Genomic DNA, 230014 nt, shown 5'->3' with positions numbered 1-230014 from the left:
CAGAAGGACAACGCCCGCAAGCAGCTGACCGACTTCCTGCGCGGCCACCGTGGCGAGGCCGGCATCGTCTACTGCATGTCGCGGCGCAAGGTCGAGGAGACCGCTGAATTCCTCTGCGGCCAGGGCTTCAACGCTCTGCCTTACCACGCCGGCCTGCCGCCGGAAGTGCGCGCCGGCAACCAGCGCCGCTTCCTGCGCGAGGACGGCATCGTGATGTGTGCCACCATCGCCTTCGGCATGGGCATCGACAAGCCGGACGTGCGCTTCGTCGCGCATACCGACCTGCCCAAGTCGATGGAGGGCTACTACCAGGAAACCGGACGCGCAGGCCGCGATGGCGAAGCCGCCGAGGCCTGGCTGTGCTACGGCCTGGGTGATGTGGTACTGCTCAAGCAGATGATCGAGCAGTCCGAGGCGGGCGAAGAGCGCAAGCAGCTGGAGCGGGCCAAGCTCGACCATCTGCTGGGCTACTGCGAATCGATGCAGTGCCGCCGCCAGGTGCTGCTGGCCGGCTTCGGCGAGACCTACCCCCAGCCTTGCGGCAACTGCGACAACTGCCTGACGCCACCGGCCTCGTGGGACGCGACCATACCGGCACAGAAGGCGCTGAGCTGCGTCTATCGAAGCGGCCAGCGCTTCGGTGTCGGCCACCTGATCGACATCCTACGCGGCAGCGAGAACGAGAAGGTGAGGCAGCAGGGCCACGACAAGCTGAGCACTTATGCCATCGGCCGCGACCTCGATGCACGCACCTGGCGCAGCGTGTTCCGCCAGCTGGTCGCGGCCAGCCTGCTGGAAGTGGACAGCGAGGGTCACGGTGGCCTGCGCCTGACCGATGCCAGCCGCGACGTGTTGACCGGCCGCCGCCAGATCAGCATGCGCCGCGACCCGGCCAGCAGCACCAGCGGACGCGAGCGCAGCGCGCAGCGCACCGGCCTGTCGGTGCTGCCGCAGGACCTGGCCCTGTTCAACGCGCTGCGCGGCCTGCGCGCCGAACTGGCCCGGGAACAGAACGTACCGGCGTTCGTGATCTTCCACGACAGCACCCTGCGCAACATCGCCGAGCAGCGCCCGACCAGCCTGGATGAACTGGCCCGGGTCGGCGGCATCGGCGGCACCAAACTGAGCCGCTACGGCCCGCGCCTGGTCGAGATCGTGCTTGAAGAGGGCTGACGGTATCGCGTTGCCGCGCTGCGCGGCCGCCGGGCATGGCCCCAACGGCGCGCGGGCGCCCCTGTAGAGCCGAGCCCACGCTCGGCTGCCTCTGCGCGAACAGCAGCCGAGCGTGGGCTCGGCTCTACGCTGGTGCAGGTCCAATCTTGAACCGGCCATTCAGCCGGAAGTGCATCCGCGTCCGCTTGCGGCTAGATTAGCGTCATGTCCCTGGCCTCGACCCTGCTCCGCGTCGTGCTCATGCTCAGCCTGTTGCTCAACGGGCTGAACGCGGCCCTGGCCCGTGGTCACGAAGAAATGGGGCGAATGGCTCACGCCGCAGCCGCGGCTGTTGATGGCGGCACTGCCGACTGCCACCACCACGCGGGCATGCAGGCCGACGCGGCCCCGCAGGCCAAGGCCCCGGCCCACGACGCCCACTGCCAGATCAAGGACTGCGTGCGCAGCTGCGCCCAGCACCCGCTGCTGGTGGTGCAGCCGTTGCCGTTCATGGCCGGACCGGCGCTGTCGCTGGCCCCGCAGCCGATGCCGGCCACCGGCCGGCCGGCGCCGCCGCTGCCGCCGATCTCACGCCCTCCCATCGGCTGATTCCACACGCACCGTGCGCCCTGCGCACCGCAGCCGGCCGCCTGCCGGCGTCTTTACGTGTCTGGAGTCACCACCATGAATACCCGTATCCCCCGCGGTCCGGGCCCTGTGCCCATGCCGTCGCGCCGCCTGTTCGTGCAGGGCCTGGCCGCCGGTGGCGTGGTTGCCGGCATCGCCGCTGTCGGCGTGCCGCAGCGCGCGCTCGCCGCCGCCACTGCCGCCCCACGCCTGGCCGGCGCCCCCGCCGTGCTCAGCGACACCCGCATCGAACTGGCCATCGGCGAATCGCTGGCCAACTTCACTGGCCGCACCCGTCCGGCGATCACCGTCAATGGATCGCTGCCGGCACCGATCCTGCGCTGGCGCGAAGGCCAGACCGTGGACCTGTTCGTGCGCAACACCCTGGAACGCCACCCGACCTCGATCCATTGGCACGGCATCCTGCTGCCTGCGAACATGGACGGTGTGCCGGGACTGAGCTTCAATGGCATCGGCCCCGGTGAGACCTACCACTACCACTTCGAACTGAAGCAGTCGGGTACCTACTGGTACCACAGCCACTCGATGTTCCAGGAGCAGGCCGGCCTGTACGGAGCGCTGATCATCGACCCGGCCGAGCCGGCGCCCTACCACCACGACCGCGAGCACGTGATCCTGCTGTCCGACTGGACCGACATGGCCCCCGGCGCGCTGTTCCGGCGCATGAAGAAGCTCGCCGAGCATGACAACTACTACAAGCGCACCCTGCCCGACTTCCTGCGTGACGTGAAGCGCGACGGTTGGTCGGCCGCGTTGTCCGACCGTGGCATGTGGGGGCGGATGCGGATGACGCCCACCGACATCTCCGACATCAATGCGCACACCTACACCTACCTGATGAATGGCACCGCGCCGGCCGGCAACTGGACCGGGCTGTTCCGCAGCGGCGAGAAAGTGCTGCTGCGCTTCATCAACGGCGCCTCGATGACCTACTTCGACGTGCGCATTCCCGGCCTGAAAATGACCGTGGTCGCCGCCGACGGCCAGTACATCCATCCGGTCAGCATCGACGAGTTCCGCATCGCGCCGGCCGAAACCTACGACGTGCTGGTGGAACCGACCGGGCAGGACGCGTTCACCATCTTCTGCCAGGACATGGGCCGTACCGGCTTTGCCGCCGGAACGCTGGCAGTCCGCCATGGCCTGCAGGCACCGATTCCCGCGCCCGACCCACGCCCGTTGCTGACGATGAGCGACATGGGGCACGACATGGGTAGTGGTGGCCATGGTGGCCATGACATGGCCGCGATGAAGGGCATGGAAGGCGGCTGCGGCGCCAGCATGGGCCACGACGGCGATACCGCCAGCAGGGCACCGAAGCACCCGGCCAGTGAGCGCAACAACCCGCTGGTGGACATGCAGAGCTCGGCCACCGAACCGAAGCTGGACGATCCCGGCATCGGCCTGCGCGACAACGGTCGCCAGGTACTCACCTACGGCGCGATGCGCAGCCTGTTCGAGGACCCCGATGGCCGCGAGCCGAGCCGCGAGATCGAGCTGCACCTGACCGGCCACATGGAGAAGTTCTCCTGGTCATTCGATGGCATTCCGTTCGCCAGCGCCGAGCCGCTGCGACTGAACTACGGCGAGCGCATGCGCATCGTATTGGTCAACGACACCATGATGCAGCACCCGATCCACCTGCACGGCGTGTGGAGTGATCTGGAGAACGCGCAGGGCGAATTCCAGCTGCGCAAGCACACCATCGACATGCCACCCGGCACCCGCCGCAGTTACCGCGTGCGTGCCGATGCGCTCGGTCGCTGGGCCTACCACTGCCATCTGCTGTACCACATGGAAGCGGGCATGATGCGCGAAGTGAGGATCGAAGAATGAGCCGCTCACTGCTTTCCCCCAGCCTGCTGGCCCTGGGCCTGGCCACCGCATTGCCGGTGTTCGCGCAGTCGCATCCCGGGCATGACATGGGCACGATGGACCCGCCGCCGAAGACCGCGAAGACCCCGGCCGAACCGGTCGATCACTCGAAGATGGATCATTCGAAGATGAACATGGGTGCGGCGGGTCAGGCCGGCATGGACCACTCCACGATGGACCACTCGAAGATGGACCATGGCGCGATGCAGCCAGCGGCGATGGACCATTCCACGATGGATCACGCCGCCATGGGTCACGGCACGCCCGCACCGATCGAACCGCGCGAGCCGATCCCGGTTCCCACCGATGCCGACCGCGCTGCCGCCTTCCCTCCGATCGCGCATGGTGCGATGGAGCATGCACCACAGATCAACAGCCTGCTGCTGATCGATCGCCTCGAACACTGGGACGGCAAGAACAGCACCGGCCAGGCCTGGGAGGCCACCGGCTGGATCGGTGGCAACATCAACCGCCTGTGGTTGCGCACCGATGGCGAACGCAGCCGCGGCAGCACGGAATCGTCGTCACTGGAAGCACTGTATGGTCGCAGCGTATCGCCGTGGTGGGACGTGCTGATCGGCGTGCGCCAGGACTTCCGGCCGGCCGACTCGCGCACCTGGGCGGCCATCGGCATCCAGGGCCTGGCGCCGTACAAGTTCGAAAGCTCGGCGACGCTGTACATGGGTTCCGGTGGTCAGGTGCTGGCCAAGGCCGAGGTCGAGTACGACGTGCTGCTGACCAACCGCCTGATCCTGCAGCCGCTGCTGGAAGCCACCGTCGCAGCCAAGGATGAGCCGGAGTACGGCATCGGTCGCGGACTGAACAAGGTTGAAGCCGGGCTGCGCCTGCGTTATGAGTTCAGCCGTCGTTTCGCGCCGTACATCGGCATCAGCCACGAGCGCACGTTTGGCGACACCGCCGATCATGCTGGCGACCACGCACGCGACACTCGCTGGGTGGCGGGCGTGCGCATGTGGTTCTGAGCAGCGGTTCGTGAGCATTGGCCAGCCCCGGCAGCCGCCGGGGCCGGCTACACTGCGCCACGTTCCAATGCAGGCTCCGCCATGTCGCTGCAGATCCGCCGCGCCACCCTTGCCGATATCGACGCCCTGTCGGCCATCGCGATTGCCACCTACAACGAAACCTGGGGCGACTCGTACCCGGCGCAGGAGCTGCAGGATTTCCTGCAGGCGCACTACAGCAGCGAACCGCAGCGCGCCGAACTGTCCGACCCGCGCGGCGCGATCTGGCTGCTGGTGGACGGCAACAACGTGGTCGGCTACCTGGCTGCTGGTGCCAACACCCTGCCGCATGCCGAGGCCCGCGAAGGCGACATCGAACTGAAGCGGTTCTACATCCTGGCCGCACACCAGAACGGCGGCCATGGTGCACGCCTGATGGACGCGTTCATGGCCTGGCTGGACCAACCGCACCGCCGCACCCTGTGGGTGGGCGTCTGGGAGGAGAACTTCGGCGCGCAGCGCTTCTACGCGCGCTATGGCTGCAGCAAGGTCGGCGAGTACGACTTCATCGTCGGGGATACGCGCGACCGCGAGTTCATCCTGCGGCGGACGTGATCACGCGCTCCATGTAGAGTCGAGCTTGCTCGACTATAGGCGGCAACATCCAGTCGAGCATGGCTCGACGCTACAACTAGAAATCGAACAACTCAGACAGGAAGCTGTCCTTTTTCTTTTTCTTGTATCCGTGGCCCCGGTTGTCCTCGTAGCGCTGGCCCAAGTGGCGGGTATCACGATGCATCACCGGCGGCGGCGTGGTCGCCGGCTGCGCCTGCACAGGTGCCGGCGGCGGCAGCGCAGCGCCGGCGCGTTCGATGATCTTGTCCAGCTCGCCACGGTCCAGCCACACGCCACGGCAGCCGGGGCAGTAATCGATCTCGATGCCATGGCGCTCGGCCATCTGCAGGGTCTGGGTCTTGCACACGGGGCACAGCATGGGCATGGCTCCTGAAGGTCTGGCAACGACTCTACCTGCCCACCGATGACTGTGCGGCAACACATGACCGATGGCACACAGACTTCCGGCGCGTGCCAGCGTCCCGGCCGCCTTCCACACTCCACGCTGGTTCCGCAGGGAGTGCGTGCATGACCGTCCTGTCCCGCCTGCCCAACGCCGCGCGCCTGCTGCTGGTGCTGCTCGGCGTCGGCGTTGGCCTGAATCTGCGCGATGTCGCTGCGGCCGCAGGCGCGCCGATTCCCGCCTTGCCTATGCCCTACGGCGGCAGCCTGCTGGACAACGCACTGGCCGTCCTGCTGGCGCTGCTCCTGGCCGCACTGCTGCGCCCGCGTGGGGTGGGCCTGATGGCCAGCCTGGGGCTGCACGGGAACGACTGGCGCGGCCCGTTTTGGGTGCTGCTGGCCAGCCTGCCCTGCTGGCTGGGCCTGGCGGTGCTGGGCACGCCCAACACCGCACTGACCGCACTCGATGCGACGATGCTCGCCGTGCTGTTCCCACTGGCCGAGGAAGTGCTGTTCCGTGGCCTCGGCTTCGTGCTGCTGGTGAAGCTCATGCGTGGCCCATGGTCCCTGCTTGCGCTGCCGCAGGCGCTGCTGTTCGGTTGGGTGCACTGGCTGGGCTTCGGCGGCTTCGACGGCGGCGGCACTGCCCTGTTCGTCGGCGCGGTCATCGCACTGGGCGGCTTCATCTTCGCTTGGCTTGACCATCTGGACGGCGACACCCTGTGGTGCGGCCTGGTGCTGCATGTATCGATGAACATGGCGTGGAACGTGTTCAACCTCGACGACGCCGTCGCGCTGGGCTGGCAGGCCACCAGCCTGCGTATCGGCGCCGCGCTGCTGGCGGTGGCGGTGCTGGCCTGGCGGGTACGCCAGCGACGCCCGCGCCTGCTGTAACGCTCACTTAGCCTGCCGTGCACGCCGGGATCACCCCCGGCTTGCGCATACTTGCGCGCCTTTTCATTGCTGCTTTCCGGAGCTGTAGCGCCATGTTGCTGTCCAAGCGCCACGTTGAACCCCGCGTCCTGCTGATCGAGGACGCAGAGGAAACCCGCGAGCTGAGCCGTCTTGCGCTGGAAAGCCAGGCCTGCCACGTGGTGGGCGTGAGCTCTGCCGAAGCAGCATTGGGCCTGCTGGCCGCAGGTGAGCGTTTCGACCTGCTGTTCACCGACGTCAACCTGGGCCCGATCAGCGGCATTGAAGCTGCCAACCGGGTCCGCGGCCTGTATCCCCAGCTGCCGATCCTGGTGACGTCGGGCATGGACCAGCACCAGGTGCTGCCGCAGCTGCGCGACGGCATTCATTTCCTGCCCAAGCCCTACAACATGAGCGAGCTGCTCGACGCCATCCGCCTGTGCTTCCGGCACGCCGATGTGGGCGTATTGATCGGGCCGGATGCGCAGGCAGCGTGAGGCGTTGATCCACACATGGCGTGGATCTACCGGGTTCTTGCAGTAGATCGACGCCATGCGTGGATGGCGCCCACCTTCAACCGCTGCTGTACGGTCCGGTACCCGGGAACACCTTCAGCAGCGCGCGGGTGATCATGTCCGGATACACGGTGAAGTGGTCCTCGTCGTCGATCACCATGTTCTCCACCTTCAACGAATGCCCGCTGGCGCGCAGCTGCTCGGCGAACTCGGCGTTGTGGCGCAGCATGTCGTTGCGGGTGAAATAGCGCGGCTCCGGCTTCACCGTTTCGAAGCTGCCGATCGACAGCACCACCGTGGTCGGCTGCGTGGGCGCCTTGGCCTCGGCCTGCATGCGCGGCACCCGATGGTTGTCGAACCACAGCGACGGGCTTGACAGGATGTAGCTGTGGAACATGTCCGGGCGCGTGGTCAGCACGTAGGCGCCAAACAGGCCGCCATAGGAATGACCGGCATAGGCGCGCCGCGACGGATCGGTGCGGTAGCGTGCATCGATCATCGGCAGTACGCGCTCGGCGAGGAAATCGCGGTAATGTGCCGCGCCGCCGTAGCTGACGTCGTCGCTGTAGTCACGCGGATCGGTGCGCATCGGATCGCTGGGCGTGTAATCGCGCGAGCGGCTCTGCTTGGACGTCAGGCCTTCCTGCGGCGGCAGCCCGACCAGGATGAAATCCTCGATGTTGACGCCCTTCTGCCCCACCATGTTGCGCACGCTGCGCACCAGCGGGAAGCTGTACAGCGCGTCGGTCACATACAGCACCGGGTAGCGTTTCTCCGGATGCGCAGCGTAGTCAGCCGGCAGCGCTACCCAGATCGGGTAATCGCGGCCCACCGGATCGTGCACGCGCAGCGCTTCGGTATCCGGCAGCACCACACCCGACACAGCGGCGGCCGGGCTCTCCTTCGCTTCACTCTGCGCTGCCGGCGGCGCCACCGACATCGCACAGCCACTCACGGCCAGGCAGGCCGCCACACTCCATCCACGCACACGCTGCATCCACACTCTCCCGTTGCGGGCGGCGCACCGCATGGCACCGCTGCCGCATCCTTGCATGGTGCGCAATCCACTGCCAGTGCGGTCAGGGCGAGGCCGGCGGCGCCGGGAACAGTGTGCGCAGCGCCTGCAATGCGGCCGGATGATAGATCGTAGCGTGGGTTTCTTCCGGCAACGGCAGGTACTTCACCAGCGGCGACGGCGAAGCCTGCTGCAGCAACTCGGCCAGTCGTGCAGTGGATGCGGCCAGCTCCGGCTGCCCACTGCTGGCCAGGAATACGCGCGGCTGCGCACGCGTCACCGCCGGCAGCTGTTTGGCTGCGCCGGCCAGCATTGCGCCACGGTTCCACCACAGGCTGGGGTCCAGCGCGATGTAGCTGTTGAACAGCGTCGGCTCCTGCAGCAGCGTCTCGACCACGAACAGGCCAGCCAGCGACTCGCCGATCAACGCGCGCTCGTCGGTAGTCGGGTAGCGCTGGCGCACCTGCGGCATCAGTTCATCGCGCAGGAACGTGCGGTAGGCCGCCGAGCCACCAATGCGTGGCGCGATCTTCTGGTCCTGCGGGTCGTTGCTGGGGCCGGTCATGTCGCGGCGGCGCTCGGTGTTCTCGATGCCGACCAGCAGGAACGGGCGCATGCTGCCGTTGCCGGTCAGCACCTGCACCAGCCCAGCCACATGCAGGAAGTCCTCGCCGATGCCGCCGTCGGGCATGTAGAGCACCGGCAGCGGCGCTTTCGGATCCAAGCCCCATGGCTGCGGGCGGTAGACGTTAATGCGGCGGGTTTCGCCCAGCGCCTTCGATTCGATGGTGAAGGTCTCGCCGATGACCAGAGGCAAGGCGGCAGCGGGCGGCGCGGTTTCTGCAGCCATCAGCGGCGCGGCGGAGACAGCGGACAACAACAGCGACAGCACGATCAGACGCATGGGGCGGTCCATATTGGGAAAGCGCTGAGCATAGACCGCCGGAGGCACTGTCGTTCGCGGCACTTTGCCGATCGACCGGAACTGGAGCACCATGGAGTCGGTGATGGTCATGCAACGCGCACCATGGCTCACGGACTGGTCACCGCCACGCTCATATCCACAAGGAGGTTCCCATGTTGAGTGTATTGATCGCCACCGCCCTTGCCGCCACCTCACCTCAGGCCAGCAGCACTCCGCCAGCATCCGCAGCATATGCGGACTGCCTGCTCGCCCACCTCCAACCGGGATTGTCCGACCACGCGATCCCGCTGCTGCAGCAGGCCTGCGTCGCGAAGCATCCGGAGAGCTACGTCGCATATTCAGAACTGGAACGCCGGATCAGCGCGCAGCGCCGGGCTGACTTTGACGCGGCTCAAGCGGAAGCCGTGCGTTCCGCGAATGCGGCAGCGACGGCTGCACAAGAAGCTGCCGACGCGGCGGCCGCGAAAGCCAAGGGAATGCGGACGAAGTAGAGGCCCTGGACCAGGCAACAAAGAAGGCACCGCATTGCGATGCCTTGCTGAATGACCTGGGTCATGGGATGCAATGGTGGGCCGCGAAGGATTCGAACCTTCGACCAAAAGATTAAGAGTAACTGGGTAATTTCATTACTTTCAATGGGTTACGCCGCCACTCGTTCCACTTCAATCTTTAAAGCGGGCGCTTGTAAGCCTTGAGCCACAACGGGCGCAGGAATTTTGCGGAACGGATTTCCTCCCCCTCCAGTTGCCTCAACAAGGCCTACCCCATCCCCCCGAATGACGGATCCTGGTCGGCCTTGGCCAGCCGGTTGCCCCGGACCCTCTCCTGCCATTCCAGAATCTTGGCGACGTCCCGACGCCCCCCTGCCGTGACCGATGACCCAATGCCGGAAGTGGCTGAGGTGGGCCACGATCGCACCGTCATCAACCTCAAGAGCGAATGGTTGGACACCTGGCTCAACTCCCGACCCTAAACATATGGATGAACTGCAAATGGCGATGGACGATCCGCAGCGCCCCTACTACGAACACGCGTTTGAACAGGCCGCGTAAGAAAGCAAAAAGCCCTGCAATGCAGGGCCTGTTGCAACCCAAAATCGGTGTTGACTGGCGCGGCTACTGCCCGCTGCATGGAAGTGCCCTTTCAAGGCGATGCGGAAGCAAATCCTCTCACTGGGGCAACCGTGCCTTATAGGGGACGAGCTTGACGAAACCGTCCCGATCCAAGCCGACAATTTTTGATGTGAGCGCGTACTGATTGAGATAGATCTTCACCGGACGATCCTCGATCGTTGCCCAAGGGCGAGCAACGCCGTAGGCAACCGTGTCCTTTTCGCCATCGGTGCAAAACTCAAGCCGCTCGTGCCGATAGTGCAAACCCATGACCTCGGCGTCGTCACCGCCACCACAAGCCATGATCAACTCGCGCTCGGAACCGGCGCTGAGGGCTTTGAAGTCATCCAGGACGAATGGCGGCAGTTCATCAAACTACTTCACCCGTCGCTGCTCTCGGCTCAATAGCACGCGATCCGCAACCGCGTCCATCACCTGACGCAGCGCTGCAATGTCCCTGCCCTGCTGGGCCGACTGCTCACCCAGCTCACGGATCACTTTCTCTCTGGATGACGCAATGTTGAACAAAACTGCGAGCACAAGCAGCAGAACGAGCACCCCCACGATACCAGCCATAGAATCCCCTTTCGTTAGTAGCCCAGTCTAGCGGGTCAATGGGTGGAAGCCACGCTCAGGCGGATATGATGACAATCCCAACAGGGCGGGCGTGGTGGACACGGAGTGCGCGATGGATACGGATGAATTTACGGATAGGCAGCTGCTGGACCTCCACTGTCTGGTCATGGAAGCGCTTCGACAAAGAGGCGTCGTGCGCTCATCAAACAATCCCGTGGCGGACTACACGGAAACATTGGTGGCGCGTGCCCTCAACGCAAAATTGGCCGTGGGCTCCCAGGCCGGTTTTGATGCAGTTGGCCAGGACGGGACGCGGTATCAGATCAAAGGCAGGCGACTAACCGCAACCAACCGCAGCACACAGTTGAGCGCGTTGCGGAACTTGGCGTCTGATCCATTCGACCACCTCGCAGCCGTGGTCTACAACAGCTCTTTGAAAGTTGAATACGCCGCCCTTATTCCATTGGACGTAGTGAAAAGGGTTAGCCGCTACAACTCGCACACAAACGCTCACACGCTTCACGTTCGCCGCTCGCTATTGAACGAACCGGGAGTGGTCGATATCACCATGCAAATCGTCAAGGCAATGGGCGCATGAAGGCTCAATTGGATTTCAACGACTATCCGGACATTACTGAGGGCGACATATTTTGGCGACCACCGCCAAGCGCACTGCAACAAGTGCCTCAGCTCTACGAGAGGGCGACATCCGCCCTTTATATGCTCTTTCTTTCGGGCGGCTCAGATATCCCAATTCGCGACGGGGTGCCAGCCGCCCTCCACGTAGCAATGCATGTGCGGGCCGCGCTGACCGAATTCGTGGGCATAGAAGAAGCAATGAAGAACGCAGGACACGCCTATAGGATTACGAGCAGCGCAAGTCCACTTCTTCATTTCATGCGGATGCTTCGCAACTATCAAATCCACATTGGTAGCCAGCCAATGGCAAGAAAGACCGTGGATAGAATCTTCGGCGGCAAGGATGCCGTCATCGAAGTCGCCACTATCGACAACCTGCACGCCGACGACTTCATGCAGCTGGACACTATGAGGAAGTACAACTCATACAGCCGGAATGAAGTAGAGCGAATGATTGACTTGTTTCGCGAGCAGCAGGAGCGGCTGGGTGTGTACGAAATTCTTAGGCAAGGGACCAATCGCCTAATCTATGAAGTGCTTCAGCACATCTAAAGACGCGTATACGAACACCCCCACAGTACAGACATCAGGGTGCACAATCACTCCAATGAAGCTTGTGAGTTACGTCTCAGTGCCCGAGGGGAGACAGTGCTAGGCTCGCGCATCGAGGCATGTCAACGCCTCGATGATTTGTTGCAGACTCTGGAGATGTCGCATGAAACGGAAGGTTCTAGGATGCTCCGCAGCACTTCTTGTATCCACCTGTGCTTTGGCGCAGGTGCCTGACGCTGACACGCAGGAAGGCAAGGAGATGCAGATTCAAATTCACAGCTACATGAGTGAACACCCTACGGTCTCGATAGACGAAGCAATCACGCGCCTAGCGGTTCAAGGTGAGGTGATGTCGGATATTGAAGCGTTGCGTATCGAGTTCGCAGATCGTCTAACGGAACTGTCGATCAAAGACGCGCCAGATCAACACATCCTGGTGCAGCTCAAGGGGCCAGATCCAGTCGCGGATCGAACGATCAACACCGAGAGCGGGACGACCCGCGTGGTGTTCGAGGTTGGTCACAAGTACACCCAGGACGAGTTTTACGCGCTCCTTGCTAAGCACAGACCTCTTCTTCACAGCGCCATACCAGGCATCACGGGGACGACTGGGTTCCCAGGCGAAGAACGGGTGCTGATTGACATAGACGGCGACAGCCGCCAAGCAGAAGAGTTGAAGGATACAATCAAGAAGCTTGAAAGAGTCACCGGTCTCAAGATTGAAGTCCGCCCCAACATGCCGAAGTCAGTCAACGCGGAGTATGTTGTTGGCGGCGCCCCCCCTCCAATCCAACAATAGCTACTGCACCTCAGGATTTCCGGTTATTCATAAGGCCACTGGACGAAGGGGTATCACCACTGCGGCGCATTGCCCCGACAATCTGATCTATGGAAACTACGCAACCGGCGCAGGGAAGTACACCGTGCCGCTGACGTTCGTGGACCAGATCAATGATGCGAGCCACGACGTTCAGTGGCATACGGTGGGGTCACACACACCGCTCCGGGAGGTGTATTCCACCTCAACTTCGGATTACAGTAGGCGCCGCATCATGTACATGTGGACCAACGCTACTCAAGGCCAGAGCATGTGCTTCAGAGGCGTCACCAGCCAATACACCTGCGGAACTGTCGTGAGCATCAAGCACAGGCCCGAGCTCGCATGCGGTCCAACCGGAAACCTTCCATGCGCGGACGCTTGGATACGCATCGAAGGATCATCACTGGCGTGCGGATTTGGAGATAGCGGTGCCGCTATCTTCTTCGGAGACAATGGATACGTCATTGTCGCTAAGGCAAGCCTGAAAGACGGAAGCTGCAAGGGAGTCTCCGCGATGCCCTGGGGCGCAGTCAGCGCATTAGGGCTGGAGGCAGGCGGTTAGTCGCTCCAACGAAACGTCCGGCTGAGGATGCAAAGCCAGCATGCTCAGCCGGAAATCTGAGATCGATTTTTAATTGCTTGAGTGAACGCGCCCGGTCCACCAGCCCTTCTTCCGACTCAGCAATACCAGTGGCAGTGATCAATACAGGCGTCTGGTGCCGCCCAGTATGCGAATGGTAAAGCGTTCCAGTCATATTGACGCGCTTACCTTTAAGAAGTTGGTACTTGCGCATCAGATCGCCGCTCAAGTTCAGTTGGATGAGTAAGACGCCTCCGGCGTAAGGCGGGCATTCGTCCTGAGCCTGTACCGAAATTGGCGTGAATAATTTGATCGCCGGGCGACGCCCCCCCCCCCGCCGTGAGTAGTGGTCGGGTTTAGAGTCCGGGGTTGATGATATCGATGTTGGCCAGATGTTTGGCGTAGGCGGCCGGTGTCATGCCGCCGATGGCGTCCTTGGGGCGTTCCTCGTTGTATTCTCGACGCCATCGCTCGATCTCGGTGCGGGCGTGTAGCAGCGTTGGGAACCAGTGCTCGTTGAGGCATTCGTCGTGCAGGCGACCGTTGAACGATTTCACATAGGCGTTCTGGTTCGGCTTGCCGGGCTGGATCAGGCGAAGCTTCACGCCACGTGCGTGGGCCCAGCTCACTATCACCTGCCGCAGAATTCCTTGCCGTTGTCGGTACCGATCACCTGCGGCAAGCCGCGCAGCGAGGCCAGCTGGTCCAGCACACGCGAGACGCCGTGCCCGGAAATCGCACGTTCCACCTCGATTGCCACGACTTGGTATGTGGCGTCATCGACGATCACCAAGCACTTGATGACCCGGCCTTCGGCCGTACGGTCGAGCACGAAGTTCATCGACCACACATGGTTGGGCCGGGCCGGGCGCAGCAGTGGCTGCCGCTCGCCGACCGCCACCTTTTTGCGCTTGCGCCGCCTGACCTGCAGCTGCTGCGCCTGATACAGCCATTCCATTCGCTTGTAGTTCACGATGCGTCCTTCCTGCGGCAGCTTCAGGTAGATCATTCCGACGCCGTAGCGCTTGTGCCGATACGCCAAGGCCAGGATGCGCTCGCTCAATTCAACGTTGCGATCCTCGCGCCGGACATAGCGCAGCGCGCTGGCACTCATCCCGATGATCGCCAGGGCACGGCGCTCGCTTGCCCCGCGCTGCACCCACCGCCGCACCAGCGCACGCCGCACCGGCGGGTCCGCTACTTTTTTCGCAGCGCGTCCTTGATCAGATCGTTCTCGAACAGCTGCTCGGCCAGCAACTTCTTCAGCCGGACGTTCTCGGCTTCCAGGTCCTTCAACCGCTTGGCGTCGGGCACGCTCATGCCACCGAACTTGCTGCGCCACAGTTGGTACGAGGCCTCGCTGAAGCCATGTCGACGGCACAGGTCCTTCACCGCCATGCCGGCCTCTGCCTCGCGTGGGAAGCCGATGATCTGTTCTTCGGAAAAGCGTTCTTCATGTCCAATCTCCGGCTTGTCGGGGATTGAACTCCAAATCGCCGTGCTACTCAAAACCTGAGGGACGTCGGGGGCACAAGAGCGCCGCCATGCGCGATAGATACGATCATCGCTTGCCTGTCGTGAAACCTGCATCTCTCCCGAAGTGTTCGGTAGGGTTTTCAGGAGCAAAAGAAAAAGGCGCCCCAAAGGACGCCTAAGTCGTTGATGCAATTGGTGGGCCGTGAAGGATTCGAACCTTCGACCAAAAGATTAAAAGTCTTCTGCTCTACCGACTGAGCTAACGGCCCATTGCACTGCCCCAGCCTTTCGGCGGGGTGGGCATTCTACCCTACTTTGGCGGGCCGGGTGAAACCCCAGCGTGTCGAGGTTGCCGGCCAGCGGCCGGCACTACCCGATCTGGCGAACCCGCTTAAACCTTCCGGGCCTCACGCGCATCCCAGCTGTGAGTCCTGCCCGGAGCCACGGATGCGCCTGCCCCTCTGCCTCGTTGCCGCCCTGCTGCTGCCCTGTACGGCACTGGCCACCCCATCCCAGGTCGTCACCGACGACATTGCCCGCTTCTGGGCCACCTATGATGCGGTGCGCGCCGAGCCTGATGCCGAACGCCGGGTGGCGCTGGTCCAGCAACGCTACATCGATCCGGGCAGCCCCGGCCTGCATGCGCTGATGCAGGTGCGCAACTACACCGCCCGCGAATACGCCGAGGCCATGCAGGCCTGGCCGCGCTTCTGGACCTCAGTACGACCGCTCACCGCCAACGCGCAGCAGGCCAGTGCCACGCTGGAGCGCGATCTTGTCGCCTTCCGTGCGCTCTACCCTGCCCTGCGCCCGGCCACCATCACCTATGCGGTGGGCGTGCTGCGCACCGGTGGCACCACGCTGGATGACAAGGTACTGATCGGCGCGGAGATGGCGCTGGGCGATGAGCGCGTGGACGTGAGCGAGCTGCCGGCGAAGATGCGCGACCGCCTGCGGATCTTCTACGACAGCCGGCCGGGTGCGAACAACGCGCAGAACAACCTGCACGAATACGTGCATACCCAGCAGCGCGAGACCACCGGCAGCCTGGCCCAGTACGCGGTACGCGAAGGCGTGGCCGAATACGTGGCAGAGCGCATCAGCGGGCGCCGCCCGGCGTTGCCGCTGTACACCTATGGGCCAGCGCACGAAGCGGAAATCCGCGCGCGCTTCCGCACGGAGATGCACGGGGACAACCTGGACAATTGGCTGTACAACAGCGCGCGCAATCCATTCGGGGTGAGTGACCTGGGCTACTACGCCGGCTACCGCATTGCGCAGGAGTACATGCGCCGGCAGACCGACGAGAGGACTGCTGTCGCGCGGATGATCGAGTTGGACTATGCCGATCCGGCTGCGGTGCGGGCCTTCATCGAGGCATCGGGATGGTTGCAGGCCAGGTAGATCAAGGAGTGCGGACAAGCGCTTGGCACCCACCGAGGGAGTGATTGCCCCACCGGTGAAGCCGGCCAGCGGCCGGCTCTACCGGAAGCGGTCAGGCGTACAGCGTCGGGTCGTCGACGCCGGCCTCGGCAAAGCCCTGCGCGCGCAGGCGGCAGGCATCGCAATGACCGCAGGCGGCGCCGTTGGCGTCGGCGTTGTAGCAGGACACCGTCAGGCCGAAGTCCACGCCCAGGCGCACGCCTTCGCTGACGATCTGGCCCTTGCTGAGGAACTGCAGCGGCGCGTGCACCTTGATGCCCGCGCCCTCCACACCCGACTTGGTGGCCAGGTTGGCCAGCGCCTGGAACGCGGCCACGAACTCGGGGCGGCAGTCCGGGTAGCCGGAGTAGTCGACGGCGTTGACGCCGCAGAAGATGTCGTTGGCGCCGAGCACTTCGGCCCAGCCCAGGGCCAGCGACAGCATGATGGTATTGCGCGCCGGCACGTAGGTGACCGGAATGCCGGCACCACCGGCCTCCGGTACGTCGATGTCATCGGTCAGCGCCGAGCCACCGATGCTGCGCAGGTCCACGTCCACGGTCTTGTGCGCGACCACGCCCTGGGCCTTGGCCACGCGGGCGGCGGCATCCAGTTCGGAGGTGTGGCGCTGGCCGTAGCGCACGCTCAGGGCGTGCACGGCGAAGCCCTGTTCCTGGGCCATGGCGATGACGGCGGCTGAATCCATGCCGCCGGAGAGAAGCACGACTGCCTTCTTCATGGAGAATCTTCCGGTTGGGAGAGGAAAGCCAGCACGCTGTCCCGCGCCGGAGCTACATCAGGGAACGCTGCACCGGCTCATCGGCCGGGCTCGTCGTTCCACAGGATTTTATGCAACTGCATCTGGAAGCGCACCGGCAGCCGGTCTTCGACGATCCAGTCGGCCAATTGCCGCGCGGTGATCTCGCCCTTGCTCGGCGAGAAGAACACGGTGCAACGCTTCACCAGGCCGTGCTCGGCGACCATGGCCTTGGCCCAGTCGTAGTCCTCGCGGCTGCAGATGACGAACTTGATCTGGTCGCGCACGGTCAGCAGCGGCAGGTTTTCCCAGCGGTTGCGCGCCACTTCGGCCGAACCCGGCGTCTTGATGTCGACCACGCGCGACACGCGCGGGTCCACTGCACTGACATCCAGCGCGCCGGAGGTTTCCAGCGAGACATCCATGCCCGCATCGCACAGCTTCTGCAGCAGCACCAGGCAGCGCTTCTGCGCCAGCGGCTCGCCGCCGGTCACGCAGACGTGGCGGACGCCCTGGGCCAGCACCTCGGCCACGATGTCGTCGATGTCCCACCAGGTGCCGCCGTGGAAGGCATAGGCGGTGTCGCAGTACTGGCAGCGCAGCGGGCAGCCGGTCAGGCGCACGAACACGGTCGGCCAGCCGGCGGTATCGGCTTCGCCCTGCAGCGAGGTGAAGATCTCGGTGATCTTCAGGCGCGGCAGCGGCGACTGCACGATGTCGCTGGGGGTGGCGACGGCGTTGGACGGGGTAACGGCGGTCATGGCGGGTACTTCTTGGTGGGGCACGTGGCGGGTGGGCTACCGTGGCCGGTAACGAAAGCAGCCGAGCATGGCTCGGCTCTACAACAGCAACCGGACGGCTTTGCTGGTCCGGAAACGAAAGCAGCCGAGCGTGGGCTCGGCTCTACAGGGCACCTATTGTACGCCCGCCCAGCGGATCAGCGGATCTGCTTGCCCAGGCGGATGGACTGCAGACGGTCCTGCGCGGTGCGCGCGGCGTCCGAGCCGGGGTACTGCGCCACGACGGTCTCCAGCGTCTGCTGGGCCTGGTCGACCTTTCCCTCGCCGTACTGCGACAGGCCGATCTTGAGCAGGCCGCCCGCGGCCTTGTCGTGGGTCGGATAGCGCGAGAGCAGCTCTCGGAACTGGGCCTCGGCCATCGGGAAATTGCGGGTGGCGTAGTAGCTCTCGCCCAGCCAGTACAGCGCGTTCGGCGCGTAGACGCCGTTCGGGTACAACTCCAGGAAGCTCAGGAACAGCTGCGCCGAATCGTCGTACCTGCCGGCCTTCAACGCATCGAAGGCAACGTTGTAGGAGGTGCGCTCGTCGCCGGTGGCGGCAAGGCTGCCAGCATCACCATGGACGGAAGGCGGCCGCTCGGAAGTGGCCGCCGCTGCGGGTTTTGCCGGGGCCGGTGCGGCCTTCGGCGCGCTCGCCGGAACGGGCGGCAGGGCCGGGGCGGCGTTGCCCCCTTCCAACCGGTTCAGGCGGCTGTCCAGATCCAGGTACTGGTCCTGGGCGGACTGCTTGAGCTGGGCGTTGTCATGCTGCAACTGCTCGATCGAGGCCTGCAGGCTGGTGACCTGCTGCCGCAGCTGATTGATCTGGTTCAACAGGTCCTGGTTGGCACTGTTGTTGTACATCTGCTGCTCGAGCGCGCCGACACGGTCAGCCAGGCTCTGTCGCTGTGCGTGCGCCGGTGCGGCAGCCACGAGGGCTGCCGCAACGACCAGCATCAGTTTGATGCCAATGCGCATGGATTACTGCGCGGTGTAGACGATTTCGACGCGACGGTTCTGCGACCAGCACGACTCGTTCGACTCGGTGCAGACCGGACGCTCTTCACCGTAGGACACGACGGTCAGCTGCGAAGCCGAACCACCGTTGGCCTGCAGGGCCGAGCTGACGCCGTTGCCACGACGCTCGCCCAGGGCCTGGTTGTACGCGCGCGAACCGCGCTCGTCGGTGTGGCCCTGCAGGGTGATGCGCGAGGACGGACGGTCACGCAGGTACTTGGCGTGGCACGCCATGATGGCCTGGAATTCCGGCTTCACGTCTTCCTTGTCCAGGTCGAAGTAGACAACGCGCTGGCGCAGGCAGGCGTCGGTGTCCAGGTCGCCCGGGCCGTACAGGCCGGAGGTCGACGGACCGGTCGGGGTGGTGGTCGAGGTGCCGGTGTCGACCGGGGCTGCCGGCTCTTCCTTCACCTTCTTCGAGCAACCGGCCAGGACGGCCACAGACAGCAGGGAAACAAGCAGAACGCGGGTGGACTTGTTCATGGCGATACCTTTGTGGCTCCTAAGCCGATGAGGGGTTCAAGACAACGAAAATATTAACACTCTTTTAGCGCTGGGTACGGTATGGGGACCATGCCGGTTCGCGCACATCACCGTCAGCCAGGACCAGGCGCTGGCGAACCCGCGCATCGGCCGAAACGGCATACAACACACCACGGCCACCTTCGCGGGCGGCGTACAGCACCATGCTTGCGTTGGGCGCAAAGCTCGGCGATTCATCCAGCGAACCCGGGGACAGCGTGCTCCAGCGCGGCGAGCCCAGCGAGCTGTCCATCATCGCGATCTTGTAGCTGTTGCCCGAGCCCTGGGCGACGGCGATCTTCTTGCCATCGTAGGACACCGACGGCTTGGCATTGTAGTTGCCCTGGAAGGTCACGCGCTCGGCGCTGCCGCCGCCGGCACCGACCTTGTAGACCTGCGGACGGCCGCCGCGATCGGAGGTGAAGTACACCGCGCTGCCGTCCGGTGCCCAGGTCGGCTCGGTATCGATGGCGAAGTGGTTGGTCAGCTGGGTCAGCTGCTTGCTGCCCAGGTCCATCACGTAGATTTCCGGGTTACCGGAGCGCGACAGGGTCAGGGCCAGCTTGCGGCCGTCCGGCGAGAACGCCGGGGCGCTGTTGATGCCGCGGAAGCTGGTGACCAGCTCGCGCGCACCGGTACCGATGTTCTGGATGTAGATGGCCGAATTGCCACGCTCGAAGCTGACGTAGGCCAGCTTGCTGCCATCCGGACTCCACGACGGCGACAGCAGCGGCTCGGCCGAGCGCACGATGGTCTGCGGGTTGAAGCCATCGGAATCGGCCACCATCAGCGCGTAGCGCATGGCGTCGCCCTTGCCACTGGCGGTCACGTAGGCGATGCGGGTCCAGAAGGCGCCGCGCACGCCGGTGATCTTTTCGTAGATGGCGTCGGCCATCTGGTGGGCAACGTCGCGCATGGCATTGCCACGGGCGGTCATCGCCAGGCCCAGCAGGCGCTCGCCCTTGGGCACGTCGAACAGTTCGTACTCGACGCGGTAGGCACCGGCACCGGCATCAAGCACGCGGCCGACCACGATGTAGTTCTGCTTCAGCGCGCGCCAGGTCGCGAACTGGATATCCCCCCCCCGCACGGGCTTCTCGACGATCTGCGCTTCCGGCAGCGTGCGGAACTGGCCCGAACGCTCCAGATCGGCACGGACCACGCCGGCGACGTCGGTCTGCGGAGCGGCCGACGAACCCTGATAGGGCATCGGCACGATGGTGATCGGCAGCGCGGAGGCATTGCCGCCGATGATGTCGATATCCAGCCCCTTCTGCTGCGCGACGGCAGCAAAGGGCAGCAACAGGGCCGCAAACACGGCAAGCCAGCGAGGCATCTTTTTCATGGAGCGCTCAATAAGGGGAAACCGGAACGAGGGATAACAAAGCGGGAGTGAACCGCTTCGCAATCATGAACCAAGGGTACGTGAATTCCGGGTCAGTTCCAGCCCGTCTTCTCACGCACCGTTAACGTCGTGGCTAACATCGCACCGTCTGCCCTGGTCACGCCGCCCCGGAGGACGGCGTTCGACAGCAGCCCACAGCCTGCCCGGTCGAAACCGAGCACACCAGAGGCAAGCGCGACAACCGTGGGCAGGAGTGGCCCGAGCCCCCCCTGCCCTGCCCGCCTCAGCGATCCTGGGCGGTAAAGGTGAAGTTGAGCGTGCGTGCGAACACGGACTCGAAGCCACGGTACGGCAGGGGCTGCGCGTTGAGCACGGCGGCCTCGATCGAACGCTTGCCGGCCTCGTCGTAGGGGCAGTTCGGGCTGACCTTGGCCTGCATCACCGTGCCACCCGGAATCTGGGTGATGGTGATCTGGCAGCGCTGGCCCAGCGGCACCGTATCCGGGCGCACCCACTGCGACAGCACCTTGGCCTGGATCGCCGCGGCGTACTTGGCCGAAAGATCATCGCTGTTGCCACCGCCACCGGCGGCCGGCTGGGACGCACCGCTGGCTCCGGCGGCGGCACTGCCCGCGGCATTGCGCGCGGCGGCGACCTGGCGCAGCTTCTGCTCGGCCAGCTTGGCTTCCTTTTCGGCCTGTTCACGGCGGGCACGGATCTCGGCGATCTTCTTCTGCTTCTCGGCCTCGGCCTTGTCCGCGGCCTGGCGCGCCTGATCGGCCAGCTTCTTCTTCGCGTCTTCTTCCTGCTGCTTGGCCAGGCGCAGCTTCTGCTCGGCCTCTTCCTGGCGCTTGCGTTCGGTCAGGTCGATCTGCTCCTGGCGGCGCTTGGCTTCCTGCTCCTGCCTGGCCTTCTCCTGCGAGATGGCCAGCGCACTTACCGCTTCCTGGTCCTTGGTATCCGGCTGCGCGACACGCTCCTGTGCCTGTTGCTGCTGCGGCGTGGGGGCGTCCTGTGGGCGCGGCTCGGGAATCGGCTGTGGCGGCGGAATGGTGTCTTCCGGCACCGGCACCGGCTCGGCCACCGGCAGCGGCAGGTCCTCCAGCTTTTCGGACTGGCGCAGGGCCTGGCGGGCGGCGGACGCCTCGGACGCGGACAGGGCCAGGCTGGCCTCCACCGACGGATCACCGGCGGCGGCGTCGGTGTTGCGCTCGGGCGACCAGAACCAGGCCACGATGAAGACCAGCGCGACCAGCAGGTGCACCAGCAACGCCAGCGCCAGGGGCAGGCCCCAGCCGGGCTCGCGCTGCTGTGGAGGTGGCAGGGCGTCAGCGTGCATCGGTGGCCAGGCCTACCTTGTCTACCTTGGCGCGCTTGATCACATCCATCGCGGCGATGACCTTTTCATAGGCCACGGTACGGTCGGCGGCGACGATCACGCGCACGCCCTTGTCCTGGGCGGCGATGCCGGCCAGGCGGCCTTCCAGTTCCTCGGCCGACACGGCGGTCGGCTCCTTGGCGTCGGGCAGCTTCAGGCTGAGCTGGCCGTCCTGGCGCACCGAGACGATCACCGGGTCCTGCTTGCTTTCCAGCGCCTTGGCGTTGGATTGCGGCAGGTCGACGTCGAAGCTCAGGGTGAGCAGAGGCGCGGTGACCATGAAGATGATCAGCAGCACCAGCATGACGTCGATGTAGGGAACGACGTTGATTTCCGATTTCAGCTTGCGGCGCTTGCGGCGACCGATGGCAGCGGACATGGCTTGGACTCCCGGGTCAGGCGCTTACTCGTCGCCAGCGCTCTGGCGCTGCAGGATGGAGCTGAACTCTTCGGCGAAGGTCTCGAACCGCACCGACATGCGCTCCACGCGGGTGGTGAAGCGGTTGTAGGCCCACACCGCCGGGATCGCCACGAACAGGCCGATGGCGGTGGCGAACAGGGCTTCGGAGATACCTGGCGCGACGGCGGCGATACCGGCCTGCGCACCGCTGCTGATCATGTCGTGCATGGTCACCATGATGCCGAACACGGTACCGACCAGGCCCACGTACGGGGCAGTCGAACCGATGTTGGCCAGCAGTTCCAGGTTGCGCTCAAGCTGGTCCACTTCGCGGGTGTAGGTGGTGCGCATGGCACGCTGCGCGCCTTCCAGCTGCGCACGGCCATCCAGGCGGCGCTTGTCGCGCAGGCGGGTGTACTCGCGGAAACCGGCTTCGAAGATGGCTTCCAGGCCGGTCACGCTGCGGCTGCGGTCGGTGGCGGCGCTGTACAGCTTGCCCAGGTCGGCGCCGGACCAGAAACGGTTCTCGAACTCGTCGGCTTCGCGGGTGGCCTGCTTGAACACGCGGGCCTTGCGGAAAATGATCACCCAGCTGACGAACGAGCCGACCAGCAGCAGCAGCACGATGATCTTCACCGGCAGGCTGGCCTTGGCCATCAGCTCGAGGTAGTTGATGCCGCCGCCGGTGGTGGCCTGGGCAAGGGTCTGTGTCGCGGCGTTGCTGACGTCGGCCGGCAGTGCCTCGGTGACCGTGGCCTGCAGGGCCAGGAGCGTTGCGATCATCCGTTGTTCCTCAGTGTTCGGATTCGGGGTGGAGGTGGGGTTGCAGCATGGCAAGGACGGCCTCGTCCATGCCACGCGGGCGGAAACTGGCCGCTTCCAGTGCGGCGATGCGGACCTGGGCCGACAGCAGCAGCTCGCCGTCGCGCAGGATCTGCTGGTCGAAGACCATGCTGGCCTTCTTCAGCTGGACCAAGCGGGCGCTCACCTGCAGGGTGTCATCCAGCCGTGCCGGCCTGATGAAATCCATCTGCATCGAACGCACTGCGAAGACCATCCCGTGCTCGGCGCGCATGCGCTCCTGGCCGTAGCCGAGCGCACGCATCCATTCGGTCCGTGCCCGTTCCATGAAGGCGACGTAGCGGGCGTGGTAGACCACGCCGCCTGCGTCGGTATCTTCCCAGTAAATGCGTGTCGGCCAACTGAATAGTGGCTCAACCGACATCGGGAACCTCCGCGAACAGGTCCTGCGGCGGGTTCTTCGGCTTCAGGCCCATGTGCCGGTAGGCCTTGTGGGTGGCCATGCGGCCGCGCGCGGTGCGCACCAAGAAGCCCTGCTGGATCAGGTACGGCTCGACCACGTCTTCCAGCGTGCCGCGCTCTTCGGACAGCGCCGCGGCCAGCGATTCGATGCCGACCGGGCCGCCGTCGAAGTAGTCGACCAGGGTCTTGAGCAGGCGCCGGTCGAGCTCGTCGAAGCCCTCCGGATCAACCTTGAGCATTTTCATCGCGGCCTGTGCCACGGCCTCGTCGATGTGGCCGCCCGCCTTCACCTGCGCATAATCGCGCACGCGGCGCAGCAGGCGGTTGGCGATACGCGGGGTGCCGCGCGCGCGGCGCGCGATCTCGCCGGCGCCATCGGCGGTGCAGTCGATGCCGAGGATGGTGGCCGAGCGGCGCACGATCCGGGTCAGCTCTTCGACGCTGTAGAACTCCAGCCGCTGGACGATGCCGAAGCGGTCGCGCAGCGGCGCGGTCAGCAGGCCGGCGCGGGTGGTGGCACCGATCAGGGTGAACGGCGGCAGGTCGATCTTGATCGAACGGGCCGCGGGGCCCTCACCGATCATGATGTCGATCTGGAAGTCTTCCATCGCCGGGTACAGCACTTCCTCGACCACTGGCGACAGGCGGTGGATCTCGTCCACGAACAGCACGTCGTGCGGCTGCAGGTTGGTCAGCAGTGCGGCGAGGTCGCCGGCCTTCTCGATCACCGGGCCGGAGGTCACCCGCAGGGCCACGCCCAGTTCGTTGGCGATGACGTGGCTGAGCGTGGTCTTGCCCAGGCCGGGCGGCCCGAAGATCAGCACGTGGTCGAGCGCGTCGCCACGCCCCTTGGCCGCTTCGATGTAGATCTCCATCTGCTCGCGCACCGGGGCCTGGCCGAGATAGTCGGCCAGGCGCTTGGGGCGGATGCTGGCGTCGGCGGCGTCATCCTCGCGGGTGGCGCCGGCGCCGATGATGCGGTCGTCGGTCATACCGTGATTATGCGGTAAATGGTTGCATTCCGGGGCCGGAAGCACGGTAGTGCCGGCCGCTGGCCGGCAACCCCATGAACACCGGTGGTGCGGCGGATGCCGGCCAGCGGCCGGCACTACCAGACCTCAGATCTCGACCTGGGCCCCGAGTTCGACCAGGCGGTTGCCGGGAATGCGGAAGAAGCCCGTGGCCGGCGCGGCGTTCCGGTGCATCAGCGCGAACAGCTTGTCGCGCCAGATCGGCATGCCGCGGTTGGCGGTGGCCACGATGGTTTCGCGGCTGGCGAAGAAGGTGGTGTCCATCGGGTCGAAGTAGATGCCACCGTGGTCGCACGAGCGCATCAGCGCCAGTGGCACGTCCGGGGTCTCCATGAAGCCGAAGCGCACGTAGACGCGGTAGAACTCGTCGCCCACCGATTCGATCTTCAGCCGCTGCCCTTCCATCGCATACGGGATCGGCAGGGTCTCCACGTGCAGGAACACGTTGCGCTCGTGCAGCACCTTGTTGTGCTTGAGGTTGTGCATCAGCGCATGCGGGGCCACGGTCGGGTCGGCGGTGAGGAACACTGCAGTGCCCGGCACGCGCACCGGCGGTGCCAGCATCAGCCCAGGCAGGAAGGTATCGAGGCGGATGCCGTCCTTGCGGATCTCATCGCGCAGCAGCTCGCGGCCACGGCGCCAGGTCCGCATCATGGTGAACAGGAAGATGCCCAGTACCACCGGGAACCAGGCGCCCTGAAGCAGCTTGGCACCATTGGCGATGACGAAGCCGAGGTCGATGATGAAGAACACCACGCACAGCGGCAGGATCCACTTGCGCGCCTTCGGCCACAGCGACCGGGCCACCAGGGCCAGCAGCAGGGTGTCGATCAGCATGGTGGCCGACACCGAGATGCCGTAGGCCACTGCCAGGTTGGACGAGCTGCGGAAGGCCAGCACCAGGCCGATCACCATTACCGCGATGCCCCAGTTGATGCCTGGGATGTAGATCTGGCCGATGGTGTCGTGCGAGGTGTGCTTGATGCGCATGCGCGGGATGTAGCCCAGCTGCATCGCCTGGCGCGAGACCGAGAACGCACCGGTGATGACCGACTGCGAGGCAATCACCGCCGCCATGGTGGCCAGGATGATCATCGGGTACAGCGCCCACGGCGGCACCGCCTCGAAGAACGGGTTTTTCAGCGCCTCGGGGTGGTTGAGCACCAGTGCGCCCTGCCCCAGGTAGTTCAGCACCAGGCACGGCAGCACGAAGAAATACCAGGCGTGGCGGATCGGTTTGGCGCCGAAGTGGCCCATGTCGGCGTAAAGCGCCTCGCCACCGGTCACCGCCAGCACCACTGCGCCGAGGATGAAGATCCCATGCCAGCTGTGCTCCATGAAGAAGCGGATCGCCCACCAGGGGTTGAACGCCTTGAGCACTTCCGGCGCATCGACGATGTTGTAGATGCCGATCGCCGCCAGCGAGATGAACCAGACCGAGGTGATGGGGCCGAAGGCCTTGCCGATCTTCTCGGTACCGAAGCGCTGCGCCGCAAACACCATCAACAGCACCACCACCGTGATCGGCACGATGAAGGCATGCAGGCCCGGCGCGGCCACCTCCAGGCCCTCCACCGCACCCAGCACCGATATCGCCGGGGTGATCACGCCGTCGCCGAAGAACAGCGAGGCACCGAAAATGCCGAGGATGCCGACCACGTAGGCCGAGCGCGAGCCGTTGCGCAGCGTGCGCTGGGTCAACGCCATCAGCGCCATGATGCCGCCCTCGCCGTCGTTGTCGGCGCGCATGATGATGGTCACGTACTTCAGCGTGACCACGATGTTCAGCGCCCAGAACGCCAGCGACAGCACGCCCAGCACGGTGTCGTGGTCGCTGTTGAGCCCGTAGTGTGGCGAGAACGCCTCCTTCAGCGTGTACAGCGGGCTGGTACCGATATCGCCGAACACCACGCCGATCGCACCGATGATCAGCGCCATGCCTCCTGCTGGAGGGGCGTGACCGTGGCTGCCGGGGGCAGCTGCGTGCGGGGTTTGACTGCTGGACATGGGACTCCTGGCGACGCTCAGGCGGTTCGTTGAAGGAAAGGGACGCGGCTCAGCGCAGCGCCGACTGCAGCGCCTTGCGGATCACGGTGGCCACTTCGTCGCCTTCGTTGAAGGCGTCGCGGGCCATGCGTGCCGCTTCGGCCGGCTTGTAGCCCAGCTGCTGCAGGGCCACGGTGGCATCGGACAGCGGGTCGGCCGGGGCCGGGCCGCTGCCGGTGGGCAGCGCGCCGCCGGCACCGAACTGGGCGGCACGGTCACGCAGTTCCAGCACCATGCGCTCGGCAGTCTTCTTGCCGATGCCGGGAATGCGGGTCAGCGCGGTGATGTCACCGGCCTGGACCATGCGCGCGAACTCCTCGACGGAAACGCCGGACAGCACCGCCAGCGCGATCTTCGCGCCAATGCCACTGACCTTCTGCACGTCGCGGAACAGGCGCCGCTCCCCCTCGCGCAGGAAGCCGTACAGCGAAACGCTGTCTTCCTTCTGCGCGTAGTGGGTGTACAGCGTGACCTCGCGGCCGAGCTCGGGTAGGTCGTAGAAGGTGCTCATCGGCGCCTCCAGTTCGTAGCCCACCCCGTTCACGTCCACCACCAGCCACGGCGGCGCCTTGTAGGCGACGATGCCGCGCAGTCGACCGATCATTGCGTGCAGCTCCTCATTTGCGGCCCCACGCCTGACGGGCACTGAGCCCCAGGCGGTTGGCCGTTGCCCGTACGTGGGCATGGGTGATCGCCACCGCCAACGCGTCGGCCGCGTCGGCCTGCAGCTTGGTTTTCAGGTTGAGCATGAGCCCGACCATGTGTTGAACCTGTTGCTTTTCGGCGCCACCACGGCCAACCACGGCGAGCTTGATCTCGCTGGCGGCGTATTCGTGCACCGGCAGGTCGCGCAGCACCACGGCCGAGATCGCCGCGCCCCGGGCCTGGCCCAGCTTCAGCGCCGAATCGGGATTACGGGCCATGAACACCTTTTCAATGGCCACTTCCTGCGGCTGGTACTCGCGGCACAGGTCGGCCAGGCCCAGCACCAGCAGCTTCATGCGCTGCGGGAAGTCGTCGGCGCCCAGCAGCACCAATGGCTGGTGGTGCACGTAGGTGACGCGGCCGGCGGCATCGACATCGATGATGCCGACCCCGGTCCGCTGCGAACCGGGGTCGATGCCGAGGATGCGGGTCATGCTGCACTCCTGGCGGGGCGGAACGGGATGCGCTGGCAGGCGTAGGGGCTCATGACTGTCCGCGGTGACCGTTCAACGGCCCGCGCCCAGGCCGTCGAAGACGGCTCAGGCGTAGGCGTCGGCGCCGAGTTCGGCGTTGGAATACACGTCCTGCACGTCGTCCAGGTCTTCGAGCATGTCCAGCAGCTTCTTGACCTGCAGGGCGACGTCGCCTTCAACCTTGATGTCGTTGTCCGCGCGGAAGGTGATCTCGGCGTGGTCGGCGACATGGCCGGCGGCGGCCATCGCATCCTTCACCGCGTTGAACGCGTCAGGGCTGGTGACCACATCGATCGAGCCGTCATCGGGGTAGACCACGATGTCATCGGCACCGGCCTCAATGGCCGCTTCGGTGATGGCTTCCTCGTCGGCCCCTGCGGCGAAGCTGAGCACGCCCAGGCGCTTGAACATGAAGGCCACCGAGCCCTCGGTGCCCATGTTGCCACCGCACTTGCTGAACGCATGGCGGACGTCGGCCACAGTGCGCACGCGATTGTCGGTCAGGCAGTCGACGATCACGGCCACGCCACCCGGGGCGTAGCCCTCGTAGCGGACTTCCTCGTAGTCGACGCCTTCCAGCTCACCGGTCGCCTTCTTGATGGCACGCTCGATCACGTCCTTGGACATGTTCACGGCCAGGCCTTTGTCCACGGCCACGCGCAGGCGCGGATTGTTGTTGGGGTCGCCTCCACCGCCGCGCGCGGCAACGCCGATCTCGCGGATGATCTTGGTGAAAATCTTGCCGCGCTTCGCGTCGGACGCGTTCTTGCGGGCTTCGATGGAGGGGCCTCTACCCATGGGTGCTACCGTCTGGCTGCTTCAGGATCAAGGCGCGGATTCTACCTGATCGGGCGCTGCAACCGTGTCTAGGCCCGTATTGTTGTAGAGCCGAGCCAATGCTCGGCTCAATGGGCCCGACGGAATGCAGCCGAGCATGGGCTCGGCTCTACAGGGCGGCCCTGCCTTCCCGCCCCTATGCCGCCGCCGCGTCGCGGCTGTGGTCGAACTTGCCATGACGCAGGAAATGCGCGGTCTGCCGCGCGGCGTCGGGCGACACCACCAGGCCGCTGTGGCTGGTGCGGACCACGCAATGGTCGGCCAGGCCCGGCAGCCGGGTCTCGGCCAGTGCCACGGTGCCATCGGAAGCATCGTCGATGGCACCCAGCAGGCTGCCCAGCCCGTGCGGCACCGAGCCGGCAATCAGGCCAACCTCGGCCCTGCCCTGCCAGTCCGGCAGGCCATCGAGCAGCAGCTCGCTGCTGCGTCCCAGCGCCAGGCCCCAGCCGTGCTCGGACAACGAGCGTGCGGTGCCACTGCCGCGCAGCGGTGAACCCAGGCAGACCACCCGCTGCACCGGCAGCTGCGGATTGCGCCGCAGCGCTTCCAGCGCCAGCAACCCGCCCAGGCTGTGGCCGACCAGCGACAACGGCCCGGCGTCGGCCAACCGTTCCAGCAGCTGGGGCACCGCCACGTCGGGACCACCGAACACCGACGAGTAACCGAACGCATGCACCTGGAAACCACGCGCGCGCAGGCGCCAGGCCAGCGGCCCGACCCAGGCGCGGGCATTCCAGATGCCATGCAGCAGCAATACGGGGGGAGTCATGCAAACAGCCTGGCGGTCAGCGGGGCAGGAACGTGAGGTGATTGAACACGCGCGCGCAGCAAGCGGCGGTGAACGTCAGGCCGCGCGCGGTGCGCGGCGCAGGATGAATTCAAGATCGTTGGTATCGCCAACCGGGAACAGGTACTCGCCGGCTTTCTCGAAACCATAGCGGGCGTAGAAGCGTTGCGCGCCGAAGTTCTCCGACCACACGCCCAGCCACAGCGTGCGCGGGCCTTCGCGCTCCAGCCAGGCCAGCGCGGTTTCCAGCAGGCGGCTGCCCCAGCCGCAGCTCTGCTGCGTCTTGATCAGGTACAAGCGCTTGAGTTCGCCGTCACCGGGTTTCACATCCGGATGCGGCAGGCCACAGGGGCCGGCGGCGGCATGGCCGACCGCTTCCCCATCCAGTTCCAGCAGCCACACCGCGTAATCGGGGTGGGCCAGGATCACGCGCTGGCGCTCGACCGTGTAGGCCTCCTCCAGGAAGGCCTGCAGGTCCTGCGGCGGGTACAGATGGCCGAAGGTTTCGGTGAATGTGCGGGCGGCCAGCGCCGACAGGGTCGGCGCATCGTCCACAGTGGCGCGGCGGATCGAATACATGCAGGAAGTTGACGCCAGGGCGAAGCGGGGGTCAAGCCTTTTCAGGCGACTCCTCTTCTTCCTCGTCCTCTTCCTCGTACTCCTCTTCGTCCTCGTCCTCTTCTTCCTCGCCTTCCTCGTCCTCTTCGTACTCTTCCTCTTCGTCGTCCTCGTAATCCTCGACGCCGAAGTCTTCACCGTCCCAACGGCCTTCGCCGTCGGCGACGAAGGTCAGGGCCATCGCCGCCGGGCTGGTACCAACGCGGACCAGCCAACCACCGAACACGCGTGCACGCTCGGTGACCAGGTTGGCCTCGGAGCCTTCATTGCCCAGCTTTTCCCACTCCAGCGAAAACGCAAACTCGGTCATTGCCTGGATCTCCTGATCAGTTGGTCTTGGGGCGAACCTGGATGTGCACTTCGGCCAGCTGCGCGTCGACGATCGGCGACGGCGCGTCGGTCATCAGATCCTGTGCACCGGTGGTCTTCGGGAACGGGATGACGTCGCGGATCGACTCGGTGCCGGCCATCAGCGCGGCGATGCGGTCGATGCCGAAGGCGATGCCACCGTGCGGCGGCGCGCCGTAGTTCAGCGCGTCGAGCAGGAAGCCGAACTTGGCACGGGCTTCTTCGGCACCGATGCCGAGCAGCTCGAACACTGCGCTCTGCATGTCCGGACGGTGGATACGGATCGAACCGCCGCCGATTTCATTGCCGTTGAGCACCATGTCGTAACCGCGCGAGACGGCGGTACGGGCGTTGGCGCGCAGGTCGGCGATGTCATCCACGGCCGGTGCGGTGAAGGGGTGATGCAGCGCGACGTAGCGCTGTTCTTCCTCGTCCCATTCGAACATCGGGAAGTCGGTGACCCACAGCGGCGCCCAGCCATCGGCGACCAGGCCGAAGTCCTTGCCGGCCTTCAGGCGCAGCGCGCCCATGAAGTCGGAGACCTTGTTGTAGCCACCGGCACCGAAGAACACGATGTCGCCGTTGCCGGCGCCAACATGGGCGACCAGCGCAGCGAAGGAGGCCTCGCTGAAGAACTTCTGGATCGGCGAGCTGACCTCGCCGTTGTCGGCGATCTTGATGTAGGCCAGGCCCTTGGCGCCGTACTTGGCAGCGTGCGCGGCGTACTCGTCGATCTGCTTGCGGCTCAGCGCTGCACCGCCCGGGATGCGCAGCGCGGCGACGCGGCCTTCGGCATCGTTGGCTGGGCCGGTGAACACTGCAAACTCGCTGTCCTTGACCAGTTCAGCCACGTCGACCAGCTCCAGCGCGATGCGCAGGTCCGGCTTGTCCGAACCGTAGCGACGCATCGCCTCGGCCCAGGTCATGCGCGGGAAGCTGGCATCCAGCTGGACGTCGACCACTTCCTTGAAGATGGCGCGGATCATGTCTTCGACGAAGTCCTGCACGTCGCGCTCGCGCACGAAGGCGAATTCCATGTCCAGCTGGGTGAATTCCAGCTGGCGGTCGGCACGCAGCGCTTCGTCGCGGAAGCAGCGCGCGATCTGGTAGTAACGGTCGAAGCCGGCCACCATCAGGATCTGCTTGAACAGCTGCGGGCTCTGCGGCAGGGCGTAGAACTCGCCCGGGTGCATGCGCGCCGGCACCAGGAAGTCGCGCGCGCCTTCCGGGGTGGCCTTGGTCAGGATCGGGGTCTCGATGTCCTGGAAGCCCTTCTCGTCCAGGTGGCGGCGCAGGGCCTGCACCAGCTTGATGCGGGTGCGCTGCATGCGCTGCATTTCCGGACGGCGCAGGTCCAGGTAGCGGTACTTCAGGCGGGTTTCCTCGCCCGGGTTCTCGTGGGCGTGGAACGGCAGGGGCGCAGCCTTGTTCAGCACAGTGATGGCAGTGGCGATCACTTCCACCTTGCCGGTGCGCATCTTGTCGTTCACCGCGTGGCGGGCGCGCACGACGCCCTCCACCTGCAGCACGTCCTCGTAGCCCAGCGAAGCCGCCACGGCGAACACTTCGGCGTTGTCGACCTCCACGGTCACCTGCACGATGCCTTCATGATCGCGGAGATCGATGAAGCAGACGCCGCCCTGGTTACGGGCCACGTCGGTCCAACCGGCGAGGGTGACAGTCTGGCCAATCAGGGTCTCGTCGACCAGGCCGCAGAAGTGGGTACGCATTGGGGGAAGCTCCGCTGGAGAACGCCGGCACCGGATGGGGGCCGGAAAGCCTCGTATTCTGCGGCCGAGGCCCCGGCCGGGGCAAATCCGGCCAGTCACACCGGCTTGATCATCCCCCTCCCTATAGTCAGGCACCTGCCACCGTATGGGATGCCGCCATGAATCCGCTGTCCCTGGCCCGCCTGGCCGTGACCCTGAGCCTGGGCACCATCGCCACGCTCGCCCTGCCCTCCGCCCCGGCCGCCGCGCAAAGCGGGGTGATCCGTTGCGAGAGCCAGAACAACCGAGAACGCGTGTGCAACACAGGCTGGCGCAATGCGCAGCTGGTCCGCCAGCTGTCCGGCAGCGCCTGCGACGAGGGCCGCACCTGGGGCAGCCGCAATGGCAGCATCTGGGTCACCAATGGCTGCCGCGCCGAATTCGTCGAGGCCCGTGGTGGCTGGGGCGGCGGCAGTGGTGGCTGGGGCGGCGGCAACGGCGGTGGCTGGGGCGGCAACAACGGCCGCCCCGGCGAAACCATCCGCTGTGAGAGCCAGAACAATCGCGAACGCAGCTGCCCGGTCGGCTGGCGCAATGCCCGCCTGGTCCGCCAGCTGTCCGGCAGCCCCTGCGACGAAGGCCGTACCTGGGGGGTGCGCAACGGCGCGGTGTGGGTCAGCAACGGCTGCCGCGCCGAATTCGCCGAAGCTCGCGGATGGGGTGGCGGCGGGGGCGGTGGCTGGGGCGGCGGCAACAGCAACTACTCCATCACCTGCAGCAGCAACAACAACCGCACGCAGAACTGCGACTGGGATGAGCGCCAGGGCCGGCCGGTGCTGCAGCAGCAGCTGTCCGGCAGCGCCTGCCAGGAGGGCCGCAGCTGGGGCTACGCACGGGGCCAGGTGTGGGTGAGCAACGGTTGCCGGGCGCGCTTCGGTACGCGTTGAGTTACGGGGTCGGATCCCTGGCCAGCGGCCGGGGCTCTGGCCCGACCAGGTATCCCGCTTCCACGCATGGCGCGGATCTACTGGGGGTCGGAGCGCTTTACAGGAGGCATCCGACCCCGCGATCACGGTGCGGGCGCTTTGTCGTCACCCCACGGCGGCGGCGGCAGATCGACCGGCTTGCTCAGGTCGAACTTCACGCGGAAGCGGCGGCCGTCCGGGCGGCCCAGCTCGTAGACGAAGGTCTGGTCGGGGTCGATCTCCATCGCCCAGGTGTTGTGCGTGGAGGCCAGCATGTCGGCACGACGGAACATCGCCACCGAATCGGAGTCGGCCGGGAACTGCTGGCGCTCGGCGGTACCCGGTGGCGTGCTGTCGCCGCCATAGAGGGTGATCGCATCCGCGCTGCCATCCTGATGGCGATGATCGTGCTTCAGGCGCAGGCCGTTTTCGGTGCGGGTCAGCACCCAGGTGCGCGAGTGGTCATCCCCCACATGGAAGGGAATCCGCAATTCATGGGCAGGATCGGCACAGCCGCGCACATGCATGACCAGGCGCTGCCCGGCGAACGGATCCTTGCCGGTCGGCGCCGGCGTGTCCTCCACCACCCGGCCTTCAAAGGCCTGGCCGCAATGCGCGGCGATGGCGGCCATGAAGGCATCGGCCGGTGCGGTCGCCAGATCATGGGCGACCGTATCGGAACGCTGCGAGCAGGCAGCGAGGCTGAGCAGGAGGGCGGAAGCGGCAACAACGGCAGGCAGTCTCATGCCCCAACCCTAACGACCCGGGCCGGTGCGCGCAAACCGCGCTGACCGGCCACGTCACGTCAGGGGTGCAGCCAGACCTCGCAACCGCCCACGTCCTGCTTCTGGCCACCGGCGGCATAGCGGCGGGTGATCTCGGCCAGCCATTGCACGCGCTCGGGGCTGCTGCCCACCTGGTTGGGGCAGCTGACCAGCGCGGCCAGCGGCAGTCCCCCCAGTGCTGCGTCATCTGCAGCCAGCGATGCGAGCACGTCGTCCGATGCCCAGTCCGGAATCATCACGGCGCGGCGGCCGGAGAAATACGGCAGCTCGGAGGACCAGTCCTGACCGAACGCGACCACCACGCCCTGCGCCGGGGTGCCGGTCCGGATGGCCTCGGCGATCTGCAAAACCGGTGTCGGCTCGCGCGCTTCCTTGATGTCCTTCAGCGACTTCACCAGGCCAAAGCCCACCGACAGCACGCACAGGAAGATCGCCAGTGCAACGCCACGGCGCGGCTTGCCCGCCGCTTCGGCCGCCAGCACCGTCGACCACAGCACCAAGCCGATGATCGACGTGGCGAACACGATATTGGCCGCCTGGTAGTAGGGATGGGCGATGTGCAGGTTGGTGAAGACCAGGAACGGCGCCAGGTAGGCCAGCAGCAGGATCCCCACCGCCGTGCGCGTTCGCTTCTGCCACAGCCCGGCGATGACGAAGACCAGGAAGATCCAGTTGGAGCCGATCGCACCGGAGAAGCGCTTCTTGAACACCGTGCCCCACCAGGTAGCCGGATCCAGGCGCTGCTGCAGGGTGCCGTAATTCCAGGTGGACAGTGCATCGGAGGTGATCTGCCGGCCCAGCGCCGACTGCGCCTTCAGCGCATCGGCATGCTGCAGCCACAGGCTGAGCGTGGCCAGCGCGGCAAGCGCGGACAGACCACCCCAGAACAGCAGCTGCCAATGCTGCTGCAGCCACCGCGGGCGCCAGCCGTGCTCGTGCAGGGCCAGCCACAGGAAGGCCAGCGCAACGAACGCGGCAAAGCCGAAGAACGAGGTGACCTTGATGGCCGCCGACAGCACCGCCGCGACGATGGCGACCAGGCCCACCCACACGCGCGGCTGGCTGCGCAGGCGTGCCATCGCCCAGACAAAAAGCAGGCCGAAGAACACCGCGCTGGACTCCATCATCACCGAGCGCCCCCAGAACTGCGCGTACGGTGAGACGGCGAATGCGCCGGCCACGCACAGCGCCAGCGTGCGGTCAGGGCGCCATGCCAGCAGCGTGCGATAGACCAGCCAGATGCAGCCGGCATGGAAGACGGTGGAGACCAGCCGCCCGCTGTTGTCGGCACTCATGCCGGTGACGCTGGACAGCAACGCCGCCAGCCACTGGTAGAACGGGAACTCGAAGGGGATCGACCAGGGCGCGCCCAGCACCGGGGTCACGTAGTCCAGCCAGGGCCCGCCACGTAGCAACCAGTCGATCGACAGGGCAGTCTGCGTCTGCCGGAAACCGGAGGCATCGACCGGGGGCATCGACCAGCTGCAGCCCAGCAGGACCAGCAGCGCGATTGCCGAAAACCACAACAGGATCTTGCCCGGCAACAGGCTGCGGTCTGGGTTGCTTTCCTGGGTCACGCCTGTTGCTCCTGGCTGTGGCCGCCCACGGCAGGGCGCGCTTCACGGGCGCGCAGTGTCTGTGTTGACGCGCGGGAGTGCAAGCCGCTGCACGCGGCTGCGGCTCAGCCCAGCGGTGGCAGCGGCGCCTTCGGCGGCTCGGCGTGGCTGACTTCGGTGGCCGCGACCGGTGCGGCCTCGCCCTCGCCCGCCGGTTCCTGCTCCACCGGATCGACGTCGAACGGCGTGCGGAACACCAGCGACGGCAGCAGCGTGGTCAGTGCGGCGTACAGCAGCAGCGCGCCGAACAGCACTGCGGGTATCTGGAAGCGCTCGCGCATGATCGCCGCCAGCACCAGGGTGAAGATCAGGGTCGGGGCCAGCGCCAGCGAGACCCGCAGGCTGCTGCGGAAGCTCTCGCCGAACATCACCCGGCGCTGCAGCCAGACCACGCCGATGCGCAGCGGCAGCACCACCAGGGTGATCACGATGCCCAGCCCCAGCGCCTCGAAGCTCAACGCTTCGCTGGGCACCTTGGTGCCCGCGTTGAAGAAATAGAACGGCACGAAGAACGAGGCGAACAGACGCAGCGCGTGCAGGTTCTCGTGCGAGGCCAGCAGCGGCATGCGCTGGTGCAGCAGGCGCGCGACCAGGCCGGCAATGAACGCGCCGACCAGGTAATACACGCCCAGCAGGTAGGTGATGTAGGCCGCCACCATGCCGACCATCACCAGCAGCGAGAACTCCGAACCCGGCGCGTGCGGCGCCACCCAGCGGCCCAGCGCGATGAACAGCAGCGGCAGGCCGACCATCATCGCCAGCAGCGCCAGGCTGGACAGCGCCATGTGGCCCGGATCGCCGGCCTGCAGCACGATGAACAAGGCAGCCAGCGCCAGCAGCTCACCGGCGATGGCCTTGCTGGTCACCCAGAACCGTTCGTCCTCACTCAGGCCCAGCCGCGACAGCGAGTCCATGATGAAACCGGTGGAGGGCGTCAGCAGCGCCAACGCCAGCAGCCCGGCGGCCTGCCACGGCAATCCTGCGTAACGCCAGGCCAACCAGCCGACGCCGAACAGCGTGCCGGTACGGATGACCAGATGTGCCAGCAGCGGCCACATTCCCCGGCGCAGCGCCTGCAGATCCACTTCCAGGCCGGCGAACAGGAACAGCGAGGAAATGCCCAGGGTGGCCAGCAGTCCGATCACCGCATCATGTGCCTGATCCCCCAGCCAGAGCATGCCGATGATGCCGAACAGCAGGCAGGTCAACGGGGCAGGCAGGCTGAAACGCTGCAACGCGCGTGGGATCACCAGCAGCGCGAAGATCAGCAACAGGTAGATCAGTTCATGGCTCATGGGGTCTTCCGTGGGGTTGGAACGCGCGCAGGATGCGCGCGCTGAACCGATCCGGCAAGCCATTTTCGAATGACCCCGGTTACCTCATCCGATCATCGCGTCGGCCAGCGCCCCCACCCGTGCAAGCACCGCTGCGCGCTGATCGTCATCGACCGACGCGCCCTGCAGATAGGCGGTGACCACCCACGCTGCGCCGCCCGCATGCGGCCACAGCACGGCAATGTCGTTGCGCGTGTCATCACCGTTGCTGCCGGTCTTGTCCCCCACCCGCCAGCGCTTGCCCAGCCCGGCGCGCAGGCAGGCATCGCCGGTCTGGTTGTCGATGAGCCAATCAGTGAACTGCTGGCGCGATGCCGGCTGCAGGCCATTGCCCACCGCGAAGCGGGCCAAGCTGGTGGCCATCGCGGCCGGGCTAGTGGTATCGCGCGGGTCTCCCTTCGCGAACAGATTCACGTCCGGCTCGTTGCGGTCATTGCGGGTAACGCTGTCGCCCTGCCCGCGCAGGAATGCCGTCAGCGCCGACGGCCCGCCCACCACCTCCAGCAGCAGGTTGGCCGCCGTGTTGTCGCTGGTGGTCAGCGTGCCCCGGCACAGGTCGCGCACCGTCAGGTCCTTGCCCACATGGCGGCGCGCCACCGGGGCGTAGGACAGCAGATCCTTTTCGGCGATGGGCACACGTGTGTCGAGCGAAACGCGGCCTGCATCGGCAAGGCTCAGCACATGGGCAACCAGCATCGACTTGAACGTGCTGCACATCGGGAAGCGCTCGTCCTGACGATGTCCGCCGATGCGACGGCCGTTACCGGTGTTCAGCACGGTGACGCCCAGACGGCCACCGCTGGCTTTCTCCAGCGCGGCGAAATCGGCGGCGCCGGCAATGGCGGCGTTCGCGGCGGATATGCCGGACGATGGGGAAACAGCTCGCGCCAACGCCGGGGCAAGCAGCGAGGAAGCAACGGCAGCACCACTGAACTGCAGGAATCGGCGACGGGCGAGCATAGGGTTCTCCTGGTGACCGCTCGATTATTGGCGCTTCCCCTGCAGCCGACCAGCGCGAAGAATCAAGGCAAGCCATAAGTTGAACTCATGCCTGTCGTAATCAACTTGTTGAGATTTACGAAATTCCTTATTGAACGGTAGGATCAGCCATCACCCTGGCTCACGGCTTTCCGATGCTGCACCCGACCCTGCCGCTCAACGCGCTGCGTGCTTTTGAAGCCGCCGCCCGCCATCAGAACTTCACCCGTGCCGCGCTCGAGTTGTGCGTCAGCCAGGCCGCGCTGAGCCACCAGATCCGGGGTCTGGAAGACCGGCTCGGCATCCGCCTGTTCCATCGCCTGCCGCGCGGCGTGGCGCTGACCGATGAAGGCGCAGCACTGTATCCGGTGCTCAACGAATCGTTCGAACGCATCTCGGCCAGCATCGCGCGCTACACCGGCGGGCCCGCCCGCGAAGTGCTGACGCTGGGGGTGGTCGGCACCTTCGCCACCGGTTGGCTGCTGCCACGGCTGGCCGCATTCGAGGCCGCGCATCCGGACATCGAGCTGCGCCTGCAGACCCACAACAACCGCATCGACCTGGCCGGCGAGGGGCTGGATCTGGCCATCCGCTTCGGTGATGGCGACTGGCAGGGCCAGGCCTGCACGGCGATCCTCAATGCGCCCTTCGCGCCGCTGTGCGCCCCGGCATTGGCGCGGCGGCTGAAGCAGCCGCGCGACCTGGCCACGCTGCCGTTGCTGCGTTCCTATCGCAGCGACGAATGGCCGCGCTGGCTGCAGGCGGCCGGCGTCAGCGGCGTGGAAGCACGTGGGCCGGTGTTCGATTCCTCGCTGACGGTGGCGATGGCCGCCGCCGGCGGTGCCGGCGTGGCCTTGCTGCCGCTGCGCATGTTCGAGCAGGAACTGGCCGAAGGCCGCCTGCTGCAGCCGTTCGGCACCACGCTGGAGCTGGGCCGATACTGGCTGACGCGGCTACGCTCGCGCGCCGAGCGCGAGCCGGCCAAGCGCTTCCGCGAGTGGCTGCAGGCGCAGGGCGCGTAGGCAGTGCCGGCCGCTGGCCGGCAATCGTTGTGGGCGCATCGCGCTGCCGGCCAGCGGCCGGCACTACCGGTCAGGACTCGAGCAGTTCCATCCAGGCCGCTTCGGCCTTTTCCAGCTGCGCGGCAGCGGTTTCGCGGTCACGGCCGATCACCGCCATGCGGCTGGCATCGGCATAGTTGGCCGGGTCGGCGAGTTGGCGGTCCAGCTCGGCCAGCACACCTTCCAGCTCGGCCACCTTGGCCTCGGCGGCGGCCAGCTTGTGCGGGTTCACGGGCTTCTTCTGCACCACCTGTGCCACCGGGGCGGTCTTGACCACCACCGGCTCTTCCACCTGCTCCATGCGGGCCTTCGTGCCCTGCGCCTGCGGACGGGTGCGCAGCCACGCGGCGTATGCATCCAGGTCACCGTCGAACGGCTCGACCACGCCATCGGCCACGCGCCAGTAGGTATCGCAGACCAGGCCGATCAGGTGGCGGTCATGCGAGACCATCACGATCGCGCCTTCGAAGGTGGCCAGCGCTTCGGCCAGCGCTTCGCGCATTTCCAGGTCAAGGTGGTTGGTCGGTTCGTCCAGCAGCAGCACGTTCGGCTGCTGCCAGGCGATCAGCGCCAGCGCCAGGCGCGCGCGCTCGCCACCGGAGAAACCATCGACCGGCTCGAACGCACGGTCGCCGGGGAAATTCCACTTGCCAAGGAAATCGCGGAACGACTGGTTCGGCGCATCCGGCGCAATCTCGCGGAAGTGCTCCATCGGCGACTGGCCTTCGTGCAGCGACTCCACCGTGTGCTGGGCGAAGTAGCCGATCTTCAGGTCCGGGTGCGCCATGCGCTCACCGACGATCGGCGCCAGTTCACCCACCAGGGTCTTCACCAGGGTGGTCTTGCCGGCGCCGTTCGGGCCGAGCAGGCCAATGCGCTGGCCCGCTTCCAGGCCGAAGCCGACGTTGTGCAGGATCACTGCGTCCTGGCCATAGCCGGCCTCGACGTGATTCAGGCGGATCAGCGAGAACGGCAGCTTGGCCGGCGGCGCGAACTCGATGCGGAACTCGCGTTCGGCGCGCACCGCTTCGGTGCCGGCCAGCTTGGCCAGGCGCTTCATGCGGCTCTGCGCCTGCGCGGCCTTGCTGGCCTGCGCCTTGAAGCGGTCGATGAAACTCTGCAGGTGGGCACGCTCGGCCTGCTCCTTCTCGTGCGCGATCTGCTGCTGGCGCAGCTGTTCGGCGCGCTGGCGCTCGAAATCGGTGTAGCCGCCCGGGTAGAGCTTGGCGCCGCCGCCGTGCAGGTGCAGGGTGTGGGTGGCCACGTTGTCGAGGAACTCGCGGTCATGCGAGATCAGCAGCAGGGTGCCCGGGTACTTCAGCAGCCACTGTTCCAGCCAGTACACCGCGTCCAGATCGAGGTGGTTGGTCGGTTCGTCGAGCAGCAGCAGGTCGCTGGGCATCATCAGCGCGCGGGCCAGGTTCAGGCGCACGCGCCAGCCACCGGAGAACGAGGACACCGCGCGGTGGTGGGTCTCGGCCGGGAAACCAAGGCCGTGCAACAGCTTGCCGGCGCGCGCTTCGGCGTCGTAGGCGCCCATCTCGGCCATCTTCGTGTGTGCGTTGGCCACCGCCTCCCAGTCTTCGCGGGCGGTCGCCTCGGCCTCTTCGGCCAGCACCGCGGCCACCTCGGTATCGCCGCCCAGCACGAAGCTCAGCGCCGGGTCCGGCAGCGACGGGGTTTCCTGGGCCACGCTGGCGATACGGACCTTGCCGGGCAGGTCGACGTCACCCTTGTCGGCCTCCAGTTCGCCCTTCACCGCCGCGAACAGGCTGGATTTGCCAGCACCGTTGCGGCCGACCACACCTACCCGGTAACCGGCGTGCAGGGTCAGGTCGACATTGGACAACAGCAGCCGCTCGCCGCGGCGCAAGGCGAAATTACGAAGGGAGATCATCGGGGAAGGGGTCCATATAACCGGATGGAATGTGCTGGTGAGCACTGTTCCTGCGACGCAATTCTAGCGTTAACGAATACTTGACGCGTCCCGGGATGCGCAGTAGCCGACGTTCCTCTCTCCCACGTCCTCGCCGCGCGCGTCCCGGGTCTCCTCCCCGCCGATGCCTGTCCGGGCTAAATGGTTGCTGCTGCAACGTTTTTTCCGATGACCGGCATTTGACAGGCACTGAATATCCCGTTAATTGCTGTATTGCGCACCGCAACAACCGCCGTCCGCCTCACCCCCGTGATGTCGATTCCGGTGCCGCCCCCGCCAACCGGAGCCCATCCCGATGACCCGCAAGACCAGCCTGATCGCCGCCGCCGTCGCTGTCGCACTCGGTGGCTCTCCGTTCGTCGCCGCCGCCCAGCAGGCCGGCACCGCCGCCAATACCCTGGACACCGTGATCGTCACCGGCACCCGCGTGGCCGACCGCACCGTCGCCGAATCGCAGTCGCCGATCGACATCATCACCCCCGAAGCGCTGCAGTCCACCGGCACCAGCGAACTGGCCACCGCCCTTTCACGCGCCCTGCCCTCACTGAACTTCCCGCGCCCGGCGCTGACCGACGGCACCAGCGGCGTGCGCCCAGCGCAACTGCGCGGCCTGTCGCCGGACCAGGTGCTGGTGCTGGTCAACGGCAAGCGCCGCCACACCTCAGCGATGATCAACGTCAACGGCAGCATCGGTCGTGGCTCGTCAGCGGTGGACATCAACGCGATCCCGATCGCCGCGATCGAGCGCGTGGAAGTGCTGCGCGACGGCGCGTCGGCGCAGTACGGCTCGGACGCCATTGCCGGCGTCATCAACATCGTGCTCAAGGGCAGCGGCAGTGGCGGCAGCCTGGCCGTGGACTACGGCCAGTACTCCGCCGGCGACGGCAACAAGTACCAGCTTTCCGGCGATACCGGCGTCGAGTTCGGCAACGGCCGAGGCCGCGTGCACGTGGCCGGCCAGATCAGCCAGCAGGATGAAAGCAACCGCGCCGGCCCGTACCGCGGCACCACGCCGAACACCGGCAACTTCCCCAGCATCGGCCAGAAGACCTTCATCGTCGGCGACCCGCGCGTGGATGCCACTGCTGCGTCGGCCAACGCCAGCTTCGACTTCAGCGACCACGTGACCGGCTACGCCAGCGCGCTGCTCAGCAATCGCGACATCACCTCGTTTGCGTTCTACCGTTCGCGCAACCACAGCGGGCAGAGCGCGCTGCTGGCGCAGACCTATCCGGACGGCTACGTGCCGGAGATCAACCAGTATTCCAAGGACCGCTCGCTGGTGGCCGGGGTCAAGGGCAACACCGACAGCGGCTGGACCTGGGACCTGAGCCTGAACCACGGCGAGAACACCCTCGATTTCCACACCCGCAACAGCATCAACTACAGCCTCGGTGCGACCAGCCCGCGCTCGTTCTACGACGGCACGCTGAAGTACCAGCAGGACATCTTCAACGCCGACCTGACCAAGTCGCTGGACTGGGGCCTTGCCTACCCGGTCACGCTGTCCTTCGGCGGTGAGTACCGCAAGGAGAAGTGGGACCAGAACCCGGGCGAACTGAACTCGTACACCGGCAGCGGCGCGCAGGGCTTCGCCGGCTTCACCCCGACCAATGAAGTGCATGCCGACCGCCACAACTACGCGGTCTATGCGGGCCTGGAAGCGGACCTGACCGAGAAGTTCTCGGCCGGCATCACCGGCCGCTACGAGGACTACTCGGACTTCGGCGACCGCTTCTCCGGCAAGCTGTCGGCGCGCTATGCGTTCACCGACAAGGTCGCGCTGCGTGCCACCGCCTCCAGCGGCTTCCGTGCACCGTCGCTGGCGCAGCAGGGCTACCAGGCGGTCACCAGCCAGTTCCTCAATGGCGTGTTCGTTGAACGCGGCACCTTCCCGACCACCAGCCCGGCCGCGCAGGCGCTGGGTGCCTCGCCGTTGAAGGCCGAAACCTCCACCTCCTACAGCCTGGGCCTGGTACTGCAGCCGGTCGACCGTCTGTACATCACCGTCGATGCGTACCAGATCGACATCGATGACCGCATCGCGCTGTCGTCCAGCATCACCACCAACGCCGCCACCAGCGCGCTGCTGGGCACCCTCGGCCTGCCGCAGGTGACCGCGTTCTCGTACTTCACCAACGGCCTGGATACGCGCACCCGCGGCGTCGACTTCGTGTCCAGCTACACGGTGCCATTCAGCGCCAGCAGCCTGGAGCTGACCGCCGCCTACAGCTACAACGACACCGAAGTGCGCCGTGTCGGCGGCACTCCGGCGGTGTTCGGCACCCTGGGCCTGACCCAGTCGCTGATCGGCCGTGATGAGATCGGTCGCATCGAGGACAGCTACCCGCGCGACAAGGCGATCCTGAGCGGCACCTGGCGTTCGGACCACTGGGAACTGGGCCTGGCCGCAACCCGCTACGGCAAGTTCACCGTGCGCAACTCGGCAACCGCGCTGCGCGACCAGACCTACGGCGATGCCTGGGTGGTGGATGCCTCGGCCAGCTACAAGCCGAGCAGCAACTGGACCCTGACCGTGGGCGCCGACAACCTGCTGGACAAGTACCCGGACCGCACCGAAGACCTGCAGAACTCCACCTTCGGCATGCTGCCGTACAGCAACTACTCGCCGTTCGGCTTCAACGGCGCGTATGTGTACGGGCGGATCAAGTACACCTGGTAAGCGGTAATGGAGGCGCCGTGCCCTGCCCGGCGCTGCTCCACACACCCGCCGGCGACGTCGGGGCAGGCGCGGTCCTGACCGTATACGTTGCCAGCTCCTGCACCCGGTTTCCAGGCTGTGCTCTGTTGCACGCGCCTCATAGGCCGTCCCGTGCATAATCAGCGGACCAACGAAGGAGCCGCTCCGTGACGAGAGCCTGCATCACTCGCCGCCATGTGTACGCTGCGCTCGCGTGGGTTGCGCTGGCGGCCCCCCTGTCAGGGTGTTCAGGAGATCACGTGAAACCCAGCTATTCCAAATCGAGCCTTGAGCCGGTCGTCGTCACCCAGCTCTCCGCGTCGAAGCTCCAGGTCCAGTTCAATGAACCGATGGAAAGCATGTATTACGCGGCAGGGATGAGCTATGTCGTGGAAGGGGACACCATGAAAGTCGTTGTCGATCGCTGTCCCATATCCGGCCAATGCACAACCATGCTGCGGCGCGACGTGAAGCCCGGACCTGCTGGCCCGGCCCGTCAGGAAATTCCCTTGATGGCGCCGCGCGTGGTGATGCTGTACGCCGATGGCGAAACACAGATTTTTCCGTAAGGGCATTCCATGAGCGACAAGGTCGTCCTCGGCATCCATAGTCACGTAGACCCCAATACACAGGGGTCGTTCAATCAGTTCGTGGACGGCCACGCCTGGATCTCGGTGACGCGAAACGGCCATACGACGTTCCATGGCCTGTGGCCAGACAACCATCCACTCGTTGAGGACAATGGTCCAGGTTCGGACATCCGCGAAGGCATGGAAGCCCGGGCCACATCTTCGGCCTCACGCTATTACGAATTGACTCCCGAGCAGGTCAAGCGACTTGACCAGGCCTTGGGCGAAAATGTCACCTGGTCATATGGCAATACCTGCGCATCGTGGGCGACCAGTACCGTGAACAAGGTTACTGGGCAGTCCCTGGATGCAGGCGAACTGCTGTTCACCGATACGCCGCGGGAGCTGATCGAGTCCATTCGCAAGGCAGAGCGCGTGCGGCCCACCAGTCCTTCGCAGCCGCAACCGGCAACCGAACGGCCGGAAACCAGCATCCCATCGCTGAGCGATGCCTCGGCATCGCTTCACCAGCAGGCACTCGCCGGCGTCCATGCGCTGGACGCATCGCTGGGTCGCACATCTGATGAATCCAGCCAACGCATGGCGGCCAGCCTCACCCAACTTGCCCGGGCACAAGGTCTGGAACGGATCGACCATGTGGTATTGGGCTTGCCGACTGGTCAGCCCCCAAGGCCGGAGAACATCTTCGTCATTCAAGGAGCCTTGGATGACCCGGGCCATCTGCGTGCCCCCATCAACATTGAAACGGCCCTTCAGCCATCCGTTGCGGAGTCGCTGCGGCAGATTCATCGGTTGGACAAGCAGTTGGCCGCCTCGCCGCAGCAGGCCGAGCCTGCCCTTGAAGAGACCCAGCGCCGGCAGATGGTGTGATCATCGACGGCTACGCCTGGAGCCCCCCATAGGTAGGCACCATTCGGCCCGCCAGGGCCTGCCATCTCTCAACAAGGCTTGATATCTCGCCCGTACAAGCCGCCCACGCAACGATCCGATACGCTGGCCGGGTTTGCCGTATCTGGCCTCATCGGTGAAAATCGGGGCACCCCCGATTTCCTGCGAGTGCCGATGCACCATGACACCGACCTGATCAACATCGTGGCCGTTGGCCTGGGGCTCGCCTTCATCTTCGGCGCGCTGGCCAACAAGCTCCGCTTGTCTCCCCTGGTCGGTTACCTGGTTGCTGGCATCTGCGTAGGCCCGTTCACCCCCGGCTTCGTCGCCGACCAGGCGCTGGCCAACCAGCTGGCCGAACTGGGCGTGATGCTGCTGATGTTCGGCGTCGGCCTGCACTTCTCGCTGAAGGACCTGATGGCGGTCAAGGCCATCGCCATCCCCGGCGCCATCGGCCAGATCGCGGTGGCCACCCTGCTCGGCTGGGGCGTGGCCTCGCTGATGGGCTGGCCGGCCATTCACGGCGTCATCTTTGGTTTCTCGCTGGCCACGGCCAGTACCGTAGTACTGCTGCGGGCGATGGAGGAACGCCGTCTGCTGGAAACCATGCGCGGCAAGATCGCGGTCGGCTGGCTGATCGTGGAAGACCTGGCCTGCGTGCTGGCACTGGTGATGATGCCGGTGATGGCCGGTGTGTTCGGCCCCGACGCGGCCAAGGAGTCGCACTCGCTGGGCAGCGTGCTGGCCGACATCGGCTGGACCTTCGTGCAGCTGGGCCTGTTCGTGGCGGTGATGCTGGTGGTCGGGCGCCGGGTCATCCCTTGGATCCTCGAACGTATCGCCGGTACCGGTTCGCGCGAACTGTTCACCCTGTCGGTGCTGGCAATCGCGCTGGGGGTGGCGTTCGGCTCGGCGATGCTGTTCGGCGTCTCGTTCGCGCTGGGCGCGTTCTTCGCCGGCATGCTGCTCAACGAATCGGAACTGAGCCACAAGGCCGCGCACGATTCGCTGCCGCTGCGCGATGCGTTCGCGGTGTTGTTCTTCGTCTCGGTCGGCATGCTGTTCGACCCCAACATCCTCGTCCAGCATCCGTGGCAGGTGCTGGCCACGGTGCTGATCATCATGTTCGGCAAGTCGGCAGCCGCGTTCTTCATCGTGCGTGCGTTCGGCCACCCGACCAGCACTGCGCTGACCATCTCGGCCAGCCTCGCCCAGATCGGCGAGTTCGCCTTCATCATCGCCGGCCTCGGCGTGGCGCTGCAGATCCTGCCGAAGGAAGGCCAGTCGCTGGTGCTGGCCGGCGCGCTGGTATCGATCATGCTCAACCCGCTGGTGTTCGGCCTGCTCGACCGATGGCAGGCCAAACAGGAAAAGCAGCCGCAAACGCCGGAGCCAGAGGAGGCGACCGGCCCGTCGCGCGACCTGCATGACCATGCCATCGTGATCGGCTATGGCCGGGTGGGCAGCGAGCTGGCCCAGGTACTGCGCGATCGCGGCGTGCCGGTGCTGGTGATCGATGACAACAAGGAGCACGTCGAGCAGGCGCACGCCAGGGGCCTGGCAGCGATCCGTGGCAGCGCCGCCGCCGACCGGGTGCTGGCCGAGGCCCATCCGGAGCGGGCCAAGATCGCAGTGCTGGCGATCCCACAGCCGCTGGAAGCCGGCGAGGCACTGGCCAAGCTGCGTGCGATCAACCCGGACCTGACCCTGCTGGCACGTGCGCACAGCGATGCGGAAGTGAAGCATCTGCTGGAGCACGGTGCCGATGGCACGGTGATGGCCGAGCGCGAGCTGGCCTATTCGCTGGCGGAGATGATCATGTCCACGCCGCCGTACCGGAACCTGAGGCAGCACAACATTCCTGTTGTATGAGGGGTGTGCTTGCGGCAGGGCTTGCAGCCCTGCACCTGCCCAAACAACGGCAACGGCAACGGCAACGACAAGAGCAAAAGCTGGCATTCCGTGGGATCGCGGGGTGGGTCCGCTTGCAGCGGCCGCTGCAAGTACCCCTCCGGGGCCCGGCCCAGCCGCTGGCGGCTGTGCGTTCGGGCGCTTGCGAAGCAGTGCTTCGCAAGCAAAGCGCCCTCACCCATGTAAGCTCGGTCGCCGCTTGCTCGTGTGCGCAATCCTGCGCACACGGCAAGACCGGGGTTGGGCGTCCTGCCCAACCCGCCCGAGGCATGCCTCGGGCCCATGCGGCTCACGCCCCCGCAAGCGGCCCCCCCCCGCCTTCGACAATTTCCCGCGTTCTGCAGTAGATCCACGCCATGCGTGGATGCTGTTTGATGAACTGTCGGAATGTTCGATTCCGATGGTGATCCATCCACGCATGGCGTGGATCTACCAGGATTGATGCCGACCGTCGGCACATGGGGTCAGATCTGTTTTCCACAGGAAAACGGATCTGACCCCGGAAACAAAAAAATCCCCGGTCGACCCGCATCGACCGGGGATCTGGATCGCCACATTGCCACGCCTTGGAGAGGCAGTTCCACCCTAGCGCATCGCGTGGCCGGCGGTGATCGCCTGTGGCGATGACGACCAAGCGCGTGGCTATCAGGCGGCGGCCAGGGCCTGCTCCAGGTCGGCGCGCAGGTCGCCGATGTGTTCGATGCCGATCGACAGCCGCACGGTGTCCTCACTGACGCCGGCCTTGGCCAGCTCCGCGGCATCCAGCTGGCGATGGGTGGTCGAGGCCGGATGGGTGGCCAGTGACTTCGCATCACCCAGGTTGACCAGGCGGGTGAACAGCTTCAGGGCATCGAGGAAGCGCGCGCCGGCTTCACGGCCGCCGGGCAGGCCGAAGGTCAGTACGCCCGAGCCGTGCCCACCCAGATAGCGCTGCGCGGCGCCATGCTCGGGATCGTCGGCCAATCCCGCGTAACGCACCCAAGCGACCTTGTCGTGCGCCTTCAGGAACTGCGCGACGGCCAGTGCATTGGCGTTGATGCGCTCCATGCGCAGGGCCAGGGTCTCGATGCCCTGCAGGATCAGGAACGCATTGAACGGCGACAACGCGGCACCGGTATTGCGCAGCGGGACCACCCGCGCGCGGCCGATGTAGGCCGCCGGCCCCAGTGCTTCGGTATAGACCACGCCGTGGTAACTGGGGTCGGGTTGGTTGAGGCGGGCGAAACGCTTCGGCTGCGCCGCCCAGTCGAAGCGGCCGGAGTCGATGATTGCACCGCCGAGGCTGTTGCCGTGGCCACCCAGGTACTTGGTCAGCGAGTGCACGACGATGTCGGCACCGTGCTCGAACGGGCGCAGCAGGAACGGCGTGGCCACGGTGTTGTCGACGATCAGCGGCACACCCGCGGCATGCGCGACCTCGGCAATGGCGGCGATGTCGGTGACGTTGCCACGCGGGTTGCCGATCGATTCGACGAACACCGCCTTGGTGCGCTCGTCGATCAGCGCGGCGAACGCAGAAGGATCGGCCGGGTCGGCGAAGCGCGCCTGGATGGCATACTGCGGCAGCGTGTGTGCCAGCAGGTTGAGGCTGCCGCCATACAGCGCGCTGGAGGCGACGATGTTGTCACCGGCCTCGGCGATGGTCTGGAGGGCATAGGTGATCGCGGCCTGCCCCGAGGCCAGCGCCAGCGCACCGATGCCACCTTCCAGTGCGGCCAGGCGTTGCTCCAGCACGTCGGTGGTAGGGTTCATGATGCGGGTGTAGATATTGCCGGGCACCTTCAGGTCGAACAGATCGGCGCCGTGCTGGGTGTCATCGAAGGCATACGCCACGGTCTGGTAGATCGGCACCGCCACCGCGCGGGTGGTCGGGTCGGGACGGTAGCCACCGTGCACGGCCAGGGTTTCCAGTTGCCACTGCGGTTCGCTCATTGCACCAGGCTCCATCCGGGGAAACCGCCACCATAGGCCAGCCCGCGCCCGCCACTGAAAGCCACTGGCGATGACGCCCGTACCGGCGGTTATCAGGTTGGCCGCGATTCAGGCAGTCGTCATGGGGCGCTGCTAGGCTGCGCCGCCGGGCGCTGCTGCCCGGGCACGGAGGCCCCACCCATGCAGCCATCGCCCTGGCATCCCACCACCAGCAGTTCGCCTACGTCGGTCATGCTGGTAGAGGACGACCGTCGCCTGGCCGAACTGGTGAGCGACTACCTCCACCAGCATGGCTTCACCGTGCAGCACATCGCACGCGGCGACCTGGCCGGCGCGGCCTGCCGCCAGCACGCGCCGGAGCTGGTGGTGCTGGACCTGATGCTGCCCGGCCTGGGCGGCATCGACGTGTGCCGCCAGATCCGCAGCTTCTCCGATGTGCCGATCCTGATGCTGACCGCCTGCGAGGACGACATCGAACAGGTGCTGGGCCTGGAATCGGGCGCCGACGACTATGTGCACAAGCCCATCGAACCACGCCTGCTTCTGGCCCGGCTGCGCGCCCTGCTGCGCCGCCGCCACGGCAGCAGCAACACCGGCACGCCCAGCCGGCTGATGCACGGTGAACTGCTGATCGACCGCATGCAGCGTGAGGTACACCTGCACGGTGCCACGGTGGACGTGGGCACCACCGAATTCGAGATCCTGTGGCTGCTGGCCAGCCAGCCGGGGCAGATCCTGTCCCGTGACCAGATCCTGCAGGCGGTGCGCGGTATCGGCTTCGACGGCCTGGACCGCAGCGTTGACGTCTGCATCGGCAAGCTGCGTCGCAAGCTCGGCGACGATGCGCGCGAGCCGCGGCGGATCAAGACCGTGTGGGGCCGCGGCTACCAGTTCAATCCGTCGGCCTGGACGGCATGAAGCGGCTGTTCCTGTGGCTGTGGTTCATCACCGGCGCCTGTTTCCTGGCCTCGGTGTTCTTTCTCAACCGGGTGCTCGACAGCATCTATACGCCCGTGCAGGATCGCGTTTTCGTCCAGCAGGTGCGCGGGCAGGTGTACGCCCTGCGCAGCGGCCTGGCCGGCCTGGACGGTAGCCAGCAGCGTGAGCGCCTGCAGCAGTGGCAACCGCACTATGGCATCGCATTGACCCTGCTCGACAAGCCTCCCGCGCTGGCCCCACAGGAACAGGCAGCCGTGCAGGCCGATGGCTTCATCGTGCGCGATCAGTACCAGCAGGTCCTGCTGCCCATCGAAGGCATCGATGGTCGCTGGTTGCACCTGCGCGTGCCTGGCGCGGTGCAGATGACCACGTACATGACCATCGCGGCCTACCTCAGCATTCTGCTGCTGGTCGGCGCCAGCCTGTACGCCTGGGTGCGCCTGCTCTGGCGCGATCTGGATGCCCTGCGCGTGCATGCCGACCGCATCGGCGCCGGCGATCTGCAGGCACGCGCGCAGGTCTCGCCACGCTCGCAGATCCGGGTCATCGTCGACCATTCCAACCGCATGGCCGCGCGCGTGGCCGAACTGGTACAGCGCCAGCGCGACCTGACCCATGCGATCTCCCACGAACTGCGTACGCCGATCGCGCGCGTGGCCTTCGGCCTGGACCTGATGCAGGACAGCGATGACCGCGAGCGCCGCGAACGACTGGCGCAGGGCCTGCATGGCGACCTGGCCGAGCTCAACCGGCTGGTCAGCGAACTGCTGGCCTACGAACGGCTGGAGCATCCCAGCGAGGGCGAACCGATGCAGCGGATCGAAGCCAACGACTGGCTGCAGGCCTGCCTGGCCGATGCCCGCCGCGATGCCGAACGTGCCGGCCTGGTGCTGCGCGTGCAGCCCAGCGCCCTGCCTCGGCTGGAAGCGGAACCGCGCCTGCTGCAGCTGGCGCTGAGCAATCTGGTCGGCAATGCCCTGCGCCACGCGCGCTCGCAGGTGGACGTGTCGCTGGTGAGTGTGGGCGGGCGCGCCTGCCTGCGCGTGGACGACGACGGCCCCGGCATCGCCGAGGCTGACCGCGAAAAGGTGGTCCGCCCGTTCACCCGCCTGGATGACAGCCGCAGCCGCGACACCGGCGGCTTCGGCCTGGGCCTGGCGATCGTCGGCCGCATTGCCGCACGCCACCACGGCGAACTGCGCATCGGTCGCGCCGCCCTCGGCGGCGCACGCCTGGAAATGCACTGGCCGCTGGCTGCCAGCTGAACGCCCACGGGCGCAATTACAGTTGATTACAACTCCCGCACAACTGCGGACGGATCGGTCGCCGGCGTATCGCCACGCTAGCGACCCTGCAGCACTCGCCGGATGCGCGCGCTGCTTTCCTCCCATTGTCGAGAGTTTCCATGTCCCAGCTTCGCCGTTCCCCCGCCCTGCTCCACCTGGCCCTGTTGCCGCTGTTCGCCGCCCCGATCGCCCACGCCAAGGATGACCACTGGACCTTCGAGCTCGCCGCCGGCGGTGGCGTGGCGCCGCGCTACAGCGGCAGCGAGGAGTACCGTGCGACGCCTTCGCTGTCCTTCGATGTCACCTCGCCGGGGGGCTGGTTTCTGGGCACCAGTGGCATCGGCTGGGGCACGACCCTCGGCGAGCACACCCGCGTGCGCGCCTATGTCGGTGCCAGCGGTATCCGCAGGGACAAGGATTCGCTGCTCGGCGGTTCGGACTTCCTGCGCGGCATGGGCAATATCGATACCCGTCCCCTGGTCGGTGTCTCGGCTGGATATACGCTGGGCGAGGCCGTGCTGAGCGGCTCCTGGCAGTTCACCCGCAAGGACGAGGACAAGGCTGAGAACGGACTGGCTACCCAGCAGATCCACCTGAACCTGAGCATGCCGCTGTTCGACCTGGCCGGTGGCGTGGTCAGCGGCAGCGTCTCCACCGACTACGGCAACCGTGGCTACATGCAGACCTGGTACGGCGTCAGTCCGGAACAGGCCGCGCGCACCGGCTTTGCCGAGCACAAACCGAAGGCGGGCCTGGTCAGCGCCGGTGTCGGCCTGAAGTGGAGCCACCGCGTGGGCCGTAATGGCAACTGGTACATCTCGGCCGAAGGCACGCGCCTGCTCGGCGATGCCGCCGACAGCCCGATCGTGCAGAAGGCCAACCAGTTCGGCGTGATGAGCGGCTATACGCACCGCTTCTGATGCATGAAGGGCGCCGCGGGGCGCCCTCTTTTGCTGCGATCAGTGGCAGGCTTGTGCGGCGCCGCTGCCGCACAAGCCGACCTCGCGCAGCCAGCCGATCCACTGCACGACGTCGTCCTTCTCCGGCTCGGCGCGGAACGACTTCTGCACGGTGTGGAAGCCCTGCCTGCCCTGCATGCCCTTGATCCAGGTGAACTCCGGTTTGCCGGTGCCGGGGTTCAGCGGGCAACTGAGCATCAGCAACGCGAATGGCCGTCCGCCCTCCTCGCCTTCGCGGATCCAGTGGCTCTGCGCTGCCGGACAGGCCATGCGCCACCCCGCCTCGATGATGCCGAGGAACTCGCGCGGACTCACATGGCCACTGTTCGGCGCATCATTGACAGTGACCATGTCGGTCCAGTCCTGCACGGTCTGGCCCTGCGGCACGTACTCGGTGATGCGGTTGCCTTGTGCGTCGGTGCTCTGGTGGGCCTGCTGGTAACCCTTCATCGGCGGCAGCTGGACCTGTTCGACGGCTGCAGCGTGTCCAGAAACAGCAGCGAGCGCCAGCGCCAGCGCCAGCGCCATGCAGAGTGAAACCCTTCGGGTAACGTCCATGCGGTTCTCCTCGTCCTTGCGAAAGTGAAACGGGATCATTGTGCCTTGCCAGGGCTTTGGTGGCGCGCCAGCCAGGGCAGGCGCGCCACCGGTTCAAGCCTTGGCGAAGACCAGGCGTCCCCCGTCGTTGCCGACTTCGATGGTGTCACCGTTGACGAAGGCACCGGACAGGATCTGCTGCGCCAGCGGATTCTCCAGCTGCGACTGGATCGCGCGCTTCAGCGGGCGCGCGCCATACACCGGGTCGAAGCCGACGTTGCCGAGCAGATCGAATGCCGCATCGGAGACCGCCAGCTTCAAACCGCGCTCGGCCAGGCGCTTCTCCAGCCCGCGCATCTGGATGCGTGCGATCTGCTTGATCTGCTGCTTGTCCAGCGGGTGGAACACCACGATGTCGTCCAGGCGGTTGATGAACTCCGGACGGAAGTGCGCCTGCACCACGCCCATCACTGCTGCCTTCATCTGCGTGTAGGCCTCCGGGCTGTCGTCGCTGCTCATGTCCTGGATCTGATGCGAGCCCAGGTTCGAGGTCATCACGATGACGGTGTTGCGGAAGTCCACAGTGCGGCCCTGGCCGTCGGTCAGGCGGCCATCGTCCAGCACCTGCAGCAGGATGTTGAACACATCCGGATGCGCCTTCTCCACCTCATCGAGCAGGATCAGCGAATACGGGCGACGACGCACGGCCTCGGTCAGGTAACCGCCTTCCTCGTAGCCGACGTAGCCTGGGGGCGCACCGATCAGGCGGGCGACGCTGTGCTTTTCCATGAACTCGCTCATGTCGATGCGGATCATCGCGTCGGCACTGTCGAACAGGAACTCGGCCAGCGACTTGCACAGCTCGGTCTTGCCGACGCCGGTCGGGCCGAGGAACAGGAACGAGCCGGCCGGACGATTCGGATCGGACAGGCCGGCACGCGAGCGGCGTACCGCATCGGAGACGACCTTGATCGCCTCTTCCTGGCCGACCACACGGTTGTGCAGCACTTCTTCCATGCGCAGCAGCTTGTCGCGCTCGCCTTCGAGCATCTTGTTGACCGGGATGCCGGTCCAGCGCGAAACGACCTCGGCGATCTCCTCATCGGTCACGCGGTCCTGTACCAGCTTGAAGTCCTTGTGCTCGGCTTCCTGCGCGGCGGCCAGCTGCTTTTCCAGTTGCGGCAACAGGCCATACTGGATTTCGCTCATCTTGGCGAAATCCTGGCGGCGCTGCGCAGCTTCCAGCTCAAGCTTGGCCTGCTCGACCTGTTCCTTGATCTTGGTGGCGCCCTGCAGCGCCGCCTTCTCCGACTTCCAGATTTCATTGAGGTCGGAGAACTCGCGCTCCAGCCCGTCGATATCGTTCTCCAGGTCGGCCAGGCGCTGCCGCGAGGCTTCGTCCTTTTCCTTCTTCAGCATCTCGCGCTGGATCTTCAGCTGGATTACCCGGCGTTCCAGGCGATCCAGCTCCTCCGGCTTGGAATCGATCTCCATGCGCAGTCGCGAGGCGGCTTCGTCCATCAGGTCGATGGCCTTGTCCGGCAGCTGGCGGTCGGTGATGTAGCGGTTGGACAGCGTGGCGGCAGCCACGATGGCCGGGTCGGTGATTTCCACACCGTGGTGCACGGCGTACTTTTCCTTCAGCCCGCGCAGGATCGCGATGGTGTCCTCCACCGTGGGTTCGCCGACGAACACCTTCTGGAAGCGGCGCTCCAGCGCGGCGTCCTTCTCGATGTATTTGCGGTACTCATCCAGCGTGGTCGCGCCGATGCAGTGCAGCTCGCCACGCGCCAGGGCGGGCTTCAGCATGTTGCCGGCATCCATCGCGCCATCAGCCTTGCCGGCGCCGACCATGGTGTGCAGCTCGTCGATGAACAGGATGATCTGTCCTTCGTTCTTGGCCAGGTCGTTGAGCACGCCCTTCAGGCGCTCCTCGAATTCACCGCGGAACTTGGCGCCGGCGATCAGCGCGCCCATGTCCAGCGACAGCACACGCTTGCCGCGCAGGCCTTCGGGCACTTCGTCATTGATGATGCGCTGGGCGAGCCCTTCCACGATCGCGGTCTTGCCCACGCCGGGCTCGCCGATGAGCACCGGGTTGTTCTTGGTCCGGCGCTGCAGCACCTGGATGGTGCGGCGGATTTCCTCGTCACGGCCGATCACCGGGTCGAGCTTGCCGCTCTCGGCGCGCGCGGTCAGGTCGATGGTGTACTTCTCCAGCGCCTGCCGCTGCTCCTCGGCGTTCTCCGACTGCACGTTCTCGCCGCCGCGCAGCTTGTCGATAGCCGCCTGCAGGCGGGTCTTGTCGGCACCGGCGGCGCGCAGCGCCATGCCCAGCGTGCCGCCGTCTTCCAGCGCCGCGAGCACGAACCACTCGCTGGCAATGAAGGCATCGCCGTGCTGCTGGGCCAGCTTGTCGGTCTGGTTCAGCAGGCGCCCCAGGTCATTGCCCATCGAGACGTTGCCGGCCTGGCCGGACACCTTCGGCAGTGCATCCAGCGCCTCGGTCAGGCGCTCGCGCAGCACCGGCACGTTCACCCCGGCCTGGGCCAGCAGCGGGCGCGTGCTGCCGCCCTGCTGGTCAAGCAGCGCGCTGAACAGGTGAACCGGTTCGATGATGCTGTTGTCGCGGCCCACGGCCAGCGACTGTGCGTCTGCCAGCGCCTGCTGGAAACGCGAGGTGAGCTTGTCCATCCGCATTGCGAATCCTCATCGGTCATCAGGGCCGGCCCGCGCCGGCGATGCTGGGAAGATGCGGTTGCCCCACCCCGTTTCAAGGGTGGCTGCGACTGCACCCCGAGGCCAGTCAGCCTGCGGCCAGCATGCCGGAACGGGTGTGGTCGGCGCGTTGATCCCGATCAGTTCGGCGCGGTGAGCGGACTCAGCCGGTGATCGCGCTGCGGATCGCCCGCAGCTGCTGCTTGACCGCCCGCGCCTGCGCGTCGTCCATGCGCAACAGCGCCTTCTGGCCTATCGAGCGCGACTGCAGGGTGGAATCGACGAAGCGGTAGCGACCGCGCTCATCACGCTGCACCAATGGCGCCTGCACCAGTTCCGGGGTCTCCAGCAGATGGTCGATCACCGCCACCAGACGGTCGTTGAAGTAGCCCTCGGGCCGGCCCAGGTCGACGTAGGCCTGCTGGATCAACGGATAGAAGCGCTTGTACGCCGTAGCCGTTGCCGCTGGATCCAGCGCAGTGAAGGCCTGCACATAGGGCGCGTAACGCGCCGAGTTGCTTGGCGCGATGCGTTCCCCGCCCTCGCCAGGCTCGACCTGCAGGTTGCCCGGCAGCGGCCGTGCGGCCAGCGCCGTCGGCGGCACGCTTGGTTTGTCCAGGTTGTCGACCTGGGTGACCAGGCGCTGGATCAGGTGATCGCGCAGCAGCAGGGTCATCGGGCCCTCGCCCTGGAACAGCTGGCTCAATGCGCCCCAGGCAGCCGCATCACTGTCGGCCAACTTGGGCAGCGCCGGGTCAGCGGCGGCCTCGGTGTCCAGCGGATGCCTGATCGGCGGCGGTGCTGGCGCGGGGTCCGCGGCCGCCTGCGGTTGCGGCGGTGCGCTGGTGCCGGCGGGGGTTGAGTGCACCGGCACCGGCACCGAAGCACCGTCTGCCAGGTGCCTCAGCTGATCGCGGAACAACCAACCGCCCGCGCCGCCGATCACCACCACACCCAGCACCCAGGGCCATACCGCCTTTCCACTCTGCATGATGCAGCACCTCGTTTCACACGCATGGAGAAGGTGTGACCCCACCGGTTCCAGCCGGTTCCCTGCCTGTTCCGCTGCCGTTCGGCTTCGGCCCACGCCAAAGCCGCGCTCACGCCTGCTTTGCGTGCCGCGCGCGAGGCTGTGGGCCTTGTCCTGCGGAGACACTGCCATGCAGTATGCGCTGTACTACTGGACCGGTATCCAGGGCCGTGGCGAGTTCGTGCGCCTGGCGCTGGAAGATGCCGGCGCCGACTACATCGACATGGCGCGGGTGCACGGTGATGCGGTGATGCAACCGTTTCTCGACGGCAGCAGTGACGGGGCACAGCCCTTCGCGCCGCCGTTCCTGAAGGCCGGTCGCCAGGTCATTGCGCAGGTCGCCGCCATCCTGGACTTCCTCGGCCCGACGCTGGATCTGGTGCCGCAGGCCGCATCGCGGCGGATGCAGGCGTTGCAACTGCAGTTGACCATCGCTGACCTGGTGGCCGAGGTGCATGACACTCACCATCCGATCGCCGCATCAAAATACTACGAAGAGCAGAAGACCGAGGCCAAGGCACGTGCCGCGTCGCTGCGCAGCGAGCGCCTGCCGAAGTTCCTGGGCTACTTCGAACGGGTGCTCGCCGCCAACGGTGGCCGCCATGCACTGCGCGAGCATTCGTATGTGGACCTGTCGCTGTTCCAGCTGCTGAGTGGTCTGGACTACATGTTCCCGCGCCGCATGCAGGCACTGGCGCCCGCCGTGCCCCTGCTGCGCGCGCTGCAGGAGCGGGTGGCGAAGCGGCCGAACATCGCCGCCTACCTGGGCTCGGAACGGCGGCTGGCATTCAACACGAATGGCATCTTCCGCCATTACCCGGAGCTGGACGCCGAGCGGTAGTGCCGGCCGCTGGCCGGCAGAGCGCGCTGTAAGCATTCGCCGCCTGCAACACGTCCCTGTAGAGCCGAGCCATGCTCGGCTCAGAGCAGCCGAGCGCAGGCTCGCCTCTACAAGGCGGCAGAAGCAGAAGGGCCGGCAATGCGCCGGCCCTTGGATACCCATGAGCATGCCGGCCAACGGCCGGCACTACCGTGGGATCAGCTGTTCCCACCCAGCGGCTTCACCGGCTGCTTCTGCAGCGACAGCAAGCCCAGCAGCACCGCCAGGGCCACGTAGGCACCGGCAAACTGCAAACTGATGATGCGCGCCAATCCTTCCAGCTCCCACGGCAGGTAGATGCCGCCGCGCGGATCCACCGAGTGGATCAGCCCGAACAGGGTCAGCACCGCCGCCACCAGCAGGAAGCCGCAGGCACGGCGCAGGCGGCCATCGACCATCGCCGCCACCGCCGAAATCCACAGCATCGAGGTGATGATGAAGCCGTTGCCGAGGGTGAAGATCACCGCCAGCTCCGGCAGGCCGTGGCCGTCGAGCTTGGTCAGCAGCTGGGGCAGCTGATCCGGTGTGATCCAGCCGGGTGCCTTGATCGCCAGCAGGTAGGCCACCGACGGCAGGAAACCGAACACCATCGCGCCGGTATGGTGGCGCGGCGTGGCCTGGAAGGCCTGGGTGGTGATGTCGATGGCCACGTACACGATGATCGGTGCCAGCACCGCCAGCGGCAGCCACTGCACCAGCCCGGAGATGATGCCAAGCATGCCGCCGATGCCGACGAACAGGCCAGTCAGCAGCGTATAGCCGCTGCGCGCGCCCATGTGCTTGTACGCAGGCTGGCCGATGTACGGCGTGGTCTGCGCCACGCCGCCACAGACGCCTGCCACCAGCGTAGCCACCGCTTCCACCAGCAGGATGTCGCGGGTGCGGTAGTCATCGCCGGCCGCACGCGCGCTTTCAGAAACATTGATGCCGCCGACCACCATCAGCAGGCCGAACGGCAGCAGCAGCGGCAGGTAGGTCATCGCGGTGGGCAGGCCGTCGAGGAAGCCCAGTGTCGGCAGCGGCAGCACCACCTGCGGCGGCACCCACTCCGGTACATGGAAGCCGGGGGCGCCCAGCCCGGCCAGGCCCAGGCCGTAGTACAGCGCGGTGCCGAACACGAAGGCCAGCAGCACGCCCGGGCCTCGCACCGGCAGCTTGCCCTTGGCGATCAGCACGTACAGCAGCAGGCCCAGCGTGGTGAAGCCGACCAGCGGCGAGCGCAGCGTCTCCAGCAGCGGCAACAGGCCCATCAGCACCAGCGCGATGCCGGCGATGGAACCCAGCAGCGCGGCACGCGGCAGCGCACGGGTGACTGCTTCACCGAAGAACGACAGCACGAACTTGAGCACGCCCATGATGACCAGCGCCGCCATGCCCAGCTGCCAGGTGGCGATGCCCGCCGCGTGCGGGTCCATGCCCTGCTGCTTGAACGCGATGAAGGCCGGGCCAAGCACCAGCAGGGCCATGCCGATGCTGGTGGGGGCATCCAGGCCGAGCGGCATGGCGGTGACGTCGTCACGGCCGCTGCGCGCGGCCAGCCGGCGTGCCATCAGGGTGTACAGCAGATTGCCTATCAGCACGCCGAAGGCCGTGCCTGGGAACATGCGGCCGAACACCACGTCGGCGGGGAACTGGAAGATCCCGACCAGGGCCATGGCGATGAAGCCGAGGATGGAAAGGTTGTCGACGACCAGGCCGAAGAAGCCGTTGAAGTCGCCGGCGACGAACCAGCGACGCGGTGCGGCGGAAGCGGGAGCGGACATGGAAGGGGCGGTGGGGGTGGGGACCGCCGATGGTAGGCCCAGCGGCGCCTGGGCGCCAATTCCATCGTGGAATGATGGGTTCCAGCCAACGGCGGGGCCCCTCGTGGCTGGGCGCGGGTAGAGCCGACTGTTAGTCGACTGGCATTGCCAGTTGGGCCGGTCGGGACCGGCCCCTGACAATTTCCTGCGCGTGCCAGCCACGGAAGAGAATCAAAAGATCAAAAGCAAAGGCAGGCTCTCGTTGTAGCGCCGAGCGCATGCTCGGCTGCTGTACGCGAAGCTTCTGAGCCGAGCACGGTTCGGCTCCACAAGAACAATTCGATCATTTCCACGCTATCCACGCATGGCGTGGATCTACCGGCAGATCGCGATGATCTGTCTAAGCCGGGGTGGGTCCGGTTGCGGGGGCGTGAGCCGCATGGATGCGGCGACCGAGCTTACATGGGTGAGGGCGCTTTGCTTGCGAAGCATTGCTTCGCAAGCGCCCGAACGCACAGCCGCCAGCGGCTGGGCCGGGCCCCGGAGGGGGACTTGCAGCGCCCCCCGCAACCGGACCCACCCCGCCATCCCACGGATACCCAGCTGTTGCTGTTGCTGTTGCTGTTGCTGTTGCTTCGACCTTCACCTCCGCAGGTGCAGGGCCCAGCCCTGCATCGACCACCCCCTACTTCTTCAGGAAGTTGTCCACCAGCAGATGCTTCACGTCGTCGAAGCGGCCGTTCAATACCGCCTTGGCCGCATACAGCGCCGTGCCGGCGACCTGCTTGGCCTCGATCTGTGGTGGCATCACCAGCTCGGCGCGGCTGGTGTGCACATCCAGCAATGCCGGGCCGCGCTGCGCCAGGAAATCCTGCACCGCTTCCTCCAGATCCTCGCTGCGGGTGACCGTGCGGCCATGGAAGCCGATCACTTCGGCCAGGCGGCCGAAGTCCGGGTTCTTCAGATCGGTGTAGTTGTCCAGAAGGCCTTCCACCTTCTGCTCCAGCTCGACGAAGTTCAGCGAGCCGTTGTTGAACACCACCACCTTGATCGGCAGATTCTCCTGTACCGCGGTCAACAGGTCGCCCAGCAGCATTGCCAGGCCACCATCGCCGGACAGTGAAATCACCTGCCGGCCGGGGAAGGCCTTCTGCAGTCCCAGCGCCTGCGGCATCGCGTTGGCCATCGTGCCGTGCAGCAGGCTGGTCAGCGTGCGGCGGCGGCCGTTCACGCGGATATGGCGCAGCACCCACACCATCGGCGAGCCGCCGTCGGCGGTGAACAGTGCATCCTCGGTAGCGTGCTTCGAGAGCAGCGCGGTCAGGTGCTGCGGATGGATCAATTCGCCTTCGCCCGGCTGCTCTTCCTGTTCGCGCTTCTTCAGCGCCTTGTCGCGATGCTCGATGCACTCGTCCAGGAAACTGCCGTCCTCGCGCGGCGGCAGCATCGGCAGCAATGCATCCAGCGTCGGTGCGATATCGCCGACCACGCCGAGGTTCACCGGGTGGCGGCGGCCAAGGTGGCTGCCATCGCGGTCGACCTGGATGATGGTGGCCTTGTCCGGGTAGAACTGGCCCCAGGCGAAGTCGGCGCCGAGCAGCAGCAGCGTGTCGCACTCCATCAGCGTGTGGAAGCCGGACTCGATGCCGAAGATGCCGGTCATGCCCATGTTGTACGGGTTGTCCGGCTCGACGAAATCCTTCGCGCGCGAGGTATGCGCGATCGGGGCCTGCAAGCGCCGGGCCAGCTCCAGCAGCTGCGCGTGCGCGCCCTGGCAACCGGCACCGGCGTAGATGCCGATGCGCTTGCCCTGCCCCAGCAGCTCAGCGATGCGCTGCAGTTCGGCGTCGGAGGGGCGCAGTACCGGCTGAGTGTAATGCACCGAGAACGGCACATCGTGCTTCACCTCGGCCTGGCTGATATCGGCCGGCAGGATCACCACCGCCACGCCACGGCGGCTGATCGCGGCCTGGCAGGCCAGGGCCACCACGCGTCGCGCCTGCTCCGGGCTGTGCACCTGCTCGCAGAACACCGTGCAGCTGCCATAGACCGCCTTGAAATCCACTTCCTGCGGGAATTCCATGCCCAGCTCGCTGGTCACCACCTGGCTGGCGATCAGCACCATCGGCGCACGGTTGCGGTTGCTCTCGAACACGCCATTGATGAAGTGCAGGCCACCGGGACCACAGGAACCCGCGCAGGCGGTCAACTCGCCGCTCACCAGCGAATCGGCGCCGGCAGCGAATGCGGCCACTTCTTCATGGCGCACGTGCACCCAGGCGATCTCGCTGCCATGCATCGCATCGGTCACATGGTTGAGCGTATCGCCCACGATGCCGTAGCAACGGCGGACACCGGCCTGCTGCAGGGCGTCCACCACGATTTCGGCTACGCGCTTGCTCATCGGATACATCCTCGAACGGGGGAACCCCCGAGGCTAGACCCGATGAAGTGATGCCTCCGCAAAAAAAGGGGACGGAGGGAATTAAGTCGCTTGTGCCACAAACGACTTAATTCCCTCCGTCCCCTTTTAGTCGTTGACGTTGATCCAGCCCAGCACGTCGCCGTGATTCGGGCTGCGATAGCGCAGCTTCACCCAGCCGTTCTGTTCATCCTGCAATTCCACGCGATCGCCCTGCACCAGGTAACGCTTGGTGCTGGACGCACCAGGCCGGTCGAACAGGAACAGCCGCGCGGGTACCACGGTGGCCTGCTGGCCGCGCAACGGTCCATCCGGCGGTGCGCCCAGGCCATCGGCAATGGCACTTTCCAGCACACGGCCGGCGGGATCATAGGTGCGCCAGATGGCCAGCGGACCCTGCTCGTCGGTCTGCTCCCACTGCAGCGCGGCGTTCAATGTGTCGCCCAGCATCAACACGCGCTCGGCGCGGTACAGGTAGAGCTTCGCACCCGCGAACCGGTACTGGTCGGCGTACCACATCGGCCCGCTGCGGCAACTGCTGGTGAGGGTGCGGGTGGCAACGTCCACGCTCAGACCCATCAGATCACCGCAGCTGTCCTTGCCGTGGGTGTCGGCCTGCAGCACGCGATACGAAGCACTGGCCGGATCGAACCGATACACCGTCACCGCTTCATTGACCATGCCCACCGAGGCGCGTGCGACCAGTTCCGGGTAGCCATCGAAATCGACGTCCTCCAGACCCCAGCGCGAATTGCCGTCGGCATCCGCCGCGCCCGCCAGCGTCTGGCGCTTTCCCGACGGCGACAGCTGCACGGCGATGCTGCCATCCTGCTGGGGATCGGCGTGCGCCTGCACGTGCGCGGCCACCTGGAACCGCAGTGTTTCGATGTCGTCGCCACTGGCCTGCGCCGACGGTGCCAGCGTGCCGGCCAACACCAGGCCCAGCAGGCATTCCCTGTGTTTCATCATCGGTCCTTGTGGCACCGCGGTGGCGCCTTCAGCTCAGAACGATACCTCGACCGGCTGCCGCGACCACAGCACCGACTGATGCCTGGTCTGCTGCTTCCACGCCAGGCGGATCGCTTCGATATCGGCGCGGCGCTGCGGGGTGTCCTCATGCAGCACCACCAGCACCTTGGTGCGCAGGCGGTTGGGCGCGGCATCGCCGCGGAACAGCCACTGGCCATAGGCATCGAACACGGTCAGGCCATCCGGGAAGCGCGGGGTCACTTCCTTGTCCAGGAAGGTGCGCCACTGCGCGTCGCTGATGGTGTCGGCCTGCGGGCGGTTGCCGGCGCCCTGCTCCTCGCCCACGCCGAAGTACAGCTCGCTGCGCACCCAGCCGTGCGCGGAAGACGGGCGCGCGGCGTCGCCCTTCAGTTCGGCGGTAGTGGCCGTGGCATAGGCGCTGGGCGCCTGCGATGAGAGGCTGGCGCAGCCGCTGGTGGCCAACAGCACGGCGAAGACGAGGCCAAGGTGTTTCATCGGTACAGCTCCGGGGAAGGGGGACAAGGCGAGCCGGCAGCGTACAGCGCCACCGGCCCGGCGTGCTGATGCCAACCGGGCATCAGCTCATGCCGGACCGGCAGGGGCTTGCATCCGCACCGGTCATCACGCGAAGATAATATATCGCTTCATCCGGATGGATGTAAGTGAAACTATCTCCCCTTCCCCCGTCGTCGTTGTTGCTGGAGCCCCCATGTCCGCCCGCCTGCCCGCGTCGCCGCTCGGCCTCGCCATCGCCCTCGCGCTTTCCTCCGCGGCCGCCCCGGCCCTGGCCCAGGACGCCACCAACCTGGATACGGTGATCGTTACCGGCACCCGTGCCGCCGACCGCACCGTGCTCGAATCCACCTCGCCGGTGGATGTGCTCACCGCCGAGGACATCCGCAAGGCGGGCGTGGTCAACGGTGAGCTGGGCAGCGCGCTGCAGGCGCTGCTGCCGTCGTTCAACTTCCCGCGCCAGTCCAACTCCGGTGGCGCCGACCATGTGCGCGCTGCGCAGTTGCGTGGCCTGTCGCCGGACCAGGTGCTAGTGCTGGTCAACGGCAAGCGCCGCCACCACACCGCGCTGGTCAACACCGACAGCAAGATCGGCAAGGGCACCACCCCGGTCGATTTCAATTCGATTCCGGTCAGCGCGATCAAGCGCATTGAAGTGCTGCGCGATGGCGCCGGGGCGCTGTACGGCTCGGACGCCGTGGCCGGCGTGATCAACGTGATCCTCGACAACGGCGGTGACGGCGGCGAGATCGAGGCGAGCTACGGTGCCAACCACACCGACCTCAAGCCGATCGGCCGCACCCTCACCGATGGCCAGACCGGCAACCTCAGCGCCAAGGTCGGCACCTCGCTGGGCGAAGACGGCGGCTTCCTGCGCGTCGGCCTGGAATACAAGCACCGCAACGGTACCAACCGCGCCGGCTTCGACCAGATTCCGCCGTGGGACCAGACTCCGGACAACCTGGTGCTGCAGGGCAAGCGCAACTATGTGCTGGGCGATGGCAAGAGCAAGGACATCAACCTGTGGCTGAACACCGAGATCCCGATGGGCCAGACCTCGACGTTCTACGCGTTCGGTACCTTCAACCAGCGGGATACCGAAGGCGCGAACTACTTCCGCTATCCCGATGGCGATGCCAACTGGAAGCAGGTCTATCCGAACGGCTACCGACCGATCTCCGAAGGCGAGAACCGCGACGTACAGGCCGTGGCCGGCGTGCGCGGCCAGTGGGGCGAGTGGAGCTACGACGGCAGCCTGGATTATGGCCAGAACGACTTCACCTACCGCCTGCGCGATTCGCTCAACGCCTCGCTGGGCCCGACCAGCCCGACCCGCTTCAAGACCGCCGATTACCAGTACGCACAGACGGTGGGCAATCTCGATCTGAGCCGCGTGTTCACCCAGAGCGACAGCATCAGCCACACGCTGGGCCTGGGCGTGGAAGCACGCCATGAGCGCTACCAGACCCGCCCCGGCGACCCGGCCAGCTATGCGGCCGGCCCGTACACCGACCGCCCGACCGGTTCACAGGCCGGTGGTGGCCTGACCCCGCAGGATGCGGCGCGCCTGTCGCGCGATGTGGCCAGTGCCTATGCCAGCCTGTCCAGCCAGTTCGGCGAGAAGTTCTCCACCGACCTGGCCGCGCGCTACGAGCACAACGACGACTTCGGCGGCGAACTGACCGGCAAGCTCGGCCTGCGCTATGAGTTCACCCCGGCGTTCGCGTTGCGTGGCGCCATCTCCAACAACTTCCGCGCGCCGTCGCTGGCACAGATCGGCTACGAGTCCACCTCCACCGGCTACAACGCAGGTGGCCAGCTGGTGCAGGGCCGCCTGCTGTCAGTCAACAATCCGATCGCACGCGGCCTGGGGGCGCAGAACCTGAAACCAGAGAAATCGCTGAACACCTCGCTCGGTTTCACCAGCCGCATCGGCGAGCATTTCGACCTTTCGCTGGACTTCTTCCAGATCGACATCGATGACCGCATTGCACTGTCGGAGAGCATCACCGGTGATGCACTGACCGACTACGTGGCCGCCAACTACGGCGTCAGCGGCCTGCAGAGCGCCAGCTTCTTCATCAACGCCGCCGACACCCGCACCCGTGGCGCCGAGCTGGTGAGCAACTGGCGCCAGTCGCTGGGCGATGGCCAGCTGCTGCTGACCGGCACCTATGCGTATACCAAGACCACGCTGAAGAACGTGCTGGCCACCCCGGCCCAGCTGCGCGCGCTGAATCCGGACTACGTGCTGTTCGGCATCGAAGAGACCAACACGCTGACCGACGCCACGCCGCGCACGCGTGGTAGTTTCTCGGCCGCATGGAGCAACGACCACTGGTCGCTGAGCACCCGCGTGAACCGCTATGGCAGCGCCACCCGCGTGTTCAACTTCGGTGAGGGCTACATCCCGCGCCAGACCTACCAGGCCGAGTGGCAGCTGGATGCGGAAGTCGAATACCGCATCACCCCGCAGTGGAGCGTGGCTCTCGGCGGGCAGAACCTGACCGACAACTATCCGGATCGATCCAACAGCGATATTCACTACTTCGGCAACCTGCCGTACGACGTGCTGTCGCCGATCGGCAGCAACGGTGCGTACTACTACGGCCGCGTCCGCTATACGTTCTGATTCACCAGCCCGGTAGTGGCGGCCGCGGCCCCCCCACCGCAGGGTGCATCCAAGGACTGACACGTTGCCGGCCAGCGGCCGGCACTACCCCGATCCGTAGCCTGCCCTCGACCCCACGTACACGCCCACGCTGGCAAGCTGGGCGTCATGGCTGAACCGCTCCCCCTGCGTCCGCCGCCGCCATTGCTGGATGACGCCTGCGCGTTGTTCCTTGATGTCGACGGCACCCTGATTGAATTCGCTGCACGCCCGGATGCCGTGCAGCTGCTGCCGGATGTGCGCGAAGCCATCGGCCGCATCAGCGACCGCCTGGAAGGTGCCGTGGCACTGGTCAGTGGTCGCCCGCTCGAACAGCTGGATCAACTGTTCGCTCCGCTGCAACTGCCTGCTGCGGGCCTGCATGGCCATGAACTGCGTGGGCAGGATGGTCGCGTACTGCGCGACGAACACGACGACGACACCGCCGAATGGCTGCACGCACTGCACCAGCAGGCGATGCGCTTCGCCCACGGCCATCCCGGCGTGCTGGTGGAAGACAAGGGTGTCGGCCTGGCCCTGCACTGGCGCGGCGCGCCGCATGCAGCCAGGGACGTCCGCGCCTTCGCCGACCGCCACGTGCGGGGCCGTGCCAGCTACCGCCTGCAACCCGGCGACCATGTAGTCGAATTCGTGCCCGTCGGCACCGACAAGGGCCGTGCGGTGCTTCGGATGATGCAGTACCTGCCCTTCCGCGGTCGCCTGCCGGTGTTCCTCGGCGATGACCTGACCGATGAGTTCGGTTTCGATGCCGCCAACGGCCAGCATGGCTGGAGCGTGCTGGTGGGCGAACGTGAACCCAGCGCGGCGGTGTTCGCGCTGCCCGACATACGCAGCGTGCACGCCTGGCTGCGTGAGAATGCCTATTGACCCGGCCAACCCCCACGGCCGCAACCGAGATGTACCGCGTGATGACCCAACCCGATCTTGATCTGGGCGTGGTCGGCAACGGCAGCTTCGGCGCCCTGGTCGACAAACGTGCCCGCGTTGTCTGGAGCTGCCTGCCCACCTTCGACGGCGACCCTACCTTCTGTGCGCTGCTCGGCCCCAACCAGCAGACCGGTGGCGACTTCGCCATCGAGCTGGAAGACTTCGCCAGCAGCGAGCAGGAATACCTGACCAACACGGCGATCCTGCGCACCGTGCTGCGCGACATGCACGGCGGCGAACTGGAAATCCTCGACTTCGCCCCACGCTGGCGCCAGAACGACCGTTTCTACCGCCCGGTCAGCCTGATCCGCCAGGTGCGTCCGCTGGCTGGCAGCCCGCGCATCACCGTACGCGCACGCCCGCTGGCGGACTGGGGCGCGCGCGTTCCGGAATCCACCTGGGGCAGCAACCATGTGCGCTGGGTGCTGCCCGAACACGTGCTGCGGCTGACCACCGACGTGCCGGTGCGCTTCGTGCGCGACGGCCTGCCGTTCGTGCTCAACCATCCCATCCACCTGATCCTGGGCGTGGATGAATCGCTCAACCGTTCGATCAGCGGCTATGTGCAGGAGGCCTTCCAGCGTACCCGCGATTACTGGCGCGAATGGGTGCGCTACCTGTCCATTCCCCTGGAATGGCAGGACGCGGTGATCCGCAGTGCGATCACGCTGAAGCTGTGCCAGTACGAGGACAGCGGCGCGATCATCGCGGCGATGACCACCTCCATTCCTGAAGCCCCCGGCAGCGTGCGCAACTGGGATTACCGCTACTGCTGGCTGCGTGATGCCGCGTTCGTGGTGCGTGCATTGAACCGCCTCGGCGCCACGCGCACGATGGAACAGTTCCTCGGCTACATCTTCAACCTGGCCACCACCGACGGTACGCTGCAACCGCTGTACGGCATCGGCTTCGAAGCCAAGCTGGACGAGGATGAGGTCCCCAGCCTGTCCGGCTACCGCGGCATGGGCCCGGTACGACGCGGCAATCTGGCCTGGGTGCAGCGCCAGCACGATGTCTACGGCAGCGTCGTGCTGGCGTCCACGCAGCTGTTCTTCGACCGGCGCCTGCAGGACCCGGGTGATGCGCACACCTTCGCCCGCCTCGAACCCCTCGGCGAGCAGGCCTTCGCCCTGCACGACGTACCCGATGCCGGCCTGTGGGAGTTCCGCGGCCGCACCGAGGTACACACCTACACCAGCGCGATGTGCTGGGCCGCCTGCGACCGCCTGTGCAAGATCGCCGTGCGGCTGAAGCGCGATGACCGCGCCCACTACTGGCGCACACGTGCCGACACCATCCACGCGCGCATCATGGCCGAATCGTGGAGCGAAGAGCTGGGCCACTTCACCGATACCTTCGGTGGCCATCGCCTGGACGCCTCGCTGCTGCTGCTGGCCGACATCGGCTTCATCGACGCGATGGACGCCCGCTTCATCGCCACCGTCGAAGCCATCGGCCGTGACCTCAAGCACGGCAATTCGCTGTACCGGTATGTCGCTCCGGATGACTTCGGTGAGCCGGAAACCAGCTTCACCATCTGCACGTTCTGGTACATCGACGCACTGGCCGCCATCGGGCGCCTGGACGAGGCGCGCGAGATGTTCGAGCTGCTGCTGAAGCAGCGCAATCACCTGGGCCTGCTGTCGGAGGATCTGGCCTTCGACACCGGCGAGGCTTGGGGTAACTTCCCGCAGACCTATTCGCATGTCGGCCTGATCACCGCCGCGATGCGCCTGTCGCGGTCCTGGCAGGAGGCATCGTGAGTCGTCTGGTCGTGGTATCAAATCGTGTGGCCGTGCCCGGCGAGAACCGCGCAGGCGGCCTGGCGGTCGGCCTGCTGGCCGCCCTGAAGGAGCGCGGCGGCCTGTGGTTCGGCTGGAGCGGCAAGACCGTAAAGGAAGGCAGCGGCACGCTGCACCGGCAGAAGGATGGTGACATCGACTACGTCACCATGGACCTGAGCAAGCGCGAGGTCGATGGCTACTACAATGGTTTCGCCAACCGCACGCTGTGGCCATTGCTGCACTTCCGGCTGGACCTGGTCGACTACGACCGCGGCACCCGCGAGACCTACCACAAGGTCAATGCGCTGTTCGCCGACAAGCTCGCACCATTGCTGCGCGAGGACGACATCGTCTGGATCCACGACTACCACCTGATCCCGCTCGGCGCACTGCTGCGCGAGCGCGGCATCGGCTGCCGCATCGGCTTCTTCCTGCACATTCCGATGCCGTCGGCCGACCTGCTGCAGGCCATGCCCGACCACCTGCGGTTGTTCTCCGCGCTGTACGCCTACGACCTGGTCGGCTTCCAGACCCAGCGCGATGCCGATCGCTTCCAGACGTACCTGCGCCTGTTCGGTGGTGGCCGCGTGCTCGACAACGGTGAGCTGGAAGCACCCGGTGGGCGCCGATTCCGCGCGGCGGCTTTCCCGATCGGCATCGACACCGACCTGATCGCACGCCAGGCCGGCACCGCCGCGACCAAGGCCGCAGTGAAGAACCTGCGCAGCAGCCTGCGGGACCGTCAGCTGGCGATTGGCGTGGATCGCCTGGATTACTCCAAGGGCCTGCCCGAACGCTTCCTCGGCTTCGAACGCTACCTGCAGCGTCACCCCGACCAGCGCGGCTCGCTCACCTACCTGCAGATTGCGCCGGTCTCGCGCGGCGATGTCACCGAGTACCGACAGCTGCGCAGCCAACTGGAACAGATCGCCGGCCACATCAACGGTGGCCACGCCGAGCCGGACTGGACGCCACTGCGCTACGTCAACCAGAACTTCACCCATGCCACGCTCACCGGCTTCTACCGAGCGGCGGCGGTCGGCCTGGTCACGCCGCTGCGCGATGGCATGAACCTGGTGGCCAAGGAATACGTGGCCTCGCAGGACCCGGAGGATCCCGGCGTGCTGGTGCTGTCACTGCTGGCCGGCGCCGCCGACGAACTGAAGCAGGCACTGCTGGTGAACCCGCACGACCTCGACGGCGTGGCCGACGCGATCGCCACCGCAGCGACGATGTCACTGAGCAGGCGCAAGGAACGCTGGCACGCGATGATGGAACATCTGCGCACCTACGACATCAACCACTGGCGCCGCAGCTACCTCGACGCGCTGGAAGGCTGAAGAAAAAAGGGGACGGAGGGGATTAAGTCGTTTATGCACAAACGACTTAATCCCCTCCGTCCCCTTTTTCGTCAATCCAGGAACCGCGCGGCCTGTTCCGGTGCGGGTAGATGGCAGGTGTCATGCCGACCGAACCAGCGGTAGCGGTTGCGTGCCAGCGCGCGATACGCCGCATCACGCCAGCCGCGCGGCACGAGCCGCAGCACGCCGGCCAGGCGCCAGGCGCCGCCCAGCCCCGCAAGTACGCGCAGGATCGCATCGGTATCGGTCCAGGCCCCCTGTGCGTCCAGCAGCAGGAACGACATCGGGTCCTGCGGATCCAGCCCGTGCGCGCGCAGCATCGCGCTGCCCTTCTGCCCCTGCATCGCTGCAAAGCGGTAGCGCCCCCTGCGGTCGAAACGCAGCAGGAACCGAACCCAGCGATTGCACAGTGCGCACACGCCATCGAACACGACCACCGCGCTGCCAGCCTCGGCGGCAGCGTCACTGCGGTTCGAGCCAACCTTCATAGCGGATCAGGGCTCCGGCCCAGGGCAGCGTCACATCGACCAGGAAAGTGTAGCGCTCGCCCTGCCAGGCTTCACGGCAGCGCACACCGCCGAACCAACGCGTCGGCAGCGGCAGCAGCCCGAACGCCCAGACCCGACGCACCGACCAGTCGATACCACCGTCGCGGGCCTGCAGCGCGAACTCGAAGCGCACCGCGCCCAGTTGCTCGCGCAGATACCCTTCGTGCGCCCACAGCCGCGACACCATTGACCAGCGGCCGAACCGCCGCGCCCACTGCTCGCCCTGCCGGTAGCGGTTGAACGCCACCTCGGTGGGCAGCGCGTCACCGTCCTGTGGCAACCGCGCCAACGCAGCCAGCAGCGGCACCAGCCAGTGCCGCCCCCTCACGATGCAGGCCTGCCCTGCGTAGCGGCACGGCAACGGCGCGGCATGCAGCGCCTGCACCGGTCCTGCCAGGGTGGCAAAGGCCGGCCCCAGCACACGCGCGAACAGCGGCGCAGTCAGGGCGCGATCCAGGCCAGGGTCGCCATGCGCCCGGTGCGACGATCGCGCCGATGCGAATACAGGTCCGGGTCGGCCATCGTCGACACCGTGCCACCATACACCTGTGCCGGGTCCATCCCCGCAGACTGCAGGCGCTGCCGCGCCAGCGCGAACAGGTCCACCTTCCAGTGTCCGGGACGGGTCGCGACGAACGCCCGCTCAGCAGCGGGATCATGGCCGACGAAGGCGTGATAGACCTCCTCGCCGATCTCATAGTCGGACGGCCCGGCGGCCGGGCCCAACCAGGCCCGCAGCTGCGCCGGCGGCGTCTGCAGGGCGGCCACCGTGGCCTCCAGCATGCCGTCGGCCAGCCCCCGCCAGCCGGCATGGGCCGCGCCCACCTCGCTGCCGTCCGCGGCGGCGAACACCACCGGCAGGCAGTCGGCGGTCAGGATCGCCAGCACCACGCCCGGCACCGAGGTTACCGCCGCGTCGGCCACCGGCTCGCTCGCGCCGGGCACCGGCGGTGCATCGAAGCGCAGCACGGTGCTGCTGTGCACCTGGCGCAGCCAGTGCGGTGCCGACGGCAGCGCCAGCCCCTGCTGCAGCAGCTGGCGGTTGTGCTCAACGTTGGCTGGGGTATCACCATCGGCCGCGTGCCGGTTGCCCAGGTTGAACTGCGCGAACGGCGCCGGCGAGATGCCCGCACCGTGCCGGCGCGTGGTCAGCGCATGGACGCCTGCGGGCGCCGGCCAGTCGGCCTGCAGCAACGGCAGCGCGGCCGCCATCACCAGCGGTCCCGCTCGCGGGCGGCGAAGGCTTCGCTGTCTTCGCGCAGCACCTTCATCAGGTGCAGCATGTCCTCCGGCACCGGCGCGGTGTTGCGCACCGGTTCACCGGTGATCGGGTGCATGAACTCCAGGGTCTCGGCGTGCAGGGCCTGGCGCTTGAAGCCGCGCAGCGCGGCCACCAGCTCGTCGCTGGCACCCTTGGGCAGCTTCAGCGCGCCGCCATACAGCGGGTCGCCGATGATCGGATGGCGAACGTGCGCCATGTGCACGCGGATCTGGTGGGTACGGCCGGTTTCCAGGCGGCACTCCAGCGCGGTGTGTGCCCGGAAGCGCTCGCGTAGGCGGTAGTGGGTCACCGCTTCCTTGCCGTCCTCACGCACCGCCATCTTCAGGCGGTCGCGCGGGTGGCGGTCGATCGGGGCATCGGCTGTACCACCGGCCACCAAAGCGCCCATCACGATGGCCAGGTACTGACGGTGCACGTCACGTGCCGCCAGCTGCTCGACCAGCGCGGTCTGCGCTTCCAGGGTCTTGGCCACCACCATCACGCCGCTGGTGTCCTTGTCCAGGCGGTGCACGATGCCGGCGCGCGGCAGCACCGCCACCGACGGATCGCGGAACAGCAGCGCGTTGACCAGGGTGCCGCTGTGGTTGCCGGCACCCGGATGGACCACCAGGCCCACCGGCTTGTTGATCACCAGCAGGTGCTCGTCCTCGAACAGCACGTCCAGCGGGATGTCCTCCGGCTGGGCATCGGTCTGGGTTTCCAGCACCGCGTTGAGGGTCACCACCTCGCCGCCGCGCAGCGGATCGCGCGGGCGCACCTGGGCACCGTCCAGCAGGACCTCCCCGGCCTTGATCCACTCGGTCAACCGCGAGCGCGAGTATTCGGGGAACAGTTCGGCCACGACCGCGTCGAAACGGCGGCCGGCGGCGGTGTCGGGGACGATGGCCTGGCGGGCCGATTCAGAGGGTTGTTCAGACATGGCAGGGGGCATTCTTTGAAATTTTGGGGTCCCGGCGGCCGGTTTCAGTCGCTGGACAGGACACTAGGCTATCATCGACCCTTCGTATTCCAGCCGCGTCCCGCCTCGACCCCATGATCCGACGCTCCGCCATGCTCTCCGCGCCCGTCCGCCTCACCGCCCTGCTGCTGGTGCTGGTCATCGCCGCAACCGGCTGCCATCGCGGCGCCAAGAAGGGTGATCGCCCCGATGAAGGCGTGCCGGTCGAACAGCTGTACGAGAAAAGCTACAAGCTGATGCAGGGCGGCAACTGGAGCGGCGCGGAAGCCAGCTTCCGCCGTCTGGTGGCCCAGTATCCGTACGGTCCGTACACCGAGCAGGCGATGATCGAAACCGCCTACGCCCAGTACAAGGCCGGCAAGCACGATGACGCGGTGTCCAGCATCGACCGCTTCATCCGTACCTACCCGACCCACCGCAACGTTGCCTATCTGTACTACCTGCGCGGCCTGGCCAACTCCAACCGCAGTACGGTTTTCCTGCGCCGCGTATGGTCGCTGGATGCCAGCCGCCGCGACCTGTCCACGCCGCACCAGGCGTACTCGGACTTCAACATCGTGGTTGATCGTTACCCGAACAGCCGCTACGCCGCCGATGCGCGCCAGCGCATGCTGGAGCTGCGTGACGTGTTCGCCCAGCACGAGCTGGACAACGCGCTGTACTACATGCGCCGCGGCGCCTGGGTGTCAGCCGTGGGCCGCGCCAACTACCTGCTGGAAACCTACCCGCAGAGCGCCTTCCAGTACGACGCCGTGGCCGTGCTGGCCGATTCCTACACCCACCTGGGCAACAAGACCCTGGCCGACGACGCCCGCCGCGTCCTGCAGCTGAACCAGCCGGACCACCCGTGGCTGGAAGGCAAGTGGCCGAAGTACCCGTGGATGATCCGCAAGCTGAACCCGTTCGCCGGCGAGAAGTCCGCCAGCACCGGCCAGCGCAACGCGCGACTGGAAAAGAAGTAAGCGAGGGCCCCGAAAGGGGCCCTTCTTCTTTGTAGAGTCAAGCCATGCTCGACTGCTTTCCTCGTCCGCCTCCCCGCGCCGGGGCCGGCACCTAGGAATGCTACGAATCCACGGCGGATGCGACGCCGGTCGCAGCCTGCCCGGGCACGGCCATCCACACTGCAGCGCCACGGCCACACCGGCCATCACGGAGCGCCCCATGGCCCGTCTGCCCTGCTGCAGTATCCGCCCTCTGTCCTGCCTCCTCGCCATCGCGCTGCTGGCGCTGACCTCGGCGCCGCCGGCCGCCGCACAGGACGCAGCGGGCGAACTGCTGTCCGCAGCCCCCTATCGCGCCACCTGGGTGCCGTCCCAGGCCGCCCAGGCCTACAAACTGCACTACCGCACCCCTGACCACCGCGGGCAGCTGGCCGAAGGCACCGGCCTGCTGTACCTGCCCGCCGGCACGCCGCCCCTCGGCGGTTGGCCGGTGGTGTCGTGGGCGCATGGCACCCAGGGCATTGCGGATCGTTGTGCGCCCTCGGTCTCCGGCCCCTACCAACCCGAACGCGACGGGCGCTTTCTCGATCGGTTCCTGGCACAGGGCTATGCAGTGGTCGCCGCGGATTACCAGGGCCTCGGAAGCTCAGGCGACCATGCCTATCTGCATGTGCGCACTGCCGCGCGCAACGCCATCGACATGATCAAGGCCAGCCGCCAGTACCTCGGCAACGGGACGCTGTCGCCGCGCTGGGTCTCGGTCGGCCATTCGCAGGGTGGTGCCGCCGCGCTCACGGCAGGCCACATCGCCCCCACCTATGGCGGACCGTCGCTGCAGTACCGCGGCAGCTTCACCACCGGCACGCCCACCGCAGTCGAACTGACCGCGCTGGTGATGAAGCCGGACAACCGCACCGCCAATCCGGGCGCGCTCAACGCGTATCACGCGTATCTGCTCGATGGCCTGCTGCAGGTCGCCCCGCAGATCGACCGCGTCCTCAGCGATGAAGGCCGCGCGCGGGTGGCGGTGGCACGCGAGCAGTGCCTGGGCGAACTGGCCACCACGCTGGACGGCGCCGACACCGGCAGCATGTTCACTGAGCCGCTGGCCAGCGTGCCGGGCATCTGGGCGGTGCTGTACGACTATCTCGGCGTACCGCGCCGCGGCTTCAGCCAACCGCTGATGTTGGGCCATGGCAGCCAGGACCGCGATGTGCCCTACCTGACCACCCTGCTGTACGCCGCTGGGCTGGCCCTGCGAGGCGAGCCGGTCGCGTTCCGGCGCTACCCCGTCGACCACCGGGGCACGCTGGACGCAGCGGCGGCCGATGGCCTGCGGTTCGTACGTGCGCGACTGGGGGACGATCCCTTCAACGACGCTGCGGAAACCGCCGGTCTCGAACAGTTGCTCGACGGAGTCCGGTAGATCCACGCCAAGCGTGGATGATCTTCGACCATCGTGCGGACCAAGCTCCGCACCCACCGGGGAGGGGCCAACGGGTTGTCGGCCAGCGGCCGGCACGACCCGCCAAGCGCTGCCTCAGCCCTTGTAGCCGTTACTGATCGGGTAGCGCCGCTCGCGGCCGAACGCGCGGCGCGAGACCTTCGGCCCCGGCGCGGCCTGGTGCCGCTTCCACTCGCTGATGCGCACCAGGCGCAGCACGCGGTCGACCACGGCTGCGTCGTAGCCGGCGGCCACGATCTCGCCGCGCGACTGCTCCTGGTCGATGTAGCGGTAGAGGATGCCGTCCAGCACGTCATAGGCCGGCAACGAGTCCTGGTCCAGCTGGTTCTCGCGCAGCTCGGCCGACGGCGGGCGGCTGATCACCGCCGGCGGGATCACCGGTGCGCCGCCCACGGTATTGCGCCACTTGGACAGGCCGAACACTTCGGTCTTGTACAGGTCCTTCAGTGGCGCATAGCCACCGCACATGTCGCCGTAGATGGTGGCGTAGCCGACCGCGTACTCACTCTTGTTGCCGGTGGTCAGCAACAGGCCACCGAACTTGTTGGCCAGCGCCATCAGGATCACGCCGCGGCTGCGCGACTGCAGGTTCTCTTCGGTCACGTCCGGCGCGGTGCCTTCGAACATCGGCGCCAGCGATTCCATCAGGCCCTTGAACGCCGGCTCGATCGACACAGCGTCAAGCTTCACCCCCAGCGCCCGGCACTGCTCGGCGGCCAGGTCGTTGGACAGGCCGGCGGTGTAGCGCGAGGGCAGGCGCACGGCGGTCACGTTCTCCGCGCCCATCGCATCCACGGCCAATGCCAGCACCAGGGCCGAGTCGATGCCACCGGAAAGGCCCAGCCACACCTTCCTGAAGCCGTTCTTGCGGCAATAGTCCTGGATGCCACGGGTCACCGCGCGCCAGGCCAGCGCGTCCATGCTCTCGTCGCCGTCGTCCATCCACACATGCGGCATGAAGCGGCGGGTCTCACCGTCATACTCCACCACCAGCCACTGGTCGACGAAGGCAGCAGCGGCCGGGTGCACCGTGCCATCACCATCCGCCACCACCGAAGCACCGTCGAACACCAGCGCATCCTGGCCGCCCACCACGTTGAGGTAAGCGATGGCCACCCCGCTCTCGCGGGTACGCGCGGCCAGCACGGCGTCGCGCTGCGCGTGCTTGCCACGCTCGTAGGGCGAAGCATTCGGCACCACCACCAGCTGCGCACCCGCGCGCGTGGTGTCGGCCAGCGGCTCGGCGAACCACAGGTCCTCGCAGATCAGCAGGCCGACCGGAATGCCATTGACCTCGAACACGCAGCTGCCACCATCCGGATCGACGTCGAAGTAGCGGCGCTCGTCGAAGACCGCGTAGTTGGGCAGTTCGCGCTTGCGGTAGGTCTGCTCGACCAGGCCGTCACGCAGTACGCTGGCAGCGTTGTAGACCACCGCGCCAGCCGCCTGCGGCCAGCCGACCACGGCGGTGATGCCACGGCAGGCGGTGGCGATGCGGGTCATCGCCTGCTCGCACTCGTACAGGAAACCCGGGCGCAGCAGCAGGTCCTCCGGCGGGTAGCCGCTCACCGCCAGCTCGGGGAACATCACCAGCTCGGCGCCGTACTCATCGCGCGCCTGGCCGATCATCTCGATGATGCGCTCGGTGTTGCCGGCGACGTCGCCGACTGGGAAGTCGAACTGCGCCATCGCGATGCGGATCGAAGCCATGGGAATCCAGCCTGTGGTTGCAATGCTTCCATTGTAACGCCGGGGTCAGATCCCTTTTGCATGGCAAAAGGGGTCTGACCGCACGCCAGACGCAGAAAGGCCGCCCAAAGGCGGCCCTTCTGTTTCAGGCAGCCGGCCAGCGGCCGGCTCTACAGCGTCGTCTGCGCGAGGCAGTCGATCTTATTTCACCAGCTTGGCGATGGCGGCGCCCAGGTCGCCCGGCGAGCGGACGGTGACCACGCCAGCGGCTTCCATCGCGGCGAACTTGCCTTCCGCGGTGCCCTTGCCGCCCGAGGCGATCGCGCCCGCGTGACCCATGCGCTTGCCGGCCGGAGCCGACGCACCGGCGATGAAACCGACGACCGGCTTCTTCACGTGGTTCTTGATGTACTCGGCGCCGGCTTCTTCGGCGTCACCGCCGATCTCGCCGACCATGATGATGCCTTCGGTCTGCGGGTCTTCGTTGAACAGCTTCAGGCAGTCGACGAAGTTCAGTCCGTTGATCGGGTCACCGCCGATGCCGATGCAGGTGGACTGGCCCAGGCCGACTTCGGTGGTCTGCTTGACCGCTTCATAGGTCAGGGTGCCCGAACGCGACACGATGCCGATCTTGCCCGGCTTGTGGATGTGGCCCGGCATGATGCCGATCTTGCACTCGCCCGGGGTGATGACGCCCGGGCAGTTCGGCCCGATCAGCACGGTGTCCGGGTAGGAACGGGTCAGCACGTTCTTCACGCGCAGCATGTCCAGCACCGGGATGCCTTCGGTGATGCAGACGATGACCTTGATGCCGGCAGCCGCAGCTTCCAGGATCGCGTCGGCCGCGAACGGCGGCGGCACGTAGATGACCGAAGCGTTGGCGCCGGTGCTCTGCACGGCGTCGGCAACGGTGTTGAAGACCGGCAGGTCGATGTGGGTGGTGCCACCCTTGCCCGGGGTCACGCCGCCAACAACCTGGGTGCCGTACTCGATCATCTGAGTGGCGTGGAAGGTGCCCTGCTGGCCGGTGAAGCCCTGCACGATCACCTTGGTGTTCTTGTTAATCAAAACAGACATGGGAATTTCCTTCGGTGTCGTGGATCAGGCGGCGTTCTTGACCGCTTCAACGACCTTCTTGGCGCCGTCGTTGATGTTGTCAGCCGGGATGATGGCCATGCCGCTGTCACGCAGCAGCTGCTTGCCCTCTTCCACGTTGGTGCCTTCCAGGCGCACCACGACCGGAACCTTGACGCCCACTTCCTTCACGGCGGCGATGATGCCTTCGGCAATCATGTCGCAGCGGACGATGCCGCCGAAGATGTTGACGAAGATGCCTTCAACCTTGTCCGAGGACAGGATCAGCTTGAACGCTTCGATGACGCGCTGCTTGTTCGCACCGCCGCCCACGTCGAGGAAGTTCGCCGGCTCGCCGCCGTTGAGCTTGATGACGTCCATGGTGGCCATGGCCAGGCCGGCACCGTTCACCATGCAGCCGATGTTGCCGTCCATGGTGACGTAGTTGATGTCCAGCTCCGAAGCGGTCACTTCGGTTTCATCTTCCTGGGACTTGTCGCGCATCGCGACCAGTTCCTTGTGGCGGAAGTTGGCGTTGTCGTCGCTGTTGAACTTGCCGTCCAGCGCGTACAGGTTGCCGTCGTCCAGGATCGCCAGCGGGTTGATCTCAACCAGCGCCAGGTCCTTCTCGTTGAAGATGCGGTACAGGTTCACCATGATGTTGGCGAACTGGCCGGCCTGCTTGGCGGTCAGCCCCATCTTGAAGCCGATGTCACGACCGTGGTAACCCTGCACGCCCTCGACGAAGTCCACGTTCAGGGTGTGGATCTTGTCCGGGGTCTCGGCAGCGACCTGCTCGATTTCCATGCCGCCTTCGGAAGAGGCGATGTAGCTGATGGTGCGGGTGCCGCGATCCACCAGGACCGACAGGTACAGCTCCTTGACGATCTCACCGGCGGTGGTCACCAGCACCAGGTTGATCGGCAGCTCGACGCCGGCGGTCTGGTAGGTGGCCATCTTGGTGCCGAGCATCTTGGCCGCTGCGGCCTTCACGTCGTCGACGGTCTTGCAGAACTTGACGCCGCCAGCCTTGCCGCGGCCGCCAGCGTGGATCTGCGCCTTGACCATCCAGGGGCCCTGGCCCAGCGACTGGGCGACTTCAACCGCCTCGTCCGGGGTCGCCGCGACCTTGCCGGCCGGGACCGGGATGCCGTATTCGGCAAGCAGTTGTTTTGCCTGGTATTCGTGGAAATTCATGCGTCACCGTGGGAATAGGAACGACCGCACGCAATTCCTCAGGGCCCCCTGGAAGAGGCACCGGCACGGACCGCGGCGGGCCCACTATTGTGGCCGAGCCGGCGCCGGGGCGCAAAGAAGTCTGTACAAAACGCCAGACCCGGCCAGATTTCCGCCGTCATTCAGGCAGTTGCGCCCGGGCGCACGCTGGCTACCGGTATCGATCCCGGGCCAAATGCGCGATCCGAACCGCGCCGGCGGCGCCCTGCCGGGGGCCCTATACTGGTCAGCCAGGGTGCGTCGCGTCGGGGTTGCTCGGCCGCGTCCACCCCAGGCCACATCGAAGCGACGTGCCCGCCCGGCCTCAGGGGACGCCGGGCAGGCCCGCCGCAGATTCCAGACCCAGGCAGCCAGAAGGGGAGTTCCGGCGTGTCACCCAGTGCTTCATTGATCGACCGCATCGAATCGATTCCGCGGCGTGAGCTGTATTTCTTCGCGCTGTACCGGGTGCTGATCGCCTCGGTCATCGCCGCCCTGCTCTACAGCCCCCTGTCGGCGATGGTCGGCGAAGCCCACCACCCGCGGCTGGCCGACACCGTCGCCGCCATCTACCTGGTGCTGTCGCTGCTGGCCCTGGTGATCGGCCGCAACGAACGCTGGCTGCGCCCGATCGTGGTCAGCGGCGTGCTGGTGGACATCGTCGCCGCCACCCTGTTGTCGCATGCCCTGCCCGGTGCCAGCGCCGGCATCTCGATGTCGCTGCTGTTCAACATCGCCGCTGCCGCCACCCTGCTGCCGCTCAGCCTGGGGCTGGGCCTGGCGCTGGCCGCCAGCCTCGCCACCGGCGTGGAATACACCTGGAAGCTGCTGGAAGGCGGCGACCCCACCCGTACCCTGGCCGAACTGGCGATGTTCGCCACCAGCTACCTGGCGCTGGCCTTCATCAGTTACCAGGTCGGCAGCCGCGCGCGCCGCAACCAGCAGCTGGCCAACCAGCGCGGCGACGAAGTGGCCAACCTGTTCCAGATCAACGAGCTGATCATCCGCCGCATGCGTACCGGCGTGCTGGTGGTCGACGCCGACAACCGCGTCACCCTGGCCAACGAAGCCGCCTCGATGCTGCTCGGTGACAGCGACGGCAGCGGCGAAAGCGGCCGCCTGGACCTGGCCAGCGCCGCCCCGGAACTCGCCCGTCGTCTGCAGCGCTGGCGCAACGGCTGGGCGCAGGACGAACTGCCGCTGCAGCTCAACCCCGACCAGCCCGAAGTGCAGCCCCGCTTTGCGCGCCTGCTGGCCGGCAGCGAGCTGGCCCTGGTGTTCCTGGACGACTCCAGCGTGGTCTCGCGCCGTGCCGAGTCGCTCACCCTGTCAGCAATGGGACGCTTCTCGGCCAGCCTCGCCCACGAGATCCGCAACCCGCTGGCCGCGATCAACTACGCGGTGCAGCTGCTGGAAGAAGGCACCGGCTTCAACGAAAGCGACCGCCGCCTGCTGCAGATCATCCGCCAGCAGTGCCAGCGCACCAACGGCATCGTCGAAAGCGTGCTGGGCCTGGCCCGGCGCGAGCGCGCCACGCCCGAAAACGTCGACCTGGCCGCCTTCGTGCGCCGCTTCGTGCTGGAGTACAAGCAGGGTCAAACGCTGGAGACCGACAGCATCGAGCCGATCATCAACGACACCTCGGTACTGGCCCAGGTCGACAGCAAGCACCTCTACCAGGTGCTGACCGTGCTGGTGCACAACGCGCTCAAATATGGCCGCATTGGCCAGCAGCCGGCGCGGGTGCGCCTGCGCGTGGCGCAGCACGAGCGCAGTGCGGTCATCGACGTGATGGATCGCGGCCCCGGTATTCCCGAGAGCGTGGCCGCGCAGTTGTTCCGGCCGTTCTTCACCACATCCGAGCATGGCACCGGGCTGGGCCTGTATATCGCCCGCGAGCTGTGCCGAGCCAACCAGGCGCGGCTGGACTACATCCCGGTTCCCGCTGGAGGCTCCTGCTTCCGCCTGGTGCTGCCCGGCCCGCATACGCTGTTGCCCACCTGATCTCGATTCTGTGCGTCAAACATTTGTCGCTTCCAGCCCCCTCGTTTATCTTTCACGCCCATGAACGAAACCCGCAGCGCCCTCGTCGTCGACGACGAACGCGACATCCGCGAACTGCTGGTACTGACGCTCGGCCGCATGGGGCTGCGCATCAGTACCGCAGCCAACCTTGCCGAAGCGCGCGAACTGCTGGCCAGCAATCCGTACGACCTGTGCATCACCGACATGCGCCTGCCGGACGGCAACGGCATCGAGCTGGTCAGCGAGATCGCCCAGCACTACCCGCGCACGCCGGTGGCGATGATCACTGCCTTTGGCAGCATGGACCTGGCCGTGGAAGCGCTGAAGGCCGGCGCCTTCGATTTCGTCAGCAAGCCGGTGGACATCGCCGTGTTGCGTGGCCTGGTCAAGCACGCGCTGGAACTCAACAACACCGAGCGCCCCGTGCCCGGCCCTGCCGCCGAACAGGGCGCACGCCTGCTTGGCGACTCGCCGGCCATGGACGTGCTGCGTACCACCATCGGCAAGGTCGCGCGCAGCCAGGCGCCGGTCTACATCCTCGGTGAATCCGGCGTGGGCAAGGAACTGGTCGCACGCACCATCCACGCCCAGGGCGCCCGCGCGGCCGGCCCCTTCGTGCCGGTCAACTGCGGCGCCATTCCCGGCGAGCTGATGGAGAGCGAATTCTTCGGCCACCGCAAGGGCAGCTTCAGCGGCGCCCACGCCGACAAGCCCGGGCTGTTCCAGGCCGCGCATGGCGGCACCCTGTTCCTGGACGAAGTGGCCGAGCTGCCACTGCAGATGCAGGTGAAGCTGCTGCGCGCGATCCAGGAAAAGTCGGTGCGTGCGGTCGGCGCCGCCAACGAGGAGCCGGTGGACGTGCGCATCCTCTCGGCCACCCACAAGGACCTGGCCGAGCTGGTCGAGGACGGCCGTTTCCGCCACGACCTCTACTACCGCATCAACGTGATTGAGCTGAGGGTGCCGCCGCTGCGCGAGCGTCGCCAGGACCTGCCGGAACTGGCCGCGTCGGTGCTGGCACGGCTGGCCCGCAGCCATGGCCGCCCGACGCCGTTGCTGGCGCCGTCGGCACTGGACGCACTGGCCCAGTACGCCTTCCCCGGCAACGTGCGTGAACTGGAGAACATCCTGGAGCGTGCACTGGCACTGGCCGAAGAAGACCGCATCGGCGCCGACGACCTGCGCCTGCCGCAACATGCCCCGCGCACGCCCGGCAGCGCAGCGCACGCCGAAGCCGTCGTGGACCTGCAGCCCGGCAGCGCCGCCCTGCCCTCATACATCGAACAGCTCGAGCGCAGCGCCATCCAGCGCGCGCTGGAAGAGAACCGCTGGAACAAGACCCGCACCGCCGCGCAGCTGGGCATCACCTTCCGTGCGCTGCGCTACAAGCTGAAGAAGTTGGGCATGGAGTAAGCACAGGGCCCGACGCGGGCCCACCAACCTGGTAATGCCGGCCGCTGGCCGGCAAACTCATGCATCACGGCATCCACGCATGGCGTGGATCTACCCACCAATGTGGTAGTGCCGGCCGCTGGCCGGCAACCTCATGCATCGCGGCATCCACGCATGGCGTGGATCTACCTCAATCCTTGGTAACGCGGTTGATCTCGGCCAGGCTGGTGATGCCCGCAGCGGCCTTCTTCAACGCCGACTGGCGCAGATCGTTCACCCCGATCTGCTGTGCGGCCTCGGCAATCTGCAACGCATTGCCGCCAGCCAGCACGATCGTGGCGATCTCGTCGGTCATCGGCATCACCTGGTAGATACCGGTACGGCCCTTGTAGCCCTCGGTGCACTCATCACAGCCGACCGCTTCGTACAGCTCGATCCCCGCGTCCAGCTGCGCCTGGGTGAAGCCTTCGGCCAGCAGCGCATGCTCGGGCAGATTGGCCGGGCGCTTGCAGTTGCTGCACAGCCGGCGCGCCAGGCGCTGGGCGATCACCAGCGTCACCGAGCTGGTGATGTTGTACGGCGCGATGCCCATGTTCATCAGGCGCGCGATGGTCTGCGGCGCATCGTTGGTGTGCAGCGTGGACAGCACCATGTGGCCGGTCTGCGCCGCCTTGATCGCGATCTCGGCCGTTTCCAGGTCGCGGATTTCGCCGACCATGATGATGTCCGGATCCTGTCGCAGGAACGAGCGCAGGGCCGCGGCGAAGGTCATGCCGCGCTTGTTGTTCTGCTGCACCTGGTTGACGCCGGGCAGGCGGATTTCCACCGGGTCTTCGGCGGTGGAGATGTTGCGCGTCTCGTCGTTGAGGATGCCCAGCGCGGTGTACAGCGACACCGTCTTGCCCGAACCGGTCGGGCCGGTCACCAGCACCATGCCGTACGGCTTGTGGATGGCTTCCAGGAACAGTTTCTGCTGGTCCGGCTCGTAACCCAGCTTGTCGATGCCCAGCTTGGCCGCGCTGCCATCCAGGATACGCAGCACCACCTTCTCGCCGAACAGGGTCGGCAGCGTGCTCACGCGGAAGTCGATCTGCTTGGTCTTGGACAGGTTGAGCTTGATGCGTCCGTCCTGCGGCACGCGCTTCTCGGCGATGTCCAGCTGCGCCATCACCTTCAGGCGTGCGGCGATGCGCTGGTTCAGCTTCACCGGCGCGCGCGCCACCATCTTCAGCAACCCGTCGATGCGCAGGCGCACGCGGTAGTCGTCTTCATAGGGCTCGAAGTGGATGTCCGAGGCGCCCTTGCGGATCGCGTCCACCAGCACCTTGTTGACGAACTTCACCACCGGGGTGTCGTCGCCCTTGGCATCGATGCCGGAGTCGCCGCCGGCGCCGAGATCCTCGTCTCCGGCTGCAACATCGAGGTTGCCCATGCCATCGTCGTCACCGCCCAGCGCGTCGCCCAGCGTGTCATGGCTGGCATGCCACTGCTCGAGCGTGCGACGGATCTGGTCCTCATCCACCAGGATCGGCTCCACCACCAGATTGGTGTGGAACTTGATCTCGTCCAGCGAATGGGTCGGGTTGCTGGTGCCCACGAACAGCTTGCCGCCGCGCTTGAACAGCGGCAGCACGTTGTGCTTGCGCAGCAGCTCTTCGCTGACCAGGCTCATCGCGTTCTGGCTGGCGTCGAACGTGGACACGTCGAACAGCGGCATGCCGAACTCGACCGCATTGGCGGCCGCCAACTGGGCCGGCCCGACCACCTTGTTCTGCGCGAACCAGGTCGGCAGCGGCTGCCGGGCCGCAGCGGCCTTGGCCATCGCGTCGCGGGCGGAAGCCTCGTCCAGCGCACCATCTTGGACCAGGCGACGGGCCAGGCCGGTGATGCCGACGAGATTGGCGGTGGTTACGGCGTTCATATGGATCCTTGGCTCATCATGGGTCAGGCAGTGCGGCGCGCCTTCCAGGGGCACCGCACAGGGCAGCAGAACCTGCCGCGACCCGCTGGCCGACGACGACGCCAATCCTTCAGCATGACTGCCTCGCCCGGCACTCCCAGCCCGGCAGGCACGATCCTGACTCCCCCGGGGATGATAGCCCCGTCAACGGCCCGCCAACATCCCATTGGCAGGCCGAAGTGTGATCAACAGCCGTTTGGGCGATAGCGCGCTTCGAAGGCGCTGCCGTCGCAGGTCCAGGTGCCGTCGGCTGCGCGACGGAGGATGAGGTCTTTGCCTCTGATTGCTTGGCTGCCACCAACTTTGCAAGTGATGCTTCCCACACCACTGACATCCAGCTCGGCCGTTACAGCGGAACAGATATCCGAGCGCTTCAAGCCTATATAGGCAGCGTCTACGAGCGCAGTGTCCCGACTGTCCTGCACCACAGTTTCAACGGTGGTCTTTCCAGGTCGTATTTCTGCAAATGCCGCGGCTAACTGGGCTTTGGACATGTAGTTCTGATAGATCGGTAGCGCGATCAGCGCGAGAATTGCCAAGACACCGACTACCACCATCAACTCAATTAATGAAAAACCACGTTCTTCACGCATACGAAATCCTCCCCAAGGATTCCCACAGCGTCTCTATTTAGGACGCTCCCAAAAAGAAGGCCCCGACTCGCGGGGCCTCTTTTGAACAGAAAAGCTATTACGAATTACGGAGCCTTACAGCCGCTCGGAAGATACTTCGCGTCGACGTTCGAGGTGCAGGCCCAAGTACCGTCAGTAGCACGGGTCAGGGTAATTGCACCCTTCGAGGTCGTCAGCTTCGGGCTGCCCTTCAGGGTGCAAACGATATTGCCCGTCTCAGCGAAGCTCATGGTGATGGTGCAACGATCAGAATTCTTCAGGCCAATCGCAGCGATATTTGCGATATCGGTCGAAGTCTTGCCTTCATTGATGGCAACTTCGAACTGAGTCTTGCCGGGGGTGATTTCGGCCAGGCCAGCAGTGGCCTGCGACTTGGCCACATAGTCCTGGTACATCGGGAGGGCGATGGCGGCCAGGATGGCGATGATCGCAACGACGATCATCAGTTCGATAAGGGTGAAGCCCTTCTGGTTCTTCATTTTGGTACATCCCCAAGATAAGTGGTGGTTGATTTCAGAGCACAGGATCGGTCTGACCAGCGGTCAGCTGAGCGGGTCCTGCCCCCTGCGGGTGGATCAACGCAGGTTGCGTGCCAACCCCGGCACGCCTCCCCCTGGATTTCCCCGCGCCCATGATGGCAGCTATTTCTCGGATGGGAACCCCCTGGATGCGAATCTGCGATGGACGCGGCAATGTGACGCAGTGCGTCACCTTTGGTCGGCACCCGGCACGAATTCGCATCATGGGCCCCTTGGCAACTGCCCAGACGGGCATGAACCCGCTACCATCAGGGGCTAGATGCCCGCCTGGGGATGGCGGGTCTTGGGGAGCCGATATGTCTGTCAGTCGCAGTGCGATCAAGAAGGAGCCCGTGGCGCGCAGCACCACGGAGCTGCAACCGTTTGTCTGGGAGGGGACCGACAAGCGGGGCGTGAAGATGAAAGGGGAGCAGGCCGCGAAGAATGCGAACCTGCTGCGGGCCGAACTGCGCCGCCAAGGCATCAATCCTGGCGTGGTCAAGCTGAAGTCCAAACCGCTGTTCGGCGCGGCCGGCAGCAAGATTTCACCGAAGGACATCGCGTTCTTCAGCCGTCAGATGGCCACCATGATGAAGTCGGGGGTGCCGATCGTCGGCGCGCTGGACATCATCGCCAGCGGGCACAAGAACCCGCGCATGAAGAAGATGGTGGACTCAGTCCGAACGGATATTGAAGGCGGCTCTTCACTGTATGAGGCCGTCAGCAAGCATCCTGTGCAGTTCGATGAACTCTACCGCAACCTCGTGCGTGCCGGCGAAGGCGCCGGCGTGCTGGAGACGGTGCTGGACACCGTCGCCACGTATAAAGAGAACATTGAAGCGCTGAAGGGCAAGATCAAGAAGGCGATGTTCTATCCCGCCATGGTCTTGGCGGTTGCCCTGCTGGTGAGTGGCATCCTGCTGGTCTGGGTAGTCCCGCAGTTTGAGGACGTATTCAAGGGCTTTGGCGCGGACCTGCCAGCCTTTACCCAGATGATCGTGAACATGTCGAGGTTCATGGTCTCGTGGTGGTGGCTGATCTTGTTGGTCATCATTGGCTCGATCGTCGGCTTCATTGCAGCATACAAACGATCGCCCAAGATGCAGCACAGCATGGACCGGTTGGTCCTGAAGCTGCCAGTCATAGGGCAGATCATGCACAACAGCTCGATCGCTCGCTTCGCCCGTACCACCGCCGTCACCTTCAAGGCCGGCGTGCCTTTGGTGGAGGCCCTAGGCATCGTGGCCGGCGCCACCGGCAATACGGTTTACGAGCATGCCGTATTGCGCATGCGCGACGACGTGTCGGTCGGTTACCCGGTCAACATGGCCATGAAGCAGACCGCCCTGTTCCCGCACATGGTCATCCAGATGACCGGCATCGGCGAAGAGGCCGGTGCCCTGGACGCCATGCTGTTCAAGGTGGCCGAGTACTATGAGCAGGAGGTCAACAATGCCGTTGACGCCCTGAGCAGCCTGCTGGAGCCTGTGATCATGGTGATCATTGGTACCATCGTCGGCGGCATGGTCATCGGCATGTACCTGCCGATCTTCAAGCTCGCTTCCGTCGTCGGATAATCACTACATGGCATTTCTCGACCAGCATCCCGGCCTCGGCTACCCCGCCGCGGCCGCCCTGGGGCTGCTGCTGGGCAGTTTCCTCAACGTCGTCATCCTGCGCCTGCCCAAGCGGCTGGAGTGGCAGTGGAAGCGCGATGCGCGGGAGGTCCTGGAAGAACCGGACTTCTACGAGCCCCCACCACCGGGGATCGTGGTCGAGCCCTCGCACTGCCCGCACTGCAAGCACAAGCTGAGCTGGTACGAGAACATCCCGCTGTTCAGCTGGATCATCCAGGGCGGCAAGTGCCGCCACTGCATGGCGCCGATCTCGCTGCAGTACCCGCTGGTCGAGGCCCTGACCTCGGTGCTGGTGCTCGCCTGCGTCTGGCAGTTCGGCTTCGGCTGGCAGGGCTTTGGCGCCATCGTGCTGACCTGCTTCCTGATCGCTTTGTCCGGCATCGACCTGCGCACCCAGCTGCTGCCCGACCAGTTGACCCTACCCCTGATGTGGCTGGGCCTGATAGGCAACATCGACAACCTGTACATGCCGGCCAAGCCTGCCTTGGTCGGCGCGGCGGTGGGCTATCTGTCGCTGTGGATGGTCTGGTGGCTGTTCAAGCAGCTGACCGGCAAGGAAGGCATGGGCCACGGCGATTTCAAGCTGCTGGCCGCCCTCGGCGCCTGGTGCGGGCTGAAGGGCATCCTGCCGATCATCCTGCTGTCGTCGGTGCTGGGCGCCATCATCGGCTCGATCTGGCTGTACACCCGGGGCCGTGACCGCGCCACGCCCATCCCGTTCGGCCCCTACCTGGCCATCGCGGGCTGGCTGTACTTCATGTGGGGCGCGCCCGTGGTCGAGCAGTACCTGGTGTTGAGCGGGCTGCGCTGAGGGGAATCCCCATGAGCCGGTATGTGGTGGGCCTGACCGGTGGCATTGCCGCCGGCAAGAGCGAGGTGACCCGGCGCTTCGAGGCGCTGGGCATCGTGGTGGCCGACGCCGATCTGGCCGCCCGCGCGGTGGTTGCTGCCGGCAGCCCTGCCCTGGGCCGCGTCGCCGAGCGTTTCGGCGCCGACATGCTGCAGGCGGATGGCAGCCTGGACCGGGCGCGCCTGCGGGCCCACGTGTTCGCCGATCCGGCCGAACGGGCCGCACTGGAAGCGATCACCCATCCGGCCATCCGCCTTCTGATGCAACAGCAGTGCGAGCAGGCCACCAGCCCCTATGCGATTGCCGCCATTCCGCTGCTGACCGAGGTCGGCGGGCGGACCGCCTACCCGTGGCTGGACCGGGTGCTGCTGGTGGATGCGCCCGAAGCCGTGCAGCACGCCCGGCTGATGCAGCGCGACGGCATCGACGCCGCACTGGCCGACAAGATGATCGCCGCCCAAGCCAGCCGCACGCAGCGGTTGGCACTGGCCGATGATGTGGTGGTCAACGATGGCCACCCGGAGGACCTGCAGGCGCAGGTGGAAGCGCTGCATGCGCGGTATCTGGGGTTGGCTGGGGGCTGAGGCCTGGCTACCGGCCAGCGGCCGGCACTACCGAACAGCATCCACGCATGGCGTGGATCTACCCGGCGCCAGCGTGGAACTGCTGCAGAGCCAAGCCCATGCTCGGCAGCGATCATCAAGCCGAGCATGGGCTCGGCTCTACAAAGTGTTCTGCATCCACGCATGGCGTGGATCTACTCCAGCTGCAGGCGCGCATAGCGGGCCAGTTCTCGTGCGCCAAGCAACAAACCGTCGACGACGTCGGGGCTGAGCTGCTGGTGCGCACCACCCTGCTCGCGGGCCGCCTCGGCGGCGTGCAGCACCTGCATGAGTGCATTCAAGCCGGCCAGGGTGCGACTGAGGCCGGCCATGGTGGCCGCCTGTGCCGGGCTCAGTCCCTCCGCTTCCAGCCGTCGGCCGTCGGCTGCATCGCGCCCGTCCATGCGGGCCAGCAGCGTGGGCAGCAGATCCTTGGGATCATCGAGCAGGGTTTCGACGCGCTCGGCGACGTCGGCCGGCAGCAGGTCGGCAGCTTCGCCGATCAGGGCGTGCAGCTGGGGGAACAAGGGGCGTGCGGACATAGTGAATCTCCTCGCAGACGACGAGCCACCTGCGGATGCAAGGTGGCGGACGGTGCGGGTTGGCGTACCGGAGACCCAACAATTCAAAAGCTAAGGAAAAAGACTCCAGCGGATTCTGACGAATCCCCACGCACCATCCGCCGAAACGAGGCAGGTGATGCATTTTCCATGATGGCCGCTGCACATCTGGAGCTTTTGAATTGTCGGTTTTTTTCGGGACGCCAATCCCGGCCAGGGCACCTGCCCCGGCCGACCCATCTGGCCATCACGCAGCGCTGTGATCTGTAAGGAAATTCTCAAGCCGCAGTTGAGGGTACGAATGCGTGCATGCGGACACGCACGCGGCGTGGCGGCGATCACGGTGATGTCGTGTTGGGCTTCTGGCCCTGGGTTCCTGCGAGGGGGATTCGGTGGCACAAGCGACACTGGGCGCTATACGGCGCCGGCCGGATTCGTGCCGACCAAGGTCGGCACCTACCAAAGCAGAGCCATAGCCGACCAAGGTCGGCACCCACCAAAGCAGAGGCCCTTACAACGGCTTCGGCGAGAATGTCAGGGTGGCGATCACGCCGCGCTCGCCACCGGGGCGCACGCTCACCTGCCAGCCATACAGATCGCACAGGCGGCTGACGATCGACAGGCCGATGCCACCGCCCTGCGAATGGCCGGCATGCGTGCCGCGATAGCCGCGCTGGAACAGCTTGGCGGCATCCTCTTCGCTCAGCCCCGGTCCGCTGTCGGTCACCGACACCGAATTGCTGCCGACAAAGACGCGCACTTCGCCATCCTGCGAGTACTTCACCGCGTTGCCGATCAGGTTGCCCAGCGCCACCGACAACGCGGCTTCCGGCGCATCGATCACCAGGTTGCGCTCGCCTTCCAGTGCCAGTTCCAATGGCTTGCCTCCCAGCTGTGCACGGTGGGCGTCCAGCAGCTGTTCGGCCACGCGCGCGACGTTGCTGGTGCCCTGCCCGCGTTCATTGCGCGACAGCAGCAGCAGTGCGCCGATCAGGTCGCTGCACTGTTGTTCGGCGCGCTGGATGCGCTGCAGACGCTGCAGCACCTTCTCATCCAGGCCGGGCCGGGTCAGCAGCAGTTCGGTGGCGCCACGGATCACCGCCAGCGGCGTGCGCAGCTCGTGGCTGACGTCGGCATTGAACTCACGGTCGCGCTGCACCACTTCGGTCAGCCGCGACGAATAATCATCCAGCGCCTGCGCTAGTTGCCCCACTTCGTCATCGGGGAAACGTGGCGCCAGCGGCTCGGGCTCGCTGGTGCCGCCGCGATAGGCACGCAGCCGCGCGGCCAGGTCCGAGACCGGCTTCATCACCTTCGAGGCCGACCACCAGCCCAGCACCAGCGACAACAGGCTGAACACCAGCACCGACAGTACCAGCGCGCGGTTGAGCTGCTGCCCGCCGCGCACGCTGTCGGTCATGTCGTAAGCCAGGAATGCCCAGGCGTCGGGCGTCTTGCGCACGGCCAGCTTGTACGAATAGCGCTGGCCGCGCTCGTCCACGCCACCCATGTTGTACAGGCCATCCTTGAACTCGTACCAGTCCGGCTCTTCCTCGCGCAGCGCCTCGAACTTGTCAGGCTTGATCAGGCGCGCACGCATCTGCTGCACGGGCAGGTCGGGGTTGCGATCCGGGCTCTCGTAGAACCGCCGCACGTACTCGTTGATGTTGCGGTTCATCACGTCTTCCACCAGCTGGTTTTCCACGCGCATGCGGGCCCAGTTGGTGGCAAACGCGAACAGTGTCGTCAGGCAGAAGCCCAACAACACGAACGAGACGATGATGCGGCTGCGCAGGCGCCGCCGATACGGCGAACGCCGGCGCTCCCCCTTGGTTGCCACGGAATCAGGCTTCCGGGGTGGCGATGCGGTATCCGATGCCATGGCGGGTCTGGATCAGCGGCACTTCAAACGGCTTGTCGACCACCGCACGCAGGCCGTGGATGTGGACACGCAGCGAATCCGAGTCGGGCAGCTCCTCGCCCCAGACGCGGGTTTCCAACTCCTGGCGGGTGACCACGGCCGGCGCGGCCTCCATCAGGGCCTGCAGAATCTTCAGCGCGGTCGGGTTGAGCTGCAGCAGCTTGCCCTGGCGACGCACTTCCAGCGTGTCCAGGTTGTATTCCAGATCGCCGGTTTCCAGCACGCGGGTCTGCACGCCCTTGCCGCGGCGCGACAAAGCGTTCAAGCGCACTTCCACTTCCTGTAGCGCGAACGGCTTGATCAGGTAGTCGTCGGCGCCGGAATCGAAACCGGCCAGCTTGTTGTCCAGCGAGTCGCGGGCGGTCAGCATCAGTACGGGGGTCTGCTTGCGCGCTTCGTTGCGCAGCTTGCGGCAGACTTCAATGCCGTCCATGCCCGGCAGGTTCAGGTCCAGAACGATGGCGTCGAACTCGTGGACCACCGCCAGGTGCAGGCCGGTCACGCCGTCGGCGGCGAAGTCCACGGTGTGGCCACGATCCTCAAGGTAGTCGCCAAGGTTGGCGGCGATGTCGCTGTTGTCTTCGATTACGAGAATGCGCACTGGGACCTCTGGTTCTTGAAGGGTCGTCGGGGGGCCAGGCCCACCTGCTCAGGATGCCCCTGTGCGGGTGGACGCGACGTCTACCTGCTGAACGATACAGGTTCCATTCTTAACATTTCGTACCGGAGGGACGACACCGGCAAACGCCCCCGGGGCGAGCGCTCAGCGGCTGATGCGCTGCTGGTCGGTCAGCGCCCGGCGGCTCTCTTCCTGGGCTTTGCGACGCTGGGCCACGGTCAGGCAGACGCTGGTCGGCATGTTGCTGCCGGTCAGGCGCTCTCGGCGGCAGATCATGCGGCTGTCGGCCTGGGCGCGGGTCATGATGGTGTTGACGATCTCCTGCTCGTTGAACAGGTCGTTGCGCTCCTGCGGGGCCAGCTCATCCACCTTCTCGCGGCCATTCATCTTGATCCGGATCCGGTTCAGCGCCTGCTGCACGCGGCTCTTGTCCTCCAGCCCGATCTCGCTGTAGTCCTCGCTGCCCATGGCCGTTTCAACGCGGCGGATCTGCTCGGATACCGGGGTGAAGGAATCCATCTGCACGGTGTCCTTCTGCGCCTTGGCCTGCACGGTGGCCACCAGGCCGAGCGACAGCATCAGGGCGAGCGTAGTGGTGCGGTACATGACGAGCTCCATGTTCGTCCATGAATAGGGTCTCGACTTTACGGTTGCGCCGATGCGTCCACAAGGGACGCACGGCAGGGTGACCGATGGCGGCCTGCGACCGGTCCAACCACGGTTACGGCTTGTAGTTGTTGAAACGCTGGTTGTCGTTGAGGGCCTTGCGGCTGTCTTCCTGCGCCTTGCGGCGCTGGGCCACGGTCAGGCAGACGCTCTGCGGCATGTTGCTGCCGGTGGTGCGCTCGCGGCGGCAGACCATGCGGCTGTCGGCATGGGCGCGGGTCATGATCGTGTTGATCACTTCCTGGTCGTTGAAGATCTCGGTGCGGTCCTGCGGGCTCAACTGCTCTACCCGTTCGTGGTCGCCCATCTTGATCTTGATACGGCCCAGCGCCTGCTGCACACGGCTTTTGTCTTCCAGCCCGATCTCGCTGTAGTCCTCGGTGTTGATCGCCGTCTCAACGTTGCGGATCTGTTCGGCCACCGGTGCGTTGGCGTCGAACTTCACCTGCCCTTTCTCGGGCTTGGCGTGCGCGGTGGTGGCCAGTGCCAGGCCCAGCATCAGGGCGAAGGGGGTCATGCGCTGCATTGTTACCTCCAGGTTCTTCCATGAGTGGAACACCGACCCTGCGGTGCCACCGATACGCCGTTACGGCACCCCGGTGGACCGAAAGGCGGTGCGGTCAACGCCCGGCGGGCGGTGGGCTGAGCGTGTTGTAGCTGCGCTGGTCGTTGATCAGCGCCTTGCCTTTCTCTTCGATCCGGCGCCGTTCGGCCACGGTCAGGCAGCGGCTCCTGGGCATGTTGCTGCCGGTGGTGCGTTCGTACCTGCAGATCTGCCGGCTGTCGTCATGGCCACGCGCCATCAGGGTGTTGATGCGTTCCTGCTCGTTGAAGACCTCGGCCTGCAACTGCGGCGGCAGCTCCTGCACGGTCTGGCGTTCGCCCATGTGCTGGCGGATACGCGACAGCGCCTGCTGCACCTGGCCGCGATCCTCGGCAGACAGTTCGGCATAGTCGGGGGCAGCCAGCGCGGTTTCCACCTGGCGCATCTGCTCGGCGACCGACCCCTGCCGGTCCATCTGTACAGCGACTTTCTCCGGCTTGGCGGCAACAGCGCCAGACAGGCCCAGCAGCAACGCGATCGTCATGATGCGGTACATCGCCAACCTCCCGATCCATCCCGGAACGAAGGGCCAACTCTACGACCGTCACGCGGCCTCCACAAGAGACCTTGGGCACAGAGCCGACAGGCATAAAAAAGGCCCAGGCGGTGCACCCGCCTGGGCCTGAAGTCGTATCCCGATACCGATCCTGCTGAGAGGCAGAGCTGCGGTTCGCTGAAGCCTACGCCGGGGCCGATTAAAGCCTCGTTAAAGCCCCGGATCATTTACCCATGAGAATCACAACCCCATGAATAATCAAGGCTTTTTGATCTTCTCTACGTGTTCGATGATGCGTGTGGCCACGTCCACACCGCAGGCCGCTTCGATGCCCTCCAGCCCCGGCGTGGAGTTGACCTCCAGCACCAGCGGGCCGCGCGCGGAGCGGATCAGGTCCACGCCGCACACCGACAGGCCCAGCGCCTTGGCCGAACGCACCGCCACCTGCTGCTCGGCGCGACTGGCCTTGGCCGCCACGGCGGTGCCGCCAGCGTGCAGGTTGGAGCGGAAGTCACCCTCCGGTGCCTGCCGCTGCATCGACGCCACCACCTGGTCGCCCACCACGAAGCAGCGCAGGTCGGCGCCCTTGGCCTCGCCGATGAATTCCTGCATCAGGAAGTTGGCGTACAGGCCGCGCAGCGCTTCGACAATGCCGCGCGAGGCACTGGCCTTTTCGGTCAGGATCACGCCGCGACCCTGGGTGCCTTCATTGAGCTTCACCACATGCGGCGGCGGGCCGAGCATGGACAGCAGATCGACGGTGTCATCGGGGTTGTCGCCGAACACGGTAACCGGCATGTCGATGCCCTTGGCCGCCAGCAGCTGGTGCGCGCGCAGCTTGTCGCGCGAACGCAGGATGGCATCGGACGGATTGGGCGTGCGTGCGCCCATCAGTTCGAACTGGCGCAGCACGGCGGTGCCGTAGCGGGTGATCGAGGCGCCGATGCGCGGAATGACCATGTCCACGCCGGTCATCGGCCGGCCTTTGTAGTGCATGGAAAAGCCATCGGCGGCGATGCGCATGTAGCAGCGCAACGGGTCGAGGATGCGCACGGTATGGCCGCGCGCGCGCGCCGCCTCGACCAGCCGACGGGTGGAATACAGGGAGCTGTTGCGGGACAGGATGGCGAGCTTCATCGCGGCGGGATCGGTCGGCAGGCGCGAAGCATAGCGCGGGCGTGTGGCGGGCGGATGATGCCCGTCGCCGACGATCTCGAGCGTTGTGGATGAAGCTTCAGCTGTCCCGTTCAGCACTGACCTGGAAGCCACGGGCCGCTTCGCCCAGCGCCGCCACGCAGGCCATCTGCAGGGCAGAATTGCTGAACGCCTGCTGGTAGATCTGCTCGAGCAGTTCCGCGGCCTTGGGACCACCGGCACGCCCCAGCGCGCGCACGGCTTCAAGCTGCTTGTTCGAGCCGACGCCGGCGGAAAGAAAGATCCGATGGATGCGCTCGACGACGTCGTTCCGGCAGTTCATGGAAGGCAGCTCCTGATCAGTATCCGCTCACGCTAGTTGCTCAGTGCGGGCCTGCCCATGGGAAAAGTTTGAAGCGTTACGCGCCCCTCCGCAGCGCCTCTAGGAGTTCTACGAAAATGTCGCTTTCGGCTGGAAGCAGGCGAGCGTGCCGATCACCATGGAAGCCCCTCCCAAAGCGGAAATCCCGATGTCGAAAATGGAGCAACTTGCACAGAAGCTGCAGCAGTCCGCACACGCGGAGCAGGCCAGGGCCGCCGCTGTCGAAAAGCAGTACCAGGACTGGATCCAATCGCTGCATGTGTTGTTCGACACCATCGAACTGTGGCTGCAACCGTTGGTGCAGGCGCAGGTGGCCACGCTGCGTCGGGACACGGTCACCATCACCGAGAATCCGTCATCCGGGGAACTGAAAACCTACGCGGCCCCCGCACTGACCCTGAACGTCAATGGCAAGGCCGCCGCGATCAAGCCTCTGGCCCGCTTCTGCCTCGGCTGCCAGGGCCGGGTGGATATTCTGGCCCGGGAAAATCAGTGGCACCTGACACGGCAATTGGAACCGGGCGAGGTCTGGTACCTGCACACGCATAATCGCGATCAGGGGCGCGTGCTGGATGCCGACGTGTTGGCCAGCGTGTTCGCGGCGTACTGAGGCGGTCTGGAGGGACCTGCGCGGCGGAAAGCGGCGCGGTCTTGAAGGATGGAGCGGGCGATGGGAATCGAACCCAAATCCGCTTAACCGACTGTTCCATAAGAAAAATGTCCGGAACATTCGACTGAAAAACGATACCTCAAACGATACCTAGAAGCCTAACAGGCTTGCAGAAGGGCCAGCAACCAGCAGGGCAATGCGTCCACTTGCTCCCACTGGTGGGGATGGCTCGAGTGCGCATTGCCCCGTCGGTAACCCAAGCTCCAGCAAAAGACAAGGCCGCCAAACGGCGGCCTTGTTGATCAACCCTTAGGAGGATTTGGGTCGTTCCCGTAACTGTCCTTGTCCCGGATAAGGCCCTGACGGTCGTGGATCACCACTTCGCTGCGCTGGTTGATGGCGATCTCACGCGCATGCTGCCTTGCCTCTTCCTGGGTCCGGTGGTGAGAGGTATCGCGCGAGTTGCCTTCGCCACGCACCGCCCAGCCATCCGGCCGCTTCACCACGTGCTGATTCTTGCCCATTTCGACCTCGACAATGGTTTTGGGCGACGACCGCCCAAACCCATGATCTTGTGTAAAAATTACAAAATCAACACCAGATATAGTTAATTCACAAAAAAACACGCCAATTCACTCCGCAGCTGCGAATGTTGCAAACGCGTCTCAGTTCACGCCGAGAGGAAGGCCTTCAAAGCTCGCGGGTAAGCCAGACCGAACGGCGTCTCGTGTCGGCAATTCGGGGCGTTTGGCTCAGCGCCTGCGGCAAGGGGCGTCGCACACGTGGCGGCAGGGTCACGCCGTTCCCACGCCTCCAGGAACCTAGTGGCGTGAGCGCGGCAACATCGCCCATGACCACGGCCTCGTGTAATGGCGTCCAAGTCATGATTGTCCTGCCCTTCGAGTGGTAGCCCTCGCCTCCAAATGGGCGATGCCTTTCTCGCGCAGGGCATTTCGTCGGGTCGGTTGTAGCAACAGCTGCTCGCTCACAACCAACAATTCTCCGACAACTTCTGCCGGATCCCAACTGTCCACCCCGGCAGCGATTACCAGACCACCCAGTTCGATCTTCCGGTGGGCATCGGCACGGCGATCCGCCTCGCGTTGCTTCAGTTCTGCACGCCGGCGCTTGCGTTGCTCTTCGCGTTCGACGAGCAGCAGCTTGGCTTGCTCCTTGGCCAGCGCTCCGACCATCCGCTCCAACTTCAGCTTCTGCTTTTCAACGTTTCCCACAGCACGCTTGCTCTTGCTTCGTTGATCCATGCAACCAGAAATGGCACGGAGCGCAAGGGGGGGCCAGATCAGCCTGCCCCATCATGGATGCGAGCGGTTAGCGAGCATCGCTTTTGCTCTTGGCTAAAAAGTTGACAGTTCTGACGTGCATGTAACCCTGAGAAGGGGGCCCGGCGAGCGGCAGCGAGCGGCCCGGTTCTATGCAGTTGGCAGGGGGCGATTTCGACCCCAACAACCCAGCAATAGCGCACTTATGGTTTTGCTTCGCAAAACCGTGCGGTCAGGGCTTCGCCCCGACACCCGAACGCCACGCCATGCGCGTCGCCTTCCCCCCAATCCTCGCCCCCAGAGGGGGCTGCGGTGCATCGGAGCTTTGGGCAGTGGCGATCTACAGCGTTCAAGTGAAAAGTCTCAGCCGTGGGAAGGGCGACAGCGCGACCGCTGCCGCCGCTTACCGGGCTGGTCTCGACCTGGACGATCCCAGCGGCGCACGCCACAGCTACAGCCGCAAAACCGGCGTGCTTTCCGTGGACATGCTGGCCCCCACCAACGCGCCGGCGTGGGCATTGGATCCGCACCAACTTTGGTCCAAGGTTGAAGAACACGAGACACGGAAGAACGCGCGTGTCGCGCGCGAGGTGCTGATGGCTCTGCCCCACGAACTCACCCCCGAACAACGCCGGCTGCTGGCTCGGCAGGTTGGCCAACTGTTGGTGGAACGTTACGGCGTGGCCGCGCAGATCGCTCTCCACGCCCCGGACAAGGGAGGCGATGACCGGAACTACCACGCGCACATTCTCATGACCCCTCGCCAAGTGGGTCCAACCGGGTTTGGCGACAGCGCGGCCAAGGTCCTGGATGAGTTCAAGGCAGGTGCTCAGGAGCTGAAAGCACTGCGGGCCTTGATCGGTGAGCGCATCAACGGCGCCCTAAGCGATGCCTGCCAATCGGCACGCGTGGACCACCGCAGCCTGCGAGACCAGCGAGGCAGCGCCATCGAAGCGGGCGATTTCTGCACCGCCGCCAAGCTGGACCGTCTGCCCTCCAGGCACGAAGGCAAAGCGGTCACGCAAGCCCGCCGAAGGGGGGAGCGCCTCCCTCGTGCAAAACGCAACGATCGCTTGAAGACGGCGGGGGAACGGCGGTTCAACCAGCACTCCCGTCGCTTCGAGGAAATCAAAGCCAAGGCCGCCGTCGAAGGCCGATTGGCAACCGTGGACGAACAAGCCCTGCATGCGCGCGCCTTGGTTGAACGCCCTAAAGCAGGGGCTCAGCGGTTTTAGGCTGCGACCGAAGCCCTTCTCGTTCCAGACACCCCCAAAGCCAAGGCGGGCGTTCCAGCACATGAGATCCGACCCGCTTCCCTCCAAGCCGGATCCTCAGTGCCCAAAAGGACCACTCGGGTGATCGGTCACCGGGGGAAAGAGGCAGCGGCCAAACTGCCTCCACAAGTCACACCCGGGTCACCGGTAATGGAACGAGGGAAAGCGAACAAGCGGCCCACCTGGCCAACCTATGGCTGGCTCAGGTGGAAAAAGACGTGGCCGATCTGATCCGGCGTGCCCTGGCTTGGGCTCAGAACCATGAGCACACATTAGCAAGCCTTGGATGGACCGCAAGCCTCTCCTCCTTCTCTCCTCCCCGTCTGTCCAGCCCAAAGGCCGTTGGTAGCCGTATCACGGTGCCCGGATGGAACAAGCCGGGTCATGCACAAGGAACGGGAGCCTCATTGCGGGGCTTGGGTTGACCGCCACCGGAGCGCATGAGCTTTGAAGCAAGGGGACAGGGCGCTGTATGGCCTGCAACTTGCGCCAACCCAAGTGGATCATCTGTCGAGGGGTAACCGGGAGTGCTCAATCTGGCCCGGGAGCGTATCCCCTTCTCTGTCCGTCCACCAGCGGGTTTGTGGTCAATGGAATGCAGCTAGGAGTTATCCCAGGAAGAACGCGCCTGGGGGCGGGGTAGCCCACTGGAGAGACGCCAGGCGAGAGCTTGGTGACAGGACCCAGAGCCGGGGCAGTCAGACTGCCTGAACCTGTTGAAGCGGTGTCGTCTGATTATCACCGCGCCCTGAGTGCTGGAGGTCTCCGCAGGAGGCCAACTCACTGGGCCAAAGTCATCCCCGGGCGCCATTCGGTGCCGGTCCTAGGGGAGACTTTGCCCTTCGGCTGGAGGGGCCCCGGAGGGGACCCGACAGCTGAAGGGCAAAGCAGGGGGGCGTTGGCAAAGCTTTTAGGAGTTACAGAAAGGCTTTCCTAGGCTTTTCCTGTTCTGGATAAGCAGATCCGGCAAAAATTGTTGCGCAGCCCGCCCTCGCGCATCGGCAAGAATGCGCTAAACACTGGGCATGACGACCGCCGACCAACGCCGCCTGACCCAAGCCGCCAACGGCTTGCTCAACGCCGCCCGCTACGGCGCAGGCCGAAGTGCTGGGCGTGCTGACCAGCGCTGCTGGCACCGCGGTTGTCGTCTATCCGCTGCTCTTCCGGTAAACAAACGATTTTGACTTCCGGGACAGCATCGCTAGCACCCGCTACTAGCCTCCCAGTTTTCCAGTCACGGAGTAGAGAGGCTCCAGCAGCCATTCGTAGAGCTTGCGGCGCTCGCCCATGATATCGGCTTCAAGCTGCATGCCTGGGCGGAGCGTCTCCATCTTCCCGTATGCCAGCACTCCTTGTTGGTCCAACGAGACCAGGACCCGATACAAGGACTGCCTTGCATCGCCGTCCTTCTGGGATCCTGTCAACGCGCTGCGAGAGATGCGGATGACCGTTCCTTCGTGGGCACCGAACTTCTGGTAAGGATAGGCTTGATAGCGCAGGAGAACCCGATCGCCTGATTTGACGAACCCAATGGCCGAGCTGGGCACCAGCAGTTGTGCTCGAAGCTCGGATCCCTTGGGAAGTAGACTGAGAATGGGTTGGCCCGGCTGCACCGCCTGGCCGGCCTCGACGAGTCGATTTGCTACCAGTCCAGTTACTGGTGCGCGAAGCAGCAGCTCCCCGTCGGCCTCCATCCGGACGGTCTCCTGGCTCAATGCAGCCAGATCACGTTCCGAGGCCGCCTTGGCGGAGAGCCTCTGATGGGGAATTTCTGCTAGCCGCTGCTCCAGTTCAGCCAGGTTCCGCCGAATCGAGGTCGCTTGGCGTTGAAGGGCTTGTTGCGCGTTGACCGCCTCGAGTATCGATTGCTCTTGTTGGTTGATCTGAACCAGGCTTACGTAGCGCTCATCCTCGACGCTCCGAAATCGGGCGAGGGTCTCGCGACCAATTCGCACCTGCTCGCCGCGGGTGTGGATCTCTGCCTCAATCTGCGAAAGCTCGCGCAGCATCGCCGAGCGTTGGGCCTTGGCTCCCTCCTGTTGTGCCGCGAGCTGCCTGTCCTGGAACTCGCTCATCGCCTCCACACTGGTCATACGGGAGCGCTGTGCGTCAAGCAACGTGGACACGGCATCCTGCCCTGTGGAGGTGACCCGCGGCACATTGATCGTCAGCAGCCCGTCCTGGCGCCGGACGTGGTCGCCTTCTTCGACATCCAGTCTCGCAACCACGCCAGCCGACGGAGCGACCACGGTGGAAAGCCCGAGATCAGGCACAAGCTCGCCCATAACCCTGGATCTGCGTGAATACTCGCCCAGGTAGAGGAAGCCGACGATGGCCGAGGCAGCCATCGCTGCGAACACCGCAAGAATCCAGAAACGGAGCGGTTGCGCCAAGGACACTCCACCGAGCCAGCTTCGTCGCTGGGCATCGATGGCTTCCTTGCGGAAGAGGCCGCTCATGCGAGGACCTCCTCAAGGCCGTCCCGTGCGGCTTTCGCGGAGCTTGATGCGTTCTGCACCAACTCGCGCGCTACCGCGCCCGCGTGCATGATCAGCACCCGGTCTGCACTGGCGATGGTCTCTGGCCGATGGGCGATGATCACCCGGGTCAGCTCAAGTTGTCGGACGGCTTCATTCACCAGCCTTTCCCGCTCAACATCCAGATGGCTGGTTGCCTCGTCCAAGAATAGCAACTGGGGCTTGCGATACAGGGCGCGTGCAAGGATCACCCGCTGCTTCTGACCACCAGAGAGGGTCGTCCCCATGTCGCCGATCAGGCTGTTGTAGCCCATGGGCATCGCTGCGATGTCGTCATGCACAGCGGCCAACTCTGCGGCTTCACGCACCCTGGATTCATCATGGTGATCGTCTTCGAAGGCGATGTTCTCGCTGACACTTCCCGCGAAGAGCTGGTCATCTTGCATCACCGCGCCGATCATGCTGCGATACTCGCTTACGCTGACCTTTGACAAGGGCACGCCTCCGATGCGGATCTCACCTTCCGTCGGCTGGAGAAGGCCGAGGAGAATCTTGATCAGCGTGGTCTTTCCGCAGCCAGATGGGCCGATGATGGCGACTGACTCACCAGGATCCACTACAAAACTACAGTTCCTCAGCACCCAGGGCTCTCCGGTGGCATAGCGGAATCCAAGCCCTTCGACCTCAATTCGGATGCCGTCCGGCGACAGAGCGCAGGTGCTGGAAGCGAGGTTCTCTGGTTCGGTAAGAACAATGTCGGAGAGCCGTTCGCCGTGAAGACGGAGCATGCGGAACTCCACCCACTTGTCGATCAAGGCTCCCACTCGTTGTGAAAACTGGTCCTTGTAGGCGATGTAGGCAATCAGCATGCCCACGGAGAACACGTTCTCCATTGCCAGCAGTGCTCCCAGCCAAACCACCGCAATGCGCTCCAGTCCAAACAGCAACTGATTGGCCCCGCCGAAGCTCAGCCCAAACTTTGCTAGCCAAACGTCGTGATTGACCGTTTCGTTCATGAGATTGAAGTAGCCGGCCTGGCGAATGGACTCTCGGCCAGCAACTTTCACCGATTGAACCCCCCGGATGGACTCGAGCAGGTGGCTCTCCTGCCGTGCCCCGGCGATCAACTGCCTCTCTGTGCCTCGCCTGAGCGGGGCGAAGGCACAAGCACGCGCGATTGCATACAGAGCAACTGCAATCAACGTAACCAGCGCCAGCTTCCAGCTGTAGAGCAGCATCATTCCCAGCGTCACCACCGCCATGAGGCCATCAATGAGCGCCTCTACGAAGCTGATCGTCAACGTTTGCTGGATAGCCTGGACGCTTCCCATGCGTGAGGTGACATCGCCCAAATGGCGCTTCTCAAAGAAGTCCAGGGGCAAACGCAACAGGTGCCGGAAGACGTTGCCGGTCCATTGCAGGTTGAGCCGGTTTGACAGGTAGATGACCGCCCGTCCTCGGACTTGCCCGATGCAGACTTGCAGCAACAGCGCCAGGGCAAACCCGGTGCCCAGCACGGTCAGCAAGTCCCTGTCATGGGCAATGAGGGCCTGATCCACGGTCCATTGCATGAAGAATGGTGCTATCAGAACAAACACCTGAAGAGCAATGGACAGAAGCAGCAGCAGGCTTAGTGCACGCCAGAATCCCTCGATCTTGCCCGTCAGCTGCGCGAGCGAGACGGCTGGCGGGCGAGGACTGGCCCGGAACTCGGCAGTTGGATACAACTCCAGCGCAATTCCGGTGAAATGGCGCGAGACTTCATCCAGAGAAAGCTTGCGTTTGCCAAAGGCGGGATCCAGAACGGTCACGACATTGCGACGGACATTGCTGATTACAACGAAGTGGTTGAGGTCCCAGTGTGCAATGCAGGGCAGTTGAAGTTGGCTCAGGTGCTCCAAGTCCAGGCGTAGCGGGCGGCAGCGAAAGCCTAGCGCGCCTCCAATTTCAATGACTTGAGCAAGCGTCGAGCCCTTAAGTGAGAGGGCATGGCGGCGGCGGAGTTCCCGCAGTCCAATGTTGTTGCCATGATGCGACGCGACCATGGCTAAGCATGCAAGACCGCATTCCGCTGCCTCGGATTGAATCACGGCGTCAATAAGATAGCATCTCTCTATCGCTAGAAATGGCGAATTGAACAGGGTAGTTGTTGGAGGTTCTGCAGAATTGCGCGTGATGCGAGAAGGGACGGGGTAGAACTCCCCGCCCCTTTAATCGTGAATTCAAACTACTGAGACTGTTCCGATCGCTTATCAGAATCTTCTTGCTTTGCGAGGTATTTCCCGCCGTGGTAGCCAGCTACAAAAAAAGCAAAGGCTGCTACAAGAGCGAAAGCAAGGATGCTGGCGTCACTGTGCTTGGTCATTTGAATCAAAGGCTCCTCCGCGTTGACATTCGTGCTTGCCTGCGCGAGTCGCTGGCTTGAACGCACGGCGCTGCATGGGAAGGTCCGCTGGTGCTCACGACTGAATTCCGTAGTCCCTGAGCGTCGGGTAGAATATGACCCACTGCGTTATTGTGAGATTTATTGTGCCGTGGACTGTAGCCAGCTGGGTTATGCTCAGGTTGAATGGATAGGCCAAAATGCATAGCAGTATCGAAAATAGGAATGACGAGATAACGGCGTCGACGTGAACCGCAGCAAATGCCGCGCTAACCATGATGGTTCCCAATACGCGCCCGAAGTAGTGAGATACGCCATCAAAGAGCAGGTGTCTCACTACCTTCTCCTCGAAAAGAGGTCCGATGATGCAGGTCGAAATCAAGCCAAGAAAATAGAAATTGATTGGAATTTCGCTAAAGGGGATGAATTTTGTGTGTGGTATTGCAGGGATTCCAACGACGTAAACCCAAATCGCGCCTCCAGCGATCCCCATGGCCACCAAGGCAGCGCCAAGCCGGAAAGTCCACTCTCTCCTGGGCTCATTGGGAAGTAGCCAGACACAAACCGCGAAGGCGAGAAGTTCGACGATCGCTCTTGATCCAAAAACGTCGAAGTATTTCAGAACTCCAAGTGCCGCACCGGCGCCCACAGTTGCAATTGCAGCTACGAATATCTTGTTCTCCGCTATGGGGCGAGGCCTCCAGTGCGCGATTCTCCTGAGCAAGAACTTTCTCCCGAGGGCCCAGGCCCGGAATTGGGCCTGGGCCTTAGCTAACGCGCCTACATCATTCTGAATTGTGCCTCAGAGGTTCGGCCTCGTATTCACGCTGGCGCCCGATCAGGCATTCTGGATCATTGAGCCATGAGGTGATGGTAGATTAGACCAGCAGCGCCGATTCCACTGAAGGGCGCAACCCTTCCATACATATACGCGGTCTCCATGAAGCTGTGGAGAGTTCCGCTGACGTGGCTTCCTTCGCTCGAACCAATCTGAATGTTGATGCCCTTCGTACCGCCTGACACTTCTGCAAGTTCCAATTGACTAAGATCACGCATATAGCCTCCATTGCGATGCTGTCGGAGTAATGAGAGTTGCGAATTCGCCTCGAGACCAAGCGTGGCGGCATCGAGTTAACCAATATTCTCGATGCGCCGGAGCTTCGTCAGCGACGCGCTGTGGCCTTCGTGGTTCACATTGGTGCACCCAGCAGGCGCTTTCATTCAAGACTGTGACGGCCTTCCGCACAATCCAACTGAGGCCACTTGAAATGTTATGACATAACAATATATGTTCACGGGCTGTCCGCAGCCGAGGCTGCCTCGGGCCACTGTGTTGCTTGATGCACCTGTGACTTCGCAGCGGGCCGACCAATGCCTCGTCTGGCCAGCTCCGACGGAAGCCAAACTCTTGCCCTGCTCCTGCCGCCTCAGGCTGGAGCGTGCTCGGGCTTTGCTTTCGCGCGCTTTCGCGGAGCACCTTCGGACAGGAGTGCCTTGAGAACCGGTAGGTTCAAGTTGAAGTCCAGCACTGCCAGCCCAGGGGTGTTCACGCCCGGGCCATGCAGATCTTCTTGGACGGTGAATTCGCGGCTATACGTGGCTTGGTGCTCGTCGTCAGCTCGCTCAACCACCTGGACCCGCAACTCGGACGGTATGCCTGCGCGTCCGAGAGGCTGAACTTCTGCTTTCGAAGTGAGTGGAAACCGCGCCTCATCGGCTTCCACGTCTTGCCGGGCCAACGCCATCCCAGCCGCGGCAGTCATGCGGATGTTTTGTTTCTTTTTGCCTCTCGCGCAATTCGCTTGGCTTCCGTAGCGGCCCGTTGCAAGTTCTCCCCAAATTGACCCGGCACATGCGACGGCAGGGTCACCGGCGGATTGAACATCGCCAACGTCTCCACCCGCAGAGGCAAGGTCTCTGGCTGAACTGCCGCTGGCACGGCCAACCCGCTGTTGTCCACGTAGACTTTTCGCAAGACCGATTTGGGCGGTTTGCCATGTCCGGTGATGCGGCCAATGGCCACGTCCCTGGCACTGACCTCCATGCCGGTGGCCAGCAGCGCTCGATCCGTGTGGGTGATGAAGTAATGCCTAAAGGCATGAAATCCCATGCCCTCTTCGGTGACACCTTGCCGCTTGATGTAGGTCGAAAACTGACGTGACAGCTGACGCCCAAAGCCCAGTCCTGTGCTGTTGGGAAGGTCCGGGAAAAGGCGATCCACGCCGGACGCTCGCACCTCATCTACGAAATGGAGGAAACCTGCATCCAGCACCGGTTGAGCCAATGGAACAAACCGCAGTGAGCTCGTGTTCTTGACCTTGTTTCCTTCTCCCCGAGTTGTGACCAGGAAGCCGGCAACCCCATCCACATGCATCACATCTGCTGCGCGCAGCTGCGCCACCTCGTTCACGCGCGCGCCGCTGTAGAGGCCAGTATCGGCCCCCAGAAGCGGTGCGGATACTTCGAGGCCCAGCGCAAGAAACCTGCCCCGAATACCACCTTCAGTTCGTCATGCGTGAACGGGCGACCCGTTTCCGGCTCCTCCACTCCCCGCCGTTCCGACGGTGAGGCGACGCCCTCCATCGGGTCAAGCTGTAGAAGCCGCTGCTTGCGCAGGTGCGAAATAAACACCCCCAATCTGTCCCAATGCTTGTTGAGCGTCGCACTGGCCGGCGGCTTCTCTGCGTTGCGTTTCGACAGCGCAAGCACCTGAGGCACACTTAGGTCGCGATACAACTTGTTCTTGGTTGCGTTTCTGGGCCAATGCTCCACTGCGTCCATGAAGGCCTGCACGTGGTCAGCGTCCAGTGTGGCGACAGGAATGTCCCCAACAAGGCCCAACAGAATTCGCAGGCTGTGCCGACTTTCGATGATGGTCTTCGGCGCCAGCTTTCCCAAGCTGGCCAGATGCTTGTCGATGCAGGCGGAGAGCAGTGGTCCTGACGGGGCCGCAGCCGACGTGGGCACCTGAGGAGGGTAGCCGGCCACCGCAGCAGCCAGCGGATCCTTCTCCGCCACTTGGCCCATCAGCCGCTCCAGCATCTCCACGTCCTGGAGTGTTTCCAGCTGAGCCTCAGCAACATGTGTTCCGTTGCGCAGGGTCATGCCTCTGATGATCAGGTCCCTGCGCCCAGCAGCGCGTGCCGCTTCCAGTGCCTTCTTCAGATCCACCGCGTCCCCCTGGCGTATCGCTTCGAATGCCTGAGAGAGTGCCACGCCCATGCAGGCGGCCACCAGCCGTGCCCTATCGCCGGCAGGCTCATGGAGAGGACGAACGAGGAAACGCGAACCGACGGCGCCACGCAGATCGATGGGCACAAGAAAGCGGGCGTATAGCCCACTGGGACGAGCAAGAAGCAGCGGCTTGGGCAAAAACGATACCTCGAACGATACCTAAACAGGTCGTTTGAGCATTCGTTCTTCTGCCAGTTCACACGTGCGCTATCAACAACTTAAGCGCAGATCACGTGACAAATGGAGCGGGCGATGGGAATCGAACCCACGTCAGTAGCTTGGGAAGCTACAGCTCTACCATTGAGCTACGCCCGCAGTGCGCGGTGAAAGTCTATGCGGTTGGCCCGGTGTTGCGCAATGGCGGCCACCGCATCCGCGAGGGGTCAGAGCCCTTTCCTCGCGGAAAGGGATCCGACCCCGGCGGTTGCTGCTTAGAACGTGCCGCTGAAGTTGGCGAACAGGGTGGCGTCCTGCGCGCGCTTCTGGCCGGTCGACGCGCTCAGGCCGAAGTTGCTCTGCAGGCCGAACAGTTCGGTGCGGGCACCCAGCACGACGGTGGCGTAGTTCTTGTCGAACTTCAGGCCCGGCACGCGGTAGCTGCCCAGTTCCGGCAGGGTCTGCAGCCAGGCGCTGGCCTGCTTGGTGTCCTCGAACTCGTGGTCGTAGGTCACCTGCGCGTACGGCTTGAGGGTGCCGCCATCGAAGCGGGCCTGCCAGCCGATGCGGCCGACGGTCGAATCGACATTCTGGCGGTCGTAGCCCAGCGCGGTTGCCAGCGTGCCGGCCGCGGCGCTTTCGGTGTAACCGTCGATCTTCACCTTCTGCCAGATCACCGAAGCGATCGGGCCGTGACGGAAGCCGCCTTCGGTGCCGAACTCGTAACCGGCGTTCAGGGCGGCGGTCAGGTTGCTGCCGTCCGGCGAACCACCATGCTCACGAGTGGCCGGGCCCAGCTGGACCTTGCGGTTCACGTCATAGGACAGCCAGGTGTAGCTGACCTGACCGTTCACCCAGATGCGGTCGCCGTACCAGCCAGCGAACAGACCGGCCGAGGTGTCCTTCTGGGTGAAGTCGCCACGGTTGTTGCCGAAGTCGGCGTTGAGGCGACCGAAACCGGCGAAGCCGCCGAACACCATGCCGTCGCGTGCCCAGTCGATACCGAACAGGCCGGCCGGGGCCAGCCCGTCGTACAGGTCGGCGTGGTCGTAGCGCTGCAGGTCACCGCGCACGCCCCCCCACCAGGACAGGCCGTCAGCCGGACGGCCGCCCAGGTGCATGCTGACCTGGTCGGCGCGCGAGCGGCCGATGGTCTGCGCCGAGTGGCTCAGCACCTGCTGCAGGCGCGGCGCTTCCAGCACCGAGACTGCGTACTGGCCCAGCAGCTGATGGCCGGCGGTGGTCGGGTGCACGCCATCGGCGAACAGGTAGGTGTTGGCCGCATCCGGGCTGACGTAGCTGGTCGGGTTGCAGGTCAGGATGCTCTGCGTCGAGTTGGCCGGATCGATCTTGCAGGCGGTGCTGGTGACGTTGGTGAAGCCGTACATGCCCGGGTTGGCGGTCACTTCACGCAGGATGCTGAAGGTATCGAGCGGAATGAACTCGATGCCCGCCTGCTTCAGGCCACCGTACAGGGCCTTGTTGTAGCCGGCCGACAGTGCGGTGGCGGCGGCGGCATTGGGGCCGCGGAACTGTGGGGTGATGCCCACATCCGGCAGGTTCGGTACCAGCACGTACTGGGCGCCGGCCTGCTTCAGCGCACCCACCAGCGCGATCTGGTCGGTGACCGCTGCGCCGATGATGCCCTGCACCTGGGCCTGCGACGCGCCACCTGCCGCCGCACGGGTGGCCGCGAACAGATCATTGGCCCCTCCCCATACGGTGTACAGGGCGTTGCCGTCAGCCTTGCCACCGTTCGCGGCAAGGTAGCGGGTTGCTTGCGACTTCAGCGACGGAATCACGCCCAGGCCACCGGCCTCGTCCACCGACACGCGGGCACCGCCGACTGCATAGTTGTCACCGCTCTGGCCGTTGCCGTTGGCGGCGCCATTGAGGCCATAGTAGTTGGCGACCTGCTGCGACCACACCCAACCCGGGTTGGTGGTGAACTGGCCGGTGACCGGACGCACATCGGCCGGCAGCAGCGGGCGGAAATAGCCGGCATCGGTCAGGCTGTCGCCGAAGAACACGGCCTTGGAATACGGGGATTCGCCTGCCATGGCCGGAACCGCGGCCAGCGCGATCGCGGCCGCCATCAGGGAGCGGATCGGGCGTTTGCTGAGCAGCATGTAAGAAACTCCTGTGGGGATATCGTTGAGGACCCGGCGGACGTACGCCGGCGCACGGTGAATGGTTTCACTGCGCCGCGTTTTGCTCACGCTGCGCCGCCGCATGGATTGTCGCCCGGCAGCGTCGGACAACGCTGTGCCGGGGCTGGCGGCCGAGGCAATTTGCAAGGGTTCCGATCCGCGCAGGCCGTAGGCGACAATGCGGCGATGAACATCCAGCTCAACGGCGAACCCCGTACCCTGCCCGCCTCGGCGACCCTCCACGATCTGCTGCAGGCCGAGCAGTTGCTGCAACGCCGGGTCGCGGTCGAGGTCAACGGCGAGATCGTCAGCCGCAGCCGCCATGGCGAGCACGTCCTGGCCGAGGGCGACGTGGTGGAGATCGTGCACGCGCTGGGTGGGGGCTGAGGCTGCGCGGGTGTTCAGGGGTCAGATCCCTTTGCCGGTGGCAAAGGGATCTGACCCCACGCTCGACCCCGCCCTCTACGTGACCCCATCTTCAGGCGGATAAGCGATAATTGCGCCATGAACGTTCATGTCTCCCCCGATTCGCTGGTAATCGCCGGCAAGACCTATGGCTCGCGGCTGCTGACCGGCACCGGCAAGTTCAAGGACCTGGAAGAAACCCGCCTGGCGACCGAGGCCGCTGGTGCCCAGATCGTCACCGTGGCCATCCGCCGCACCAACATCGGGCAGAACCCGGGCGAGCCGAACCTGCTGGACGTGCTGTCGCCGGAGCGCTTCACCATCCTGCCCAACACCGCCGGCTGCTACACCGCCGAGGACGCGGTGCGTACGTGCCGCCTGGCCCGTGAGCTGCTGGACGGCCACAACCTGACCAAGCTGGAAGTGCTCGGCGACCAGAAGACCCTGTACCCGGACGTGATGCAGACCCTGAAGGCCGCCGAGCAGCTGGTCAAGGACGGTTTCGAGGTGATGGTCTATACCTCCGACGACCCGATCCTGGCCAAGCGCCTGGAAGAGATCGGCTGCGCTGCGGTGATGCCGCTGGCCGCGCCGATCGGTTCGGGCCTGGGCATCCAGAACAAGTACAACCTGCTGCAGATCATCGAAGACGCCAAGGTCCCGATCATCGTTGATGCCGGCGTGGGTACCGCGTCGGACGCGGCGATCGCGATGGAGCTGGGCTGCGACGGCGTGCTGATGAACACCGCCATTGCCGGTGCGCGCAGCCCGGTGCTGATGGCCAGCGCGATGCGCAAGGCGGTCGAGGCCGGCCGCGAGGCCTTCCTGGCCGGGCGCATCCCGCGCAAGCGCTACGCCAGCGCCTCCTCGCCGGTGGACGGGCTGATCGGCTGATGACCAATCCTTTTGACAGCGCCGGTTCCAAGGCCCCGCCCAAGCCCTTCACCGTGAGCGAGGGCCGCCGCGAGGTGCGCAGCTTCGTATTGCGCCAGGGTCGCTTCACCCCCGCCCAGCAGCGCGCGTTCGACGAACGCTGGCCGCGCTTCGGCATCGATTACAACGGCCAGCCGCGCGACCTGGACGCCACCTTCGGCCGCCCGGCACACAAGGTGCTGGAGATCGGCTTCGGCAACGGTGCCGCGCTGCGCTTCGCGGCCCAGCACGACCCATCGCGCGACTACATCGGCATCGAGGTGCACGCCCCGGGCGTGGGCCGGCTGCTGAACGCGCTGGCCGAGGACGATGCCGACCACGTGCGCCTGTACCACCACGACGCGGTGGAAGTGCTGCAGAACGAGATCGCCGACGGCGCACTCGATGAAGTGCGCATCTACTTCCCGGACCCGTGGCACAAGAAGCGCCACAACAAGCGCCGCCTGCTGCAGCCGGCATTCGCCGAACTGCTGGTGCGCAAGCTGCGCCCGGGGGGCCGCCTGCACTGCGCGACCGACTGGGAAGACTACGCCGAGCAGATGTGGGACGTGCTCGACGCAACCGCCGGGCTGGTCAACCGCGCCGGCCCGCGGGGCAGCGTGCCGCGCCCGGACTGGCGCCCGCAGACGCACTTCGAGACCCGCGGCCAGAAGCTGGGCCACGGCGTCTGGGACCTGCTGTACGACCGCACCTGACGATCGCCTGAGGACGCCGCGCCCCACATGGATACCGCGCTGACGCTGACCAACGACATGAAGCTCGTGCTCGGGCTGGTCGGCTTCACGATGGCGATGTTCCTGTTCGAGCGCATCCGCGCCGACGTGGTCGCGCTGGTGGTGCTGGTGGTGCTTGGTGTCACCGGGCTGATCGCGCCGGAGGAGATCTTCGGCGGTTTCTCCGGTAACGCGGTGATGAGCATCATCGCCACCACCATCCTCGGTGCGGGCCTGGACCGCACCGGGGCGCTGAACCGGCTGGCGGCCTGGCTGCTGCGGCGCGGCCACGGTGTCGAGCAACGGCTGCTGATGATGACCACCGCCATCGCCGGCCTGAACTCCTCCTTCATGCAGAACCCGTCGGTGATGGCGTTGTATCTGCCGGTTGCCTCACGACTGGCAGCGCGCACCGGGCTGACGATGCAGCGCCTGCTGCTGCCGATCTCGGCGGCGATCGTGATGGGCGGTGCACTGACCATGGTCGGCAATTCGCCGCTGATCCTGCTGAACGATCTGCTGGCCTCGGCCAACAACAACCTTCCCTCCGGCCTGGCCACCATCGAGCCGCTGCGCATGTTCGCGCCGCTGCCGATCGGTGTGGCGTTGCTGATCGCTTCGTTGCTGTACTTCCGCTACTACGGCGACCGCAAGCTGATCGAAGAGGAAAGCCTGGTCAATGACGGGGTCACCCCGGCGCGCACCGAGAGCTACTTCGCCAAGACCTATGGCATCGAAGGCGATGTGTTCGAGCTGGTGGTGACCGCCGAGAGCCCGCTGGTGGGCATGACCCTGGGCGAGGCCGAGACCCTGCACGATGCGCCACTGCTGCTGGCCCTGAAGACCGGCAACGACACCCGCCTGGCACCGCCGGCGGAGATGCGCATCTGGGTCGGCAGTGTGCTCGGTGCGATGGGACCGCGCCAGCAGATCAGCGACTTCGCGCAGAACCAGTTCCTGCGCATGTCCTCGCGCCTGAAGCACCTGGGTGACCTGTTCAACCCCAGCCGCGCCGGCATTTCCGAGGCAGTGGTGCCACCGACCTCGAACGTGATCGGCAAGAGTGCGGCCGATCTGCGACTTCGCAAGGAGCGCGGCATCAGCCTGCTGGCGATCAACCGCGACAAGCAGGTGATCCGCGAGGACGTGCGCGACGTGCAGCTGCGCGCCGGCGACATGCTGGTGTTCCACAGCATCTGGACCGACCTGGCGCAGGCCGCGCGCAGCCGCGACTTCGTGGTGGTGACCGACTATCCGACCGGCGAGCAGCGCCCGCACAAGTTCAAGATTGCGATGGCGATCTTCGCGCTGACCATCCTGATCGCGCTGACCAGCAAGCTGCCGGTGGCGCTGACGCTGATGACCGGCGTGGCCGGCATGCTGCTGACCGGCGTGCTGCGTATGGACGAGGCGTATGCCTCGATCAACTGGAAGACGGTGTTCATGATGGCCGGGCTGATTCCGCTCGGCTGGGCGATGGACTCCAGCGGTGCGGCCGCGTGGGTGGCCGGCCATACCATCGACAAGCTGCCGACCGGCATTCCGGTGTGGGTGCTGGAGGTGGCGCTGGCGCTGCTGACCACGGCGTTCTCGCTGGTGATCAGCCATGTGGGTGCGACCATCGTGATGGTGCCGATCGCGGTGAACCTGGCACTGGCGGCGGGGGGCAACCCGACCGCGTTCGCGCTGATCGTGGCGCTGTCGGCGTCCAACAACCTGATGACGGCCTCCAACCCGGTGATCTCGATGATCACTGGCCCGGCCAACTACACCCCGCGCGAGATGTGGCGGGTCGGCGGCCCGCTGTCGCTGATCTATACCTGCGTGGTGGTGCTGATGATCAACCTGATGTTCTGAGGTTGGGGGCTGTTTGCAGGGCTGCGCCCTGCACCTGCAGAAGCGCCAGCAACAGCAACGGCAACAGCTGGCGGAGAACTGTCGAAACGCCATTCTGTGCCGCTGGTGGGTGTCGACCTTGGTCGACACGGTAGATCCACGCCATGCGTGGATGCCTTTGTAGCGTCGAGCCATGCTCGACTGCTCCTGGCTTGATGGGGTCAGAGCCGTTTTCCTGCGGAAAACGGCTCTGACCCACTAGCTGGCCTCAAGCCAGGTAGACCTGCCCGTCGCGCACGTCCACCGGCACCGCGCGCAGGCGGTCACCCTTGCACGGGCCGGCGATGCAGTCGCCGCTGTCCAGCGTGAACGAGGCGCCATGCGCGGCGCATACCAGGTGGCCCTCACGGCTCTTCAGGAACTGGCCTGGGGCCCAGTCCAGGCGGCGGCCAGCGTGCGGGCAGATGTTCAGGAACGCGCGCACCTGCGCGCCGTCGCGGTACAGCACCAGCGATTCGGCATCGCCATCGACCACCGCTTCGACCTCGGCAAACGCGCCATCGGCAATGGCATCAAGGGCGATCAGGGCAGCAGCGATAGTCATGGCGAAGGCTCGGACGGTAAACCGGAATTGTCGCATGCCTGCTCAGGTGACTGGCTGCGACATGAACACAAGTCATTGATCCGTAATAAGCACAGGCTATATTTAACGAGTTTTTCACTCAATGACAGTGGCGCGTCCCGATACTCTGTTTTCGCTGATCCCAGCCTATCGAGCCGCCATGTTCAATCGCGCATCCGCCTTCAACCAGTTCCGCACCCTGTTCGCGCCGCGTAAGCCGCGTCATCCGCTGGTGCGCGTCGCCGTGGGCCTGCTTGGCCTGGCGATCCTGGCGGCGATGGTGTTCATCGGTGTGTTCGTTGGCGCGGCGATGATCCTGGTCGGCCTGGCGTGGAAGCTGCTGGCTTCGCGCAAGCCGGGCGTTGCGCGTCCGGTTGACCCGACCGTGGTTGAAGGCGAGTATCGCGTGGTGCGCAAGCCGGTGTTGCCGGCCTCGCGCTGATCCAGGCCTTCCGCGCCCGCTGACGGCGGGCGCCATGCGTTCTAGACTGCGGGCACGCCCTTCCTGGATGCCCGCATGTCCGATGTCTCCGATGTGATCCCTGCCGTAGCCCTGCCGCGTGTACCGGTAGCCGGTGGCGGCAGCTTCCCCGTGCACCGCATCTACTGCGTCGGCCGCAATTTCGCCGACCACGCCCGCGAAATGGGCGCGGCGGTGCCGGCCGCCGATGACCGCGGCCGCCCGATGTTCTTCAGCAAGCCGGCCGATGCGATCGTGGTCGGCCACGACGATGCCATCCCCTACCCGCCGGCAACCGCCAACCTGCACCACGAAGTGGAACTGGTGGTGGCGATCGGGCGCGATGCGCCCACCGGCGAGCTGGCCGTGGCCGACGCCGATGCGCTGGTCTATGGTTACGCCGTCGGCCTGGACCTGACCCGCCGCGACCTGCAGGCCGCGGCCAAGGACAAGGGCCACCCGTGGGACGCGGCCAAGGGCTTCGACGCCTCCGCGCCGATCAGCGAAATCGTCCACGCCGAGGAAGTCGGCGACCTGGCCGCGCTGAACCTGTCGCTGGAGGTCAACGGCGAAGTGCGCCAGCAGGCACTGCTCGACCAGATGATCTGGAACGTGCCGGAGATCCTGCATGAGCTGTCCAAGCTGTGGCAGCTGCGTGCCGGCGACCTGGTGTTCATGGGCACCCCGTCCGGGGTGGCTGCGTTGAAGCCCGGCGACCGCTTCAGTGCCCGCCTTGAAAACGTGGCCGAGCGCCACGGCGTGATCGCCGGCTGACATCACCTGCGCTACCCTGCGCGCTGTCCACTTCCCCACCGGAGAAAAACAACAATGGGAATGCTCACCGAGTTCAAGGAATTCGCCATGCGCGGCAACGTCATTGACCTCGCCGTCGGCGTGGTGATCGGCGCGGCCTTCGGCAAGATCGTGACGGCGCTGGTCGAGAAGATCATCATGCCGCCGCTGGGCTACTTGATCGGGCGCGTGGATTTCTCCAGCCTGGCCTGGACGTTGTCGCCAGCCCGGCTCGGACCGGATGGCAAGGAGATCCCGGCGGTGGTGGTTGGCTACGGCGACTTCATCAACACCGTCATCCAGTTCGTGATCGTGGCTTTCGCGATCTTCATCGTGGTCAAGGCGATCAACCGGCTGTCGCGGAAGAAGGAAGCTGCCCCGGCGGCGCCGGCCGAAGAAGTGGTGCTGCTGCGCGAGATCCGCGACAGCCTGAAGAAATGAGGTATCGGGCGCCTATGGGCGCCCCTCCCACCTGTAGAGCCGAGCCCACGCTCGGCTGATCTGCAAAAGGCAGCCGAGCATTGGCTCGGCTCTACAGAAGCAGGCGAAAGCCCCGTCCTGGCGGGGCTTTCGCTTTGCCGGTCATGGCGGAAAACAGCGTTCGCGCCAGCCATGACCTCCCGCCCATGCGCCGGGCTGAACGACTGTTAAGCTCCAAGGCTTAGGTCCCTTCCCGGAGTTGTCCATGCGTCGCCGCGTCCTTGCCATCGCATCCTCCCTCGCCCTGCTGGCCGCCCCGGCCTTCGCGGCGCCGCACACCACTACCCTGCCCCCGGCGTCGCTGGCCACCGCCGCACAGCTGCGCGACCAGGCGCTGGCCGATGACACCGGCTGGAAGGTGGTCGAGTCGCTCACCACCGAGATCGGTCCGCGCATCGCCGGCAGCGAAGCCGACGCCCGCGCCGTGGCCTGGGCCGAAGCCAAGTTCAAGGCCCTCGGTTTCGACAAGGTGTGGAAGGAGCCGGTGACATTCCCGAAGTGGGAGCGGCGCAGTGAACACGCCGCCGTGACCGGCAGGAACCCGCAGCCGCTGCAGATCACTGCGCTGGGCGGCAGCCCAGGCGGCACCGTGGAAGCCGAGGTGGTGCGCTTCGCCGACCTGGCCGCGCTGCAGGCCGCACCGGCGGGTTCGCTGAAGGGCAAGATCGCCTTCGTCGATTACCAGATGCTGCCGTTCCGCGATGGCCGCGATTACGGCCGCGGCGGTGCGATCCGCAGCAAGGGGCCGTCCGAAGCGATCCGCAAGGGCGCGGTCGGTTTCCTCATGCGCTCGGCCGGTACCGACTCGCACCGCGTGCCGCACACCGGCATCACCCGTTTCGATGAGGGCCTGACCCCAGTGCCGTCGGCCGCGCTGTCGGTGCCCGATGCCGACCAGCTGGCCCGCCTGCTGGCGCGTGGCAGCACCACGGTGAAGATGGCATTGGATTGCGGTTGGGATGGCACCGCCACCTCCTACAACGTGATCGGCGAGATCACCGGCCGCAGCCTGCCGAAGGAAGTGGTGGTGATCGGCGGTCACCTGGATTCATGGGACCTGGGCACTGGCGCGGTGGATGACGGCGCGGGCGTGGGCATCACCATGGCCGCCGGCCACCTGATCGGCCAGCTCAAGCAGGCACCGAAGCGCACCATCCGCGTGATCGCCTTCGCCAATGAGGAACAGGGGCTGTATGGCGGCAAGGCCTATGCCGAAGCGCACGCGAAGGACGTGGCCCTGCACCAGCTGGCCGCCGAGAGCGATTTCGGCGCAGGCCGCATCTACGCCTTCAATACCGGTTCGCCGAATCCGGACGGCTCGCGTGAAGCGACGAAGCAGATTGCCGAAGTGATGAAGCCGCTGGGCATCGAGTACCAGGCCGACAAGGGTGGCCCGGGCCCGGACGTCGGCCCACTGGCCGCCAAGGGCGGTGCGTGGGCGTGGCTGGCGCAGGATGGCTCGGACTACTTCCACCTGCACCACACCGCCGACGACACGCTGGACAAGATCGACCCGAAGGCACTGGCGCAGAACGTAGCCGCGTACACCGTGTTCGCCTACCTGGCGGCGGAAGCGGATGGCAGCTTCGGCAGCGAGGCCAAGGCGACCACGCCGCCGAACGAATGATGCTGTAGCGTCGGGCCATGCCCGGCGAGCGCAGCGGGAAAAGTGGTGCGAACCGCGGTTCCCACCCACCGGGCAATGGCGTGGATCAGAGCCCTCGCCCTTGGCGAGGGCTCTGACCCCGATCCTGTCAGCCTTCCCACACGCTGGTGTTGCGCACGCCCAGCAGTTTCGGGTTGAACAGCGGATCCTTGCCGGCCTGGCGATGCTGCTCGTAGTCACGCAGCGCCGCCAAGGCCGGTTTCTGCAGCAGCAGGATGGCGATGATGTTCAACCAGCTCATCAGGCCGACGCCGATGTCACCCAGCGACCAGGCCACCGTTGCACTGTTCACCGCCGAGTACCCGGTCGCTGCCAGGAACAGCAGCTGGAAGCTGCCCATCACCCACGGCGTCGGCCGATCGCGGCACAGATAACTGACGTTGGTCTCGGCCATGTAGTACAGCGCGAGGATGGTGGTGAACGCGAACGGCAGGATCGCCAGCGCTACGAACGAACGGCCGAAGCCCGGGAGCGCGGATTCCACCGCATGCTGCACGAAGCGTGGCCCGGCCTCGACACCCGGCAGATTGCCCAGTAACAGGCGCGCCTCATCCGGAATGCCGTTCACCGCGGGGTCGTAGACGTTGTACAGGCCGGTGGACAGGATCAGGAAGGCGGTCGCACTGCACACCACCATCGTGTCGATGTAGACCGAGAACGACTGCACCAGGCCCTGCTTGACCGGATGCGAGACTTCCGCGGCGGCGGCCGGATGCGCACCACTGCCCATGCCGGCCTCGTTGGACAGCACGCCGCGACGCACGCCCCACTGGATAGCGGTACCGATCATCGCGCCGAACGCTGCGTCCACGCCGAATGCACTGCGCAGCACCAGCATGATCACCTCCGGCACCTTTTCCGCGTTGAGCACCATCACCAGCGCCGCAACCAGCAGGTAGGCCACGGCCATCAGCGGCACCACCCATTCGGCCACGCGCGCAATGCGCCGCACACCGCCGATGAGGATGGCACCCAGCACCACCAGCAGAACCGCGGTGGTGGTCATCACCGGGACGTCCCAGGCTTCGTTCACCGCGCTGGTGATCGCATTGGACTGGGTGCCAGCCAGCATCGCGCCCGCCAGCACCGTCACCAGTGCGAACAGCACTGCATACCAGCGTTGGCCGAGGCCTTTTTCGATGTAATACGCAGGGCCGCCCCGGTACTGCCCCTTGCCGTCGCGATCCTTGTAGATCTGCGCGAGCGTGGATTCGATGAAGGCACTGGATGCGCCAAGGAAGGCGACGATCCACATCCAGAAGATCGCGCCGGGGCCGCCGAAGGCGATGGCCATGGCGACGCCGGCGATGTTGCCGACGCCCACGCGGCTTGACAGCGAAATGGACAACGCCTGGAACGGCGACACGCCGGCATCGGAGCGCTCATGGCGGAACATCAGGCGCAGCATGTCCGGCAACGCACGCAACTGGATGAAGCGCGTGCGCACGCTGAAGTACAGGCCGGTGAGCAGGCACAGCACCACCAGGTAGGGACTCCAGACGACGCCAAGGATCGTGTTGACGATGGATTCGATGTTCATCGGCGGCCCCTCAGAAGAACATGCCCAAGGCAATCTGGGGGCTGACGATATGGCTGGTGTTGCGGCCCGCCACGCTGAACTCCACGCCGGCGATCAGGCCCAGCGTCGGGCTGAAGTGGTACTCCACGGCCGGCGCCAGGGTGACGCTGCGGCTGGCCGGGCGATGCTCTTCGATCCGTTCGATCGCACCGCTGCTGTTGCGTGCGAAGCCGCTGAGGCGCTGGCCTGTCTCGCGGCTGGCGGCCACCTCCATCACGCCCACCCAACGCGAATTGAAGCTGTACTCGGCGCCGACCGACAGGCCCAGCACCGACCCGCGGGAGATATGTCCCTGGAAGCTGTCATCGGTGCCGTAGACGCTGGTGCCGGATATGGCGGTGCGCGACGGTGCCGGCCCGGCACTGAGCTGGGCACGCCAGCGCACGGGGCGGTCATTGCCCAGCCACACGACCTGCTGCACGCCCAGCGCTGCAGTGGTGCGCTGAACGCCGTCGCCCTGCGCATCGAGCGGATTGCCGGCGATGCGATCGTGGCTGCCGGTGCTGAAACGCTGCACCAGCGCGACCGAGATGGCCGGACGGGTGCCATCGGCATTCGGCGCCTGCAGCAGGTACTGCAGCCGCGCGGTGGTGTCACCGGCACGGAAGCCGCTGCTGCGCGCACCGCCGGACTCCGAGCGCGATGCACTGAGATTGACCTGGCCCATCACCCGGTCGCTGAAGCCATAGATGATCGGCACCACCGTGGCCCATGCACCGCTACGTTGCCCACTGCGGCGGCGATGGCCGCCATCGTCGTAATGATCGCGACTGTCGATCCGCACCAGATAGGGTTCGATGTACCAGTTGCCCTGCGGCAGGCCGGCCGGATTGGGGGTGATCAGCGGGCCGGTGAAGTTGACACCGTCAAGACTGCGTTCGTCAGCCGCTGCGTGGGCACTGGCAAGGACGTTGGCCAGCACCAGCAATGCGACGAGGATACGGCGAGGATGATGCATGACAGCCACTCCTGGACAGCATGGGATGGAATTCCACCCTGCGTCGCCAGAAGCGGCTGACCAATAAGGAAACTTTCAAAACATCATGCGTGCTTGACGCAATTGCCGGCCCCGGAAGGGGTCAGAGCCCTCGCCTGCGGCAAGGGATCCGACCCCGAACATGGCGAGCCGCTGGGGTCGGATCAGCCGCGACGGCTGGCCCATTGCGCCAGCAGTACCGCCGTGGCCGAGGCTACGTTCAGGCTCTCCACCGCGCCGCTGCCGGGAATCGAGACCTGCAGGTCGCACGCCCCCGCCAGGCTGCGGTCCATGCCCTCGCCTTCGGCACCCATCACATACACCAGGCGGGCCGGCAGCGAGCTGCGGAACACGTCATCACCGCCCTCGACCAGGGTCGCGGCCAGGCCGAAACCGGCTGCGCGCAATTGCGCCATTGCCTGATCGGTCTCCGGCAGCTGCACCAGCGGCACCGCTTCGGCACCGCCTTCGGCAACGCGCGCGGCGGCGCCGGACAGGGCCAGCGTGCTGCCGGCCGGCAACAGCAGCGCCTTGGCACCGAAGTGCGCGGCCGAGCGCAGGATCGCGCCGAGGTTGTGCGGGTTGCCCACGCCATCGAGCCACAGTGCCAGCGCCGGGGCCTCGCCGACCTGCTCCAGCCACTGCGCCAGCGGCAGTGCAGGTGCACGCAGCACATCAGCCACCACCCCTTCGTGATGGGTGGTGCCGGCGAGCTTGTTCAGATCGCCATCCTCGACCACGCGGTAGCCCACGCGGTTGGCAACGCACCACTTCAACAGCGGCTGCAGGCGCGGGATGCGTGCTTCCAGCAGGTACAGCTTGCGCAGCGCCTGCGGCCGCGCTTCGAACGCAGCCAGCACGGCATTCAGGCCGTACAGACGCAGCTCATCGCTGCCACCGCGCCCACCACCGCCCGTGGCCGGCACCTCCGGGCGCGGCAACGGCGTTGCGCGCGGCGGACGGGCGGACGGGCGGCGGTTGTTCCAAGGGTTGTTCACTTACACACTCTCCTGCTTGCGCTGGCGCCAGAAATCGGCGTTCTTGATGCCCAGGGCATCAGGGTCGAACACCGGATCCAGGCCCAGCTTCTTCTGTCGTTCGTAGTCACGCAGGGCCAGCATCGCCGGCTTCTGGATGATGAGGATGGCGATGATGTTCAGCCAGGCCATCAGGCCGACGCCGATGTCGCCCAGCGCCCAGGCCAGGGTGGCATTGTGGAACGCGCCGAACACCACCATGCCGATGATGCCCAGGCGCAGCAGCAGCACGGTCAGCGGCCGCTTCCTGTTGTGGTTCACATAGCTGAGGTTGGTCTCGGCCATGTAGTAGTACGCCATGATGGTGGTGAAGGCGAAGAAGAAGATGGCCACCGATACGAACGCCGAACCCCAGCCCGGCAGCACCGCTTCCACGCCGGCCTGGGCGTAACCGGCGCCTTCCGGAATGCCGGCCAGGCCCTGGAAGATCGGCGCGGCGCCCTCCACCGGCGAGTACACGTTGTAGGTACCGCTGGCCAGGATCAGGAACGCGGTGGCGGTGCACACCATCATGGTGTCGAAGTAGATCGCGAAGGCCTGCACATAGCCCTGCTTGGCCGGATGCGAGACTTCCGAGGCGGCCGCCGCGTGCGGGCCCGAGCCCTGGCCGGCTTCGTTGGCGTAGATGCCGCGCTTGATGCCCCACTCCACGGCCAGGCCCATCATCGCGCCGAACGCGGCATGCGTGCCGAAGGCGCTCTTGAAGATGATGCCGAACATTTCCGGCACGCGGTCGTAGTTGATGATCATGATGATGATGGCCATCAGGATGAAACCGGCAGCCATGAACGGCACCACCACCTCGGCGAAGTTGGCGATGCGCTTGACGCCACCGAAGATCACCACGCCCAGCAGCAGCGCCACCACGATGCCGATCCCCAGCTTCAGCGCCTGCACCGATTCCATGCCGAAGGCCTGGCCATCGAGCGGACCGCACAGCGCGGTGCCACGGCAGGCGTTGATGATGCTGTCGGCGATGGCGTTGGCCTGCACGCCCGGCATCAGGAAGCCTGCGGCGATGATCGTGGCGATGGCGAAGGCCAGCGCGTACCACTTCAGGCCCATGGCTTTTTCGATGTAGTACGCCGGGCCACCGCGATAGCGGCCTTCGGCGTCCTTGGTCTTGTAGATCTGCGCCAGGGTGCATTCCACGTACGAGGTGGACGCGCCGAGGAAGCCCATCACCCACATCCAGAAGATCGCACCGGGACCGCCGAATGCGATGGCGGTGGCCACACCGGCGATGTTGCCGATACCCATGCGGCCGGCCATCGACATGGCCAGCGCCTGGAACGAGGACACACCGGCGTCGGATTTCTCACCCTTGACGGTGAGGCGGCACATCTCGAGGAACCCCCGGATCTGCATGAAGCGCGTGCGCAGGCTGAAGAACAGGCCGGCGCCCAGGCACACGAAGATCAGTGCCTTGCTCCAGATGATGCTGTTGATGAAGTGTACGGTTGCTTCCACGCGCGCTCTCTCCAGTCGGCGGGTTGTAAGGACGTCCCGTCGGCTGGAGGGGACCGGTCGATTCTCCCTGATCGAAGGCCGCTGCGGTAGCGCCATTGGTCGCGCCGGGCCATGACCGGAGAGCGGAGAAGGGGTCAGATCCCTTTTCCACTGGAAAAGGGATCTGACCCCGGGCCGTTCAGGGCAGCTGCGTGCGCACCCGGGCGAAACGGCGCAGGTCGTGCAACACGCCGCGCTTGTAGACCGCACAGCGCTCCACGCCCTCTTCCTGGAAGCCGTTCTTCTCCAGCACCCGGGCCGAGCCGAGGTTGAAGTCGACCACGGTGGCCTGCAGCCTGAACAGGCGCAGCTCATCCATCACCCACGGGGCGAACAGGCCGACCACGCGGGTCATCAGGCCGTGCCCCCAATAGGCCCGGCCCAGCCAGTAACCCAGTTCGGCGGTATGCCCACGCTCGGCCAGCCCCTGTTGGGCACCGACGCTGCCACAGGCCTGGCCGTCGATCTCGATGGCCAGGTTCAGGGTGCTGGGGGCCAGTACGCGGCCCGCGAGGAAGGCCTCGCCATCCTCGCGCGTGTACGGATACGGGAAGCGGTCGCGCAGGCCGCGCGACACCTCGGCGTCGTTGGCGTGGCGCAGCAGGGATTCCAGGTCGCCGGGCTGCCACGGGCGCAGAGTGAAGCCTTCTCCCTGCAGTGGTGGGGTCAGAGCCCTTTCCCCTTGGGAAAGGGATCCGACCCCGTCGACAGGCCGGTCAGGCATGACCACCCACCGACGGCGATTCCGCTTCCTGCTTCTCCAGCTCGCGCTTCACCGCTTCCGGCGAACGGGTGTACGGCGCCAGCCGCGCGTAGAACGCCGGCACCACGAACAGCGACAGGAAGGTCGAGAGGGTCACACCGAAGATAATCACGATGCCGATCGTGCCACGGCTGGCCGAACCAGGACCACCGGCGACCACCAGCGGGATCGCGCCGACCACGGTGGCGATCGAGGTCATCAGGATCGGGCGCAGGCGCACCATCGCCGACTCGATGATCGCCTCGCGCACGCTGCGCCCATCGTCGCGCAGCTGGTTGGCGAATTCGACGATGAGGATGCCGTTCTTCGCGGCAAGGCCGACCAGCATCACGATGCCGATCTGGCTGAACAGGTTCACGGTACCGCCACTCACCCACAACCCGACCAGCGCGCCGAGTACGCCCAGCGGCACGGTCAGCATGATGGTGAGCGGATGGATGAAGCTCTCGAACTGCGCCGCCAGCACCAGGTACACCACCAGCAGCGCCATCGCGAAGGTCAGCAGCACCGCGCCGCCGGCGCTCTGGTACTCGCGCGATTCGCCCTTCCAGTTCACCTGCGCGTACTGCGGCAGCTCTTCCTGGGCTACGTTCTGTGCCCAGGCAATGGCTTCGCCCAGCGGATAACCGGGCGCCAGGCCGGCACTGATGGTGATCGAGCGCAGTCGGTTGAAGCGGTTCAGGGTGCCGGCCTCGGCCACTTCACTCAGCGTGACCAGGTTGGACAGCGGCACCAGCTCGCCGGAGTTGGCGCGCACGCGGATCGCGGCCAGGTCGGCCGGGCTGGCACGACCATCGCGACCGGCCTGCACCAGCACGTCGTACTCCTCGCCGTTGTCGACGAAGGTGGTGACGCGACGCGAGCCCATCATGGTTTCCAGCGCCGAACCGATCGCGGTGACCGGCACGCCGAGATCGGCCGCACGCTGGCGGTCAATGTTCACCCGCATCTGCGGCCGGGTTTCCTTGTAATCGGAATCGGGGCCGACCAGGCCGGGATTGTCGGCCATGCGCAGCAGGATGCGGTCGCGCCACTGCGCGATCTCGGCATATTCCGGGCCGCCCAGCACGATCTGGAACGGTTGGCCGCCGCTGCGCACCAGGCCACCACCCACCTGCGTGCGTACGCGCACGCCGCGGATGGTATCCAGTTCCTTCTGCAGTTCGTTGGCGACTTCGGGCGTACCCTCGCTGCGCTGGCGCCACGGCTGCAGGAAGATGCTGACGCGGCCGGTATGCATTTCCTCGCTGGCGCCCCAGCCGCCCGGCACGCGGGGGTTGGCACGCACGATCGGCTTGTCCGGGCCGACATGCGGTGCCAGCAGCGCTTCCACCTGCTGCACCTGCTGCACGGTGTAGTCGTAGCCGGCGCCTTCCGGGCCGTCGATCATGATCTGGAACGAACCACGGTCTTCGGCTGGCGCCAGTTCCGACGGCAGCAGCTTGAGCAGGCCCCAGCTGGCGGCCAGCGCAGCCACCATCACCAGCAGGTAGATCCAGGTGCGGTCGACATGGTGATCGAGAACCCGCCCATAGGCACCCGCAAGGCGTTCCAGGTTGCGGTTGATGAAGCCGTGCAGGCCTCGCGGGGCCTGCCCGGTATGCGGCTTGAGCAGCTTGGAAGCCATCATCGGCGTCAGTGTGAGCGCAACGAACGCGGACAACGCCACGGCAGCGGCCAGCGCCACGGCCAGTTCGCGGAACAGTCGCCCGGTGTTGCCCTCCAGGAAGCCGACCGGCAGGAACACCGCCACCAGCACGGCAGTGGTGGCGATCACCGCGAAGGCGACCTGCGCGGTGCCGCGCTTGGAGGCCACCAGCGGTGGTTCGCCCAGGTCGATGCGGCGCTGCACGTTTTCCACCACCACGATCGCATCGTCCACCACCAGGCCGATGCACAGCACCAGCGCCAGCAGGGTCAGCAGGTTGATCGAGAAGTCGAACGCATACAGCGCGATGAACGCCGCCACCAGGCAGACCGGCACCGTCACCGCCGGAATCAACGCGGCGCGGAAGCTGCCGAGGAAGAGCCAGATCACCGCCAGCACCAGGATCATCGCTTCCACCAGGGTGGCGTAGACGCGGTCCACTGCAGCTTCGATGAAGGTGGTGTTGTCGAAGGCGACGAAGATCTGCGTGCCCTTGGGCAGGGTCAGCGCCACCCGCTCGGCCTCAGCGCGCGCAGTGCGTGCCACGTCCAGCGAGTTGGCGGTGGAGGTCTTGACGATGCCCAGGCCGATGCCGGGCTCGCCGTTGCTGCGGTAGTACGCGCGGCGTTCGGCCGAGGCCAGCTCGATCTTCGCCACGTCGCCCATGCGCACCACGTAGCCGTCGCGGCCCTTGCCCAGCGGGATGGTCGCGAAATCCTCGGGCTTGATGTAGTTGCGTTCCACGCGCAGGGTGAAATCGCGGTCGGTCGACTCGATGCGGCCGGCCGGCAGCTCCACGTTCTCGTTGCGCAGTGCGGTTTCCACGTCGCCGGTGGTCAGCCCGCGCGCGGCCAGCTGGTCACGGTCCAGCCAGATCCGCATCGCATAGCGCTGGCGGCCGCCGATGCGGACCTGGGCCACGCCATCGAGGCTGGAGAAACGATCGACCACGTAGCGGTCGGCGTAGTCGCTCAACTCCAGCGTGTCCATGGTCGAGGACACCATGTTGAACCAGATGATCGGGTCGGCATCGCTCTCGACCTTGGCAATCTCCGGTGGCCGCGCCTCTTCCGGCATGCGGTCGGCGACGCGGCTGACCGCATCGCGCACGTCGTTGGCCGCCGCTTCGATATCACGGTTGGAGGTGAACTCGATGCTGACCTGCGAGCGGCCGTTGGTGCTGCGCGCGTTGATCGTATCGATACCTTCGATGCCGGCCAGCGCATCTTCCAGCACCTGGGTGATGCGGCTTTCGATGACCGCCGCCGACGCGCCGGTGTAGTCCACCGACACCGAAACGATCGGAGGGTCGATGGCGGGCAGTTCGCGCAGGGTCAGGCGGGTGAAGGACATCACGCCCAGCACCAGCAGCAACAGGCTCATCACCACGGCGAACACCGGCCGCTGGATGGAGATGTCGGACAGCTTCATCCGCCGTGGCCCTCGGTCGCGACCGGCGCCGGCGCGTCAGCCGGTTTGGCGCCAGAGGCCGGTGCGGCGTCCTTCGCAGCGACCTTCAGGCCCGGGCGCAGCTTGCCGGTGCCATCGACCACGATGCGCTGGCCTGCTTCCAGGCCCTGCCGGATCTCGACCACGCCGGCACGGCGCGCGCCGGTTACCACGTCCACCCGCTCGACGCTGTCGTCGGCCTTGATGCGGTACACGAAGGTATCGCGGCCGACCTGTACCACGGCGATTTCCGGGACCACCAGCGCCGGGCGCTCGGGGCGGAACAGGCGCACGTCCAGCAGCATGCCCGGGCGCAATGCGTGGTCGCCATTGGCGAAATCGGCGCGCACGGTCACCGCACGGGTGGCCGGATCGATACGCGCATCGATGGTGCTGACCACGCCCTCGAAGGTGCGACCCGGCCAGGCCACGCTGGTGGCACTGACCTTGTCACCAACGCCCAGCGCAGCCAGCTCCACTTCCGGCACCTGGAAATCGACATGCATGTGCTCGATGTCGTCGAGCGTGGCGATGACCGTGGTCGGGGTCAGCAGCGATCCCGGACTGACCTGGCGGATGCCAAGCACACCGGCAAAGGGCGCACGCACACGGCGGTCGCCAATGTCTGCCTGCATCTGCATCACGCGCGCCTCGGCGGCGTCGCGGATCGACTTCTGCGTATCCAGCGTGGCGCTGGACACCAGCCGCTGGGCGGCCAGTTCGCGCTGGCGCTTGTACAGCTGATCGGCTTCATGGAAAGTGGCCTGCGCCTGCACCAGTGCGGCTTCCTGGGCCTGCCCGCGCAGCGTCACGATCGGCGCACCGGCCGCAATGTGCTGGCCGCTCTCGAAGTGCACTTTCTCGACGATCTCGCTGACTTTGGCAGTGACGCTGATCGACTCGCGCGCCCTGGCCGTGCCCAGTGCCTGCAGGGTGTCGTTCCACTGCGTGGGCTGCACGACCTGCGCGGTGACCGGCACCGCTTCGCCCTGCCGACGTGCGGCGGCCTCCTGTTTGCCTGCGCACCCGGCCAGCACGGCCAGGCTGAGGCCGAGGGCCAGGGTCGAAGCGATACGAGCCAACATGAACGGTCCTGATTGATCCACGGCCGCCGAGTGTAGGCAAGTGCCCATAAAAGCGGTATGTGCCAAGCGTTTACCGGCGTGGAACCTAGGCTGCGATAGCGCCTTGAACCCGTTCCGTGCAAGGCTGCCATGGGCAGTGTCGGCGTGTGTCGGGGTGTATCCAGTGGTGCACCACCGCGGCCGTCATCGTAGAGTCGAACCTGCCCGACCGAGGGCGTCGGGCGGGGACGGATCCTGGCGGGGATCCGGCCCCGTTTTTTTATGCCCGGCGGATCAATACCGGTAGTTCAACTTCATCCACACGCTCCGCCCCGGCTCGTTGATCCGCACCGGGTCGGCCGGGAAGCCGAAGTCGGCGCTGCCGGCCAGGTTCAGGTGCTCGCTGTAGGCGCGGTCGAACAGGTTGTCGACGCCGGCGCTGAGCTGCAGCTGCGAACTGAAACGGTACGCGGCATTGAGCGCGAAGGTGGCAAACCCGGCGCTCGGCCCGAGGTCCTGCGCGACCACGTTGCCCTGTCCATCTGCGACACGATGCTGATGGGTCACCGCGCGCAGCAATGCGCCGGCACTCCAGCGCTGGCCCTCCCAGTTCGCGCTCAGGCGTGCTTCCAACGGCGGCATCTGCGGCAGCGGACGCTGCTGGTCGCGGTTCTCTCCCCAGGCATAGGCCAGCGTGCCGCCCAGCTTCCACTGCTCGGTCAGGCTCACTTCCAACCCGGCCTCGGCACCGGCAATGCGCGCCTCGACGTTGCTGGCCTGGCTCATGCCCATCATGCCGCTGCCGTGGTAGGTGAACAGGATGTAGTCCTGGATCTGCCCGGCATAGGCCGAGACCCAGGCCTGCACGCGCGGTCCCTTGTACTGCAGGCCCACGTCGAGCTGGGTGGTGCGCTCGGGCTGGATGCCGGCAAACGCGTTCATTGCACCGGCCGGTCCGTGGTCGGGCGAGAACAGCTCCCAGTAGTCGGGCATGCGTTCGCTGTGGCCGAGGCCGGCGTACCAGGTCAGGCCGTCGGCCAGGTCCTGCTCGTAGCGCAGGAAGCCACTGCCGAGCCACGCCTTGCGCTTTTGCTCGGCCGTTGGGTTGGGCCGGCTGCCCATCATTCCACGGATCGACTGCCGCTCATCACGCACGCTGGCACGATCGATGCGCAGGCCGCTGATCCAGCGCTGATCGGTGCCGGCGCCGAGGGTCAACTCGGTGAAAACGCCATAGCGGCGGAAGCTGGCATCGGTCTGCCACGCCGCCTGGCGATAGGTGCCCCGGCCCATGCCCATTCGCCCACGATGGCGGCTGTCCTCGCCATCCACACCCGCCACCAGTTGCACGTCCTGCCAGCGCCACTCGGAACTGACCCGGCCGCCCTGGGTGCGTCGGTCCACGTTCGATGCCATCGGCATCGGCATCATGCTGTGCGGATTCGGCGTTCGCAGCGTGTAGTTGTCCATCACGTGGTCGGCCTCGTTGTAGTACACGTTGGCCTGCACTGTGTCCCAGGCACCCGGCAGATTGCGCTTCTCGAAGCGCGCGGCGTAGCTGGTGCGTTCGAACGCGGCACCGTCCATGCCGCGCCCCGCGTAGCGTGCGATCGCATCGCCGGCACCGGCAGAAATTTCCAGCAGCGTGTCGGCATCCGGCGTCCAGCCGATCGCCACGTCACCGTTCCACTTGCGCCACTTCGATGGCACCACATCGCCGTTGCCGTCCTTGTAGTCATCGGCTTCGGAACGGTTGCCGCTGGCGCGCACATAGCCGGTCGGGTTGCCCAGGGTCAGGTCCAGCACCTGGTCGTTGCGGTTGCGCGAACCGACCAGCGTACTGGCATCGGCACGCAGGCCCGGTTCCTCGAAGCGCGGTGTATCGCGTTCGAAGCGCACGGTGCCGGCCGAGGCACCTGCCCCCCAGCGCACGCTCTGCGGGCCCTTGATGATGGTCAGGCGGTCGAAGCTCTCCGGTGCGATGTAGGACAGCGGGTTGTCCATGCGCGAGGGGCAGGCGCCGATCAGGTTGCCGTCATTGCTGAGGATGTTCAGGCGCGAACCCAACATGCCGCGCAGCACCGGGTCACCGTTGGTGCCGCCGTTGCGGATGGCGGAGAAGCCAGGAACGGTCTTCAGGTAATCGGCGCCGTCACTGGCAGGGACCGGCTGCCGCGGCAGGCGTGGATCGGTCACCCAGTGCAGTGGCGACGAAGGCGCGGCGGCGGTGACCACCAGCGTATCGAGAGTGCGCGCCTCTTCGGCGGGCGCGGCATGGGCGAGCGTTGCAGCTGCGGCCAGGCCAAGGGCAACCGGCAGGCGCACGCAGGCGCCCGCGGGGCGGGAAGTCATTTTCATCGGAACAGCTCCAAGGTACGCACGCGCGCACGGCGCCCGGTCAGGCGTCGTGCGGCAGATTCGACAGGAAAATCAGCGGACGATGGAGGCGCGCGGTGGCCCACGCGCGGCGTGTGCCGGCCAGCGCAGTGCCGGTAGTACCTGCTGTGACCACGGGAATACCAGCCGCGGCCGCCACAGCAGTGGCAACAGCAGCACCAGTACAGCCAGCCACGGCAGCAGGCGCATGGCCAGCACGCAGTATTCGCAGGCTTCGCCATGCATGGCGTGGGGATCGGCCGGTGGGGTCGGACTCCGTTGCCCGTGCAGAGGGCTCTGACCCACTGCGGCAGCGTCGTGGTGCATGTGCGCGTGGTCCATGCCTGCCATCGCCGCGTGGTCCATCGGCGGCGCCTGCAGCGCGCGGCTGACCAGTGGCGCAAGCACCATCAGCAGCGTCGCCAGGACGGCGAGCTGCAGCAGGAGGCGCTGCGGGCGGGACAGGCGGGTCACCCCGCTAGTGTAGAGGCGGGTCCAGGGTTGCCCGTGCGACGAACCGTCGCAGGCGTTTGCGACACCCCGTCGCGGGGGTGTTCGGCAGGGCTGCGCCCTGCACCTGCAGAGACCACGTCCACGGCAAGAGCCCAAGCAACAGCAAAAGCGGTTTCCTGTGGGTAGGCGGGGTGGGTCCGGTTGCGGGGGACGCCGTAAATACGTCCATGCAGGCTCGGCTCACGCCCCCGCAACCGGACCCACCCCGCCTTCGACAGTCTTCTGCGGTCTGTTGAAACGGCTCTTGGGGTCAGATCCGTTTTCCGCAGGAAAACGGATCTGACCCCAGATGCATTTCCATATCTGACAGATTTCATCCACGCATGGCGTGGATCTACCGTGTCGACCAAGGTCGACACCTACCAACAGCCATCGGAATCTGTCAGAGGCGGGGCGGTGTGGGCAGGCAGGACCGTTGGCGCCATGGATGGCGCCATCGAGCCCCCAAGGATGGGTTTACGGCGTGTCCTGCCTGCCCACACCGCCCCGCCGCCCCACGGAAGCCAGCAGTTGCAGTTGCTTCGGCTTTTGCCTTTGATTCGGCAGGTGCAGGGCTGCACGCCCTGCTCGACCCACCTCACACCGTGATGGTCTGGGTCAGCGACTCCCAGGTCGGTGGCACCGGCCACACTGCGGCCTGGTTTCCATCCAGCACCCGCCGCAGGTCGCGCGGATCAATCTGTGGGGCCAGCACGTGCACCAGCTCCAGCGCGTAATCACGCAGCACGCGGTCGCGCGGCAACACCGCCCAGGCGATGCACTCGCTGATCGGATCCGGCGTCGGCCACGACCTCAGGTCTTCGTCATTGGAACTGACCGCCATCTCGGCCAGCAGGCCTACGCCCAGGCCCGTGCGCACGTAGGTCTTGATCAGGTCGGCATCGAGCGCGGTCAGCGCCAGGTCGGGCACCAGCCCATTGGCGGCGAAGGCGCGTTGCAGGGAAGAGTTCGGTCGGGTCGAGGATTCGTAGCTGATCAACGGCTGGCGGGCCAGCGCGGCCAAGTCCGGTGCGCGGCCGGCGCGGTCCAACGGGTGGCCCTTGGGTACCACCACCAGGCGCCGCCAGCGGAACAGCGGCACTGCGATGCCGTCGGTTGGCTCACCGCCTGCGGTACTGATGATGGCGATATCGGCGTCACCCTGGTTCAAGCGGTCCAGCGCGTCGGTTTCACCGGCCTGCTGCAGGTGCACGCTGACCTGCGGATAGGCCTGCTTGATCGCCGCCACCGCCGGCGGCAACACGAAGCGCGCCTGGGTGTGCGTGGTGGTCAGGATCAGCTGGCCCTGGCTTTCGCGCCGCTGGTTTGCCGCGTACGTACGGATGTTGTTGGCTTCGGCCAGCACTGCGCGGGCACGCGCGATGACTTCGGTTCCGGCCGGGGTAACCGACTCCAGGCTGCGCCCCTTGCGCACGAACAGCAGGAAGCCGAGCTCGTCCTCCAGCTGCTTGAGCTGCTTGGAGAGGCCGGGCTGGGTGGCGTGCACGCGCGAGGCGGCCAGCGTGATGTTCAGCTCGGCGTCGGCGATGGCTACCAGGTAGCGCAGCTGGGTCAGCGTCATGGGCAGGCAGGCGGCATGGGGCGGACGTCCACTCTAGGGTCAATTGCCGTCACCAGCTTATAACCAAAGGTTGTTTAAGAAAGGTATCTGGTCATTTCCGGGCGTCATATGCCGGCGCTACGGTCAGCCGGCAGCCGCTGGCCTGAACGGCCAGCCCTCTCCCCTTCGCCCGCCGTGACCCGTCGCGGCCCCGTTTCCGGAGCGCTCCCATGGCCCTGTACGACTCCATCCTCGATACCGTCGGCAACACCCCCATCGTCAGGCTGCAGCGCCTGGCGCCGCCACAGGTCAGCGTCTACGCCAAGGTCGAGTCGTTCAACCCGGGCGGCTCGGTGAAGGACCGCCTGGCGCTGGCGATCATCCTCGATGCCGAAGCACGCGGCCTGCTCAAGCCGGGCGACACGATCGTGGAGGCCACCTCGGGCAACACCGGCGTAGCACTGGCGATGGTCGCCGCCGCGCGCGGCTACAAATTCGTGGCCACCATGGTCGAAACCTTCTCGGTCGAGCGCCGCAAGCTGATGCGTGCCTACGGCGCCAAGGTGATCCTGACCCCGGCCGCCGAGCGCGGCAGCGGCATGGTGCGCAGGGCGGCCGAGCTGGCCGAGCAGCACGGCTGGTTCCTGGCCAGCCAGTTCGCCAACCCGGCCAACCCGGCGTATCACCGCAACACCACCGCTGCCGAGATCCTGCGCGACTTCGCCGGCAAGCGGCTGGACTACTTCGTCAGCGGCTGGGGCACCGGCGGCACGCTCACTGGCGTAGGCGAAGTGCTGAAGGTGGCACGCCCGCAGACCCGCATCATCGCCACCGAACCGGCCGGCGCCGCCCTGCTCAAGGGGGATGACTGGAAGCCGCACAAGATCCAGGGCTGGACCCCGGACTTCGTGCCGGACGTGCTCAACCGCGACGTGGTGGATGAACTGGTCTCGGTCGAAGACGATCGTGCAATCGCCACCGCGCGTCGCCTGGCCGCCGAGGAAGGCATCTTCGTCGGCATCTCCGCCGGCGCCACCGTGGCCAGCGCGCTGGACATCGCTGCCCGCGCTGAACCGGGCTCGGTGATCCTTGCGATGCTGCCGGACACCGGTGAACGTTACTTCTCCACGCCGCTGTTCGCCGATGTGAACGAAGGATCCGACGACGACTGGCTGGCCGGCCTGCCGTAACAGCAGGGGTCAGAGCCTTTTCCGTGCGGAAAAGGATCCGCCCCCTTCCCGCTTCAGCCTGCGTGAAGGCGTCGCCCGCCATCGTGCGCGAAGGCCGTTGGATCGCAGCGCGTGAGACGGTCATGACGCAGCATCGATGCCCTGTCCCCTACCGTGGGAACAGCCGGCGCAGATGCTGCGCGGATCACCTCACAGGCAGGAGACGGACGCATGAAGATCGAGGTTTGGCAGGGCGACATCACGACCCTGGCGGTGGATGCGATCGTCAACGCGGCCAATGAAACGCTGCTCGGTGGCGGCGGTGTCGACGGCGCGATCCATCGTGCGGCCGGGCCCGCCTTGCGGGCCGAATGCGAGCAGTTGCCGGAGCTGCGCCCGGGCGTGCGTTGCCCGACGGGTGAAGTGCGCGCCACCGGTGCCCATGCGTTGCCGGCGCGCCATGTACTGCACACGGTAGGCCCGGTCTGGCACGACGGCCAGCGCGATGAACCGGCGTTGCTGGCCAACTGCTACTGGAAGTCACTGCAGCTGGCCGAATCACTGGGCGTGCACTCCATCGCCTTCCCGGCGATCAGCTGCGGCGTGTATGGCTACCCGTTGTACCAGGCCGCGCAGATCGCGGTCACCGAAACACTGGCCTGGCAGCGCAGCCATGCGCAACCGATGCGCATCGTGCTGGTGGCGTTCAATACCGCAACGGCCAAGGCCTACCAGCAGGCGTTGAGCGCCGCCGGGCAAAGTGCTGACAGCGAACCGCGTGGGTCGCTGCTGCCGCCGCTGGGCGATGCGGGCCTTGCCGCCGCGCACTGAACCGTGGTGCTTCAGGTAAAAGAAAAGGCCGGGCATTGCCCGGCCTTTTCCGTTGCAGCGTAGTGCTCTTCCACGCACGGCGTGGATCACACTCAGCGACTGGAGGCTTCCACCGCGGCGGCATCATCGGCCACGGCGGCTGCATCGGCTGCGGCACGTGCCGCCGAGGCTGCGGCCCCGTCGGCGCTCGCGCCATCCACCTGCACGCGCACTTCCACCATGCCTGCGCCATTGTTCAGGCTGGACACATCGACGGTGTAGTGACCGGCCGGCAGGGTTTCTTCCAGGCGTGAATTGGTACCGTTGCCGCCGTCGTCGTCGGTCAGCTCGACATCGCCGCCAACCACGCGCAGCAGGGTATCGACCTGGCTGGAGATCGCATCCAGGCGCACATCGGCCGGGCGGTCCAGGGACAGCAGGAAGCGGCGGCGGCCATCGTTGTCGAGCATCGTGTACACGCTCCCCGACTTCGGCAGCGCCGTACCATCGCGCTCGACCAGATTGCCGGGCAGCTCGATGCGGGTGGCCGACAGGGTGAACATGCCGCTGACGCCGTCGCCCAGGCCACGCGCGGTCAGGGTGTACTTGCCCGGCTTCAGCGACAGGGTCAGGCGCGAGTTGGTGCTGTCACCGCCGTCGTCATTCTCGGCATCCACGCCCTGGCCCGACAGCTTCAGCACTGGATCGAAGACCTCCGACACCAGGCGGATCTCGTACAGGCCGGCCTTGTCCACCTGCAGGGTGTAGTCCTGGGAACCACCGGCCAGCATGTCGACGATCTCGCCGCTGCCCGCCAGCGGCTTGCCGTCGTACGGCACCAGCTTCTCGGCACGCAGGCGGTACGGACCATAGTCGGTCGAGCCGTTGGCGTTGACCGCCACCTGGTAGATGCCGCCACCGTTGGCACGGAAGGCCAGCGAGACGTCGCCTTCGCGCTCGTAGCCGGTGTTGCTGCTGGCCACCAGGCTGCCGTTGTTGAACACGGCAATCGAGCCACTCAACGAACCGGTCAGCTTCAGTCCGACCAGTTGCTTGTCTTCCAGCTTGATCTGGTAGAGCTGGTGGTGGCTGCCGTCGTTGTAGTTGATGCCGCTGCGCGAGGTGATCTCGCCGGATACCGGCTTGTCGAAATCGAGCGACGCGGCCTTGCCCGCATCCGCGCCGCCGCCGATGCGGTTGCAACCGCCGGCGACCAGGACCGTGGCTACGGCCAGTGTGATTGCTGCCAAACGCATGTTGTTTCTCCTTGGCCTTCCATGTGGTTCCCACGCACCGGCCAGGCGCATGGGGGCGGAAAAGATACCCGCAAAAGCAAACGCCGGCGTGATGCCGGCGCTGCCTTGTTCATCCAGCGATGGGACGGATCAACCGTTCCACTTGCCCAGCGCCGCCAGGCCGTTGTCCCTGGCGCGCTCGTACACGGTCTTCTGGGCAGCAGCGTAGTTGCCCTTCATGTCCTTGGCCCACAGCTTCAACGCGGCCTGCTGCATGGCGCGGCCGTAGGAGAAGCTCAGCGGCCACGGCAGGTTGCCCAGCTGGTTCATCGCGTTCAGGTGCTCGGTGGACTGCTCGTCGCTCTGGCCACCGGACAGGAACACGACGCCCGGCAGGATCGCCGGCACGGTGCTCTTCAGGCACATCACGGTCGACTCGGCCACTTCCTCGACGTCGGCCTGCTCATCGCAGCCCTTGCCGGAGATGACCATCGACGCCTTCAGGATGGTGCCTTCCAGCAGCACGTTCTGCTGATACAGGGCGTCGAACAGCGAACGCAGGGTGGCTTCGGTGACTTCGTAGCAGGTCTCGATGTCATGATCGCCGTCCATGATCACTTCCGGCTCGACCATCGGCACCAGGCCGCATTCCTGGCACAGCGCTGCATAGCGGGCCAGCGCATGGGCGTTGGATTCGATGCAGGTACCCGACGGGATGCTCTCGCCGATGTTGATGACTGCACGCCACTTGGCGAAGCGCGCGCCCAGCTTGTAGTACTCCTGCAGGCGCTCACGCAGGCCATCGAGGCCTTCGGTCACCAGCTCGCCCGGGCAGCCGGCCAGCGGGTGCGCACCCTTGTCCACCTTGATGCCCGGAATCATGCCGTGGTCGGCCATGTACTTGGCGAACGGCACGCCGTCCTTGGTCGACTGGCGGATGGTTTCGTCAAACAGGATGGCGCCGGAAATGTGCTCGTTGAGCTTCGGCGTGGTCAGCAGCAGCTCGCGGTAGGCGCGACGGTTCTCCTCGGTGTTCTCGATACCGACGCCGGCGAAACGCTTGGCGATGGTAGCGGTGGATTCGTCGATCGCGATGATGCCCTTGCCCGGTGCGACCATGGCCTGGGCGGTTTCAGCCAGCTGTTCGATGCTCATGTATTTCCTGTGGCGGGTGCGGGAAAAACACAAGTATAGCCCCGCGGCCCGTTGCCTCGCCGTGGAGGACAGGATGGAAACGCTTCCAATGTCCGCACCGGACACGCCGTGTCCTGCCGTCGGGGGTCAGGGCCCCTGCGGGATCTGACCCCGGGGTCGGATCCACAACGCGGCGCCGGCCCCAGGGCAGCACTACTTACAGGTCGCCCAGGCCGATGGCGCGGCCGTCCTCACCCACTTCCAGCAGGCGCAGGGTATTGGTGGCACCGTGGGTTTCCATGTGCTCGCCACTGGTGAACACGACGCGATCACCGGCCTGCAGCAGTTCCGATTCCACCAGCAGGCGGATGCTGCCGCGCGCGGCTTCACGCGGGGTCAGGCCGCGGCTGTCGAAGTTGATCGGGAACACATCGCGCATCAGCGCCATCTGCCGGCGCGCACCGTCATGGCGGGTCACCGCGAACACCGGCGCCTTGGCCCTGAAACGCGACAGGTAACGTGCGGTGCCACCGGATTCGGTCATCGCCACGATCGCGCGCACGCCCACGTGCTGCGACAGGAACATGGTGGCCATGGCAATCGCCTGGTCGGCACGTTCCAGGTTGCGCGGCGACGCGTTGAAGTCGGTCTCGGTCTGGAACTGGCGCTCGGCACCCAGGCAGATGCGTGCCATCGCCTCCACGGCCTTGACCGGGTAGGCGCCAGCGGCAGTTTCCGCCGACAGCATCACTGCGTCGGTGCCGTCGATGACCGAGTTGGCCACGTCCAGTACTTCGGCGCGGGTCGGGATCGGGCTTTCCACCATCGACTGCAGCATCTGCGTGGCGGTGATCACCACCTTGTTCTGCGCCAGCGAGGCCTTGATGATCTTCTTCTGCAGGCCCGGCAGCTCGGCATCGCCGATTTCCACGCCCAGGTCGCCACGGGCGACCATCACCACGTCGCTGGCCTCGACGATTTCTTCCAGGTTCTCGATTGCCTCGGTGCGCTCGATCTTCGACACCAGCGCGGCATCACAGCCGTGCGAACGGGCGATGTCGCGCGCATCGTTCATGTCCTGCGCATTGCGGCAGAACGACACGGCGATGAAGTCCACGCCAATCTTGGCAACGATGCCGATCAGCTCCTTGTCGCGCTCGGTCAGCGCACCCAGCGAGAGGCCGCCGCCCTGCTTGTTCAGGCCCTTGCGGTCGGACAACACACCATCGTTGAGCACGGTGTTGACGATACGGTCGCCCTGTACTTCCACCACCTGCAACTGCATCAGGCCGTCGTCGAGCAGCAGCACATCACCCGGGCCGACGTCCTGCGGCAGGCCGAGGTAGCTCACGCCCACCTCGCTGGCAGTGCCCGGGCCGGCGTTCTCGCTGGCGATCAGGTCGAAGCGGTCGCCCGCCTTCAGCTGCACCTTGCCTTCGGCGAAGCGCTCGATGCGGATCTTCGGGCCCGGCAGGTCGGCCAGGATGCCCACTTCCACGCCCACGCGGGCCGCAGCGGCACGCACTTCGGCGGCACGCTTGGCCTGGCCGGACGGATCGCCATGGCTGAAGTTGAGGCGCACCACGTTGACGCCGGCGCGGAACAGATCCTCCAGCACGCCCGGCGGGTCAGTGGCCGGACCGAGGGTGGCAAGGATCTTGGTGCGACGCTGACGCTCGAACATGGTGGATGGGCCTCTCCCGATAAAGAACGGAAATTAGCACATCCTTCACGCCGCATGTATACGGTTACAGCCTTGTGCCGCCTGACTTCGCGGGTCATGGAATGGACATCATCCGGACATACGCTGGCGCAGGGGGGCGGTTCTGTGGAGCCGAGCATGGGCTCGGCTCCACAGGAAGCTAGGCCAGCAGCGCTTCCAGCTGCGCCGGCTCACGTGCCAGCTGGCTGGCACCGGCTTCGGTCAATTCCGCCTCTCCGCCAAAGCCCCACAGCACGCCGACACTACGCAGGCCGTGGTGGCGCGCGCCTTCGATGTCCATGCGCCGGTCGCCGATCATCCAGCACTGTGCAGGCTGCACCTGCAGCCGGCGCAGTGCCTCGCCGACCAGTTCCGGCTTGTGGCTGCGCGAGCCATCCAGGGTTGAACCGACGATCTCCTCGAACAGCCCACCGAACGGCAGGTGGGCGAGGATGCGGCGCGCGTGCGGCTCGTTCTTGGCGGTGACCACCGCCAGCCGGTGTCCACGGCCATGCAGCGTGCGCAGCGTGCCTTCCACCTGCGGGTACACCGTGTGCTCGCGCCAGCCTTCGACGTCGAAGCGCTCCCGGTAGTAGCCCACAGCCTGTTCCACCCGCGCCGGTTCGACGAACAACGGCGCGAAGGTGGTGCGCAGCGAAGGACCGATCCAGCCCAGCAGGGTTTCCTGCGGCGGCACCGGATGGTCCATCTTCTGCAGCGCATAGGCGATGCAGGCGGTGATGCCCACCTGCGAATCGATCAGCGTGCCGTCAAGATCGAAGAACAGCACATCCTTGCCGCGCTCGGCGCTCATGCGCCGCGCGCGTCGAGTGCGGCGACAGCCGGCAGGGTCTTGCCTTCCAGGAATTCCAGGAACGCACCACCACCAGTGGAGATGTAGCTGACGTCGCCGGCGATATCGAACTTGTCGACTGCGGCCAGGGTGTCGCCACCGCCGGCGATGGAGAACGCCTTCGAGCTGGCGATCGCGCGGGCCAGCGCTTCGGTGCCCTTGCTGAAGGACTCGAACTCGAACACGCCGACCGGGCCGTTCCAGACCACGGTGCCGGCCTTCTCGATCAGCTGCGCGTACTGCGCGGCGGTCTGCGGGCCGATGTCCAGGATCAGGTCGTCTTCGGCAACGGCATCGACCGCCTTCAATTCCGCGGCAGCGTCGGGCAGGAACTGCTTGGCGGTGACCACGTCAACCGGCAGCGGAATGTCGGCGCCGCGTGCCTTGGCATCGGCCACGATCTTCTTCGCGGTATCCAGCAGGTCCGGCTCGTACAGGGACTTGCCGACGTTGTAGCCAGCTGCGGCGATGAAGGTGTTGGCGATGCCGCCACCGACGATCAGCTGGTCGACCTTGCCAACCAGATTGGCCAGCAACTCCAGCTTGGTGCTGACCTTGCTGCCGGCGACGATGGCCAGCAGCGGCTTGGCCGGTGCATCCAGCGCCTGCGCCAGCGCGTCCAGCTCGGCCATCAGCAGCGGGCCACCGGCCGCGACCGGTGCGAAGCGGATGACACCATGGGTGGAGGCCTGCGCACGGTGCGCGGTACCGAAGGCATCCATCACGAACACGTCGCACAGGGCGGCGTACTTCTTCGACAGGGCCTCGTCATCCTTGCCCTCGCCGACGTTCATGCGGCAGTTTTCCAGCAGCACCAGCTGGCCCGGCTGCACGTCGACGCCGTCGACCCAGTCGCGCACCAGCGGAACGTCGCGGCCCAGCAGTTCGGACAGGCGCTGGGCGACCGGTGCCAGCGAATCGGCCTCGCTCCACACGCCTTCCTTCGGGCGCCCCAGGTGCGAGGTGACCATCACCGCCGCGCCCTGCTCCAGCGCGCGCTTGAGCGTCGGCAACGAAGCGGTGATGCGCTGTTCGGAGGTGATGCGGCCATTCTCGATCGGCACGTTCAGATCCTGGCGGATCAGCACGCGCTTGCCGGAGAGGTCGAGGTCGGTCATGCGGACAATGGACATGGGCAACTCTTTGGCTCGGGGACGGGATGCCGGTCTGCGGCAGACGGCCATTGTATCGGGTGCGGCTGGTGGGAGGGCCGATGCCTGCGGCAGGCAGAGGCGCAGGGCAAATGCAACAGCAACAGCAACTGCCAAAGCGCTGGCGCTTCGTGGTGCTGTGAGTGGGCCGGGGTGGTGTGGGCTGGCAGGGGACGCCGTGAATCCATCCCTGGAGGCTTGGCAGCCGCATCCATGCGGCTGACACCCCTGCCAGCCCACACCGCCCCGGCCTCGACAGGCACCTGAGGTGATGCAGATGGCAAAGGCAAAAGCGGTTTCTAGTGTCGGAGAAAAATGTAGAGCCGAGCCCGTGCTCGGCTGGGTCTATCGCGAACAGCAGCCGAGCATGGGCTCGGCTCTACAAAGAGCGCCCTGCCAAGCAGCTTTTGCTCTTCTTTTTTTCTTTCCGTGGGTGGACGCACACGGAAATTGTCAGAGGCCGGGCGGGGTGGGTTCGCGGGGGTGTAAGCCGCATGGATGCGGCTGCCAAGCCTACAAGGACGTACTTGCGGCGTCCCCCGCGAACCCGCCCCGCCCGGTCAAGCGCTGCTTTTGCTTTTGCTTTACGCGACCAACCGCCCACCCACGAGGGGCTGCGCCGTTCGCTGGAGCCTATTCCGAAGGCGCAGGCTTCTGCCGAAGCAGGCTGAGCGCCAGGCCACCCACCACCAGTACGCCCAGGCCCAGCAACGCCCACAGCAACCACGATTTCCAATCGCGCTGCGGCTTCAGCGCCGCATCGCCGGCCAGCGGCTCCGGGCTGCCTTCCAGGCGCGCCAGTGTTGGCTGCCACGAAGGATCGTTGCGCTGCCGAAGTTCCTCGATCAGCACCCCGATCGGCGCGTCCGTGCGGCGCGCGGTCGCGCTGCCCACCGCCAGTGCGTAGGGCGCCGCGCCCTGGCTCAGGAACACCAGCACTTCCGGCTGGTAACCCAGGCGCAGCGTCGGCGCGGTGGCGGTTTCCGCCGGATTCGCCACCAGTTTCCAGTAGCGGTCGCGGTGCACCCCGCCCAGCGGCTGTGCCGCCGACTGCTGGCGCTGGCCCTGCGTGCCCTGCTGCACCTGGTAGGCGATCCACGGCGCGCTGCGACGTTGCCATTCCGCACTCTCGTCATCGCGGCTGAACAGCGTCCATTGCACCAGGCTGTTATCGGTGCTGGCGACATCGGCACGTGCCACCGGGAACCGGCCATCCATCTCGAAGGTGTACTCGCCCTTGCCCGACGACGTCGGCTCCAGCGACAGCCATTCCCAGGGCAGCGTGGCCGGTGCTGGCGGCAGTTCCGCCAGTACGCCGCGCAGGGTCGGCAGGCGCGAGTCGCCCTGCGCCAGGATGCGCAGGTAGCGTGCAGCGCCGTCCACCTGCAGGCGGCGCTGCAGCAGGCGCTTGCCGGCGCGCTGCAGATCCACCAGCGGCACGTCGCGGCCAATCGATCGCCAGTGCTGCAGGTCGTCACTGGCATCCAGCTGCACCTGCACCTGCAGCGGCTGGCCGCTGTCGTTCCAGTCCAGCACCAGTGCCGCCAGCGGCTGCTGATCGAGCATGCTGGCGTCGATCAGCCAGCCGCCCTGCCCGCTCGACCCTGCCCCGCCACCCACCCGCGCTTCGACCCGGCGCACGCGCCCATCGGTATCACGCTCGGTCAGCAGCTGCAGGTCGTTGCGCTGTGCATCGGCCAGCGGCGGCAGCACGAACCACGGCAGTTCACGCTGCACCGGCGACTGCGCCAGCGGCTGGTCCGGCGCCAGCAGTGCCGACGGCAACAACTGGCTGGCCGCGTTGAACACTTGCAGATCGCTGAGATCGGCGGTCACGGCACGGCGGTAGATCGCCGGCTCCAGCACGATACGGTAGGCACCGGACTGCGCACTGGACAATGTGAGCGGCCATTGCTCGGCATACTGCGTGCGGTAATCAGCCGCCTGTACCACGACGGCGGCCAGCATGCCGAACATCGCCGGCAGCAGCGCCCTGCTCCACTTCCTCATTGCGTTTCCTCCACGGTCGGCGCCGCGCTTGGCGGTGCCGGTGCCAGATAACCCACGACCGTGCACAGCAGGCCGTAGGCGATGAACGATGCGATGCCCAGCAGGTTGCCCAGGTGCTGGCGATCGACAATAACCAGCTTGGCCAGCACCACGCCCATCAGCACGGCACCGACCATCCACAACACACGCTGGCTGCGACGCGAACCCCACACCCAGGCAATCACACCCAGCACGCTCCACAACACGGTCAGGCTGGTCTGCGCCAGGCTGAAGCGCATCATCGAGGCATTCCACGCCAGTCCACCCCATTGGTGCACGCCATGCAGCACCAGGCTGGTCAACGCGAGGAAGGCCGCCAGTGCCAGCAGCGGCATGCGGATGTTCAGCAATGCCTGCGGTGCCTCACTGCCGTACAGCCAGCGCGCCAGCAGCAGCAGGCTCAGCCACTGGCCGATCTCGGCCGGATTCAGCACCGGCAGCCACAGCAGCGGTGCGGCGTCGCCCGGCAGCAGCTGGCCCAGCAGCCAACCGATCGCCAGCAGGCCGAACAGCACGCACTGCAGCGGGACGCGCGCGCTGTCGAATGCCGCGCCCAGCGGCCAGCGCAATGCGTTCCAGCGCCACAGCGACAGCGCCGCCATCAGCAGCCACGGCAAGGTCACCAGCAGGGTCGTCCAACCCTGCGCCAGGCCGGCCTCGCCACCACCCCACAAGGCCAGCAGCGAAAGCAGCGACGGCCACAGCAGCCACCACAGGAACTGCGCGATGCGGGCCACGGTATCGCCGCCCTGGCGCAGGCACAGCAGGGTCCGCACGCCCAGCACCGCGAACACCGCCCAGGCCAGCGCGCCATGGCCGGCGAACGGCTGGTGGTGTGCATCGCTCTGCATCAGGGCCAGCGGGAAGCCCAGCGCGAGCATGGCCAGCGCAGTAACGCCCAGCGCACGCGCCGGCTGGCGACGCTGCGCTTCGGCCGCCAGCCAGGCAGTGACCGCGGCCAGCACCAGCAACGCGTCCACTTCGGTGCGGTACGGGAAGAAGCGGGTGATCTCATGGACCAGGCCGCCCAGCCACCACAGCAGGCCCCACAGGTAATACACCAGTGCGACCTCATGACGCGGCCTGCGCTGGTAGCTCCACGCCGACGCGAAGCCGGCCAGGGCCAGCAACAGCGCGCCAACGGCGGTCGGGTTGATCAGGAAGCGCAGGTCTTCGTGCCAGTGGTCGCCACCGGCAACGAAGGCGAATGCGGCGCCGATCTGCAGCAACGCGCCGGAGACCTGCGGCAGCCACCGCTTCTGGCGCAGCCCCAACCACGCCAGGCCAGCGCCTTCCAGTGCAAACACGGCGCCCGTGGCGCGCGCCGACAATGCCAGCGGCACCGCCAGCGTGGCGAAACCCACCGCGAGCACGGCATGCGACTGCGCCAGCACGGTGTACGACGCACGTGCGATCAGCGCCCGGGCCAACACCGCGTAGATCGCCGCCAGGCCCAGCGCGCACAGTGCCAGCGTCATCGGTTGCGCGTGCAGCATGCCTGCCTGCAGCGAGAACGCGACCAGCGGCGTGCCGAACACCAGGCTGCCATCGATCAGGTCGCGCCGGCCGGCCGGCTGGCGACGCGCGTACAGCAGCGGAATCAGCAGGTAGAACACGAAGAACAGCGCCAGGAACGGCTCAGTGCTGCTGAACTTGTCCGGTGCGTACTGCAGCACGCCCCAGAAGGTGCCGATGCCGAAGGTGAAGGCGAAGCCCAGCAGGTTCAGCGCGCGCCACGGGCGGAACCAGGCGATGGCGAAGATGCCCGCATTGAGCACGGCGTAATAGCTGAACAGCCCCACGTGGTTGCCACTGCCGGTGGACAGCCACAGCGGTGCCATGAAGCCGGCCAGGATGCCCAGTACGGCCAGCGTGCGCGAGTTCTGCACCACCGCCAGCACGCACAGCCCGGCCACAAGTGCGATCGAACTGGCAAAGGCAAAGGCCGGCGGAATGAGGTCGAAGCGCTTGAACGCCGCGAAGATGGTCAGCAGCAGTACGCCGATGGCACCGCCCTGCAGCGCCAGGGCAAACAGCCGCCGGCGTTCACGCTGGTGCCAACCGAAGGCCAGCAGGCCCAGCGCAGCCGCGGTGATGCCGGCAAGGCGCAGTTCGATCGGCAGCACCAGCCAGCCCTGGTCGCTGACGTACTTCAGCAGCGCTGCGACACCGGCCAGCAGCACCAGCATGCCGATCTTGACCGGCACGTTGCCTTCGGTGAACCAGCGCTTGACCGCACCGATGCCACGCTCGATGACATTGGGCAGTTCCGGTTCGGAAGGCAGCGGCGGCTGCACCGGCACCGGCGGCACCGGCGGTGGCGCAGCAGGACGGGGGACAGGCACCTCGGTGGGCGTTGCTTCGCGCACCGGTGGCTGCGGGGGCTGAGGCGCAGCAGCAGCGGCGGCCGGCCGCAGGAACGGTGGATCGGCGCTGGCAGCAGGTGCGGCCACAGGCCGTTCAGGCGCGGGTGCGGTGGCGGCCGGCCTGACGGCGGCCGGCGCGGCGGCCATCGCGCTTTCCAGCGCAGCGACGCGGCGGCGCAGGCCGGCAATCATCACCAGCGCGACCACCAGCAACAGCGGAATGGCCAGAAGAACCAGTACGACCAGGGCTATCAGTGCTTCCATTGCGTGCTTCCAATGCGATCCCGCGCCCCAGCGGCGGCGGTCGACCGCCCCATGCTACGACAGGGTGGGTCCCATAAACGACGAACCCCGGCCAGGCCGGGGTCCGTCTGCGATCTACACCGGCCTTACTTGGCGGCGATGACCTTGGCCATTTCCAGGCACTTGTTGGAGTAGCCCCACTCGTTGTCGTACCAGGTCACCAGCTTGACGAAGGTGCCGTCCAGGGCGATGCCGGCGTCGGCGTCGAACACCGAGGTGCAGGTCTCGCCGCGGAAATCGGTGGCCACGACCTTGTCTTCGGTGTAGCCGAGGATGCCCTTCAGCGCGCCTTCGCTCTGTGCCTTCACTTCAGCGCAGATCTCGGCGTAGGTGGCTTCCTTCTCCAGCTCGACGGTCAGGTCGACCACCGACACGTCCGAGGTCGGGACGCGGAAGCTCATGCCGGTCAGCTTCTTGTTCAGTTCCGGGATGACCACGCCGACGGCCTTGGCCGCACCGGTGGACGAGGGAATGATGTTTTCCAGGATGCCACGGCCGCCGCGCCAGTCCTTGTTGGACGGGCCATCGACGGTCTTCTGGGTGGCGGTGGCCGCATGCACGGTGGTCATCAGGCCGCGCTTGATGCCCCACTTGTCATTGATGACCTTGGCCAGCGGAGCCAGGCAGTTGGTGGTGCACGACGCGTTGGAGATGATTGCCTGGCCAGCATAGGTCTTGTCGTTCACGCCGAACACGAACATCGGCGTGTCGTCCTTCGACGGGGCCGACATGATGACCTTCCTGGCGCCGGCATCGATGTGCTTCTGCGCGGTTTCCTTGGTCAGGAACAGGCCGGTGGCTTCCAGCACCACGTCGGCGCCGACCTCGTCCCACTTCAGGTTGGCCGGGTCGCGTTCCTGGGTCAGGCGGATCTTCTTGCCGTTGACCAGCAGGTCGTTGCCCTGCACCGCTACGTCGGCCTTGAAGCGGCCGTGCACGGAGTCGTACTTGAGCATGTAGGCCAGGTAATCCGGCTCCAGCAGATCGTTGATGGCCACGATTTCGATGTCGTCGCCGAAGTTCAGCACCGCCGAGCGCAGGACGTTACGCCCGATGCGACCGAAACCGTTGATACCAACCTTGATTGCCATTTCTCAAGCTCCTGCAGCCGCGACGGGTGCGGCGGGATGGATAGGGCCCACAAGTCTAGCAGGCCGGGGCTGGCCACCGTGGGCCAGGCCGGGCCGCCAGCAGGTCGGCGGACAGGATTTGATCCGGATCAAAGCGTTAGCGCGGCGTGAGGCCGAGACTGTCGCCATCCACCCAGCAACGAGAACACCCCCATGCGCAAGACCTCCTCCCTGATCGTGGCCAGCCTGGCCGCCGCCCTGTCCCTCGCCGCCGCCCCGGCCATGGCCCAGTCCAAGGGCGACTGGACCGTTTCGGCCGGCGTGCACCAGGTGGCGCCGAAGTCGAACAACGGCTGGCTGGCCGGCGGCACCCTGAAGGTCGACGTCGACAACGACGTCAAGCCGACCATTACCGGCGAGTACTTCATCGCCGACAACCTGGGCATCGAAGTGCTGGCCGCACTGCCGTTCAAGCACGACATCAACATCAACGGCCTGGGCCGTGTCGGCAGCACCAAGCAGCTGCCGCCGGTGGTGACCCTGCAGTACCACTTCAACAGCAAGGGCAAGGTGTCGCCGTTCGTTGGCGCGGGCGTGAACTACACCACCTTCTTCAGCGAAGACACCACCGGTGCATTGGCCGGCAGCAAGCTGAAGCTGCAGGATTCGTGGGGCCTGGCCGCGCATGCGGGCATCGACTTCGCGATCGGCGAGAAGGGCGCCCTGCGCGTGGACATGCGCTGGATCGACATCGACAGCAAGGTGAAGTTGAACGGCGAGAAGATCGGCACGGTCAATATCGATCCGCTGGTCTACGGCGCTTCGTACGTCTTCAAGTTCTAAGCGGTGTGTTGATTGCGGGGGCTTCGCCCCCGCTCCCCCGCTGCACGCAGAAACCCTCGCAGCATGTTGCCCCGGTGATTGCCGGGGCTTTTTTGTTTGTGCGAGAAGCACCGGCTTCTGGAATTGGGCGGAGAGGGTGAGGTGATCGGGACACGCCGTAAATACGTCCCTGTAGGCTCGATCGCCGCATCCATGCGGCGAACGGTCCCGCTCACCTCACCCTCTCCACCCTTCCCATCTGCGCGCGCGTACCAGCTCAAGCAAAAGCAGCAGCAACGCCCGGTCATTCGAAGCGTAATGGTTGCCTGCAACTGCAGGAGGCCGATTCTGATCCCGCATTTGTTTTTAATCCTGCCTTTGACGTTTCCATCTGCCTCCGCGGCCATGTTTGGAGGGGAGCGCAGCGGGAGGGGCGGCGGGACCGTTGGTGCCATGGATGGCGCCATCGAGCCTCCAGGTACGGATTCACGGCGTGTCCCGCCGCCCCTCCCGCTGCGCTCCCACTTCGGAACAGGAACGCGCCGCTCTTCAATCCACCTACCCCGCTAGAATGTGTGCATGAAAGCCCTGCACTCCCTGTTCCTCGCCGCCGCCCTGGCGCCGGCCCTGCTGTCCGTCTCCGCCCCCGCCCATGCCTGGGGCGCGCAAGGCCACCGCCTGGTTGCCGAAGTCGCCGACGCCCGCCTCAACCCCGCCGCCCGCGCCGAAGTGGACCGCCTGCTGGCCACCGAAGCGGACGCCACCCTGGCCAGCATCGCGCCGTGGGCCGACCAGCTGCGCGCCAAGGACCCCGGCCTGGGCCGTCGTTCGGCCGGCTGGCACTACGTCAACATCGCCGAAGACGACTGCCATTACGAAGCACCGAAGCACTGCAGGAACGGCAACTGCATCGTCGAGGCCCTGAAAGCACAGAGCGCCATCCTGGGCGACCGCAGCCTGACCGATGGCGAGCGCCTGCAGGCACTGAAGTTCGTCGTGCACCTGGTCGGCGACATCCACCAGCCGATGCATGCCGGTTACGCTCATGACAAGGGCGGCAACGATTTCCAGCTGCAGTTCGGCAACCGCGGTACCAACCTGCACTCGCTGTGGGACAGCGGCATGCTCAACACCCGCAAGCTGGACGACGCCGGCTACCTGCCGCTGCTGCAGAGCCAGCGCGCGCCGAAGCTGGCGCGCCAGTCCAACCCGCAGCGCGACCCACAGACCTGGGCCGAGGCCAGCTGCCGCATTTCCATGCAAGCTGGCGTTTATCCGGCCACGCGTAAAATCGGTGACGAATACACCGAGCGCTACCGGCCGCTGGCCGAAGCGCAGCTGCGACTGGCCGGCGAGAACCTGGCGCAGTTGCTGAACCGCGTGCTCGGCACGCGCTGAGGAGAGTTCCGATGCCGGTCCAGGTGCAGTCGTTCTTCCACCGTGACAGCAATACCTTCAGCTACCTGGTCAGCGATCCGGCCAGCGGTGAGGCGGCGCTGATCGATCCGGTCCTGGACTACGACCCGGATACCGACGCCAGCAGTGAAGCGCCGCTGCATGCCGCATTGCAGGCCATCGAGCAGCAAGGCCTGCAGCTGCGCTGGCTGCTGGAAACCCATGCCCATGCGGACCACGTGTCGGCCGGGCGCCGGCTCAAGCAGCGCTTCCCGCAGGCCACGCTGGCCATTGGTGAAGGCATCCGCGCGGTGCAGGCCACGTTCGCGCCGCGCTATGGCCTGCAGCTTCCGGCCGCCGATGAGATCTTCGATCACCTGTTCAGCGACGGCGAAACCTTTGCCATTGGCGAGCTGCAAGGACAGGTGATCGCCGTGCCCGGCCACACCAGCGACAGCATCGCCTACCTGATCGGCGATGCGCTGTTCACCGGCGATTCGCTGTTCATGCCCGACGGCGGCACCGCACGCTGCGATTTCCCGGGTGGCGATGCCGCGCAGCTGTACCGCTCGATCCAGCGCCTGCTGGCGCTGCCCGATACCACCCGGGTTTTCGTCTGCCACGACTACGGCCCAGGGGGCCGTGATTTCGCCAACGAAACCACCATCGGTGAACAGCGCGCGCACAACATCCACGTGCATGACGGCGTGGCCGAGGCAGAGTTCGTCAGCGTGCGCCAGGCCCGCGATGCCACGCTGGAAGAACCGAAGCTGATGCAACCGGCGGTGAAGGCCAACATCCAGGGAGGGGCCTGACGTACGCCGGGCAGAGCCCGGCGCCATCGGTTTCCATCACGGACCGCGAGCGTTCATTTTCCCCGCGTGCGCACCACATGCTGGCCCTTCACGATCTCGAAGGTGAAGGCGTACTGCAGGGTGACCGCCACCGGCTCGACCCGTTCGGCGCCCCGGCAGTCACCGCGGTCGGCAGGCACCTTGCCAGCCGCGAAGTGGCAGACCGCTGCGGACGAGTACTTCCACATCGCCACGGCCTCCTGCGCAGCCTGCAGCAGGGGCGCATTCTCGCCCGCAGCACCTGCCGCGCACTCCGGGCGATCGGTCAATGGCAGGCTGCGCTCGACGACGCCGTTGGCATCAACCACCACCTGCAGGCAGATCGTGGTCGGCGCCAGTTCCGCACGCGGGTCACGATCGCCGACCTCCGGGGCCGGTGCCGCGTACAACTGCGGCATCCGGTAGCCCTCGGTCGCACCCAGCGAATATGCCTGCAACTGCCCACTGCCACCGCCCGCCTGCGGCTGCAGTCGCTGGTGGCCGACATTCTCGCTGCGGGTGTGCACGGTGGCCAGCCGTTCCTGGCTCGCACACCCCATCATCAGCGCCGCCACCACGAGCAGCGGCGCGGACTTCACTGGGCGTCCTCGCTGTTGTCCATCGCAAAGGTGATCGGAATCTTCACTGCGCCTGCCACCGGCTTGCCGTTCTTCATCGCCGGCCGATAGGTCCAGCTGCGCGCTGCGGTGATCGACACCGCGTCGAACACGCCCGGATTGGTGGCACTGAGCACCCTGACATCGGTGGGTTGGCCGCTGGCATCCACTTCCACGCGCAGGTTCACCACGCCCACCTGGCGCTCCTCGACCGCGGATTTCGGATAGGAAGGCGGTGGCATCTTGACGACCTGGATCTCCCGATCCATGACCGCCGCTGCCGGGCGGCCAGCCATCGCATCGCCCTGGCTGGCCCACGCTACTGCGCCCATTCCCAGGCACAACCCGACGACCAGCACCTGCCCCGATACCCACGGCAATGCCTTCCGCTTGGACTGCTTCAACATGGCGATACGCTCCTTCAACACGGGTTGGCTGCGCCAATGGCAGACCGCTGGCGCAACCGGGTGGACCAGCTGCGCCTTCAGCAGCGTGCTGGCGTAAAGCCCGCGCAGCGCAGGCTGCGGGGCGATGGTGCGGGCATCGCAGGCCAGTTCCTGGTCGCGCAGGAAGCAGCGTGCGGCCCAGGGCACCAGCGGGTGGAACCAGAACACCGCACGCATAAGCAGCAACGCACCATTGGCCCAGTGATCGCCATTGCGGCGGTGGCTGCGCTCGTGCTGCAGGATCAGCCCCTGTTCCTGTGCGCTGAACTGTTGATCGAAGTCCGGGCCAACCACGATTCGCGGCCGCCACAGGCCAACCAGTGCTGGCAGGCCTGGGTCACCACTGGCCTGCCAGCTGCCATCGGCGCGCGGCTTCAGCTGGCCCATGCGCCGTTCGAAGCGACGCTGCGCGCGCAGGTCGCGCAACAGGCAGGCACCTGCACCCGTCGCCCACAGCGCCAGCAACAGCCCACCCCATGGCAGCGACGACCGGCTCAGCGCATCGATGGCACCGGGCATCACTTTCAGCGGCAACGTCGGTACCTGCTGCAACAGCGCAACCTGCGGCAGCGGCAGCATCAGCGCCAACAGCAGCATCGGCAGCAACCACCAGCTGCGATAGGCCAGTCCAACGCCACCCAGCCGCAGCAGCAACGGACGCAGCACAGCCAGCATGATCACGCCTGCCGCCAGCCACAGGCTGGCCTGCCATAGTCCGCCGAGCAGCTCAGTCATGATCCAGCTCCTGGATCAGCTTCTTCAGTTCGGCAATGTCCTGCGCGCTCAACTGGCCACGTTCGCTGAAGTGCGCCACCAGCGGTGCCACGCGGCCTTCGAAGACACGGCCGATGAAGTCCCGGCTCTGCGCCTCCACCCACGCCTGACGCTGCAGCAGCGGCCGGTACAGGTAACGCCGGCCATCGCGCTCAGCGGCGATGGCGCCCTTGGTCAGCAGGCGGTTGAGCAGGGTCTTGATGGTCGGCTCGGCCCAGTCGCGGTGAGCCAGCGCAGCCACCACATCATCGGCGCTGCGCGGTGCCTGCTGCCACAGCACCTCCATCACAACGGCTTCGGCTTCGCTGATCGGGATCATTGTTTACATCCGTAATCGATAATCTGATTACGCGCGTAATCGAACCTCCTGTCAAGCCCCTCGACTCCGGATTCATCGGCTTTGCGCCAGCATCGAGCACTCCCGGCCGAGGCTTCGGATGAAAGCGCTTCCCAAGAAGGAATTCCCGGTCGAGCAGGCCCGACGCTTCCTCGAACCCGGCCCGATCGTGCTGGTCAGCACCGCCTGGCGCGGCCAGCGCAACCTGATGACGATGGGCTGGCACATGGTGATGGGCTTCTCGCCGTCGCTGGTCGCCACCTACCTGTGGAATGAAAACCACAGCCATGCACTGGCCGTCGGCAGTGGCGAGTGCGTGATCAACGTACCCGGCGTGGAACTGCTCGATACCGTGGTGGACATCGGCAACTGCAGCGGCCGCGAGGTCGACAAGTTCGCCCGTTTCGGGCTCGATGCGCTGCCCGCGCGCGAGGTCGGTGCGCCGCTGGTCGGGCAATGCCACTCGAACTTCGAATGCCGGTTGTACGACGACAGCCAGGTGGCGTCGAGCAACCTGTTCATCTGGGAGATCGTGCGCGCCCATGTTGCGTCCCGGCCGAAACTGCCGCGCACGGTGCATTACCGCGGCGACGGGCAGTTCATGGTGTCCGGCGTGGAAGTCTCGCGTCGACGGCGGTTCAAGCCCGACATGCTGTAATGCCCGCACTCCCCCGCACGCAGGACCGCCACGCATGACCGAACACCTCACCGACCTGGACGCCGCCGTCGACTGGTTGTTAGCGCGCGTGGACGGGCCGCTGCGGATCGGGGCACCGCTGGCGCTGGGCAAGCCACATCGGCTGCTCAACGCCCTGTATGCGCGCGTCGAGCACGATCCCTCACGGCCGCTGCAGCTGTATACCGCGCTGTCGTTGAATCCGCCGAAGGCGCGTGGCAACGGCCTGGAGGCACGCTTCCTGGCGCCGTTTGCGCAGCGCCACTTCGGCGACGATTTCCCGCGCCTGGCCTATGCCGATGCGATCGCGCGCGACGCGTTGCCAGCGCACGTGCAGGTGGAAGAGTTCTACATGCAGTCCGGCGCCCTGCTCGGTTCGCGGCAAGCGCAATCCAGCTATACCAGCCTGAACTACACCCACGCCGCCGATGCGGTCGCTCAGCGCGCACCGCAGGTGATCGTGCAGAAGGTGGCGATGCGGCCGAATGACCGCCGGCTTTCGCTGTCGTGCAACAACGACATCACCCAGGACACGCTCGATGCGATGACCGCGCGCGGCCTGCCGCGCCCGTTGCTGATCGCCGAGATCGATCCGCAGCTGCCCTACCTGGCCGGCTCGGCGACGGTCGATGTGTCGTTCTTCGATCTGGTGATCACCCCACCGCCACCGTACCCGGCGCTGTTCGGGCTGCCGCGGCAGCCGGTCGGCGATGCCGACTACGCCATCGGCCTGTATGCCAGCACCCTGGTGCGCGACGGCGGCACCCTGCAGATCGGCATCGGCACGCTGGCCGACGCGCTCAGCCATGCGCTGGTGCTGCGCCACACCGACAACGCGCGCTACCGCCGCGTGCTGCATGCACTTGATCCGCAGCTGGCCAGCCACCCGCTGGTGCAGGAGATCGGCGGCGTGGACCCGTTCGAAGTGGGACTGTACGGCTGCAGCGAGATGCTCAACGAGGGCTTCCGCAGGCTGGTGCAGACCGGGGTGATCAAGCGCAAGGTGCACGACGACCTGGCGCTGATGCAACGCATCGAAAATGGCAGCACGCTGTCCATCGACCATGCCACCCTGGCCGCCGAAGGCGAGTACCTGCACGGTGCGTTCTACCTGGGCTCACCGGAGTTCTACGAGTGGCTGCGCACGCTGCCGGAAGACGAATGCCGTGCGATCGGCATGCGCCGCATCAGCGAGATCAACCAGCTGTATGGCGGTAACGAGGCACTGGAGCGCCTGCAGCGCCGCCATGCGCGCTTCTTCAATTCCTGCATGATGGCTACCGCGCTCGGCGCGGCGGTATCGGACGCGCTGGACGATGGACGCGTGGTGTCCGGCGTGGGCGGCCAGTACAACTTCGTGGCGATGGCACATGCCCTGCCGGAAGCGCGCAGCGTGCTGATGTTCCGTGCCGCACGCGATGACAAGGGCCACCGGGAATCGAACGTGCGCTGGAACTACGGCCACACCACCATCCCGCGCCACCTGCGCGACATTTACCTCAACGAATACGGCATCGCCGATCTGCGCGGCCTGACCGACGAAGACTGCGTGCATGCGATGACCGCGATCACCGAAGCGCCCTTCCAGGGCGATCTGCTGCAGCAGGCACACGCCTCGCGCAAGCTGCTGGCGGCGTCCCAGCCCGACCCGCAGCGCCAGCAGCGCAACACGCCGCAGGCACTGGCCGCGGCACTGGCCCCATTCCGTGCCGATGGCAGCCTGCCGGACTACCCGCTGGGCAGCGATTTCAACGAGATCGAGCAGGTGCTGGTCAAAGCGCTGGCGTGGCTGAAGGCCAACACGCAGACCCGCAGCGACAAGCTGCGCACCGTCTGGGCAGCGCTGCGGCAACCGGCCGGCGACGGCGATGCGGTGTACCTGCAGCGCATGGGCCTGCAGGCACCGAAAGACTTCGCCGAACGCCTGGACGCGCGGCTGCTGCGGCTGGCGCTGGCGCGTACCGCCTGAGAAAAAGGGGACGAGAAAGGCCGGCTTGCGCCGGCCTTTCCTTTGTTGCGCCGAGAGGCTGCTTACAGCGCCTTGGCGGCCTCCACCACGTGCGCCGTGGTGATGCCGAAGTGCTTGTACAGCTGGTCGGCCGGGGCCGAAGCACCGAAGGTGTCGATACCGATCACGGCACCGTCCAGGCCTACGAACTGGCGCCAGAAACCGGTGACGCCAGCTTCCACGGCCACGCGCTTGCGCACCGCGTTCGGCAGCACCGATTCACGGTAGGCCGCATCCTGGCGCAGGAACACGTCGGTGGACGGCATCGAGACCACGCGGGTCTTGATACCGGCCGCATCCAGCTGGGCCTTGGCTTCGGTAGCCAGCGAGACTTCCGAACCGGTGGCGATCAGGATCACGTCCGGGGTACCGGCAGCATCGGCCAGCACGTAACCGCCGCGCTCGATCTGGGCGATCTGCTCGGCGCTGCGCGGCTGGTGCGGCAGGTTCTGGCGGCTGAACACCAGGCAGCTCGGGCCGTCCTGGCGGGTGATCGCGGCCTTCCAGCTCACGGCCGACTCGACCGCATCGCACGGGCGCCACACGTCGTTGTTCGGGATGTAGCGCAGCGAGGCCAGGTGCTCCACCGGCTGGTGGGTCGGGCCGTCTTCGCCCAGGCCGATCGAGTCGTGGGTATAGACGTGGATGGCGTGGGCCGGAATCAGCGCGCTCATGCGCACGCCGTTGCGGGCGTAATCGCTGAACACCAGGAAGGTGGCGTCGAACGGAATGAAGCCACCGTGCAGGGCCAGGCCATTGGCGATGGCGGTCATGCCGAACTCGCGCACGCCGTAGTACACGTAGTTGGCGTTGGCGTCGTCGCTGGCAACCGATTTGCTGCCCTTCCACAGGGTCAGGTTGGAGTGCGCCAGGTCGGCCGAGCCGCCGACGATTTCCGGCAGCAGCGGGGCGTAGGCTTCGATGGCCAGCTGCGAGGCCTTGCGCGAGGCGATCGTCGGGCCCTCAGCGGCCACCTGGGCGATGTAGGCATCGGCCTTGGCAACGAAGTCGGCCGGCAGCTCGCCGTGCGAGCGGCGGGTCAGCTCAGCCGCCTCCGCCGGATACTGGCTGGCGTACTTGTCGAACAGCTGTTCCCACTCGGCCTGGCGCAGGGTGCCGGCGCCATTGGCGCGCCAGCCGTCGTAGATCGCCTGCGGGATCTCGAACGGGCCGTACTCCCAGCCCAGCTGCTTGCGGGTGGCTTCCAGCTCGTCCTTGCCCAGCGGGGCACCGTGGCTGGATTCCTTGCCCGCCTTGTTCGGCGAACCAAAACCAATGGTGGTGCGGCAGCAGATCAGGGTCGGCTTGTCGCTCTGCGACAGCGCGGCCTCGATGCCGGCCTTGATGCTGTCCGGGTCGTGGCCGTCAACATCGCGAACCACGTTCCAGCCATAGGCCTCGAAACGCTCCGGGGTGTTGTCGGTGAACCAGCCCTCGACATTGCCGTCGATCGAGATGTGGTTGTTGTCCCAGAAGCAGACCAGCTTGTGCAGGCCCCAGGTGCCGGCCAGCGAGGCCGCTTCGTGCGACACGCCTTCCATCAGGCAGCCATCACCCATGAACACCCAGGTGCGGTGGTCGACCACTTCCAGCTCCGGGCGGTTGAAGCGCTGTGCCAGCAGCTTCTCGGCCAGGGCGAAGCCGACGGCATTGGCGAAACCCTGGCCCAGCGGGCCGGTGGTGGTTTCCACGCCCGGGGTCTCGTGGCGCTCCGGGTGGCCGGCGGTGTGGCTGCCCAGCTGGCGGAACAGCTTGAGCTGCTCGATCGGCAGGTCGTAACCGCTCAGGTGCAGCAGCGCGTACTGCAGCATCGAACCGTGGCCGTTGGACAGCACGAAACGGTCGCGGTTGAACCAGTGCGGGTTGCTCGGGTTATGGCGGAGGTAGTCGTTCCAGAGGACTTCGGCGATGTCGGCCATGCCCATGGGCATGCCGGGGTGGCCGGACTTTGCGGTTTCAACCGCATCGGCGGCGAGGAAGCGGATGGCGTTGGCCAACTGGCGACGGGTAGGCTGCGTCATGGTTCTGTCGGAATCGGGAGGCGGCCGCGGACGTGCGGGCGGCCTATTGTCCCACAGACCCGGGGCCGGGTTCAGGCGTAGGACCAGATCCCTTGCCAGTGAAAGGGATCTGGTCCCGCCAACCCATTACTTGGGCGCGGCAGCCTCGATCACGCCACACATCGACTTCTTCTGGAAGTCCTCGCCAGTGGCGTAGGTGGCCGGGGTGGTCTTGGTCACGGTGATCTTCGAACCCTTGCCCTCGGCTTCAACCAGCACGTTCCACGGCAGGGTGGTCTGGCCACCATTGAACTGGACGTTCTGTTCCAGGGTCAGCATGCCCAGGTCCTTGTCCACGCTGGCCACCTTCAGGCCCGACTTCACGCCCTCGATCTGGATACGCTTGAGAGCGTCGGCCGGGGTAACGTTGGGCACCACGTCCCAGGTGGTGAAGGTGCGCCCGGCGAAGAAGCTGCCGGCCTTGGTGTAGTTGGTTTCACAGGCCTTCTGGGCACTGGCGTCGAAAGCCAGCAGGCCCAGGGCGGCGACCATCACGTACGAAATCCTCATTTCTGCTCCCTTTCGCACGGCGCCAATCCCGACGCCTTCCATGCGTCGGGATAGTATCCATGGCATTCAGGGCGCGTTCAATCGAGGGGCGTGCCCAGCGCCGGTCCGTCATGCGACTCGCCCTTGGCCACCAGCGTGGTCAGGGCCAGGTCGCCGGTCACGTTCAGGGCGGTACGGCACATGTCCAGGAAGTGGTTCACGCCCAGGATCAGGCCGATGCCCAGCGGATTCACACCGACCATCGCGCAGATCATCGCCACCACCGGCAGCGAGCCCGACGGCACACCAGCAGTGCCGATGCCGCCGAGGATGCAGACCGCCATCACCATGATCTGCTGGCCAATGCTCAGGTCCACGCCAAAGAACTGGGCCAGGAAGATCACCGTCACGCCCTCGAACAGGGCGGTGCCGTTCTGGTTGGCGGTGGCACCCACGGTCAGCACGAAGCGCGACACGCGCTGCGGCAGGCCCATCTGGTCCGCCACGCGCAGTGCGGTCGGCAGGGTCGCGTTGCTGGAGGCGGTGGAGAACGCCATCACCGTCGCTTCCTGGGTATCGCGGAAGAACGACAGCGGCGAGCGGCCAGACAGCCATACGGCAGTACCGTAGGTCACGACCATGTGCAGGCCGAGCGCCAGCACCACCACGCCCACGTACGCGCCCAGGCGGATGATCAGCTCGAAGCCGAACAGCGCGGCCAGATTGAACATGAAGCAGGCCACTGCATAGGGGGCCAAGCGGATGACCAGGTTGATCAGGGTCATCGAGATTTCAAACACGCCTTCGATGGCGCGGCGCAACGGGGCGACCTTCTCATTGTCGGTCAGCACCATGCCGATGCCGAACATCAGCGCGAAGAACATCAGCGACAGGATCGCGCCATTGTCCGACGCGGCCTGCAGCACATTGCTCGGCACGATCGACAGCAGCATGTCCATGCCCTTCGGCGTGCCATGGATGCCAGCGACGATTTCCTTGCTGCGTTCGGCGTTCTCCGACAGCATCATCGCGGCGACCTGCGGATCCACGCCGGCGCCCGGCTTGAGCAGGTTGACCAGCACCAGGCCGATGCCCACCGCGATGCCGGACAGCAGCACGGTATACGCCAGGGTCTTCCAGCCGATGCGGCCGAGGGCGCGGATGTCGCCCATCTCCGACACGCCCATGATCAGCGCCGAGAAGATCAGCGGCACGATCAGCATGAAGATCAGGTTGAGGAACAGGCCCGACGCCGGGGTGGTGACGTAGTCCATGACCCACTTGGCACCGGCCTGCAGACCATCGACGCTGCCGCCCAGGGCGTGCACGATCAGTCCCAGGATCAGGCCGATCGCAAAGCCGATGCCCATCTTCCAATGCAGGGGCAACTTCTTCTTGTCGGCAGCAGCTGCTGTCATGCGCGGGTTTCCTCGAAAAATGAATGCACTCTAACAAAGCGCGCAAGCGGCGCCGGTTCAGGTTCGCCGCGTTGGATACAACGGCGCCAGGCCAGTGTCGGCGGCGCCGGTAGCCGCCGACCAGTGCGGTCCGTCACGGAAGACCTCGCGCAGGCGCGTGCGCAAAGGGGCCAGTTCGCCCTGCCCGCCCCAGCGCGCCTGCTGCAGGTCCAGCAACACCTGGCGCTGGGCCGGGTCATCCAGCCGGGCGATCACCTGCTCGATGCGCTCCACGCCCGCCATCGCACACAGACGCGCCTCCACCTGATCGAAACCCTCACCATCCAGCGCGCGGCGCAGTTCGGCCAGGCCCGCGCGTCCGCTCACCACGGTCGGCACAGAGGGCGTGCCGGCTGCAGGCGTCGCCACACGCGGGCGTCGGCCTCGCTGCCAGCCCCACAACAGGGTCAGCAGCCACAGCAGCGCCAGGCCAATGGCCGCCGCCATCCACGGCCACGGACGCTCGGACAGGCCGCTGGCGCGTGGATCGGTCGCGGCGATACGCGCATCCTGTCCATCGCTGCCCGGCAGCGCGGCAGCGGTGTCGATCGGTGGCAGCGCTGCCGGCGAGGCAGTGGCAGCGCCGGTACCGGCCGCAACGGCCAGCGTCAGGTCCGGCAGCTTGGCTTCCTGTGCCTTGCCGTTGCGCACATCCCACCAGGGCAGGCGTGGTCCCGGCACCACCAGCGAACCCGGCTTGCGCGGCACGATCGAATAGCGGCGGGTGATCTTCAGGCGCGGCGTGCTGCCGTTGAAGGTCTCTTCGTACTGTGCCGGCTCGGCAAACACCTGCGCTGCGTTGCCGACATCGGGGACCGGCAGGTCGGTGAACTGTGCTCGGGTGGCGCCTTCGGCAACCGCTTCGACCACCACGTTGGCTGCCTCGCCGGTACGGGCACTGGTGGGCGCGCTGGTGTAGCGCAGCTGCAGGCTCTGCAGGGGCAACCACGGCTGCGGCGCCTGTGCCGGCTGTGCCTGCACCTGCAACGTGCGGTCTGCGCCAGTGGCATTCATGCGGCCATCGCCGCCCCCGAAGAAGTCATCGAAGAAACCTCCGGCGCTGCGCCCGCTGAAACGCGCACCGGACAGCCGCAACGCGCCGCTGCGCTCGGGGATCAGCAGGAAACGTCGTTCGACCACGTTGTAGCGGCGCCCGTTGACCTGGCGCACATCTGTGCGGTCGTCGCCAACGCGCTGCAACGACGCGCCCGCCGGGGTATCCAGCACCAGCTCGCCGGAGGCCAGCTGCGAGGCGAAATACAACCGCACCACCACGCCCACGCTCTGCTGCACGTACGGCGTATCGTCATCGACAACGGTTTCGATGAAGGCCATCGCATTGCTGTCAGGCCTGGCCACGGCGGCCGCATCGACCTGCAGCGTCAGCGGCGCAGTGCGCACACTGCCCACCTGCAGGCCCGGTACCACCAGCGCACCGCTGCGCCGCGGCGTCAGCGCCACGCCATACAGGTTGCGCTGCTGCATGCTGCCATTGCTCCATTCCACCTGGCGGCTGCTGGTCTGGCCGCTCAGGTCGAAGTCGGTGCGCAATGGCGTGAAGTCGGGAGCGCCCTGATCGCTCTCGACATTAAGGATGACCGTATCACCCATCGCGATGCGGTCGCGGTCCAGCCAGGCGCGTGGTTGCGCCCAGGCCAGCAGCGGCAGCCACAGCAACAGCGCCGCCAGTACCGGCCGTGACCAGTGCCCGTGCATGTTGATCGCCCGCGTCATCGCCCTTCCCTCTTCCTGCGTTCGTTTTCCAGCTGGAACTTGGCCCGCAGCAGCGCGCCCGGATCATCCGGCACGCGCCGCATCCACGCTTCCACCGCCTGTTGCTCCTCGCGCTCGCGCGGCGTGCGGCCCTCCCCCCCAGGTACGGGTTTGCCGTCCTTGCCAGCCTCGGCCTCGCGTGCCTGCTGCATCGCCTGCTGCATGCGCTGGCGCTGCTGCTCATCGGCCTGGGCCTGTGCCTTGGCATCCTCCACCTGTGGTGGCGCCTGCTGGCCATCGCGGCCGCGCTCGCCGGGCTGCGGGCTCGACGGGTTCTTGTCGTCACCCGCCTTGGGCTGCCCCTGCTGGCCCTGGCCGGGATTCTGCTGGCCCTGCTGCGGCTTCTGGCCCTGCGGGTTCTGCTGGCCCGGGGCATCGTTCTGCTGCTTCTGCTGCCCGTTCTGCGGTGGCTTCTGCTGATCCTGGCCTTTGCCACCCGACTGCCTGCGCTTGCGCGCGGCATCGACCACGGCACGGTTGGCGACCGCATCGGCCATGCCGGGATGCAACGCCAGCGCGCGGTCGTAGGCGGCGATCGCTTCGTCGTAGTTGCCTTCGCGTGCCAGCGTGTTGGCCAGGTTGTACCAGCCGGCATCGCTGTCGATGCCCTCGAACTGCCTGCGCGCAGTGGCGAAGTCGCCGTTGCGGTAAGCCTGGACCCCCTCGGCCAGGCGCTGATGCTGCGCCTGGTCGCTACGCTTCCACAGCGTGCCCTGCGCGGGTTGCGAGGCCTGCGTCGCAGGTGCCTGCGCCTGCGCGTCATTCATCCATGGCACGAGGCCGACCGCGAGCACCGCGGCCAGCAGCGCACGACGGCGGAAGGCCAGCAATGCCAGCAGCATCACCGGCGGCAGCAGCCAGAAGCCTTCGTCACGCCACTGCTTGCCTTCGCCCGGCCGCTGCGCCGCCGTGCCTTCGCGCGCGTCGAGTACACCGAGCGCACGCAGATCGCTGTCATCGGCGGAGATGCGTGCATAGCGGCCGCCACCGGCAGTGGCCACCGCGCGCAGGCTGCCCTCATCCAGCGCAGCCTGGCGGATCTGCCCGCTGCCATCGCGGTAAGCCGCACCGGCAGGCGTGCCCAGGCCCAGCACCGACACCTGCAGGCCCAGGCTGCGTGCCTGCGCTGCCGCCAGTGCAGCTTCACCATCCGCCTGGTCGCTGACCAGCAGGATCTGCCCCTGCAGCGCACCGATCTGCCGCATCAGCCGTGTTGCCCAGTCGATGCCGCGGTCGGCACGCTGGCCATCGCGTGGCATCACGTCCGGCGACAGCGCATCCAGATACAGCGCAACATTGCGGCCGTCATCAGTCAGCGGCGCCACGGTGTAGGCATCATCGGCATACACCACCAGGCCCACCTGCCCGCCCTGGCGCGCGCGCAGCAGCTCGCCCACTTTCGCGCGCGCCTGCAGCAGGCGCGACGGTGGCAGATCGGTTGCGCTGATCCGGCTGGACAGGTCCAGTACCACCAGCAGCGGTGCGCTGGCCTGGAACATCGGTTGCGCCTGCTGCCGCCAGCTCGGTCCGGCCATCGCCAGCGATGCCAGTGTCCAGCCCAGCAGCAGCGCCCATGGCAGGCGCACACGACGCTTCGCGCCGGTGGCCAGCAGATGTGGCAACAGATGTGCATCCACCGCCTGCCGCCACGCATCACTGCGCCGTTGCCGGTACAGCGCCAACGCGATGATCATCGGCAGCGCCAGCAGTGCCCACAACCACTCGGGCCGCAGGAAGTGCAGCGCGTTCCAGTCGGGAAGATTCGAAGCAAACGCGATCATCGGCGACGCTCCGGCCACAGCCATGCCAATGCGCCCAGCAGCAATGCCAGGCCCAACGGCCACGCATAGCGTTCCTCGCGCGGGCGCAGGCTCGGGCCCTTTGCGGCCACTGGCTCCAGGCGATCGAGCTCGGCATAGATGCCGGCCAGCTGCGCGGTATCACGCGCGCGGAAGAACTGGCCGCCGGTCATGCTGGCGATCCTCTTCAGAGTGGCCTCATCGACCGGATCCTGGTCGGTGGAAATCGGAATGCCGAACAACCGCATGCTGCCATCGCCGCCAAACGCAACCGTGTGGATGCGCACGCCTTCGGCGCGTGCGACTTCCGCAGCGCGCAGGGGTTCCAGCACACCGGCATTGCTGACACCATCGGTCAACAGGATCAGTACGCGCTGCCCCTCCGGCTGGCTACGCAGGCGCTTGACCGCCAGGCCGATGGCATCACCGATGGCGGTCTCGCGCCCGGCCAGGCCGACCACGCTGTCGCGCAGCTGATCGCGCACGCTGGCCAGGTCCGCAGTCAGCGGCGTGAGCGTATAGGCGCGGTCGCCGAAGATCAGCAGGCCAACGCGGTCGCCGGCACGACGATCCAGGAAGTCGGCCAGCACGGCCTTGGCCGCGGTGAGGCGATCGACCGCCTGGCCGCCCAGCACCATGTCGCCCTCGCCCATGCTGCCGGACACATCCATCGCCAGCATCATCTGCCGCCCCTGCTGCGGCGGGGTGATGGCTTCGCCCAGCTGCTGCGGTCGTGCCAGCGCGATGCACAGTGCACACCAGCCCAGCCACAGCAGCAGCGTGCGCAGCCACGACGCGTCAACACGGCCGCCACCAGACAGGGCTTCGAGCTCGGCGGCAGCATAGGGCACACGCAGTGCGGCGCCGGGTTCTGCACGGCGCTTCCACCAGCGCATCAGCAGCGGCAACGGCAGCGCCAGCAAAGCCAGTGGCCATGCCAGCTGCAGGTCCGGCCATGGCCAATAGGTCGTCCACAGGTTCATCGGCGGCGCTCCAGCAGCATCGCCAGATAGCGTTCGCGGGCCCAGCTGCGCACAGCGGCCACGTCGTTGCTGTCGACGCGCGGGCGATAGGCGCCTTCGGCCAACAGGCTGCGGCGCGCATCGGGCAACGTGCCCTGCGGGTCCAGGCGTTGCCACCAGGCGTCATCGCGCAGTGATTCGCTGCCCGGCTTCGCATGGCGTGCGGCACGGCGCAGCAGTCCCGCGATGGCCGCCAGTTCGGCCGTAGCGTCGGGGGCGATTGCCAGTTCCTGATCGAACAGCTGCAACCAGCGCTGGCGGCGGCGGCGACGTCGCCACATCACTACGGCGATCACCAGCAGCAACAGCACGACCACCGCGCCGATCATCAGGTAACCAGGGGCTGGCGGCCACCATGACGGTGCTGGCGGCAGCTGCACATCGCGCAACGGCAGCGCGGCGCTCATGCCGGCACCTCGGTCGGCGACGGCGCCAGCCAGGCGTCGCTGGGCGCATCGGTAGACAGCACCTGTACGTCGACACGGCGTGCGCCGAGCTGGCGCCGCAGTTCCTGCAGCGGTTGGACGAAGTGTGCCTGCCAATGGGCCTGCACTTCACTGCGACGCAGGTCGAGGCCGATGCGCTGCTGTGCGGTCTGGAACTGCAACGCCGCCGAGGGGGGGTGCAGTTCCAGTGGATCGACCAGCAGCACCAGGCTGAGGTCGTGATGCTGGGCCAGCGCGCTCCAGCGCGCGGGCGGAATGCGGATGGCCTGCTGCGGATCGGCCAGCACCAGCATGCGTGCCCCCGGGCGCAGCACGCGACCGGCATGGTCCAGCGCGCGCTCCAGGCCCAGATCGTCGGCTGGCGGCTGTACGTACCAGCGGGTCAGCGCGTCGAGCACGCGCAGCACGCCGCGTGGCCCACCTGCCGGAGCGATCGGCGCTTCGCGGTCGCTGCCACGCAATGCGCCCACGCGGTCGCCACGGCGCTGCGCCGACCACGCGGCAACAGCACCGGCGCGTGCGGCCTGCACCGATTTGAAGCGCACGCGGGTGCCGAAGTACAGCGCCGGCGAGGTATCGGCCACGATCAGGCTGACCCGTTCGCGTTCGGCCTGGAACAGTTTGGTATGGGCGCGACCGGTGCGCGCCGTCACACGCCAATCGATGTGGCGCGCGTCGTCGCCGGCCACGTATTCGCGCGACTCGGCGTACTCCATGCCGCGGCCGCGCAGCGGGGACGGTGCCTGGCCCGCGTTGCCGGTGCGGCCACGGCGCGGCGGCGGCGGACGCTGTGCCAGCCGGCGCAGCGCGACCAGTTCGGCCAGCTGCGGGCGCAGCCCGTCACCTTCGAGCGCAGACGGTGCCTGTTCCACGGATGGATCGGTCATGCGCAGGCTCAGGGTGCCGGCACCCGGGCCAGCAGCTCCTGCACCAGGCGCTCGCCGTCCCAGCCTTCGGCGGTGGCTTCATAGCTGGGCAGCACGCGATGGCGCAGCACGTCGGCGGCGACCGCGCGCACGTCGTCGGGCGTGACGAAGTCACGGCCAGCCAACCACGCCCGCGCGCGGGCGCAGCGTTCCAGTGCGATGGAACCGCGCGGGCTTGCCCCCCATGCGATGCGGCGGCCGAGGCCGGCGTCGTAGCGCGATGGATCACGCGAGGCCAGCACCAGTTCGATCAGGTAGCGCTCCAGTGCCGGTGCCATGTGCAGGTCCAGCACTTCGCGGCGGGCGTCGAACACGTCCTGCATCGGCATCTTGTCTGGCGCCGGCGCGGCCTCGCCCAATGCACCACGGGCACGCTCACGGGCCAGCCGCAGGATCTCCGATTCGGCGGCCTGGTCCGGGTAACCGATGCGCACATGCATCAGGAAGCGGTCCAGCTGCGCTTCCGGCAGCGGGAACGTGCCTTCCTGCTCGATCGGGTTCTGCGTGGCCATCACCAGGAACAGCGGCGGCAGCGCATAGGTATGGCGGCCAACCGTGACCTGGCGCTCGCCCATGGCTTCCAGCAGCGCCGACTGCACCTTGGCCGGCGCACGGTTGATCTCGTCGGCCAGCAGGATCGGGTGGAAGATCGGGCCAGGCACGAACTCGAAGCGGCCCTCCTGAGGGCGCCAGATCTCGGTGCCGGTGAGGTCGGCCGGCAGCAGGTCGGGGGTGAACTGCACGCGGGCAAAGTCTGCTTCCAGGCGCGAGGCCAGTGCACGGATCGCCGTGGTCTTGGCCAGGCCCGGCGCGCCCTCCACCAGCAGGTGGCCGTCGGCCAGCAACGCGATCAGCAGGCGTTCGACCAGGGCCGCCTGGCCGACGATCTCGGTCGACAACGCATCGCGCAGCTGGGTGAATGCCGCATGCAGGCGGGAGGTTGCCGGCGCGGGCGGCGGCGAGACAGTTTCGGGCATCGGCGGTGGCAGGTTCATGGGGGCCTTTGACCGGCGCAGGACGGCACGGGTTCCCGACATCATCGCAGGGTGCCTTGCGATTGGCATCAAGAACGGCTGAACAGCGCATCCACGCATGGCGTGGATCTACCGGCGGAAACGAGGAAGGGCCGCACAGGGCGGCCCTTCTTCGAAGACTTCGGAGCGGTGGCTCAGTTCTGCTTGGCCACGCGCAGCACCTTCGGGGTGACGAACACCAGCAGTTCGGCCTTGTCCTTGTTGCGGCCGCGCTTCTTGAACAGGTTGCCCAGGAACGGCACGTCGCCCAGGAACGGCACCTTGCTGATGCTGTTGCGATCGGTGAACTCGTAGACACCACCGATCACCACGGTCTGCCCGTCCTCGACCAGCACCGCGGTATTGACTTCGCGGCGGTTGATCGACGGCACGGTGCCGTAGCCCTCCAGCTGGATCAGCTGGTCGACTTCGTCCTTCTTCACCTGCATGTTGAGGAACACGCGGTTGTCGTTGGTGATGGTCGGAGTGACCTTCAGCTCCAGCACCACTTCCTTGAACTGCACGTTCGGCGTCGCCACGCCGCCAGCGGTACCACCGCTGATGGTGACGTAACCGATCTCCTTGCCCTGCTTGATCATCGCTTCGCGCTGGTTGGTGGTGACCACGCGCGGGTTGGAGATCACCTCGCCTCGCGATTCCTGCTGCATGGCCGACAGTTCCACGTCCAGCAGGTAGCCGGCATTGAGGATCGACAGTGCCAGCGAACCCGGGTTGCTGGCGGCGGCCACCGGCAGGTTCCAGTTCAGGCCACGGGTGATCGCCGAGCCGGACTTCACCGGCGGCGGGCCGACCCGGCCACCGGCTTCCCAGTCACGCTCGGCCTTGGCGTTGGCCAGGTCTGTTGCGACCTGCGACTTGCGGGTCTCGGCATTGGCATCCAGGCTGCCGCTGAAGTACACGTTGTCACGGCTGCCGCTGACACCGAACTTCGCGCCCAGTTCGCGGGCGAAGGTATCGGTGGCGATGACGATGCGGCTTTCGATCAGCACCTGGTCGACCGGGCGGTCGATCACGTTGATCAGCTCGCGCATGCGCGCGATCTTCTTCGGGATATCGCTGATCATCAGCGTGTTGGTGCGCTCGTCGGCCACGATGCGGCCGCGCGAGGACAGGAAGCCACTGTCTTCCTGCGACGAGCTGCCCGAACCACCACCGCTGCCACCACCGCCACTGCCACCGATGCCCTTGGCCTCGGTCAGCGCTTTGAAGATCTGCGTGGCGCTGTGGTAGTTGATCTGGATGTAGTCGGTCTGCAGGTCTTCGCGGTTCTCGATGGCGATGCGCGCGTCTTCCTTCTCCTGCTCGAACTTGGCCAGTTCAGCCTGCGGCGCCACCCAGATCACGCTGCCATCGCGACGCTTGTCCAGGCCCTTGGCGCGCAGCACGATGTCCAGCGCCTGGTCCCACGGTACATTGACCAGGCGCAGGGTCACATTGCCCTGCACCGAGTCGGACGCAACCACGTTCAGGTTGGACTCCTCGGCGATCAACTGCAGCACGGTGCGCACCGGCACGTCCTGGAAGTTGAAGGTCACCGGCTTGCCGGTGAAGCCGCGCTGGCCGACGGCCTTGGCCGCCTGGGTGACGCTGCCGGCGGTGACCGCGCCGACGGCGGCCTGGGCCTGCCGCGGGCTGATCTCGACCACGTACTCGTTGCCGCTCTGGTAGGCCAGCGACTCCACTGCACCGCCGGTACTCAGCACCAGCTGGGTGCCGGCACCGGACGGCTTGGCGTCGATGCGCTGTACCGGCGTGGCGAAGTCGGTGACGTTCATCGGCTTCTGCAGGTTGGCCGGCAGTCGGGCATTGCCGACGTCGACCACCACGCTGTTGCCCTGCGTGCGCAGGTCAGGAATCGCGCCCTGCCCGTCGAACTGCACGATCAGGCGCCCGGCGCCGTCATCGCCACGCTTGAAATCGATCTTGGCCACCGACAGGCCTGCCGGCGCAGCGGCCGGTGCCACGGTGGCGCCCACCGGCTTTTCCGCCGGTGCGGCAGCCAGCGCCGGAGCGCAGGCCAGCATCAGCGCGACTCCCAGCGCGCTGACACGGTTCAAGGTAGAGCGCCGGATGGGACGCAGCCCCTTGGCTTGGTGAAAGGTCATCGTGCTATCCCCAGTAAACGATCATTGATCTTCAAGCGAGAGCGTTGCCGGCCGTTCCAGCCAGCCACCCGCGCCATCCGGCACCAGTTCGATCAGCTCCACGCGGTCTTCGAAGACCGCCGTGACCCGCCCGTCGCTCTGCCCCAGGTAACCGCCCGGGCGAACCCGGTAGGTGACCTTGTCCGGCCCCATCACCAGCGCCACGGTGCCTGCACCGGTACCGATGGTGCCGACCATGTCCAGCGCATCCAGCGGGAAGCCTTCCAACGGCTCCTTGCGCCGGTTCGGGTCCGGTCGCAATCCGCCGTTCCCCTGCTGCGGATTGGTCCAGGCATCGGTGAACGGATCGCGCATGCCCTGCGCGGAGTATTCAAAGGTCTCGAACTGCTGCATCACCGGCAGCGGCTCCAGCGGTTGCGCCGGTCGCGCGCGCTCGCCTTCCACCCACTTCTCAAGGTTCGGTGCGTCGCCGGGCGTGCTGGTCACGCCACGGCCGCAACCGGCCAGCAGCAGTACAGCCAGCACCATCGCACCACGTACGGTCTGCGCGCGCATCACTTCTTGCCCTCCTTGCCAGCGTCGGCCGCCTGCTGCGCCTGCACTTCGGTCTCGTCCAGGTAACGGTAGGTCTTGACCGTACCGGACAGTTCCAGTGCACCGCTGCGGACGTTGCCGCCGGTCTTTTCCTTGGGCTTGAGGTTGATGTCATGCATGGTCAGGATCACCACCCGCGGCAACGAGGCCACGCCACTGACGAATGCGCCGAACTGGTGGTAACTGCCCACCATGCGCAGCTTGATCGGCTTCTCGGCGTAGAACTCCTTGATCTGCTCCTGCTCCGGCTCGAACAGCTCGTTGGTCAGGCCGCTGGACAGCGCGGTCTGCGAGATGTCGATGATCAGGTCGGGCATTTCGGTCTTGCTCGGCAGCTGCCGCAGCATCTGCTGCAGCACCTGCTCCATCTGCGCCAGCTGCTGCTTCAGCGGCCCCAGGTTCACCGCGCGTTCCTGCTGCTTGGTGAACTCGGTGCGCAGCTCGACTTCCTTCGATTCCAGGCCGGCCAGTTCCTCGCGCTTGCCGCTGATCAGCAGCATCCACGCCACGAACATGATGACCAGCGCCAGCAACGAGCAGAAGACGATCTTGGCCTTCTGCGGCCAGTTGCCGATGTCGTTGAAATCCAGGTTCTTGATGTCGATCTTCTGGCTCATGCGCGGTCCCCCTGCAGCAGCGCATTGAAGGCCTGCGGCGGCTGCGCCAGGCGGCTGCCCTCAGGCTTCGGGGCAGGTGCCGGAGCCGGCGCGGCAGCCGGAGCGGCCGGTTGGTTCGGCTTGGCCGGAGTGGCCGGCGGTGCAGCGGCCGGTGCGGCGGGAGCCGCTGCCGGCTGGCCCGCTGCCGGAGCCGCAGGCGTCGCGGCATCCGTACCTGCGGCCAACGGAGCCACCGGTGCCGGCGGAGCCGTCGCCACCGACCCATCGGCGTTCAGGCCCGGCGTCGCCGAGACCTCTTCGCTCTGTGCCGGCAGTTTCACCTTGACCACGAACACGTAGGGCAGCGCCTTGATGTCGGCCAGCGGACCGACCTTTCCATCCTTGTCCTTCTCCGGGTCACGCGCTTCGATGATCGACAGCTCCGGATTGGTCATCCAGCCGGAGGTCTCCAGGTTGCGCATGTAGGCCGAAACGCGGGCATTGGACTGGGTGCGACCTTCCAGCGTCAGCACATCCCCTTCCTGCTTCAGTGCGGTCAGCACCACGCCATCGGGAATGGTGCGCACCAGCGCGTCGAACAGGTGGACCATCTGCGAGCGCTTGGCCTGCAGTTCCTCGATCACCTTCTTGCGGGCCAGCAGGCGTTCCTTCTGCGCGTCGAGGCGATCGATCTCCTTGTTCTGTTCCTTGACCTTCTCGATCTCGGCTTCCAGATAGGCGTTGCGGTCCATCTGGCCGCTCACCTGGCGGTCGTAATAGAACCAGATCATCAGCGACAACAGCAGGCCACCGACAGCGGCCATGCCCAACATTGCGTAGAACTCGCGCTGGCGTTGCTTGCGCCGTTCGGCGCGCCAGGGCAATAGATTGATGCGTGCCATCAGTCGAAGCTCCTCAGCGCCAGACCGGTCGCGATCATCAGCGCGGGGGCATCCTGGGCCAACGAATGCGCGTTCACCTTCGGCCCCAGGGTCATCTGCGCCAGCGGGTTGGCGACCACGGTCGGCACGCCCAGCTGTTCCTCGACCATCTCCGGCAGGCCACCGAGCACGGCGCAGCCGCCGGCCAGCACGATGTGATCGACGCGGTTGAATTCGCTGCCCGCATAGAAGAACTGCAGCAGGCGGCTGATCTGCTGGACCGTGGCTTCCTTGAACGGCTCCAGCACTTCCATCTCGTAGCTTTCCGGCAGGCCGCCCTGGCGCTTGGCCAGCCCGGCTTCCTCGTAGCTCAGGCCGTAGCGGCGCATGATCTCGTCGGTCAGCTGCTTGCCACCGAACACCTGCTCGCGGCTGTAAAGGCTACGACCGCCGCGCAGGACATTGAGGGTGGTCATGGTGGCGCCGATGTCGACCAGCGCAACCACGCCGTCGATGGACACCGGAAGCTCGCTGGCGACCAGGGCGTAGGCGTTCTCGACCGCGAAGGCCTCCACGTCCATCACCTTGGCCTGCAGGCCACCGAGCTCCAGCGCGGACTGGCGCAGCTCGACATTCTCCGAACGCGACGCGGCCAGCAGCACCTGGACCATCTCCGGGTTGTTCGGGATCGACCCGATCACCTCGAAGTCCAGGTTCACTTCCTCGATCGGATACGGAATGTAGTTGACCGCTTCCAGCTCGATCTGGGCTTCCATGTCGTTTTCGTCGAGATCGGCCGGCATCGGGATCACCTTGGTGATCACCGCTGACCCCGCGACGGCGGCAGCGGCCAGTTTGGCCTTGCTGCCTGAACGGTTCATCGCGCGGCGGATGGCCTCACCCACGGCCTCCACTTCAACGATGTTCTTCTCCACCACCGCGTTCGGCGGAAGAGGTTCCACAGCGTAATGTTCCACGCGGAAACGATTGCCGCTGCGGGACAGCTGCAAAAGCTTTACCGCAGTCGAACTGATGTCGACGCCTACAAGCGGCGACTGACTTTTTGGGATGAGCCCCACGGTTTCTCCCCTGCCGACGGGCACTTGGACGCAAGACCTGCGTCCGAGCATTAATAACGTATTCTTAGCAAATGGCAACGGCCCTGCTGTGAAATCCCTCACGGATTCACCATGCAGCCCCTGACTGTTCCCCTTGCGCTCCCCGGTGCCGACCCCAGCCGCCACCTTGCGTAATCTATACTCTGCGACCACGAAATTCGCAATCGGAATCTGAACCCGATGACTCGACTCCGCCGCTGGCTGCGCTGGATCTTCCTGATTGTCCTGGTCCTGGCGCTGATCGGCGCGGCCGCCGTGGGCGGTCTGTACTATGCCGTTTCCTCCAAGCTTCCCGACGTGCAGACCCTGCGCGACGTGGAAATGCAGGAGCCGATGTACGTCTATGCCGCCGACGGCAAGCTGATGGCGGTGTTCGGCGAGACCCGGCGCACCCCGGTCACCATGAAGGACGTACCCGAGCGCCTGAAGCAGGCCTTCCTGGCCACCGAGGATGCCCGCTTCTACGAGCACGGCGGTGTGGACTACATGGGCATCGGCCGCGCGGTCTGGCTGCTGGCCACCACCAACGACAAGCGCGTGCCGGGTGGCTCCACCATCACCCAGCAGGTCGCCCGCCAGTTCTTCCTCAGCTCCGAGTACAGCTATACCCGCAAGCTGGCCGAGATCCTGCTGGCGCGGAAGATCGAGTCCGAGCTGAGCAAGGACGAGATCTTCGAGCTGTACCTGAACAAGAGTTTCTTCGGCAACCGCGCCTACGGCGTGGCGGCCGCCGCCGAGTTCTATTACGGCAAGAAGCTGAACGAGCTGGACCTGGACGAGATGGCCTCGCTGGCCGGTATCCCCAAGTTCCCGTCGTCGGGCAACCCGATCTCCAACCCGGAACGTGCCCGCCAGCGCCGCGACAATTACGTGCTGCAGCGCATGGCCGACCTGAAGTTCGTCAGCCAGGCCGAAGCCGACGCGGCCAAGGCCGTACCGATGCACGCCACCGCGCATGAGCCGCCGGTGCAGGTCGATGCACCCTACGTGGCCGAGCTGGTGCGCCAGGAAATGATCGCCCGCTTCGGCGGCGACGTGGTCAACAAGGGCTACCATGTCACCACCACGATCGACTCCACCCTGCAGACCGCCGCCAACCTGGCCGTCCGTGATGGCCTGCTGCTGTACGACCACCGCCACGGTTGGCACGGCGTGGAGAAGCAGGTGCAGCTGGGCGCCGGCGACGATACCGCCGCGCTGGCCGAGCACCTGCGCGGCATGTACGGCCAGGCCGGCCTGCTGCCGGCAATCGTCGCCAGCACCGCGGCCGATGGCAGCGCCACGGTGGTGCTGGCCAACCGCACCGAGATCGTGCTGCCGGCCGGCGCCGCCAAGTGGACCAACAAGACCCCGGGCAAGCTGGTGCAGCGCGGCGACATCGTGCGCGTACGCGCCGGTGCCAAGGACGGGGAGTGGCTGCTGGACCAGATCCCGCGCGGCCAGTCCGCACTGGTCTCGCTGGATGCCCACAGCGGCGCGCTGAAGGCGCTGGTGGGTGGCTTCAGCTTCTCCGGCAACAAGTTCAACCGCGCCACCCAGGCCCGCCGCCAGCCGGGTTCGAGCTTCAAGCCGTTCGTCTACGCGGCCGCTTTCGACAAGGGCTACAACCCAGCCTCGATCGTGCTCGACGCCCCGGTCGTGTTCCGCGATCGCCGCGGCAAGACCTGGGCCCCGCAGAACGACGGCGGCGGCTTCCGCGGCCCGATGCGCCTGCGTGAAGCGCTGGTGCAGTCGCGCAACCTGGTCTCGGTACGCCTGCTTGATGGCATGGGCGTGGACTACGCGCGCAAGTACATCAGCGAGTTTGGCTTCGCCGAATCGGAGCTGCCGCCGAACCTGTCGATGTCGCTGGGCACTGCATCGCTGACCCCGCTGTCGGTGGCGCGTGGCTACGCGGTGTTCGCCAATGGCGGCTCGCGCGTGGATACCTGGCTGATCGACCAGGTCAATGACCGCGACGGCAACCTGGTGTTCAAGGAAAACCCGGCGCTGGCCTGCCGCGACTGCGCCGGCAGCAGCGACCAGCCGGTCAACCAGGTGGTGGATGGCTTCAACTTCGGCGCCCCGGCCCCGAAGGTGGACCCGGCCGCTGCGGCCAAGGCCGAAGCCAAGACCGAGACCCCGGCCGCGCCGGCCAACCCGGATGCCCGCACCGCCCCGCGCGCGATCGACGCCCGCACCGCCTACCAGTTGGTGTCGATGATGCGCGACGTGGTCCAGCGCGGTACCGGTGTGCAGGCCAAGGTGCTCGGCCGCGAGGACGTGGGTGGCAAGACCGGCTCCACCAACGACCATCGTGACGCCTGGTTCTCCGGCTTCGGCGGCCCGTACGTGACCACCGTGTGGGTGGGCCGCGACGACTTCCGCTCGCTGGGTTACCGCGAGTACGGTGGCAAGGCGGCGCTGCCGATCTGGATCGACTACATGCGCACCGCGCTGAAGGACACCCCGATCGCGCAGAACGAGCCGCCCAGCGGCATGGTCCAGGCCACGCTCAACGGCGCGACCGAGTGGGTGAAGGTGGAAGACATGGATCGTCTGACCGACTACGACCTGAACCTCAATACGCCGCAGGCCGACGCCGCCGCGTTCGATATCTTCTGAGGAAGGGTGCAGTGGGTGCCAACCGTGGGTTGGCACCGATGCGACTGTAGAGCCGAGCCCATGCTCGGCTCCGGGCGCCCGCGTAGAGCAGCCGAGCGTGGGCTCGGCTCTACAGGATCAACGGCACCCGCTTGCTCCCCTCCGTGAAATACCTACGCGGATGTCACATCCGTGCGCTAGTCTGTAGCCAGGTCGCAACAGGAGTCATCGCATGCATCGCGCCCGTCAGCATGCTGCCAGCCAGACCCGCGAGCGGCGCCACCGCCTCGCCCACGAAGCCGCCCGCCTGATGGCCGAAGGCGGCATCCGCGACTATCACCAGGCCAAGTTGAAGGCCGCCAGCCGGCTCGGCATCCACGACGATGCCTCCCTGCCCCGCAACACCGAGATCGAAGACGCCCTGCGCGAATACCAGCGGCTGTTCGCCGGGCCCCAGCACGGCAATGAACTGCAGCGCCGCCGCGAGGCTGCGATGCGCGCGCTGGAGTTCCTGCACGGCTTCGCCCCACGGCTGGCCGGCCCGGTGCTGGAAGGCACCGCCGATGCCAACAGCCCGGTGCAGCTGCACCTGCACAGCGACGACCCGGAAGCCGTGCATCGCTTCCTGGACGAGCACGGCATTCCCGCCGAATCGCGGACGCGCCGGCTGCGCATGGACCGCGAACGCAGCCTGGACGTGCCGGTGTGGGTGTTCAGTGCCGAGGAGCTGACCTTCGACCTGGCCGTGCTGCCGTACGATGCGCTGCGCCAGGCGCCGCTGTCGCCGGTGGATGAGAAGCCGATGCGACGCGCGTCTGTCGCACAGCTGCGGCAGCTGCTTGCCGAAGCGGAGATCACCGCGTACATCGGCGGGTGACGGTTGCGCAGGTTCTGGTGGGTGCGGACCGTTGGTCCGCACGGTGCTTCAGGCATCCGGATAGCTGACCGAAGAGCAGCCGAGCATGGCTCGGCTCTACAGGAGGTGCGTTGCCTGCTTCCCTCTTCTGGTGGGTGCGGACCGTTGGTCCGCACGGTGCATCAGGCATCCGGACACCTGACCGAAGAGCAGCCGAGCATGGCCCGGCCCTACAGGAGGTGCGCTGCCCTACCAGACATCATGGTGCTGCTCCTCCGTCTCATCGCCAAGCAGGCGCATCAGCCAGGGGGCTCCCACCCGCTGCGGGTACGCCATCATCATCCGCGCGTGCATGTTCTGCAGATCGCCCAGCAACCAGGTCTGGTTGTAGACATCGCCGAACGGGTCCGACCACGCCGTCTGGATCCGCGCGCGCTCACCGCCGTTGAGGTTGGGCATCCTGTCCAGCGGCACCTCCAGCACCGGCTCCAGCGCCCGGTTGATGGCCGCGTTCTCCGCCTCCGCCGCACGCATGAGCTCCAGCCGATGGCTCACCTGCCAGCACGGGAAAGGGAAGCAGCTTCCCGTGGCATCGATGTACGTCGCGATGTCGGCCAACATGTGGGCCTTCAGCTGCCACACCATCGCACTGTCCAGCAGCTGCCGCACCCGCAGCGTGCGCAGCGTGCCGGCACGGACATCCTCCGGGGTGGTGAACGGCTCGCCCGGGGTTGGGCCGCCATGCCGCACCAGCACGATGCGATGGATCGCCTCCTGGGTGATGTTCTCCACGCGCAGCGCGGCGGCCTCCGGATGCACGCGCGGCGGCGGCACGCTCGATACCCGCCAGGTGTACCAGGCCGCCAAGCCCATGCCCGCCACGCACAGCAGGGCGAACAGCAGCCAGCGGTCCAGATTGCGGGTGTAGTAGTAATACCGCGCCCGCCAAAGGTAGAACGTGCGGTAGCTGATGAACCGGCTTACCCATCGATACATTGCCATCTCCTCGGCAAGGACCCCGGCGCGGCGGGGCGGATTACGCGCGTCACGCCGGGGCTCCATCGCTTACCAGCCGATGCCGACGCCGACGCCCATGCTGCGCTCACCGCTGTTGGTGAACGCCCCATTGAGGCTGAAGGTGGCCGAGCCCTTCTCGTTGAGCACACGCTGGTAGCCGACCGCCATCGCGGACTCACCCTCGCTGTAGCCCACGCCCGCACCGAGGCGGTTGTAGGTGGCCAGGCCCGCGGTGTTCATCGCCATCGCGGTCTGTGCGCTGCTCATCGCCGCCATGCGGTTGAAACGCTTGTCCATCTTGTCCAGGCGACGTTCGAAACTGCTGATCGCGCCATCGGTGTACTCGTTGGCGCGGGCCAGCATCTTCTCCAGTTCAGCGGTATCGACCTGGGGCTTGGGCGTGTCGTCCTTCTTCGACTTCGGCTGCGGCGCGGGCTTCTCACCCTCGCCGACCGACGCCACCTGCTGGCCGCCTTCGGCCTGCGGCACTGGTGCTTCTGGTTCAGGCACCGAAGCGACGGCCATTGCCTGCGGCTGCGGCGCATCGATGCGCTCTTCCAGGCCATCGATACGGCCGTTGAGCTGCTGCTGCATCGAATGCAGCTGGCCACCATTGACCGCATCGCGGCTGCCGGCGGCAATCAGGCCATTGGCCACGTTGGAGATGACCATGCCGTGGGTTCCGGCGAGGGTGAGCTGGTTGAGACCGTCGGCACGGACTGAGGGGGTGTCCTGGAACACGCTGCGCAGCTGGGACTCGACCTGGTTCACGCGCGAGCGGTTGCTGACGACCGCGCCGTCGAGCGCCTCCAGCGCACCATTGAGGGTGGACTGGGACTGGCCCTGCACAGTGAAGCTGGGGCCGACGATGTTGCCGTTGGCATCGACGTCACCGCCGAGCGCGGCCAGCGCCCCGCGCAGCTGGCCGACGGTGGCAGCGTTGTGGTTGGCGGTGCCGTTGGCGATGTTTACGAGGCGGCGTTGAATGCTCCCGCTACCAAACGAAGCCGTACCTTGCTCAGTTGCCACTGCACCAACTCCCAACGCGAGGGAGCCATCTGCCCCCTTAAGGACCATAGCGCTCTCCCCAATGGCAATGCCGTTGCGTTCCCACACCTGCGCACCAGCTCCCACCGCAAAGCCACCACTCGAATATTCGGAGACCCAAGACCCACGTCCAAGAGCCACCGAATTCACCCCCAGCGCAGCTGCGTAGGAGCCAATGGCTGTTCCACCGTCAACTCCCGTTCGGGCAGAGTCGCCAATTGCCACTCCGAGGAAGCCAGCCGACGCGCCTTCACTAAGCTCATCTGTATCGATCTTGAAGAAGCGGTGCTGATCCTCAATCTGCGATACCCGATCGCTGACACTGAACAACTGGCGCCCAGTAACCACATCTCGACTATCCACGGAGAGCGTGCCATCGGCCACGCCAGTCAAACGCGCACCGCCAAAATCGATCGGGCCGCTCGCAACCAATCCACGCATTGCCTGCGGTCCCATCTCCCTCTCCTTGCGCATCGCCTCCAGATCATTTCGATTCTGCGAGATCTTCTGCTCTGCGGCGTACAGCTGATTGCCCGTTACGGCATCACGGCTTCCAGGGGCCACCCGACCGTCAGCCAGATTGGTCAACACCATGCCGTTCGCGCCACTCAGCGCGATCTGGTTCATGCCATCGCCACGGGCCGAGGGTGAATCCTGGAAGATCGAGTTGAGCTGGCCTTCCACCTTGTCCGTACGGTGGCTTGAGGTGATGACAGCACCATCGAGCGCCATCAACGCGTCTTCAACGGTGTTCTGCGTCCCGCCCTGCACCGAGTAGATCGGGGCAATGACGTTGCCGCTGGCATCCATGCCTGCGCTGCCGCCGAGGGTGGCGAGGGAATCCTTCAATTGGGAGACGGTCGTGGCGTTGTGATCGGCAGTGCCCCGGGCGATGTTCACGAGGCGCCTCTGGGCAAAGGCGTTCCCGAACGACGCAACGCCTGCTTCGGTCGCTTCAGCACCTTGACCAAGTGCAAGCGAACCAGTTGCACCCTCACCAGTCCTTGCGCCCGCACCGATCGCAACACCACCTTCCGCGACACCACCCGAGCCACCGACCTGAGCTCCAGCTCCTAGAGCAAATCCACCCTCTGATCCATCGAACACAGTTGATCCTCGCCCCACAGCTACGGAGTTCCTCCCCATCGCCACGGCACGAGTACCCACTGCGGTGCCCCCCTCCTTTCCAGTCTTTGCCGCGTTTCCTAGCGCCACACCCGCAACACCCGCTTCAGCCGGCTCACTAATCGGCGCGTGCCCTACACTCAAGAACTGGCCAGTACCTTCCAGTGACGAAATACGAGCGTTGGTTGCAAACAACTGCCGCCCAGATACAGCTTCCGCACTACTGTCGGTCACCAACCCATCCGCCACCCCACTGATCCTGCGATTGTCCCCGACGCTATTGCGCACATCCAGCACGGTTCCACTGTTCTCCTCACCCAGACGGACATTGCCGTTGGCGGCGACCTGGCTCACCAGCCCTTCCAGCGCGGTCGTGCTGACCAACGCCTTGGCAGCGTCTGCCTTCGCAACCGTTGCATCCGCCTGCGCCGCCGTAGCCGCTTTCTCCACGGCAGCCACCTGCACGTTGGTGGCATTGAGCTGCTTGCCGTTGACCGCTTCGTTGCTGCTGGCGCTTACTGTGCCATCCGCCACACCGGTAACCTTCCGGCTGGCGTTGGCGCTGTTGCGCACGTCCAGCACAGTTCCGCTGTTCTTCTCACCCAGACGGACATTGCCGTTGGCGGCGGTCTGGCTGACCAGCCCCTCCAGCGCACCCGTTCTGACCAACGCCTTGGCAGCATCTGCCTTTGCAGCCGTTGCATCCGCCTGCGCAGCTGCAGCCGCCTTCTCCACGGCAGCTACCTGCACATTGGTGGCGTTGAGCTGCTTGCCGTTGACCGCTTCATTGCTATTGGCACTTACCGTGCCATCCGCCACGCCGGCAACCTTCCGGCTGGCGTTGGCGCTGTTGCGCACATCCAGTACGGTGCCACTATTCTTCCCACCCAGGCGGACATTGCCGGTGGCGGCGGTCTGAGAGACCAGGCCGGCGAGCGCGGTGGTCTCGGTCAGTGCCTTGGCGGCGTCGACCTTGGCGGCGTTGGCTGCCGTCTGCGCGCTCGTGGCCGTGTTCTGCGCAGTGGATACGGCCTGGTTGGTCGCGAACAGCTGATTGCCGGTGATGGCATCGGTACTGCCATTGCTGACCGCGCCATCGGCAATGTACTGGATCTTGCGCTTGAGAGTGGCACTGCCCACCGATACGGAGTTGACGGACGCCGTCACAGAGCCGGCACCCAATGCCACTGCATTGTCATGGCGGGCGTTGGCGCGGTCCCCCAGCGCAACGGCGCTGGTGTTGGCCGACACTGCAAGATTGCCCAGCGCAGTGGCGGACTGCGCCTTGGCCTCGCTGCCACGCCCCAGCGCAGTGGACTGCTTTGCTGTGGCTTTGCTCAGGTACCCGATTGCAGTGGCATGCTCGGCGGCCGCATTGGCGTCACCGCCTACGGCAATGGAGAAGTTGCCGCTGGCAATGGCCCGGAAGCCGGTCGCGACCGCGCCGTTTGCGCTGCGCGTGTTTGCACCGATGGAAACGCCGGCATTCTGGTTGTTCACCTTGTTGCCTTCTGCATCGACGCCGGCCAGTGCATCGAATCCGAGTGCGACACTGCGACCGTTGTAGGCCTTGGCATTGTTGCCGATGGCGGTACTGATGCCGTAGCTGCCCGACTCTGCAACCGCGCCCTTGCCCAGTGCCAGGGTGGTGGCATCGATACGATTGGTGGCGGACTGCGCGAGCGTCCGAACGTCCGCGAGGTCTCCCTTTACGGTTCCCACTGCCGATTCCACTGTCCCCAGCCTGGTGTTCGTGGCGTTGAGCTGCCTGCCGTTCACGGCATCTGTACTGCTTGTCGTCAACGCTCCATCAGAAACGCCACTCACTTTTCGCGTCGCCAGTACTGCATTGCGCATGCTGACTTCCGTGCCGGTATTGCTGTTGGCAATACGCACTATGCCGCTCGCGGAATCCTGCTTGATCAGGCCATCGACCCGCTCGCTCATCGCATGCAGTTGCTTGCCGGTAACGGCATCTGAGCTGGAAGCCGTGATGCGGCCGTCTTCCACGTTCACAATTCTCCGCCGCAGCGTCGAACTGCCCACAGAGACAGTATTCACTTCGGTTGCGGAAGAACGCACACCCAGCGCAACTGCTCCTTGCGCGGTGGTCGACGCGCCGTAGCCCAGGGCCACGCCATCAATGCGCGCCTCGGCGCCACCGCCTATGGCGATTGCACCGGTGTAGCCGGCCGTCCCGGCCTTCGCAGCAGCACCTATGGCGATGCCGGACGTGCCGCCGCCGGTATCGACCGAGGCTTTGCTGCCCAGGGCGACGCCATCAACGCCATTGGCGAATGCGTTTGCGCCCATTGCGACCGCATTCTCGCCCTGTGACAACGAGCCACTGCCGACCGCAAGCGCGTTCTGGCGCGTTGCGGCGGCGCTGTTTCCGAATGCGGTGGAGCCGATTCCCTTGCCGTAGGCATTGGCGCCTACAACCGTGCTGTGACCACCATTGGCAGTCGCGTTGTAGCCCACGGCAACACTGTCTACGCCGTTGATGTTGGCCTTGTAGCCAAACGCGGATCCATAGTTGCCAACGATCCGGCTTTGGTGTCCGAAACCCGCCCCCCAGCTGCCACTCAGATATGTCCCGCCACCAATGATCAGGTATTCCTTCGCACCGGCAGCCGCGTTGGCCCACAACGTACCGTCGGTCTGGCCGGAATGTGGCAGGCATCGGAGGAAGTCGGTGCCAGCATCAAGGGATGAACAACCGTAATACGTCACTCCCGCGAACGCTTCCTTAGTACCCAGCAGGATGAGCAACGAGGCAATCAGCGAAGCAGACAGCTTCTTCTGCCCGCCAGCACCGTGTCTTGCTACAGCCAGCTCGCTGGCTACCTCCCAGCACCCCTTGGCCCGGTTCCAGATGCGCCGATAGATTCGATTCATGGTCTTTCTCCTTAACAGTTTGCGGAAAAAACATCCCGCGCCAGGCGCGGGACGCAGGGAGGGGGGGGTCAACTGGACTGGATGGCCACGTCCTGGACGTGCTCGCGATAGCCGTCCTGGGAAAGCCGGTAGCGCAGGCGCAGCGAATTGCCCGGCTGCGGCTGGAACGGCAGGGTGAAATCGGCATCCGGGTACAGGCTGTGAGAGAGGTCGTGTGGCGTGCAGACGCCGGCCGCCGTGCATTCGGCCGCATGGATGATGCCGACGCGCAGGGTGCCGCTGTTGTGCAGCGTGTTGCCGCGTACACTCAGGTTGACCACGCCGTCGGCGGGCACCACGTTCACCAGCGCCCCCCACACCAGGCTGACGCCGACGTCGGCGTGCGCAGCGTCTTCGCTGCTTTCCAGTTCAGTGCCTTCGGGGCCGCGCACGCCTTCGAAGTACACGCGGTACGCGGTTTCCTTCTGCACCGGTTGCAGGGGGATCAGCCGGATCAGGCGATTGCCACCGCCTGACAGCGCGAACTTGCCGGGCGTGATGGCAATGGCCGAATCGGCGACCTCGATGTCCTGCTCCTGTTCGCGGGGCGTTGCCGGGTTGTCGATGCGTCGCAGGCTGGCCTGTACATACTGCGGGCGGGTGGACTGCGAGTAGACGCGGATCTGCGCACCGCGCTTGGCATCCATCGCGGTTCGCATGGGATGGATGGACAGGTTGGCGTGTGCTGATGGCGCAAGCAGCGCACTCAACGGCAGCATCCAGACGATCAGTTTGTTCATGGCAGGCTCCGTGTGGGATCAGGGTTTGGCGGTGGGGACGCGCAGTTCCACCGTCAGCTCGCCCTCGTAGAGACCGGGGCGCTTGCTGGCGACGGGGGTGGGAGGTGTCAGCAATGTCAGCGGCGTGGGCACGCAATAGACCGGCTGGCTGATACCGGGCAGCATGACCAGGCGCAGTTCGGCGCCGTCGATGCCATGCAGCAGCTCTTCCACGCCATGCCGCATGCGGATATCGCGCCCGCCGTAGTTCAGGCTGACGTGGTAGTCCAGGCGCTGGCGGTCGTCGCTGCCACCATCGCGGTGCCAGACCGCGAAGTCGCTGCCGGGTGGCGGGCGCGGCCCGCTGTCACGCACGGTGACGCCGAGGAATTCGCTCTGCGAGCCGAGGCCGTCGTAGAGGCACATCTCCAGCTGCTTGCGGCCGCCTACCATCTGCTTGATGGGGTCGTAGCGCAGGTCCATGTTGACCAGCGGCGCAATGTTGTCGAAGGCCGGGAAGTAGATCGAGATCGCGTCGTAGTCGGTGACGGTGAACTCGAAATTGAAGGTGGCGGTGGCGACGGGAGCTGCGGCGGGATCGGCCTTGATGTTCAGGCGCATCGTGGCCTTCCAGTGACCTGAGACGAGGCGCGCAAGTTCCGCTGACGGAATTGACAGCCTGACGCCTGTGCCTATTGGCTGATCTGGCCCGCAGGTGTACCAGGATGCCGAACTCAAAATCCTCTGCAGCGAGTCCCAATAGTCGATCGCACATCCCCAGTCAGACATGATCCGCTGGATGCTGCCAAACGCGCGGACTTCGATGCGTAAGCCAGTCCGCTGATCTGCAAACCTAAGCGAAACCTCAGTAACCCCATCTGCGCCAGACGGAATACCCGCCGTGGGACATTTGCCAAACTCGGCATCAGAAGCAGACCCACACACCACATGGATCTGCCCATACTTCATCGCCACGTCATGACTGAACCCCAGCACCGTCCTCGGCGCCCACAGCTCCACGTCGCCGGGCACGGCCGAGCGGTCCCACGACATCACGATGTCCCGGCTCTGATCGGTGGGATGTGTCTCTGGCGGCCACTGCGCCCACGCCCGTGGCATCAGCACGGCCAGCGCGCACACCAGCATCAACACGAACAACACACGCCGGCTCATGGCGTTCCTCCTGCAGCAGCGGTCTGGGGCGTGGCGGCAATCAGCGCGCGTTCCTGCAGCAGCCGGGTGACCCGGGCCTGCTGGCGGATCTCCGCCGGCAGCTGGGCCACGGCCAGCGGTTCGCAATGCACGGCGCCGACCAGCAGCACCACCTGGCGGCGCTCGCGCACCTGCAGCGGGCAGTGCAGCAGGCGGTCGTCCTGCAGCAGGTAGAGCGTTGTCTCGCGACGCGGGAAGTCGGCGACGAAGCCGCCGTTGGCGCTGGTGCCGGGCACCGGCGCGTTGAGGATGCGGGCGCCACCCAGCGGCGCGCCGGCAAGCGTGCGGGCGGTGCCGATGAAGGTGTAGGTCACTTCGATCGGCACCGGCATGCGCATCAGCCGCCCCGGGGCCAGGAACATCGGGCGCGCACCGCCCACACCGCTCACCCGGATGGCGGCCATGCTGGCGTCGTTGCTGGCGTCCTGCAGTTCGGCACGGTGCGACTGGTAGGCGGTCAGCGGCAGCAGCCGGCGCTCGCCGATCTGCAACCGTTGCCGGCCCGCGCCGCTCACCTGCAGTTCGGCCGCCACGCCCTGCAGGTCCAGGTCATCGGTGGCGCCTACCTGTACCGCCAGCCCGGCGTCGGCGCCGGTGCCTGCGCCCCAGTAGGCACCGCGCCGGCCCAGGGCGAAGGCCGAGCTGTGCGTGCCGCTGTAGGCGGTCTCGCTGCGGCCATGCTGCTGGTAGTACGCCACGGTGGCGCCGGTCTGTCCGTAGCGGTTCTGCAGCTGCCCGCCCAGCGATGCACTGTAGCGGTCGTTGTTGTTGGCGCGCAGCTCGGAGGTCAGCTCACGCAACTGCGCGTCCACCTCCTGGCGATAGCTCTGGCCGACGCTGTAGTTGATCTCCGGCCGCTGGTGCTGCGGCTGGCGCATGTCCACCGCGTAGCGGCGCTGGCCGTTGCCAACATGGCTGCGCTGCAGGCGGGTGAAGCTTACGTTGAGGTAGATGCCACGGTCGCGCGTGCGGGTGTCGCGGGCACTGTCGTGGCTGTGCTGCTGCCACAGGCCCAGCCGCGTGGAAACGCTGAAATCCTGCCAACGATGGCTGCGGCTGAAGCTGGCCTGCCAGGTGCGGCTGAGCTGCGGCTCACGGTGCGGTTGCAGCGGTTGCGGCGGCAGGAATGGATCCAGTGGCGCCAACGGATCATCGTCACCGGGACGGCTCCAACCGGTGCGCCAAGTCTGGCGCCGGGTATACCCCAAATACGCCGTACCACCGGCGATCGGCAGCGAGACCGATCCGCTGAGCGAGTTGGTGCAGCCCAGGCGGTCCCGTGCATCGGCCTCGAACTGGCAGGCCTTGCCACGCATGCGCTGCTGATAGATGTTCCAGGACGCCTTGCGCCGGTATGACAGCTGATGCTGCTGGCCGTGGCTGCCATCGCTGCCGCGCATGCCGCTGAAGGTTGCGCGCATCTCCTGCGTGGCCAGCACGCGGCGCAGGTCCACGCGCAGTTCGCCATAGCTGTGCCCGCCCAGATGGGCGACGCCCGCAGTAGCCGCCAGGTCGCGAGCCAATGGCACGCGCATGCCGGCCACCGTTACCTGCTCACCATCGAAGCGGTCACTGCGGCGCTCGTTGCGGCGGCCACTCTGCACGAACCACTGCCATTGGCTGTCGGTCCAGTCACCGCCCTTGTCGAAGGGGGCTTCTTCGGTACGCACCAGCACGCCATCCTCGTAGATGCGCATGCGCACCAGGTAGCTGCCGAACGGGAAGTTGCGGGTATCGATCTGGTTGATGCCGGCCTGCAGGTAGTAGGTCTGCAGCAGGCGCTCGCCGTCGAACACGTCCACGCGCGCATCGCGGGCGAGCAGGACCGTCAGTGGCGAGGCCTGCACGGCAGCATCGCTGTCCACGTAAGCCTGGGTGGTGCCCACGCGGGCACCGTCGAAGCGGTCCAGCGGCAGCATGCTGAAACCGAAGGTGCCGCCCTGTGGGCTGGACAGGTTGCGGCGGTCCATGCGCCCGGCCTGCAGGTAATACTGCTGGCCCAGGTCATGGCGGTAATAGACGTTGTCGAATTCGAAATGCGCATCGCCACCGCTGCTGCGGTAGCGCTGCTGGGTGAAGTACCAGTCGGCGGACATATGGCCCCGCTGGAACAGGCCGAGGACGCCGGTGCCGCGCGCACTGAACGACTGGTAGTCGCGCCCACCGGTGAGGTTGAGCACCTGCTGGTGCAGGAAAGCGTTCTCTGCATTGCTGCTGAGCGCGTGGAAGCGTTCCGCGGCGGGCTCGCCACCGATCCACTTGCGCGCCACGAACAGGCGCACGGCGCCCTCGCCTTCGTCATACAGCGCGCGCGCGGCCGCAGGGTCTTCCGGGGGATCCAGATAGCCGCAACCGGCCTCGGCGCCACCGAAGCGGCAGGCCAGGTGGCTGTTGCGTGGCAGCGGCTGCGACAGTGCCGGCAGCAGCGCGGCCTGCGCCTCGGCGGACAGGTCCAGTGCCTGCAGCACGCGCGCGGGATCTTCCAGCTGCACATGCTCCAGGGTGACGCGCACCGGCGACAGCCCGGCCGAGCGGCCGAACAGCTGGATGTCGAGTTGTTCGGTCTGTCCTTCGACCAGATCTTCGAAACCGGGCGGGACGCCGCGCGCGGCCGCCAGCGGAGTGGACAACGCCAGGGCGAGCGCGACCGCCAGCCGGGTGACGGCGGGGGCGTGTGAGGTCATGGGGGTACCGCTGGAGAAGCGGCCGGCCCGGGAGCCGGGCCGGCGCGGGGATTACGGCGTGGTGGCCTTCTGGTTCAGCACGACGTTGACGATGCCGCTGTAGCGACCCTTGGTGGTGATCGGGGCCGGGGCGGCCTGGGCAATGGTCAACGGCATCGAGATCGAGGCGCCCGGAGTCGAACCGGCACCGTTGAACAGATCGGCCGCCTTGTACTCGATGGCAGTGGCGCTCAGTGCGCGGTTGTTGAGGCTGATGGTCATCGGCACGGTGACGGCGCCGGTCTCGTTGGCCAGTACGAATGCACCGTCGATACGGGCCTCGATATCGGCGGTTTCGTCGTTGGAGTGAATGCGCACGCGCTGCGTGTCCGGAATCAGGCCGCGCAGCGGATCGTGGGTCAGCGTGACCAGGTCCGGCAACGGGGTGCCGTCATCACGCAGCAGTGCCAGGGTCGGGTCGACGTCGGCATAGACGGAGATCTTGGTTTCCAGCGCGTGCGCGGACAGCGAAGCGGTGGCCAGCGCTGCCGCGAGCGCGGTCTTCTTGATGATGGCGTGCATGGTTGTCTCTCTCGGACAAAGGGGGAATATGAAAGCTCCCCTCCCCAAGGAGAAAAGGGAGGGGAGCATCGCCCGCGGGGATGGGTGCGGGCGACGGAGAGAATGTTAGAAATCCATTGCCATGCAGGCCATTCAAGCATTCCTAAAACACTGAGTGTTAAGGAGAATTCTTGAATTCGCTCAATGTTCGAGGGTTATGCAATTTCCCTCATCGGTTCAATGCAACAAACCTCATTGCATTGAATTTGTAGAGCCGAGCCCACGCTCGGCTACCGTTGGCTTCAACCTGCAGGCACGACGGTGACGTGATCGACATCGATGTCGGTGGGCTTGAAGCGATGCGTGTCGACCTTGCCACGCAGCTCGACCACGGTATCGGCACCGATGGCCTGCGGCGGCAGGTCTTCGTCATCGATCTCGACCTCGATCTGGCCGCTGGCATCACGGAACTGGTAGCGCTCGTCACCGATCTTGGCGGTGAGGGTGCCACGCAGCACCACCGGATGATCATCGCGCTGCGCACGTGCGTCAGCGACGGTGCTGGCAGCGGCCCCTGCCCCCGGCCCGGTGTACTGCGCGAAGGCCTGCGGGCTCAGCAGGGCCAGCGGCGTGGCGATGAAAGCGATGGCGATCAGTCGGTTCATGGCGTTCTCCATACAGGGATCAGTACGCACAGGTTCTATCGCCTTCGACGTGATACCCATGCAATAGATCCGAAAAGATGTGAATGCGACATTCATTGTCAGAACGCGTTCAGATCCGGAAGCGGGCTCTTATCGTGCGGACCAACGTTCCGCGGTCGCCATCCGCCGAAGCCGATCAGGGCACAAAAAAAACGCCCCGCAGATGCGGGGCGTTCTCAGCAGAATCTGCTGCGGGCGATCAGCCCTGGTAGTCGCGCACGTCGCTGCCGGTGTAGACCTGGCGCGGACGGCCGATCTTCATTTCCGGATCGACCTGCTGTTCCAGCCAATGCGACACCCAGCCGGAAGTACGGCCCAGGGCGAACATGACGGTGAACATTTCGGTCGGGATCTGCAGTGCCTTGTAGATGATGCCGCTGTAGAAATCGACGTTCGGGTACAGCTTGCGGGCGACGAAGTACTCGTCCTGCAGCGCAGCCTGTTCCAGCTTCACGGCCACGTCCAGCAGCGGATCCTGCACGCCCAGCTGCTTGAGCACCTTGCTGGTCATCTCGCCGATGACCTTGGCGCGCGGGTCGAAGTTCTTGTAGACGCGGTGGCCGAAGCCCATCAGGCGGAAGCCGGAGGTCTTGTCCTTGGCCTTGACCACGGCGGACTCGACGTTGTCGGCGCTGCCGATCTCTTCGAGCATCTTCAGCACGGCTTCGTTGGCACCGCCGTGGGCTGGACCCCACAGCGCGGTGACGCCCGCAGCGACCGACGCGTACGGGTTGGCACCGGTCGAGCCGACCAGGCGCACGGTCGAGGTCGAGGCGTTCTGCTCGTGGTCGGCATGCAGGATGAACAGCAGGTCCAGTGCCTTCACCACGTCCGGGTTCAGGTCGTACTGGCCGTCAGCGGACTCGAAGGTCTGCTTCAGGAAGCGGCTGACGTAGTCCAGCGAGGTGTCCGGCTTGTTGGCCGGCAGGCCCTTGCCGTGGCGGTAGATCAGCGCCGACAGGGTCGGCACCTTGGCGATCAGGCGCACGGCGGCCTTGCGGCGCTGCTCGGCGTCGGACAGGTCCAGCGAGTCGTGGTAGATGGCCGACAGCTGCGCGATCGCGGCCGCCAGGATCGCCATCGGGTGGGCATCCTTGGCGAAGCTGCCGATCAGGGTGTTGATCGAATCGTCGACGTTGGCTTCGGCGGTCAGCTCATCGGTGAAGGCCTTCAGCTGCTCGGCGCTCGGGCGCTCGCCGTTGATCAGCAGGTAGGCCACTTCGACGTAGCTCGACTTTTCCGACAGCTGTTCGATCGGGTAGCCGCGGTACAGCAGCACACCCTTGTCGCCGTCGATGTAGGTGATGGCGGACTTGCAGCTGGCCGTCGCGGTGAAGCCGGAATCGTAGGTGAAGAACCCCGTTTCCTTGGTCAGCTTCGCGATGTCGACGCAGTTGTTGCCAAGGGTGGGTTTGATGACGGGCAGAACGACGGACTTATCGCCGGCGTTGAGCGTGACCTGATCAAGATCGGACACTGTGTGCGCTCCTTCATGGGAAGGCGCCTGCCCAAGCGCATTGGTCAGGCACGTGAATGACGTCCTCGGCCTGTGCCGGGGATCACATCATTATCGCACAGCAGCATTTGTCGGGTGCTAGACGGAAGTCGTATACGACAGGCGGCCGGACACCGGCCGTTGAGCGGCCCGGATCGGCAAAAGCGTTGTCACACGAACGCAGTGTTCCGTCCATCCAAACGCCCGTTGGGTTGGCGTTGGGGAAAAACAAACGGCCGCGCAGAGCGCGGCCGTCGGTTCGAAGCTGGATCGACAGATCAGCGCGCGTAGCGCTTCTGGAACTTGTCGATACGGCCCGAGGTGTCGATGACCTTGTGCTTGCCCGTGTAGAACGGGTGCGAAGCAGAGGAAATTTCAACCTTGACCAGCGGGTATTCGTTGCCGTCTTCCCACTGGATGGTTTCCTTCGTGCCCATGGTCGAGCGGGTCAGGAACTTGAAATCGGAGGTGACGTCATGGAAGACGACGTCGCGGTAGTTCGGATGGATATCGGCCTTCATGGGCTCACACCGTAAATGGGCTGGTGGTCAAGAGCGGCATTATAAGCACCGGTTGCCGCTCGGGGCAACCGGTGGCGGTCAATCGAGGTCAGTCCGCGCCCAGGGCCTGGCGCACCAGGGCCTCGAAACGCGGCTGGTCGTAGGCCATCAGCAGATCGCAGTTGTCCGGCTGGCCGGTCTGGCGGTTCCAGTCGACGATGGTGGCGCCGCGGCTGAACGTGCCATTCAGCTCCACGTTCAGCGGCCGCGACTCGACCTGCAGCTGCCCTTCTGGATTCAGCGCCCACGCCATGGCCACCGCATCGGCCGTATACCAGCGGCCGCCCTTGGCATCTTCCGACAGCGCGCGGGTCTTGCGCGAGATCAGTTCGTAGAAGCGGGCGCGGTCGGAATCGGCCTGCAGCCATTTCTCGGCGTCCTCCAGCGGCAGGCCGTGGGCAACGGTCGCCTCCCAGTCCGACACCAGCAGGTGCTTGAACGAGGTGAACACCACGTGCGCGGCTTCAGGATCGAAGGCGATGTTGAATTCGGCTGCCGGGGTGATGTTGCCGTGGCAGGTAACCGCGCCACCCATCACCACGATGCGCTTGATGCGCTGGGGCAGGGTCGGGTCCAGCTTCAGTGCCAGCGCCAGATTGGTCAGCGGGCCCAACATCACCAGCATCAGTTCGCCGGCGTGTTCGTGCGACAGGCGCAGGATGGCCAGGGCAGCGTGCTCGGCCTCGGCCTGGCGGCTCGGCGGCGGCAGGTCCACGTCGCCGTAGCCATCACGGCCATGCACGTGGGCAGCGTCAACGGAGGGATGCAGCAGCGGATCCGGGCTGCCGGCAAACACCGGTACGTCGGGGCGGCCGACGATGTCACAGAGCTTGAGGGCGTTGCGGACGGTGTATTCGAGGCCGACATTGCCGGCGGCGATGGTCAGGGCGACCACGTCGTGCCGTTCATCGGCAAAGGCCATCAGCAGGGCCAGGGCGTCGTCCACACCGGGATCGGTGTCGATCAACAGGGGGATCTTGTGGGTCATCGTTGCCGTCTTCAGATCGGCAACGAAGTGTGGACCGGGATGATGACCGTTGCAAGTACGGGGGTTGGGGTTCTGGCAGGGCTGCGCCCTGCACCCGCGGTAGTGCCGGCCGCTGGCCGGCAACTTCGACAGCAACGTCAAAAACGGGTTTCCCGCGGCTGGCGGGGAAGAGCTCTCTGTAGAGTCGAGCCATGCTCGACTCCCGCGCGCAGCGCGCACAGCAGCCGAGCGTGGGCTCGGCTCTACAGTGGATCCACGCCGTGCGTGGATGAGCGTCCCGGAAATGGGGTCAGAGGCCATTGCTGCGCAAAGGGCTCCGACCCCGGGGTGCCTACGCCGAGGCGTAGCGCACAGCGGTGCCGATCCAGCGCTGCACCACGCGATCGGCCAACGCGGGCTGCTGGGCCAGCAGGCGCTCGGCCAATTCATGCACGCCGGGCAGCAGGCCAGCGTCGCGGGCCAGGTCGGCAATGCGGAAACCGGCCAGGCCAGTCTGGCGCGTCCCGAGCAGTTCGCCGGGGCCGCGCAGTTCCAGGTCCTTCTCGGCGATGACGAAACCATCGTTGGTTTCGCGCATGGTCTGCAGGCGCTCACGCGCCATCTGCGAGAGTGGTGCCTGGTACAGCAGCACGCAGCGCGACACCGCCGAACCGCGGCCCACGCGGCCACGCAGCTGGTGCAGCTGGGCCAGGCCGAGGCGCTCGGCGTTCTCGATCACCATCAACGAAGCATTCGGCACGTCCACACCGACTTCGATGACCGTGGTCGCCACCAGCAGGTCGATCTCGCCGGCCTTGAACGCCACCATCGTCGCCAGCTTTTCAGCAGCCTTCAGGCGGCCATGCACCAGCCCCACGCGAACGCCCGGCAGCAGCGCTTGCAGTGATTCATAGGTGGCCTGCGCCGGGGTGGCATCCAGTTCTTCGCTTTCCTCGATGAGCGTGCACACCCAGTACACCTGCCGCCCTTCCTGGCAGGCCAGCGCAATGCGCTCGATCAGTTCCGGGCGACGGTCATTGTTCAAGGCCACGGTCTGCACAGGGGTGCGGCCCGGTGGCAGTTCGTCGATGGCCGATACATCCAGGTCTGCGTATTCGGACATCGCCAGCGTGCGCGGAATCGGCGTGGCGGTCATCACCAGCTGGTGCGGCACGCTGTTGCCGCCCGCGCCCTTGTCGCGCAGCGCCAAGCGCTGGTGCACGCCGAAGCGGTGCTGCTCGTCGACGATGGCCAGCGCCAGGTCCTGGAACACCACCGCCTCCTGCATCAGCGCGTGGGTTCCGACCACCACCTGCGCTTCGCCGTTGGCGACCTGCTCCATCACTTTGGCGCGCGCCTTGCCGGTGACCTTGCCGGCCAGCCAGGCGATGCGCACGCCGAGCGGTTCCAGCCAGCCACGCAGATTGTTGAGGTGCTGCTCGGCCAGCAACTCGGTGGGGGCGGCCAATGCGACCTGCTTGCCCTGCTCCACCGCCAGCATGGCGGCCAGCGCGGCCACCACCGTCTTGCCGGAGCCGACGTCGCCCTGCACCAGCCGCAGCATCGGGCTGGGCCGCGCAAGGTCCTCACGGATCTGCTTGAACACGCGTGCCTGCGCGCCGGTCAGCGCGAACGGCAACTGCTTCAGCAGCGCCTTGGCCAGTTTTCCGGGGCCGGCCAGCGGCGGCGCATGGTGCGCCTGCAATGCAATACGCTGGCGACGCAGGCTGAGGTGATGGGCCAGCAGTTCTTCCATCGCCAGGCGACGCTGCGCCGGGTGGGTACCAGCCGCCAACGCGGCCAGATCGGCATCCGGCGGTGGCCGGTGCACGGTCAGCAGCGCGCTGCGCAGCGGCGGCAGGCCCAGGCCATCGAGCCAACCGTTGGGCAGCAGTTCCAGCGTGCTTTCCTCGGGCAGGCGGTCCAGCGCCTGGCCGATCAATTTGCGCATGGTCATCGGGCCGACCCCTTCGACGGTGGGATACACCGGATCGAGGCGGTCGCCGAGTTCGGGATCGTCGTTGCGGCCCAGCACCTGGTAGCTGGGATGGACGATTTCCAGGCCGAGGTGGCCGGGCTTGGGCGTGCCGAAGCAGCGCAGCCGGGTGCCGACCGCGAACTGCCCGACCTGCTGCTGGCGAAAGTGGAAAAAGCGCAGCACCAGGGTGCCCTGCCCTTCGTCTTCCACCGCCACTTTCAGCATCGGCCGGTAGCGCATGCCACGCTCGACCGCGACCACCCGCCCTTCCACCTGCGCCGGCACGCCGTTGCGCAGGTCTTCGATGCGGGTCAGCCGGGTCCGGTCTTCATAGCGCAGCGGCAGGTGAAGCCAGAGATCCTGCAGGGTGGCCAGGCCACGTGCCTGCAGTTTGGCGGCCACGGCCGGACCGACGCCGGCAAGCATCGCCAGGGATGCTTCGCCGGACGGTGACAGGACCGGGGTGACCGCCGCCTTGCGTGCCACGTGGCGGTCAGTCGATGACCATCACCGCGTCGACCTCGAAGCTGGCGCCCTTCGGCAGGCCGGAGACTTCGATGGTGGAACGGGCCGGGTACGGGGCCTGGAAGTAGTCCTGCATGACCGCGTTGACCTTGGCGAACTCGCCCAGGTCGGTCAGGTACAGGCCCAGGCGCACGACCTTGTCCAGCGAGCCACCCGCCGCTTCGGCCACGGCCTTGAGGTTGTCGAAGGCGCGGCGGGCCTGTGCTTCGACGTCACCGGCGCCGACGATGTCGCCGGTGGCCGGGTCAAGCGGGATCTGGCCGGAGAAGTACACGGTGTTGCCGGCGCGCACGGCCTGCGAGTACGGGCCGATGGCGGCGGGGGCCTTTTCGGTGTTGATGATCTGGCGGGACATGGGTCGCTCCGGTGCTTGGGGGAAAACAGAGCGGTGATTGTACCGGCTGGGGGTGCATCCACGCATGGCGTGGATCTACCGCGCCGCCTCGGTAGTGCCGGCCGTTGGCCGGCAATCGCGATGCCGTCGCGGATCCATGGGTTGCCGGCCAGCGGCCGGCACTACCGGTACGCGCAGGACCTACTGGCGGCGTACCGATTGCACGACCGACAGGCGGCGCAGGCGGCGCATCACTTCGGCCAGGTGGTTGCGGTCGCGCACCTGGATGTTGAACGCCAGCACGGCGGCGTTGAAGTCGCGGTCCAGGTAGTCCACGCGTTCGATGTTGGAATGGCTCTGTGCGATGGCGGCGGCCAGCTGCGCCAGCACGCCGGTGCCGTTCTCCACTTCCACCACCAGCGAGGTGTCGTAGTCGCCGGAGACGGTGGTGTCCCAGCCAATCGGCACCCAGCGCTCGGGCGACTTGCGCAGCTCGGCCAGGTTCGGGCAGTCCATGCGGTGCACCACGATGCCCTTGCCGGCGGTGTGGTAGCCCATGATCTCGTCGCCGGGAATCGGCTGGCAGCAGCCGGCGAAGGTGACCACGCCGCGCTCGCTGCCGTTGATCAGGATCTTCTCCTGCGAGTGGTGGCGCGAATGCGGGCCGCCACGCAGTTCGGCGTAGGCCATCAGCGCCTGCGCGGCCTGGGTCGGCATCCAGTTGCCCAGTGCGACCTCGGCCAGCAGCGCTTCCAGGCGCGGGAAGCGGTGTTCGGCCAGGAACGCATCCAAGCGGCCTTTCGGCAGGCGCTCCAGCGACGAATCCATCGCTTCCAGCGCGCGGTCGAGCATGCGGTGGCCCAGCTGCACGGCATCTTCGTGCTCCAGCTGCTTGAGCTGGTGGCGGATGGCGGTGCGTGCCTTGCTGGTCACCACGAATTCCAGCCACTGCGGTTTCGGCGTGGCCGAGCGCGCGGTGATGATCTCCACCGACTGGCCCGACACCAGCTTGGTGCGCAGCGGCACCAGTTTCTTGTCCACGCGCGAAGCCACCGCCATGTTGCCCACGTCGGTATGCACGGCGTAGGCGAAATCGAGCGCGGTGGAGTTGCGCGGCAGGGCCAGGATCTTGCCCTTCGGGGTGAACAGGTAGACCTCGTCCGGGAACAGGTCGACCTTGACGTTGTCGAGGAATTCCAGCGAGGAACCGGCGGCGCGCTGCGAGTCGATCAGCTCGACGATCCACGCGTGGGCACGGCTCTGTGCGCTGTTGGGCGAATCGCCGCCGAACTTGTAGGTCCAGTGCGCGGCCACGCCGCGTTCGGCGATCAGGTCCATTTCCTCGGTACGGATCTGCACTTCGATCGGCGAGCCATACGGCCCGAACAGCACGGTGTGCAGCGACTGGTAACCGTTGGCCTTGGGAATGGCGATGAAATCGCGGAAGCGCCCATCCAGCGGCTTGAAGGTGGCGTGCACCGAGCCCAGCGCGTGATAGCAGCTGGGCACGCTGCGCACGACCAGGCGGAAGCCGAACACATCCATCACCTGGTCGAAGGATTTGTTCTCGTCGCGCATCTTGTTGTAGATGCTCCACGGGGTCTTGATGCGGCTGATCAGCCGATGCTCGATCCCCTCCTTGGCCAGGCGCTGCGACAGCTGCACTTCCACCTGCGCCATCGCTTCGCGGCGCACCACCGGCTGGCTGCGGATGTGTTTTTCGATGATGGCGTGGCGCCATGGGTAGAGCGCCTTGAACCCGAGGTTCTGCAGCTCGCTCTTGACCAGGCTCATGCCCAGGCGCTGGGCGATGGGCGCGTAGATCTCCAGCGTCTCGCGGGCGATGCGGCCACGCGCTTCGCGGCTCTGCGCGCCCAGCGTGCGCATGTTGTGCAGGCGGTCGGCCAGCTTGATCATGATCACGCGCAGGTCGCGCGACATCGCCAGCAGCATCTTGCGGAAGCTCTCGGCGGCCGCCTCCTGGCGGTCACGGAACTTCAGCTTGTCCAGCTTGGTGACACCGTCGACCAGTTCGGCCACGGCTTCGCCGAACTCGGCGGCCAGCGCCTCGCGGGTCAGCGGGGTGTCTTCGATGGTGTCGTGCAGGATCGCGGCGATCAGCGCTTCCACGTCCAGGCCGAGTTCGGCCAGCACCTGGGCCACGGCCACCGGATGGGTGATATAGGGCTCGCCCGACTTGCGCGTCTGCCCAGCGTGCGCGGAGGCCCCGACTTCCCAGGCACGGCGCAACAGCGGCAGCTGTTCCGGCGGCAGGTAATGGGCGGCGCGTTCGAGCTGGAGGACGTAGTCGGGTACGGCGGCAGTGGGGGCTGCGGCGACCTTGGCAGTGGGGCCTGGGTTCATGCCCGAAGCCTATTCCAGCGCGACGTTTACGGCAAATCCTGAATGCGAAACAGCCCGCACGGGGCGGGCTGTTCGGTGTATCCAACGATTACGTTGATCGATGCGATCAATCGTCGTTCTTGGACATGTCTTCGTCGGCCACCACTTCGGCGGCAGCCCACTCCAGCGCTTCGCGCTCGGCGCGCTCACGCTCGGCCTTCTCGACTTCGTCGATCAGGGCGTTGTCGATCTTGCGGGCGGCGATTTCGCGCAGCGCCAGCACGGTCGGCTTGTCCTCGGTCTCGCTGTTGTCCAGCGTGGCCTGCACGCCGTTGGCGAGCTGACGGGCACGCTTGGAAGCCATCATGACCAGTTCGAAACGGTTGTTAACGACTTCCAGGCAATCTTCTACGGTGATGCGGGCCATGCGGGCTCCCGGCGACCGGTCGGCCGCTCAGTCGAATGAGGGAAAGGGGGACGGAGTGTACTGGCAGGGGCTGGACAAAATCAAGCCAACCCCTACCCGATTCTTTTGGAATCAGTCAGTTGCACCCGGATCGGGGGTCAGCAGCGCCTGGATCAGGCCGGCGTGGCGGACCTTCTGGGCCTCCCGGCGCAGGCGGCTGGCAGTGAAGATGGCGCACAGCTCGTCCACGGCAGTGTCGAACACCTCGTTGACGATGACGTAGTCGAACTCGTTGAAGTGCAGCATTTCATCGCGGGCCGCGCCCAGGCGCTGGGCGATGACCGCCTCGCTGTCCTGGCCGCGCTTGCGCATGCGGTCCTGCAAGGCCTGCTTGGACGGCGGCAGGATGAACACGGTGACCGTGCCCGGCACCAGCTGGCGCACCTGCTGCGCGCCCTGCCAGTCGATCTCCAGCAGCACATCCTGGCCGGCGGCCAGCTGCGGCTCCACCGACTGCCGGGCCGTGCCCTTCCAGTCGCCGTGCACCCAGGCGTGCTCGAAGAAGTCGCCGGCGGCGATCATCTGCTCGAACTTCTCGGCACTGACGAAGTGGTAATGCTGGCCGTTCACCTCACCGGGGCGCATCGCGCGCGAGGTGAAGGAGATCGACAGGGCGATCTGCGGGTCACGGGCCAGGGTGGCATTGACGATGCTGCTCTTGCCGGCGCCGGACGGGGCGGCCACGATGTACAGCGTGCCGCGCGCAACGGCGTCCGACGGCTTCGACGGGGCGCTCATGCGCGGAACCCAATTGGTTGATTTCGCAAAATTTTTCCTCGGTGTTCCAGATCCGGCGCGGAGGATCGCGCCAGGACGGCGGGGGCTGCGCGGAACATCCTGGAACCAGGCCCGGCAGACGCTTCCCCAGGGGGCGGGCACGCAACTTTACCAGAGCAGGCCCTTTCCGGGCCCGTCCGGCAGGCGCCGCGCCTTGTGCCACATGGGCATCCGGGGGCCTGTGCTATAACCGGCCCGTACCCAACGACAGCCCGGAGGCCTGCGCCTCCCCGCCATCCCAGGAGAACGGCATGCCATCGATGAGCCGCCGCCAGTTCCTGAAAGTGACCGGGACAACCCTGGTCGGCTCCAGCCTGGCACTGATGGGCTTCGCGCCCGGCATCGCGCTCGCGGAGGTCAGGCAATACAAGCTGACCCGCGCGACCGAGACCCGCAACACCTGTACCTACTGTTCGGTGGCCTGCGGCATCCTGATGTACAGCCTCGGCGATGGCGCCAAGAACGCCGAGCCGAGCATCTTCCACATCGAGGGCGACCCGGACCATCCGGTCAACCGCGGCACGCTGTGCCCGAAGGGTGCCGGCCTGGCCGACATCATCCACAGCAAGTCGCGCCTGCTCTACCCCGAGTACCGCGCGCCGGGCTCGAACGAGTGGAAGCGGCTGAGCTGGGACGATGCGCTGGACCGCATCGCGCGGCTGATGAAGGAAGACCGCGATGCCAACTTCGTGCAGAAGAACGAAGCCGGGCAGACGGTCAACCGCTGGCTGACCACTGGCATGCTGGCGGCCTCGGCCACCAGCAATGAAACCGCGGTGCTGACCCACAAGGTCGTCCGCTCCCTCGGCATGCTGGCATTCGACAACCAGGCACGTGTCTGACACGGCCCGACGGTGGCAGGTCTTGCCCCGACGCTAGGCCGTGGTGCGATGACGAATCACTGGGTCGACATCAAGAATGCCGACCTGATCCTGATCATGGGTGGCAACGCCGCCGAGGCGCATCCGTGCGGGTTCAAATGGGTGACCGAGGCCAAGGCCCACAACAAGGCCCGGCTGATCGTGGTCGATCCGCGCTTCAACCGCTCGGCCGCGGTTGCCGATGTGTACGCGCCGATCCGCACCGGTACCGACATCGTGTTCCTGGGCGGCCTGATCAACTACCTGCTGACCGAGGACCGCATCCAGCACGAGTACGTGCTGAACTACACCGACATGTCGTTCCTGGTGAAGGACGAGTTCGCCTTCAAGGACGGCCTGTATTCGGGCTACAACGAAGAAAAGCGCAGCTACGACCGTTCCAGCTGGGACTATGCCTACGGTGACGATGGATTCGTGCGCAGCGACCCGACGCTGAAGGATCCGCGCTGCGTCTACAACCTGCTGAAACAACACTACGCGCGTTACACCGTGGAGATGGTCGAGCGCATCTGCGGCACGCCGGCCGACAGCATCCGCCAGGTGTGGGACATGATCGCGTCCACCGCCGGCAAGGACAAGGCGATGACCATCCTGTACGCGCTGGGCTGGACGCAGCACTCGATCGGCGCACAGAACGTGCGTGCCGGCACCATGGTGCAGCTGCTGCTGGGCAACATCGGCGTGGCCGGTGGCGGCATGAACGCGCTGCGCGGGCACTCCAACATCCAGGGCCTGACCGACATCGGCCTGATGTCCGACCTGCTGCCCGGCTACCTGACGCTGCCGAAACAGGATGAGCAGGACTACAACGCCTACATCGCCAAGCGCACGCAGAAGCCCCTGCGCGCCAACCAGATGTCGTTCTGGCAGAACTACCCGAAGTTCCACGTCAGCCTGATGAAATCGTGGTGGGGCGATGCCGCCACCGCCGACAACAACTGGTGCTTCGATTACCTGCCCAAGCTCGACAAGCCGTACGACATGCTGCAGGCGTACGAGCTGATGAACGAGGGCAAGATCCACGGCTACATCTGCCAGGGCTTCAATCCTCTGGCCTCGGCGCCGAACAAGGGCAAGCTGATCAGTGCGTTCTCCAAGCTGAAGTTCATGGTCAGCATGGATCCGCTGGAAACCGAGACCATCGCCTTCTGGCAGAACCACGGCGCACTGAACGACGTCGACCCGAGCACGATCCAGACCGAAGTGTTCCGCCTGCCCACCACTTCCTTCGCCGAGGAGAACGGCGCGGTGGTGAATTCCTCGCGCTGGCTGCAGTGGCACTGGAAGGGGGCCAACCCGCCGGGCGAAGCGCGCAGCGACATCGAGATCATGTCCGAGCTGTTCCATCGCATCAAAGCGATGTACGAGAAGGATGGCGGTGCGTGGTGGGAGCCGGTACGCGACCTGGCCTGGAAGTATTCCAACCCGGAGCTGCCGACGCCGGAAGAACTGGCGATGGAATACAACGGCAAGGCGCTGGCCGACGTGTTCGATCCGAAGGACCCGACCAAGCTGGTGCGCAAGGCCGGCGAGCAACTGGCCGCGTTCGGCGAGCTGCGCGACGATGGCAGCACGTCCTCCGGCTGCTGGATCTACATCGGCGCCTGGGGCCCGACCGGCAACATGATGGCGCGGCGTGACAACAGTGACCCGACAGGCATCGGCAACACGCTGGGCTGGGCCTGGGCGTGGCCGGCCAACCGCCGCGTGATGTACAACCGCGCCTCGTGCGACGTGGCTGGCCAACCGTTCGATCCACGCCGCACGCTGCTGGCCTGGAACGGCAAGAACTGGGGCAACGTGGACGTGCCGGACTTCAAGGCCGATGAAGATCCTGCCGGCGGGATGGGCCCGTTCATCATGAACCCGGAAGGCATCGCCCGCTTCTTCGCCAAGGCCGGCATGGCCGAAGGCCCGTTCCCGGAGCACTACGAACCGTTCGATACCCCGCTGCGCAGCAATCCGCTCAGCCCCGGCCAGGCCCTGACGCTGAACAACCCCGCGGCACGCGTGTTCGCCAGCGACCGTGCACAGATCGGTTCGCCGGACGAGTTCCCGCATGTGGCCACCACCTACCGCCTGACCGAGCATTTCCACTTCTGGACCAAGCACGGCAAGCTCAACGCCATCATCCAGCCCGAGCAGTTCGTCGAGATCGGTGCGGCATTGGCCGACGAGCTGGGCATCACCAACGGCAGCCGCGTGCGCGTGAGTTCCAAGCGTGGCCATATCGAAGCCGTTGCGATGGTGACCAAGCGGATCAAGGCCCTGCAGATCGATGGAAAGACCGTGCATCAGGTGGGCGTGCCGATCCACTGGGGCTTCCTCGGTGCGGCCAAGCCCGGATATATCGCCAATACGCTGACCAATGCCATCGGTGACGGCAACTCGCAGACGCCCGAGTCGAAGTGCATCCTGGTCAAGGTCGAGAAGGTGTAGGAGACACGCCATGCCACTGCAATCGCTGGACATCATCCGCCGCTCGGCCACCACCACGCCCTCGCCGGAGGCGCGGGGCGCGCACACCGGCCAGGTCGCCAAGCTGATCGATGTGAGCAAGTGCATCGGCTGCAAGGCCTGCCAGGTCGCCTGCATGGAATGGAACGACCTGCGCGACGAAGTGGGCAGCTGCGTTGGCAGCTATGACAACCCGCCCGACCTGAGCGAACAGTCGTGGACGGTGATGAAGTTCCGCGAGTACGAGGACGAAAAGGGCAAGCTGGAGTGGCTGATCCGGAAGGAGGGCTGCATGCACTGCAGCGACCCGGGCTGCCTGAAGGCCTGCCCGTCGCCCGGCGCGATCATCCAGTACGCCAACGGCATCGTCGACTTCCAGGAAGAGAACTGCATCGGCTGCGGCTACTGCGTGACCGGCTGCCCGTTCGACGTACCGCGCATCTCCAAGAAGGACCACAAGGCCTACAAGTGCACGCTGTGTTCGGACCGGGTGGCGGTCGGCCAGGAACCGGCCTGTGTGAAGACCTGCCCGACCGGGGCGATCACCTTCGGCAGCAAACAGGCGATGACCGAGCACGCCGCCGGACGCGTGGAAGACCTGAAATCACGCGGCTATGAAAACGCCGGCCTGTACGACCCGCAGGGCGTCGGCGGTACCCACGTGATGTACGTGCTGCAGCATGTGGACAAGCCCGAGCTCTACGCCGACCTGCCCAAGGACCCGCGCATCAGCCCGATGGTGGAAGTCTGGAAGGGCGTAGCCAAGCCACTGGGCGTGCTGGCGATCGCCGCCACGGCCTTTGCTGGCTTCCTGCACTACATCGGCATCGGCCGCAACACGGTCAATGACGAGGAAGAAGAACAAGCCGAGCACGAGGCGAAGAAGATCGAAGAGGAGCAGCGGCCATGAAGTACGCCCCGCACCCGCGGCAGATCATCCGTTACCGCGCGCCGACCCGCATCAACCACTGGATCGTGGCGATCTGCTTCGTGCTGACCGCGCTGTCCGGGCTGGCGTTGTTCCACCCTGCCCTGTTCCCGCTGACCCAGCTGTTCGGTGGCGGACCGTGGACGCGCATCCTGCATCCGTTCATCGGCCTGGCCATGGTGGTGGGCTTTGCGCTGCTGGCGTTGCGCATGTGGCGCGACAATCTGCCGACCGCCGACGACCGCGCGTGGATGCGCGGCATGCGCGATGTACTGCGCAACGAGGATGAAAAGCTGCCGCCGGTCGGTCGCTTCAATGCCGGCCAGAAGCTGCTGTTCTGGGCCATCATCGGCTGCCTGTCGGCACTGCTGCTGACCGGCTTCGTGATCTGGCGGCAGTACTTCAGCCATTTTTTCCCGATCGGGGTGATCCGCTTCTCGGTGCTCGCCCATGCGTTGTTCGGCTGGGTGCTGATCTGCGCGATCGTGGTGCACATCTATGCGGCGATCTGGATCAAGGGGTCGGTGCGGGCGATGACCCAGGGCAAGGTGACCTATGGGTGGGCGTACAAGCACCACCGACAGTGGTTCCGGGACATCCTGCGCGGGCGGCGGGAACAGGGGTAGCTGCAGGGCCTGCGGCCCTGCACCTGCTTCAAGCCAAGGCAACAGCAACAGCGGCTATCCGTGGGATGGCGGGGTGGATCCGGTTGCGGGAGACGCTGCAAATACCCCTCCGGGGCCCGGCCCAGCCGCTGGCGGCTGTGCGTTCGGGCGCTTGCGAAGCAGTGCTTCGCAAGCAAAGCGCCCTCACCCATGTAAGCTCGGTCGCCGCATCCATGCGGCTCACGCTCCCGCAACCGGACCCACCCCGCCTTCGACAGTTGGCCGCGATCTGTCGGTGGGTGCCGACCGTTGGTCGGCACTGATCGAATCCCGACCAACGCTCGGGATCCACTTTCAACCAACCGATGGGGTCAGAACCGTTTTCCTGTGGAAAACGGATCTGACCCCAACCTTTCAAATGGCCGGCAACACGCTGGACGCCAGCGCCGACAACAGCGAGGATGGAGCCTGGTTCTTCTGGCTGGCCCTACATGGCGCAACGCATCCTTGAACCCGGTGAGATCGAGACGCTCGCCTCGCGCGATGTGCCGCGCATCATCCTGCCTGATACCGGGTCACTGTTCGCTACGCGCGCGGCACGCCTGCGCAGCCTGGCCGCGCACAGTGCCATCGGTGGCTACCTGCAGCTGCTGGCGGCGCTGGCCGATGCGCAGCAGGCACTGCTGGATGAGTTGACGCCGCAGCAACGCGAGGGGCTTCAGGCACAGGCGCGCGCGCAGCAGTCGAGCGCGGCGGCTAGCGCCGGCATGCCGTTGCGGCCGGCCAACACACTGCAACTGGATGGGCGCTGGCGCGACTGGCTGCGCACCCTGTGCCGGCACTGTGCCGACGAAACCGGGCTGCCTGTGGAAACCCGGCAGGAACTACAGCGCGTCGCCGCCGCTGATGATGCGTGGCTGGATGCACAGGCGCATGCGGTGCTGGAACGCGATGACGCGCCCTCGGTCGACGCCGTCGCTGCGCTGCTGGTGATGAACGCGCTGCAGGTGTACTGGGCGGTGCTCGCCGCCAGCTTCCATCCGACCGACCTGAAGCCGCTGGCCGATGCGCCAGAGTTGTGCCCGCTCTGTGGCACGCTGCCGGTGGCCAGCGTGGTGCAGGCGCGCCCGCCCTACGCCGCCTATCGCTACCTGTCGTGCTCGCTGTGTGCCTGCCAGTGGCATTACGTGCGCGTGCAGTGCAGCCAGTGCGGCGCCGCCGGCAAGGACATTGCCTATCGCGCCCTGGCCGAGGTGGACGGTGACAGCGGCGAGGCAGTGCGCGAGAGTGCGGTGCGCGCCGAGACCTGCGACCACTGCCACAGCTATCGCAAGATCCTGTACCTGGAGAAAGATCCGTCACTGGAGCCGGTGGCCGATGACCTCGGCACGCTGGCGCTGGACCTGCTGCTGGCCGAGGAAGGCTATGCGCGCGCCAGCCAGAACCCGCTGCTGTGGCAATCCGACGGCGACTGACCTATGCCACGCATGCACGCCACGCCGGCATCGGCCGCCGCCCTGCCTTCGCTGGACCGGCTGCTGCGCCTGCCTGCGTTGTCGGCCATGATCGAACGCCACGGCCGCAGCCGCATCACCCAACTGCTGCGCGCACACCTGCAGGAACTACGCGACCGTATCAGCGCCGCGCAGCTCTCGGCCGAACGCCTCGAACAGGCCATCAACGGCCCGTCGCTGGTCGCGGCGCTCGGCGCCGCACTGGCGGCCGACGCACGCCTGGACCTGCAGCCGATGTTCAACCTGACCGGCACCGTGCTGCACACCAACCTGGGCCGCGCGCTGTTGCCCGATGCCGCCGTGCAGGCGGTCACCCGCGCAATGACAGCGCCGGTCGATCTGGAATTCGACATCATCCGCGGCCGCCGCGGCGACCGCGATGCACGGGTGCAGGCGCTGGTCTGCGAACTGACCGGCGCCGAAGCCGCCACCGTGGTCAACAACAATGCGGCGGCGGTCCTGCTGCTGCTCAACAGCCTGGCCAACCGCCGCGAGGTGGTGGTGTCGCGCGGCGAACTGGTGGAGATCGGCGGTGCCTTCCGCATTCCCGATGTGATGCGCAGCGCCGGCGCGCGACTGCTGGAAGTGGGCACCACCAACCGTACCCACCCGGCCGACTTCGCCCATGCCATCGGCGCACGTACCGCGTTGCTGATGGAAGTGCATGCCAGCAACTACGCGATCACCGGCTTCACTGCCAAGGTCGACACTGCGGCGATGGCTGCGATCGCGCACGAGCACGGCCTGCCGCTGGTGGTGGACCTGGGCAGTGGCAGCCTGTGTGACCTGGCGGCCTTCGGCCTGCCGCACGAGCCGACCGTGCAGGAAACACTGGCGGCCGGTGCCGACCTGGTCTCATTCAGTGGCGACAAGCTGCTGGGCGGCCCCCAGGCCGGGATCATCGCCGGCCGCGCCGACCTGATCGCGCGGATCAACCGCAACCCGCTCAAGCGGGCGCTGCGCATGGACAAGATGGGCCTGGCCGCACTGGAAGCCGTGCTGGCCCTGTACCGCGAACCGGAACGGCTGGCACTGCGGCTGCCGACCCTGCGCAGCCTTTCGCGCCTGCGGGATGACATCGACGAGCAGGCACACCGCCTGCTGCAGCCGATGCGCGCGTCGCTGGCCGCCGGCTACGCGCTTGAACGGGCCTCGATGTACAGCCAGATCGGCAGCGGCGCGCAGCCACAGGCGCAGCTGGCAAGCGCCGGACTGCGCGTTACCAGCGCGCGCCGCGGCGGGCTGGATCGCTTGGCCAAGCGCTTGCGCCAGCTGCCGCGGCCGGTGCTGGGCCGCATTGCCGATGACGCGCTGTGGCTGGACCTGCGCTGCCTGGAACCCACCGACGAAGCCGCCTTCCTCGCGCAATGGAGCACGCTGCAGGCATGATCGTCGGCACCGCCGGGCATATCGACCATGGCAAGACCAGCCTGGTGCGCGCACTGACCGGCATCGAAACCGATCGCCTGCAGGAAGAACGCACGCGCGGTATCTCCATCGAGCTGGGCTATGCCTATGTCCCGGTGGAAAGCACAGGCGGCGGGAGTGCCGAGGCGACGCTGGGCTTCGTCGATGTGCCGGGCCATGAACGCTTCGTGCATACGATGGTGGCCGGCGCCACCGGCATCGATGTCGCCCTGCTGGTGATCGCCGCCGACGACGGTGTGATGCCGCAGACCCGCGAGCACCTGGCGATCCTGCAGTTGCTGGGCGTGGATCGCGGTGCAGTCGCTCTGACCAAGATCGACCGCGTGGACGCCGCGCGCATCGCCCGGGTCGAGATCGAGATCGCCGCGCTGCTGGCCGGAACGCCGCTGCAGGATTCCCCCGTATTCGCCTGCAACAGCACCGCACCAGACGATTCTGGCATCAACGCGCTGCGTACCCAGCTGCACGCGTGGGCGTCGGACAACGCCAGCACGCGCCAGGCCGAACTGCGCAGCGAGCTGTTCCGCATACCGGTGGACCGCGTGTTCTCGCTGGCCGGCCACGGCACGCTGGTGACCGGCGCAGTGCACGGCGGCATCGCTGCCGTGGGTGAGCATCTGCAGCTGATGCCGGCCGCCACTGACGTGCGCGTACGCAGCATCCACGCGCAGAACCAGGCCAGCGAACACGCCATGGCCGGGCAGCGCTGTGCGTTGAACCTGGCTGCCATCGCCCGCGACGACATCCACCGTGGCGACTGGATCGCCGACCCGCGCGCCCTGCTGGCGACCCGTCGCGTCGACGTACGCCTGCGGCTTTCCGCACTGGCAACACCGTTGCGCGACTGGGCGCCGCTGCACATCCACTGGGGCACGATGCACCGGCAGGCCCATGTGGTGCTGCTGGAGGACGTCGATCACGGCGACGGACAGTTGGTGCAACTGGTGTTCGATGCACCGGTCTGCGCGATGTGCGGTGATCGCTTCATCGCCCGTGATTCAGCGGCCATCCGCACGCTGGGTGGTGGCATCGTGCTCGATCCGGACCCGCCACAGCGGCGCCGGCGCAGCCAGGCACGGCTCGCCTGGCTGGGCGCACTGGAGCAGCTGGCCACAGGTGCGGGAATCGGCCCGCTGTTGCAGCAGGCTTCCTTCGGCATAGCCATGGCCGCCCTGCAACGCTACTGCCGGCGCGCGGCCGACCGGATCGATCTTCCTGCGGGCACGCGGCGCATCGTCACCCACGAAGACACGGTGGTCATCCTTGCTTCGCACTGGCAGGCGCTTCGCGAACAGGTGATCACGTCGCTGCGCAGCTGGCACGAGCGACGTCCGGACGAGCCCGGTGTTGATAGCGGGCGCCTGCAGCGCAGTACGCTGCCCGCGCTTGCAGCGAGCCTGTGGAATGCCCTGCTGCAAGGCCTGCTGGACGACGGCAGCGTGCAGCGCGTGGGCGCCTGGTGGCGCCTGCCCGGCCATGACCATGCGCCACCGGAACGCGAACGACTTCTGCTCGAATGCGTGCTGCCGCAGCTGCACGCCGGTCGCTTCGATCCACCGTGGGTGCGCACGCTGGCCACCGACGTTGGTCTGGCCGAAGACGAGGTCCGCGCCGTCCTGCGCCGCGCTACCGCGCGTGGCGAACTGTTCCAGGTAGTGCCGGACCTGTTCTATGCACCGGCCCGCATTGCCGAGCTGGCCGCGATCGTCGCGCAGCTGTCGCAGGCCACCGGCACGGTGGATGCGGCCACCTTCCGCGATGCCATCGGCCTGGGCCGCAAGCGCAGCATCCAGATCTTGGAGTTCTTCAACCGCGTTGGCTACACTCGACGCGTCGGTGACCAGCATCGGCCGCGCGGCGACCTGCAGTGGAACGCAGCCCGCGACTGAGCCCACCGGTGCCGCCGTACTTTCGGAAGGCATGCGCATCCGGGCATGCGGCTGGGCTTCAAACCCAGTAGGGGGCGTCGATCGTTCCCTGGTAGGTTCGACTCCTGCTGCCTTCCGCCATTGGTGTTTCCGCAGGAGATGTCGGCATGGCCACGCACGCGCAGTCCCCCGCCCCTTCAACGGCCGATGCCCCGCAACGACTGACTTCGCTGGCACACGGCGGCGGCTGCGGCTGCAAGATCGCGCCGGGCGTGCTGTCCGAACTGCTGCGCGGCGTGCCAGCGCTTCCGGCACCGGCCGAACTGCTGGTCGGCCGCGAGACCAGCGACGACGCCGCGGTGTACCGCCTCGATGACCGCCAGGCAATCGTCGCCACCACCGATTTCTTCATGCCGATTGTCGACGACCCGTTCGACTTCGGCCGCATCGCCGCCACCAACGCGCTGTCGGACCTGTACGCGATGGGGGCACGACCATTGTTCGCGCTGGCCATCGTCGGCATGCCGATCAACACGCTGCCGCAGGAGACCATCCGCGGCATCCTGCAGGGCGGCGAGCGTGCCTGCGCCGATGCCGGCATCGTGGTCGCTGGAGGCCACAGCATCGATTCGGTGGAACCCATCTATGGCCTGGCCGCGATCGGCGTGCTCGACCCGCAGCGGCTCAGGCGCAATGCCGATGCCCGCGCCGGCGATGTGCTGGTGCTGGGCAAGCCGTTGGGCGTGGGCGTGTATTCGTCGGCGCTGAAGAAAGAAGTGCTGGACGCCGACGGCTACCAGCAGATGATCGCGTCGACCACCCGCCTGAACACCGTGGGCGTGGCCCTGGCCGCGCTGGACGGTGTGCACGCGATGACCGATGTCACCGGTTTCGGCCTGCTCGGCCACCTGCTGGAAGTGTGTCGCGCCAGTGGTGTCGCTGCGGAGGTGGACAGCGCACAGGTGCCGCTGCTGCCTCAGGCCCTGGAGCTGCTGCAGCGCGGCTGCTTGACCGGCGCGTCCAACCGCAACTGGGCCTCGTATGGTGCGGAGGTGCGTTTCGCCGATGGGTTGCCGGCACACTGGCAGCCGCTGCTGACCGACCCACAGACCAGCGGTGGGCTGCTGGTGTCCTGCGCCCCGGAAGCGGTGGACGCGGTGCTGGCCTGCTTCCACGACGCAGGGTTCGGCCAGGCAGCCGTCGTGGGGCGATTGAGCGCGGGCCTGCCGGGTGTCAGCGTCCGCTGAGACGCTGTAATGAGAAGGGCGCCCGAAGGCGCCCCGGCTGTAATGCTGGATGCAACATCACTCGATGTTCTGCACCTGTTCGCGGATCTGGTCGATCAGCACCTTCAGCTCCACCGCGGCATTGGACGTACGGCTGTCCACCGACTTCGAGCCCAGCGTATTGGCTTCGCGGTTGAACTCCTGCAGCAGGAAGTCCAGGCGGCGGCCGACCGGCTCGCGCTGCCTGAGCACGCGGCGGATCTCGACAATGTGGCTGCCGAGGCGATCCAGCTCCTCATCCACGTCCAGCTTCTGCAGCCACAGCACCAGTTCCTGCTCGGCGCGGCCGGGGTCGACCGGGTGCGGCAGGTCGGCCAGGCGTGCAGCCAGCTTGGCGCGCTGGCCGTCGCGAATGGCCGGAATCAAGGTGCGCACTTCGGTGGCGATGCGTTCGATGCCGTCCACGCGCTCACTGATGGCCGCCGACAACTTGCCGCCTTCGCGTTCACGCGCCTCGACGAAGCCGTCCAGCACCTGGTCCAGCAGGGCCAGTGCCTCGGCCTGCAGGGCCGCGGCATCGGTGGCCTCGCCACGGGTCACGCCGGGCAGCTGCAGCAGCTCGGTGAAGCTGACCTGCAGGTTGGGGAAATCGGAGGTCAACCGGTGCGCCAGGCGGCCGAGCTGGCCCAGCAGGGCCTCGTCCACCTGCAGGTTGGCCGCTGCTTCCGGCGCACGCAACCGCATCACCAGATCCAGCTTGCCGCGGCTCAGGCGCGCGGCGATGCGCTCGCGCAGCTGCGGTTCCAGCGCCCGCAGTTCCTCGGGCAGGCGGGTGCCGACCTCCAGGAAGCGGTGGTTGACCGAGCGCAGCTCGCAGCCCAGCGTGCCCCACGGGGTGACCCGCTCGCCGCCGGCATAGGCGGTCATGCTTCGAATCATGGAATGTGTCCGGTGCGTGCAAAGGGGGAATGGTACCCTAGCGCCCTCACCAGAGCCCCCTTGCCCGCACCGTGAAGGCCGCGGGCGTGGCGGCGTACTCCCTCGCCATTACGGAACCCGCACCATGTCCGATTCCCGCCCCAGCGGCCGCCAGCCCGACCAGCTCCGCCCGGTCGTCATCCAACGCGGCTTCACCCGCCACGCCGAAGGGTCGGTGCTGGTGTGCTTCGGTGAAACCCGCGTGCTGTGCACCGCCAGCGTCGAGAACCGCGTGCCGGGCTTCCTGCGCGGCAAGGGCGAAGGCTGGGTCACCGCCGAGTACGGCATGTTGCCGCGCGCCACCCATACCCGCAGTGATCGCGAAGCGGCCCGCGGCAAGCAGGGCGGCCGCACGCTGGAGATCCAGCGCCTGATCGGCCGCAGCCTGCGTGCCTGCGTGGACCGCAACGCGCTGGGCGAGCGCACCATCACCCTGGACTGCGACGTGCTGCAGGCCGACGGTGGCACCCGCACCGCCGCCATCACCGGCGCCTACGTGGCCCTGGTTGATGCAGTGAACGTGCTGATCAAGCGCGGCGACATCAAGCGCAACCCGATCCTGGGCGCAGTGGCGGCGGTGTCGGTGGGCGTGTACCGCGGCACCCCGGTGCTGGACCTGGACTACGCCGAAGACAGCGACTGCGACACCGACATGAACGTGGTGATGAACGACGGCGGCGGCTTCATCGAGCTGCAGGGCACCGCCGAAGGCCACGCCTTCCGTCGCGATGAACTGGACGCGCTGCTGGGCCTGGCCGAAAAGGGCGTGGCCGAGCTGCTGGCCGCGCAGCAGGCGGCGCTGTCGGCATGAACCGGCGCCTTGCCCTGACCACCCTGGTGGTGGCCGACTATGACGAAGCCATTGCCTGGTACACCGCCAAGCTCGGCTTCGCGCTGCTGGAGGACATCGACCAGGGCCACAAGCGCTGGGTGGTGGTCGGCCCGACCGACGGCAGCGCCGCCGCCCTGCTGCTGGCCCGTGCCAGCGACGAGGCGCAGCGCAGCCGCATCGGCAACCAGACCGGTGGCCGCGTCGCCTTCTTCCTCAACACCGACGACTTCCACCGCGACCACGCGGCGATGCTTGCCGCGGGAGTCGAATTCCTGGAAGCGCCGCGCGAAGAACCCTATGCAACGGTCGCGGTGTTCCGCGATCTGTATGGCAACACCTGGGACCTGCTGGAGCCCCGTCAATGAAGAAACTGGTACTGGCCAGCCACAACGCCGGCAAGCTGGTGGAGATGCAGGAGATCCTCGCCGGCCTGCCGCTGCAGATCACCTCGGCCGCCGAACTGGGCCTGGGCGACGTGGAAGAGACCGGCCTGACCTTCGTCGAGAATGCGCTGCTGAAGGCACGCGCGGCCTGCGAAGCGACCGGCCTGCCGGCACTGGCCGATGATTCGGGCCTGATCGTCGACGCACTCGGCGGCGCGCCCGGCCTGTACAGCGCGCGCTATGCCGGCCACCCGACCAACGCCGCGGCCAACAACGCCAAGCTGCTGGACGCGATGGCCGACATTCCCGACGGCCAGCGCAGCGCCCGCTTCTATGCGGTGATCGTGCTGCTGCGCCACGCCACCGACCCGCAGCCGTTGATCTGTGAAGGCCGCTGGGAAGGACAGATCATCCGCGAGCTGCGTGGCACGAATGGTTTTGGCTACAACCCGGTATTCCTGGACACCACCCACGGCCTGACCGCCGCGGAAATGGAGCCGGCACTGAAGAATGCCATCAGCCACCGTGCCATTGCCCTGCACCAGCTCAAGCAGCAGCTGGCGACGCTGTACTGACGCCACCCGATCGAACCAGGGAAGCCGGCCAGTGGCCGGCACTACCGAACAAGCCCATGCCGCACGACCACGACCACTGCAACCACCTGCCGGGCGAAGCCTGCTCCGCTGACCACGACAGCCCGCCGCGACTGGTGCCACCACCGCTGTCGCTGTACGTGCACCTGCCGTGGTGCGTGCGCAAATGCCCCTACTGCGATTTCAATTCGCACCAGGCCAAGGGCGAGCTGCCGTTCGATGGCTACATCGATGCGCTTCTGCGCGATCTCGACCAGGACCTGCCGCTGGTCTGGGGCCGGGTGGTGCACAGCGTGTTCTTCGGCGGCGGCACCCCCAGCCTGTTCCCGCCGGAAGCAATCGACCGTTTCCTGCAGCAGGCCAGCGCACGCCTGCGCTTCGCGCCCAATGCCGAAATCACCCTGGAAACCAACCCGGGCACCGCCGAGCATGGCCGCTTCGACCGCTACCGCGCGGCCGGCGTGAACCGCCTCAGCTTCGGCATCCAGAGTTTCGACGACTCCATGCTCAAGCGCCTGGGCCGCATCCACGACAGTGGCGAAGCCGAGCGCGCGGTGAAGATGGCGCAGGACGCGGGCTACGACAACTTCAACATCGACCTGATGTACGCGCTGCCGGAACAGACCCTGGCCGGTGCCGAGGCCGATCTGGAACGCGCATTTGCACTGCAACCGGCCCATATCTCGCACTACCAGCTGACCCTGGAACCGAACACGGTGTTCTTCGCGCGGCCGCCGCAGGGCATTCCCGATGAAGACAACGCCTGGGACATGCAGGAGCACTGCCAGACGCTGCTGGCGCAGGCCGGTTTCAACCAGTACGAAGTCAGCGCCTACGCACGCCCTGGCCGCCAGAGTGCGCACAACCTGAACTACTGGCGTTTCGGTGACTACCTGGGCATCGGTGCTGGCGCGCACGGCAAGATCAGCTCGGGTGCCGAAGAACACGTGCTGCGCCGCTGGAAGCTGAAGCACCCGCAGGCCTACCTGGACAGCGCGGGCACCCCGGCCTCGTTCGGTGGTGACGACGTGATCGCGCCGGAGCGGCTGCCGTTCGAGTACATGCTCAACCTGCTGCGCCTGCACGAAGGTTTCGGCCTGCGCGATTTCGAGTCGCGTACCGGGCTGCCACGCAGCGTGCTGGACGCACCGCTGGCCGAGGCCGTCCAGCGCGGCTGGCTGGATGTGGCGGACGGCCACGTACAGCCAACCGAGCTGGGCCGCCGATTCACCAATGATGTGGTGAGCCTGTTCCTGGAGGAATAGACCTTGCGCCGTAGCGGGTAGTGCCGGCCGCTGGCCGGCACTCCGGTGGAGACAGCGCTGCCGGCCAGCGACCGGCACTACCGTTCATCCGTCGTCCCTCCCCAGCAGACGCGAGACACGTTCACCCTAAAGTAGCGCCGACTGCGGCCGACACGGTAGATTCACAAGATCGATCCGCGGGAATCCGGGTACCGCTCGCCGATGTCAGCTGTCTTTTCCATTACCTCTGCCGACAAAACCCGCCTGGCCGCCAGCGACCTGCCACCGCGGGTGCGTGAGCTGCTGGGCGCATTGATCGGCCTGTGCCGGCAGACGCTGGCCGCGCCGCTGATCCTGACCGTCGAAGCGTTGGAGCAGACGCTGCTGCACGACGCGGATCGCGCGCGCAATCCGCAGCTGCAGGCGGAGCTGATGGCCCAGCGCGGCCAGTTGCATGCCTTCTCCGGTCATTTCGCTGACCGCATGCTTGATGCCGTGGCCGATGCGCTGATACGGCTGCGCGAACCCACGGCCCACTTCAGCCCCGGTTCCACGCCGCCGCCGCAGCCCGGCATGCTCGGGCTGTCGCTGGTCGATGAACATGAAGTGGACCGCGACCTGCTGCTGACCGAGATGGTGCGGAGGGAGACGCTGCGTTCGACCAACACGCTGAACCTGCTGGGCCAACGCCTGGGCGTACTGGCGGCGGCACCGGCCTTCGAGGCCGACACCCTGCCGCTGGCACCACAGGCACTGTGCGCCATGCTGCGCCGGATTGCCGAACAGGATTCGCTCACTGTCGACGTTCAGCTGGCGCTGTACCGCAGCTTCGAACGCCAGGTGCTGGAACGCCTGGGCGACATCCTCGACCGTGCCAATGCCCTGTTGGCCCAGCATGGCGTGCTGCCCGGCCTGGTCTACACCCCCTATCTGGCGCGTTCATCGAGCACCCGGCGGATCATCACCCAGTCGGTGGGCGGTGGTCGCGCCACGCAGCCGGCAAAGCGTGCCGCCGCGCCGCTGACCGGCTGGAACGGATCGGCACCGGCCGGCTCCTGGTCGAGCCTGGTGCAGGACGCTTTCCAGGATGACAGCACGGCCGGCGCGGCCTTGCCGGGCTTGACCACCTCCACGGGCAGCGCGCTGCATGCGCTGCTGCAGCAGGCACGCCATGCCAGCGCAGCACCTGCGGATCGCGATGCAGTGCCGAGCGCGGCCGTGGATGCGGTCCTCGCACGCTTGCAGGCGCAGTCCAGCGCCGCCACCGGCGTAGCCGACCTGCAGGCAGCCGTGGTGGCGCAACTGCGCAGCGAGCATGGCACGCAGGCCCAGCTGGGCAGCCACGACCGCGACAGCCTCGACCTGCTGCGCATGCTGATGCAGCAGGTGCAGCAGCAGCAGCGTCCGGACCCGGTGCCGGCCGCCCTGCTGGCGCGCCTGCAGGTGCCGCTGGCACGTGCGGCAATGGCCGACCCCGGCTTCTTCGTGCGCGACGAGCACCCCGCGCGCGAACTGCTCAACCAGATTGCCGAAGTCGGCGCCAACTGGCTGGGCGACGATGATGTCGACCCGCAGTTGCTGCAGCGCATGGCACAGAGCGTGCAGGGCCTGCTGGGCCAGGATGCGCGGGCGCCGGAGGCCTTCGCCAGCGCGAACGAGGAAGTGCAGCAGCATCAGCGCGCCGCAGCGCATCGCGCCGAGCTGGCCGAGCGCCGCCATGTGGAAGCTGCACGCGGCAAGGAGCGGCTGGAGCTGGCCCGGCGCCAGGCCAGTGCACAGATCGACCAGTGCTGCGACGCGCAGGAGCCGCCCCGCTTCGTGCAGACCCTGCTGCGCCAGGCCTGGGCCGATGCCCTCACCCTGACCCGCCTGCGCCACGGCGACGATTCACCGCAGTGGCAGGAACGCCTGCAGCAGACCCAACGCATCGCCGCCATCACCGCGCAACCCGTTGATGCACCCGGCGGCACCGATGCAACGCTTGCTGCCGAGGTCGAGGCCGCCCTGCTGCAGGTCGGCTACCACGCCGAGGAAGCCGCCGCCGTCGCACGCAGGCTGGCCACGCCTGGCGGCGAGGACGAGAGCACCTCGCGTACCGAACTCAGTGCCCGCCTGAAGGCACGCGCGCGCCTGGGCGAGCACGCCGGTACGGCCGCCGGCACGACGCCCGCCACACCTCGCAGCAGTGCCGAGGAAGCCGCTTACCAGCAGCTGTCCTCCCTGCCCTTCGGCAGCTGGTTCGACATCGATACCGGCGATGGCACACTGCGCCGCCAGCGCCTGTCCTGGTACAGCCTGCTGACCGGCCACGCCCTGCTGGTCAATCCGCGCGGGCAGAAGATCGCCGATACCGACCTGGATACGCTGGCCCGGCAGATCAGTGCCGGCCAGGCGCAGCTGGTCACTGAGGACAAGGCCCGGCTGGTTGACCGTGCCTGGGAGGCCAGCCTTGGCGCATTGCGTGCACTGGCGGCCGGCCATACGCAGGAGACTTCCGCATGATCACCCAACCGCCGCAGGATACCCGCCGCGCGCCGCGCCGCCAGGTCTCGGACCTGGTACCGGTCACCGACCAGATGCGCGAAAGCGTGGTCGGCCGGCTCGGCAATATCTCCGAAACCGGCATGCTGATGCTGGCCAGCGCACCGTTGCGCGAGGATGCGCTGTACCAGTTGCGCTTCCCCTTGCCGCTGGGCGATGGCCGCCACCAGGACATCGACGTGGGCGTGCACCTGCTGTGGAGCGAACCCGCACACGCCCCCGGACAGAGCTGGACCGGCTTCCGCTTCCTCACCCTGTCGCGCGAGCATCGGCAGCTGCTGCGCCAGTGGGTGGGCGAAGACAGCGACGAGGGGCCGGTTTCGACGGCCTGAGTGCCGGTTCCAGCACAGCGGTTTTTCCCGCTATGCGGCAGAATCTAGGGCCGTTTTCCGTGTCGAGCCACCGCAATGATCCAGCAAGACCCCGGCGCCCTGTATCCCGACCACCTGGCCGTGCTGTGCCGACGTGCCGAACAGGCGCTGGCCCGCGGCGGCTTCGACCACCTGGTGGTGCCCAGCGGCACTCTGCACTACCAGGTGTTCGATGATCGCGACTACCCGTACGCGGTCAATCCGCAGTTCAAGGCCTGGCTGCCGCTGACCCGCGTGCCCAACAGCTGGATCGTGTTCAGCCCCGGCAAGCGCCCGGCGGTGATCTTCCACCAGCCCTTCGACTACTGGCACGTGGTGCCGGATGCCCCCAGCGGCTGGTGGGTGGATCACTTCGACATCCACATCATCCGCAAGCCGGAAGACGCGCTGGCGCTGCTGCCGGCCGATCCATCGCGCTGCGCGATCCTCGGCGAGCCGCAGAGCGCGCTGGGCAACTACGTACCGAACAACCCGGCGCCGGTGGTGAACTACCTGGAATGGCACCGCGGCAGCAAGACACCGTATGAGATCGCACTGATGCGCCAGGCCCAGGTGCTGGGCGTGCGCGGCCACCGCGCTGCGGAGGCCGCATTCCGCAATGGCGCCGACGAGTTCAGCATCCACATGGCGTACTGCCAGGCAGTCGGCCAGGATGCCAATGAGCTGCCGTACGGCAACATCGTGGCGCTGAATGAACATGCCGCTGTGCTGCATTACACCGAGCTGGGCCGCAAGGCACCGCAGCCGCTGCGCAGCTTCCTGATCGATGCCGGCGCCAGTGCCCACGGCTACGCCAGCGACATCACCCGTACCTACGCCGCGCAGAGCCACGACGAGTTTGCGGCGATGATCGCCGCCGTCGACGCCGCCCAGCAGCGGATGTGCGCAGCGGTGCGCCCGGGCTGCGACTACAAGCAGCTGCACGTGGACGCACATCTTTCGCTGATGGGCGTACTGAAGGACTTCGGCGTGATCAAGGTCTCGCCGCAGACCGCGCTGGAGACCGGCGTCAGCGCCGCGTTCTTCCCGCATGGTATCGGCCACCTGATCGGCCTGCAGGTGCACGACGTGGCCGGTTTCGCGGCCAGCGACGAAGGCGGCCGCATCGAGCGCCCGGCGGGCCACCCGTACCTGCGCCTGACCCGCGTGCTGGAACCGGGCATGGTGGTGACCATCGAACCGGGCCTGTACTTCATCGACATGCTGTTGAACGAAGTGAAGGACGCCGGCCACGGCGATGCGATCAACTGGGACCGCGTGGACTTCTTCCGTCCGTATGGCGGCATCCGCATCGAAGACGAAGTGCTGTGCACTGATGGCGAGGCGGACAACCTGACGCGGCCGGCGTTTGCGGCGGCGAACGGCTGAGCCCCTCGTGGTTTGACGCTTGGAGCAAAAGCCGCGCTTGGTGGGGCGGGTGGGCCATGCAGGGGACGCTGCAAGTACGTCCCTGTAAGCTCGATGGCGCCATCCATGGCGCCAACGCCCCTGCATGGCCCACCCGCCCCACCTTTGACAGTTTCCTGCGCGCGTCCAACCACGGAAAAGGAAAAGAAAAGCAAAAGCGGGTCGCTTGCTGCGCTCGCTCTGTGTTGACCAAGGTCGACACCCACCAACAGCCGCGCGCGCCAACAACCGCAATTGCCAGTAGATTCACGCCATGCGTGGATGATTCATTCGATGTCAGACAGATGTGCCGACCAACGGTCGGCACCCACCGACAGCGCACGGGATCTGTCAGAGGCGGGGCGGTGTGGGTGGGCAGGACCGTTGGCGCCATGGATGGCGCCATCGAGCCCCCATGGATGGGTTTACGGCGTGTCCTGACCACCCACACCGCCCCGCCATCCCACGCAATGCCGCTCTTGCTTCGGCCGTTGCCGTTGCTTCGGCTTGCAGCGGGTGCAGGGCCGCAAGCCCTGCAGAAAAACACCCTACCCCGCCATCACCGCTTCGATCTCATCGGCGCTGCGCGCCAGGCCTTCGGTCAGCACGCGATGACCGTCATCGGTGATCAGCACATCGTCTTCAGTGCGGATGCCGATACCGCGCCAACGCGGTTCCACCGTCGTGTCGTCCACGCCGATGTACAGCCCCGGCTCGATGGTGAACGCCATGCCAGGCTCCAGAAGGCGTGAATCACCGGCGAGGCGGTAATCGCCTACATCGTGCACGTCCAATCCGATCCAGTGGCCGGTCTTGTGCCGGTAGAAGCGCTGGTACAGGCCTTCGGACAGATTCTTTTCCAGCGTGCCCTTCAGCAGGCCCAGCCGCAGCAGGCCCTCGGTCAAGGTCTGCACTGCGGCCAGATGGCCGGCCTCGTAGGGCACGCCCGGCTTGGCCTGGGCCAGCGCCGCCGCCTGCGCTTCACCGACCAGGTCGTGCAGCGCGCGCTGCTCGGCACTGAAGCGGCCGTTCACCGGGAAGGTGCGGGTGATGTCGCTGGCGTAGCCGCGGTACTCGGCACCTGCATCGATCAGCACCAACTCGCCATCGCGCGACCGCGCGTTGTTGTCGCGGTAATGCAGGATGCAGCCGTTGCGGCCGGCACCGACGATGCTGCAATACGCAGGCACCGCATCGCTGGCGCGGAACACGCGTTCCAGCTCGGCCTGCAGCTCGTACTCGTGGATGCCGGCCCTGGCGGCCTTCATCGCCGCCAGATGCGCACGCACGCTGATCTGTGCGGCGTGGTGCATCAGTGCCACTTCGGCGCCGGATTTGAACAGGCGCTGCTCGTGCAGCAGGTGGCCCAGCTCCAGGAACTCATGTGGCGGCTGCGCACCGTGGCGTACCTGCGAACGCACGCGGTTGACCCAGCCGATCAGCTTCAGATCGAAGTCGGCGTCGCGGCCGAAGTGGTAGTAGACGCGCGAGCGCCCTTCCAACAGGCCCGGCAGGATGTCGTCCAGATCATCGATCGGGTAGGCATCGTCCATGCCGTACTGCGCTACCGCGCCTTCCTGGCCGGCGCGGCTGCCGTCCCATGCCTCGCGCTCGGCATCGCGCTCGCGGCAGAACAGGATGGCCTCGCCATGGCGGCGGCCCGGAATCAGCACCAGCACCGCTTCCGGTTCCGGGAAGCCGGTCAGGTACTGGAAATCCGAATCCTGGCGGAACGGATAATGGGTATCGAGGCTGCGCACCTTCTCGGCTGCGGCCGGCAGTACCAGGATCGCATCCTCGCCAGCCATGTCCATCAGCTGGCGGCGGCGACGCTTGTATTCGCCGGCCGCGATGCCGGTGCGCTGCTTGATATCCATCAGTTCAGGCGCTGCCGATGGCGCGCGGCCAGCACCACGTCGCCGTGCAGCAGCAGCACCGCCACGCGGATGAATTCCTCGATCTCCGACAGGGCTTCGTCGTCGTCATCGCCGCCGGCCTCGAAATCCTCACTGGACGCACGCGCCAGGCTGGCCATGTCGGTCAGCGCTTCTTCGCCCTCTTCGGACAGGGCCGGGCGGCGGCCGCCGCTGCCCAGGCCGAAGCCGCCCAGGAACGAGCGGGTCCAGCTGAACATGGCATCGGCCTGCGCGGACACGTCGTCGCTGTCGGCGAGCAGCAGTTCGAAGGCGAAGTCGCGGTCTTCCAGCTGCTTGATGGTGGCCTGCAGCAGCTGCCCCAGCACGCTGTCGGCGGCCACCGGTGGCAGGGTGTCGTCGGCCAGCACGCGCGCCGGCCAATCGTTGCCGGGGGCACCGCCGGCGGCCAGCCAGCCGCACAGCGCTCCGTGCAGCTCGGCAGCGGTAGCGCCCAGGCCCAGCGCCTGGCTGGCGCGGGTAACGTCGTCGACGGAGGGAAGTTCGGTCATCGTGCGGCTCGTTCGGAATAAGGAAACCCGGGGTGCGCACGCGCGCGCCCGTGAGACCCTGTAGTGTAGCAACCCTGCGTCATCCTCTCGTGGCCGTCCGGCCTTGCTGCGACAGCGCTTGACCGCCCTCACCCGGCTTGCCTATCGTGCCCGCATGGAACCCGCCGATCCCCTTGCCCAGCTGCAGGACTTTGCCGCCCGCGTGGACGCGTTGCTTGAACGCAACCAGCGCCTGGCCGAGGAGAACCGCAGCCTGCGCCACCAGCAGGAACAGCTGGTGGCCGAGCGCTCGACGCTGCTGGCCAAGAACGAACAGGCGCGCTCGCGGGTGGAAGCGATGATCAGCCGGCTCAAATCCCTGGAGCAGCACACATGAGCGCCGAACCGGTCAGTGTCCGCATCCTCGATCGTGAATACACCGTGGGCGTTGGCGGCGACGAACGCGACAGCCTGATGGCTGCTGCGCGCCTGCTCGATGCGCGCATGCGCGAGATCCGCGGCAGCAACCGCATGGCCGCCGTCGACCGCGTCGCCGTGCTGGCCGCGCTGAACCTGGCCCACGAACTGCAGCTGCTGCGCGACGAGAACGCCCGCCAGGCCGTGGCGCTGCAGCAGACGCTGGCCGACCTGAACCGGCGCCTGGACCGCGCCATCGACGGCACCCCATAGAAAAAGGGGACGGAGGGAATTAAGGCGCATTCGCCCCTTCCGTGCTGGAAACGCCTTAATTCCCTCCGTCCCCTTTTTGCTTGTCTGAATTGGCACGGACTGTTGCCGACGAACGGCCTATCCAGATCCTGCGTGCTGGCTATAATGGCCACGCGTTCTCTGCGGTACTCGACGGCATGTGCAAACATTCGCCTTGTCCCTTAAGAACGACACCGGGAGCGCGACAGCGCCGGGAGTGCAGGTCCGCCTTGTAGCGGGAAGCCCGATGGTTCTCCAGCGTTCCCACTTGAGCCCCCGGGTTCAAGGTCGTTTCGCATGCATCGACATTGCGGAGAATGCAATATTCCAGCAAGGGCGGCGTCTTCGGGCGTCGCCCTTGTTCTTTCCGGCACAATGACGGCTGATCCTTGCCGCTCGCTGCCATGACCGACCCGCGCCAGGCCCTGCGCCACGACCTGCGGCAACGCCGCCGTGACCTTAACGCTGGTAAGCGCATCGCCGCCGCCGAATCGCTTGCCGATGCCCTGCTCGCCCTGCCGTTCGCCCCGCGCGAAGGCGCCGTGGCCGGCTACTGGGCGCTGGATGGCGAAATCGCCCTGCACCGCTGGCAGCTGCAGCTGCCCGAAGGACTCACCTACTGCCTGCCGGTGCTGGCCGGCGACGTGCTGCGCTTCGCACCATGGCGGCCCGGGCATCCGCTGACCAGCAACCGCTATGGCATCCCCGAGCCGGACGTGGCCGTGGAAGACACCCTGGAACCGGAACGGATGGCGCTGGTCGTGACCCCATTGGTGGGTTTCGACGCACAGTGCCGCCGGCTGGGCATGGGGGGCGGCTGGTATGATCGCAGCTTCGCCTTCCGCCACGACCGGCCGGCGCCGCCCTGGCTGGTCGGTGCTGCGTTCGCGGTGCAGCAGGTCGAGTCCTTGCCGGTGGCGTCGTGGGACGTGCCGGTGGATGCGATCTGCACCGAAGACGGCACCCTGTTCCCCTCCGCTGCCCCCGTGAACGCATGACCGCCCGCAAGCGCTACTGGCTGATGAAGTCCGAACCGGACGCCTTCTCCATCGATGACCTGGCAAAGGTCAAGGTCGAACCCTGGAACGGGGTGCGCAACTACCAGGCGCGCAATTTCATGCGCGATGGCATGCAGGTGGGCGACGGCATCCTGTTCTACCACTCCAACACCAAGGTGCCCGGCATCGTCGGCCTGGCCACCGTCGCCAGCCCAGCCTACCCGGACGACACCCAGTTCGACCCGAAATCCGACTACCACGACCCCAAGAGCACGCGCGAAAACCCGCGCTGGATGCTGGTGGACGTGGCCTTCGACCGCAAGCTCAAGCAGGTGATCGCGCTGGACGAGATCAAGCTGCACGCTGACGAGCTCGGCGAGGGCTTCCCGCTGGTTGCCAAGGGCAATCGCCTGTCGGTGTTCCCGGTGACCGCCGCGCAGTGGAAGCTGCTGCTGTCGCTGGAAAAGAAATCCTGATTCCCCGCCTGAGAGTTCTTCCCATGTCCGAAGCCAAGCGCCTGGCCGCCGAGAAAGCCATCGAGTACGTCGAAGACGGCATGATCGTCGGTGTCGGCACCGGTTCCACCGTGGCCTATTTCATCGATGCCCTGGCCCGCATCCAGCACCGCATCAAGGGCGCCGTGTCCAGCTCCGAGCAGAGCACCGCACGCCTGAAGCAGCACGGCATCGAGGTGATCGAGCTGAACCACAGTGGCAACCTGTCGCTGTACGTCGATGGCGCCGACGAGTGCGACCCGAACAAGTGCCTGATCAAGGGCGGCGGCGCCGCACTGACCCGCGAGAAGATCATTGCCGAGGCCAGCGAGCGCTTCATCTGCATCGTCGACCCGAGCAAGCAGGTGCCGGTGCTGGGCAAGTTCCCGCTGCCGGTGGAAGTGATCCCGATGGCGCGCAGCCTGGTCGCCCGCCAGATCCGCGACATGACCGGCGGCCAGCCGACCTGGCGCGAGGGCGTGGTCACCGACAACGGCAACCAGATCCTGGACATCCACAACCTGCAGATCACCGATCCGGAAAAGCTGGAGCGCGAGCTCAACCAGTTGCCGGGCGTGGTCTGCGTCGGCCTGTTCGCGCGCCGTCGCGCCGATGTGGTGATCGTCGGTGGCGAGCCGCCGGTCGTGCTCTGACCCTTCCCAAGGATCCTGACAATGTCGCTGTTGCGTTCGCTGCTGATGCTTCCGCTGCTGGCCCTGGCCGGCTGCGCCACCGACGCGGCCCGCCATTGGGTCGAGCTGGACGGCGCCCGCTACCAGGTCGAGCTGGCCACCAACGATGAAACCCGCGCGCGCGGGCTGATGTTCCGCGACCAGATGGCGGCCGACCACGGCATGCTGTTCATCCACGACCGCGAGGAAATGCAGGCGTACTGGATGAAGAACACCAAGATCGCGCTGGACATCCTTTACTTCGACAGCCAGCGCAAGCTGGTCAGCCAGCAGCGCGACGTACCGCCGTGCTCGGCCGGCGACATGTGCCCGCCCTATCCCAGCGGCGGCCCGGCGCGTTATGTGCTGGAACTCAACGCCGGCCAGGCCGAGAAGCTGCAGCTCAAGGACGGCACGGAGCTGAAATTCGGTCCGGGCATCGAAAAATAACGGTAGTGCCGGCCGCTGGCCGGCAATCCAACCCGACCGGGGTCAGATCCCTTTCGCAAGCGAAAGGGATCTGACCCCTGAATTTTTCACGCGACACCGCTTGAAACCGCCTGCGAATGACGCCAGTCTGTGGCCATGCAGGACCGGATCACACTCCCCGACTGGGATGCCTTGGCCGACCTCGAAGACGAGGCGCTGCCACTGTTGCCGACCGCGCTGCTGATCGCGCGCGATGAATACCCCGATCTGCAGCCGTCCACCTACGACGCGCTGATCCAGAGCCATGTCGAGCACCTCCGCTCGGAAGTGGAGAGCATCGACAACAGCCCGCTGAAGATGGCGGCGATCAACCGCCACCTGTTCGACGAGCTGGGCTACAGCGGCGACCACGACGAGTACTACGACCCGCGCAACAGCTACCTCAACCAGGTATTCGAGCGCCGCCTGGGCAACCCGATCTCGCTGGCGCTGGTGCAGATGGAAGTCGCGCGCCGGCTGGGTATTCCGCTCGATGGCGTGTCCTTCCCCGGCCACTTCCTGGTGCGCCTGCCGGTGGACGACGGCGTGCTGGTGATGGACCCGTTCAACGGCGGCCGGCCGCTGGACGTGGACGAACTGCGCGAGCGGGCCAAGTCACACCTGGGCGGGCAGATGCCCGACGACCAGGTGCTGGCGCAGATCCTCGACCCGGCGCCCGCGCGCGCGATCCTGATGCGCATGCTGCGCAACCTGCACGGCGTGTATGCCGAAGCCGGCGAGTGGGACCGCGCCGCGCGCAGTGCCGACCGCCTGCTGAAGCTGGCCCCGGAGCAGGACGATGCGCTGCGCGACCGCGGCCTGGCCTACCTGCAGCTGGAGTACCTGGCCGGTGCCCGCCACGATCTGGGCCAGTACCTGAAGCGCAACCCGGAAGCCAGCGACGCGCAGTGGCTGCGCGAGAAGCTGATCGACCTCGGCGGGCCTATGCCGCGGCTGCATTGAGGGAGGCGGTGTGCGGACCGACAGTCCACACCTACCCTCATCAATCGACCTCGACCATCTCGAAATCAGCCTTGGTCACCCCGCAATCCGGGCAGGTCCAGGTCTCGGGAATGTCCTCCCAGCGCGTCCCTGGCATGATGCCTTCCTCCGGCAAGCCTTCTGCTTCGCTGTACAGGAAGCCGCAGACCACGCACATCCAGGTGCGCAAGGTGGTGGGGGTGGCATCGCTCATCGGATAATCAGGACTGGATTCACGGGCCGCCATTGTCCCATCGCGGTCCACTCACCGGTAGCCATCGATGACTTCTGCTTCCCCGGCGCCCCGCGGCGTCTACCTGATCACCCCGGACGAGCCCGATACCACACGCCTGCTGGCCCGTACCGCGCCGCTGCTGGCCGCGGGCGCCACCTGGCTGCAGTACCGCAACAAGACCGCAAGCGACGCGCTGCGGCGGGAGCAGGCCACCGCGCTGCAGGCACTGTGCGCAGACCACGGCGTACCGCTGATCGTCAACGACGACCCGGCGCTGGCCAAGGCCGTGGGCGCGGCGGGCGTGCACCTGGGCGGCACCGACGGCGACATCCCCAGCGCGCGCGCCCTGCTCGGCCCCGAGGCCATCATCGGCGCCTCCTGCTATGACCAGCTGGCCAATGCCGAGAGGGCCGTGGCCGCCGGCGCCAGCTACGTGGCCTTCGGCGCGTTCTTCCCGACCACCACCAAGATCACCACCAGCCGCGCCCATACCGACCTGCTGCGGCAAAGCGCCGCACTGGGCGTGCCGCGGGTGGCGATCGGTGGCCTGACGCCGGACAATGTCGGTCCCATCATCGACGCCGGCGCCGATCTGGTCGCCGTGGTCAGCAGCGTGTTCGCCGCCGAAGACCCGGTCGCGACCCAGCGCGCCTACCTCGCCCAGTTCGCGTAATGCCCAGGAAAGCCCCATGAACCACGACCAGTCCCACGCCCTGTTCTCCCGCGCCCAGCAGCTGTTGCCGGGCGGCGTCAATTCGCCGGTGCGCGCGTTCAAGTCGGTCGGCGGCGAGCCGTTCTTCGTTGAACGCGCCGACGGTGCCTACCTGTACGACGTCGATGGCAACCGCTACATCGACTACGTCGGCTCCTGGGGCCCGATGATCGTCGGCCACAACCATCCGGCGGTACGCCAGGCGGTGAAGAAGGCGATCGACAACGGCCTGTCGTTCGGCGCGCCATGCGCGGCCGAAGTCACCATGGCCGAGACCATCACCCGCCTGGTGCCGTCGTGCGAGATGGTGCGCATGGTCAACTCCGGCACCGAGGCCACCCTGTCGGCGATCCGGCTGGCGCGTGGCGCCACCGGCCGCAACCGCATCGTCAAGTTCGAAGGCTGCTACCACGGCCACGGCGACTCGTTCCTGGTCAAGGCCGGCAGCGGCATGTTGACCCTGGGCGTGCCGACCTCGCCGGGCGTCCCGGCCGGGCTGAGCGAACTGACCCTGACCCTGCCCTACAACGACTTCGAAGCGGCCACTGCGCTGTTCGAGCAGCAGGGCGATGACATCGCCGGCCTGATCATCGAACCGGTGGTCGGCAACGCCAACTGCATCCCGCCGCGAGAGGGCTACCTGCAGCACCTGCGCGAACTGTGCACGAAACACGGCGCGCTGCTGATCTTCGACGAAGTGATGACCGGCTTCCGCGTTGCCCTCGGCGGTGCGCAGGGGCACTACGGCATCACCCCGGACCTGACCACCTTCGGCAAGATCATCGGCGGCGGCATGCCGGTGGGCGCCTACGGCGGTCGCCGCGAGCTCATGCAGCAGATCGCCCCGGCCGGCCCGATCTACCAGGCCGGCACGCTGAGCGGCAACCCGGTGGCGATGGCCGCTGGCCTGGCGATGCTGGAGCTGATCCGGCAGCCGGGCTTCCACGCCGACCTGGCCGAGCGCACCGCACGCCTGTGCGCCGGTCTGGAAGCGGCCGCCGCCGAAGCCGGCGTGGCGGTGACCACCACCCGCGTGGGCGCGATGTTCGGGCTGTTCTTCACCGATGAGAAGGTGGAGACCTATGCGCAGGCCACCGCCTGTGACATCCCAGCGTTCAACCGCTTCTTCCACGCGATGCTGGAGCAGGGCGTGTTCCTGGCGCCGTCGGCGTACGAGGCCGGTTTCCTGTCCAGCGCGCACGACGATGCCGTGATCGAGGCCACCCTCGCCGCCGCACGCGTAGCATTCAAGGCCGCCAAGGGCTGAGACACCCTCTGGTAGGTGCCAACCTTGGTTGGCACAAAAAGGGGACGGAGGGGATTGAGTCGTTTATGCACAAACGACTTAATCCCCTCCGTCCCCTTTTTTCAACCGAAGACGAACTTGCCCTTCATCATCGCGAAGTGGCCGGGGAACGAGCAGAAGAAGGTGTAGTCGCCGCCCTTCTGCAGGCCCTGGGTGGAAAAGCGCACGCGCGTGGTCTCGCCACCACCAATTATTTTGGTGTGCGCCAGCACGCGCTTGTCAGCCTTCGGCAGGTAGCTGTCGGCCAGGGTCATGCGCATGCCTGCCAGTGCCACCGGCTGGTAATCGGCAGTGCGGGTCAGCACCCAGTTATGGCCCATCGCGGTAGTGGCCAGCTTGCCGGTGTGGCGCAGGGTCAGGTCCACGGCAGTGCAGTCGGCGGCAAGCTTGATCTCGCGAGTGCTGAAGCTCATCTGGTCGGTGCTGTCGATGCTCACTGCACACACCCGCGCCATCGCCGACGGCGCCAGCATCAGCGCGCCCAGTCCCACTGCCACCCACCAAGCCTTCATCGTTGCCTCTCCTGCGGATTCAAGCGCCATTCTAGGCAGGCCCCTGCGGCCGCGTCTGCGACCGTCTGTCGCATGCCCACTCCAGGGTTCCTCGCGCACTCACTGCAATGGCATGCTCGACCGATGCGGATCGACCTGTTGCTGCTGGATGTGGATGGCGTGCTGGTGCAGTACCAGCGCGCGCAGCGCGTGCTGCACCTGGCGCAGGTACTGGATGTTACCCCTGCCGCAGTTCAGGCGGCGCTGTTCGACAGCGGACTGGAAGCGGCGCATGACAACGGCACGCTGCAGGGTCCGGCCTATCTGGCGCGGCTGGGGGAGTGCCTGGGCAGGACCGTCGATGTACCCAGCTGGATCGCCGCACGCCAGGCGGCCAGCCATTCGCAGCACGCGGTGCTGCAGCGGCTGCAGGTCCTGCAGCTGCCACTGGCGGTACTGACCAACAATGGCGCGCTGATGGTGCAGGCGCTGCCCATCCTGCTGCCGGAACTGTTCCCTGCGCTGCAGGGACGCGTGTTCTGCAGCGCCGATTTCGGCCTGCGCAAACCCGCACCGGAGGTCTTCCTGCGCACGCTTGAGGCCCTCGGCGTGGCGCCTTCGCGCACGCTGTTCGTCGATGACCTGTTCGCCAATGTGCGCGGCGCACGCGCCGCTGGCCTGCACGCGGAAACCGTGCGCGATGGCCGTGGATTGGGCAAGGTGTTGAAGCGCTATCGGATTGCGTGAACCACTATTGAGCCGAGCCCATGCTCGGCTGCTGTTGCCTGACATCGCGATGAGCCGAGCGTAGGCTCGGCTCTACAGATGCCTCTGCCGGCGTCAGCGCGCGGCGATGAACGCAGCAATCGCTGCGCGCAGGCGCTTGAGGCCTTCGGCCACTTCTTCGTCGGTGATGTTCAGCGACGGCACGAAGCGCAACACGTCCGGGCCGGCCTGCAGGGTTAGCAGGCCGTGCTCGGCGGCATGGTCGAGGATCGCCCCGGCCTGGCCGGCAAAGTCCTTGCCCAGCACCGCACCCAGCATCAGGCCGCGGCCACGCACGTCGCTGAACACACCGAACTCGTCGTTGATGCGGGCAAAGCCATCGCGCAGCGCCTTCGACTGGCGGCTCACATTGGCGGCGATCTCCGCCGAGGCCAGCTTGCGCAGTGCCACGCGGGCCACCGCAGCGGCCAGCGGGTTGCCGCCGAAGGTGGTGCCGTGCGCGCCGAACTGCATGGTCTCGGCCACCTTCGGGCCGGCCAGCATCGCGCCGATCGGGAAGCCGCCACCGAGTGCCTTGGCCAGGGTGACCATGTCCGGCACCACATCATCCTGCCAGTGCGCGAACAGCGTGCCGGTACGGCCCATGCCAGCCTGGATCTCGTCCAGCACCAGCAGTGCGTTGTGCTGGTCGCACAGTTCACGCACGCGCTTGAGGAAACCGGACTTGGCCGGCATCACGCCGCCCTCGCCCTGGATCGGCTCCAGCATCACCGCCGCCACGTCGCCGGCGGCCATCGCGGTTTCCAGCTGCACCTCATCGTTGAAATCGATGTAGCGGAAGCCGCCAGGCAGCGGCTCGTAGCCTTCCTGGTACTTCGGCTGGGCGGTAGCGGTCACCGCGCCCATCGTGCGGCCGTGGAAGCTGCCACGGAAAGTGATGATCACCCGCTTGTCGGCGGGACGGCCCTGGCTGGAGGCCCACTTGCGGACCATCTTGATCGCCACTTCGTTGGCTTCGGCGCCGGAGTTGCACAGGAACACGCGCTCGGCAAAGCGGCTGGCCTTCACCAGTTCCTCGGCCAGGTGCAGCGGCGGCGCGCTGTAGAACACGTTGCTGGTGTGCCAGAGCTTGCCGGCCTGCTCGACCAGCGCCGCCACCAGGTCCGGATCGTTGTGGCCCAGGCCGCACACGGCGATGCCGGCGGCCAGGTCGATGAACTCACGCCCCTGGCTGTCCCACACGCGGGCGCCCTGCCCTCGCTCCAACACCACCTGGCGGGGCTTGTAGACCGGCAGGTAGTAGTGCGAAAGGGAGATCAGCGGATCGGTCGCGGCAGTCATGGCAGTCGGCAGGGTTCAGGAATGCCCATTCTCGCGCCGGAACCCCTGCGGCACAATGCGCCCATGCGACCGTTTTCCGCCCCCCAGCTCAACCCCGCCACCGAGACCGGCTGGCGCCGTCGGTGGTTCGACATCATCTACCGCCATGACTCGCGGCCCTCGCGCAACTTCGACCTGATCCTGGTGGTGGCGATCGTCGCCAGCATCCTGGTGGTGATGATCGACAGCGTGCAGCACCTGCATGCCGAGTGGTCCACCGGCCTGTACATCCTGGAATGGGGCTTCACCATCATCTTCACCGCCGAGTACCTGCTGCGGCTGGCGGTGGTCAAGCGACCGCTGCGCTACGCGGTGAGCATCTGGGGCATCATCGACCTGCTGTCGATCCTGCCCGCCTACCTGTCGATGTTCATCCCCGGCGCGCAGAGCCTGCTGGTGGTGCGTGCGCTGCGCATCCTGCGCGTGTTCCGCATCCTCAAGCTGACCCGCTACATCGAGGAAAGCGGCGTCCTGATGACGTCGCTGTGGCGCAGCCGGCGCAAGGTGCTGGTGTTCCTGTTCACGGTGATCACCATCACCATCATCGCCGGGGCGCTGATGTACGTGATCGAGGGCCCCGAACACGGCTTCACCAATATCCCGGCCAGCATGTACTGGGCGGTGGTGACCATGGCCACGGTCGGCTTCGGCGACATCGTGCCGCAGACCGTGCTTGGCCGCTTCGTCACCTCGGTGCTGATCCTGATCGGCTACAGCATCATCGCCGTGCCGACCGGCATCTACACCGCCGAACTGGCCAGCACCATGCGTGAAGCCGAGCAGGCCGCGCGCCGCGATGCGCGTGGCTGCCCGGAGTGTGGGCTGGAAGGCCACGAGCCGGATGCACGGTATTGCCGCAAGTGCGGCGGTCAGCTACCGGATCCGTTCAACCATTGAGGCGCATGCCGGCCAGCGGCCGGCACTACCCTTGGCGCTTATGCATGGATGCGCGCGCTGCTCATCGCAGGCGGTTGCTGGTGGAGACCAGATCGTTGTAGGCGTCCAGCAGAGTGGATTGCGCACCTTCCGGCGCCGAGGTGTCCCAGCTGCCGGAGGCCTTGCGCTCGGCAGCCAGCCCTTCGGCGGTGATCGGCTTGCCCTGCTGCAGACGCTCCACGCCGCGCCCGGCGGTGCGTACCAGCTTGTCCGCTGAACGCTGCACGTGGCCCCACATCGGGTCGTCCTTGCCCACCCCGGAGTTCTGGATTTCCGTCACCAGCGCCTGGTAATCGGCCAGCTGTACGCGCAACGCCGCCAGATCCGGTGCGTCGCCCTGGAAGGCCATGGCCAGCTGCTTGCCATCGCCCAGCAGGCGCAGATGGTAGTAGGCCAGCGAACGGCCTTCGCTCTCCTCGATCTGCTTCAGCTGTGCCGCGCGACGATCGTTCTCGTTCTTCTCCAGTGCCGCATCCAGTGCCTCGCTGGCCTTGAAGAACCCGGCATAGGCCTGCATCAACGGCGCGTGCTGGCTGCGCAGGCCTTCACCACCATCGCGGCGATAGTCCTCACGGGTGAAGTAGCCGTCGGCGCGTTCGATCAGCGCGTACAGCGACTGGAAGGCCTGCTGGTAGTCACGCGCCGGTGCATCCAGCGCGGTAGACGGGTTCTTTGCCAGCGCATCGGTCAGCGCCTGGCCGCAGTACTCCACGCGGTGCGACAGCACCTTGCCCGGTGAGCGCGGCTGCGTTTCCTTGCCGGTCGGACCGGCTTCGGGATCCTTCATCCAGCCGGTGTAGGTCTGGAAGCCTTCGTGGATGGGTTGTTCAACGCCGTTGTAGCACTCGATGTAGGCGTTGACCTTCTCCAGGCCGGGATCGGCCGCCGCCGGCCCCGGCACTTTGTCGCAACCGGCCGTACCGACCAGCGTGCCGAGCAGAAGAAGGGGAAGCAGGCGTACAGAAGCGTTCAAATCGATTCCTTGCAGAAAGAGGCGGTAGATATCCTCGCGCATGACGCAAGCACCCGCATCGGCGGCCTCGCAAAGGCCCTGCCGTTCGGAAGTGTGCGATGCGATGCGTCGCAATCGACCTGTTCGATTGCGACACAAATGACACGATGGACGCTGCGATTACTGGCGGTTGCTCTGGAAAACCAGCGAGTTGTATTCCTGCATCAGCTTGCTGGCAGAGCCGCGCGGCGCCATCGAGGGCGAATCCAGCATACGCCGTTCGAAATCGCTGTAGGGCGTCTTGCTGCTGACCCGCTGCAGCCGCTCCTTGCCTTCCCGACGGAAGTTCTCGGCTTCGCGCTCGAAGCTGTTCCAGTCCAGCTTGCCCGGCTCCTGATCGGCCACCTTGGCATGCGCCTCGTCGGAAATACGGTTGAAGGCGTCGAGTCGTTCACGGGCTTGGGCCGGATCAAAGTCGTCCTCGCTCATCAGCTCCACGATCGCTTTGGCTTCCAGCATCATCGCCAGACGGTAGTACTCGCGCGTTCGCCCCTCGGCCTGTTCCAATACCTTGAGCTGCTCACGCTGGGCAGCGTCATTCTGGCGCTCCAGCTCGGCGTTGAACGTTTCGCTGGCAGCCACGAAGTCCTTGAATGCGGCCATCAAGGGCGCGTGCAGTTGCTTGCCCTTGGCAAACTGGTCGTCTTCGTAGTCCTGGCGATCGTAGTAGTCGTGCGCCTCCTTGCTGATCGGCACCAGCGCCTTCAGCGCCTGCTGATAATGGCTGGCAGCAGCATCGAGTTCGGCCAGCGCCGGCTTGGCAGCCATCGCCTCGGTCACCGGGCCATCGCACTGCTTCATGTCGTAATCGCTGATCTCGAACGGGCCGTACACCTGTGTCTCGCGCCCGGTCGGACCGGCCTCGACGTCCTTGATCCAGCGCGTATAGGACTGGAGGCTGTCGTGCGTCTTCGAATCAAGCGCGTTGAAGCAGCCGATGTAGGCGTTGAGCTTCGCAGTCAACTGCTGCTGTGCGTCGGACGGCACCGTGTTGGCCTCCGGCTTGCCCGAGGCGCCGGCGTCGCCAGCGGTTGCAGGAGCCTTGCCACCGCAGGCGGCCAGGACAAGCGACAGCGAAGCGGCCAGCGCCGCGACGGAAAGCGTACGTGACATGTGTTCACATCCCTGTTGAAAACGGTTACAGCCCTGTATTCTAGCGCAGCAGGCCGAGGGCCGCAGCCCTCGGCCCTTGCGCAACGTAGCACTCAGTCCAGGAACAGATCCGGCAACAACGACCGCGACGGGTCCACGGCATAGCCGGACAGATCGCTGACGCCGGCCTGTGCCAGCACTTCATCGTCGATCAGGAACTGGCCATTGAAGCCCGCCGCTTCGCGCACCAGCACCGCATGCGCGGCGTCGGCCATGATCTGCGGCGTACGGCAGCCGGCCGCATCGACGCCCGGAATCATGTTGATCGCATCGGTAGCGATCACCGTGCGCGGCCACAGCGCGTTCACCGCCACACCCTGCGGGCCGAATTCCGCGGCCAGGCCGAGCGTGACGAAGCTCATGCCCATCTTCGCCAGCGTGTAGCCGGTATGCGCGCCCCACCACTTTGGTTCCAGGCTCGGCGGCGGCGCCAGGGTCAGGATGTGCGGGTTCGGCGCCTGCAGCAGGTACGGCAGGCAGGCCTGCGCACACAGGAAGCTGCCACGCGAATTGACCTGCTGCATCAGGTCGAAGCGTTTCATCGGCGTATCCAGCGTGCCACGCAGCCAGATCGCGCTGGCGTTGTTGATCAGGATGTCGATGCCCCCAAAGGTGTCGACCGTGGCCGCAACCGCGGCGTGCACCTGCTCTTCCTCGCGGATATCGCACTTCAGCGCCAGCCCCTGGCCACCGGCGGCGGTAACGGCTTCGGCCGCGCTGTGGATGGTACCTGGCAGCTTCGGGTTCGGCACCGCCGACTTGGCCGCAATGGCCACGTTCGCCCCGTCACGCGCAGCGCGCAGTGCGATGGCCAGGCCGATGCCACGCGAGGCACCCGTGATGAAAAGCGTTTTGCCCTGCAGACTGCCCACGTTCCACACTCCAGCGTATGCAATGAGCCGCTAGTATGCCGCGCCGACGTGGAGTTCACCCGGCCTTGACGATACTGGCGCCTCCAGTCAACGCACGAGGTCCACGCCATGCGCCGTTCCCGCCTGTTGCTGCCTGCCCTGGGGCTTGCCCTGCTGACCGCCTGCCAGGGCCGTTCGCCGGAACCCGGCAAGGAACCGTCGGCCGGTGACACGCCCAGCGCGGAGAAAGCCGCCGCAGACGGCAAGCTGCGCTGGAGCGAGGCAGTGGTGTGGGATGGCGACCTCAACGCCTGCCGCCAGGGCGAGAATGCGGCCACGCGTGAGTGCCTGCGCGATGCGATGCGCGCTGGTGGCGCAAGCGCCGATGCCATTGCTGCCGCCGAACAGTTGTCCACCGGCGGCGAGCTGGCCTACGTGACGGCCTGGCACGAGAACGAAGGGCTGGGCATTGCCACGGTCGAGTATCCATTCCGCGCCAACACCAACGAGGGCACCCGCCTGGTCGACGCCACCGGCAAGCGCATCGATGTGGATGCCGTGCAGCTGGACGACACCCTGCGTGCCGACCCCGCCGTGCAGGCCCTGCTGAAGGACCACCCGCAGGCCACGCCGTTCGCACCGGCGCAGTCGGCCGGGGCCACGCCGCTGGAGAACGGCGGCATCCGCCTGCTGTACCGCACGCCGCTGCGTGACTGCCACGCCTGCCCGGATGTAGGCCAGCTGCAGATCGCCTACGACTTCGACGCCAAGCGCAACTTCATCGGCCAGCAGGTAGTGCCGGCAACGCCGTAAGGTCGCCTGCGTCTGTAGAGCCGAGCCATGCTCGGCTCATTGAATGCAGCCGAGCATGGCTCGGCTCTACAATACGGTTCTGCCCGGCGCATCCACGCATCGCGTGGATCTACAGGTACGCCTGCGCCTGCTTCCTCAGCAGATGCGGCACGATCAGCTGATGCACCGGCGCAACCGGCAGCATGTATACGCGCCCGAACGCGTTGTGCGTATGCACCACGGTCGCCACTTCCAGCACGTCGCCCTGCCACTGCAGGGCCAGCTGCACACGCAGGTGGCGGTCGTCGTCTTCCAGCACGATGGCATCGTCACTGAGCGACTGCAGGGTGAAGATGCCCAGTCGCTGCCCGGGTTGAGGATCCGCAACATCCTGCACCGCGCGCAACGAGCCCAGGTGCTTCATGCCGAGCAGGCGCATGCCGCGATTGCGCAGCGCCATCAGCCCATCGAACCAGCCGGGAATGGTCGCGGCCATATCGCGATAGGCCTGCAAGGCCGAGCGCCCATCACGATGGGTTGTTGCCTGGCAGGCGTGCACGAAGTCGGCACCGGCCAGCTGTGGGCGCAGGACGCTGGCCGCACTCGGTGGGCCGGTCACTACCTGCAGTGGACTCACGGCTTGGGCCCCTGCCCCTCGTTGTCTTCCCAATGCAGGATGCGACGGGTAACGAAGCGGTAGACCGGCTTGCCCGTGGCGAACCACAGTTCGCGCACCCACGAGGTGCGCTTGAGCACGCGCTTTTCCACTGGGGTGAGCGA

202 protein-coding genes, 3 tRNA genes, 1 other RNA gene and 2 pseudogenes (2 of these 208 running past the window's edge) are annotated in these 230014 nt (G+C 66.2%); 81 read left to right on the top strand and 127 right to left on the bottom strand.

What is annotated here, in order from left to right:
• The 5 genes from recQ to ACM0O9_RS08000 form a co-directional block, all read left to right on the top strand.
• Positions 1-1173, top strand: the 3' portion of a protein-coding gene (recQ, locus tag ACM0O9_RS08020; RefSeq protein WP_414604174.1) for a DNA helicase RecQ. Its footprint begins 633 nt before the window's first position; the window shows 1173 of its 1806 coding nt (coding positions 634-1806); its start codon lies beyond the left edge, outside the window; the stop codon is at positions 1171-1173.
• Between the two features lie 204 nt (positions 1174-1377).
• Complete coding sequence (locus ACM0O9_RS08015; RefSeq protein WP_065178174.1) at positions 1378-1761, top strand: CopL family metal-binding regulatory protein; 384 nt, start codon at positions 1378-1380, stop codon at positions 1759-1761.
• Positions 1762-1836: 75 nt separating this feature from the next.
• Positions 1837-3636, top strand: coding sequence for a copper resistance system multicopper oxidase (locus ACM0O9_RS08010; RefSeq protein ID WP_164093320.1), 1800 nt, complete (start codon positions 1837-1839; stop codon positions 3634-3636).
• Entirely contained in the window at positions 3633-4658 is a 1026-nt protein-coding gene (locus tag ACM0O9_RS08005) for a copper resistance protein B (protein WP_164093319.1), read from the top strand. The genes ACM0O9_RS08010 and ACM0O9_RS08005 overlap by 4 nt, the downstream gene beginning before the upstream one ends.
• Before the next feature lie 81 nt (positions 4659-4739).
• Positions 4740-5252: a GNAT family N-acetyltransferase gene (locus ACM0O9_RS08000; RefSeq protein ID WP_164230211.1), complete on the top strand. Its 513-nt coding sequence runs from the start codon at positions 4740-4742 to the stop codon at positions 5250-5252.
• 76 nt (positions 5253-5328) lie between these two features.
• On the opposite strand, the gene ACM0O9_RS07995 is transcribed toward ACM0O9_RS08000, so the two are convergent.
• Positions 5329-5631: a TFIIB-type zinc ribbon-containing protein gene (locus ACM0O9_RS07995; RefSeq protein ID WP_053499357.1), complete on the bottom strand. Its 303-nt coding sequence runs from the start codon at positions 5629-5631 to the stop codon at positions 5329-5331.
• A 149-nt stretch (positions 5632-5780) separates the two neighbouring features.
• Here ACM0O9_RS07995 and ACM0O9_RS07990 point away from each other — a divergent pair, with 149 nt between their 5' ends.
• On the top strand, positions 5781-6548 hold the full coding sequence (locus ACM0O9_RS07990; RefSeq protein ID WP_235649169.1) for a CPBP family intramembrane glutamic endopeptidase: 768 nt from the start codon (positions 5781-5783) through the stop codon (positions 6546-6548).
• A 92-nt stretch (positions 6549-6640) separates the two neighbouring features.
• The gene (locus tag ACM0O9_RS07985; protein WP_005418495.1) at positions 6641-7063 is read left to right on the top strand and encodes a response regulator; all 423 of its coding nucleotides are present in this window, start codon (positions 6641-6643) and stop codon (positions 7061-7063) included.
• A 76-nt stretch (positions 7064-7139) separates the two neighbouring features.
• Here ACM0O9_RS07985 and ACM0O9_RS07980 read toward each other — a convergent pair whose 3' ends face one another.
• Both ACM0O9_RS07980 and ACM0O9_RS07975 read right to left on the bottom strand, forming a co-directional pair.
• Positions 7140-8078 carry an alpha/beta hydrolase gene (locus tag ACM0O9_RS07980; protein WP_171955696.1) on the bottom strand — a complete coding sequence of 313 codons (939 nt, stop codon included), beginning with the start codon at positions 8076-8078 and terminating at the stop codon, positions 7140-7142.
• Positions 8079-8160: 82 nt separating this feature from the next.
• Positions 8161-9000 (bottom strand): alpha/beta hydrolase, encoded by an 840-nt coding sequence (locus tag ACM0O9_RS07975; protein ID WP_065178167.1) that lies wholly within the window; start codon positions 8998-9000, stop codon positions 8161-8163.
• A gap of 173 nt (positions 9001-9173) precedes the next feature.
• Between ACM0O9_RS07975 and ACM0O9_RS07970 the strand changes: the two genes are divergently transcribed.
• A complete protein-coding gene (locus tag ACM0O9_RS07970; protein WP_065178166.1) occupies positions 9174-9512 on the top strand; it encodes a hypothetical protein in 339 nt (112 codons plus the stop codon).
• A gap of 678 nt (positions 9513-10190) precedes the next feature.
• Here the strand turns inward: ACM0O9_RS07970 and ACM0O9_RS07965 are convergent.
• Positions 10191-10403 carry a hypothetical protein gene (locus ACM0O9_RS07965; RefSeq protein ID WP_231111972.1) on the bottom strand — a complete coding sequence of 71 codons (213 nt, stop codon included), beginning with the start codon at positions 10401-10403 and terminating at the stop codon, positions 10191-10193.
• Positions 10404-10508: 105 nt separating this feature from the next.
• Entirely contained in the window at positions 10509-10709 is a 201-nt protein-coding gene (locus tag ACM0O9_RS07960; protein ID WP_231111971.1) for a hypothetical protein, read from the bottom strand.
• Positions 10710-10821: 112 nt separating this feature from the next.
• On the opposite strand from ACM0O9_RS07960, the gene ACM0O9_RS07955 reads away from it, so the two are divergent.
• From ACM0O9_RS07955 to ACM0O9_RS07945, 3 genes are all read left to right on the top strand, one after another.
• Entirely contained in the window at positions 10822-11307 is a 486-nt protein-coding gene (locus ACM0O9_RS07955; protein WP_065178165.1) for a hypothetical protein, read from the top strand.
• The gene (locus ACM0O9_RS07950; protein ID WP_065196674.1) at positions 11304-11900 is read left to right on the top strand and encodes a hypothetical protein; all 597 of its coding nucleotides are present in this window, start codon (positions 11304-11306) and stop codon (positions 11898-11900) included. The genes ACM0O9_RS07955 and ACM0O9_RS07950 overlap by 4 nt, the downstream gene beginning before the upstream one ends.
• A 163-nt stretch (positions 11901-12063) precedes the next feature.
• Positions 12064-12699, top strand: coding sequence for a hypothetical protein (locus ACM0O9_RS07945; protein ID WP_235649168.1), 636 nt, complete (start codon positions 12064-12066; stop codon positions 12697-12699).
• A gap of 551 nt (positions 12700-13250) precedes the next feature.
• Here the strand turns inward: ACM0O9_RS07945 and ACM0O9_RS07940 are convergent.
• From ACM0O9_RS07940 to ACM0O9_RS07930, 3 genes and pseudogenes are all read right to left on the bottom strand, one after another.
• Positions 13251-13529, bottom strand: coding sequence for a DUF4431 domain-containing protein (locus ACM0O9_RS07940; protein WP_235649167.1), 279 nt, complete (start codon positions 13527-13529; stop codon positions 13251-13253).
• A gap of 127 nt (positions 13530-13656) precedes the next feature.
• A pseudogene (locus ACM0O9_RS07935) lies at positions 13657-14698 on the bottom strand (IS3 family transposase).
• Between the two features lie 271 nt (positions 14699-14969).
• Positions 14970-15045: transfer RNA gene (locus ACM0O9_RS07930), tRNA-Lys, on the bottom strand.
• Between the two features lie 178 nt (positions 15046-15223).
• Between ACM0O9_RS07930 and ACM0O9_RS07925 the strand changes: the two genes are divergently transcribed.
• Positions 15224-16180: a DUF2268 domain-containing putative Zn-dependent protease gene (locus ACM0O9_RS07925; protein WP_065185404.1), complete on the top strand. Its 957-nt coding sequence runs from the start codon at positions 15224-15226 to the stop codon at positions 16178-16180.
• A 91-nt stretch (positions 16181-16271) separates the two neighbouring features.
• Here ACM0O9_RS07925 and queC read toward each other — a convergent pair whose 3' ends face one another.
• From queC to aspS, 18 genes are all read right to left on the bottom strand, one after another.
• The gene (queC, locus tag ACM0O9_RS07920) at positions 16272-16937 is read right to left on the bottom strand and encodes a 7-cyano-7-deazaguanine synthase QueC (RefSeq protein ID WP_235649165.1); all 666 of its coding nucleotides are present in this window, start codon (positions 16935-16937) and stop codon (positions 16272-16274) included.
• 77 nt (positions 16938-17014) lie between these two features.
• On the bottom strand, positions 17015-17716 hold the full coding sequence (queE, locus tag ACM0O9_RS07915) for a 7-carboxy-7-deazaguanine synthase QueE (RefSeq protein WP_235649164.1): 702 nt from the start codon (positions 17714-17716) through the stop codon (positions 17015-17017).
• A 176-nt stretch (positions 17717-17892) separates the two neighbouring features.
• The gene (gene ybgF / locus ACM0O9_RS07910) at positions 17893-18711 is read right to left on the bottom strand and encodes a tol-pal system protein YbgF (RefSeq protein ID WP_005418509.1); all 819 of its coding nucleotides are present in this window, start codon (positions 18709-18711) and stop codon (positions 17893-17895) included.
• Positions 18712-18714: 3 nt separating this feature from the next.
• Positions 18715-19233 (bottom strand): peptidoglycan-associated lipoprotein Pal, encoded by a 519-nt coding sequence (gene pal, locus ACM0O9_RS07905; protein WP_005418510.1) that lies wholly within the window; start codon positions 19231-19233, stop codon positions 18715-18717.
• Between the two features lie 64 nt (positions 19234-19297).
• Positions 19298-20617, bottom strand: a complete 1320-nt coding sequence (gene tolB / locus ACM0O9_RS07900; protein ID WP_005418511.1) for a Tol-Pal system beta propeller repeat protein TolB — start codon at positions 20615-20617, stop codon at positions 19298-19300.
• Positions 20618-20900: 283 nt separating this feature from the next.
• Complete coding sequence (gene tolA / locus ACM0O9_RS07895) at positions 20901-21956, bottom strand: cell envelope integrity protein TolA (RefSeq protein WP_065196676.1); 1056 nt, start codon at positions 21954-21956, stop codon at positions 20901-20903.
• Positions 21946-22374: a protein TolR gene (gene tolR, locus ACM0O9_RS07890; protein WP_065196677.1), complete on the bottom strand. Its 429-nt coding sequence runs from the start codon at positions 22372-22374 to the stop codon at positions 21946-21948. Before tolR ends, tolA begins: the two co-directional genes overlap by 11 nt.
• A gap of 24 nt (positions 22375-22398) precedes the next feature.
• Positions 22399-23178, bottom strand: coding sequence for a protein TolQ (gene tolQ, locus ACM0O9_RS07885; RefSeq protein ID WP_005410752.1), 780 nt, complete (start codon positions 23176-23178; stop codon positions 22399-22401).
• Positions 23179-23188: 10 nt separating this feature from the next.
• Positions 23189-23620 carry a tol-pal system-associated acyl-CoA thioesterase gene (gene ybgC, locus ACM0O9_RS07880; protein ID WP_005418514.1) on the bottom strand — a complete coding sequence of 144 codons (432 nt, stop codon included), beginning with the start codon at positions 23618-23620 and terminating at the stop codon, positions 23189-23191.
• Complete coding sequence (gene ruvB, locus ACM0O9_RS07875) at positions 23610-24650, bottom strand: Holliday junction branch migration DNA helicase RuvB (RefSeq protein ID WP_005418515.1); 1041 nt, start codon at positions 24648-24650, stop codon at positions 23610-23612. Before ruvB ends, ybgC begins: the two co-directional genes overlap by 11 nt.
• Positions 24651-24776: 126 nt before the next feature.
• Entirely contained in the window at positions 24777-26696 is a 1920-nt protein-coding gene (locus tag ACM0O9_RS07870) for a potassium transporter Kup (RefSeq protein WP_032954420.1), read from the bottom strand.
• Between the two features lie 49 nt (positions 26697-26745).
• Positions 26746-27339, bottom strand: coding sequence for a Holliday junction branch migration protein RuvA (gene ruvA / locus ACM0O9_RS07865; protein WP_005418517.1), 594 nt, complete (start codon positions 27337-27339; stop codon positions 26746-26748).
• 13 nt (positions 27340-27352) lie between these two features.
• Positions 27353-27874: a crossover junction endodeoxyribonuclease RuvC gene (gene ruvC / locus ACM0O9_RS07860; protein ID WP_005418518.1), complete on the bottom strand. Its 522-nt coding sequence runs from the start codon at positions 27872-27874 to the stop codon at positions 27353-27355.
• Between the two features lie 105 nt (positions 27875-27979).
• Positions 27980-28711, bottom strand: coding sequence for a YebC/PmpR family DNA-binding transcriptional regulator (locus tag ACM0O9_RS07855; RefSeq protein ID WP_005418519.1), 732 nt, complete (start codon positions 28709-28711; stop codon positions 27980-27982).
• A gap of 175 nt (positions 28712-28886) precedes the next feature.
• On the bottom strand, positions 28887-29519 hold the full coding sequence (locus tag ACM0O9_RS07850; RefSeq protein ID WP_032954421.1) for an esterase/lipase family protein: 633 nt from the start codon (positions 29517-29519) through the stop codon (positions 28887-28889).
• Between the two features lie 75 nt (positions 29520-29594).
• Positions 29595-30116 carry a GNAT family N-acetyltransferase gene (locus tag ACM0O9_RS07845; protein WP_049415346.1) on the bottom strand — a complete coding sequence of 174 codons (522 nt, stop codon included), beginning with the start codon at positions 30114-30116 and terminating at the stop codon, positions 29595-29597.
• 31 nt (positions 30117-30147) lie between these two features.
• On the bottom strand, positions 30148-30465 hold the full coding sequence (locus ACM0O9_RS07840) for a DNA primase (protein ID WP_065178902.1): 318 nt from the start codon (positions 30463-30465) through the stop codon (positions 30148-30150).
• A gap of 16 nt (positions 30466-30481) precedes the next feature.
• Entirely contained in the window at positions 30482-32233 is a 1752-nt protein-coding gene (aspS, locus tag ACM0O9_RS07835; RefSeq protein WP_049415340.1) for an aspartate--tRNA ligase, read from the bottom strand.
• A gap of 158 nt (positions 32234-32391) precedes the next feature.
• On the opposite strand from aspS, the gene ACM0O9_RS07830 reads away from it, so the two are divergent.
• On the top strand, positions 32392-33159 hold the full coding sequence (locus ACM0O9_RS07830) for a DUF3011 domain-containing protein (protein ID WP_235649163.1): 768 nt from the start codon (positions 32392-32394) through the stop codon (positions 33157-33159).
• A gap of 122 nt (positions 33160-33281) precedes the next feature.
• Here ACM0O9_RS07830 and ACM0O9_RS07825 read toward each other — a convergent pair whose 3' ends face one another.
• The 4 genes from ACM0O9_RS07825 to blaL2 all read right to left on the bottom strand — a co-directional run bounded on the left by ACM0O9_RS07825 (position 33282) and on the right by blaL2 (position 37872).
• Entirely contained in the window at positions 33282-33923 is a 642-nt protein-coding gene (locus tag ACM0O9_RS07825; RefSeq protein ID WP_053501011.1) for a hypothetical protein, read from the bottom strand.
• Positions 33924-33982: 59 nt separating this feature from the next.
• Positions 33983-35539, bottom strand: a complete 1557-nt coding sequence (locus ACM0O9_RS07820) for a glycosyltransferase family 39 protein (protein WP_171955702.1) — start codon at positions 35537-35539, stop codon at positions 33983-33985.
• Positions 35540-35643: 104 nt separating this feature from the next.
• Entirely contained in the window at positions 35644-36873 is a 1230-nt protein-coding gene (locus tag ACM0O9_RS07815) for a cation:proton antiporter (RefSeq protein WP_065178906.1), read from the bottom strand.
• A gap of 84 nt (positions 36874-36957) precedes the next feature.
• Complete coding sequence (gene blaL2 / locus ACM0O9_RS07810; protein WP_005418531.1) at positions 36958-37872, bottom strand: L2 family extended-spectrum class A beta-lactamase; 915 nt, start codon at positions 37870-37872, stop codon at positions 36958-36960.
• 173 nt (positions 37873-38045) lie between these two features.
• Between blaL2 and ampR the strand changes: the two genes are divergently transcribed.
• The gene (ampR, locus tag ACM0O9_RS07805) at positions 38046-38912 is read left to right on the top strand and encodes a LysR family transcriptional regulator AmpR (protein ID WP_053501019.1); all 867 of its coding nucleotides are present in this window, start codon (positions 38046-38048) and stop codon (positions 38910-38912) included.
• Positions 38913-38982: 70 nt separating this feature from the next.
• Here ampR and ACM0O9_RS07800 read toward each other — a convergent pair whose 3' ends face one another.
• Positions 38983-40848 (bottom strand): ABC-F family ATP-binding cassette domain-containing protein, encoded by a 1866-nt coding sequence (locus ACM0O9_RS07800; RefSeq protein ID WP_005418533.1) that lies wholly within the window; start codon positions 40846-40848, stop codon positions 38983-38985.
• Between the two features lie 334 nt (positions 40849-41182).
• Here ACM0O9_RS07800 and ACM0O9_RS07795 point away from each other — a divergent pair, with 334 nt between their 5' ends.
• From ACM0O9_RS07795 to ybaL, 4 genes are all read left to right on the top strand, one after another.
• A complete protein-coding gene (locus ACM0O9_RS07795; RefSeq protein WP_065185251.1) occupies positions 41183-43570 on the top strand; it encodes a TonB-dependent receptor plug domain-containing protein in 2388 nt (795 codons plus the stop codon).
• 278 nt (positions 43571-43848) lie between these two features.
• Positions 43849-44157: a hypothetical protein gene (locus tag ACM0O9_RS07790; protein ID WP_005418535.1), complete on the top strand. Its 309-nt coding sequence runs from the start codon at positions 43849-43851 to the stop codon at positions 44155-44157.
• Positions 44158-44166: 9 nt separating this feature from the next.
• The gene (locus ACM0O9_RS07785) at positions 44167-45048 is read left to right on the top strand and encodes an XVIPCD domain-containing protein (protein ID WP_235649162.1); all 882 of its coding nucleotides are present in this window, start codon (positions 44167-44169) and stop codon (positions 45046-45048) included.
• Between the two features lie 192 nt (positions 45049-45240).
• Positions 45241-46938 (top strand): YbaL family putative K(+) efflux transporter, encoded by a 1698-nt coding sequence (gene ybaL / locus ACM0O9_RS07780; protein WP_065178909.1) that lies wholly within the window; start codon positions 45241-45243, stop codon positions 46936-46938.
• Between the two features lie 684 nt (positions 46939-47622).
• Here ybaL and ACM0O9_RS07775 read toward each other — a convergent pair.
• The gene (locus tag ACM0O9_RS07775) at positions 47623-48909 is read right to left on the bottom strand and encodes an O-acetylhomoserine aminocarboxypropyltransferase/cysteine synthase family protein (protein WP_065178910.1); all 1287 of its coding nucleotides are present in this window, start codon (positions 48907-48909) and stop codon (positions 47623-47625) included.
• A 180-nt stretch (positions 48910-49089) separates the two neighbouring features.
• Here ACM0O9_RS07775 and ACM0O9_RS07770 point away from each other — a divergent pair, with 180 nt between their 5' ends.
• The 3 genes from ACM0O9_RS07770 to ACM0O9_RS07760 all read left to right on the top strand — a co-directional run bounded on the left by ACM0O9_RS07770 (position 49090) and on the right by ACM0O9_RS07760 (position 52054).
• On the top strand, positions 49090-49827 hold the full coding sequence (locus tag ACM0O9_RS07770) for a winged helix-turn-helix domain-containing protein (protein WP_065178911.1): 738 nt from the start codon (positions 49090-49092) through the stop codon (positions 49825-49827).
• Positions 49824-51113, top strand: coding sequence for an ATP-binding protein (locus ACM0O9_RS07765; RefSeq protein WP_235649160.1), 1290 nt, complete (start codon positions 49824-49826; stop codon positions 51111-51113). The genes ACM0O9_RS07770 and ACM0O9_RS07765 overlap by 4 nt, the downstream gene beginning before the upstream one ends.
• A gap of 140 nt (positions 51114-51253) precedes the next feature.
• Positions 51254-52054, top strand: coding sequence for a MipA/OmpV family protein (locus tag ACM0O9_RS07760; RefSeq protein ID WP_065178913.1), 801 nt, complete (start codon positions 51254-51256; stop codon positions 52052-52054).
• Between the two features lie 39 nt (positions 52055-52093).
• Here ACM0O9_RS07760 and ACM0O9_RS07755 read toward each other — a convergent pair whose 3' ends face one another.
• The 3 genes from ACM0O9_RS07755 to ACM0O9_RS07745 form a co-directional block, all read right to left on the bottom strand.
• Positions 52094-52651, bottom strand: coding sequence for a hypothetical protein (locus ACM0O9_RS07755; RefSeq protein ID WP_235646283.1), 558 nt, complete (start codon positions 52649-52651; stop codon positions 52094-52096).
• A gap of 93 nt (positions 52652-52744) precedes the next feature.
• A complete protein-coding gene (gene clpB / locus ACM0O9_RS07750) occupies positions 52745-55330 on the bottom strand; it encodes an ATP-dependent chaperone ClpB (protein ID WP_065178915.1) in 2586 nt (861 codons plus the stop codon).
• A gap of 181 nt (positions 55331-55511) precedes the next feature.
• Positions 55512-56339: a DUF3014 domain-containing protein gene (locus ACM0O9_RS07745; protein WP_235649159.1), complete on the bottom strand. Its 828-nt coding sequence runs from the start codon at positions 56337-56339 to the stop codon at positions 55512-55514.
• Positions 56340-56508: 169 nt separating this feature from the next.
• Here ACM0O9_RS07745 and ACM0O9_RS07740 point away from each other — a divergent pair, with 169 nt between their 5' ends.
• Complete coding sequence (locus tag ACM0O9_RS07740; RefSeq protein WP_065196686.1) at positions 56509-57219, top strand: glutathione S-transferase; 711 nt, start codon at positions 56509-56511, stop codon at positions 57217-57219.
• Between the two features lie 197 nt (positions 57220-57416).
• Here the strand turns inward: ACM0O9_RS07740 and ACM0O9_RS07735 are convergent, their stop codons facing one another.
• From ACM0O9_RS07735 to ACM0O9_RS07720, 4 genes are all read right to left on the bottom strand, one after another.
• Positions 57417-59021 (bottom strand): SulP family inorganic anion transporter, encoded by a 1605-nt coding sequence (locus ACM0O9_RS07735; RefSeq protein ID WP_164093309.1) that lies wholly within the window; start codon positions 59019-59021, stop codon positions 57417-57419.
• Between the two features lie 664 nt (positions 59022-59685).
• Positions 59686-61404, bottom strand: coding sequence for a thiamine pyrophosphate-dependent enzyme (locus ACM0O9_RS07730; RefSeq protein ID WP_065185255.1), 1719 nt, complete (start codon positions 61402-61404; stop codon positions 59686-59688).
• 126 nt (positions 61405-61530) lie between these two features.
• Positions 61531-62388 (bottom strand): XAC2610-related protein, encoded by an 858-nt coding sequence (locus ACM0O9_RS07725; RefSeq protein WP_235649158.1) that lies wholly within the window; start codon positions 62386-62388, stop codon positions 61531-61533.
• Positions 62389-62424: 36 nt separating this feature from the next.
• On the bottom strand, positions 62425-62907 hold the full coding sequence (locus tag ACM0O9_RS07720; protein WP_021202058.1) for a DUF3574 domain-containing protein: 483 nt from the start codon (positions 62905-62907) through the stop codon (positions 62425-62427).
• Positions 62908-63121: 214 nt separating this feature from the next.
• Between ACM0O9_RS07720 and ACM0O9_RS07715 the strand changes: the two genes are divergently transcribed.
• From ACM0O9_RS07715 to otsA, 4 genes are all read left to right on the top strand, one after another.
• The gene (locus tag ACM0O9_RS07715; RefSeq protein WP_414604171.1) at positions 63122-65557 is read left to right on the top strand and encodes a TonB-dependent receptor plug domain-containing protein; all 2436 of its coding nucleotides are present in this window, start codon (positions 63122-63124) and stop codon (positions 65555-65557) included.
• Between the two features lie 147 nt (positions 65558-65704).
• On the top strand, positions 65705-66463 hold the full coding sequence (gene otsB, locus ACM0O9_RS07710; RefSeq protein WP_061480563.1) for a trehalose-phosphatase: 759 nt from the start codon (positions 65705-65707) through the stop codon (positions 66461-66463).
• A gap of 41 nt (positions 66464-66504) precedes the next feature.
• The gene (locus ACM0O9_RS07705; protein ID WP_053499222.1) at positions 66505-68286 is read left to right on the top strand and encodes a glycoside hydrolase family 15 protein; all 1782 of its coding nucleotides are present in this window, start codon (positions 66505-66507) and stop codon (positions 68284-68286) included.
• Complete coding sequence (gene otsA, locus ACM0O9_RS07700) at positions 68283-69647, top strand: alpha,alpha-trehalose-phosphate synthase (UDP-forming) (RefSeq protein WP_065178921.1); 1365 nt, start codon at positions 68283-68285, stop codon at positions 69645-69647. The genes ACM0O9_RS07705 and otsA overlap by 4 nt, the downstream gene beginning before the upstream one ends.
• A gap of 71 nt (positions 69648-69718) precedes the next feature.
• Here otsA and ACM0O9_RS07695 read toward each other — a convergent pair whose 3' ends face one another.
• From ACM0O9_RS07695 to rluD, 4 genes are read right to left on the bottom strand one after another with little or no spacing between them, the layout of a single operon-like run.
• Positions 69719-70156: a thiol-disulfide oxidoreductase DCC family protein gene (locus tag ACM0O9_RS07695; protein WP_005418590.1), complete on the bottom strand. Its 438-nt coding sequence runs from the start codon at positions 70154-70156 to the stop codon at positions 69719-69721.
• Complete coding sequence (locus tag ACM0O9_RS07690; protein ID WP_197599137.1) at positions 70131-70637, bottom strand: DUF4166 domain-containing protein; 507 nt, start codon at positions 70635-70637, stop codon at positions 70131-70133. Before ACM0O9_RS07690 ends, ACM0O9_RS07695 begins: the two co-directional genes overlap by 26 nt.
• A 20-nt stretch (positions 70638-70657) precedes the next feature.
• A complete protein-coding gene (pgeF, locus tag ACM0O9_RS07685) occupies positions 70658-71428 on the bottom strand; it encodes a peptidoglycan editing factor PgeF (protein ID WP_061480570.1) in 771 nt (256 codons plus the stop codon).
• Positions 71428-72417, bottom strand: a complete 990-nt coding sequence (rluD, locus tag ACM0O9_RS07680; RefSeq protein WP_083297626.1) for a 23S rRNA pseudouridine(1911/1915/1917) synthase RluD — start codon at positions 72415-72417, stop codon at positions 71428-71430. Before rluD ends, pgeF begins: the two co-directional genes overlap by 1 nt.
• Before the next feature lie 113 nt (positions 72418-72530).
• On the opposite strand from rluD, the gene ACM0O9_RS07675 reads away from it, so the two are divergent.
• Together ACM0O9_RS07675 and ACM0O9_RS07670 are read left to right on the top strand one after the other, a co-directional pair.
• Positions 72531-73418 carry an outer membrane protein assembly factor BamD gene (locus ACM0O9_RS07675; RefSeq protein ID WP_414604129.1) on the top strand — a complete coding sequence of 296 codons (888 nt, stop codon included), beginning with the start codon at positions 72531-72533 and terminating at the stop codon, positions 73416-73418.
• Positions 73419-73617: 199 nt separating this feature from the next.
• Positions 73618-74823, top strand: a complete 1206-nt coding sequence (locus tag ACM0O9_RS07670; RefSeq protein WP_235649156.1) for a lipase family protein — start codon at positions 73618-73620, stop codon at positions 74821-74823.
• A gap of 114 nt (positions 74824-74937) precedes the next feature.
• Here the strand turns inward: ACM0O9_RS07670 and ACM0O9_RS07665 are convergent, their stop codons facing one another.
• The 3 genes from ACM0O9_RS07665 to sucC form a co-directional block, all read right to left on the bottom strand.
• Positions 74938-76572 carry an NAD+ synthase gene (locus ACM0O9_RS07665; RefSeq protein ID WP_188239670.1) on the bottom strand — a complete coding sequence of 545 codons (1635 nt, stop codon included), beginning with the start codon at positions 76570-76572 and terminating at the stop codon, positions 74938-74940.
• Positions 76573-76752: 180 nt separating this feature from the next.
• The gene (gene sucD / locus ACM0O9_RS07660) at positions 76753-77628 is read right to left on the bottom strand and encodes a succinate--CoA ligase subunit alpha (protein ID WP_005418610.1); all 876 of its coding nucleotides are present in this window, start codon (positions 77626-77628) and stop codon (positions 76753-76755) included.
• A 24-nt stretch (positions 77629-77652) separates the two neighbouring features.
• Entirely contained in the window at positions 77653-78822 is a 1170-nt protein-coding gene (gene sucC, locus ACM0O9_RS07655; RefSeq protein WP_005418614.1) for an ADP-forming succinate--CoA ligase subunit beta, read from the bottom strand.
• A 408-nt stretch (positions 78823-79230) separates the two neighbouring features.
• Here sucC and ACM0O9_RS07650 point away from each other — a divergent pair, with 408 nt between their 5' ends.
• Complete coding sequence (locus ACM0O9_RS07650) at positions 79231-80844, top strand: sensor histidine kinase (protein WP_061480577.1); 1614 nt, start codon at positions 79231-79233, stop codon at positions 80842-80844.
• A gap of 60 nt (positions 80845-80904) precedes the next feature.
• A complete protein-coding gene (locus tag ACM0O9_RS07645; protein WP_072167645.1) occupies positions 80905-82278 on the top strand; it encodes a sigma-54-dependent transcriptional regulator in 1374 nt (457 codons plus the stop codon).
• Between the two features lie 169 nt (positions 82279-82447).
• On the opposite strand, the gene pilB is transcribed toward ACM0O9_RS07645, so the two are convergent.
• From pilB to ACM0O9_RS07630, 3 genes are all read right to left on the bottom strand, one after another.
• Entirely contained in the window at positions 82448-84178 is a 1731-nt protein-coding gene (gene pilB / locus ACM0O9_RS07640; protein WP_235649155.1) for a type IV-A pilus assembly ATPase PilB, read from the bottom strand.
• 224 nt (positions 84179-84402) lie between these two features.
• On the bottom strand, positions 84403-84810 hold the full coding sequence (locus ACM0O9_RS07635) for a pilin (RefSeq protein WP_414604130.1): 408 nt from the start codon (positions 84808-84810) through the stop codon (positions 84403-84405).
• Positions 84811-84914: 104 nt separating this feature from the next.
• The gene (locus ACM0O9_RS07630; RefSeq protein WP_053499197.1) at positions 84915-85328 is read right to left on the bottom strand and encodes a pilin; all 414 of its coding nucleotides are present in this window, start codon (positions 85326-85328) and stop codon (positions 84915-84917) included.
• Between the two features lie 356 nt (positions 85329-85684).
• On the opposite strand from ACM0O9_RS07630, the gene ACM0O9_RS07625 reads away from it, so the two are divergent.
• The 3 genes from ACM0O9_RS07625 to coaE are packed head-to-tail and all read left to right on the top strand — an operon-like array spanning position 85685 to position 88438.
• Positions 85685-86944 carry a type II secretion system F family protein gene (locus ACM0O9_RS07625; RefSeq protein WP_053499199.1) on the top strand — a complete coding sequence of 420 codons (1260 nt, stop codon included), beginning with the start codon at positions 85685-85687 and terminating at the stop codon, positions 86942-86944.
• 7 nt (positions 86945-86951) lie between these two features.
• Positions 86952-87815 (top strand): prepilin peptidase, encoded by an 864-nt coding sequence (locus ACM0O9_RS07620; RefSeq protein ID WP_197599138.1) that lies wholly within the window; start codon positions 86952-86954, stop codon positions 87813-87815.
• A gap of 11 nt (positions 87816-87826) precedes the next feature.
• Positions 87827-88438 (top strand): dephospho-CoA kinase, encoded by a 612-nt coding sequence (coaE, locus tag ACM0O9_RS07615; RefSeq protein ID WP_235649154.1) that lies wholly within the window; start codon positions 87827-87829, stop codon positions 88436-88438.
• A 173-nt stretch (positions 88439-88611) separates the two neighbouring features.
• On the opposite strand, the gene ACM0O9_RS07610 is transcribed toward coaE, so the two are convergent.
• The 8 genes from ACM0O9_RS07610 to ACM0O9_RS07575 all read right to left on the bottom strand — a co-directional run bounded on the left by ACM0O9_RS07610 (position 88612) and on the right by ACM0O9_RS07575 (position 94799).
• Positions 88612-88998, bottom strand: coding sequence for a hypothetical protein (locus ACM0O9_RS07610; protein WP_065185266.1), 387 nt, complete (start codon positions 88996-88998; stop codon positions 88612-88614).
• A 529-nt stretch (positions 88999-89527) separates the two neighbouring features.
• Complete coding sequence (locus tag ACM0O9_RS07605) at positions 89528-90898, bottom strand: sensor histidine kinase (RefSeq protein WP_032954439.1); 1371 nt, start codon at positions 90896-90898, stop codon at positions 89528-89530.
• Positions 90861-91538 carry a response regulator transcription factor gene (locus ACM0O9_RS07600; protein WP_005410804.1) on the bottom strand — a complete coding sequence of 226 codons (678 nt, stop codon included), beginning with the start codon at positions 91536-91538 and terminating at the stop codon, positions 90861-90863. Before ACM0O9_RS07600 ends, ACM0O9_RS07605 begins: the two co-directional genes overlap by 38 nt.
• Positions 91539-91700: 162 nt before the next feature.
• Complete coding sequence (locus ACM0O9_RS07595; protein ID WP_053499209.1) at positions 91701-92162, bottom strand: hypothetical protein; 462 nt, start codon at positions 92160-92162, stop codon at positions 91701-91703.
• 115 nt (positions 92163-92277) lie between these two features.
• Positions 92278-92748 (bottom strand): hypothetical protein, encoded by a 471-nt coding sequence (locus ACM0O9_RS07590; RefSeq protein WP_005418647.1) that lies wholly within the window; start codon positions 92746-92748, stop codon positions 92278-92280.
• A gap of 94 nt (positions 92749-92842) precedes the next feature.
• Positions 92843-93322, bottom strand: coding sequence for a hypothetical protein (locus tag ACM0O9_RS07585; RefSeq protein ID WP_005418649.1), 480 nt, complete (start codon positions 93320-93322; stop codon positions 92843-92845).
• A 258-nt stretch (positions 93323-93580) separates the two neighbouring features.
• Positions 93581-94459 (bottom strand): 30S ribosomal protein S6--L-glutamate ligase, encoded by an 879-nt coding sequence (gene rimK / locus ACM0O9_RS07580; protein ID WP_005418651.1) that lies wholly within the window; start codon positions 94457-94459, stop codon positions 93581-93583.
• A 97-nt stretch (positions 94460-94556) separates the two neighbouring features.
• Positions 94557-94799, bottom strand: coding sequence for a hypothetical protein (locus ACM0O9_RS07575; protein ID WP_005418653.1), 243 nt, complete (start codon positions 94797-94799; stop codon positions 94557-94559).
• Positions 94800-94944: 145 nt separating this feature from the next.
• On the opposite strand from ACM0O9_RS07575, the gene ACM0O9_RS07570 reads away from it, so the two are divergent.
• Positions 94945-95448, top strand: coding sequence for a hypothetical protein (locus ACM0O9_RS07570; RefSeq protein WP_139727565.1), 504 nt, complete (start codon positions 94945-94947; stop codon positions 95446-95448).
• Positions 95449-95750: 302 nt separating this feature from the next.
• Here the strand turns inward: ACM0O9_RS07570 and ACM0O9_RS07565 are convergent, their stop codons facing one another.
• Together ACM0O9_RS07565 and ACM0O9_RS07560 are read right to left on the bottom strand one after the other, a co-directional pair.
• Entirely contained in the window at positions 95751-95972 is a 222-nt protein-coding gene (locus tag ACM0O9_RS07565; protein WP_010481480.1) for a DUF2188 domain-containing protein, read from the bottom strand.
• 357 nt (positions 95973-96329) lie between these two features.
• Positions 96330-96710: a conjugal transfer protein TraD gene (locus ACM0O9_RS07560; RefSeq protein WP_231109040.1), complete on the bottom strand. Its 381-nt coding sequence runs from the start codon at positions 96708-96710 to the stop codon at positions 96330-96332.
• Between the two features lie 350 nt (positions 96711-97060).
• Between ACM0O9_RS07560 and ACM0O9_RS07555 the strand changes: the two genes are divergently transcribed.
• Complete coding sequence (locus ACM0O9_RS07555) at positions 97061-97963, top strand: MobA/MobL family protein (RefSeq protein ID WP_081275748.1); 903 nt, start codon at positions 97061-97063, stop codon at positions 97961-97963.
• A gap of 1253 nt (positions 97964-99216) precedes the next feature.
• On the opposite strand, the gene ACM0O9_RS07550 is transcribed toward ACM0O9_RS07555, so the two are convergent.
• The 6 genes and pseudogenes from ACM0O9_RS07550 to ACM0O9_RS07525 all read right to left on the bottom strand — a co-directional run bounded on the left by ACM0O9_RS07550 (position 99217) and on the right by ACM0O9_RS07525 (position 108381).
• Positions 99217-100461, bottom strand: a complete 1245-nt coding sequence (locus ACM0O9_RS07550) for an HlyD family secretion protein (protein ID WP_235649153.1) — start codon at positions 100459-100461, stop codon at positions 99217-99219.
• A complete protein-coding gene (locus ACM0O9_RS07545; RefSeq protein ID WP_414604132.1) occupies positions 100458-102578 on the bottom strand; it encodes a peptidase domain-containing ABC transporter in 2121 nt (706 codons plus the stop codon). The genes ACM0O9_RS07550 and ACM0O9_RS07545 overlap by 4 nt, the downstream gene beginning before the upstream one ends.
• A gap of 360 nt (positions 102579-102938) precedes the next feature.
• On the bottom strand, positions 102939-103586 hold the full coding sequence (locus ACM0O9_RS07540) for a CPBP family intramembrane glutamic endopeptidase (protein ID WP_235649152.1): 648 nt from the start codon (positions 103584-103586) through the stop codon (positions 102939-102941).
• Between the two features lie 1035 nt (positions 103587-104621).
• Positions 104622-106084 (bottom strand): annotated as a pseudogene (locus tag ACM0O9_RS07535) (site-specific integrase).
• Between the two features lie 253 nt (positions 106085-106337).
• Positions 106338-106411: transfer RNA gene (locus tag ACM0O9_RS07530), tRNA-Gly, on the bottom strand.
• A gap of 116 nt (positions 106412-106527) precedes the next feature.
• Positions 106528-108381 (bottom strand): autotransporter domain-containing esterase, encoded by a 1854-nt coding sequence (locus ACM0O9_RS07525; RefSeq protein ID WP_053501089.1) that lies wholly within the window; start codon positions 108379-108381, stop codon positions 106528-106530.
• 207 nt (positions 108382-108588) lie between these two features.
• Between ACM0O9_RS07525 and thiS the strand changes: the two genes are divergently transcribed.
• The 4 genes from thiS (at position 108589) to ACM0O9_RS07505 (ending at position 112310) form a co-directional block, all read left to right on the top strand.
• On the top strand, positions 108589-108789 hold the full coding sequence (gene thiS, locus ACM0O9_RS07520; RefSeq protein ID WP_005418796.1) for a sulfur carrier protein ThiS: 201 nt from the start codon (positions 108589-108591) through the stop codon (positions 108787-108789).
• Between the two features lie 117 nt (positions 108790-108906).
• Positions 108907-109701 (top strand): thiazole synthase, encoded by a 795-nt coding sequence (locus tag ACM0O9_RS07515; protein WP_164229966.1) that lies wholly within the window; start codon positions 108907-108909, stop codon positions 109699-109701.
• Complete coding sequence (gene trmB / locus ACM0O9_RS07510) at positions 109701-110435, top strand: tRNA (guanosine(46)-N7)-methyltransferase TrmB (protein WP_005418800.1); 735 nt, start codon at positions 109701-109703, stop codon at positions 110433-110435. The genes ACM0O9_RS07515 and trmB overlap by 1 nt, the downstream gene beginning before the upstream one ends.
• Before the next feature lie 27 nt (positions 110436-110462).
• On the top strand, positions 110463-112310 hold the full coding sequence (locus tag ACM0O9_RS07505; protein ID WP_005418803.1) for an SLC13 family permease: 1848 nt from the start codon (positions 110463-110465) through the stop codon (positions 112308-112310).
• 247 nt (positions 112311-112557) lie between these two features.
• Here the strand turns inward: ACM0O9_RS07505 and ACM0O9_RS07500 are convergent, their stop codons facing one another.
• The gene (locus ACM0O9_RS07500) at positions 112558-112893 is read right to left on the bottom strand and encodes a Rieske (2Fe-2S) protein (RefSeq protein ID WP_065196708.1); all 336 of its coding nucleotides are present in this window, start codon (positions 112891-112893) and stop codon (positions 112558-112560) included.
• Between the two features lie 178 nt (positions 112894-113071).
• Between ACM0O9_RS07500 and ACM0O9_RS07495 the strand changes: the two genes are divergently transcribed.
• The 4 genes from ACM0O9_RS07495 to ACM0O9_RS07480 all read left to right on the top strand — a co-directional run bounded on the left by ACM0O9_RS07495 (position 113072) and on the right by ACM0O9_RS07480 (position 116270).
• Positions 113072-113353 (top strand): hypothetical protein, encoded by a 282-nt coding sequence (locus tag ACM0O9_RS07495; RefSeq protein ID WP_005410817.1) that lies wholly within the window; start codon positions 113072-113074, stop codon positions 113351-113353.
• A 75-nt stretch (positions 113354-113428) separates the two neighbouring features.
• Positions 113429-114145 (top strand): fumarylacetoacetate hydrolase family protein, encoded by a 717-nt coding sequence (locus tag ACM0O9_RS07490; RefSeq protein WP_005418807.1) that lies wholly within the window; start codon positions 113429-113431, stop codon positions 114143-114145.
• Between the two features lie 54 nt (positions 114146-114199).
• Positions 114200-114604 carry a large-conductance mechanosensitive channel protein MscL gene (gene mscL, locus ACM0O9_RS07485; RefSeq protein WP_005418809.1) on the top strand — a complete coding sequence of 135 codons (405 nt, stop codon included), beginning with the start codon at positions 114200-114202 and terminating at the stop codon, positions 114602-114604.
• 244 nt (positions 114605-114848) lie between these two features.
• Positions 114849-116270 (top strand): M28 family peptidase, encoded by a 1422-nt coding sequence (locus ACM0O9_RS07480; protein ID WP_065179503.1) that lies wholly within the window; start codon positions 114849-114851, stop codon positions 116268-116270.
• A 127-nt stretch (positions 116271-116397) separates the two neighbouring features.
• Here the strand turns inward: ACM0O9_RS07480 and ACM0O9_RS07475 are convergent, their stop codons facing one another.
• The 10 genes from ACM0O9_RS07475 to ACM0O9_RS07430 all read right to left on the bottom strand — a co-directional run bounded on the left by ACM0O9_RS07475 (position 116398) and on the right by ACM0O9_RS07430 (position 130784).
• On the bottom strand, positions 116398-117849 hold the full coding sequence (locus ACM0O9_RS07475) for an alanine/glycine:cation symporter family protein (protein ID WP_065179504.1): 1452 nt from the start codon (positions 117847-117849) through the stop codon (positions 116398-116400).
• 10 nt (positions 117850-117859) lie between these two features.
• Positions 117860-118846: a hypothetical protein gene (locus ACM0O9_RS07470; RefSeq protein ID WP_005418813.1), complete on the bottom strand. Its 987-nt coding sequence runs from the start codon at positions 118844-118846 to the stop codon at positions 117860-117862.
• Between the two features lie 182 nt (positions 118847-119028).
• Positions 119029-119862 (bottom strand): TrmH family RNA methyltransferase, encoded by an 834-nt coding sequence (locus ACM0O9_RS07465; protein WP_005418814.1) that lies wholly within the window; start codon positions 119860-119862, stop codon positions 119029-119031.
• Positions 119863-121371 carry an alanine/glycine:cation symporter family protein gene (locus ACM0O9_RS07460; RefSeq protein ID WP_005418815.1) on the bottom strand — a complete coding sequence of 503 codons (1509 nt, stop codon included), beginning with the start codon at positions 121369-121371 and terminating at the stop codon, positions 119863-119865. It lies immediately after the preceding gene.
• A 178-nt stretch (positions 121372-121549) separates the two neighbouring features.
• The gene (locus ACM0O9_RS07455) at positions 121550-122134 is read right to left on the bottom strand and encodes a GNAT family N-acetyltransferase (RefSeq protein WP_065179506.1); all 585 of its coding nucleotides are present in this window, start codon (positions 122132-122134) and stop codon (positions 121550-121552) included.
• Positions 122127-125252, bottom strand: a complete 3126-nt coding sequence (locus ACM0O9_RS07450) for an efflux RND transporter permease subunit (RefSeq protein ID WP_005418827.1) — start codon at positions 125250-125252, stop codon at positions 122127-122129. The genes ACM0O9_RS07455 and ACM0O9_RS07450 overlap by 8 nt, the downstream gene beginning before the upstream one ends.
• On the bottom strand, positions 125249-126355 hold the full coding sequence (locus tag ACM0O9_RS07445) for an efflux RND transporter periplasmic adaptor subunit (RefSeq protein WP_235649151.1): 1107 nt from the start codon (positions 126353-126355) through the stop codon (positions 125249-125251). The genes ACM0O9_RS07450 and ACM0O9_RS07445 overlap by 4 nt, the downstream gene beginning before the upstream one ends.
• 273 nt (positions 126356-126628) lie before the next feature.
• Positions 126629-128692, bottom strand: coding sequence for a TonB-dependent copper receptor (locus ACM0O9_RS07440; RefSeq protein WP_065179508.1), 2064 nt, complete (start codon positions 128690-128692; stop codon positions 126629-126631).
• A gap of 72 nt (positions 128693-128764) precedes the next feature.
• Positions 128765-129184, bottom strand: coding sequence for a DUF2946 family protein (locus ACM0O9_RS07435; RefSeq protein ID WP_005418850.1), 420 nt, complete (start codon positions 129182-129184; stop codon positions 128765-128767).
• A gap of 616 nt (positions 129185-129800) precedes the next feature.
• Positions 129801-130784 (bottom strand): LysR family transcriptional regulator, encoded by a 984-nt coding sequence (locus tag ACM0O9_RS07430; RefSeq protein ID WP_414604151.1) that lies wholly within the window; start codon positions 130782-130784, stop codon positions 129801-129803.
• Positions 130785-130993: 209 nt separating this feature from the next.
• Here ACM0O9_RS07430 and cysK point away from each other — a divergent pair, with 209 nt between their 5' ends.
• Both cysK and ACM0O9_RS07420 read left to right on the top strand, forming a co-directional pair.
• Positions 130994-131953, top strand: a complete 960-nt coding sequence (cysK, locus tag ACM0O9_RS07425) for a cysteine synthase A (RefSeq protein WP_061479314.1) — start codon at positions 130994-130996, stop codon at positions 131951-131953.
• A gap of 210 nt (positions 131954-132163) precedes the next feature.
• Positions 132164-132763: an O-acetyl-ADP-ribose deacetylase gene (locus tag ACM0O9_RS07420; protein ID WP_065185299.1), complete on the top strand. Its 600-nt coding sequence runs from the start codon at positions 132164-132166 to the stop codon at positions 132761-132763.
• Between the two features lie 92 nt (positions 132764-132855).
• Here the strand turns inward: ACM0O9_RS07420 and ACM0O9_RS07415 are convergent, their stop codons facing one another.
• The 8 genes from ACM0O9_RS07415 to gap form a co-directional block, all read right to left on the bottom strand.
• Positions 132856-133998: a hypothetical protein gene (locus ACM0O9_RS07415; RefSeq protein WP_005418859.1), complete on the bottom strand. Its 1143-nt coding sequence runs from the start codon at positions 133996-133998 to the stop codon at positions 132856-132858.
• 129 nt (positions 133999-134127) lie between these two features.
• Positions 134128-135132: a class I fructose-bisphosphate aldolase gene (locus tag ACM0O9_RS07410; protein WP_005418861.1), complete on the bottom strand. Its 1005-nt coding sequence runs from the start codon at positions 135130-135132 to the stop codon at positions 134128-134130.
• A gap of 196 nt (positions 135133-135328) precedes the next feature.
• Positions 135329-136795 carry a pyruvate kinase gene (gene pyk, locus ACM0O9_RS07405; protein WP_005418863.1) on the bottom strand — a complete coding sequence of 489 codons (1467 nt, stop codon included), beginning with the start codon at positions 136793-136795 and terminating at the stop codon, positions 135329-135331.
• Between the two features lie 178 nt (positions 136796-136973).
• On the bottom strand, positions 136974-137627 hold the full coding sequence (locus tag ACM0O9_RS07400) for an HAD hydrolase-like protein (protein ID WP_065179512.1): 654 nt from the start codon (positions 137625-137627) through the stop codon (positions 136974-136976).
• Positions 137624-138799 carry a phosphoglycerate kinase gene (locus ACM0O9_RS07395; RefSeq protein ID WP_235649149.1) on the bottom strand — a complete coding sequence of 392 codons (1176 nt, stop codon included), beginning with the start codon at positions 138797-138799 and terminating at the stop codon, positions 137624-137626. The genes ACM0O9_RS07400 and ACM0O9_RS07395 overlap by 4 nt, the downstream gene beginning before the upstream one ends.
• A 651-nt stretch (positions 138800-139450) precedes the next feature.
• Entirely contained in the window at positions 139451-140827 is a 1377-nt protein-coding gene (locus tag ACM0O9_RS07390) for a DUF3999 domain-containing protein (protein WP_065197135.1), read from the bottom strand.
• Positions 140824-143496, bottom strand: coding sequence for a DUF2339 domain-containing protein (locus ACM0O9_RS07385; RefSeq protein ID WP_235649148.1), 2673 nt, complete (start codon positions 143494-143496; stop codon positions 140824-140826). The genes ACM0O9_RS07390 and ACM0O9_RS07385 overlap by 4 nt, the downstream gene beginning before the upstream one ends.
• Before the next feature lie 125 nt (positions 143497-143621).
• On the bottom strand, positions 143622-144626 hold the full coding sequence (gene gap / locus ACM0O9_RS07380) for a type I glyceraldehyde-3-phosphate dehydrogenase (protein WP_005418885.1): 1005 nt from the start codon (positions 144624-144626) through the stop codon (positions 143622-143624).
• Between the two features lie 192 nt (positions 144627-144818).
• Here gap and ACM0O9_RS07375 point away from each other — a divergent pair, with 192 nt between their 5' ends.
• The 3 genes from ACM0O9_RS07375 to ACM0O9_RS07365 all read left to right on the top strand — a co-directional run bounded on the left by ACM0O9_RS07375 (position 144819) and on the right by ACM0O9_RS07365 (position 147637).
• Positions 144819-145448 (top strand): OmpW/AlkL family protein, encoded by a 630-nt coding sequence (locus ACM0O9_RS07375; protein WP_005418891.1) that lies wholly within the window; start codon positions 144819-144821, stop codon positions 145446-145448.
• Positions 145449-146006: 558 nt separating this feature from the next.
• Entirely contained in the window at positions 146007-146825 is an 819-nt protein-coding gene (locus tag ACM0O9_RS07370) for a S1/P1 nuclease (protein WP_111201929.1), read from the top strand.
• Positions 146826-146836: 11 nt separating this feature from the next.
• Positions 146837-147637, top strand: a complete 801-nt coding sequence (locus ACM0O9_RS07365) for an MBL fold metallo-hydrolase (RefSeq protein WP_005418893.1) — start codon at positions 146837-146839, stop codon at positions 147635-147637.
• Between the two features lie 53 nt (positions 147638-147690).
• Here ACM0O9_RS07365 and ACM0O9_RS07360 read toward each other — a convergent pair whose 3' ends face one another.
• The 3 genes from ACM0O9_RS07360 to ACM0O9_RS07350 are packed head-to-tail and all read right to left on the bottom strand — an operon-like array spanning position 147691 to position 149811.
• Positions 147691-148254: a hypothetical protein gene (locus tag ACM0O9_RS07360; protein WP_065179073.1), complete on the bottom strand. Its 564-nt coding sequence runs from the start codon at positions 148252-148254 to the stop codon at positions 147691-147693.
• Positions 148251-149453 (bottom strand): M56 family metallopeptidase, encoded by a 1203-nt coding sequence (locus ACM0O9_RS07355; protein WP_414604152.1) that lies wholly within the window; start codon positions 149451-149453, stop codon positions 148251-148253. Before ACM0O9_RS07355 ends, ACM0O9_RS07360 begins: the two co-directional genes overlap by 4 nt.
• Positions 149446-149811: a BlaI/MecI/CopY family transcriptional regulator gene (locus tag ACM0O9_RS07350; RefSeq protein ID WP_065179075.1), complete on the bottom strand. Its 366-nt coding sequence runs from the start codon at positions 149809-149811 to the stop codon at positions 149446-149448. The genes ACM0O9_RS07355 and ACM0O9_RS07350 overlap by 8 nt, the downstream gene beginning before the upstream one ends.
• Before the next feature lie 118 nt (positions 149812-149929).
• On the opposite strand from ACM0O9_RS07350, the gene ACM0O9_RS07345 reads away from it, so the two are divergent.
• Both ACM0O9_RS07345 and ACM0O9_RS07340 read left to right on the top strand, forming a co-directional pair.
• Positions 149930-150487: a flavin reductase family protein gene (locus ACM0O9_RS07345; RefSeq protein ID WP_065179076.1), complete on the top strand. Its 558-nt coding sequence runs from the start codon at positions 149930-149932 to the stop codon at positions 150485-150487.
• Between the two features lie 34 nt (positions 150488-150521).
• Positions 150522-152474, top strand: coding sequence for an acetyl-CoA hydrolase/transferase C-terminal domain-containing protein (locus ACM0O9_RS07340; RefSeq protein ID WP_065179077.1), 1953 nt, complete (start codon positions 150522-150524; stop codon positions 152472-152474).
• Positions 152475-152536: 62 nt separating this feature from the next.
• Here ACM0O9_RS07340 and tkt read toward each other — a convergent pair whose 3' ends face one another.
• The 14 genes from tkt to ACM0O9_RS07270 all read right to left on the bottom strand — a co-directional run bounded on the left by tkt (position 152537) and on the right by ACM0O9_RS07270 (position 168774).
• A complete protein-coding gene (gene tkt / locus ACM0O9_RS07335) occupies positions 152537-154534 on the bottom strand; it encodes a transketolase (protein WP_134709382.1) in 1998 nt (665 codons plus the stop codon).
• Between the two features lie 126 nt (positions 154535-154660).
• Positions 154661-155083: a hypothetical protein gene (locus ACM0O9_RS07330; RefSeq protein ID WP_235649144.1), complete on the bottom strand. Its 423-nt coding sequence runs from the start codon at positions 155081-155083 to the stop codon at positions 154661-154663.
• A 77-nt stretch (positions 155084-155160) separates the two neighbouring features.
• Positions 155161-156480, bottom strand: coding sequence for a dicarboxylate/amino acid:cation symporter (locus tag ACM0O9_RS07325; RefSeq protein WP_065185312.1), 1320 nt, complete (start codon positions 156478-156480; stop codon positions 155161-155163).
• 57 nt (positions 156481-156537) lie between these two features.
• Positions 156538-158253 (bottom strand): BatD family protein, encoded by a 1716-nt coding sequence (locus ACM0O9_RS07320; RefSeq protein ID WP_414604153.1) that lies wholly within the window; start codon positions 158251-158253, stop codon positions 156538-156540.
• A complete protein-coding gene (locus tag ACM0O9_RS07315) occupies positions 158250-160073 on the bottom strand; it encodes a VWA domain-containing protein (RefSeq protein ID WP_414604154.1) in 1824 nt (607 codons plus the stop codon). The genes ACM0O9_RS07320 and ACM0O9_RS07315 overlap by 4 nt, the downstream gene beginning before the upstream one ends.
• Entirely contained in the window at positions 160070-161074 is a 1005-nt protein-coding gene (locus ACM0O9_RS07310) for a vWA domain-containing protein (protein ID WP_138952628.1), read from the bottom strand. The genes ACM0O9_RS07315 and ACM0O9_RS07310 overlap by 4 nt, the downstream gene beginning before the upstream one ends.
• Entirely contained in the window at positions 161071-161520 is a 450-nt protein-coding gene (locus tag ACM0O9_RS07305) for a DUF4381 family protein (protein WP_005418904.1), read from the bottom strand. Before ACM0O9_RS07305 ends, ACM0O9_RS07310 begins: the two co-directional genes overlap by 4 nt.
• Positions 161517-162446, bottom strand: a complete 930-nt coding sequence (locus tag ACM0O9_RS07300) for a DUF58 domain-containing protein (RefSeq protein ID WP_414604155.1) — start codon at positions 162444-162446, stop codon at positions 161517-161519. The genes ACM0O9_RS07305 and ACM0O9_RS07300 overlap by 4 nt, the downstream gene beginning before the upstream one ends.
• 8 nt (positions 162447-162454) lie before the next feature.
• Positions 162455-163480, bottom strand: coding sequence for an AAA family ATPase (locus ACM0O9_RS07295; protein ID WP_005418911.1), 1026 nt, complete (start codon positions 163478-163480; stop codon positions 162455-162457).
• A 173-nt stretch (positions 163481-163653) separates the two neighbouring features.
• A complete protein-coding gene (locus tag ACM0O9_RS07290) occupies positions 163654-165624 on the bottom strand; it encodes a type IV pilus secretin PilQ (RefSeq protein ID WP_069139281.1) in 1971 nt (656 codons plus the stop codon).
• A 21-nt stretch (positions 165625-165645) separates the two neighbouring features.
• Positions 165646-166179: a pilus assembly protein PilP gene (locus ACM0O9_RS07285; RefSeq protein WP_005418914.1), complete on the bottom strand. Its 534-nt coding sequence runs from the start codon at positions 166177-166179 to the stop codon at positions 165646-165648.
• Positions 166179-166835: a type IV pilus inner membrane component PilO gene (locus tag ACM0O9_RS07280; protein WP_005418916.1), complete on the bottom strand. Its 657-nt coding sequence runs from the start codon at positions 166833-166835 to the stop codon at positions 166179-166181. The genes ACM0O9_RS07285 and ACM0O9_RS07280 overlap by 1 nt, the downstream gene beginning before the upstream one ends.
• Positions 166832-167716: a PilN domain-containing protein gene (locus ACM0O9_RS07275; protein WP_414604156.1), complete on the bottom strand. Its 885-nt coding sequence runs from the start codon at positions 167714-167716 to the stop codon at positions 166832-166834. Before ACM0O9_RS07275 ends, ACM0O9_RS07280 begins: the two co-directional genes overlap by 4 nt.
• Complete coding sequence (locus ACM0O9_RS07270; RefSeq protein ID WP_414604157.1) at positions 167716-168774, bottom strand: pilus assembly protein PilM; 1059 nt, start codon at positions 168772-168774, stop codon at positions 167716-167718. The genes ACM0O9_RS07275 and ACM0O9_RS07270 overlap by 1 nt, the downstream gene beginning before the upstream one ends.
• Positions 168775-168993: 219 nt before the next feature.
• On the opposite strand from ACM0O9_RS07270, the gene ACM0O9_RS07265 reads away from it, so the two are divergent.
• Both ACM0O9_RS07265 and ACM0O9_RS07260 read left to right on the top strand, forming a co-directional pair.
• Positions 168994-171417, top strand: coding sequence for a penicillin-binding protein 1A (locus ACM0O9_RS07265; RefSeq protein WP_111201940.1), 2424 nt, complete (start codon positions 168994-168996; stop codon positions 171415-171417).
• Between the two features lie 211 nt (positions 171418-171628).
• The gene (locus ACM0O9_RS07260; protein WP_049411389.1) at positions 171629-172273 is read left to right on the top strand and encodes a hypothetical protein; all 645 of its coding nucleotides are present in this window, start codon (positions 171629-171631) and stop codon (positions 172271-172273) included.
• A 228-nt stretch (positions 172274-172501) separates the two neighbouring features.
• On the opposite strand, the gene ACM0O9_RS07255 is transcribed toward ACM0O9_RS07260, so the two are convergent.
• The 15 genes from ACM0O9_RS07255 to gmk all read right to left on the bottom strand — a co-directional run bounded on the left by ACM0O9_RS07255 (position 172502) and on the right by gmk (position 193643).
• Positions 172502-173248, bottom strand: a complete 747-nt coding sequence (locus ACM0O9_RS07255) for a hypothetical protein (RefSeq protein ID WP_414603951.1) — start codon at positions 173246-173248, stop codon at positions 172502-172504.
• A 69-nt stretch (positions 173249-173317) separates the two neighbouring features.
• Entirely contained in the window at positions 173318-178339 is a 5022-nt protein-coding gene (locus tag ACM0O9_RS07250; RefSeq protein ID WP_414603952.1) for an ESPR-type extended signal peptide-containing protein, read from the bottom strand.
• Positions 178340-178407: 68 nt separating this feature from the next.
• The gene (locus ACM0O9_RS07245) at positions 178408-179118 is read right to left on the bottom strand and encodes a pilus assembly protein (protein WP_414603953.1); all 711 of its coding nucleotides are present in this window, start codon (positions 179116-179118) and stop codon (positions 178408-178410) included.
• 18 nt (positions 179119-179136) lie between these two features.
• A complete protein-coding gene (locus ACM0O9_RS07240; RefSeq protein WP_414603954.1) occupies positions 179137-180270 on the bottom strand; it encodes a CblD like pilus biogenesis initiator family protein in 1134 nt (377 codons plus the stop codon).
• Entirely contained in the window at positions 180267-182993 is a 2727-nt protein-coding gene (locus ACM0O9_RS07235) for a TcfC E-set like domain-containing protein (RefSeq protein WP_414603955.1), read from the bottom strand. The genes ACM0O9_RS07240 and ACM0O9_RS07235 overlap by 4 nt, the downstream gene beginning before the upstream one ends.
• A 51-nt stretch (positions 182994-183044) precedes the next feature.
• A complete protein-coding gene (locus ACM0O9_RS07230; RefSeq protein ID WP_414603956.1) occupies positions 183045-183554 on the bottom strand; it encodes a CS1 type fimbrial major subunit in 510 nt (169 codons plus the stop codon).
• Positions 183555-183835: 281 nt separating this feature from the next.
• Positions 183836-184198: a NirD/YgiW/YdeI family stress tolerance protein gene (locus tag ACM0O9_RS07225; RefSeq protein WP_005418949.1), complete on the bottom strand. Its 363-nt coding sequence runs from the start codon at positions 184196-184198 to the stop codon at positions 183836-183838.
• 238 nt (positions 184199-184436) lie between these two features.
• On the bottom strand, positions 184437-185714 hold the full coding sequence (locus tag ACM0O9_RS07220) for a citrate synthase (RefSeq protein ID WP_414603957.1): 1278 nt from the start codon (positions 185712-185714) through the stop codon (positions 184437-184439).
• Between the two features lie 296 nt (positions 185715-186010).
• A complete protein-coding gene (locus ACM0O9_RS07215) occupies positions 186011-186253 on the bottom strand; it encodes a type B 50S ribosomal protein L31 (RefSeq protein WP_005418951.1) in 243 nt (80 codons plus the stop codon).
• A gap of 88 nt (positions 186254-186341) precedes the next feature.
• The gene (locus ACM0O9_RS07210; RefSeq protein ID WP_065197147.1) at positions 186342-187280 is read right to left on the bottom strand and encodes a nucleoside hydrolase; all 939 of its coding nucleotides are present in this window, start codon (positions 187278-187280) and stop codon (positions 186342-186344) included.
• A 331-nt stretch (positions 187281-187611) separates the two neighbouring features.
• Positions 187612-189723 carry an ATP-dependent DNA helicase RecG gene (recG, locus tag ACM0O9_RS07205; protein WP_005418953.1) on the bottom strand — a complete coding sequence of 704 codons (2112 nt, stop codon included), beginning with the start codon at positions 189721-189723 and terminating at the stop codon, positions 187612-187614.
• A 7-nt stretch (positions 189724-189730) separates the two neighbouring features.
• Positions 189731-190117, bottom strand: a complete 387-nt coding sequence (locus tag ACM0O9_RS07200) for a RidA family protein (RefSeq protein WP_005418954.1) — start codon at positions 190115-190117, stop codon at positions 189731-189733.
• A 180-nt stretch (positions 190118-190297) separates the two neighbouring features.
• Positions 190298-192460, bottom strand: coding sequence for a RelA/SpoT family protein (locus ACM0O9_RS07195; RefSeq protein ID WP_005418955.1), 2163 nt, complete (start codon positions 192458-192460; stop codon positions 190298-190300).
• A 106-nt stretch (positions 192461-192566) separates the two neighbouring features.
• Positions 192567-192866, bottom strand: a complete 300-nt coding sequence (rpoZ, locus tag ACM0O9_RS07190; protein WP_005410877.1) for a DNA-directed RNA polymerase subunit omega — start codon at positions 192864-192866, stop codon at positions 192567-192569.
• 111 nt (positions 192867-192977) lie between these two features.
• Positions 192978-193643 (bottom strand): guanylate kinase, encoded by a 666-nt coding sequence (gmk, locus tag ACM0O9_RS07185; RefSeq protein WP_005410878.1) that lies wholly within the window; start codon positions 193641-193643, stop codon positions 192978-192980.
• Between the two features lie 290 nt (positions 193644-193933).
• Here gmk and fdnG point away from each other — a divergent pair, with 290 nt between their 5' ends.
• The 9 genes from fdnG to selD all read left to right on the top strand — a co-directional run bounded on the left by fdnG (position 193934) and on the right by selD (position 204610).
• Positions 193934-197002 carry a formate dehydrogenase-N subunit alpha gene (gene fdnG / locus ACM0O9_RS07180; protein WP_139727597.1) on the top strand — a complete coding sequence of 1023 codons (3069 nt, stop codon included), beginning with the start codon at positions 193934-193936 and terminating at the stop codon, positions 197000-197002.
• A gap of 10 nt (positions 197003-197012) precedes the next feature.
• A complete protein-coding gene (gene fdxH / locus ACM0O9_RS07175) occupies positions 197013-197930 on the top strand; it encodes a formate dehydrogenase subunit beta (protein ID WP_053500839.1) in 918 nt (305 codons plus the stop codon).
• Positions 197927-198574 carry a formate dehydrogenase subunit gamma gene (locus ACM0O9_RS07170; protein WP_005418959.1) on the top strand — a complete coding sequence of 216 codons (648 nt, stop codon included), beginning with the start codon at positions 197927-197929 and terminating at the stop codon, positions 198572-198574. The genes fdxH and ACM0O9_RS07170 overlap by 4 nt, the downstream gene beginning before the upstream one ends.
• 274 nt (positions 198575-198848) lie before the next feature.
• Positions 198849-199064, top strand: a complete 216-nt coding sequence (locus tag ACM0O9_RS07165) for a hypothetical protein (RefSeq protein ID WP_134955450.1) — start codon at positions 198849-198851, stop codon at positions 199062-199064.
• Positions 199045-200028, top strand: coding sequence for a formate dehydrogenase accessory protein FdhE (fdhE, locus tag ACM0O9_RS07160; protein ID WP_065185325.1), 984 nt, complete (start codon positions 199045-199047; stop codon positions 200026-200028). The genes ACM0O9_RS07165 and fdhE overlap by 20 nt, the downstream gene beginning before the upstream one ends.
• 3 nt (positions 200029-200031) lie before the next feature.
• Positions 200032-201456 (top strand): L-seryl-tRNA(Sec) selenium transferase, encoded by a 1425-nt coding sequence (gene selA, locus ACM0O9_RS07155; protein WP_414603958.1) that lies wholly within the window; start codon positions 200032-200034, stop codon positions 201454-201456.
• Entirely contained in the window at positions 201453-203384 is a 1932-nt protein-coding gene (gene selB / locus ACM0O9_RS07150) for a selenocysteine-specific translation elongation factor (protein ID WP_329953522.1), read from the top strand. Before selA ends, selB begins: the two co-directional genes overlap by 4 nt.
• A 24-nt stretch (positions 203385-203408) precedes the next feature.
• Positions 203409-203504, top strand: a tRNA-Sec gene (locus ACM0O9_RS07145).
• A gap of 26 nt (positions 203505-203530) precedes the next feature.
• Entirely contained in the window at positions 203531-204610 is a 1080-nt protein-coding gene (selD, locus tag ACM0O9_RS07140) for a selenide, water dikinase SelD (protein ID WP_053497458.1), read from the top strand.
• A 57-nt stretch (positions 204611-204667) separates the two neighbouring features.
• Here selD and ACM0O9_RS07135 read toward each other — a convergent pair whose 3' ends face one another.
• The gene (locus tag ACM0O9_RS07135) at positions 204668-205528 is read right to left on the bottom strand and encodes a YicC/YloC family endoribonuclease (RefSeq protein ID WP_005418965.1); all 861 of its coding nucleotides are present in this window, start codon (positions 205526-205528) and stop codon (positions 204668-204670) included.
• 124 nt (positions 205529-205652) lie between these two features.
• Between ACM0O9_RS07135 and rph the strand changes: the two genes are divergently transcribed.
• The 7 genes from rph (at position 205653) to pepQ (ending at position 212899) form a co-directional block, all read left to right on the top strand.
• Positions 205653-206378, top strand: coding sequence for a ribonuclease PH (gene rph, locus ACM0O9_RS07130; protein WP_053461298.1), 726 nt, complete (start codon positions 205653-205655; stop codon positions 206376-206378).
• The gene (locus tag ACM0O9_RS07125; protein WP_065185328.1) at positions 206375-206764 is read left to right on the top strand and encodes a VOC family protein; all 390 of its coding nucleotides are present in this window, start codon (positions 206375-206377) and stop codon (positions 206762-206764) included. Before rph ends, ACM0O9_RS07125 begins: the two co-directional genes overlap by 4 nt.
• A complete protein-coding gene (rdgB, locus tag ACM0O9_RS07120; RefSeq protein WP_164230429.1) occupies positions 206761-207357 on the top strand; it encodes an RdgB/HAM1 family non-canonical purine NTP pyrophosphatase in 597 nt (198 codons plus the stop codon). Before ACM0O9_RS07125 ends, rdgB begins: the two co-directional genes overlap by 4 nt.
• A gap of 56 nt (positions 207358-207413) precedes the next feature.
• Positions 207414-208640: a radical SAM family heme chaperone HemW gene (gene hemW / locus ACM0O9_RS07115; RefSeq protein WP_414603959.1), complete on the top strand. Its 1227-nt coding sequence runs from the start codon at positions 207414-207416 to the stop codon at positions 208638-208640.
• Between the two features lie 201 nt (positions 208641-208841).
• On the top strand, positions 208842-211121 hold the full coding sequence (locus tag ACM0O9_RS07110) for a DUF1631 family protein (protein ID WP_414603960.1): 2280 nt from the start codon (positions 208842-208844) through the stop codon (positions 211119-211121).
• Complete coding sequence (locus ACM0O9_RS07105) at positions 211118-211492, top strand: PilZ domain-containing protein (RefSeq protein ID WP_005418979.1); 375 nt, start codon at positions 211118-211120, stop codon at positions 211490-211492. Before ACM0O9_RS07110 ends, ACM0O9_RS07105 begins: the two co-directional genes overlap by 4 nt.
• A 75-nt stretch (positions 211493-211567) precedes the next feature.
• Entirely contained in the window at positions 211568-212899 is a 1332-nt protein-coding gene (gene pepQ, locus ACM0O9_RS07100; RefSeq protein WP_065185332.1) for a Xaa-Pro dipeptidase, read from the top strand.
• Positions 212900-213465: 566 nt separating this feature from the next.
• Here the strand turns inward: pepQ and ACM0O9_RS07095 are convergent.
• Together ACM0O9_RS07095 and ACM0O9_RS07090 are read right to left on the bottom strand one after the other, a co-directional pair.
• Positions 213466-214788 (bottom strand): aminopeptidase P N-terminal domain-containing protein, encoded by a 1323-nt coding sequence (locus tag ACM0O9_RS07095; protein ID WP_088123875.1) that lies wholly within the window; start codon positions 214786-214788, stop codon positions 213466-213468.
• A gap of 5 nt (positions 214789-214793) precedes the next feature.
• Positions 214794-215342 (bottom strand): UPF0149 family protein, encoded by a 549-nt coding sequence (locus tag ACM0O9_RS07090; protein ID WP_005418994.1) that lies wholly within the window; start codon positions 215340-215342, stop codon positions 214794-214796.
• Between the two features lie 154 nt (positions 215343-215496).
• Between ACM0O9_RS07090 and ACM0O9_RS07085 the strand changes: the two genes are divergently transcribed.
• The 8 genes from ACM0O9_RS07085 (at position 215497) to ACM0O9_RS07050 (ending at position 219623) form a co-directional block, all read left to right on the top strand.
• The gene (locus tag ACM0O9_RS07085; RefSeq protein ID WP_005418996.1) at positions 215497-215718 is read left to right on the top strand and encodes a TIGR02449 family protein; all 222 of its coding nucleotides are present in this window, start codon (positions 215497-215499) and stop codon (positions 215716-215718) included.
• Positions 215715-216011, top strand: coding sequence for a cell division protein ZapA (locus ACM0O9_RS07080; protein WP_005410899.1), 297 nt, complete (start codon positions 215715-215717; stop codon positions 216009-216011). The genes ACM0O9_RS07085 and ACM0O9_RS07080 overlap by 4 nt, the downstream gene beginning before the upstream one ends.
• A gap of 153 nt (positions 216012-216164) precedes the next feature.
• Positions 216165-216350: non-coding RNA, 6S RNA (gene ssrS, locus ACM0O9_RS07075), on the top strand.
• Between the two features lie 83 nt (positions 216351-216433).
• The gene (locus ACM0O9_RS07070; protein ID WP_065185333.1) at positions 216434-217027 is read left to right on the top strand and encodes a 5-formyltetrahydrofolate cyclo-ligase; all 594 of its coding nucleotides are present in this window, start codon (positions 216434-216436) and stop codon (positions 217025-217027) included.
• Entirely contained in the window at positions 217024-217503 is a 480-nt protein-coding gene (locus ACM0O9_RS07065) for an EVE domain-containing protein (RefSeq protein WP_005419001.1), read from the top strand. The genes ACM0O9_RS07070 and ACM0O9_RS07065 overlap by 4 nt, the downstream gene beginning before the upstream one ends.
• Before the next feature lie 23 nt (positions 217504-217526).
• The gene (gene rpiA / locus ACM0O9_RS07060) at positions 217527-218174 is read left to right on the top strand and encodes a ribose-5-phosphate isomerase RpiA (protein WP_005419003.1); all 648 of its coding nucleotides are present in this window, start codon (positions 217527-217529) and stop codon (positions 218172-218174) included.
• 21 nt (positions 218175-218195) lie between these two features.
• The gene (locus ACM0O9_RS07055) at positions 218196-218642 is read left to right on the top strand and encodes a DUF192 domain-containing protein (RefSeq protein ID WP_005419005.1); all 447 of its coding nucleotides are present in this window, start codon (positions 218196-218198) and stop codon (positions 218640-218642) included.
• 135 nt (positions 218643-218777) lie between these two features.
• A complete protein-coding gene (locus ACM0O9_RS07050) occupies positions 218778-219623 on the top strand; it encodes a SirB1 family protein (protein WP_005419007.1) in 846 nt (281 codons plus the stop codon).
• A gap of 40 nt (positions 219624-219663) precedes the next feature.
• On the opposite strand, the gene ACM0O9_RS07045 is transcribed toward ACM0O9_RS07050, so the two are convergent.
• A complete protein-coding gene (locus tag ACM0O9_RS07045; RefSeq protein WP_080104347.1) occupies positions 219664-219888 on the bottom strand; it encodes a rubredoxin in 225 nt (74 codons plus the stop codon).
• Between the two features lie 34 nt (positions 219889-219922).
• Here ACM0O9_RS07045 and thiE point away from each other — a divergent pair, with 34 nt between their 5' ends.
• On the top strand, positions 219923-220549 hold the full coding sequence (gene thiE, locus ACM0O9_RS07040; protein ID WP_005419011.1) for a thiamine phosphate synthase: 627 nt from the start codon (positions 219923-219925) through the stop codon (positions 220547-220549).
• Between the two features lie 16 nt (positions 220550-220565).
• The gene (hemL, locus tag ACM0O9_RS07035; protein ID WP_235649122.1) at positions 220566-221855 is read left to right on the top strand and encodes a glutamate-1-semialdehyde 2,1-aminomutase; all 1290 of its coding nucleotides are present in this window, start codon (positions 220566-220568) and stop codon (positions 221853-221855) included.
• A gap of 101 nt (positions 221856-221956) precedes the next feature.
• Here the strand turns inward: hemL and azu are convergent, their stop codons facing one another.
• Positions 221957-222406, bottom strand: coding sequence for an azurin (gene azu / locus ACM0O9_RS07030; RefSeq protein ID WP_235649121.1), 450 nt, complete (start codon positions 222404-222406; stop codon positions 221957-221959).
• A 123-nt stretch (positions 222407-222529) separates the two neighbouring features.
• Here azu and ACM0O9_RS07025 point away from each other — a divergent pair, with 123 nt between their 5' ends.
• Positions 222530-223132, top strand: a complete 603-nt coding sequence (locus ACM0O9_RS07025; RefSeq protein ID WP_414603961.1) for an HAD-IA family hydrolase — start codon at positions 222530-222532, stop codon at positions 223130-223132.
• Between the two features lie 93 nt (positions 223133-223225).
• Here the strand turns inward: ACM0O9_RS07025 and ACM0O9_RS07020 are convergent, their stop codons facing one another.
• Complete coding sequence (locus ACM0O9_RS07020; RefSeq protein WP_053497478.1) at positions 223226-224452, bottom strand: acetylornithine transaminase; 1227 nt, start codon at positions 224450-224452, stop codon at positions 223226-223228.
• A gap of 63 nt (positions 224453-224515) precedes the next feature.
• Between ACM0O9_RS07020 and ACM0O9_RS07015 the strand changes: the two genes are divergently transcribed.
• Positions 224516-225388 (top strand): ion transporter, encoded by an 873-nt coding sequence (locus ACM0O9_RS07015; RefSeq protein ID WP_414603962.1) that lies wholly within the window; start codon positions 224516-224518, stop codon positions 225386-225388.
• Positions 225389-225449: 61 nt separating this feature from the next.
• On the opposite strand, the gene ACM0O9_RS07010 is transcribed toward ACM0O9_RS07015, so the two are convergent.
• From ACM0O9_RS07010 to ACM0O9_RS07000, 3 genes are all read right to left on the bottom strand, one after another.
• On the bottom strand, positions 225450-226400 hold the full coding sequence (locus ACM0O9_RS07010) for a YiiG family protein (RefSeq protein WP_065185337.1): 951 nt from the start codon (positions 226398-226400) through the stop codon (positions 225450-225452).
• Positions 226401-226559: 159 nt separating this feature from the next.
• Positions 226560-227552, bottom strand: coding sequence for a YiiG family protein (locus ACM0O9_RS07005; RefSeq protein WP_353076220.1), 993 nt, complete (start codon positions 227550-227552; stop codon positions 226560-226562).
• A gap of 92 nt (positions 227553-227644) precedes the next feature.
• On the bottom strand, positions 227645-228463 hold the full coding sequence (locus ACM0O9_RS07000) for an SDR family oxidoreductase (RefSeq protein WP_005419027.1): 819 nt from the start codon (positions 228461-228463) through the stop codon (positions 227645-227647).
• 108 nt (positions 228464-228571) lie between these two features.
• Here ACM0O9_RS07000 and ACM0O9_RS06995 point away from each other — a divergent pair, with 108 nt between their 5' ends.
• Positions 228572-229255 (top strand): hypothetical protein, encoded by a 684-nt coding sequence (locus ACM0O9_RS06995; protein ID WP_065196432.1) that lies wholly within the window; start codon positions 228572-228574, stop codon positions 229253-229255.
• 109 nt (positions 229256-229364) lie between these two features.
• On the opposite strand, the gene ACM0O9_RS06990 is transcribed toward ACM0O9_RS06995, so the two are convergent.
• The gene (locus tag ACM0O9_RS06990) at positions 229365-229871 is read right to left on the bottom strand and encodes a DUF2867 domain-containing protein (RefSeq protein ID WP_235649119.1); all 507 of its coding nucleotides are present in this window, start codon (positions 229869-229871) and stop codon (positions 229365-229367) included.
• Positions 229868-230014, bottom strand: the end of a protein-coding gene (locus ACM0O9_RS06985; RefSeq protein WP_049413709.1) for a serine/threonine-protein kinase. The gene runs 516 nt beyond the window's last position; 147 of the gene's 663 nt are visible here — the last part of the coding sequence; its start codon lies off the right edge, out of view; its stop codon occupies positions 229868-229870. The genes ACM0O9_RS06990 and ACM0O9_RS06985 overlap by 4 nt, the downstream gene beginning before the upstream one ends.

It is taken from the genome of Stenotrophomonas sp. FR012, assembly GCF_047520565.2.
GTDB classification, from domain to species: Bacteria; Pseudomonadota; Gammaproteobacteria; order Xanthomonadales; family Xanthomonadaceae; genus Stenotrophomonas; species Stenotrophomonas sepilia.
The sequence above is the reverse complement of the archived record's forward strand: the minus strand, read 5'-3'. Positions and strand labels throughout refer to the sequence as shown.

Coding starts and splice junctions, on each gene's coding strand:
- ACM0O9_RS07080 (WP_005410899.1), top strand. CDS start 215,715: ATGAGCGCCGAACCGGTCAGTGTCCGCATCCTCGATCGTGAATACACC.
- ACM0O9_RS07515 (WP_164229966.1), top strand. CDS start 108,907: ATGAACGTTCATGTCTCCCCCGATTCGCTGGTAATCGCCGGCAAGACC.
- ACM0O9_RS07345 (WP_065179076.1), top strand. CDS start 149,930: ATGAAAGCGCTTCCCAAGAAGGAATTCCCGGTCGAGCAGGCCCGACGC.
- rph (WP_053461298.1), top strand. CDS start 205,653: ATGTCCGATTCCCGCCCCAGCGGCCGCCAGCCCGACCAGCTCCGCCCG.
- coaE (WP_235649154.1), top strand. CDS start 87,827: ATGAGCCGGTATGTGGTGGGCCTGACCGGTGGCATTGCCGCCGGCAAG.
- ACM0O9_RS07235 (WP_414603955.1), bottom strand. CDS start 182,993: ATGACCTCACACGCCCCCGCCGTCACCCGGCTGGCGGTCGCGCTCGCC.
- rpiA (WP_005419003.1), top strand. CDS start 217,527: ATGTCCGAAGCCAAGCGCCTGGCCGCCGAGAAAGCCATCGAGTACGTC.
- ACM0O9_RS07020 (WP_053497478.1), bottom strand. CDS start 224,452: ATGACTGCCGCGACCGATCCGCTGATCTCCCTTTCGCACTACTACCTG.
- ACM0O9_RS07970 (WP_065178166.1), top strand. CDS start 9,174: ATGTTGAGTGTATTGATCGCCACCGCCCTTGCCGCCACCTCACCTCAG.
- ACM0O9_RS07505 (WP_005418803.1), top strand. CDS start 110,463: ATGGATACCGCGCTGACGCTGACCAACGACATGAAGCTCGTGCTCGGG.
- hemL (WP_235649122.1), top strand. CDS start 220,566: ATGAACCACGACCAGTCCCACGCCCTGTTCTCCCGCGCCCAGCAGCTG.
- ACM0O9_RS07670 (WP_235649156.1), top strand. CDS start 73,618: ATGGCCCGTCTGCCCTGCTGCAGTATCCGCCCTCTGTCCTGCCTCCTC.
- gap (WP_005418885.1), bottom strand. CDS start 144,626: ATGGCAATCAAGGTTGGTATCAACGGTTTCGGTCGCATCGGGCGTAAC.
- ACM0O9_RS07320 (WP_414604153.1), bottom strand. CDS start 158,253: ATGACGCGGGCGATCAACATGCACGGGCACTGGTCACGGCCGGTACTG.
- ACM0O9_RS07250 (WP_414603952.1), bottom strand. CDS start 178,339: ATGAATCGAATCTATCGGCGCATCTGGAACCGGGCCAAGGGGTGCTGG.
- ACM0O9_RS07025 (WP_414603961.1), top strand. CDS start 222,530: ATGCGGATCGACCTGTTGCTGCTGGATGTGGATGGCGTGCTGGTGCAG.
- ACM0O9_RS07945 (WP_235649168.1), top strand. CDS start 12,064: ATGAAACGGAAGGTTCTAGGATGCTCCGCAGCACTTCTTGTATCCACC.
- ACM0O9_RS07845 (WP_049415346.1), bottom strand. CDS start 30,116: ATGTATTCGATCCGCCGCGCCACTGTGGACGATGCGCCGACCCTGTCG.
- ACM0O9_RS07375 (WP_005418891.1), top strand. CDS start 144,819: ATGCGCAAGACCTCCTCCCTGATCGTGGCCAGCCTGGCCGCCGCCCTG.
- clpB (WP_065178915.1), bottom strand. CDS start 55,330: ATGCGGATGGACAAGCTCACCTCGCGTTTCCAGCAGGCGCTGGCAGAC.
- ACM0O9_RS07090 (WP_005418994.1), bottom strand. CDS start 215,342: ATGACCGAACTTCCCTCCGTCGACGACGTTACCCGCGCCAGCCAGGCG.
- tolR (WP_065196677.1), bottom strand. CDS start 22,374: ATGTCCGCTGCCATCGGTCGCCGCAAGCGCCGCAAGCTGAAATCGGAA.
- ACM0O9_RS08010 (WP_164093320.1), top strand. CDS start 1,837: ATGAATACCCGTATCCCCCGCGGTCCGGGCCCTGTGCCCATGCCGTCG.
- thiE (WP_005419011.1), top strand. CDS start 219,923: ATGACTTCTGCTTCCCCGGCGCCCCGCGGCGTCTACCTGATCACCCCG.
- ACM0O9_RS07675 (WP_414604129.1), top strand. CDS start 72,531: ATGATCCGACGCTCCGCCATGCTCTCCGCGCCCGTCCGCCTCACCGCC.
- ACM0O9_RS07815 (WP_065178906.1), bottom strand. CDS start 36,873: ATGAGCCATGAACTGATCTACCTGTTGCTGATCTTCGCGCTGCTGGTG.
- ACM0O9_RS07565 (WP_010481480.1), bottom strand. CDS start 95,972: ATGGGCAAGAATCAGCACGTGGTGAAGCGGCCGGATGGCTGGGCGGTG.
- ACM0O9_RS07055 (WP_005419005.1), top strand. CDS start 218,196: ATGTCGCTGTTGCGTTCGCTGCTGATGCTTCCGCTGCTGGCCCTGGCC.
- selD (WP_053497458.1), top strand. CDS start 203,531: ATGGCCACGCACGCGCAGTCCCCCGCCCCTTCAACGGCCGATGCCCCG.
- ACM0O9_RS07110 (WP_414603960.1), top strand. CDS start 208,842: ATGTCAGCTGTCTTTTCCATTACCTCTGCCGACAAAACCCGCCTGGCC.
- ACM0O9_RS07950 (WP_065196674.1), top strand. CDS start 11,304: ATGAAGGCTCAATTGGATTTCAACGACTATCCGGACATTACTGAGGGC.
- ACM0O9_RS07350 (WP_065179075.1), bottom strand. CDS start 149,811: ATGATCCCGATCAGCGAAGCCGAAGCCGTTGTGATGGAGGTGCTGTGG.
- hemW (WP_414603959.1), top strand. CDS start 207,414: ATGCCGCACGACCACGACCACTGCAACCACCTGCCGGGCGAAGCCTGC.
- ACM0O9_RS07210 (WP_065197147.1), bottom strand. CDS start 187,280: ATGACCCACAAGATCCCCCTGTTGATCGACACCGATCCCGGTGTGGAC.
- ACM0O9_RS08000 (WP_164230211.1), top strand. CDS start 4,740: ATGTCGCTGCAGATCCGCCGCGCCACCCTTGCCGATATCGACGCCCTG.
- ACM0O9_RS07300 (WP_414604155.1), bottom strand. CDS start 162,446: ATGACCGATCCATCCGTGGAACAGGCACCGTCTGCGCTCGAAGGTGAC.
- ACM0O9_RS07045 (WP_080104347.1), bottom strand. CDS start 219,888: ATGGCGGCCCGTGAATCCAGTCCTGATTATCCGATGAGCGATGCCACC.
- ACM0O9_RS07525 (WP_053501089.1), bottom strand. CDS start 108,381: ATGCTGCTCAGCAAACGCCCGATCCGCTCCCTGATGGCGGCCGCGATC.
- ACM0O9_RS07200 (WP_005418954.1), bottom strand. CDS start 190,117: ATGTCCCGCCAGATCATCAACACCGAAAAGGCCCCCGCCGCCATCGGC.
- ACM0O9_RS07415 (WP_005418859.1), bottom strand. CDS start 133,998: ATGCGTTTGGCAGCAATCACACTGGCCGTAGCCACGGTCCTGGTCGCC.
- ACM0O9_RS07770 (WP_065178911.1), top strand. CDS start 49,090: ATGCAGCCATCGCCCTGGCATCCCACCACCAGCAGTTCGCCTACGTCG.
- ACM0O9_RS07960 (WP_231111971.1), bottom strand. CDS start 10,709: ATGGCTGGTATCGTGGGGGTGCTCGTTCTGCTGCTTGTGCTCGCAGTT.
- ACM0O9_RS07695 (WP_005418590.1), bottom strand. CDS start 70,156: ATGAAGGTTGGCTCGAACCGCAGTGACGCTGCCGCCGAGGCTGGCAGC.
- ACM0O9_RS07240 (WP_414603954.1), bottom strand. CDS start 180,270: ATGAGCCGGCGTGTGTTGTTCGTGTTGATGCTGGTGTGCGCGCTGGCC.
- ACM0O9_RS07450 (WP_005418827.1), bottom strand. CDS start 125,252: ATGAAGCTGTCCGACATCTCCATCCAGCGGCCGGTGTTCGCCGTGGTG.
- ACM0O9_RS07365 (WP_005418893.1), top strand. CDS start 146,837: ATGCCGGTCCAGGTGCAGTCGTTCTTCCACCGTGACAGCAATACCTTC.
- ACM0O9_RS07730 (WP_065185255.1), bottom strand. CDS start 61,404: ATGAGCAAGCGCGTAGCCGAAATCGTGGTGGACGCCCTGCAGCAGGCC.
- ACM0O9_RS07370 (WP_111201929.1), top strand. CDS start 146,007: ATGAAAGCCCTGCACTCCCTGTTCCTCGCCGCCGCCCTGGCGCCGGCC.
- ACM0O9_RS07995 (WP_053499357.1), bottom strand. CDS start 5,631: ATGCTGTGCCCCGTGTGCAAGACCCAGACCCTGCAGATGGCCGAGCGC.
- ACM0O9_RS07735 (WP_164093309.1), bottom strand. CDS start 59,021: ATGTCCGCTCCCGCTTCCGCCGCACCGCGTCGCTGGTTCGTCGCCGGC.
- ACM0O9_RS07705 (WP_053499222.1), top strand. CDS start 66,505: ATGACCCAACCCGATCTTGATCTGGGCGTGGTCGGCAACGGCAGCTTC.
- gmk (WP_005410878.1), bottom strand. CDS start 193,643: ATGAGCGCCCCGTCGAAGCCGTCGGACGCCGTTGCGCGCGGCACGCTG.
- ACM0O9_RS07400 (WP_065179512.1), bottom strand. CDS start 137,627: ATGAGCGCCGAGCGCGGCAAGGATGTGCTGTTCTTCGATCTTGACGGC.
- ampR (WP_053501019.1), top strand. CDS start 38,046: ATGCTGCACCCGACCCTGCCGCTCAACGCGCTGCGTGCTTTTGAAGCC.
- ACM0O9_RS07280 (WP_005418916.1), bottom strand. CDS start 166,835: ATGAGCCAGAAGATCGACATCAAGAACCTGGATTTCAACGACATCGGC.
- ACM0O9_RS07830 (WP_235649163.1), top strand. CDS start 32,392: ATGAATCCGCTGTCCCTGGCCCGCCTGGCCGTGACCCTGAGCCTGGGC.
- ACM0O9_RS07550 (WP_235649153.1), bottom strand. CDS start 100,461: ATGAGCGGCCTCTTCCGCAAGGAAGCCATCGATGCCCAGCGACGAAGC.
- ACM0O9_RS07715 (WP_414604171.1), top strand. CDS start 63,122: ATGTCCGCCCGCCTGCCCGCGTCGCCGCTCGGCCTCGCCATCGCCCTC.
- ACM0O9_RS07850 (WP_032954421.1), bottom strand. CDS start 29,519: ATGACTCCCCCCGTATTGCTGCTGCATGGCATCTGGAATGCCCGCGCC.
- ACM0O9_RS07785 (WP_235649162.1), top strand. CDS start 44,167: ATGAGCGACAAGGTCGTCCTCGGCATCCATAGTCACGTAGACCCCAAT.
- ACM0O9_RS07005 (WP_353076220.1), bottom strand. CDS start 227,552: ATGTCACGTACGCTTTCCGTCGCGGCGCTGGCCGCTTCGCTGTCGCTT.
- ACM0O9_RS07765 (WP_235649160.1), top strand. CDS start 49,824: ATGAAGCGGCTGTTCCTGTGGCTGTGGTTCATCACCGGCGCCTGTTTC.
- ACM0O9_RS07775 (WP_065178910.1), bottom strand. CDS start 48,909: ATGAGCGAACCGCAGTGGCAACTGGAAACCCTGGCCGTGCACGGTGGC.
- cysK (WP_061479314.1), top strand. CDS start 130,994: ATGGCCCTGTACGACTCCATCCTCGATACCGTCGGCAACACCCCCATC.
- trmB (WP_005418800.1), top strand. CDS start 109,701: ATGACCAATCCTTTTGACAGCGCCGGTTCCAAGGCCCCGCCCAAGCCC.
- pgeF (WP_061480570.1), bottom strand. CDS start 71,428: ATGGCGGCCGCGCTGCCGTTGCTGCAGGCCGACTGGCCGGCGCCCGCA.
- ACM0O9_RS07135 (WP_005418965.1), bottom strand. CDS start 205,528: ATGATTCGAAGCATGACCGCCTATGCCGGCGGCGAGCGGGTCACCCCG.
- ACM0O9_RS07275 (WP_414604156.1), bottom strand. CDS start 167,716: ATGGCACGCATCAATCTATTGCCCTGGCGCGCCGAACGGCGCAAGCAA.
- ACM0O9_RS07390 (WP_065197135.1), bottom strand. CDS start 140,827: ATGAGGAAGTGGAGCAGGGCGCTGCTGCCGGCGATGTTCGGCATGCTG.
- ybgC (WP_005418514.1), bottom strand. CDS start 23,620: ATGTCGGTTGAGCCACTATTCAGTTGGCCGACACGCATTTACTGGGAA.
- ACM0O9_RS07285 (WP_005418914.1), bottom strand. CDS start 166,179: ATGCGCGCGCAGACCGTACGTGGTGCGATGGTGCTGGCTGTACTGCTG.
- sucD (WP_005418610.1), bottom strand. CDS start 77,628: ATGTCTGTTTTGATTAACAAGAACACCAAGGTGATCGTGCAGGGCTTC.
- ACM0O9_RS07355 (WP_414604152.1), bottom strand. CDS start 149,453: ATGACTGAGCTGCTCGGCGGACTATGGCAGGCCAGCCTGTGGCTGGCG.
- ACM0O9_RS07105 (WP_005418979.1), top strand. CDS start 211,118: ATGATCACCCAACCGCCGCAGGATACCCGCCGCGCGCCGCGCCGCCAG.
- ybgF (WP_005418509.1), bottom strand. CDS start 18,711: ATGCGCATTGGCATCAAACTGATGCTGGTCGTTGCGGCAGCCCTCGTG.
- ACM0O9_RS07310 (WP_138952628.1), bottom strand. CDS start 161,074: ATGAACCTGTGGACGACCTATTGGCCATGGCCGGACCTGCAGCTGGCA.
- ACM0O9_RS07855 (WP_005418519.1), bottom strand. CDS start 28,711: ATGGGTAGAGGCCCCTCCATCGAAGCCCGCAAGAACGCGTCCGACGCG.
- ACM0O9_RS07725 (WP_235649158.1), bottom strand. CDS start 62,388: ATGAAACACAGGGAATGCCTGCTGGGCCTGGTGTTGGCCGGCACGCTG.
- thiS (WP_005418796.1), top strand. CDS start 108,589: ATGAACATCCAGCTCAACGGCGAACCCCGTACCCTGCCCGCCTCGGCG.
- ruvC (WP_005418518.1), bottom strand. CDS start 27,874: ATGACCCGCATCCTCGGCATCGACCCCGGTTCGCAGCGGACCGGGGTC.
- ACM0O9_RS07230 (WP_414603956.1), bottom strand. CDS start 183,554: ATGCACGCCATCATCAAGAAGACCGCGCTCGCGGCAGCGCTGGCCACC.
- ACM0O9_RS07290 (WP_069139281.1), bottom strand. CDS start 165,624: ATGACCTTTCACCAAGCCAAGGGGCTGCGTCCCATCCGGCGCTCTACC.
- otsB (WP_061480563.1), top strand. CDS start 65,705: ATGGCTGAACCGCTCCCCCTGCGTCCGCCGCCGCCATTGCTGGATGAC.
- rpoZ (WP_005410877.1), bottom strand. CDS start 192,866: ATGGCCCGCATCACCGTAGAAGATTGCCTGGAAGTCGTTAACAACCGT.
- ACM0O9_RS07070 (WP_065185333.1), top strand. CDS start 216,434: ATGACCGACCCGCGCCAGGCCCTGCGCCACGACCTGCGGCAACGCCGC.
- tolQ (WP_005410752.1), bottom strand. CDS start 23,178: ATGATCGCAACGCTCCTGGCCCTGCAGGCCACGGTCACCGAGGCACTG.
- ACM0O9_RS07410 (WP_005418861.1), bottom strand. CDS start 135,132: ATGAGCATCGAACAGCTGGCTGAAACCGCCCAGGCCATGGTCGCACCG.
- ACM0O9_RS07085 (WP_005418996.1), top strand. CDS start 215,497: ATGGAACCCGCCGATCCCCTTGCCCAGCTGCAGGACTTTGCCGCCCGC.
- ACM0O9_RS07610 (WP_065185266.1), bottom strand. CDS start 88,998: ATGTCCGCACGCCCCTTGTTCCCCCAGCTGCACGCCCTGATCGGCGAA.
- ACM0O9_RS07340 (WP_065179077.1), top strand. CDS start 150,522: ATGACCGAACACCTCACCGACCTGGACGCCGCCGTCGACTGGTTGTTA.
- ACM0O9_RS07965 (WP_231111972.1), bottom strand. CDS start 10,403: ATGGGTTTGCACTATCGGCACGAGCGGCTTGAGTTTTGCACCGATGGC.
- ACM0O9_RS07720 (WP_021202058.1), bottom strand. CDS start 62,907: ATGAAACACCTTGGCCTCGTCTTCGCCGTGCTGTTGGCCACCAGCGGC.
- ACM0O9_RS07645 (WP_072167645.1), top strand. CDS start 80,905: ATGAACGAAACCCGCAGCGCCCTCGTCGTCGACGACGAACGCGACATC.
- ACM0O9_RS07490 (WP_005418807.1), top strand. CDS start 113,429: ATGTCCGATGTCTCCGATGTGATCCCTGCCGTAGCCCTGCCGCGTGTA.
- ACM0O9_RS06995 (WP_065196432.1), top strand. CDS start 228,572: ATGCGCCGTTCCCGCCTGTTGCTGCCTGCCCTGGGGCTTGCCCTGCTG.
- tolB (WP_005418511.1), bottom strand. CDS start 20,617: ATGAAAAAGATGCCTCGCTGGCTTGCCGTGTTTGCGGCCCTGTTGCTG.
- ACM0O9_RS07575 (WP_005418653.1), bottom strand. CDS start 94,799: ATGAACTGCCGGAACGACGTCGTCGAGCGCATCCATCGGATCTTTCTT.
- selA (WP_414603958.1), top strand. CDS start 200,032: ATGCCACGCATGCACGCCACGCCGGCATCGGCCGCCGCCCTGCCTTCG.
- ACM0O9_RS08015 (WP_065178174.1), top strand. CDS start 1,378: ATGTCCCTGGCCTCGACCCTGCTCCGCGTCGTGCTCATGCTCAGCCTG.
- ACM0O9_RS07440 (WP_065179508.1), bottom strand. CDS start 128,692: ATGAAAATGACTTCCCGCCCCGCGGGCGCCTGCGTGCGCCTGCCGGTT.
- ACM0O9_RS07595 (WP_053499209.1), bottom strand. CDS start 92,162: ATGTACCGCACCACTACGCTCGCCCTGATGCTGTCGCTCGGCCTGGTG.
- ACM0O9_RS07015 (WP_414603962.1), top strand. CDS start 224,516: ATGCGACCGTTTTCCGCCCCCCAGCTCAACCCCGCCACCGAGACCGGC.
- ACM0O9_RS07755 (WP_235646283.1), bottom strand. CDS start 52,651: ATGGACGTTACCCGAAGGGTTTCACTCTGCATGGCGCTGGCGCTGGCG.
- ACM0O9_RS07590 (WP_005418647.1), bottom strand. CDS start 92,748: ATGCAGCGCATGACCCCCTTCGCCCTGATGCTGGGCCTGGCACTGGCC.
- tkt (WP_134709382.1), bottom strand. CDS start 154,534: ATGACGCAGCCTACCCGTCGCCAGTTGGCCAACGCCATCCGCTTCCTC.
- ACM0O9_RS07740 (WP_065196686.1), top strand. CDS start 56,509: ATGCAGTATGCGCTGTACTACTGGACCGGTATCCAGGGCCGTGGCGAG.
- ACM0O9_RS07800 (WP_005418533.1), bottom strand. CDS start 40,848: ATGATCTCCCTTCGTAATTTCGCCTTGCGCCGCGGCGAGCGGCTGCTG.
- ACM0O9_RS07445 (WP_235649151.1), bottom strand. CDS start 126,355: ATGTTGGCTCGTATCGCTTCGACCCTGGCCCTCGGCCTCAGCCTGGCC.
- ACM0O9_RS07385 (WP_235649148.1), bottom strand. CDS start 143,496: ATGGAAGCACTGATAGCCCTGGTCGTACTGGTTCTTCTGGCCATTCCG.
- ACM0O9_RS07990 (WP_235649169.1), top strand. CDS start 5,781: ATGACCGTCCTGTCCCGCCTGCCCAACGCCGCGCGCCTGCTGCTGGTG.
- azu (WP_235649121.1), bottom strand. CDS start 222,406: ATGAAGGCTTGGTGGGTGGCAGTGGGACTGGGCGCGCTGATGCTGGCG.
- ACM0O9_RS07985 (WP_005418495.1), top strand. CDS start 6,641: ATGTTGCTGTCCAAGCGCCACGTTGAACCCCGCGTCCTGCTGATCGAG.
- ACM0O9_RS07330 (WP_235649144.1), bottom strand. CDS start 155,083: ATGAGGATTTCGTACGTGATGGTCGCCGCCCTGGGCCTGCTGGCTTTC.
- ACM0O9_RS07480 (WP_065179503.1), top strand. CDS start 114,849: ATGCGTCGCCGCGTCCTTGCCATCGCATCCTCCCTCGCCCTGCTGGCC.
- ACM0O9_RS07315 (WP_414604154.1), bottom strand. CDS start 160,073: ATGATCGCGTTTGCTTCGAATCTTCCCGACTGGAACGCGCTGCACTTC.
- ACM0O9_RS07215 (WP_005418951.1), bottom strand. CDS start 186,253: ATGAAGGCCGATATCCATCCGAACTACCGCGACGTCGTCTTCCATGAC.
- ybaL (WP_065178909.1), top strand. CDS start 45,241: ATGCACCATGACACCGACCTGATCAACATCGTGGCCGTTGGCCTGGGG.
- pyk (WP_005418863.1), bottom strand. CDS start 136,795: ATGTTCGAGCGTCAGCGTCGCACCAAGATCCTTGCCACCCTCGGTCCG.
- selB (WP_329953522.1), top strand. CDS start 201,453: ATGATCGTCGGCACCGCCGGGCATATCGACCATGGCAAGACCAGCCTG.
- ACM0O9_RS07620 (WP_197599138.1), top strand. CDS start 86,952: ATGGCATTTCTCGACCAGCATCCCGGCCTCGGCTACCCCGCCGCGGCC.
- ACM0O9_RS07245 (WP_414603953.1), bottom strand. CDS start 179,118: ATGAACAAACTGATCGTCTGGATGCTGCCGTTGAGTGCGCTGCTTGCG.
- ruvA (WP_005418517.1), bottom strand. CDS start 27,339: ATGATCGGTCGACTGCGCGGCATCGTCGCCTACAAGGCGCCGCCGTGG.
- ACM0O9_RS07430 (WP_414604151.1), bottom strand. CDS start 130,784: ATGACGCTGACCCAGCTGCGCTACCTGGTAGCCATCGCCGACGCCGAG.
- ACM0O9_RS07225 (WP_005418949.1), bottom strand. CDS start 184,198: ATGAACCGACTGATCGCCATCGCTTTCATCGCCACGCCGCTGGCCCTG.
- ACM0O9_RS07760 (WP_065178913.1), top strand. CDS start 51,254: ATGTCCCAGCTTCGCCGTTCCCCCGCCCTGCTCCACCTGGCCCTGTTG.
- rluD (WP_083297626.1), bottom strand. CDS start 72,417: ATGTCTGAACAACCCTCTGAATCGGCCCGCCAGGCCATCGTCCCCGAC.
- ACM0O9_RS07265 (WP_111201940.1), top strand. CDS start 168,994: ATGACTCGACTCCGCCGCTGGCTGCGCTGGATCTTCCTGATTGTCCTG.
- ACM0O9_RS07305 (WP_005418904.1), bottom strand. CDS start 161,520: ATGAGCGCCGCGCTGCCGTTGCGCGATGTGCAGCTGCCGCCAGCACCG.
- ACM0O9_RS07455 (WP_065179506.1), bottom strand. CDS start 122,134: ATGCCTGACCGGCCTGTCGACGGGGTCGGATCCCTTTCCCAAGGGGAA.
- ACM0O9_RS07630 (WP_053499197.1), bottom strand. CDS start 85,328: ATGAAGAACCAGAAGGGCTTCACCCTTATCGAACTGATGATCGTCGTT.
- ACM0O9_RS07795 (WP_065185251.1), top strand. CDS start 41,183: ATGACCCGCAAGACCAGCCTGATCGCCGCCGCCGTCGCTGTCGCACTC.
- queC (WP_235649165.1), bottom strand. CDS start 16,937: ATGAAGAAGGCAGTCGTGCTTCTCTCCGGCGGCATGGATTCAGCCGCC.
- pilB (WP_235649155.1), bottom strand. CDS start 84,178: ATGAACGCCGTAACCACCGCCAATCTCGTCGGCATCACCGGCCTGGCC.
- ACM0O9_RS07925 (WP_065185404.1), top strand. CDS start 15,224: ATGCGCCTGCCCCTCTGCCTCGTTGCCGCCCTGCTGCTGCCCTGTACG.
- pepQ (WP_065185332.1), top strand. CDS start 211,568: ATGATCCAGCAAGACCCCGGCGCCCTGTATCCCGACCACCTGGCCGTG.
- ACM0O9_RS07420 (WP_065185299.1), top strand. CDS start 132,164: ATGAAGATCGAGGTTTGGCAGGGCGACATCACGACCCTGGCGGTGGAT.
- ACM0O9_RS07255 (WP_414603951.1), bottom strand. CDS start 173,248: ATGTATCGATGGGTAAGCCGGTTCATCAGCTACCGCACGTTCTACCTT.
- ACM0O9_RS07125 (WP_065185328.1), top strand. CDS start 206,375: ATGAACCGGCGCCTTGCCCTGACCACCCTGGTGGTGGCCGACTATGAC.
- ACM0O9_RS07475 (WP_065179504.1), bottom strand. CDS start 117,849: ATGAACATCGAATCCATCGTCAACACGATCCTTGGCGTCGTCTGGAGT.
- ruvB (WP_005418515.1), bottom strand. CDS start 24,650: ATGACCGACGACCGCATCATCGGCGCCGGCGCCACCCGCGAGGATGAC.
- ACM0O9_RS07395 (WP_235649149.1), bottom strand. CDS start 138,799: ATGTCCATTGTCCGCATGACCGACCTCGACCTCTCCGGCAAGCGCGTG.
- sucC (WP_005418614.1), bottom strand. CDS start 78,822: ATGAATTTCCACGAATACCAGGCAAAACAACTGCTTGCCGAATACGGC.
- ACM0O9_RS07560 (WP_231109040.1), bottom strand. CDS start 96,710: ATGGATCAACGAAGCAAGAGCAAGCGTGCTGTGGGAAACGTTGAAAAG.
- ACM0O9_RS07625 (WP_053499199.1), top strand. CDS start 85,685: ATGTCTGTCAGTCGCAGTGCGATCAAGAAGGAGCCCGTGGCGCGCAGC.
- aspS (WP_049415340.1), bottom strand. CDS start 32,233: ATGCGTACCCACTTCTGCGGCCTGGTCGACGAGACCCTGATTGGCCAG.
- ACM0O9_RS07500 (WP_065196708.1), bottom strand. CDS start 112,893: ATGACTATCGCTGCTGCCCTGATCGCCCTTGATGCCATTGCCGATGGC.
- ACM0O9_RS07050 (WP_005419007.1), top strand. CDS start 218,778: ATGCAGGACCGGATCACACTCCCCGACTGGGATGCCTTGGCCGACCTC.
- ACM0O9_RS07975 (WP_065178167.1), bottom strand. CDS start 9,000: ATGCGTCTGATCGTGCTGTCGCTGTTGTTGTCCGCTGTCTCCGCCGCG.
- ACM0O9_RS07495 (WP_005410817.1), top strand. CDS start 113,072: ATGTTCAATCGCGCATCCGCCTTCAACCAGTTCCGCACCCTGTTCGCG.
- ACM0O9_RS07260 (WP_049411389.1), top strand. CDS start 171,629: ATGCATCGCGCCCGTCAGCATGCTGCCAGCCAGACCCGCGAGCGGCGC.
- ACM0O9_RS07745 (WP_235649159.1), bottom strand. CDS start 56,339: ATGCAGAGTGGAAAGGCGGTATGGCCCTGGGTGCTGGGTGTGGTGGTG.
- ACM0O9_RS07605 (WP_032954439.1), bottom strand. CDS start 90,898: ATGGCATCGGATACCGCATCGCCACCCCGGAAGCCTGATTCCGTGGCA.
- tolA (WP_065196676.1), bottom strand. CDS start 21,956: ATGCACGCTGACGCCCTGCCACCTCCACAGCAGCGCGAGCCCGGCTGG.
- ACM0O9_RS07170 (WP_005418959.1), top strand. CDS start 197,927: ATGAAGTACGCCCCGCACCCGCGGCAGATCATCCGTTACCGCGCGCCG.
- ACM0O9_RS07195 (WP_005418955.1), bottom strand. CDS start 192,460: ATGAACCCAGGCCCCACTGCCAAGGTCGCCGCAGCCCCCACTGCCGCC.
- ACM0O9_RS07470 (WP_005418813.1), bottom strand. CDS start 118,846: ATGCATCATCCTCGCCGTATCCTCGTCGCATTGCTGGTGCTGGCCAAC.
- fdhE (WP_065185325.1), top strand. CDS start 199,045: ATGGCGCAACGCATCCTTGAACCCGGTGAGATCGAGACGCTCGCCTCG.
- ACM0O9_RS07665 (WP_188239670.1), bottom strand. CDS start 76,572: ATGGCTTCGATCCGCATCGCGATGGCGCAGTTCGACTTCCCAGTCGGC.
- ACM0O9_RS07635 (WP_414604130.1), bottom strand. CDS start 84,810: ATGCGTGAAGAACGTGGTTTTTCATTAATTGAGTTGATGGTGGTAGTC.
- ACM0O9_RS07295 (WP_005418911.1), bottom strand. CDS start 163,480: ATGAACCTGCCACCGCCGATGCCCGAAACTGTCTCGCCGCCGCCCGCG.
- ACM0O9_RS07980 (WP_171955696.1), bottom strand. CDS start 8,078: ATGCAGCGTGTGCGTGGATGGAGTGTGGCGGCCTGCCTGGCCGTGAGT.
- ACM0O9_RS07955 (WP_065178165.1), top strand. CDS start 10,822: ATGGATACGGATGAATTTACGGATAGGCAGCTGCTGGACCTCCACTGT.
- rimK (WP_005418651.1), bottom strand. CDS start 94,459: ATGAAGCTCGCCATCCTGTCCCGCAACAGCTCCCTGTATTCCACCCGT.
- rdgB (WP_164230429.1), top strand. CDS start 206,761: ATGAAGAAACTGGTACTGGCCAGCCACAACGCCGGCAAGCTGGTGGAG.
- pal (WP_005418510.1), bottom strand. CDS start 19,233: ATGAACAAGTCCACCCGCGTTCTGCTTGTTTCCCTGCTGTCTGTGGCC.
- ACM0O9_RS07870 (WP_032954420.1), bottom strand. CDS start 26,696: ATGTCCAGCAGTCAAACCCCGCACGCAGCTGCCCCCGGCAGCCACGGT.
- fdxH (WP_053500839.1), top strand. CDS start 197,013: ATGCCACTGCAATCGCTGGACATCATCCGCCGCTCGGCCACCACCACG.
- blaL2 (WP_005418531.1), bottom strand. CDS start 37,872: ATGCTCGCCCGTCGCCGATTCCTGCAGTTCAGTGGTGCTGCCGTTGCT.
- ACM0O9_RS07585 (WP_005418649.1), bottom strand. CDS start 93,322: ATGTACCGCATCATGACGATCGCGTTGCTGCTGGGCCTGTCTGGCGCT.
- ACM0O9_RS07065 (WP_005419001.1), top strand. CDS start 217,024: ATGACCGCCCGCAAGCGCTACTGGCTGATGAAGTCCGAACCGGACGCC.
- mscL (WP_005418809.1), top strand. CDS start 114,200: ATGGGAATGCTCACCGAGTTCAAGGAATTCGCCATGCGCGGCAACGTC.
- queE (WP_235649164.1), bottom strand. CDS start 17,716: ATGACCGCCGTTACCCCGTCCAACGCCGTCGCCACCCCCAGCGACATC.
- ACM0O9_RS08005 (WP_164093319.1), top strand. CDS start 3,633: ATGAGCCGCTCACTGCTTTCCCCCAGCCTGCTGGCCCTGGGCCTGGCC.
- ACM0O9_RS07325 (WP_065185312.1), bottom strand. CDS start 156,480: ATGACAGCAGCTGCTGCCGACAAGAAGAAGTTGCCCCTGCATTGGAAG.
- ACM0O9_RS07825 (WP_053501011.1), bottom strand. CDS start 33,923: ATGAGACTGCCTGCCGTTGTTGCCGCTTCCGCCCTCCTGCTCAGCCTC.
- ACM0O9_RS07840 (WP_065178902.1), bottom strand. CDS start 30,465: ATGACCGAGTTTGCGTTTTCGCTGGAGTGGGAAAAGCTGGGCAATGAA.